The following is a 230,686-nucleotide window of genomic DNA, read 5'->3' as shown; positions in this document are numbered from 1 at the left end:
CACTGCCGATCGTCGGCACCTACCTGTCGATGTTCTTCTTCGGCGGCGAGTTCCCTGGCGATACCGTGATTCCGCGACTGTACTCGTTGCACATCATGATTGTTCCTGCGGTCATCATCTTGCTGATCGTTGTGCACCTGTTCATGGTCGTGACCCACAAGCACACCCAGTACCCTGGCCCAGGCCGCACCAACGACAACGTTGTTGGCTTCCCTGTTGGTCCGGTATACGCAGCCAAGGCCGGTGGATTCTTCTTCATCGTCTTCGGCATCGTGGCATTCATTGCTGGCCTGTTCCAGATCAACCCGGTATGGAACTACGGTCCATATGACCCATCCCCTGTTTCGGCTGGTACCCAGCCGGACTGGTACATCGGTTTCGTCGATGGCGCGCTGCGCTTGATGCCAGGTTACCTGGGCAACTTCAGCTTCGAATGGATCATTCCATTCCCATGGGGCGATAACACCCTGGTGATGTCGGTACTGCTGCCAGCACTGGTTCCTGCAGGCGCACTGTTCGCAGTGATGTTCGCATGGCCGTGGATCGAACGCTGGATCACCAAGGACAACCGTGAGCACCACCTGCTCGACCGTCCACGCAACGCTCCATTCCGAACCGCAGTGGGCGCTGCCGGCGTAGTCTTCTACTGCGTCATGTGGGCTGCTGCTTCCTCGGACTTGATCGCGACCCACTTCCACGTGTCGCTGAACGATGTCACCTACTGGCTGCGTACGCTGTTCTTCCTGGGCCCAATCTTCGCCTTCTGGTTGACTCGCCGTATCTGCCTGTCGCTGCAGCGCAAGGATCGCGAGATCGTCCTGCACGGCCGTGAAGCTGGCATCATCCAGATGTCGCCTGAGGGCGGCTTCTCGGAGAAGCACGAGGAAGTCGACGTCTACAAGCGTTACCTGCTGACCAACTACGTTGATCGCAAGTACATCCCGGCTCAGCCTGACGCAGCAGGACACGTCTCCGGTTCGGAGAAGCGTCGTGCAGCAATCTCGAAGTTCTTCTTCGAAGATCGCGTCGCCCCGGTAACCCCATCGGAGCTGGAAGCTGCTCATGCAGCCCACGGCCACCATGAGGTTGAGGGTGACACGCAGGACTCGATCGCCAAGTAATAGCGACCTGAGTTAGTCACAAAAGGAGGGACACACCGCAAGGTGTGTCCCTCCTTTCGTTAACCCGGCTTTCCCAGGGGGCCCAGTGAGCCTAGCGCCGGTGAGCGCTCCGAAGACGCATGGTGGACGCCCATCGAAATTCCAGTGGCTGAGAACGCCATCTGGCACTGCCGGGTGCTCAGGGTGGAAAGTCCGTTCCTGCTCCCCTAGCCGCGTATCGAGCTGCGCTCCCCAGTGCGGAGAAGAATTGGCCATCCTGTTTGGCACTTCAGTCAGAAATGCCGTTCGGGGCTGTATGCTACTGCCGGCCTGCAGTGCAGCCATTCTGGATTGGCTGGAATCGAATGCTGCACGCCAATGCCAGTTGCGACTGGCGCAGCTGCCCGGTGTCGTCCCGGGCCGAACCGGAGCGGAGAGCTGCTCAGTGCATTCGTCTTTCCAGCGAAGGCCCTCCAGACTGGGGACGAGCTCAGTTCCGCAATCACGTTCGCCAAGACTTCGAATGCAGCAGTTCAGACTCCCGTTTTGGCGCTCGGCATGGCCGAGCCGATATCCAGAGCGCTCTTCCAAAGGCTGCTCCCCTGCCAGAAAGAATGCCCGGCAGGCACCATGACCTCCAGTCCTGCTTCAGAATCGTTTGAATTGGATGACGGAATAACTCTGGACGCATCGACCGGATGGCAGAATCACGCTGCAAACAAGACTGTGTGATCTAGGGATATATTGGATCTTCGCTACGGCCTATCGCACCAGTGTGGCTGGTTTCCCACTGGACAGGGCGGCTGGAGTGTCCACTTTTCAACTTCCGTCGACATTCCATGTCCTGCTGCCTTGAAGCGGCTTTGAGCTTGCGCCGCGATCTTCTTCCGTGTGCGGGAGACCTGCTAGTTCCTGCTATAGCTCCATACCGGCGGACCAGGCTGCGGGAGTGCTTATTCAGTAGTTGATGCCCGGAACCATTTTGAACGGCAGATATGGCATCCTTGGGCATGGTTGACGGGTTTGCCTGGTACTTGCCCGTTGAAATCGAAGCAGCCGGCCGCCTGGCCAGGCCAGGCCTAGAAAGTATCGGTGTAGCGAGGCGTGCGTGTGCCCACTCGCTGCAACGGCACGAAGAGCTTGTAGCGGTCTGAGCGGTAGAGCGAGACCGAGTAGTCGGCTAGCCGATCGCCGATGTAGGCATACCGGGTGATCTGCAGGAGCGGGAAGCCTGGTTCTACGCCCAGGAGTACGGCTTGCCGCTTGCTCGCCGCAGTGCTTTCCACCTGGTCCTCACCCCATTCGAGCAAGATGCCATAGCGCTCGTGCAATGCCTGATAGAGCTTTGACGGCGGATCGCCATCCACAAAGCCAGGCACGAGATCGGCAGGCATATAGTTCTCGTCCAGGCTCATGGGGGTGCCATCGGCCAGCAGCAGGCGCTTGAACTGGACTACGGCAGTACCCTCCTCCACCATCAGCTGCGAAGCCAAGGTGGCGCTGGCTTTGATCTCCGCGAATTCGAGTACATGGGCATCGGGAACCATGCCGCGGCGCATCATATCTTCGGAGTAGGAATGCAGGCGGACACGAAGGTCCAATTTTTCGGGCACGACGAATGTGCCGATTCCCACCACGCGTTTGAGCACTTGTTCATCCACCAAGGCATCGATGGCTTGGCGGATGGTCTTGCGGGCCACGCCGAAGTGCTCTGCCAGCACGCGTTCGGGCGGAAGCTTGTAGCCGGGTTTGCAGGCCTCGCGCGCATGGGTCTTGAGAATCTCTCGGATTTGCCGGTACTTACTTTGCCGGCTGGCCGGATCAAGGTGCGCCTGGACATGTGGCTGCGGTGCGTGGCGCATGCTGCTTCTCCTTGATCCAAATAGCCTGACGGCCTATCGCCATCGAGGAACCCCTATTAAAAGACTAACGGGACGACAAGCAAAATTGCTTGTCGTCCCGTCAGGGTTACTGCCTAGTGAGCGTGATCGCCACGGCTGTATTCGTAAACCCAGCCGGTCACGCCAACGACGGCCAAACCGGCGCCGATGAAGAAGACCCACCAGCCCACAGCGAGGCCAAGGAAGCCAATCGCTGCAGCCGAAGCCAGGACCAGTGGCCACCAGCTCCATGGGGAGAACATTCCGATATCGCCGGCGTTCTCGTGGATTTCGCCATCCACGCGGTCCTCGGGCCTGTTGCCAACGCGCTTAGCGGTGAATAGCAAGTAGCCACCTACCATCGCGGACAATGCGACCAGCATCAGCAATGCCAGGAATCCGACCCATTCGCTCCAGTTGGTCATGTAACCGTAGACAATCGCTACTGGGGTGAAGAAGAAGACGCCACCCAGGAAAATCCAGGATTCAACTTTCATCGTTACACGTCCTTCTGGTCAGCCGAGCCGAAGATCTTCGCAACCGGAGTTTCGGGGGTTACCCGTCCACTCAGTTCCGGGTGGTGCAGATCCAGTGCCGGACGCTCGGAACGGATGCGAGGGATCGAGTGGAAGTTGTGGCGTGGTGGAGGGCAAGAAGTTGCCCATTCCAGCGATGCGCCGAAGCCCCATGGATCATCTACTTCGACCTTCTTGGCGTTTCGGTGGGTTACCCACACGTTCCAGAAGAATGGAATCATCGACGCACCCAGAATGAATGCGAAGACGGTCGAAACCTGGTTCATGGTGGTGAAGCCATCTTCAGGCATGTAGTCGGCGTAGCGACGTGGCATGCCCATAACGCCCAGCCAGTGCTGGATCAGGAAGGTGCCGTGGAAGCCGATGAACAGCAACCAGAAGTGGATCTTGCCAAGACGCTCGTTGAGCATCTTGCCGGTCCACTTCGGCCACCAGAAGTAGAAGCCAGCGAACATCGCGAACACAACGGTACCGAAGACTACGTAGTGGAAGTGAGCCACAACGAAGTAGGTATCCGATACGTGGAAGTCCAGCGACGGAGCCGACAGGATAATACCGGTCAGACCGCCGAACAGGAAGGTGATCATGAAGCCCATGCTCCAGAGCATTGGGGTTTCGAAGGTGATCGAGCCGCGCCACAGGGTTCCGATCCAGTTGAAGAACTTCACACCGGTTGGAACTGCGATCAGCATGGTCATGAAGCCGAAGAACGGCAGCATTACCGAGCCAGTGACGTACATGTGGTGTGCCCACACGGAAACCGACAGTGCAGCAATCGAGATGGTCGCGAAGACCAGGCCCTTGTAGCCGAAGATCGGCTTGCGGGAGAACACTGGGAAGATCTCGGAGACGATGCCGAAGAACGGCAAAGCAATGATGTAGACCTCAGGGTGCCCGAAGAACCAAAACAGGTGCTGCCATAGTACGGCACCGCCATTCTCTGGGTCGAAGATGTGGGCACCGAAGCGGCGGTCTGCACCCAGTGCGAACAGCGCAGCTGCCAGTGGCGGGAAAGCCATCAGGACCAGCAACGAGGTGATCAAGGTGTTCCACGAGAAGATCGACATGCGCCACATGGTCATGCCAGGTGCACGCAGGCAGATGATCGTGGTGATGAAGTTGACGGCGCCAAGGATGGTACCGAAGCCCGACAGTGCAAGGCCGAAGACCCAGAGGTCTCCGCCGATTCCTGGCGAGAAGGTGGTGTTCGACAGCGGAGCGTAAGCGAACCAACCGAAGCTAGCTGCACCCTGGGGGGTGAGGTAGCCGGCCAGAGCGATCAGCGAGCCCAGCGAGAAGAACCAGAAAGCCAATGCATTCAGACGTGGGAAGGCCACATCCGGGGAACCGATCTGCAGGGGCATCATGACGTTGGCGAAACCTGCGAACAGCGGGGTTGCGAACATCAAGAGCATGACAGTGCCGTGCATGGTGAACAGCTGGTTGTACTGTTCCTTGGTCTGCAGGATCTGCATGCCTGGTTCGAACAGCTCTGCACGAATCAGCAGCGCCATAACGCCACCGACACAGAACAGGATGAACGAGCTGATCAGGTACATGTACCCGATCTTCTTGTGGTCGGTCGAAGTAATGTAGTCGACGAACAGACGACCCTTGGACTTCGGCACTACGGCTGGAGCAATCGACTTCACGTCGTCAGTTGCATATTCAAACGTTGTCATGATTACTCTCCTTCCCCGTGCTCTACTACGACGCCGTTAACAACATCTGGCTTACGGTCGTACTCTTCACCAATGTGTCCATCTTCCATCTTTGCCAGCTGAGCCTTGAACTCGGACTCATTGACAACCTCGACGTTGAAGAGCATCTCGGAGTGGTACTCGCCGCAAAGCTCGGCGCACTTTCCGTCGTAGCTGCCTTCAACCTGTGGAGTCAGGTAGATGTAGTTGGTCTTGCCTGGGATCATGTCCAGCTTCTGCAAGAAGGCTGGTACCCAGAAGGAGTGGATGACATCGCGGCTATTCAGCTCAAGGGTTACCGACTTGCCCGCTGGCAGGTACAAGGTTGGCAGTTCTTCGCGAACGCCTTCCGAGCCATCGGTGTTCAGGTGAGCCTGTTCGCCGGCGTAATACTTCTCGGTGCCCTGGTAGCTGTAGTTGAAGTCCCACGACCATTGCTTGGCTCGGACGTCGACTACGACCTCAGAATCAACAGGGGCGTTGATCTGCTTTTCCAGGGTGTTGTTGAAGCTAAAGAAGACTAGAACAAGGACCAAAGGAATGGCCGTGTAGAAGATCTCCAATGGCAGGTTGTAGCTCAGCTGACGCGGGTAACCCGTATCGTTCTTGCGGCGGCGGTAGGCGATGACGCACCAGAGCATCAATCCCCAGGTCAATACGCCGACGACAATAACAGCGATCCACGAGTTAACCCAGAAATCCTGGATTGCCCCGGTGTGGTTGGTGGTGTCGCGCTCCACGTTTGGGAGCCAACCGCGTTTTGCCTCCGCTGTACATCCCGTCAACAGCAATGCGCCAGTGCCGACTAAAGCCAGTACTTTGGCTTTAGCGGACCCGCGACTGCCGGTTCGGTCTTGCGAACTCACAGACGGCCCTTCCTCTTTGTTGGTGCAGAATGTGGTCTTCATAAGTCACCTCGTGGTTTAAACGAGTTGCACGGTGAGGTGGCTCACGAAGGGAAACATAGTTTTACTACTTAATGTAGAGCTTACCCTCTTTGGGGTCAGAATGCCGAAAAACGCCGCTGTGCTAACGAGAAATTTCTTCAACGTTTGAACAGCGGCGTTTGTTCCCTACGGCCTAGTGGAAGGAATCTCCACAGGCGCAGGAACCCGATGCGGCCGGGTTGTCGATGGTGAAGCCCTGCTTCGAGATGGTGTCCTCGAAATCAATGGACGCGCCAGCGAGGTACGGGACGCTCATCTTGTCAACGATGACCTCAACGCCATCGAAGTTGCGTACCGCGTCGCCGTCGAGCATGCGCTCATCGAAGTAAAGCTGGTAGATAAGGCCCGAGCAGCCACCTGGCTGCACGGCGATGCGGAGACGAAGATCATCCCGGCCTTCCTGTTCCAGAAGCGAGCGAACCTTGTCCGCCGCCACGTCGGAAATCTCTACCTCATGGGTTGGCACCTCAGTTGGATCGCCCTTGGTCTGGTCAACAGATGCAGTCATGATTTTCCTCCCATACTGCTCGATGCGGCACCAAGCTCCAGATTTGTTACTGGAACCGGCACCTCTGTTCTTGCTTCTATCCTACGTCGCTACGCTGAAGAATTCTTCCCCTGCGTCTCTCCGTATGACACGGTTCATAGTCCCTTGGCGTTGATCCTCGCCAGCATGAGGGCTTCAGCCTCAATTGCGTGCTGGAAGTCGCCTAGATGCAGCGACTCGTTGGCCGAGTGCGCACGCGAATCGGGATCCTCGACACCGGTCACCAGGATCTGCGCCTTCGGGAAAACTTCCAGCAAATCTGCGATGAATGGAATTGATCCACCCAGGCCCATATTTACTGGTACAACGCCCCAAGCTTGTTCAAGCGCCCAGCGCGCAGTGTCATTTGCCGAAGCGTCCAGGTTCGCCTTGTAGGCGTTGCCTGCTTCGGTGGCGACAAATTCAACCTCGGCACCGCGAAGGTCAACGCTTTTGACGTGTGCCTCAAGGGCCTTGAGCGCATCTGCAGGATTCTGCCCTGGGGCCAGGCGCATCGATACCTTGAAACGCGTTGCCGGCAGCAAGGTATTCGACGAGTGGTCGACACTCGGGATATCCATTCCAATCACGCTCAGTGCTGGTTTATTCCACAAGCGGTCGGTGATCTTGCCGGTGCCGGCAAGCTGGAAGGATTCCAGAACGCCGGAGTCCCTGCGGAATTCGGCTTCGTCGAAGTCGACTTCAGCGATGTCGTTGGCAACCAGGCCGGCAACGGCAACAGAACCGTCTTCGTTGTGGAAGCTGGAGATCAACTTGGCGGCGAGAATCGGGCCATCGAGAACTGGTCCGCCAAACATGCCCGAGTGAACTGCATGGTTCAACGAGCGAACGGTGATCTCCGCTGCGCACATGCCGCGCAGCGAGCTGGTCAGTGCTGGGGTTCCAACCGACCAGTTGGACGAGTCGGCAACTACGATCACATCTGCTGCCAACTTGTCCTGATGGGCTTCGAGGAAGTTGCGGAATGATGGGGATCCTGCTTCTTCCTCCCCCTCGAAGAAGTAGGTTACGCCGACGCCGAAATCGCCAATGAGGTCCAGCACGGCGCGCATCGCCGCGATGTGGACCATGATGCCGGCCTTGTCGTCAGCGGCACCGCGGCCGAACAGCCGGTCCCCTACCTTCGTGGCTTCGAATACCGGGGTGTTCCAGTCCGCCGCGTTGCCAGGAGGCTGGACGTCGTGGTGTGCGTACAGGAGCACGGTTGGCTTTCCGGGTGCCGCCTTGCGCTGGGCTACCACGGCAGGCGCGCCCATAGCGCCGTTCTGCGCAGGCTCGCGCAGGATTTCCACGGTCTCCATCCCGGCCGACTTGGCCAATTCGGCCACTGCCGCAGCCGATTTTTCCAGGTTCTGCGGGTCGAAGGATTCCCATGCGATGCTCGGGATCGCGACCAGGGAAGTGAGCTCTTCGAGGATCTTCTCGAAGTTCGTGTCGATGTGGCTTTTTAGCGCGGCAATATCGACGCCGCTTGCAACAGCGTCGAAGGTAGTATTTTCGGTCATGCCTTCAGCCTAGCAATTCCTCGCGTATCGAATGTCACGCCGCTAACTATTTCCGGCTAGAATAGAGGGGTGTTTGGACGTAAGAAGGATGAACCTGAATCCCCCGTAAATGTGGAGTCTGCCCAGCAGGCCCCGGAAACAACCGACGGCCGCAAGACTGGTCCAACGCCCAAGCGCAATGCGCAGCAGGCGAACCGTCAGCGCCCGTTGGTTCCTACCGATCGCAAGGCCGCTAAGGAAGCCCAGCGTCAACAGCGTGTTGAAGCGCAGAATCGTTTGCGCTTAGCCAACGAAACTGGCGATGAACGCTACCTGATGCCACGCGACAAGGGTGAGCAGAAGCGCTACACCCGTAACTTCATTGACTCTCGCTGGATGTTCGGCGAGTTCATGATGTTCATCATCCTGGCCTTCTTGGTTGTCTCGCTGGTGTTCCAGCGCAACCTGCAGATCCAGATGTTTGTGCAGGCAGCCCTCTGGGTTGTTATCGCACTGATCATCATCGAAGCAATTGTGACGACCATCCTCTTGAAGAAGCGCCTGGTCGCCAAGTTCGGCCACATGGAAAAGGGCGTACGCATGTACGCGGCAATGCGTGGAATGCAGTTCCGCAAATTGCGCCTGCCAAAGCCACAGGTCAAGCGCGGCGCAAATATCGACTAGTCGATACCGCTAGACCGCAAAGGGGCAAGCTCGCTGAGCTTGCCCCTTTCTAGTTATTTGCTTGGTTGAATAACAATGTTCAAAATTTGTGGAGCCAACTACAAGCTGATGCAAATTCTGCGATAGGAATATCGTTGCCGCGACGCATTTCTGCCAATCCTGTCCGTGCTCGCAGCATGCGGCCTTGTTGGCTCCGATACAAGGATTCATCCCGGTCGGCAACCGTTATTGCCACCTTCTCCCCTAGCGCGGCTGCCCTTGCCTAGTCTCCTGATCCAAGTTGCGTTCAAAGCTGTTGCAGGCAGGACGTACGCAGAAGATGGGCCCGGTTAACGCGGAATGGCTCCGATTCTTCGCGAATCGGAGCCATTCCGGAGCATTTGGGAAATTCCACTCCAAAGAACTAGAGCATGCGCTCCAGGTCCTTATTGATCGAACGTGCCCAGAACGGACCCTCGTAGAGGAATGCGGTGTAACCCTGTACCAGGTCCGCGCCGGCGTCCAGGCGTTCCTTCACATCCGCGGCATTTTCCACGCCGCCGACGGCGATCAGAGCCATCTCGGCCGGAACAAGTGCACGCAACTGGCGAAGAACTTCAAGCGATCGCTGCTTGAGCGGAGCGCCAGATAGCCCGCCGGCGCCAATCTCTTCAACCTTGGACGCATCGCTGGTCAAGTTCTCGCGACCGATGGTCGTATTGGTGGCAATAATGCCGTCGAGTTCAAGTTCCATGGCCAAGCGTGCAACGTCAGCGACATCCTCATCGCTAAGATCGGGAGCAATCTTGACCAGCAAGGGAATATGGCGGCCGGCAACCTTGTCAGCCAACTGGCCGACTTCCGAAAGCAGCGGACGAAGAGAGTCAACGCTCTGGAGCAGGCGCAGACCCGGGGTGTTGGGGCTCGAAACATTGACGACCAGGTAATCTGCGTGGATCGCCAGCTGGCGGGTGGACGCCAGGTAATCCCCTACCGCGTCTTCCAGCTCTACAACCTTGGTCTTGCCGATATTCACGCCGATGACCGGGCGGGTTCCAGCGTAACCAGTCTTGAGCTCTTGGCGAGAACTGGCGACACGGGCAGCGACAGTTTCGGCGCCTTCGTTGTTGAAGCCCATCCGGTTGACTACCGCGCGGTCCTCAACCAAGCGGAAGAGCCGCGGTTGCGGGTTGCCGGACTGGGCCTGTCCGGTGACGGTTCCGATTTCAACATGGCCGAAACCGATATCGCTCAACGCCAGGATTCCGGTGGCGCCCTTGTCGAAGCCAGCAGCCAATCCGAATGGGGACGGGAAGTCGATGCCCATAACGGTGCGCTTCAGCTTGGGTGCCGGAGCGAAGAACTTGCGAGCTGCCTTAGTGAGCCCTGCGCGTTGCGCAATCTTGATCGCGTTGAATGCAAAATGGTGAGCCTGTTCAGGATCCATCTTGGTGAACACGTGCTTGAAGACCAGTGGGTATATGCGCATGGAACCATTTTCCCGTGAAGAACCCGAAACAGACAACTTGAGATGGGTAGTATTCAAGATATGAAGCACTTCGTTGTTCCAGAAAGCAGCAGTTGGCCAGACTTTATGTCTTCAACTAGGCCGGGGCAATGGGTCGAAGATCCCCTCGGGCCTGATTTTGAGCACCAAACCTTGGATTTCGGCGTCGATGCGGAAGGACCGGCCGTCGCGACCTTGGTCCGCTATTGCCCGGCTGGATTCAGGAATCGGCTCGGACGACGAGCCCAGGGAATTGTTCTGAGCGTGCATGGCTGGAGCGATTATTTTTACAACCGCGAACTGGCAGCTTTCTGGCATCACCATGGATACCACTTCTACGCACTTGATCTACGCAGGCATGGACGCAGTCTGAGAGCCGAACATGCTTTGCCTGGTTATGTCGATGACTTGGCGGACTTCGATGAGGAGCTCAATGCGAGCTTGGAACTGCTGCGTAATGAGCATCCTCAATTACCGGTGGTTGCCCAAGGGCACTCGACGGGCGGCTTGATCCTCAGCTTGTGGCTTGCGCGCCAAGCGCCGGGCATTAAAGCTCTGGTCCTGAATGCTCCATGGCTTGAGTTTCAGGGAACGGCCTTCCTGCGCATTCCTTTTCACGGCCTAATGGAAGCGATCACTCGCACGAATCCGCGCAGGAAGCTCAACGGACCAGAATTCGATCATTACTGGCAATCGCTAAGTACTGATAGCCATGGCCAGTGGGACGTTCATCGGCTATGGCGACCACGGATCGCTTTTCCGAACACCGCGGGATGGCTGAAAACGATATTCGATGGCCATGCCCTAGTTGCGAAGGGGCTGAAACTTCAACAGCCGATCTTCGTCCTCACCTCGGATCGCACCCATATCGGCACGAGCTACTCCCCTGACATGCAGCACTGCGATTCGGTACTCGACGTTCAGCAAACGCGCCTGCGGGCGTTGAAACTAGGCAGTTTCGTTACTTTGTCCGAAATTCCGGGCGCAATGCACGATGTGTACACCTCCGCTGAGCCCGCCAGATCCGCAGCATATCGAGACCTAAGCCTCTGGTTGCGATTGGTGGGAACAGCGCTGAAAACGTCCTAGGCCTGTGGCTTGTCGATAGCTCCGCCGTAACGGCGATCGCGTTTGGCATATTCTTCTACGGCGGTAAAGAGCGTTCGCCGGTCGACATCCGGCCAAAGCTGGTCGAGGAAGACCATCTCTGCGTATGCCGACTGCCACAGCAGGAAGTTGCTTGTGCGTTGCTCGCCACTGGTTCGGAGGAAAAGATCCACATCAGGCAGTTCCGGAGCATGCAGGTATTTGGCGATAGTCTTTTCGCCAACCGAGCTAGCGCGAAGCCTGCCGGCTGCAACATCCTGGGCAATCGCGCTGACAGCGTCGCCTAGTTCTGCGCGCCCGCCGTAGTTCACGCACATGGTCAGCTGGCAACCCAAGTTGTCTTTGGTGAGTTCTTCGGCTTCCTTGAGTTCATTGATAACCGATTTCCAGAGCTTGGGTTCTCGACCCGACCAGCGTATGCGGACGCCCCATGAGTTCAACGTATCGCGTTGGCGGCGCAGAACATCACGTGAGAAGCCCATCAGGAAGCGCACTTCCTCAGGGCTGCGCTTCCAGTTCTCGGTTGAGAACGCGTAGACAGAGACGTACTTGACGCCCAGCTCCACGGCTCCGGCCACCACATCAAGCAAAGCTGCTTCGCCTGCACGGTGCCCCTCGGTACGAGGCAATCCCCGCTGGTTCGCCCAACGTCCATTGCCATCCATGACGATAGCTACGTGTTCAGGGATGAGTTCCTGCGGAATGGCGGGCATCTGCGGATGATCCGGATGCGCATAAGGAGCAACTGGGCCTCGGCGGCCGGTGATCTTAGGAAGCTTCTTCAATTTCTCTCCACAAGACGTAGGGAATTCACGGCACGCTCAAGGTGCCACTGCAAGTAGTTGGCCACTATATCTGCAGCTTGCTTGCGCGCTCGAGGTCCTGCTTCTGCCACGGTGGACCAGTCCCCTTCCAGCAGCGCCTGCAGATATTCAATGGTGACGGGATGCGGCGATAACGATCCAGAGGGACGGCATTCGGGGCAGACGACGCCGCCAAGCTGGACGTGGAGCGCTTGATGCGGGCCAGGCTTGCCGCAGCGCACGCAGTCGGTAAAGGACGGCGCCCAACCAGCAACCGAGAGGGCCCGCAAGATGTAGGAGTCCAGCACGGCTCCGGAATCGACTCGCTGCTTGGATAACAAGGCGATCGCACCGTGGAAGAGCTGATATTGCTGGAGGGCCGAATCGCTTTCTGTTTCCAGCAGTTTTTCAGCGATCTCCGACATGGCGTTGGCCACCGTGTAGCTCGGGTAATCCATGACCAGCAATTGGCCGTATGGATTTCGAAGCTGTGCCTGCGAGACGATATCGAGATTGCGGCCCATCACCAGAAGCGCGTCGACTTCCATGAACGGTTCCAGCGTGGCGCCCATCCGCGACGACGTCCGGCGTACGCCCTTAGCCACCGCACGGACAATCCCATTGGGTGTCAGCAGGGTGATGATGCGATCGGCTTCTCCCAGCTTGTGGGTACGCAAAACCAAACCACGGGTGTGGTAGCTCTTGGAAGCGAAACCTGATCTGGACACGGACAATATTCTCCCACTTCAACTCCCAAAGTTCTGAATCCAACGATTCCTATGGGTGTCGATTCGTCCCTGGGCGCGGTAGCTGCAGGAGCAACCCGGCATCTACCGGGCCCGAGGAAAAGGGGTTCAAGGTGTCTCTCGACTTGAATTGAGCGGGAACACCGACAGCGACGCAGTTATCAGGCAGGTCAGTAGCGACCACGGCATTCGCTCCTATATTGCACCGGCTACCTACTTGCACGCCACGCAATACCGTGGCACCGGATCCAATCATGCAGTCGCTGCCGATGACGGTTGTAGCTGGACCGGCAGACCCTGCTGCCGCGATAGTGGCCCCCTGGTAAATCAATGTTCTGGATCCAATTACCGTATTAGGCCCGATAACGACACCAGTGCCGTGATCGATGAGAACGGGACTGCCAATAACAGCAGAGGGATGGATGTCGATTTGCGTCAATGATCGGGCAATGAGCCTGATGATTTTCGACAGACCCCTGGTTGTCTTGCGCTGCCACAGCTGGTGAGTAACCCGATGCAGCCAGATCGCGTGCAAGCCCGTTGAAGTAGTTGCCGTGGCCAATAGTCCTTGTGCTGCCGGATCGCCCGCAATGACCGCGCGGATTTCATCCATGAAACGGGGCAAAGCTCTTCCCTTTCTTCGTCGGCGCTTGCTTGCCAGCCGCCCTGGCAGTATATGGAAGGCAAAACGCCACGGCCAGCGTGGTGAGGCTGGCCGTGGCGTTGAGCTGGCAACAAGGTGGTGCCGCAGACCTACTTGCTGTCGCGGATCGCGCGGTTGACGGCCGAAACTACGGCCTTCAGTGCTGCAATGTTGGTATTGGTGTCCAGGCCAATGCCCCACAGGATGCGATCGCCCACGGCGCATTCGACGAATGCGGCTGCGCGGGCGTTGCCGCCTTCGCTCATGGCGTGCTCGGAGTAGTCCAGCACGCGCAGATCCACGCCATCATCGTTGAGCAGCTTGACCAGCGCGGAGACCGGACCGTTGCCCTGGGCGCTGCGCTCATGGGCCACGCCGTCGATGATCAGCTTGGTATCCAAGCGGAAGCTTCCGTCCTCCGCCGAAGCCGCGGTCGCTGAAGCGATCTGGTAGTAGCCCCAGGGGCTCATGCCCGAATCTTCGCTGACCGGCAGGTACTCATCCTGGAAGACGTCCCAGATGCGCTGCGAGGAGATCTCGCCGCCTTCGGTATCGGTCTTGCGCTGGATGACGCCGGAGAACTCGATCTGCGCGCGGCGCGGCAGGTCCAAGTTGTAGTCGTTCTTCAGCAGGTAAGCAACGCCGCCCTTGCCGGACTGCGAGTTCACGCGGATCACGGCCTCGTAGGAACGGCCGATGTCCTTCGGGTCGATCGGCAGGTAAGGAACAGCCCAGACCAGGTCGTTGATGTCCTTGCCTTCAGCCGAAGCCTTGGCCTCCATCGCTTCCAGGCCCTTCTTGATCGCGTCCTGGTGCGAACCGGAGAACGCGGTGAAGACCAGATCTCCGCCGTACGGGCTGCGTTCTGCCACTGGCAGCTGGTTGCAGTACTCGACGGTGCGGCGGATATGGTCCATGTCCGAGAAATCGATCTGCGGGTCGATGCCCTGGCCGAACATGTTCATGCCCAAGGTCACCAGGTCGACGTTGCCGGTGCGTTCGCCGTTGCCGAACAGGCAGCCTTCGATGCGGTCGGCGCCGGCCAGGTAACCCAGTTCGGCCGCGGCCACTCCGGTGCCGCGGTCGTTGTGCGGGTGCAGCGAGAGGATGATCGAGTCGCGGTTGGCCAGGTTGCGGTGCATCCACTCGATGGAGTCGGCGTACACGTTCGGGGTAGCCATTTCCACCGTGGCCGGCAGGTTCAGGATCATCTTGTTCTCTGGAGTCGCTTCCAGCACCTCGGCCACGGCCTCGGAAATGCGCTTGGCGAAGGCCAGCTCGGTCCCGGTGTAGGACTCTGGCGAGTACTCGTAGGTGATCTTGGTGCCGGTCAGCTGCTCTTCGTACTTCTTGCACAACCGGGCGCCCTGGACGGCGATGTCCACGATGCCGTCTTCGTCCTGGCGGAAGACGACTTCGCGCTGCAGGATCGAGGTGGAGTTGTACAGGTGGACAATGGCCTGCTTGGCGCCTTCCAGCGCTTCGTAGGTGCGCTCGATCAGGTGCTCGCGGGACTGGGTGAGCACCTGGATGGTCACGTCATCGGGAATGCCGCGCTCGATCAGCTGGCGGACAAAGTCGAAGTCGGTCTGCGAAGCCGACGGGAAGCCGACCTCGATTTCCTTGAAGCCCATTTCGACCAGCAGGTCGAACATCTTGTGCTTGCGCTCCGGGCTCATCGGATCGATCAGCGCCTGGTTGCCATCTCGCAGGTCGACAGCGCACCAGCGCGGGGCCTTGGTGATGTACTTGTCGGGCCAGGTGCGATCGGGCAGATTGACCTCGATCTGGTCCTGGAATGGAACATACTTGTGGATTGGCATGTTCGAAGATTTCTGCATGTTCTGCATTTCTGTGGGTCCCCTAGACAAAATTAGTGCTTAGTTTGTGGGGCCAGACAAGAGCTACTCCGCGACGAGGGGTCGGCCTGTAGACCACTAGCGGTCCTTTGGATCCTCGCAGCGGCTAAGTAGTAGTAGAAGCTCGAAATGCACGAAATGAGCATAGCACCGCGCTTTGGAGGCAAGTGAAACTTATGTCACTTGCGTGTCACATAGTGGACGTCCGCCTTGCGCAAGGCGGCGGACAGGATGCCCAAACAGGCGAACAATGGGGCTCATGGAGCTAAGCGCCAGGGAGGTCCATGGATGGAGACGATCAGCATCGGCGCTGGAATCCATGGGCTGCGTACTGGCGTTTCTCCCGCGGAAAGGCTGGCCCGGGAGATCCAGAGTGCGGGCCAAGCAGCCGGTTAACCAGCTCGTCCCCCAAAACCGGTCTGGTTTTGAGGGACGAGCAGCGCATTTTCCAGCGCTGGAGTGCGCAGCCTAGAAGCCGAGACGTCCAAGCTGCTTCGGGTCGCGCTGCCAATCCTTGGCAACCTTCACATGCAGGTCCAGGTAGACCTTGGTGCCCAGCAGCTTCTCGATGCCCTGGCGGGCATTGGTGCCGACCTCTCGCAGGCGCGAACCGCCACGGCCAATGATGATGGCCTTCTGGCTGGAGCGCTCAACGAAGAGCGAGACGTGGATGTCGATCAGCGGATTGCTTTCGCTGCGTCCTTCGCGGGGAACCATCTCTTCGACGACGACGGCCAGCGAGTGCGGCAGTTCGTCGCGCACGCCTTCAAGGGCGGCTTCGCGGATCAGCTCGGAAACCATCTTGGCTTCCGGCTCGTCGGTCAGCTCGCCGTCCGGGTACAGCGGCGGGCCCACTGGCAGGTGCTCTGCCAGCACGTTGGCCACCTCTTCGACCTGGAATTCCTTGACAGCCGAGACCGGAACGATTGCGGCGAAGCCGTTCTCGCCGAAGTTCTGGGTACCCATTTCGGCCACCGCAACCAGCTGCTGCGCGAGCTGTTCGCGGTCCACCAGGTCAGCCTTGGTGACCAGGGCGATGATCGGCTTGCGCTGCAGCTGAGCCAGCTGCGTGGCGATGTAGCGGTCGCCCGGGCCGATCTTCTCATTGGCCGGGATGCAGAAGCCGATCGCGTCCACCTCGGAGAGGGTGTCGGCGACCAGGTCATTCAGGCGCTGGCCGAGCAAGGTGCGCGGACGGTGCAGGCCCGGGGTATCGACCAGGATCAACTGCGCATCCTCGCGGTGCACGATACCGCGGATAGTGTGGCGGGTAGTCTGCGGCTTGGCCGAGGTGATGGCCACCTTCTGGCCCACCAGCGCATTGGTCAGGGTCGACTTGCCGGCATTCGGGCGGCCTACGAAAGAGGTGAAGCCGGAGCGGAAGCCCTCAGGCCATCCGCTGGATGCAAGCAGGTTGTGATTTTCACTCATGTGAGGAATCCTCGTCGTTCTCAATATGGTCGGATGCATCTGTTTCCAGACGCTCTACATGGATTTTGCCGATACGGTTGCGGCGGCCCGCGAGGGCTACCACGGTCAGGCGCAGGCCGTGCACTTCAGCGGTGGAACCGAGTACCGGCACCGATTCCAAGGCCTTGGAGAGCAGGCCGCCGACGGTGTCGACGTCCTCTTCCTCGATGTGCATGTCGAAGTGGTCGGCAATATCGTCAATGGATGCCGCCGCCACGGCGAAAATCGACCCGTCAGGGTTCTGGATCAATTCGGCCCTCGAACGATCATACTCGTCATCGATTTCGCCAACGATTTCCTCAAGCAGGTCTTCCAGGGTCACCAGGCCCGCGGTGCCGCCGTACTCGTCGATGACGATGGCCAGGTGGATGGATTCCTGCTGCAGTTCCTGCATCAGCTCTGCTGCCGACTTCGATTCGGGAACAAAGCGGACCTTTCGCGCCAATTCGGCCAGGGTCCGGGCCTGCTGCAGACCGTGGATCTCGCGGATCAGGTCCTTGAGGTAGATGATGCCCTGGATATCATCGGTGTCCTCGCCGATCAGCGGGATGCGGGAGAAGCCCGAGGCGATGAACAGGTCCATGGCGCTGTGGAAGGAATGATCCGCATCCAGCACCACCATGTCGGTGCGCGGCACCATCACCGAACGAACGCTGGTCTCCTCCAAGTCGATCACCGAGGAGATCAGTTCGGCCGATTCCTCATCCAGGTCCTCGCCTTCGGAGGCGCGATCCACCAGATCACGCAGTCGTTCCTTGCCCAGGTAGCCGTCGCCATCCACGCCGCCGGGGCTCAGCGCCTTGGCGATGGATGCCAACCACGTGGTGATGGGTCCGAGCACCAGGCGCAGGAAGCGGACCAGGGTGGCGGTGGACTGCACGACGTTCTGGGCGTTGGAACGCCCGTAGCGACGTGGCGACACGCTGACCAGGACGAATCCCAAGGCGGCCATCGCAATAGTGGAGATCATGCCGATCAGCCACACATTCTCGATCCACTGCGAAACGAGCAGGGCTACAGCGACAGCGGAAGCGGTCTCGAACCAGATCCGCCAGAACTTCACTGCCTGGGCGTGGGTTTCTGTTTCATCCAGAATTGCGGACAGCGATTTGGAATTGGACTCGGCGCGCAGGCGTTCAGCAGCGTGCCGGGATAATGCGTAGAAGGCTGAGTCTGCGGCAGTCAGCACGGCCGAGAAGGCCATGAAAACAAGGGCGAGAATCAGCAAAATTATTTCCACGGGGTTATTCCACCGTTTCCTTTGGCGCGGGGCGGCCGGTGTAGCTCTCTAGCAGCTGGCGCTGCAGCGCAAACATCTCTTCCTTTTCTGCTGGCTCCATGTGGTCGAAACCCATGAGGTGCAGCAGCCCGTGGGTGGTCAGCAACAGGATTTCATCGTGGGTGCTGTGGCCCCCGGCCTTGGCCTGCGCTTCGGCGACGGCAGGGCAGATGACGATGTCGCCAAGGATGCCGCTCTCCCCCGGCGCACCGGCAGTTCCGGGGCGCAGCTCATCCATCGGGAAGCTCATCACATCGGTGGGGCCTTCGAGGTCCATCCACTCGACGTGCAGGGCGCTCATGGCATCCTCGTCGATGAAAACGATCGATACTTCGGTTTCCGGGTGCAGGAACATTGCCCGCATCACCGATTCTGCCAAGGCGTTGACATCCTTGAGATCGACGTCGTATTCGGTTTCGTTATTTACTTCAATGCTCATTTGCTGCGGCGTCCCCGGTTGTGGTCTTTGCGTCGGGTGTCATCCCAACGGTCGTAAGCAGTAACGATGTCGGCAATCAGGCGGTGGCGAACCACATCCGAAGAGTCGAGTCGGCAGATGCTGATGTCGTCGATGCCTTCAAGGACATCGCTGGCCATGCGCAACCCGGAGGTCGCATTGTTGGGCAGATCCACCTGGGTGACATCCCCCGTCACTACCATCTTGGAACCGAATCCCAGGCGGGTCAGGAACATCTTCATCTGTTCACTGGTGGTGTTCTGCGCTTCGTCCAGGATCACGAAGGCGTCATTGAGGGTGCGTCCACGCATATAGGCCAGCGGAGCGACCTCAATGGTTCCGGCTTCGAGCAATTGCGGAATGGTTTCCGGATTGATCATGTCGTGCAAGGCATCGTAGAGCGGGCGCAGGTACGGGTCGATCTTCTCGGTCAACGAGCCCGGCAGGAAGCCCAGCTTCTCCCCTGCCTCAACGGCAGGCCGGGTCAGGATGATGCGGTTGACCTGCTTGTCCTGCAAGGCGGCGACGGCCATGGCCATGGCCAGGAAGGTCTTGCCGGTACCGGCTGGGCCAATGCCGAAAGTAATTGTCGAATCCTCTATGGCGTCGACATAGCTCTTCTGGTTCACGGTCTTGGGGCGGATGGAACGTCCGCGCCCCGAGAGGATCTTCAGGCCCAGGACGTCGGTGGGTGCATCCGGATTGCCGGTGCTGAGCATCTTGATGATCTGCTCGATCGTTTCGGCGCTCATGCGCGAGCCGCGAGTAGCCAGCGAACGGGCTTCTTCGGTGACGCGCTGGGCCTTGCGAACTTGCTGCGGTTCACCTACCAGAGCCAGGGATTGGCCGTTGGGGCGGAAGCTCACCTGCGGGTAGGCGCCGGAGAGAATACGCAAGAGCTCGTCATTGGGACCGAGGGTGGCAATCATGAGCTCAGCTGTATCGAAACTGATGGTGAGCGATGCGGATCCGTTCTCCGCTGTCGCCTTATTCTGTTCAACCTGCATGCAGTGCGCGGCGCCCCTTTGCGAGCTTGGTGGTGATCGTGATTTGTCCTGCTTGCCATTCTATCGAGTCGCAGGCCAATCCGGAGAAAATTCAGGTCTCAGCGTAAGCAGTAGAACCTGAAAGTAGTCTTGAATGATGCTAATCGGGGCAAGTGGCGAACATATAGATTTGGTTACGGATTAGTAGGTTGGGCCATTTTTCTGCAGTTAGCCGCTTCTGATATGGCAAGCTTGAGAGCGGTTCCAATACGGCCAGGAGCCGCAACAGCTAAAATCACCACGGATTGGTACGCAGTGCAATCAAGGATCTTGCGGAAGATTCCACGCCGATTCGGCGTTTTGGGAATCACTGCCGCTCTCGTCGTCGCCGCAGGATGCGGTCTGACGAATCGCGAGAGCTCCTATGAGATGCCATCGACCGCCGTGGCTGAATCGCTGAACCTGCCGAACGCCACCGACGCTGGCGAGGATGTCGGCATCGCGGCTAGCCTGCCCATCTACTGGCTGGAAAACACCGATACCGGCGTGTTCCTGTACCGCGAGTACATCGAGGACACCCGCCATCAGGAACCCATCGGCGATGCGATCTGGACGCTGCTCTCAGCCGACCCGATGAAGCCGAAACGCTATACCCATTTGAAGCCCACCGATGAAATCGGGGTTTCAATCAATAATGCGAATGTCATCACCTTGGATCTGCCGGCCAAGGTCTTCAGCGCCAATCTCGACCAGGGCCTGTCGGAGCGCGCCATCCAGCAATTGGTCTTCACCGCTACGGCAGCTGCCGCCAGCGCTGGACTGGTCGTGGGCGAGCTTCCCGCAACGGTCCGCATCCTGGTTGATGGCCAGGCAAATGCCACAGTCTTCGACGGTTTCCGGCTCAAGGATGTCTACGAGCGCGATGCGGCGTTCATTGCACCGATCTGGATCATCGATCCGCAGTTCAACAAGACCTTGGCGGATGGCTCGATCAAGATTAACGGCCGAACCACCCAGTTCGACATCGGCACCTTCTACTCCTTGCAGCGCAAGGACGCCGACGGCAAGCTCACGGTGATGACCGCTCAGAAGCAGGTCAACCCCGGGCAGATCAATGCCGACGGTTCATTCACCCTGACCACCGATCTGCGTGCCGGCTCATACCGGCTGACTTTCTGGGGCGTTGAGACCGGATCGGACCATCTGGTCGGCAAGGTCACCAGCGACTTCCGCGTCGAGTAACGCAGCATCCAGCGCTGCAGCCCCCGCCGGAAGCCCTGGACATGAACCTGGGCGCCCGTTGTCCGGGCCAGCTCCTGAACTGGTGGCGGCTGAGCATTCTTGGCCTGCTGGCAGGATTTCCAGTGCCGTTGCCTTGGACAGCGTCGTGATCCGATCGGCTGCCGCATTCGCGTATCTGACCCGCAGCGACTTCGCGTTCCCCGTCCCGAGGCCTTTTCTCGGCTCGAACCCGTTGCGCCGGCCGGAGACGAAATTGCTCCGCAGATCCCGGCAGGCATGTGCCTGCCGGGATCTGTGGAGCAATTCACCTGCTAACCGGAATTCTGGAACCTAGATTTCGCCGATCAAATGGCGGATCAAGACCAGGGCCGCGGGGCCCGCGGTCGAGGCACGCAGCACATGCTGGCCCAGCAGGGCTGGTTGGGCGCCGGCATCGACGAAGGACTGCAGCTCCGTTTCGGAGATGCCTCCTTCTGGCCCGACGATCATGATGATCTCCTGGCCGGCCCGCGCATCGGCGAGCCACGACTGCACATGCCGGGCCACCGATTCCGCGGCCTGCTCGTGCAGAACCAGAACCAGTGCGCCATTTGCGGTATCGGCCGCGATGGCCTTGGCCAGTTCCTTGGAACCCAGCGGGTCCAGCACCTCCGGCTCATAGGCGCGGCGCGACTGCTTCTGCGCCGAGCGCACCTGGGCGCGCCACTTGGCCATGGCCTTGTCGACCTTGGCCGCGTTCCAGCGCACGATCGAGCGGTCGGCCTGCCAGGGGCGTACCGACAGCACGCCCAGTTCCACGCCGGACTCGACAGCTTGCAGGTCGCGATCCCCCTTGGACAGCGCCTGGACCAGGGTGACCGGGTGATCGCTGACCGCTTCCTCGGCACGGCGCAGGACCTTCACGCTCAGCAGGTCCTTGGCGGTGCCGATGACCTCCACAGTCAGGCGCAGCCCCTTGCCATCCAGCAGGTCCAGGTGCTCGCCCGCGGAGACCCGTTTAACGGCGACCGCGTGGTGCGCTTCGGAGCCATCCAGTTCAAGAATGTCCCCGACCGTTGCGTCCCGGCCCTGCTGGGCGTCGATGACGAAGCTGTGGTTGCTCATGCCTAGCGCTGGTTCAGCTTGTCGCGCAGGCGGGAGAACATGCCGCCGCTGTGCTCCACACGGCCGGCGGAGAGTTCTTCGCCACGCAGCTTGGCCAGCTGCTCGAGCAGATCGCGCTGGGCAGCGTCGAGCTTGGTCGGGGTCTCCACCTGCAGGTGCACGATGATGTCCCCGCGCTTGCCTCCGCGCAGGCGCGGCACACCGAGGCCCGGCAGGGTGACGGTGTCGCCATCCTGGGCGCCTGGCTCCACATTGATGGACTGGCCGCCGTCGAAGGTTTCCAGCTTCAGCTCGCAACCCAGTGCGGCGGCGGTCATTGGCAGGCTCATCTTGGCGTGCAGGTCGGTGCCGGCGCGCTCGAAGACCTTATGGCGGCGCACGTCGATCTCGACGAACAGGTTGCCGTTAGGCCCGCCGCCCGGGCCGGCTTCGCCCTGTCCGCGCAGCTGGATGCGGGTGCCGGAGTCGACACCTGCAGGAACGTTCAGCGACTTGGACACATGCTCGCGCACCCGGCCTTCGCCGTTGCACTCCAGGCAGGGGTCCGGGATGGTGGTGCCGAAACCGCGGCAGGCCGCACAGGTTTCCACGGTCATCATCTGGCCCAGGAATGAACGCACTGGACGCTGGACCTGGCCTGCGCCATGGCAGATATCGCAGGTGACCGGGCTGGTGCCTTCGCGCGTGCACGAACCGTTGCACGTTTTGCAGGTGACAGCTGTTTCCATCTCCAGCGGGTAGACCGTGCCCTTGACCGCGTCTTCCAGGTCGATGGTGATGGTGATCAGCGCGTCGCGCCCTGGCTGGGTGCGTGATGCCGGGCCCTGGGCCTGGCCGCCACCGAAGAACTGCTCGAAGATGTCGCCGAAGCCGCCAAAGCCCTGGCCGCCACCGCCGAAGCCCGGGTGGCCGTTGCCGTTCTCATCGCCGGTGGCGTCGTAGTTGGAGCGCTTGGTCTGGTCGGAAAGGACTTCGTAGGCTCGGGTGACCAGCTTGAACTGTTCTGCAGCGTCATCGCTAGGGTTTACATCCGGGTGCAGCTTACGCGCCAACTTGCGGTAGGCACTCTTGATTTCCTGCGGGGTCGCGTCCTTGGCGACGCCTAGGGTCTCGTAATGCGAGCTCACGTTATTCGCCGTGTCCTTTCCTGAGAATCTTGAAATTCGGTAGTGCCGGGCGGTGCCCAGCGAGGCTAGTTAGCCAAAATCTTCGACAGGTACCGTGCCACCGCACGAACCGAGGCCATGGAGGTTGGATAGTTCATCCGGGTGGGGCCCAGGACCCCGAGCTTGTTGCGCAGATCGGTGCCGTAAGTGGTGGCGACCACGGCGGCTTCCGACAGCTGCCCGTAGTGGTGCTCGGTGCCGATGGCCACGGCCACGCCGCGCGAATCGGCTTCCAGCTCGGAGAAGAGCTTGAGCAGCACTACCTGCTCCTCGAGCGCCTCGAGCACCGGGGTTATGCTCAGCGGGAAGTCCCCTTCCACGCGGGCGAGGTTCGCGGTGCCTGCCATGATGATGCGCTGCGCGTTGGCCGCCTGGGCCATTTCTTCCAGCGCACCGATCACCTGGTCCACCAGGGGGTCGGCCTGCTGCGTCGAACTGCGCTCGATGCGGGTGAGCCGTCCGGCAAGTTCGGCAAGCTTCACTCCCCCGAAATTGTTGAGCAGCCACAGCTTCAGGTCGTCCAGCTCATCATCGCTGTAGGAACGCTGGACCGGCATCATGCGCTGATCCACCGTGCCATTGGAAGCGATCATCACCATCAGCACCTGGGCCGAGCCCAGTCCGACCAGATCGAGGTTCTTCAACGAAGCGGTGTCGTAGTGCGGCACCTGGATCATTGCTACCTGGTTGGTCAACCGCGCCAGGAGGCGAACGGTGCTCTTGAGCATCTCGTCCAGGTCCGTGGAGCTGTCCAGGATCTTGTTGATGGCGTCGCGTTCAGCCCGCGACAGCGGCTTGAGCTCGCCGATCTCATCGACGAAGCGGCGGTATCCCTTTTCGGTGGGGATGCGTCCGGAGGAAGTATGCGGAGCGACAATGAGCCCCTCTTCTTCCAGCAAGGCCATGTCATTGCGGATCGTCGCGGCGCTGACACCGAGGTTGTGCCGGTCCAGGAGCGCTTTGGAACCCACTGGCTCACGGGATTGGACGTAGTCCTCCACGATGGCACGCAGAACGTCTAGGCGTCGCGTCTCTGTCACAACAGCACCTCCTTGGATTTCCTGTGCCCGGCTTTGGCACTCTAACCTGTCAAGTGCCAAGTCTAATACGTTCAGCAGTTGCTAGCATTGGATTTCGAGCGTATTCGATCACAGCGAAAGGCAGTACGTGACTAATTACTCCTGGGGACCACGGGATCTGAGTGCACCGGCACCGAAAAAACTCCGCCAGGTCCCTGTTGAACGTGGCATGATTCTGGAAGATGCCACCTCAGGATGGGTAGGAGAAGTCATCCGTACCGAGAAATCCGGTGGCATGCGCGTGATCGTGCTCGAGGACCGCCACGGCAAGACCCGCTCCTTCCAGGCGGGCTTCGGGTTCTTCCTCGAAGGCGAAGCGGTGGAGATCATTGATCCCGTTGCCAAGGCCGCACCGCCCCAGAAGCTGGTCTCGGCTTCGGGTTCGCGTGCCGTTGCCGGACTGAAGGCCCGGGAAGCCAGGGCGAGCCGCATCTGGGTAGAAGGCAAGCACGACGCTGAGCTGGTTGAAAAAGTTTGGGGCCACGACCTGCGTGTTGAAGGCATCGTCGTTGAACCGCTGCATGGCGTGGACGATCTTGCCGGGGCTATCCGCGACTTCGCCCCCTCCGCGCAGCGCCGCCTGGGAATCCTGGTTGACCACCTGGTTGCCGGAAGCAAGGAATCGCGCATCGTTGCCGAGGCGATGAAGGTCCCCGGTGCAGCGCAAAACGTGCTGATCCTCGGCCACCCGTACGTGGATGTATGGCAGGCGATCAAGCCTGCGACACTGGGCATCAAGGCTTGGCCGGTGATCACCAAGGGCACCGATTGGAAAACCGGTGTGCTCCGGGCCTTTGGCTGGCCGCACTCCACCGCGGAAGACATCGGCATCGGATGGCAGCGGCTCTTGTCCACGGTGCAGCATTACGGGCAGCTTGAACCACAGCTCTTGGGCCGGATTGAAGAATTGATCGATTTTCTCACGACCGAAGATTACGGTTTCCTAACGATTGACTAATAGTTGGAGATTAGTCTGCGAATCTCCCCGTGCGCCCAGCCGCGGTCGCTATGATAAGAGGAACCACACTTAGCAAGACAAGGAAAAATAGTGACATCACGCCAGACGAAGCCATCGGAGAATTCCCGCTTCGAAGGTTCCAGGACCTCTGCGCTGCCGCTGACTCCTTCAGAAGATCGCCAGTGGGCAATGATGGCCCACTTCGGTGCCATCTTGGGTTGCGTTCCTTCGGCAATCGTCTTTGCCGTATTCCGGGACCGTGGCCCGTTCACTGCACAGGAATCGAAGGAAGCGTTCAATTTCACGTTCCCGCTGACCATTCTCGCCATCGTATTCAATGTGCTCATGGTCTTGCCGGTGATCGGCTGGCTTTTCGCAGTACTCGCCGTGGCCCTCTGGGTCTTCATGACGGTCTCGGGCGCCCTTGCTGCCATCCAGGCCAACAAGGGACGCCCTTACCGCTACCAATTCAATCTGCGGCTGATGAAGTAGCAGTGATTTCCCAGTCTTAGAAATCGAGCAGTTCACGCACCACGAGGTCGGCCAGGAGCCGGCCTCGCTGCGTTAACACCAATGTGCCGGCGAACGCGGCCTTGGCATCAATCAGCTCGTCGGCGATCAAGCCGGCGACTTTCTTGCGTCCGGTTTCATCGAGCTCGCTAATCGTCATGCCCGAACCCAGCCGGGTCAACAGCATCGTGCGCTCAAGCTGCACGGCCTCGGCATCCGGGTATTCGCGGCCGTGGCCCGGGGAGATTCCAGCATCGATCCGTTGCTGATACGCGGCTGGATGCTTCACATTCCACCAGCGCAGCCCGCCAACATGGGAATGCGCGCCGGGGCCTGCGCCCCACCAGTCGCCGCCCTGCCAGTAAGCGATGTTGTGCTGGCAGGCATTCGCCGGGGTCTTCGCCCAGTTGCTGACCTCGTACCAGGAGAAACCGGCCGCGGCAAACATGTCGTCGGCCAACTGGTACTTTTCGGCATGGTCGTCATCATCGATGTTCGGTACCTCGCCACGGCGAATCTGGGCCGCCAGCTTGGTGCCTTCCTCGATGATCAGCGCATACGCCGAAATGTGATCAGGTTCGTAGCTCAACGCGGCTTCGATGCTGGTGCGCCAGTCTGCCAGGCTCTCCCCCGGAGTGCCATAAATCAGATCGACACTGACATCCAGGCCGGCCTCGCGCGCCCACGCAACGGCTTGCGGAACGCGCTTCGGATCATGGGTGCGCTCAAGCACCTTGAGCACGTGGGGCACCGCGGACTGCATGCCGAAAGACACGCGGGTGAACCCGCCGTCGGCCAGCTCCTGCAGGCTTTCGCGGGTCACCGAATCCGGGTTGGCCTCCGTGGTGATTTCCGCGCCCGGCTTCAGGCCGAAGTCGTCGCGGATCCGGCCGAGCACCGAGACCAGGTCTCCGGCGGGCAGCAGCGTGGGAGTTCCGCCGCCGAAGAAGACAGTTTCAATTTCGCGGTGCGGTTGGCCCGAACGGTCCATCACCTCGCGGGCGAAGCTGATTTCCTTGCTGACGGTGGCAGCGTAGGTTGCTTGGCTGGAACCGGAGCCCAGCTCCGTGGCGGTGTACGTGTTGAAATCGCAGTAGCCGCAACGGACGGTGCAGAACGGAATATGCACATAAAAGGACATGGTCCGCCCCTGTGCCTCATGCGCGCATGAGGCAGGGAGCAGACCATCGGCCGGAGCCGGATCGCCGTCAGGCAGTACTGAAGGCATTTACTTCTTTTTCGGCTCGTCGGTGGACAGTGCGGCAATGAAGGCTTCCTGCGGAACCTCCACGCGGCCGACCATCTTCATGCGCTTCTTGCCTTCCTTCTGCTTTTCCAGCAGCTTGCGCTTGCGGCTGATATCGCCGCCGTAGCACTTGGCAAGAACGTCCTTGCGGATTGCGCGGATGTTCTCACGGGCAATGATGCGCGAACCGATCGCGGCCTGGATTGGAACTTCGAACTGCTGGCGAGGAATCAGCTCACGCAGCTTCGAGGTCATCATGGTCCCGTAGTTGTAGGCCTTGTCGCGGTGCGTAATGGCGCTGAAGGCATCCACCTGCTCGCCCTGGAGCAGGATGTCGACCTTGACCAGATCTGCCACCTGCTCGCCGTCGGCCTTCCAGTCCAGCGAAGCATAGCCGCGGGTCTTGGACTTGAGGTGGTCGAAGAAGTCGAACACGATCTCAGCCAGCGGAAGGTGGTAGCGCATTTCGACACGGTCCTCGGAGAGGTAGTCCATGCCGCGCATGGTGCCGCGGCGGGTCTGGCACAGTTCCATGACCGAGCCGATGAATTCGCTTGGCGCCAGGATGGTGGCGGCAACCATTGGCTCGTGGACTTCCAGGATCTTGCCATCCGGGAATTCCGAGGGGTTGGTCACCGTAATCATCTGCTTGTCTTCGCCCATGACCTCGTACACCACGTTCGGCGCCGTGGAAATCAGGTCCAGATTGAATTCGGATTCCAGTCGCTGGCGGGTGATTTCCAGGTGCAGCAGGCCCAGGAAGCCCACGCGGAAGCCGAAGCCCAGGGCCACGGAGGTTTCCGGTTCGTAGGTCAGCGCAGCATCGTTGAGCTGCAGCTTATCCAGCGCATCACGCAGTACCGGGTAGTCGGTGCCGTCCATCGGGTACAGGCCGGAGAAGACCATTGGCTTGGCCTCTTCGTACCCGCCCAGGGACTCGGTGGCCGGCTTGTGGAAGTTGGTGACGGTATCGCCGACCTTGGACTGGCGCACGTCCTTGACACCGGTGATCAGGTAGCCCACTTCGCCAACGCCCAGGCCCTTGGTGGGCTCGGGGTTCGGCGAGGATACGCCGATTTCCAGCAGTTCGTGGGTGGTGCCGGTGGACATCATCTGGATCTTCTCGCGAGGAGACAGATTGCCATCGACAACTCGAACGTAGGTCACCACGCCACGGTAGGTGTCGTATACGGAGTCGAAGATCATTGCGCGAGCCGGAGCCTTGGCATCGCCGACAGGCGGCGGGAGCTGCTTGATGACCTCATCGAGCAGTGCTTCAACACCTTCACCGGTCTTGCCCGAAACCTTCAGCACGTCTTCTGGCTCGCAACCGATCAGGTTGGCCAGCTCGGCAGCGTACTTTTCCGGCTGCGCGTTGGGCAGGTCGATCTTATTGAGCACAGGGATGATCGTCAGATCGCCCTCGATAGCCAAATAGAGGTTGGCCAGGGTCTGCGCCTCGATGCCCTGGGCGGCGTCAACTAGCAGGATCGCGCCTTCGCAGGCGGCCAGCGAACGCGAGACTTCGTAGGTGAAGTCGACGTGCCCGGGGGTATCGATCATGTTCAGTGCATAGGGGGTGCCATCTTCGGCTCCCCACGGCATGCGCACAGCCTGGGACTTGATGGTGATGCCGCGTTCGCGCTCGATGTCCATGCGGTCGAGGTACTGTGCCTTCATGTCGCGGGCAGCGACAACGCCGGTCAGTTGCAACATCCGGTCGGCCAGGGTCGACTTACCGTGGTCGATATGGGCAATGATGCAGAAGTTACGGATGAGCGACGGATCGGTCGCGGCAGGCACCGGAGCGGTGCGGGCCAATGGAGACACCTAAACAGACCTCACTAGCTGACTAAAAGACATAGTTGGATTAGCTTCCATTCTGTCATGATTTCCGCGTCTTCTCATATTTCGACAGCCTGAAACTGATAGTTTGTCGTCCATGGCACTGAATCCAGAGAAGATATTTAGCATCGTCATGCGCGCGCTGAAGGAAATCAGCAAGGTCCGCGCAAATTCGGCAAGCAAGCGCCCGGCCAGCAACCGCGGGGCCAGCGGGTCCCCGAGCACTGCCGGAAGCCGCTCTCGTGCCAACTCCATGCAGGATTCTCCAGCGGGTGCCGGCTACCCGGGTGATTACCGTGGCAAGATTCACTACGAGTACAATCCGGCGAAGGACGGCAACGCCGATCCGGGAGAAATTGTCTGGACTTGGGTTCCCTATGAAGAGGATTATTCGCAGGGCAAGGATCGCCCGGTGCTGATCGTCGGCCGTGATAGTGGCTGGCTGCTGGGGTTGATGCTCACCAGCAAGGAGAAGAACAACTCGGATCACCGCGACCGCAACTACATGGACATCGGTACCGGGGACTGGGACCGCGAGCGGCGTCCGAGCGAGGTCAAGCTCGATCGCATTATCCGAGTCGGCGAGCAAGCCGTCCGCCGCGAAGGCGCCATCCTGGATCGCGAACGCTTCTCAAATGTGGTGAACGCCCTAAACGAACGCGCATAAGCACTCGTTGTCAGGCTCCCTATCTGATAAAGTTAATCTTTGTGTGTTGCGCAGGTTGGGCAACACGCCCCCTTCGGGTCGCCATAGGTGCCCCACACCGCTCAGTCGATGGCCTGAAGGATGAACCCTCTACCGACCGTATAAAACGATAAACGAGAGAGTTTATTAAAGTGGCTAACATCAAGTCCCAGAAGAAGCGTATCCTGACCAACGAGAAGGCACGTCTGCGTAACGTAGCTGTCCGTTCCGAGGTCAAGACCGTGATCCGTAACGTCAACGAGGCAGTAGTCTCCGGTGACAAGGAAAAGGCAACCGAGGCACTGCGCCTGGCTGGCAAGAAGATCGACAAGGCTGTAAGCAAGGGTGTTCTGCACAAGAACAACGCTGCTAACCGCAAGTCGGCTATCGCCAAGAAGGTTAACGCCCTCTAAGCCGAGCTTAGACTTCATCAACTCCCCCGCACTCATCGAGTGCGGGGGTTTTGTTTTGCCCGGAACTGCTCATCGAAGCTTCCCGGCAGACACGCGCCGATGGCTAGCCTTAATTAAAGAGCAGTGGGAGCGCGCACGAGTGCATCGTGCCCGCCCCCATCTGGAACCTCAGCGGCTAGCGTCCCGGAGACTTGCCTGCAATGAACATGATGGCGTGTTCCAGCGCGTAGCCCGGTGAACGGCTGCCGCCCTTGACCATGCGGTCGGTATTCGCTATTTCTTCGACGCACAGGGCAAGATCGCTGCGTTTCCAGCCGCGAGCCTGCTGCTGCGCCTGCTGAACTTGCCACGGCGCCATCCCCAACTCGGATGCCAATGAAGCTGCGGGTTCATTCACGCCGGCGACCTTGGCGATCTGGCGGACCTTCATCGCCAAGGTGGCCACAATGGGAATCGGGTCGGTTCCAGTACCCAGCGCATGGCGCAAAGTGCGAAGCGCCATCTGGGCGTTGCCGGAAATTGCGGCATCGGCCACCTTGAACGCAGTTGCTTCAACCCGGCCGCCGTAGTACCTGTCGACCGTATCCTGGTCAATGGTTCCCGTGGTGTCGGCAATCAGCTGGGAGCAGCTCGATCCAAGCTCTGCCAGCGAGTTGCCTACCGCCGCTACGAGGGCTTTGACCGCGTCATTGGTAATCCGGCGCTTGGCGGCTTTGAATTCGGATTGGACGAAGTCGATCTTCTCGGAGTCCTTTTTCACCGGTTGGCAATTGACGATCAGGGCACCGGCAGCTTTGATCGCGTCAATCAGCTTCTTGCCGCGCGTACCACCCGAGTAATGCATGATGAGCACATTCTCGGGAGCCTGGTCTTTCAGGTAGGCCAGGGCGTCCTTGAGGAAGTACTCGTTCATGTGGGCCAGTTCATGGACCTCGACCAGATTGGCGCTGGAAAACAGCGAAGAGCTGGTGGCCATGAGCAGCTCTCCAGGCTCGTACTTTGCCGCGTCAAGACGCGTGTGCTGGATATCGTCCCGCTGGGATGCCTGGGAACGCAGCAATTCGAAGGCGCGCGAAGCGAGGTAATCCTCTGAACCGGTCAACAGGATCAGTGGTTGCGGGCGCAGTTCCCGCCATGAGATACCCGGATTTGCTTGGGCGCGTGCCATCGAACTCCTTAGTGCATCGGTCGATATAACGATCCTACCGAACCGGCGTACCCAGGGAGGTACCCAGAACGCCCTGGCTGGTAAATGTGAGCAGTACGGTACCCGATTGGTCGGTGCGAATCACCGTCGCGCCGACCTGCTGCGCCATCGCCAGGGTCTCGGGGTGCGGGTGTCCATAGGAATTATCCTTCCCGGCGGAGACCAGCAGGATCTGCGGACGGATCTGCTCGATGATTTCGGTTCCGCCGTTGCGTGCCCCATGGTGCGAGGCTTTCAGGATCGCTGCATGCCCTTGCGGATGCAGGCGCAGCAGGCGATCCATGGCTTCGGTTTCCATGTCCCCGGCCGTGAAGAGATCGATGGTCCCGGACCCGGTGGAAAAGCTGAACCGGATGACCAGCGATGTATCGTTGGGTTCGGCGTATTTCGCGAAGCGCGCCTCGGGGCCCACGACTTCGAAGCCCACCTCCCCTGCAGCCTGCCGCGTACCGGGCTCCAAGGCGCGTGCACCGGGCCATAGTTCAAGGTCGAACCCAGTCGAGACCAGGCGTTCACCAATCTTTACGTGCGAATTCTCCAGCTCGCCCACGGCCCCGAAATGGTCGCTGTGGGTATGCGTGATGAAGACCTTGCTCAAGGTGCTGATGCCCAGCCGCTCCAGGCACAGCAGCAACCCGCTCTCCGGTGGTCCGGTATCGATCAGCCAGCCCTCTGAATCCCCCAGATTGATGACGAAGGCGTCGCCCTGGCCCACATCGCACATGGCAATGCTCCAATGCGGCGCGATATCTTCCCGGTAGAACAGCGTCGCAGGCAGAACGAGCGCTACGGCGAATACCAGGATCGCTCCCAGCACGCTTAGGGACACCTGCCTGACCCGGAGCCTCTCGGTTTCCCGGCCCAGCACCAGCAGGGTGCAAAGCACCAGGGAGAGCATCACTGCCAAGACGATTCCGGGTAGGCCTTCGGGCCACGGCCGGGCGGCACCGGGGAGCCCGGAAACGAAATGGGCCACCTGGCCAATGGCTTCTGCCGGCAGCCCCGGAACCCAGATCAGCACCGATTCCAGCGCTGGCCACGGCGTGCACAGCAGCAGGCAGGCCATGCCGAGCGCAGTAATCAAGGGCAGCAACGGCGCGACCACGAGGTTCGCGGGCAGCGAGTACAGGCTGAAATCCGAATTCAACGCGATGACCACCGGCAGGCAGGTGAACTGTGCCGCGCAGCAAATGGCCGTCAGCTGCGCGAACCAGGCCGGGAATATGTGGAGAAGAATTTCGGTCAGGGCCGGGGCGAGCATGATGATTCCCAGGGTCGCCAGCATCGACAGGGCGAAGGCCGGTTCGGCACCCAGCGAGCGATCGATAGCCAGCAAGGCGGTTCCGCTCAGGCACAGTATTCCCAGAGAGCCTTGGCCACGACCCAGCAGCACCGAGATGACCGCAATGCTGCCCATCAGGCTGGCGCGCAGGACACTGGGATCCGGCCCGGCAAACCAGGCGAAGAGCCCGACCACGCCAATCATCAAGATCGCGCTGGGTGCCCGTGGCACCGAAAACAGCCGGAGCAGCACCAGCACAATGGCCCCGATCAGGGCAATGTTCGATCCGCTCACCGCGGTCAGGTGGCTCAACCCGCTGGATCTCATCGCCTCGCTCAACGCTTCGTCCTGTCCGGAACGATCGCCATAGAGCATGCCAGGCAGCAGCGCCTGGGCATTGTCCGGCAGGCCGCGCAGGCCCTGGGTGAACCGTTCCTTGAGGTAATCCGCGGCGGTAGGCTCAACCCAGGAGCTCACCTGCGGTTCACTGGCGGCATGCGCCCACCAATCGAAGGCGCCGGCAGCTGCTGCTTCCAAGTCGAGGATGGTCTCGAACTCGCCCGCAGTGGCCGGCACCCCGAAATCAATGGTGAGGAAGACCGGCACCCGGCATGGCACCCATTGGCCGTTGGCCCAGTACCGCTGGATTTCCGCCCGGCCGGCGGCAGCCCCCTGGCCCTGCGCGGTGGCCGGGTCCTCGAAGCGGACCACGGCACGGCGCTGTTGCTCGCCGGCGCCCGGCAGCTGGCACTGGGGGTCGGTGAAGGCCAGGCTGCTGACGGCCACCACCCCCAGGAGCAGGATAATAGGACCGGTAAACCATGGCGCCGCGTAGGCGCGGTCGTGCCGGGGCCGCAAAAGCAGGAACAACAGGACAGCCATCAGCGCGGAAAGTACCCACAGCAACCAGACCGGGAGGGTGAAATAGGCGGCGGTCCACGCGCCGCCCAGCAGCCACAGGCCGCGGAAATCGGTGTTCACGGGATCACCAGTTCGCTCAGCTGGCCCAGCAGCGCCGGACCGATGCCCGGTACCGCATCCAGCTCTTCCACGGAGCTGAACGGGCCGTTCTCGGTGCGGAAGTCGATGATCCGGGCTGCCAATGCCGGCCCGATCCCCGGAAGCTCCTGCAGGGTCTGGGAATCGGCACTGTTGAGCGAAATCTTCCCGCCCGCCGTCGCGCTCGGTGCCGCGGCTAGTTCCGTGGCCGTTTCGGCGCCCGGAAGGACCACCTGCTGGCCGTCGACCAGTTTGGCCGCCAGGTTCACCATCTGCGCACGTGCGCCTTTGGCCAGCCCGCCGGCGGCGTCCACCGCGTCGGCAATCCGCGAATCCACGGGCAGCTGGTAGACGCCGGGCTTCTTCACCGCGCCGACCACGTGGACCGTGACCTCGGGTGCGGCCGGGCTCGGGGACTGGTGGTCCGCCGGCGCCGAAGCGGACGGGTCGGATACCAGCGGAACTGTTTCAAGCTCCTGGGCGACCGGCGGTGGCGCGAGCAGGATGGAGATCGCAATCCAGGCGAGCACCACGATGACCAGCACCAGCACGGCCACGCGCGAGATCGCGAATCTCAGGCGACCGGGACGTGGCGCGTACTTGCTGAAGAAGTCGTGGCGGCCCATGGGCCACAGTCTGGGCTATGGCGCCGGCGGCCGATCCAGGATGGACGCCGACTGTGGATAGCTGGGGGCGACGCACACGGCGATCACGCCCAGGCCGGTATGCGCGGCCAGCACCGCCGGAAGGGACTCGACCACGACCGGCATGACGCTGAACGGTGCCAGTTCGGTGGCGATTTCCTCGGCCAGTTCCTCGGCGCCGAAATGCATCACCCCCAGCCGCACCTCGCCACTGGCGTCGCGGGCGTCGCGCAAGGCCAGGGCGACCAGCCGTGCAGTGGCGCGCGCGAAGGAGCGGGGCTTTTCCAGGGCGACGATCGAGCCCTCGGCAATCCCGAGGATCGGCTTGAAATTCAGCAAGCTGCCGACCACGGAGGACAGCGCGCTGATCCGGCCGCCGCGGCGCAGCTGCTCAAGGCTTGGCACCGCGAAGTACACGGTGTTGGCGGTGGCCGTGCCGGCGATCTGCTCGAGCATCTCCAGCGGGGCGCCGGCGGCGCGGGCAGCCAGCACATCGGCCACGGCAAATCCCTGGGGCAGGCACACGGTGCGCGAATCGACCACGGTGATTGGTGCGTCAAAGCTGCGGGCCGCCAAGCGGGCCGCCTCCACGGTGCCCGACAGCGCCCCGGACATGTGGATCGAGATGATCGACTCGCAGCCGGCGTCGAGCAGCTGCCGGTAGGCGCGTTCGAACTCGCCTGGCGCCGGGCGCGAGGTTTTCACCGCCTTGCCCATGGCCAGGCCCATCATCAGCGCCTGCAGGTCTTCGCCGTGCACATGGTTGTCCACGATGATCGGGATCGGCACTTCGATGAAGTCCGGATGCGGCCCGAAATGCCCGGGCAGGCAGGACGCCGAATCGGAGACGACCCCGATGCGGGTACGCGAAAGCCCGCGCGGGGCCAGCCACTTGGGCAGCCAGCCCGCGCGCGAGCTTTTCTGGCGTTCAGTCATGAGCCGAGCTTACGGGGCGGGAACCACGTTCACGAGCTTCGGCGCACGCACGATGACCTTCAGCGGCTCCTTGCCATCGAGCATCCGGATCACCGACTCGTGGGCCAGGGCCTGGGCGCGCAGCTGCTCCTCGGTGATGTCCACCGGAACCTCCAGGCGGGCACGGACCTTGCCCTTGATCTGCACGACCGCGGTGATGGTGTCATCGACCAGCAACGACTCGTCCACTTCAGGCCAGGCGCTGGTGACCACGGAGGGCGCATAGCCCAGCGCTTCCCACATGTCCTCTGCGGTGTACGGGGCGAACATGCTCAGCAGCTGGGCGGTCACCGTGGCGGCCTCGCGCACTGCCGGGTCCGCTGCCCCGGCACCGGAGTCGATGGTCTTGCGGGTCGCGTTGACCAGCTCCATGGTCTTGGCGATGACCACGTTGAACTTGCCCGAATCCAGCAGCGCGGCGGATTCATGCACGGTGCGGTGGGTGACCTGGCGCAGCGCCTTGTCCCCTGCCGCGTAGTCCACGCCGGCCTCGCTGGTGGTGTCCTGGGCAATGCGCCAGGCGCGGGCCAGGAACTTCTGCGAGCCCGATGGGGAGACATCGGCCCAGTCCACGTCGTCCTCCGGCGGGGAGGCGAAGACCATGGTCAGGCGTACCGCGTCGACGCCGAACTTGTCCAGCTGCTCGCCCAGATCCACGCCGTTGCCCAGCGACTTGCTCATCGCCTTGCCGCCGTTCAGGACCTGGCCCTGGTTCAGCAGCGCGGAGAACGGCTCGGTCGCGTCGATCAGGCCCAGGTCGTGGATGACCTTGGTGAAGAAGCGCGAGTACAGCAGGTGCAGGATCGCGTGCTCGACCCCGCCGACGTACTGGCCTACCGGCATCCAGTCGCGCACGGCCTTCGGGTCGAAAGGGCCCTGCGTGTACTGCGGGGAGACGAAGCGCAGGAAGTACCAGGAGGAATCCACGAAGGTGTCCATGGTGTCGGTGTCGCGCTTGGCGGCGCCGCCGCACTGCGGGCAGGCCACGTTGACCCATTCCTCGGCGGCGGCCAGCGGGGAGGTGCCCTTCGGGGCCAGCTGCTCGCCGCGCAGGTTATCGGGCAGGCGCACCGGCAGCTGGTCGTCGGGAACCGGGACCTCGCCGCAATCGGCGCAGTGGATGATCGGGATCGGGGTGCCCCAGAAGCGCTGGCGGGACAGCAGCCAGTCGCGCAGGCGGAAGTTGATGGTGTGCTTGCCGGTGCCGGCAGCTTCCACGATCTCAATGGCCTTGGCGATCGCCTCGGTCTTCTCCAAACCGGACAGCTGCCCCGAATTGACCAGCTGGCCTTCGCCCGCGGTGGCGGTGCCGGTTTCGTTCGGGTCTTCCAGACCGGTTTCGACGACCACGCGTACTGGCAGGTCAAAGGCCTTGGCGAAGTCCAGGTCGCGCTGGTCGTGTGCAGGCACGGCCATGATGGCTCCGGTGCCGTAGTCGGCCAGCACGTAGTCCGCCGCCCAGACCGGCAGCTTCTCCCCGGAGAGCGGGTTGATCGCGTAGCGGCCGGTGAATACGCCGGTCTTCTCGCGTTCGCTGGACTGGCGCTCGATCTCGGACAGGGCCTTGACCTGCTCCTGGTATTCCTCCAAGGCGGCGCGGTGCTCATCGGTGACCAGTTCGCCAGCCAGCTGCGCGTCGGCGGCGACCACCATGAAGGTAGCACCGTACAAGGTGTCCGGGCGGGTGGTGAAGACCGGGATCTGCAGCGCAGGCTTGTCCTCGTGCGCTTCGATCCCGAAGGTGACCTCGGCCCCTTCGGAACGGCCGATCCAGTTCTTCTGCATCAGCAGCACGCGCTCAGGCCAATGGCCCTTGAGCTGCTCCATGTCCTCAAGCAGGCGGTCAGCGTATTCGGTGATCTTGAAGTACCACTGGTTCAGCGACTTCTTGGTCACCGCAGTGCCGCAACGCTCGCAAGCGCCATTGACGACCTGCTCGTTGGCCAGCACGGTCTGGTCCTTCGGGCACCAGTTCACCGGGTGGTCCTTGCGGTAGGCCAGGCCCTTCTCGTAGAACTTGTTGAACAGCCACTGGGTCCAGCGGTAGTACTCCGGATCCGAGGTGTGCAAGCGGCGATCCCAATCGGCGGAGATCGCGTAGCGCTTGAAGCTGGCGGCCTGGGTATCGATGTTCTTGTAAGTCCACTCGGCAGGGTGGGCATTGCGCTTGATCGCGGCATTCTCTGCGGGCAGGCCGAAGGAGTCCCAGCCGATCGGGTGCATCACGTCATAGCCGCGCAAGCGCCAGTAGCGCGCGACCACATCGCCCATGGCGAAGGCCTCGGCGTGGCCCATGTGCAGATCGCCCGATGGGTAGGGGAACATGTCCAGCACATAGCGGCGTTCGCGGCTGCCATCATCGGCGGGCTTGAACACCTGTAGTTCGTCCCACACCGGAAGCCACTTGGACTCGATGTCCTTGAAGTCGTAGGTCCTGGGTTCGTTCGTCGATGATGTCACGCTGCTCTTCTCACACGCTTTGCGGAAAATTTCCGATAGGAAAAACTTATTCTTGGTTCCAGACACAACAAAAGCCCCCAAATTTCCACTCGGGGGTACGGCCAACGGGCCGTGCTCAGGCTAGGTTGCGCTTCGGATTCATATCGCGATTCTATCGCATATCCCCTGCCCACGCGCGCATCGATGAAGCGCAAGATTGCACACAGCGGCAAACGCGGCGCCACCGCAGTTATCCACATCCCGCAGCTGCCCGCAGGGGCAGGAGCTTCCAGCGCCCGATCATGGAGCCATGAACGCGCCAGCCCTGATCGCCGCATTGCGCACCGCATGCCAGGCCCCGATGCACCTCGGACCGGCCTTGTCCGGTGCCATGGTGCTGCGCCTTGGCTACCTGTGCCTGGCCCTGTATGCCGCGCTGGGCAAGCTGGTGCGCGATGCGAGCGACCCGCGCCTGGTCCTGGCGCATCTGCAGCTCACCGAAAGGTTCGCCCAGCAAGTCCATTGCGAGCAACACGCCGGCGCACTGCATGCCGAGGCCACCGGCGCCCGGGCGCTGGCACTGGACAGCTACGCGGCCCTGCGTTTGCCTGCGGATGACCCCGACGCCATCACCGACGGGCTCTTTGCCGGGGAACCGGACCTTGCCCCGGGGCGCTGCTGCTACAAGGACACCGCCCAGCTGCTGGCCGCATGGTTGGGCATCAGCTACTTCGAAGCCCAACGGCGCATTGCCGACGCGCACCTGCTCATTGGCCGGCGCACCCCCGATGGCGGCATCTGCGCGCCGCGTTTCGAGCATCTGGCCGAACTCTACGGGCAGGGCGCTGCCAACCGCCGGGCCATCGCTTCCGCCGCGCGGCGCCTTGAACGGCTCGAACCGCAGGACACCATCTTTGACGGCGTGCCCGTGCCGCTGCTGGCGCATGGCACCGATGGCCGCAGCCTGGACCAAGCCGCGGCCCACTCCCTGCGGGAGCTGGGCCCCGCCGCCGCGCAGAAGCAGATCAGTACCTCAATCAGGACCTACAAAGAACTGCACGGCAAGCAGCTGCCTCCCAAGCTCGGCATGTTCATCGGCCCGGTGAAAAACGGCGTGCATTTCTTCTCGCTGCGCACCGATGCCACCGACGCGCAACTGGTTCATTCGGTACTCACGCAGGCCGGCAACCCACGAACCAAGGCCGGCCGGGCCGATCGCGATCCCCAGCAGCAGCGCCCGGCAGGTTCGGGATCCAGCGCCAGCGGCGGCCCGCGAGAGGGCCAGGACTCCCAAGCGGACCAGGAGTCCACGGCAGGCCAGAACGCTGGCAACGGAAGTGGAGCCGCACCCGAGCCGCCGTCGTGGCTGCGCAGCGATCAGCCCATGCCGCCGTGGGCCGAAGAGGAACCAGAAGCTCACGATGGCCAGAACCCGGACGGCGGCCGCACCGCAAAGCAGGCAGAGGCCCAAGGCGAACCGCAAGACGGGGCGCAAGACGAGCCGCACCTGCAGGACTCCCCCGCCGGGCAGCCCGATGTGCATCGTCGCCGGCTCAACGCGTTCATGGCGCTGTTGCGCGCACCATTTGCTGGCGGCGAGCGAAAAGTCGTCATCCCGAAGTTCGTGGTCTACCTGTGGCTCGCGGATCTGCAGAACCTGGCGGACGCGCACGGCATGACCGCAAATGGCATCGACATCCCGCCCGGAGAACTCCGGCAGCTGCTCGCCAGGGCGAACATCATCCCGATGGTCCTTGGAGGCAACAGCCAAGTACTGGATATGGGGCGCAAGATGCGCTACCACAAAGGCCGGATCCGCGAAGCGATCATGGCCCGGGATCGCGGCTGCATCGTGCCCGACTGCACCGCGCCGCCGGATCATGTCGAAACCGACCACTACCAGAAGCCCTGGTCCGAAGGCGGCGAAACCAGTGTCTGGTCCGGGGCGGGAATGTGCACGTCCGATCACCACAAGCGCCATGCCGGACAGCTCGAGGTCATCGATGTCGATGGGCTGCCGCACGTGGTCATGCCTGCACATGTCGATCCGGAGCAAAAGCCCCGCCGCAATACCTATTGGGACGCCCGGCAAGCCGGCGAGTCCCCCGCGCGCCGCAGACCCGCCGCGCAGGAAACCGCGCGTCCAGGCCAGGAAGACACCCCTGAGGCCGCATCGGGCGATTGAGGCGATTGAGCTGCCCCGCGGGTTAAACCGGCAACGCCCGAACCACCCATCCGGGTGATTCGGGCGTTGCCGGTTGCGGCCGGCTCGGAACCGGCCAAGCCACGGTTGCGCTTAGGCCTTGGTATCTTCGTCGACCCAGTCGAAGGTGCGGGTGACAGCCTTTTTCCACAGGCGCAAGCTGCGCTCACGCGTAGCCTCATCCATGGTTGGCTCCCAGCGCTTGTCCTCGGCCCAATTGTCTTCCAGTTCGCCCAGGTCCTTCCAGAAGCCAACGGCCAGGCCAGCAGCGTAGGCTGCACCCAGTGCGGTGGTCTCGGTGACCTTCGGGCGAACCACTGGCACGCCGAGGATGTCAGCCTGGAACTGCATCAGGGCTTCGTTGGCCACCATGCCGCCGTCGACCTTCAGTTCGGTGAGCGGAACCTCTGCGTCGGCGTTGACCGCATCCAGGACTTCGCGAGTCTGGAATGCGGTGGACTCCAGGGCCGCACGGGCGATGTGGTTCTTGTTCGCATAGCGGGTCAAGCCCACGATCGCGCCACGGGCATCCGAGCGCCAATATGGTGCGAACAACCCGGAGAAGGCCGGAACGATGTACACGCCGCCGTTGTCCTCCACCTTGGCTGCCAGTTCCTCGATCTCCGGAGCGGTAGCGATCATGCCGATATTGTCGCGCAGCCACTGGATCAGCGACCCGGCCACGGCAATGGAACCTTCCAAGGCGTACACCGGTGCGTTCTCGCCCAGCTTGTAGGCCATGGTGGTCAGCAGGCCGTTGGTCGAATTCACGATCTCTGTGCCGGTGTTGAAGATCAGGAAGCAACCGGTGCCGTAGGTGTTCTTCGCGGTACCTGCGGTGAAGGCCGCCTGGCCGAAGGTCGCCGCCTGCTGGTCGCCCAGGATGCCTGCAACGGGCACCTCGCGCAGCAGCTGGTTGGTGTGCACGGAGCCGTAGACCTCCGAAGAAGAGCGGATCTGCGGCATCATCGAGCGCGGCACGCCGAAGTCAGCCAGGATCTTCTCGTCCCAGTCCAGGGTCTTGAGGTCCATGAACAGGGTACGTGATGCGTTGGTCACGTCGGTGACGTGCACGCCGCCGTCCACGCCGCCGGTCAGGTTCCACAGCACCCAGCTGTCGGTGGTGCCGAAGAGCAGGTCGCCTGCTTCGGCACGCTCCCGGGCACCTTCGACATTGTCCAGGATCCACTTGATCTTGGTGCCGGAGAAGTAGGTCGCCAGGGGCAGGCCAACGGTCTGCTTGTAGCGTTCCAGGCCGCCATCGGCTGCCAGTTCGTCGACGATGTCCTGGGTACGGGTGTCCTGCCAGACGATCGCGTTGTAGACGGCTTCGCCGGTGTTCTTATCCCACACCACCGCGGTTTCACGCTGGTTGGTGATGCCGACGACCTCGATGTCGTGGCGGGTCAGGTTGGCCTTGGACAGGGCCTGGCCAATCACTTCGCGCACGTTGCTCCAGATTTCGGCTGGATCGTGCTCGACCCATCCGGCAGCCGGGAAGATCTGCTCGTGTTCCTTCTGGCCTACCGAATGCACCTCACCGGCGTGCGTGAAGACAATTGCGCGGGAGCTGGTCGTGCCTTGGTCAATGGCGATGACGAATTTTTCACTCATGATTCACTGCTCTCTTTCTAGAACATTGGCGCGGCGGCAAGTCCGCCAAGGATACCGCCGATGGCTGGACCAGCCAACGGAACCCACGAGTAGGACCAGTCGGAGGAGCCCTTGCCCTTGATCGGCAGGATGGCGTGGGCAATTCGTGGACCGAGGTCGCGGAACGGGTTGATGGCGTAGCCGGTGGCTCCACCCAGGGACAGGCCGATGGCAACAACCAGCAGGCCGACAGCCAGCGGGCCAAGCTCGTGAGGAGTGTGCCCCAGTCCGGCGATCACGAACACCAGGACGAAGGTGCCGAAGATTTCCGAGACCAGGTTCCAGCCATAGGAGCGGATGGCCGGTCCGGTGGCGAAGACGCCCAGCTGCGTGCCCGCGTTCTGCGGATCATCCAGGTGCTTCTTGTAGGACAGCCAGGTGCCCACGGCACCCAGGAAGGCGCCAATGAACTGCGCCGCGAAGTAGAGCAGCGTATTGGCCATGGTCTTGGCGACGCCGGGGGCGTACTCGGCAACGTCCGGGTTGACCAGCAGGCCCAGGGTGACTGCCGGGTTCAGGTGGGCTCCGGAGATCCCAGCTATCCAGACGCCGCAATAGACGCCCAGGCCCCAGCCGAAGCTGATGGCTACCCAGCCCGCGGCGCTGCCGAGAGTGCCTTTCAGGGCGACGTTCGCGCAGACGCCGCCGCCCATCAGCAGGAGAATGAAAGTGCCGGCTAATTCGGCGAGAAACACGTGAGTGGACAACGTTGACCTCTTAGTGGTTTCGAGTGCCAGCGGCGCCTTGCCGCCGGCCTGGATGCAGGTTAGACCAGGGTGACTCCGTGGGCTTCTGCGAGTACCGAGAGCGAATGGTCGATCTCGGCTTGGGTCTGGGACTGGTCCCAACCCATCGGCTCTGCAAGGCAATTAGCTGCCTCGATTACCAAATCCTTCGTGACCAGGCCGCGGAAGGCCAGGTTGGTGCGGCGGATGAAGACATCGATCAACCGGCCCACCTGCTCTTGGTTCGCCATGTAGGCCAACTCCTGGCAGGACAGCTCGTTGGTGTGCTCTAGCATGGTTTCGTTGCCGCCGATGATTTCCAGCAGGGCATCGGCTCCGGTGCCGTAGCGTTCGAGCAGCACGCGCAAGCGTTCGCGGCCGGCCTTGGACTCGCGCGCGGCATACCAAGCGGCGAGTTCGCCCTCGTTGGCCGGGAAGTTCTTTCCGCCACCGATGGCTACGCCGGCGGTGGACTTCACTTCACGGGCGCCGAGGAATTCCAGGGCCTTTCCGCCGAGGTTCTCGCTCAGTGCGCGGAAGGTGGTCCACTTGCCGCCGATCAGCGAGAGCATGGTGGTCGCGTCGGTCAGGCGGGTTTCCTTGATCTGGTAATCGCGGGATACGAAGCCTGGCGCGGTGTCGTCATGGCTGGGCAGGGGGCGCACGCCGGAGAACTTGTAGACGATCTGTTCCCTGGTGGCCTTGATGCCCGGGAAGACATGGTGGACCAGCTCGAAGAAGTAGTCGACTTCCTCGTCGGTGCATACCGCTGGCTCGTTCATGTCGTGCTCGAGGTCGGTGGTGCCGACCAGCACGCGGCCGAGCATCGGGTAGATGAGCACGATTCGGCCGTCTTCATGCTCGAAGAAGATTTCGCGGCCTCCGGTAGCGGCGAGCAGTTCCGGGTGATCCAGCACGATGTGCGAACCCTTGGTGCCGCCGGTCCACTTGGTATCGCGGCCCAGGTCCTTGTTGGTCAGATCCACCCACGCGCCGGTGGCGTTGATGATGACATCGGCGTCGAAGTCGAATTCTTCGCCGGAGAGCATATCGCGCAGCTTCGCGGTGCCGCCGTCGACGCCGGCCAGCTCAACGTAGTTGCTGGCGCGGGCCTCGTCGTTGGCGTTCAGGCCTTCACGCAGCACATCCAGGGTCAGCCGCTCGGGGTTGTGCACCGAGGCGTCGAAATAGGTGGCGGTGTACTTGACGTCATCGCGCAGTGCTGGCAGATCCTGGCGGGCAGCCTTGCCGGCCTTGAAGTTATGCCAAGGGGTGTTGCGTCCGCCGATCCCTGCGAACACGTCGTACATGATCAACCCGGCCTTGATCAGCGCCGCCCCGCGTTCGGTTGGCTTGCCCGACTTGTGGGACAGGAAGCGCATCGGTGCGCTGAGGATGCCGGAGAAGGTGGAGAAGATGGGAATGGTGGTCTGCAGCGGCTTCACGTAGTGCGGAGCGATCTCCAGCAGCGAGTTGCGCTCCTGCACCGACTCGTGAACCAGGCGGAACTCGCCGTTCTCCAGATAGCGGATTCCGCCATGGATCATGTGCGAGCTGGCACCCGAAGCGCCCTGGCAGTAATCGCCGCGCTCGATCAGGGCTACATCAATCCCCTGCATGGCCAGGTAGCGGAAGGTCGCTACGCCGTTGATGCCACCGCCAACAACCAGAACCTGCGCCTGCGGACGTTCGCGCAGTTTGGCTAGCTGTTCCCGAATCACGATTTGTGCCCCTTATGTAAATATTGAATGAGTCTGAAGCTAGTCTTGTTACTGAACGGCAAAGCGGTCAAACAAAATGCACAAACGTGCAGAAGTGGTCTGAATCATGATGAAATCCTCGTCCCGGGGCACCTACAAGCGGGCAACGACTGGCACATCTGTGCACAGCACCCCCAAGGCGAAGGATGCGCTGCGCGCCGCCCAGCTGTATTACCTTCAGGATATGAAGATGGAAGTGATCGCCAAGGAGCTAGGCACCTCGCGGTCCACGGTCTCCCGGTTACTCACCCACGCCAAGCGCACCGGCATGGTTTCGATCAGCATCTCCCCCAGCGCCAACATGTCGGCGCTGCTGGGAAACCAGCTCTCCGAGCACTACGGGATCAGCTTCAACGTCGTACCCACCGATGGCAACATGGATGACTCCGAGCTGCTGGCCCGGGTCTCTGCGCACGCGGCCTACCTGCTCGGCGGCATGGTTTCCTCCTCGATGACGGTGGGTGTTGCCTGGGGATCGACCATGCAGTCGGTGTCCACGGCGCTGGGCTCCCACCCGACCCATGACACGAAGATCGTGCAGCTCAATGGAGCGGCTAATCCGGTGACCAGCGGCGTGCGCTATGCCAGCGACATCCTCACGCGTTTCGGCCAAGCCTTCACCGCCCGCACCGAGCAGTTCCCGGTCCCGGCCTTCTTCGACCGGGCCTCCACCCGCGACGCAATGTGGAAGGAAACATCGATCCGCCGGGTACTGCAGGTGCAGAAGGAGATGAGTCTCGCGGTATTCTCCCTGGGCTCGGCCGGCTCCGCCGTGGCTTCGCAGGTCTACCGCGGCGGCTACCTGACCAAGGCGGAAACCCAAGAGCTCAACGAGATCGGCGTGGTCGGCGACGTGGCCACGGTGTTCTTCGACAAGGACGGGAACAGCTCGAACATTTCGCTTAATGCCCGCTCCACCGGCCCGAACCTCGATGCCCTTCGCAAGGTGCCGACCCGTTTCTGCGTGGTCGCCGGCCGCGGCAAGCTCCAGGCCGTGCGCGGTGCGCTCAAAGGCGGGCTGATCACCGATCTGGTGATCGACGAAGGCACCGCCCTGGCGCTGCTGGACGGGTAGGGTTAAAGCCATGGCCCCACGACAGCAGCTAGTGACCACCCATCATTTGAACGGTGCAGAAATCCGGGTCTACACCCACCCGGCCCAGCAGCCCTCCCGCGGGGTGATCTACGCCGTGCATGGTTTCCGCGGAGACCACCACGGGCTGGCGCGCATCGTCTCGCACCTGGAGCACTACACGGTGATCGTTCCCGATCTTCCCGGCTTTGGCACTTCGACCTCGATGGCGGATCTGGCCCATGACGTCGAGGGGTACGCTGCGGTGCTCAATCAGCTGGCCGAAGAGCTGCAGCTGGAATCCTCCGTGCACCTGCTGGGGCATTCCTTCGGCTCGATCGTGGCCGCCAAGCTGGCCACCGTCCGCGGCTTTGCCTCGCTGGTATTGCTCAACCCGATCTCCGAGCCGGCGTTGGAGTCCGACCAGGCGCTGCTGGCCAAGCTCACCAGCGGCTACTACGAGGTGTGCGCCAAGCTTCCGGCCCGCATCGGCGAACCGCTGCTGCGTTCCAAGCTGTTCAGCGATGCCATGAGCCTGGTGATGACCAAGAGCAGGGACCCGGAAATCCGCCGCTACGTGCGCGAGCAGCACCGCGCCTACTTCGGCGGCTTCCACTCGCGGGCCACCTTGGCCCAATCGTACCGCGCCTCGGTCAGCGCAACGGTCGGGGACTACTCCCCTGCGCTGAGCTTGCCGACGCTGATGGTCGGCGGCCTGCAAGACGAACTGGGCACCGCGCAGACGCAGGAGGCGCTGCGGGCCAGCTTCGCCAACGCCCAACTGGTCATGCTCGAGAACGTCGGGCATCTGATCCACTACGAGAAGGCTCCCGAAACCGCCGCCGCCATCGATGGCTTCCTGCAGCTGCTGGCAACCGGCCAGGCCGAGGATCCCGCGGCGGGCTCCTAGAGCGCGTCGTCCGGGTCGATAGCGATATTCACGACCGGGTCCTTGGCCGCGGACATGCTCGCGCGCAGCTGGCGCAGGGCCATGGTCACCGCCGGCCCGTCGGAGTAGGAGAAGAAGAGCACGTAGCGGTGCTGGGCCGGGGGCCCGTCTATCACCGTCGGGCCGTGGATTCGCACGCACTGCCGGGTCTGCGGATCCAGGTTCGCGACCAGCCGTTCGGCGCCCAGGCCCGAAATCACTGCGCTGCGCACTGCCGGAGGCAACCCCACCTCGCGGCGCTCGGCCAATTCGCGTTCGGCAAAGCTCGCCGGGTCATAGCGCACCAGCGCGGCCCCGGCGGGGCTCGGATTGCCGGTGAGCACCACTACCCCGTCGGCACGCGCCATGGAAGCAGCGGTGAACCAGCGGGAGATGACTTCTTCGGGGTTGCGCAGCGAATCGTGGGCCATCATCTTGTCGGCATCGAGCAGCAGAACCGCGGCGTAGCCGGATTCGGCAAATGGTTCGACCCCTGGCGTAGCGACCACCAGCGCCGGTTTGCCGGGAATCTTGTCCACGGGTTTTGCTCCGGTGGAAGAAATAACGCTGACCTTGGGGAAGGCCAGCCCGAGTTCTTCGGCGGTGCGGTCGGCGCCGATGCTGGCGGCCCGGATCCTCGGTGAGGCGCAGTGCACGCACCGGTAGTCGTGGTACTGCTCGCCGCACCAGCGGCAAGCCACATGCGAGCCTTTGCCGGCGATGTGCAGCGGGCCTTGGCAGGCAGTGCAGCGCGCCGGGGTCCGGCAGTCCTGGCAGGCCAGCGCCGGCATGAACCCGGTGCGCGCCACTTGCACCAGCACCGGGCCGGATTCCAGGGCCTTGGTAGCTTCCCGCCAGGCCAGCGAAGGGATGCGCGCCCGGGCGAGCACCGGGTCGCGCTCGAGCTCGAAATCGTTTGTGGTGGCCACAATGCGGGCGGTTTGCGCACGCAACAGGTCGCGGGGAACCTTCAGTTCGGTGGCCCAGCCGGTCGCCACCAGGCGCTGGGCTTCGACCGAGCGCGATGGCGATGCGATCAGCAGGGAGATGCCTGCCTGCTGGCTGCGCAGCAACGCCACCTCGCGGCTGTGCTGGTAGGGTGCGCGCTGTTCGCGGTGCGATTGGTCCGCGTCCTGCCACACGATCATCAGTTCCAGCCCGGGCACGTGGCATAGCGCCGCCGAACGGGTGCCGATGACGATCTGCACATGCCCTCCGATGGCACGCAGGAAGTTGCGGTAGCGCGGAGTCGGCCCGTCGTCGGCCTGCAGCCGCGCATAGGATTCGGCGCCGAAGTGCTCATCGAGATAGCCACCCAGCAGCCGCAGGTCGCGCGCGTCGGGCACGATCAGCAGCACGCGCTTGCCGCGCTCAAGCACCGGACGGGCCGCATCCATCAAGAAACCTGGCCAGGCACCGTGGAAATTCGGCACCCAGGTGGCAACGGCGCGCAGGGTTTCGCCGCTTCCCCAGGCGTCAAGCGCTTGGGCGCCGTGCTCGTAGCGGGAGAGCTGGTTCGGGGCGTCGGGCAGCAACGGCGCGACGGTGGCCAATTCCTCTTTTTCGACCTTGGCCGCGCGGGCGGGCACCGCAAGACGCACCACATCCCACAGGGTTCCGGCATAGCGGGTCGCGATCTCCTGCGCGGCGGCCACAATTTCCGGGTACAGCGCCACCTGGGTGCTGACCAGCTTGGCCAGCGGCCGCAGTTTCATCTCTGGGGCGTGGTCCTCGAGCACCGCGACGATGAATCCGGAGAGCAGCTGCGGCCCGAAGGGCACCTTCACGCGCACCCCCGCCACGGCATCCTGGGCCATCGAGGGAGGAATCTCGTAATCGAAGAAGCGGTCCAGGTGCGGGACGGAAGAATCAATCAGCACCCGGGCAACCCGCTTGAGGCGGGCCGGCTCGGGTGCTGAGATGAGGGCGTCTTGCTGCACGCTCAGGTCCTAGGCGTTGAACCAGCTGCGCAGGGCCTCGACGCGGTCCAGCTTCTCCCAGGTGAAGTCATTGTCCTCGCGGCCGAAGTGGCCGTGGGCAGCGGTCTTGCGGTAGATCGGGCGCTTCAAGTCCAGGTCTTCGATGATGCCCAGCGGGCGCAGGTCGAATACCTCGTTGATGGCCTTGGTGATCTTGGCCGGATCAACGGTTTCGGTGCCGAAGGTCTCCACATACAGGCCCACCGGACGGGCCACGCCGATCGCGTAGGCCACCTGGACCTCGGCACGGCGTGCCAGGCCGGCGGCGACCACGTTCTTGGCCACCCAGCGCATCGCGTAGGCAGCCGAGCGGTCGACCTTCGAAGGGTCCTTGCCCGAGAAGGCGCCTCCGCCGTGGCGGGCGAAGCCGCCGTAGGTGTCCACGATGATCTTGCGGCCGGTCAGCCCGGCATCGCCGACCGGGCCGCCGATGATGAACGGGCCCGATGGGTTCAGGATGATCTTGGTGTTCGAGATGTCCAGGCCCGAACGCTCCAGGATCGGGGTCACAACCTCTTCATGCAGGTCGGCCTTCAGGGTCGCCAGCTCGTATTCGGCGGCGTGCTGGCTGGAGACGACCACGGTGTCCACAGAGACCGGCTTGTCGCCGTCGTAGCCAATGGTGACCTGGGTCTTGCCATCCGGGCGCAGCAGCGGCATGCGGCCGTTCTTGCGGACCTGGGTCAGGCGCTCGGACAGGCGGTGCGCCAGGAAAATCGGGGTCGGCATCAGCGAGTCGGTCTCATCCGAGGCATAGCCGAACATCAGGCCCTGGTCGCCGGCACCCTGCATGTCGCGGGGATCCTTGGCCGTTCCTTCGCGCGACTCCAGCGAGTTGAAGACGCCGTCGTGGATCTCCTGGGACTGCTGGCCGATCGACACGGACACGCCGCAGCGCGCACCGTCGAAGCCGTTGGCCGAGGAGTCGTAGCCGATATCCAGGATGGTCTTGCGGACGATCTCCGGGATCTCCACGTAGCCATTGGTGGTCACCTCGCCGGCAACGTGCACCAGCCCGGTGGTGGTCAGGGTCTCGACGGCGACCTTCGAGTCCGGATCCTGCGCCAGCATGGCGTCGAGGATCGCGTCGGAAATCTGGTCGCAAATCTTGTCCGGGTGGCCCTCGGTCACGGATTCCGAGGTGAAAAGACGAAGTTCAGGGGTTGTTGAAGTCACCGTATAACTCTATCTGGTCTCTGGGACCGGTAAGCAGATCTGGTACGTTTCGTGAACAAGCACCGTATGGCGCCACTCACTTTGTTACATCTGCATGACTTTTTGTTGCATTCGAAATCTGTTCGATGACCACGCGGGCCACCTCGAGCTTGCTGCCCGAGGCCTGCACCGAGTCGGCGCCATCGGCGAAAAGAACCTGGATGCTATTGGTTTCCTGCCCGAAGGTCAGGGATGCGCCCACCTCGTTGACCACGAGCATTTCGCAGCCCTTGCGGTTCAGCTTGGCCTGGCCGTACTCCAGCACGGTCCCCTGCTCATCGCCGGTCTCGGCAGCAAAACCGACAATGAACGGCGGCAGTTGCGGATTCTGTCCGCGCGCGGCGACCAGCTCGGCGAGGATGTCCGGGTTGCGCACCAGTTCGATGACCGGCGCCGAATGCTCATCGCGCTTCTTGATCTTCGAGTTCTCGATTCTTGCCGGGCGGAAATCGGCGACCGCGGCATTCATGATCAACACGTCTTGGCCCTCGGCGCAGTCGAAGACCGCCTCGCGCAGCTCCAGTGCGCTGGAGGCGTGCACCAGCCGCACGCCATGCGGCGCGGGCACTTCCAGATGGGTGGCGATCAGCGTGACCTCGGCCCCGGCATCTCTGGCGGCCTGTGCCAGCGCGACACCCTGGCGGCCCGAGGAGCGGTTACCCAGGAAGCGCACCGGGTCCAGCGGTTCACGGGTGCCGCCGGCGGTGATCAGTACCTTGGCTCCGGCCAGCACCGGTTCGGTGAGCAGGTCCTGGATTGCGGCGAAAATTTCATCGGGTTCTGGAAGCCGGCCCGGCCCCGAGTCCTTGCCGGTCAGCCGCCCGGAGGCGGGTTCGATCACCCGCACGCCGCGATCCCGCAGGGTTTGCACATTCGCGGCAGTGGCCGGATGCTGCCACATTTCGGTGTGCATGGCCGGGGCCATCACTACCGGCGCCCGCGTGGCCAGCAGGGTTCCGGTGAGCAGGTCGTCAGCCAATCCCGCAGCGGCCTTGGCTAAGACGTCCGCGGTGGCCGGCACGACCATCACCAGATCGGCCTGCTGGCCCAGGCGCACGTGATTGACCGAATCCACCGCGTCGAACACGTTCGAGGTGACAGGATTTCCGGACAAGGCCTCCCAGGTGGCGTTGCCCACGAAGTTGGCGACGTTCCGGGTGGGGATCACGTCGACGTGGTGCCCGGCTTCGCGCAGCAAGCGCAGCAGGAGTACGGACTTGTAGGCGGCGATACCAGCGGAAACGCCTAGGACAATTCGCTTCACGAAGTACTTCCTCGAGGATTCGGTGCGGCAATGAGGTGGGTGCGGGAGAAAAAGGAGCTTAACGAAAAAGAAGGCGCCCGCTCAGGGGCGCCGACTTTTCGATTAGTCTTCGATGACCTCGGCTGCGGTTACCTTCAGCAGGTTATCGTCCAGCTCGCGCAAGGCGATGGTCAGCGGCTTCTCGTTCAGCTTGGTTTCCACCAGTGGGCCTACGTACTCGAACAGGCCTTCGTTCAGCTGCGCGTAGTACGCGTTGATCTGGCGTGCACGCTTGGCCGAGTTCAGCACAATGGCGTACTTCGAGTCGTTGGTCTCAAGCAACGAGTCGATCGATGGGTTAATGATTCCCTCTGGGTTGGACACAGGACTCCCTATTTGTCGTTCTTTAGCCCCATGAGGGCTACAAGCTCTTCGGCGGCACGTGCGACATCGTCGTTGACGATGGTCACGTCGAATTCAGATTCCGCTGCAAGTTCTAGTTTAGCGGTTTCTAGGCGGCGCTGCTGTTCCTCGGCCGTTTCAGTGCCGCGTCCCACAAGGCGGCGCACCAATTCCTCCCATGATGGCGGTGCCAAGAAGACGAATTTTGCCTCGGGCATCGACTCCTTGACCTGCCTCGCACCTTGCAGATCGATTTCCAGCAGAACCTTCTTGCCATCTGCCACTGCATCTTCAACCGTCGATCGAATCGTGCCGTAGCTGTTCTGGCCATGGACAACAGCCCATTCCAGCATCTGGCCTTCCTCGACCAGGGATTGGAAACGTTCGGGGCCCACGAAGAAGTAGTGGACTCCATCCTGCTCCCCTGGCCGGGCGTTGCGGGTCGTTGCGGACACCGAAAGCCAGACATCTGGATAGTTATCGCGGATGTAGGTAGAGACGGTGCCCTTGCCTACTGCCGTGGGGCCGGCTAGAACAGTTACCGACGCAGCGGTCATTGACTACACTTTCGTTTTTGGCGGGCTTTGCTTGAAGTGCTCGGTGATTGCGGTGCGCTGCTTGCGTCCCAGTCCGCGCAGACGGCGGGAAGGGGAAATGCCAAGTCGCTCCAGCAAATTTGCCGCGCGTACTTCACCTACGCCCGGTACCGATTCCAGAAGGTCCATGACACGCATGCGTCCCACGGCTTCATCTTCGTATACCAAGTCTAGTACCTCGGTGATGGAAATTTTGCCGGCACTGAACTCGGCCTTGATTTCTGCACGACGAGTGCGTGCGGCGAGTGCCTTGGCGCGGGCGCGGATACGATCTTCGTCAGAGAGTTCTCGCAGTACCATCGTTCAGCCATCCTTCAGTTGTAGTGGACTAAGGCTTATGTTGAGAAACATAGCGAGCTAACGCTGCTTTTGCAAGACTAAACGCGTTGTGGCTACTAGAAACTCTAATAGCCACAACGCGCCTATGTCACTTATTCGAATTTTTTGCTAGCGAGCTGCCAGCAATTCGTCCCTAACCCGCAGGGCTTTTTCCCTGAGAGCGGCCTTACTCGGCCCCTCTTTGAGGATGTCCCTGCTGCTCGTGCCCAGTACCTGGCCGTAGCTTGAGGCGAATGACTTGGCAATATCCGCGGCCGTGGCACCCTGGGCGCCGAGCCCTGGTGTGAGCAGCGGAGCCTTGGAAGCTGCCAGATCGATTCCGAGCTTGGACGGTGCATCCCCGATGGTCGCACCAACAACCAGCCCGACATGTCCTAAATCTCCTGCGTATGCATTATCCGCAGTGACTTGGTCAATAATTGATTTAGCAACCGAGTTTTCCCCGCCTACGTGCTGTACCGATGGCCCCTCGGGGTTGGAAGTCAGTCCGAGAACGAACACTCCCCTGCCGGTTCCAGCAGCCAAATCCAATGCCGGACGCAGCGATTCATAACCCAGGTACGGGCTCAGAGTCACGGCATCAGCGGCCAGCGGAGAAGCATCATCGAGCCATGCGCTCGCGTACGCTGCCATGGTCGAACCGATATCCCCGCGCTTGGCGTCGGCCAGCGTGAGCAGTCCAGCGGACTTCGCAGCACTCAAGGTTTCTTCCAATGCGGCAAATCCCTTGGACCCGAAACGCTCGTACAGAGCCACCTGGGGCTTGAGGATTGCCGCCGCACCGGCCATCGCTTCCACGACGGTCAGTGAGAAAGATCGCACGCCCTCGGCCGTATTTTCCAGCCCCCAGGCTTCCAGCAGCGCCGGGTGGGGATCAATCCCTACGCACAGCGGGCCGGAAGCCTGCATGGCTGAACGAAGCCGCTGACCGAATGGGGTCGGCTCAGGCATTGCGCGCTGCGTTCAGGTTGGCGTCGTGCACCTGCAAGCTGGTGACATCCCACTCGTACTCGCGCAGGGCATCGATCGCCTGGACCGAAGCGTTGAACTCCGCCACGGTGGTGATGACCGGGGTGCCGACAGACGTCGCGGCGGCGCGGATCTCGTAGCCATCGCCACGTGCATCCGAGCCCGACGGGGTGTTCAGGATCAGGCCGATCTGGCCGGCTACGATCAAATCGACAATTGACTCCCCGCCTTCGTGCAGCTTGCCGACCACCTGGGTCGGGATGCCGTTGCGGCGCAGCACTTCTGCGGTGCCGCCGGTGGAGATGATCTCGAAGCCCTGGTCAGCAAGGTGCTTGACCGGCAGGACGATCGAGCGCTTGTCGCGGTTGGTGACCGAGACGAAGACCTTGCCGCCGGTTGGCAGCGGGTTGTTCGCTGCGGCCTGCGACTTGGCGAAAGCGGTGTCGAAGTACTTGTCGATGCCCATGACTTCGCCGGTGGAACGCATTTCTGGGCCGAGCAGCGAGTCGACGACCTTGCCCTCCGGGGTGCGGAAGCGGGCGAACGGCATGACTGCTTCCTTGACGGCGATCGCCGCCGATTCCGGCAGGTGCGCGCCATCGCCGGATGCTGGCAGGTAGCTGCCGCGCATTTCGGCCAGGGTACGGCCCACGCCGATCAGCGCGGCGACCTTGGACAGCTGCACGCCGGTAGCCTTCGAGGTGAATGGCACAGTGCGCGATGCACGCGGATTCGCTTCGATCACGTACAGGATGTCGCTGGCGAGGGCGAACTGGATGTTGATCAGGCCACGCACGCCCACGCCTTCGGCGATCGCACGGGTTGCCGCGGCAACGCGGTCGCGCACGTCGGCGCCCAGGGTGATCGGAGGCAGGGTGCAGGCCGAGTCCCCGGAGTGGATGCCGGCTTCCTCGATGTGCTCCATGATGCCGCCGACGTACAGGTCGGTGCCGTCGAACAGGGCGTCGACATCGATCTCGATGGCGTCTTCCAGGAAGCGGTCCACCAGTACCGGGTGGTCCACGGTGATTTCGGTCGCGTTGGTGATGTAGCGCTCGAGGTTGGCCTCGTCGTACACGATCTCCATGCCGCGTCCGCCCAGCACGTAGGAAGGGCGAACCAGTACCGGGTAGCCGATGGAGTCGGCGATGGTCTTGGCATCGGCGAAGGACACCGCGGTGCCGTTCTTCGGCGCTACCAGCCCGGCGTTATCCAGTACCTGCTGGAAGGCGCCGCGGTGCTCGGCCAGGTCGATGGCCTCGGGCGAGGTGCCCAGGATCGGCACGCCGGCAGCCTTCAGCTCGGCGGCGAGCTTCAGCGGAGTCTGGCCGCCAAGCTGGACGAAAACGCCCAGGACGCCGCCGGTTTCCTCTTCAGCGTGGATGACCTCCAGGACATCTTCCAAGGTCAGCGGCTCGAAGTAGAGGCGGTCGGAGATGTCGTAGTCGGTGGAGACGGTCTCGGGGTTGCAGTTGACCATGACGGTCTCGTAGCCCTCGGCGCGCAGCGCCATCACCGCGTGGACGCAGGAGTAGTCGAACTCGATGCCCTGGCCGATGCGGTTCGGGCCCGAGCCCAGGATGATGACCGACTTCTTCTCGTGGCGCTCCAGCTCGGTCTCTTCGTCGTACGAGGAGTACATGTACGGGGTGAAGGCCTCGAATTCGGCGGCGCAGGTGTCCACGGTCTTGTAGACCGGGCGCACGCCCAGGGCATGGCGGATGCCGCGGATGACCGATTCGGCCTTGCCGGTGAGCTGGGCGAGCTGGACATCGGAGAAGCCGTGGCGCTTGGCTTCGCGCAGCACGTGCTCCGGCAGGTGCTTGTTCGCCGCCACCAGCTGCGCAACCTCGTTGATCAGCTGCAGCTGGTCCAGGTACCACGGGTCGATCGCAGTGGTCTCGAACAGCTTCTCGATGGATACGCCGGAGAACAGCAGGCGCTGGACCAGCGACAGGCGCTCGGTCGAGCCCTTGACGATCGAGGCCAGCACGGCCTCGTGCTCGGATTCCGGGATCGGCTCGAAGGACAGCTCGGAGCCCTTCTGCTCCAGGGAGCGCAGCGCCTTCTGCAGCGCTTCGGTGAAGTTGCGGCCCAGGGCCATCGCTTCGCCGACCGACTTCATGGTGGTGGTCAGGGTCTTGTCCGCTGCCGGGAACTTCTCGAAGGCGAAGCGCGGGACCTTCACGACCACGTAGTCCAGGGCCGGTTCGAAGGAAGCCGGGGTCTTCTGGGTGATGTCGTTCGGGATCTCATCCAGGGTGTAGCCCACGGCCAGCTTGGTGGCGATCTTCGCGATCGCGAAGCCGGTGGCCTTGGAAGCCAGTGCCGAGGAGCGCGAGACGCGCGGGTTCATCTCGATGACCACGACGCGGCCGGTGTCAGGCTCGATGGCGAACTGGATGTTGCAGCCGCCGGTGTCCACGCCGACTTCGCGGATGACCGCGATCGAGATGTCGCGCAGCTTCTGGTATTCGCGGTCGGTCAGCGTCATGGCCGGGGCCACGGTGATCGAGTCGCCGGTGTGCACGCCGACCGGATCGAAGTTCTCGATGGAGCAGACGACCACGACGTTGTCGTTCTTGTCGCGCATCATCTCCAGCTCGTACTCCTTCCAGCCCAGGATGGACTCCTCCAGGAGCACCTCGGTGGTTGGCGAGTACTGCAGGCCGGCGCCCGCGATGCGGCGCAGGTCCTCGGGGTTGTAGGCCATGCCCGAGCCAAGGCCGCCCATGGTGAACGACGGGCGCACGACCACCGGGTAGTTCAGCTCCTCGACGGCGGCAAAGGCCTCGTCCAGGGTGTGCACGATGACCGAGCGGGCCGATTCGGCGCCGCAGCGCTCCACGACGCCCTTGAACTTCTCGCGGTCCTCGCCCAGCTCGATGGCTTCGATGTTCGCGCCGATCAGCTCGACGTCGTACTTCTCCAAGGCACCGGACTTGTCCAGGGCGATGGCGGTGTTCAACGCGGTCTGCCCGCCCAGGGTCGGCAGGATCGCATCCGGGCGTTCCTTGGCGATGATCTTCTCGACGACCTCGGGGGTGATCGGCTCAACGTAGGTGGCGTCGGCGAATTCCGGGTCGGTCATGATGGTGGCCGGGTTGGAGTTGACCAGGATGACCCGCAGGCCTTCCTCCTTGAGCACACGCAGTGCCTGGGTGCCGGAGTAGTCGAACTCAGCGGCCTGGCCGATGACGATCGGACCCGAACCGATAACGAGAACTGATTTCAGATCGGTGCGCTTAGGCATTACTTGCTGTCCTTTTCTGCGGCGGAATCCAACGCGGTCATGAAGCGGTCAAAGAGGTAGGCGGCATCGTGGGGGCCGGATGCTGCCTCTGGGTGGTACTGCACGGAGAAGGCCGGGATGTCCAGGCAGCTCAGGCCTTCGACCACGTGGTCGTTCAGCGAATAGTGCGAGACTTCGACCTTGCCGAAGCGTTCGACCGGTGCGGTGACGGCGCCCTCGATGGGCGCGTCGACGGCGAAGCCGTGGTTCTGGCTGGTGATCTCCACGCGGCCGGTGGCCTTGTCCATCACCGGCTGGTTGATCCCGCGGTGGCCGAAGCGCAGCTTGTAGGTGTCGAAGCCCAGCGCGCGGCCCAGGATCTGGTTGCCGAAGCAGATGCCGAAGTACGGGATGCCGGCATCGAGCACCGAACGGACCAGTTCCACCTGGGCGGTGGCGGTGGCAGGGTCGCCGGGGCCGTTGGAGAAGAACACGCCGTTAGCGCCGGTGGCCTTGATATCTTCCAGGGTGGCGTTGTACGGCAGCACGTGCACGCGCAGGCCGCGCTCGGCCAGGCGGTGCGGGGTCATCGACTTCATGCCCAGGTCGATCGCGGCCACGGTGTGCTTGGCCTCGCCGTCGTAGCCGTGGTCCGCTGGCTCGACGATGTAGGCGGTGTCCACCGAAACCTCGGCGGAGATGTTGCGGCCGGCCATCGACGGCTGCGCCTTGACCAGGGCCACCAGCTCGGCGTCGGTCTTCGCGGCGTCATCGCCGGAGAAGATGCCGGACTTCATCGCACCGGCGTCGCGCAGGTGGCGGGTCAGCGCGCGGGTGTCCACGCCCTGGATGCCCACGATGCCGTACTCGACCAGATCTGCATCAAGGGTGCGCTCGCTGCGCCAGTTGCTTGGCCGGCGGGCGGCGTCGCGCACCACGTAGCCGGCAGCCCACATGCGGGTGGATTCCGGATCTTGCGAGTTCACGCCGGTGTTGCCGATGTGCGGGAAGGTCTGCACGATGATCTGGTGCGCGTAGGACGGGTCAGTCAGGGTTTCCTGGTAGCCGGTCATGCCGGTGGTGAACACTGCTTCACCCAGGGTGGTGCCCACGGCGCCATAGCTGCGCCCGCGGAAGATGCGGCCATCTTCAAGTACCAACACGGCTGGTAGGTTGCTCAGGGAATTCACTTATTTGTCTCCTGCTCGGCTTACGTCGTTGTGCGACGCCAGCAACTGATAGATCTTTGGGGTGTCCTCGTGGTAGCGGGGACGGAATCCGGTGTCGAAGGTGAAGCCGTCCTTGTTCCAGGTGATGACGATCAGGCCGTTCTTCTCCACGACCTTGCCGATCATCCCGTTGCTGCGCTTCACGTCCTCGTAGTGCTCCCACGGGATGTGCACGTCGCGCGCTCCGGAACGGATCAGGTGCAGCCCTTCGCGTCCCAGTTCCAAGGTGGCGTTGGTGCGCACCCCGAGCTCATGGACCGCGATGCGCGCCAGCCAGTCGTCGAACCGGGTGGTGACCACATACATGCCTGCGAAATGGTGCTCCACCTCATCGGCGAAGTCCTCGAAGGGCTCCGGAATCGCTGACTGCCGGGCCTTGAGGTTCCGCCAGCCGAAAAGGATCAGGCCCACGCCTGCGACGATCGCGACAATCGTCCAGATCAACGGGGTCAGGGCTCCCTCAGGCATTGGCCGTCCTCGGGGTAGCCAGCTGGCCATCGAGCACGGTGGCATGGCCGTGGAAGAAGGTGGCGCGCACCGATCCTGGCAGCTCCATGCCGGCGAACGGCGAGTTGCGCCCCTTGGTGGCCATGGCGGCCGGGTCGACGATCCAGCGGGCTGCAGGATCGACCAGCACCAGGTTGGCAGGCTCGCCGATGGCGATCGGGCGGCCCTGATCGGCAACGCGGCCGATCCGCGCGGGCACCTGCGAGGTAATGCGGGCCACGCCCTCCCAGCCCATCAGCCCGGTGTCCACCAGCGTGTGCTGCACGATGGACAGCGCGGTCTCCAGGCCGGTCATGCCCATGGCGGCCGCGCCCCACTCGCAGTCCTTGGCCTCGGAGGGGTGCGGGGCGTGGTCGGTGCCGATCACGTCGATGGTGCCGTCGGCAACGCCCGCGCGCAGCGCCATCACGTCTTCTTCGCGGCGCAGCGGCGGGTTGACCTTGAAGACCGGGTCGTAGGTGCGGACCTTCTCCTCGGTGAGCAGCAGGTGGTGCGGGGTGACCTCCGCGGTGACCTGGATGCCGCGGGCCTTGGCCCAGCGGATGATCTCCACCGAGCCGGCCGTGGACACGTGGCACACGTGCAGGCGGGCGCCGACGTGCTCGGCCAAGAGCACATCGCGGGCGATGATCGATTCCTCGGCGACCGCTGGCCAGCCGGGCATGCCCAGGATGGCGGAGACTTCGCCCTCGTTCATCTGGGCGCCTTCGGTCAGGCGCGGTTCCTGGGCGTGCTGCGCGATGACCCCGTCGAAGGCCTTCACGTATTCCAGGGCGCGGCGCATCAGCAGCGGGTCCCAGACGCAGATGCCGTCATCGGAGAACATCTTCACCTGGGCACGGGAATCGGCCATTGCGCCGATTTCGCTCAGCTGCTTGCCGGCCAACCCGACGGTCACCGCGCCGACCGGGCGGACATCCACCCAGCCTGCCTTGCGGCCCAATTCGTAGACCTGCTCGACGACGCCGGCGGTATCGGCTACCGGGGTGGAGTTGGCCATGGCGTGCACGGCGGTGTAGCCGCCGCGGGCCGCTGCCTGCGAACCGGTTTCCACGGTTTCGGCGTCTTCGCGGCCTGGTTCGCGCAGGTGAGTGTGGGTGTCGACGAGCCCGGGCAGGAGCACGAGATTCCGCGCGTCGATGACCTGGGCATCGCCGGCGGCAGCAATGCTGCCCAGCTGGGCGATCTTGCCGTCGGCGATCAGCACGTCGACCGGTTCGCCGCCGAGGATGGAGGCCTGCTGGATCAAGTAGTTCATGGTTTCTTCCTTCAGATCAGGTCGCCGGAGAGGAGCATGTAGAGGCTGGCCATGCGCACGGCCACGCCATTGGTGACCTGGTCGAGCACGGTGGAGCGCGGCGAATCCGCGGCAGCCGAGGAGATTTCCAGGCCGCGGTTCATCGGGCCCGGGTGCATGATCAGGGTTTCGGCGCCCGAGGCGTCCAATTGCGCCAGGCGCGCATCGTCCAGTCCCCAGTAGCGCGAGTATTCGCGGGGGTTCGGGAAGTAGGCGGCGTTCATCCGCTCGCCCTGCACGCGCAGCATCATCAGCGCGTCAACGCCCGAGGCGATCACTGCATCCAGGTCGTAGCTGATGGCGCAGGGCCAGGAGCCGGCGCCGAAAGGCAGCAGGGTCGGAGGGGCCACCATCGTCACTTCGGCCCCGAGGGTGTTCAGCAGCCACAGGTTGGAGCGGGCCACGCGCGAATGCAGGATATCCCCGACGATCGCGACCTTCAGCCCGTCCAGGCCGCGGCCTGCCGGGCTGGTGCCATCGCGCAATGCCACCTGGCGGCGCAGGGTGAATGCGTCCAGCAGCGCCTGGGTGGGATGCTCGTGCGTGCCGTCGCCTGCATTGACGATGGGCAGGCCAATCCAGTCCGTGGCCGCTAGCCGGGCCGGGGCGCCGGAATCCGGGTGGCGGATGACCACTGCGTCGGCGCCAATGGCCAGCAGGGTCTGGGCGGTATCCTTCAGGGACTCGCCCTTGGAAACGCTCGAGCCCTTGGCCGAGAAATTGATGACGTCCGCGCTCAATCGCTTGGCGGCGGCCTCGAAGGAAATCCGGGTGCGGGTGGAGTCCTCGAAGAAGAGGTTCACCACGGTGCGACCGCGCAGGGCCGGAAGCTTCTTGATGGCACGGGTCGAGGACTCGCGCATCTCTTCGGCAATATCAAGGATGGCGATGGCTTCTTCGCGGGTCAGGTCCGCGGTGGATAGCAGGTGTTTCACGCGGCGCCCTCGATCACGACTTCGTTCTTCCCATCGATTTCCGCCAGGTGCACGCGCACCTTTTCGCTTTTCGCTGTCGGCAGGTTCTTGCCCACATGATCGGCGCGGATCGGCAGTTCCCGATGCCCGCGGTCAACCAGGACGGCCAGCCGCATGATGCGGGGGCGGCCCCAGTCGGCCAGGGCATCCAGGGCGGCGCGGATGGTGCGACCGGAGTACAGGACGTCGTCAACCAGGACCACGACCTTGCCTTCGATGCCGCCTGCTGGCAGGCGCGTCGGCGACGGGGTGCGGGTGGTGGAGTGGCGCAGATCATCACGGTACATGGTGATGTCGAGCTGGCCTACCAGGGATGCCGGGTCCAGGTTGCCCGGGGCGGTGGCCGCGATTCGCGCTGCCAGCCGCTGTGCCAGCGGGAAACCCCGGCTGGGAATGCCCAGGAGCACCAGGTCGTCGGTGCCCTTGTTGGCCTCGATGATCTCGAAGGCTACGCGAGTGAGTACACGTTCGATGTCGTCGCCGGTTAATACCGTGCGGGCAGCATCTGGCACTGAATTTTCATTCATGCTGTGCACCTCTCCCTTCTCCGCCTCACGGGACGGGATTTAAAGGAATATTGCTAACTCAAATTATCACGAGCGGGAGCTGATTCCCTAGCGGAAACCTATGCATGACACTGAATAGGGCATGGGATCGGTCACAGCGATCGGCCGGCGGCTTCGCGCGACCGGCAGAACCACGCAGATCCCTGCGGTTGGCCTTGGCCCCGCGCGCAGATGTGTTGCGATCGACACACCCGCGAAGTGGCGTGGGCCCGGGATTCCTCGTGCATGATCGGCCCGCGCGCCCGGGCAAGGCGTTCGCGCAGCAGATCTGCAGGCCCGCTATGCCGCGCGTACTGCTCATCCAGGATTTGCGCCGCTCCGTCGAACTCGGATCCCGGCGGACCCGAGTTCCTGCCCGCCGGATCAGCCCGGGAGATCCAGGTACGCCAGACCCGCTCCCTTCACCCGGATGGTGCGGCAGGACAAGCAGTCCGAGCGTGGATGGCAGGACCGAGCGCCTAGCCAGCAGCAAAGCATCCAGCCCCCGGCATTCGAGCCCGTGGCCAGCCGGCTGCCGTGCAGGTGGCCCGTTCCCCTGCCGGGCCCGCTTCGCCTGCTTCGCCGGGATCCTGCCCGGGGCCGAGCCGCAACGGGCAACGGCTTAACGCAAAAAAGCCCGGGCCGGAACCCCGCGAAAGGGGTTCCGGCCCGGGCGCGGAATGATGAGGAACGAATTAGTCGACCAGGGTGTCCTTGACGCTCTGGATGCGACCCAAAACGCCATTGACGAACTCCGGCGATTCATCGGTGGACAATTCCCGGACGTTCACCACGGCTTCAGCCACGGCTACTGCATCGGGAACGTCGTCGTTGTAAAGCAGCTCCCACACGCCGATGCGCAGTGCGCTGCGGTCAACCGCTGGCATGCGCTCGATGGTCCAGTCCTTGACGTAGCTCTCGAGAACTTCGTCAATGCGGTCCAGGTGTGCGGTAACGCCTTCGATGATCGTCAGCGAGTACTCGTTGAGTACGATATCCGAGTTTTCCCGTCGTGCGATGGCTACGGCCAGCGGATTGACATCGCGGGCTTCGGCTTCGAACAGGAACTCAAGGGCTCGGCGACGGGCTTTGGCGCGGGCTCTCACTAGTTGACACGACCCAGGTAGTCGCCGGTGCGGGTGTCGACCTTGACCTTGGTGTTCTGCTCAACGAACAGCGGAACCTGGATTTCCTTGCCGGTTTCCAGGGTTGCCGGCTTGGTGCCAGCCGACGAGCGGTCGCCCTGCAGGCCTGGCTCGGTGTAGGTGATTTCCAGGATGACCGAAGCTGGCAGTTCCAGGTACAGCGGGCTGCCATCGTACATGGCGATGGTCAGTTCCTGGTTCTCCAGCAGGAAGCCTGCTGCATCGCCAACGGTGGTGCCGGACACGGTGATCTGGTCGTAATCTTCCAGGTTCATGAAGACGTAGTCTTCGCCATCCTGGTAGAGGTACTGGTAGTCGCGGCGGTCAACGGTGGCCAGCTCGATCTTGGTGCCGGCGTTGTAGGTCTTGTCCAAGACCTTGCCGGACATGACGTTGCGCATCTTGGTGCGAACGAATGCGCCGCCCTTGCCTGGCTTGACGTGCTGGAAGTCAATGATGGTCCAAAGCTGGCCATCGATCTTGATGACCTGTCCATTCTTGATGTCAGTTGTATCCGCCACGGTTCCTCAATCCTCTATTTTCGCCAGCTAGCGCCGGCATTATCAAAAATCCATCTCCAAGTTTACCCTACGCACCATGCGGTACAAAGGGTTTCACACGGTGGCGCGCATTACTGCGCGGCGCGCTCCTCGGCAATTTGCATGCAGATGCTTGCGGCGTTGACCAGGTACGCGTCGTCGTCCAGCGCGATGCGCAGATCCAGTGCCTTGCGGAAACGGGTTGCCGCCGCCTTGAAATCGCCCTTCGCGAAGAAGGACAGGCCAGCGTGGTGGTGGATCAGCGGCTCGTATGCGGTGCCGGCGAATTCCTCGGCCAGCTTGCGCAGGCGGTTGATCGCGCGATCGAAGTCGCCCTGCATGCGGGTCAGCTCGGTGTCCAGCACGCGCAGGTGGGCGTTGGTTGGATCCACGAAACGCGATTCAGCGATCAGCTCGCCGGCTTTCACCAGCTCCCCACGCGCCAGCAGCACCATGACCTGGTCGGTAGGGGAACCGACCAGCAGCTGCTGCTCGGCCGCGGCCTCGTCGGCGATGTAGGGCTTCAGCGTTTGGGGGTCGATCAGCACGCCCTCTACGGCGGTGCCGACACCTTCGCGGTTTACCGATGCGACGTCAATGGCGTATGCGGTGTAGTCGACCATGTAGTTACTCCCCGATTTCCTGGTAGGCGGCGAAGAGCAGCGAGTTATCGGGGACTTCGTAGATGCGCGGCTTGCCGATTTCTTCCAGCACGACGAAGCGCAGCTGGCTGCCGCGGGCCTTCTTGTCGCGCTTCATGCCATCGAGCAGTGCAGCCCAGCGGTCATTGCGGTAGGTGGTCGGCAGGCCAAGGGACTTGAGGATCGCGACGTGGCGATCGGCCACCGCGTCGGAGGTGTACCCTACCGAGCGGCCCAATTCGGCGGCGAAGGCCAGCCCGATGGACACGGCGGCACCGTGGCGCATCTGGTAGCGTTCGGACAGCTCGATGGCGTGGGCCAAGGTGTGGCCGTAGTTCAGGAATTCGCGGTCGCCGGCTTCCTTCAGGTCGCGGGATACCACGTCGACCTTCACCGCGATGGTGCGCTCGACCAGTTCGCGCAAGCGGTCGCTGGCCGGATCGATGGCATCGGCCGGATCTTCTTCGATCAGTTCCAGGATGCGCTCGTCGGCGATGAATCCGCACTTGACGATCTCGGCCATGCCGGTCACCAGCTCGTTCTTCGGCAAGGTGGCCAGCGCGTCCAGATCGGCGAGCACGCCTGCTGGCGGATGGAATGCGCCAACCAGGTTCTTGCCTTCGGCGGTGTTGATCCCGGTCTTGCCGCCCACGGCAGCGTCGACCATGGCCAGCAGCGAGGTAGGGATATGGATGACCTTCACGCCGCGCAGCCAGGTGGCTGCGACGAAACCTGCCACGTCGGTGACGGCGCCGCCGCCCACGGAGATCACGGCATCGGAACGGGTGAAATCGTTCTTGCCCAGCACTTCCCAGCAGAAGGACGCGACCTGGATGTGCTTGCCTTCTTCGGCGTCCGGAATCTCTGCGGTCAATGCTTCCAGGCCGGACTTCGCCAGTTCGTCGCGCACGACGTCGCCGGTGGCGCGCAGGGCCCGCGGGTGGATGACCAGGACCTTCTTGACCGCGGGGCCAAGCAGTTCGGGCAAGTGGCCCAGCAGGCCGTTGCCGACCATGACAGGGTATGACTCCCCTGGGGTGCTTCCGGTGACCTTCAGAGTGGTCGGTGCGATAGGCATCAGTCTAGTTCCTCCTGATGGTGGTGATTTTTCTAGCGTACGCGTGCGTTCGGCCAGAAGTTGCATCTCGTGAGGCTAATCACAGGGCGTCCAGCTGCGGCAAAAGCTCGTCGATAATTTGCGGAACGGACTTTCCATCCACCAGAACGTGCACGTCAGCGAGCATTTCGTAGATGGGGCGGCGTTTTTCGTAAACGGAGATCCAGCTGTTGAGGGCTTGGTCACCAGCCAGCAGCGGGCGGTGCCCGTCGCCCTTGATGCGCTCGGCGGCGGCCTGTTCACCCAGCTCCAGGTAGATCACCGTCCCTCGCGAAAGCAGCTGCTGGTTCTCTTCGCGCAGCACTGCGCCTCCCCCGGTGGCGACCACGCCGGTGCGCAGCCGGCACAGCGCCTGGACTTCCAGGTCGCGGAAATGCGCCTCGCCGTGCTCGGCGAAGATCTGCGCGATGGTTCCGTGGTGGGCGACGATGGCCGCGTCCGAATCCGCAAAGCTCGTAGAAAGGGCCGTGGCCAGTGACTTGCCCACGGTGGACTTGCCACTGGCCATCGGACCAATGAGGTAGATCATTGAAGCGCGCTTCCTAGACGCCGGTCGAACCCAGGTTGCCCGGGATGTTCGCCAGGTAGGACTCGATATTGCGCTTGGTTTCGGCCACCGAGTCGCCGCCGAACTTCTCCAGCAGGGACTGGGCGAGCACCAGGGCGACCATTGCTTCTGCCACGACGCCGGCTGCCGGCACCGCACAGACATCCGAACGCTGGTGGTGCGCGGTGGTGTCCTCGCCGGTGGCGGTGTCCACGGTGCGCAGGGCGCGGGGCACGGTGGCGATCGGCTTCATGCCGGCGCGCACGCGCAGCACCTCGCCAATGCTCATGCCGCCCTCGATGCCGCCGGCGCGGTTCGAGTTGCGCTTGATGCTGCCGTCTTCGGCGTGCACGATCTCGTCGTGGGCGGCCGAGCCGCGGCGGGCGGCCGTGGCGAAGCCGTCGCCGACCTCCACGCCCTTGATTGCCTGGATGCCCATCAGGGCCGCGGCCAGGCGTGCGTCCAGGCGGCGGTCCCAGTGCACGTAGGAGCCGATGCCCGGAGGCAGGTTGTAGGCCAGGACCTCGACGACGCCGCCCAGGGTCTCCCCTGCCTTGTGCGCGTCATCGACTTCGGCGACCATCGCCTCGCTGGTTTCCTGGTGGAAGCAGCGCAGCGGGTCGTTATCCAGCGCCGCAACGTCGGCGGCCGTGGGAAGCGGCGCATCGGCTGGGGCAGCCACGGAGCCGACGGCGGTGGTGTGCGAAACGAGCTGGATGCCCAAGTCGTTCAGGAAACGGGAAGCCACGGTGCCCAAGGCGACACGGGCCGCGGTCTCGCGGGCGCTGGCGCGCTCCAGGATCGGGCGGGCGTCCTCGAAGCCGTACTTCTGCATGCCGGTGAAATCGGCGTGCCCCGGACGCGGCCGGGTCAGTGGCGCATTGCGCGCCATCGAGGCCAGTTCATCCAGGTCCACCGGATCAGCGTTCATCACGCGTTCCCACTTGGGCCATTCGGTGTTGCCGATTTCAATGGCTACCGGGCCGCCCTGGGTCTTGCCATGGCGGACACCTCCAAGGAAGGTGACCTGGTCCTTTTCAAACTTCATGCGCGCGCCGCGGCCATAGCCGAGGCGTCGGCGCGCCAGTGCCTCTCGCACTGCTTCGCTATCCACCGATACTCCGGCGGGTAGTCCTTCGAGAATTCCAACAAGTGCCGGGCCATGCGATTCGCCCGCGGTCAACCAACGCAACATGTCATCTATTTTGCCATGGCACGAACTGATTACTGGTGTCGGGCCAGACCCAAAGAGTCATACATCGCATTTGTGACGTCCATGCGACGCGATTCCTCCCATGCGCCGGCGCTGAAGAGCCGCACTTGTTCCACCGCCTGGTGCACCAGCATATGCAACCCGCTGATCACGGTTCCCTGCCAGGCCCGGGCCAAGGCCGAAGGCCACGGATCGTAGGCGACATCCAGCAGGATTCCGGTGCCTGCGCCGATCGCCGGCACCCAGTCATCGGCCGCGTGCGGCGGCAGGGTGGAGAAGACCAGCGGAATCTCGTTGAGCGTGGCGGCCAGCTCCTGGCCGATGCCCGAAATCTCGTGGACGGACGTTTCCATCCCGAGCTCGCGGGCCAATTCGACAGCGCGGGTGGCACGGGAGGCTGCGCGCACCACCAGCGTCAGCTGCCGGGCGCCGATTTCTGCGGCGGCCTCGATGGCGGCCAGCGCGGTGTTGCCCGAACCCAGGACCATCGCTTGCGCGCTGCGGGCGAGCCCGAAATCCGCCAGGGCCTGGACCAGGCCCTCGATGTCGGTGTTTTCCCCGTAGAGGGTGCCGTCTTCGCGGACCACCACGGTGTTCAGCGCACCAAGGCGTTGCACGCGGGCGGACAGCTCATCCATCTGCGGCACGAACGCATCCTTCAGCGGCATGGTGACCGAGCAGCCCGCCCAGTTTCCTGCGCGCAGCTCGGCCGCGTGCCCGGCAGCATCCCCCGGTTCCAGATCGATCGCGCTGTAGCTGATCGGCACGCCGAGCAGCTGGTAGGCGGCGCGGTGCAGCACCGGCGACTTGGAGTGGCTGATGGGGTGGCCGAGAACGGCTGCCTGCTTCATGGCTTCATGGACTTTCTGCTTGTGGCTGCCCGCACAGCGGCAGCAGTGCGGCTGGCAAGCACGGGAATCCGCGCTAGCAGACTCCTGGATTCTGGTTGCACCAGGCGCGGAATTCTGCCTGGTTCTGCCGGTGCTCAGCGTAGGTCGAGGCGAATTTGGTTTCACCGGTTTCGATGTTGACCGTCACCCAGTAGTAGTAGCCGTTGCTTTCCGGATGGGCAGCAGCCTCGATCGCAGAATTCGCCGGCGAGCCCAAGGGGGTTGGCGGCAGGCCGGTGTGCACATAGGTGTTGTACTTGTTCGACGCGTCCTGCTTCTCCTGGGCGCTGAACTGCAGCGAGTAGCGGTCCAGCCCGTAGATCACCGAGGAGTCGACCTGCAGCAGCCCGTGGGTTTCGCGGTTGCCCGGGTCCAGGCGGTTCTCGATCGCGCCGGCGACCGTGGCGTAGTCCGGGGTGCGTGCCTCGGCCTGCAGGATCGAGGCGACCTTCAGGGTGCGGTAGCCCTCTTCGAGGTCGGTGATGCCGGCCTGCTCCAGGGAAGCCTTGGTGGCCTTGACCAGTTCGCCCAGGACTTCTTCGGCGTCGGCGTTCAGCGGGAAGCGGTACTCCCCCGGGTGCAGCCAGCCTTCGAGGCTCGGCACCGAGGCAGGCAGGCCGAATTGCTGCGGCTTCTTGGCCAGCGCCTGCAGATCCTTTTCCGCCAGTCCCGAGCCCTTGGCAATCTCCTTGATCGCCGCGTCCAGGCGCATATTGGCCTTTAGCCCGATGTAGAAGACCTTGTCCGGACGCTGGTTCACGAGGATATCTGCCGCGTCGGCCGCTGGCATCTGCTTCTTGAGCAGGTAGGTGCCGGGGTGGATCAGCTTGCTCTGCGCTTCGGAGTCCGCGACGGCGTCGGTGAACAGGCCGTCGCTGGAGACGACATCGAGCTCCTCGAGCTTGCGCGAAATGATCTTCAAGCCCCAGCCATCTTCCACGGTGAATTCCACCGCGGCGCCGCCTGGGCCTGGATAGTCGTCCGGGTTGAACTGCTTGAGCACGGACTTGACGAAGTAGACCGAGCCGGCGACCACCAGTGCGAAGATCAGCACGGTGGCCAGCATGACCAGGTTGCGCTTGCGCTTGGTGCGCTTGCGCCGCTGGGCCTTGCCGGCGGCGGCCTGGGCAACTTGGTCATCGTGGGGATCGCCGCTGAGCACCGCGGCCTGCTGCGCGGCGTCGGGCTCGTCCGGGTAGTGCTCCTGGGCGGCATCCTCGTGCCCGGCAAATGCTGGCGCATCGGAGGCGGCGGCTGCCTGGGCGGGGAGGAACCTGGTGTCGGTTCCTTCCCCGTCCGAGGCTTCCTGGTCTGCGGGCTCCTGCCAGCTGTCCTCGGCCGCCGCCAGCGATTGGCGGTAATGCCCGGTGCCGGTCAGTTCCGGTTCTGAGGGTTGTTCGATCGGCAAGCCAGTGCCGGCGGCAAAGCGTTCGTATAGCGCGCGATGCGTTTCGCGTTGCCGTTCATGGCGGGCTTCTTCTCGCATCAACTCTCATCTCTCGGGTCTTTGTGGTGCCCTAGCGGTTGTGGGCTAGCGCAGCACAATCCGGCTGGCTTGTACGCGCACATTGTTGCGTCGCATTTCCAGCACTTGCTGCAAGATCTCAGTGGCCGCGACCTGGTCGACCACCTTGCGGTGATCTTCCATCTTCTTGCCCGAGGCGTGCAACGAGCGATGCGCGTTCACGGTGCTCAGGCGTTCGTCGACCATGAAAACCTCAAGCTCGATATTAGCGCTTGCAGCTTCCTGGGCCAAGGCAATCGCGTAGTCACGTGCCATTTTAGTGGATTCGGTCGCGTTGCCAGCCAGTGATTTCGGCTCCCCGATGAATACCTCGGTGACGCCGCGATCGGCAATGATGCGCAGAAGCATCCGCAGATCCGAGTTCTTCTTCGCATCCCGGCGCAGGGTCATCACCGGAGTGGCGAGGATTCCGGAGGGATCAGATGCGGCGACGCCGACGCGGGCCAGGCCCACGTCGACCCCGAGAGCGGCATTAGCCATTGGCCAGTGCCGCCTGGATTGCAGCCAGTGCGTCATCGATCTTCGATGCGTCCTGGCCACCGCCCTGTGCCATATCGTCCTTGCCGCCGCCTCCGCCGCCGAGCACACCGGTAGCGGTGCGCACCAGCGCGCCGGCCTTGAAGCCGTTGGCGCGGGCCTCGTCGTTGGTCACAGCCAGCACCAGCGGGCGGCCGTTGGCCACGCCGATCAGCACGATGACTGCGGCTTCGGAACCCAGCTTGGCGCGCAGGTCCAGTGCCATGGTGCGCAGGGCGTCAGCCGAGTCGATCTGCCCGGCGTTGTGGGCCAGCAGTCGGGTGTTGCCGATGGTGGCGACCTTCTGCAGCAGCGCTGCGGACTGGGCCAGCATTGCCTGGCTCTTGAGCTCGGCGATCTGCTTCTCGGCGGCCTTCAGCTTGGCAACGGTGTCGTTGACGCGCTCGGACACCTGGCTGGATGGAACGCGGAACAGGCCCGAGAGCTCGGATACCAGGGCGCGCTCGGCAGCTCCGTGGCGGAAGGCTTCCATGCCGACCAGGGCCTCGACGCGGCGATTGCCCGAACCGACCGAAGCCTCCGAGAGCAAGGTCAGCTGGCCGATGCGCGCGGTGGTGTCCACGTGGGTACCGCCGCACAGCTCGCGCGACCAGTCGCCGTTCATCTCGACCACGCGCACGTCGTTGGAGTACTTCTCCCCGAACAGGCTCATGGCGCCCAGCTTCTTCGCCTCGGACAGCGCCATCTCATTGGTGACGACCTGGTAGTTCGAGGCGATGGCCAGGTTCACTACCTCCTCGACTTCGCTGCGTGCCGCGGCGGAGAGCGCCTCGGCCCAGGAGAAGTCGAAGCGCAGGTAGCCGGCCTTGTTGAAGGAACCGGCCTGGGTGGCCGTTGGGCCAAGCAGCTCGCGCAGCGCGGCGTGCACCAGGTGGGTGGCGGAGTGCGCCTGCTCGCCGGAGCGGCGGCGCACCGCGTCGACCTGGGTGCGAACCAGTGCTTCGGCTGGCAATTCGCCTTCGCGCACGATGACCTTGTGCACGTTCAGGCCCTTGACCGGGGCCTGCACGTCGGTGACTTCCAGCACGAAGCCGTCGCCGGTGATCAGGCCGCTGTCGCCTGCCTGGCCGCCGGACTCGGCATAGAACGGGGTTTCGTTGAGCACCAGGTCGATTTCCTGGCCCTGCTCGGCGAATGGCACAACCTGGCCATCGCGGATGATGCCGCGGATGGAGGATTCGCCTTCGAGGGTGTCATAGCCGGTGAAGTGCACGTTGCCGGCCTCGGCCAGCTGGGTGTACACCGACAGGTCGGCGTGGCCGGCCTTCTTGGCCTTGGCGTCCTTCTGGGCGCGGGTGCGCTGCTCGTTCATCAGTTCGCGGAAACGCGACTCGTCTACGGACAGGCCTGCTTCGGCGGCGATCTCCAAGGTGAGGTCGATGGGGAAGCCGAAGGTGTCGTGCAGGGTGAAGGCGTCATCGCCGGAGAGGTTCTTGCCTTCCTCCTTGGCGTGGCCCAGTGCCTCGTCCAGGCGGGTGGTGCCCGAAGCGATGGTGCGGCGGAAAGCGCGCTCTTCGGCGTAGGCGATGCGGGCAATGCGCTCGAAATCGGCCTCCACCTCGGGGTAGACGCCCTTCATGGCGTCGCGCGATACCGGGAGCAGCTCAGGGAGCACCTCGGTGTCCACGCCCATCAGGCGCATTGCGCGCACGGCGCGGCGGATCAGCCGGCGCAGCACATAGCCGCGACCTTCATTGCCCGGGGTGACCTGGTCGGAGATCAGCATCAGCGAGGAGCGGATGTGGTCCGCGATCATGCGCAGGCGCACGTCGGTGGCGTGGTTCGGGTCGGCTGGATCCTCTGTGGAGGTGTAGGTGACGCCGGCAAGCTCGGCGGCCTTGTCGAGCACCGGACGGACCTGGTCGGTCTCGTACATGTTCTCGACGCCCTGCAGGATCATGGCTAGTCGTTCCAGGCCCAGGCCGGTATCGATGTTGCGCTTGGGCAGTTCGCCGGCCACATCGAAGTCGGTCTTGGAACGTACCGCGGAGAGTCGGTACTGCATGAACACGAGGTTCCAGATTTCCACGTAGCGGGTCTCGTCGACCGCTGGGCCGCCCTCGACACCGTAGGCGGGGCCGCGGTCGTAGTAGATCTCGGAGCATGGACCGCCGGGGCCGGGCTGGCCGGTATTCCAGTAGTTGTCTTCCTTGCCGGTGCCTACAACGCGCTCGGTAGGCATGCCGATCTCTTCTTCCCAGATGCGGCGGGCTTCAAGGTCCTTCTCGTCTCCGTCTTCGTAGACGGTGACCCACAGGCGTTCCTTGTCCAGGCCGTAGCCGCCGTCTTCGACGGAGCTGGTCAGCAGCTCCCAGGCGAAGTGGATGGCTTCGTTCTTGAAGTAGTCGCCGAAGGAGAAGTTGCCGCACATCTGGAAGAAGGTGCCGTGACGCGCGGTCTTGCCCACTTCTTCGATATCGCCGGTGCGGATGCACTTCTGCACGGAGGTCGCACGGGAGTACGGGGGCTCTTCGCGCGCGGTGAGGTAAGGGATGAACGGGACCATGCCGGCCACCGTGAACAACAGCGAAGGGTCGGCCGAGACCAGCGAGGCACTAGGTACCGCCGTATGGCCCTTCGAGACGAAAAAGTCGACCCAACGACGGGCAATTTCCTGCGTTTTCATCGTGTTACGGATGATCCCTTCACTTAGCGGCGTCCACGCCCAAGGCGGAACGTAATTCTTCTTCGCGGGAGCTCATTCCTTGGCGGAAGGCTTCCCAATATTCCGAGACGCGGTCGGTGTACTTGCCGACCTGGCGGTTTAGCGCCGCCCCGGATGAAACTTCAGCGTATTTCTTGGACGCGAGCACGCCAACGCCCACTCCAATCGAAACCCACAAGAGCTTTTTCATTCTAGTCTCCTTGGCGGCCACCAGTTGGCCGTATCCTATTCAGCGCGCCGATACGTGTTCGATCAAACAGCGTTGCTTGCTTAGCGGCTGCGGCGAGCCTTGCCGCTTGGCTTGGTGTTCATCGCGACCTTCACGCCTTCGGTGAACGCGGCAACCTTGATCAGCGGTTTGCCAACGGTGGCTGCTACCAGCGAGGACAGCGCGGACACATTGGCGGTGGTGTCAGAAACGTTGCTGGTGATGGCATCGACCTTCTTGAGCTGGTCGTTGGTGGTCGCCACGGTGTTGGCGACTTCGCCGATCAGCGGAGTGGTGCCGTCGGCCAGGTCCTTGATCGATTTGCGCAGCTCGTCGAACACCTTGCCCAACTTCATGATCGGCACTGCCAGCAGCACAACTAGTACAACAAACGCGCCGGCGGCGATGAGCCCTGCAATATCCGAACCCGACATGTGCTTCCTCTTCTGCTTTGGGTTTTTGGTGCCAGTCCACCTTATCGAAGTCAGAGCCCAGATAGGTAGTTAAGCGACAAGCCCGCAACCGTTTCCGGTTGCGGGCTTGGAACTAGCGCACGGATTTAGCGTGCGTAGTACTCGACCACGAGGTTCTCTTCGCAGGTCACTGGGATTTCGGTGCGCTCTGGGGTGCGCACGAAGGTAGCCTGGAGGGCTTCCAGCTTTACGTCCAGGTAAGCAGGAGCGGCTGGCAGCACCTTCGAGTGCTCACCTGCTGCAGCCATCTGGAATGGAACCATCTTCTCGCTCTTCTCGTGTACGTGGATCAGCTGACCCGGCTGTACCTTGAAGGACGGACGGTCTACACGCTGGCCGTTGACCAGGATGTGGCGGTGAACAACCATCTGGCGGGCCTGCTGGATGGTGCGGGCGAAGCCTGCACGCAGAACCAGGGCATCCAGACGGGACTCGAGCAGAGCCAGCAGGTTACCGCCGGTTTCGCCGCCGAGGCGCTTAGCTTCCTTGAAGGCGCTCAGCATCTGAGCTTCGCGGATGCCGTACTGGGCACGCAAACGCTGCTTTTCGCGCAGACGTACTGCGTAGTCGCTGTCCTGCTTCTTACGGGCGCGGCCGTGCTGGCCTGGACCGTATGGACGGCGCTCCATGTACTTTTCAGCTTTTGGAGTCAATGCAAGGCCGAGCGCACGCGAAAGGCGTACGGTGCGGCGGGCACGGGCGTTAGCCATAATGTGTCCCTTTCGATTAGCGACGGTATCTACTGGCCTCCAGGTGGGAGAGTGTGTGGGCGTCGCGTCCCTGCTTCACTTCAACCCTGCCTCCACGCTCGATGACTCGAATGCGGGACAAGGCTTGCCAGCCAAAGATCAAGTTTACACGAAACGGCAGCAGCTTTCGCTGAGGCTTAGCGCACAATCAGCGCTTGCCCTTGGAGCGCTGCGGATCCTTGCCCCGGATGATTTCACGCAAACGGGACAGGCGGGACCCTATGGTTTTTTCCGCACCGTTATTGGTCGGCGTGTAGTAGTCGGTGCCCACCAGATCATCGGGCAGGTACTGCTGGGTTGCGATGGAGTGCGGAGCATCATGGGCGTAGATGTAGCCCACGCCATGGCCCAGCTGCTTGGCGCCGGGATAGTGCGCGTCACGCAGGTGGTCGGGAACCAGCGAACCCTTGCCTTCGGATACGTCGGCCAGGGCGGCGTTGATCGCATTGTATGAAGCGTTGGACTTCGGGGCCGTAGCCAGATGAACCGTTGCCTGCCCGAGCATGATCCGTGCTTCCGGCATGCCGGTGAGCTGCACCGATTGAGCGGCTGCTACGGCAACGGGAAGTGCGGTGGGATCGGCCATGCCGATATCCTCCGAGGCCGAGATCATCAGGCGGCGGGCAATGAACCGGGGGTCCTCCCCCGCAGAGAGCATGCGCGCCAGGTAATGCAGGGCCGCGTCCACATCAGAGCCACGAACGGACTTGATGAACGCGGAGATGATGTCGTAGTGCTGGTCGCCATCTTTGTCGTAGCGTTGGACCGCCTGGTCCATGGCCAGCTGCACATGGTCGTCCGTAATCAGCACCGGTGGATCGATGCCGGCGCCCGCGGCGTTCCAAGCCACCGCACCGGCTGCTTCCAGCACGGTCAGGGAGCGGCGGGCGTCGCCCTGGGCCAGGCGGACAATGGCGTCGCGCTGCTCCTCCTCGAGGAGCACCTGGCCATCGAAACCCCGCTCGTCGGCCACAGCGCGCTCGAGCAAGGTGGACAGGTCGCCGTCGGTCAGCGGACGCAAGGTCAGCAGCAACGAGCGCGAAAGCAGCGGCGAGATCACCGAGAAGGAGGGATTTTCCGTCGTCGCAGCTACCAGGACGACGACACGGTTTTCCACGCCGGGCAGCAGTGCGTCCTGCTGGGCCTTGTTGAAGCGGTGGATCTCGTCGAGGAAGAGCACGGTGGTAATCCCGCGCAGATCGCGGTCATCCTTGGCCTGTTCGATGACTCGCCGGACATCTTTGACACCGGCGGTGATGGCCGAAAGTTCCACGAATTTGCGGTCGGTGGCGCGGGCGATCACGTGGGCGATGGTGGTTTTGCCAATTCCCGGAGGGCCATAGAGGATCACACTGGCAGGTCCAGCCAACCCGGTTTCAGGGTTTTCGGCCAGCTGTCGCAAGGGTGAACCCGGGCCTAGCAGGTGTTGTTGGCCGACGAGCTCATCCAAGGTCTTCGGGCGCATGCGCACCGCCAGTGGCGGACGGGGCCGGTTGACTTGGGGCTCACGCGCATCGCGTGGCTCATCGGACAGGGAATCGAACAAATCGCTCACCCCCTAAGCCTACCGATATTCTGGAAGCCCCACCGTCTTTTGAAAGGTCCGCCATATGCGCGCTGTCGTCCAGGTCGCTTCCACCGCCCATGTTGAGGTTGAAGGGCAGATTACCGGCCAGCTCGACTCCCCCGGTTTAGTGATCCTACTTGGGGTGACCCATGAGGATGATCAGGCGATCGCACGCAAGGTGGCCGAAAAGATCTGGCAGCTGCGGATCATGGAGGATGAAACCTCCGCAGCCGGGGTGAATGCACCACTGCTAGTGATCAGCCAGTTCACCCTGTACGGTTCGGTGCGCAAGGGCCGCCGCCCATCCTGGTCCAATGCGGCACCCGGTCCTATCAGCGAACCGCTGTACGAATACTTCGTGGAGCACCTGCGCGAATTGGGTGCGAGCGTTCAGACCGGTGTATTTGGCGCGATGATGAATGTCTCGCTAACGAATACCGGACCGTTCACGATGATCGTAGACTCGGCAGACCTCCCCTAGCGGCCGGTGCTCTGCACCAGTTGGGTCAGTTGGTCGAAGCTGGCTCGTTGCTCGGCTAGTTCCACCCGTCCGGTGGCGGAGAGTTCGTAGACCTTTCGCCCCGGCCCGCCCTGGCCTTCTTGCCACCGGGTTTCCACGAGACCCGCGGCTTCCAGCTTGGCCAATGCGGGGTAGAGCGTGGCTCCCTTGATCGGCCCGAAACCGCGTTCCTGCAATGATTTGGACAGCGCGTAGCCGTGGGCCTGGCCGCTGGAGAGTTCTGCGAGCAGGAGCATCGGCAGCATCGCGCGCTGCCAGCTGCCGGGGAATGGTGCTTGCTCACTCATCGCGGCCTTCTTCCATACCGCGGGCCTGGGCGCGCCTTTCGGCAAGCTTGGATTCCACGTATTGTGAGCGGTTTGCAGGGCGCAACTCGTACAGGGTCACCGCAGCAAAAACCAGAAGGCATGCCGCGAAGAAGATATCCCATCCGCTGCGGTCCGGGGCGATCACCTCCGGCACGAGGCTGAAGCTGTAGAGGCCCACTACGGCTAGCGGCAGCAGGCGGCGCAGCAACCAGCGTCGCTTCAGCGCTGTGCCGGTGTTCACCGACAGGCCGATGGCGAATTCGCCCGGCGTGCCGAACTCTTGCGCAATGCTGGCCCCGCCGCCCTCCATGCTCATATTCGACCAGTGCTCGCGGGCAGGTTCCAGAGCGGACGCCGCTTCCCTGCTTCGCATTCCGTAGCGCCCGCGCAGCAATCGGGTGGTTTCGGCAAACCACGCTTCTGGATCCGTGAAGGCGCAGGCGCCACCGCGTACGGGTTCAGGCTCATCATTCCATGGCAGCCAGAACACGCCGACAGCCAGGGCTATGCCGAGAATCGGCGCCAGCCAGTTGGGCAGCGGCATGGTTTCTTCACCGCCGAGTACCGCGATCAGCACGGCCGCTGCGATGGAAACCGCAATTCCGGACAACCCCAGCACCCATGATCGCGCGAATTTGCCTTTCAACCGGTAGAACCACCACAGGTGCCCGGATAAGGCGATTCCCGTGCCTGCAGCCAGGGCGGCCAGTTGCCAGAAGTGCCACGAGTTCGACGTCCATCCGTCGCGGAATCCGACCCACGTGCCAAAACCGGTGCACAGCAAGCCAACAACGAGCCCGATGCCAGCCAGGAGCAGCAAACTGCTGTTGATCGGCATCTCCGAATCCGCGAGCTGCTGCGGAGTCAGCCGCGCGTAAGCCCGGCCTTCGCCGAATTCACCGGGATCGCCAAAAAGTTCTTCTGCGCTTTGACCGCTGTCGCGGATCGCATCCAGCGCTTTGCCCAGTTCTGCTGCGCACTGGGAATCGTTCAGGTCTTTCCACCACATGGCGATGTTGAAGTCCTGCGCCCATTCGCGGTCGCTTTCAGGGTAGAGCTCGATGATGTCATTGGGTTCTGCCGAGTCCACGTGCTCTCCTGGGATCGAAATAACTAGGTTGAAAACTAACCTAGTATTAAAACCAGCTTTAATCCACTTCCTGGCCTATTTCGTACAAAAAGAAGCAGGATGAAACGCGTAAACGTTTCATCCTGCTTCGTAAACCTGGAGAAGCCTACTTGGCCTCGGCCTTGGCTTCGGTCTCTTCGGCCTTCTTCTTCTCAGGCTTGAAGTCGATGCCGGCTTCCTTGCGCTGCTGCGGGGTGATTGGCGCAGGAGCCGCGGTCAGCGGATCGAAACCGCCACCGGTCTTCGGGAAGGCGATCACGTCGCGGATGGACTCCGAGTTGGTCAGCAGCTGCAGCACGCGGTCCCAACCCAGGGCGATGCCGCCATGCGGTGGGGCGCCGTACTTGAAGCCCTCGAGCAGGAAGCCGAACTGGGTGTCAGCCTGCTCCTGGGTTACGCCCATGAGCTTGAAGACGCGTTCCTGGACGTCGCGCTGGTGGATACGGATCGAACCGCCGCCGATTTCGTTGCCGTTGCAGACAATGTCGTAGGCGTAGGACAGGGCCGATGCAGGATCAGTGTCGAAGGTGTCCATGAACTCCGGCTTGGGGCTGGTGAACGCGTGGTGCACAGCGGTCCAAGCGCCAGCGCCCACGGCCACGTCACCCGAGGCGACAGCGTCGGAGGCAGCTTCGAACATCGGTGCGTCGACGATCCAGACGAAGGCCCAGTCGCCTTCCTTGATCAGGCCGGTGCGGTGGCCGATCTCGACACGGACCGAACCGAGCAGTGCACGGGATTCGTTCTTCTTGCCGGCGGAGAAGAAGATGCAGTCTCCGGCGGCTGCGCCGGTAGCTGCGGCCAGTCCGGCCTTCTCTTCCTCGGACAGGTTCTTGGCCACTGGGCCAGCCAGCTCGCCATCTTCCTTGATCAGCACGTAGGCAAGTCCCTTGGCACCGCGCTGCTTGGCGAATTCCTGCCAGGCATCCAGGGTGCGGCGCGGTTGCGATGCGCCGCCAGGCATGACCACGGCGCCGACGTACTCGGACTGGAAGACCTTGAAGGAGGTGTTCGCGAAGTACTCGGTCATTTCGGTCAGTTCCAGGCCGAAGCGCAGGTCCGGCTTGTCCGAACCGTACTTGGCCATGGCCTCCGAGTACGCCATGCGGCGGATCGGGGTCGGGACCTGCACGTCGATCAGGTTCCACAGTTCGGTGACCAGCTTTTCGCCGAGCTCGATGATGTCATCTTCCTCGACGAACGATGCTTCGATGTCCAGCTGGGTGAACTCCGGCTGGCGGTCCGCGCGGAAGTCCTCATCGCGGTAGCAGCGGGCGATCTGGTAGTACTTCTCGAAGCCGCCGACCTGCAGCAGCTGCTTGAACAGCTGCGGGGACTGGGGCAAGGCGTACCAGCTGCCCGGGGTCAGGCGGGCCGGCACGACGAAGTCGCGGGCGCCTTCCGGGGTGGAGCGGGTCAGCGTCGGGGTTTCGATCTCGATGTAGCCCTGGTCGTGCAGCAGGTTGCGTGCCACGCGGTTGGCCTCGGAGCGCAGGCGGATGTTGCGGGCCGGGGTCGGGCGGCGCAGGTCCAGGTAGCGGTGGCGCAGGCGCGCTTCCTCGCCGACCTCGACGTGCTCGTCGACCTGGAATGGCAGCGGGGCCGCGGTGTTCAGCACGGTCACGGTCTCAGCGATGACCTCGATCTGCCCGGTAGGCAGATTCGGGTTCTCGTTGCCCTCCGGGCGGCGCTCGACGGTGCCGAGAATCTGCAGCACGAACTCATTGCGCAGCGGATGGAAGTCCTCTTCATCGCGCACGACGACCTGGGCCACGCCCGAAGCATCACGCAAATCCAGGAAGGCGACACCACCGTGGTCGCGGCGACGCGCGACCCAACCGGTGAGTGTGACCTGCTGTCCAATGTGCTCGGCGTTCAAGACGCCCAGCTGATGAGTGCGTAGCACTACGATCCTTTCGGTCGGTTGGGAAAGTTTCTTCCCATGAAGTTTAGTGCACCGTGATTGGTGCGCGGGCGGGCGATCATGCCCGAGAACTAGCTGATGGCGATCTTCAGGTCCGCTTCGGCCGGCATCCAGGTGGACGGATCCGCGGCGACCTGCTCGCCGGAACGGATGTCCTTGACCTCGTGGGCGCCATCGGCATGGGTGAACCAGACGAACGGAATCCCGCGTCGATCAGCGAATTTGATCTGCTTGCCGAACTTCTCCGCGCTGGCTGCTACCTCGCAGGCGATGCCGCGCTCGCGCAGCTGCGAGGCTACATCCTGCGCTTCGTGCCAGGACTCGTCGTTGGCCAAGGTGACATATACCACCGAAGGCACCGAACGGCTTGCGGTCACGGACTCTTCTGCAAGGATGCGCGAGACCAGGCGGGTGACGCCGATGGACAAGCCCACACCTGGGTAGTTCTTCTTGCCCTTGGAAGCCAGCGATTCGTAGCGCCCGCCCGAGCAGATCGAACCCAGGGATTCGTGGCCCACCAGCACGGTTTCGTACACGGTGCCGGTGTAGTAGTCCAGCCCGCGGGCGATGGACAAATCGGCCATGACCTTGCCCGGTGCGCGCTTGGATGCGGCATCGATGACCTGCGAGAGCTCATCCAAGCCGGTATCCAGCAGTTCGTGGCTGACGCCCAGTGCGCGGACCTGCTCCACGAAGGACGTGTCCATGGTGCGGATCTTGGCCAGGGCCAGGGCGGCGGCGGCCTGCTGCGCGGTGGCGCCGACTTCTTCGACCAGGATCTTGGCGACGGCATCATCGCCGATCTTTTCCAGCTTGTCGATGGCGCGCAGGACTGCATCCGGATCTTCCAGGCCCAGGCCGCGGTAGAAGCCCTCGGCCAGCTTGCGGTTATTCACCCGCAGGCGGAAATCACCGATCGGCAGGGCGGAGAGCGCGTCGGCAATGGTCAGCGCCAGCTCCACGTCGTAGCTGAAGGGCAAGGTGCCATCGCCCACGACATCGATGTCGGCCTGGGTGAATTCGCGGAAGCGGCCATCCTGCGGGCGTTCGCCACGCCAGACCTTCTGCATCTGGTAGCGGCGGAAGGGGAAGGCCAGGTGGCCTGCGTTCTCCACCACGTAGCGTGCGAAAGGCACGGTGAGGTCGAAGTGCAGGGCCAACGCGTTGGGATCGTTCTTCTCATCCTCCGCGGCCAGCCGTGACAGTCCGTAGACTTCCTTGTCGATTTCGCCCTTGCGCAGAAGTTGCGCTCGGGTTTCCACCGCACGGGTCTCGATGTTGGCGAATCCATGCAGTTCGAAGACGTGGCGCAAGGTATCGAGCACATGCTGTTCAACTGCCCGTTCGGCGGGAAGCCATTCCGGGAAACCTGATAGTGAGGCCTTGCGTGCCATGAAACTCCTTAGTGCAAATTGGGCTACCTACCCATCTTATAGCCCGAAACCCGAGAAACCTGTGCACGTCGGCTTACTAAGAAGCGGAGGTCACAGGTAGAGTTGGCTAAAGCAAGTGCTCGTAAAGTGAAAGAGTTTCAGCGGTGACCACCAGTCAGCAATCCGACGACAGCCAGAAGACCCCATTGCCACAGGCCCAGAAGCCTGCCGCAAAGCCGGTTGTAGCGCCAAGCGTCGCACATACCACTCCCCTCGACGAAGCGGCAAAGTTCGCCCGTGTGACCGAGGACGGCCACGTCTTCGTGATCATTGACGGCGCCGAATTCCCAGTGGGCCAATACCCCGACGCAACCCAGGACGAAGCCCTGGGCTACTTCGTGCGCAAATACGACGACGCGCTCTCGCAGCTGATGCTCCTGGAGCAGCGCGTCGTTGCCAAGGCCCCGGCCGGCGAGCTCAGCAAGGCTGTGCAGGCGCTCTCGGCCACCGTTGCCGAACGCCATATGGTCGGCGACATCCCGGCGCTGGAAACGCGCCTCGAGAATGCCCGCGTAGCCGTCGAGGCATTGACCAGCGAACAGCGCAAGGCCAACGACGAAGCTCGCGCGGAACAGCTCGCTGCCCGCGAAGCCATCGTCGAACAGGCTGAAGAGCTGGCCGGCAAGCGCCCGGAGCAGATCCAGTGGAAGACCGCTTCGGCGGCGATGAACGAGCTGTTCGACGCCTGGAAGGGTTCGCAGCGTTCCTCGGTGCGCCTGCCACGGTCCACCGAAGATGCGCTGTGGAAGCGATTCCGCTCCGCCCGCACCACCTTCGACCGCCATCGCCGGGCCTACTTCTCGCAGCTGGATTCGACCAACGCGGCCGCCAAGGAAGTGAAGGAAGAGCTGATCGCTCGCGCCGAGGTGCTGCAGGGGTCCACCGACTGGACCGCTACCGCCGCCGAGTACCGCAAGCTCATGGACGAGTGGAAGAAGTCGCGCCGTGCCTCGCGCAAGGACGACGACCAGCTCTGGAGCCGCTTCCGCGCCGCCCAGGATGTCTTCTTCCAGGCCCGCGCCGCGGCCAACGCCAAGATCGATGAAGAGTACTCCCAGAACCTCGTGGTGAAGGAAGCCCTGCTGGAAGAAGCGCGCGCGCTGCTTCCCATCAAGGATCTGGCTGTTGCCAAGAACAAGCTGGATTCGATCCGCACCCGTTGGGAAGCTGCCGGCAAGGTGCCGCGCAACGACCTGCAGCGCATTGAATCGGCCCTGCGCCAGGTCGAGGACGCGGTCAAGGGTGCCGAGGACGAGCAGTGGCGCCGTTCCAACCCGGAGACCAAGGCCCGCTCCAACTCGATGCTCTCGCAGCTGCAGGACACCATCTCCGCCTTGGAAGATGATCTGGCAGCAGCACAGGCCAAGGGCAACGCCAAGCAGATCGCGACAGCCCAGGAAGCCCTGGATGCACGCCGCATGTGGCTGAGCACCTTGGAGAAGTCGGCTGCCGACTTCCAGTAAGTAATCCACAGATCGCTTGCACACCGCCAACGCGGCGGCGCGAACTGGTTCAGTAGCTCTATGGAAACGAGAAATTCCCCAGCTACCGGACCTCGCGCCGCCGCGTTGCGCATTCCCGGGGACCTGTGGATTGCTGGTGAGATGTTCACCCGCAACGAGCTGCACGCCATGGCCCACAACGGCCTGCTGATCGAGGTCCTCGGTGATTATTTTTTGCCCAGCAGCATCCGAGTCAACGCGTCGGTGCGGGCACGGATTGCAGGTTTCGCCTGTGGCCGCGAGCTGGCCCGCGATGCGGTGCTAGCTCGCCAAACTGCAGCCTGGATCCATGGGCTCTTGCCGTCAGTGTCCACATTGTGCATCTACACCAAGAGCTACCATCGGCCGTTCTACCCCGGGCACGGGCTGAGGGCGGAATTCGCCCAAATGCAGGTGCCGGATACGGACATGGTGTTCCGCAGCCGCATCAGGGTGGCCACCGCATTGCGCAGCGCCTGCGACTGCGCGAAATACGATCCATTGCCCATTGCCAGCCGCGTTCTGGGCACAGTCGCGGCGCTGGCAGATCCCTACCTGACTTTGGACGCCATCAAACAAGCCCTGGCATCTGAGGTTCCCTCACCCGAGCGCTCCCGAGCCCTGCGCCTGGTCCAGTCCTTCTCCGATACGGCGCAAGCGGCCTAGGTTGCCGCCGCGGGGTGCACCGCGCTATTAGCGGCGGGACCCTGCGGTGGTGCGGTAGACATCGTAGACGCCATCGATGCGGCGTACTTGGTTCAGCACGTGGCTCAGGAACTTGGGATCGCCCATTTCGAAGGAGAAACGGGAGATTGCCACACGGTCCTTGCTTGTCTGCACACTGGCCGAAAGGATGTTCAAGTGGCTTTCGGAGAGTATCCGGGTGACGTCGGAGAGCAACGACTTTCGGTCCAATGCTTCGACCTGGATCTCCACCAGGAACACGCCATGGTGCTTGGTGGCCCACGTGACATTGACCAGTCGATCCGGCTGCTCGGCGAGCTGCGTCAGATTCAGGCAGTCGGTGCGGTGCACCGAGACTCCGGCGCCACGGGTTACGAAACCCTGGATTTCATCTGGCGGCACCGGGGTGCAGCAACGCGCCAGCTTCACCAGCACATCCCCCAGGCCCTCGACGATCACGCCGGCGTCGTTGCCCGTAGCCGGGCTGGGAGCCATTGGGCGGACTACCGCTTCCTCATCGACCTGTTCGGCTTCTGGAGGGCCAATCAGGGCCGTTAAATGCTCAATGACGTTCTGTGCACTGGTATGGCCGTCGCCCACGGACTGGTACAGGGCCGAAATGTCCGTGTGGTGCAGTTCGTTGGCTACCGCCGTGAGCAGGTCGTGAGTCATCAATTTCTGCAATGGCAGCTGGTTGCGACGCAGTTCCTTGGTCAGCAGCTCCTTGCCCTTTTCGATGGCCTCCTCGCGGCGTTCCTTGGAGAAGTAACCGCGGATCTTTGCCTTGGCACGAGGCGAGCGGACAAAGTTCTGCCAATCCTGGGATGGGCCAGCGCCTTCGGCCTTCGAGGTGAAGACCTCCACCACATCGCCCTGCTTGAGCTCGGTATGCAGTGGGACGAGCTTGCCATTGACGCGGGAGCCGATGGTGCGGTGGCCGACGTCGGTGTGGATCGAGTAGGCGAAATCCACCGGTGTGGCACCAACCGGCAAGGACATGATGTCGCCCTTGGGGGTGAACACATAGACTTCAGCGGAGCTGATCGTGTAGCGAAGGCCGTCCAGGAACTCCTCGGAGTCGGCGGTATCCGCCTGCCACTCCATCAAGGAACGCAGCCAATCCATATTCTGTTCCGGCGAAAGCATGGAGTTATCGGTCTGCCCATGCTTGTACTGGAAGTGCGCTGCTACACCGTATTCGGCGCGTACGTGCATATCGTGGGTGCGGATCTGGATCTCTACCGGCTTGCCTTCAGGACCCATCACCGTGGTGTGCAGCGACTGGTAGAGGTTCAGCTTCGGGATCGCAATATAGTCCTTGAAGCGGTTAGGCAGTGGATTCCACTCCGCATGCACGACGCCCAGGGCGCCGTAGCAGTCCTTGACGGTATCCACCAGGATGCGCACGCCCATGAGGTCATGGATATCGTCGAAGTCCTTGCCGCGCACGATCATCTTCTGGTAGATCGAGTAGTAGTGCTTGGGCCGGCCGGACACCGAGGCATGGATGGCGACATCGCCGAGATCGCCCGAAAGGGTCTGGCGGATCGAGGAGAGGTACTTTTCACGTTCCGGAGTGCGATCGCCCACCATGCGGACGATCTCCTGGTAGACCTTCGGGTGCAAGGCAGCGAAGGACAGGTCCTCCAGCTCCCACTTGACGGTGTTCATGCCCAGACGGTGTGCCAGCGGTGCGAAGATCTCCAGGGTTTCCTTCGCCTTGCGCGAGGAAGATTCCGGGGATACGTAGCGCCAGGTACGGGCATTGTGCAGGCGGTCGGCCAGCTTGATCAGCAGCACGCGGATGTCGCGGGACATGGCCACGACCATTTTGCGCACGGTCTCTGCCGGGGCCGCATCGCCATAGGTGACCTTGTCCAGCTTGGTCACGCCATCGACCAGCATGGCGATTTCCTCGGAGAATTCCTTCTTAACCGACTCCAGGGAGTAATCGGTGTCTTCAACGGTGTCGTGCAGCAAGGCGGCGGCAAGAATCGAGCCGGTCATCCCCATCTCCGCCAGGATCGTGGCGACGGCGACCGGGTGCGTTATGTACGGGTCGCCGCTCTTGCGCTTCTGGCCTTCATGGTACTTTTCGGCGACCTCGTAGGCGTGGACCAGCAGGTCCAGATCCGCCTTCGGATGCTTGGACTTGACCGTGCGCAATAGCGGTTCAAGGGTCGGCGATGTGCTCGGGGTGCTCCCCCGGCCAGCAAAGCGCACCAAACGAGAGATAGAGCGTCGTTTCGAATTGTTCAGGTTAGGCGTATTCGCCATGCCCCGCTCCTTCCCGTTGCCGTTGGATTCTTTCCCGAGCCTGCGTGAAGCCCGACGGAATCCAACGGTAGTTCCGGGCCACCAGATCACTGGTAGCCGTGCACTGAAAAAACACCTTCTTTAGTTCAAACGTTATAGCACGTTCGGGCGGTGACAACTAATTACGCATCTTCCCGCTTAAGCGAATTGGTGCCCCCAGCAAATGCTGGGAGCACCAAATTCAGATCTTCGGATCGGTTTAGGCAGCAGCCATCTTCTTATCGTGCGCTACCACGTCGTCGTCCTTGTGGCGGAGCCAATGGAACATTGGCGCCTGCACGAACAAGGTCGACAGGGCCGAGACGATGATACCGACGAACAGCGCCAAGGACAGGTCCTTGAGCGTACCGGCACCCAGCAGGTAGGAACCGATGAATAGGATCGCGGCCACTGGAAGCACGGCAACGACCGAGGTGTTGATCGAGCGAACCAGGGTCTGGTTCACAGCGAGGTTCACCAGCTGCTCGAAGGTGCGCTTGGACTGCTGGGTGTAGTCCTTGGTGTTTTCGCGGACCTTGTCGAAAACCACCACGGTGTCATACAGCGAGTAGCTCAGAATGGTCAGGAAGCCGATGATCGCGCTGGGCGTGATTTCGAAACCGGACAGCGAGTAGATGCCCGCAGTCACGATCACCACGGTAATCAGTCCGACGATCGCTGCCAGCGACATCTTCCAGGTTCGGAAGTAGGCAGCCATCAGCAAGCCCACCAGGACCACGAAGACTACCAAGCCAACCAGTGCCTGGCGCGAAACGTCTTCACCCCAGGTTGGGCCGATGAAGTTACTGGTAACTTCATCGCTGGAGACGCCGTAGTTCTCCGCGAGCTGGCCGGCGATGGCCAAGGTCTGGTCATCGCTCAAACGCTCAGTCTGCACGCGCATGGTGCCCGGAGCAATGTTGGTGACCGTTGCCTCGGAACCCGAAGCCACCGAGCTAACAGTTTTTTCACCAATCGAGATATCAGTGTTCTGCACATCCGAAACGGTGAATTCAGAACCACCGCGGAAGTCGATGCCCAGGTTGAAGCCGCCCTTGACCACTGGAAGCAGGATCGACAGCATCACCAGAATACCGGCGATCAGGAACCACAACCGGTACTTGGAGGTGAACGGGTAGGAACGCTTGCCGGTGTAGAGCTCGTTGCCCCAAGTGACTAGCTTATTCATTGTTCTCCTCCTGGGCCTTGGCCTGCGTGCTGGCTGGCTGTTCGGCCTGTGCACGGCGACGCTCGGCAATCGTCATGCGCTTGGCGGCCTCAGCCGAGGCCTTCGCATTCTTCTTGCCGCGGTTTGCCACAACGTTTTCATCGAAGCGGCGAACCTTGCCTGCACCTTGGTACAGCGGCTTGACGCCAAGCAACGATGGATCCATGCCCGAGAGCGGGTGGCCGTTGGCGAAGAACTTGGTGCGTGCCAGCAGGACCAAGGTTGGATGGGTCAGTCCGTACACGACCACGAGGTCAACGATTGCGGTCAGGCCCAAGGTGAAGGCGAAGCCTCGCACGTTGCCCACGGCAACGATGTAGAGCACTACTGCAGCCAACACGTTCACGGCCTTGGAAGCCAGAATGGTGCGCTTGGCACGCTTCCAGCCGATATCCACGGCGCTTGCCAATGGCCGGCCTTCGCGCAACTCATCTCGAACACGCTCGAAGTACACGATGAACGAGTCCGCGATCAGGCCGATCGCCACGATCAAGCCAGCCACGCCCGCCAGCGACAGGCGGTAGTTCATGCCCCAGCCAAGCAGGACCAGGCAGAGGTAGGTCAGCACACCGGCGACGAGCAGCGAAGCGATGGTCACCAAGCCCAGGGCGCGGTACTGGAACAGCGAGTAGACGAATACCAGGACCAGGCCGATAACACCGGCAATGAGGCCCGCGGTCAGCTGGTCAGCACCCAGCGTTGCAGAAACCTGGCGCTCTGACTGGATGTCGAAGCTGATTGGCAGTGCGCCGTACTTCAGCTGCTCGGCCAGCGCCTGCGAGGTGTCCTGGGTGAAGCCACCGGAAATCTGCGGACGGCCATCGGAGATCACCGCATTGGTGGTTGGCGCCGAAATGGTTTCGCCATCAAGCACGATGGAGAACTGGTTCTGCGAACCCTGCAGGGCAATCAGACGCTGCGTGGTATCGGCGAAGATCTTGGTGCCCTCGGCATCGAATTCGATGACGACGACCCATTCGCCGGTGACCGAACCATTGACGCCGCGAGCGAGCTGCGCATATGCGTCCTTGATCTTGTTGCCGGAGATTTCCTGTGGGCCAAGGATGTACTTGACGCCCATGTCGGTATCGCAGGAGATCATTGGCTTGGCCGGGTCCGCAGCGTCGCCGCCACGGTCCTTGAGCTCGGTTTCGCAGTCGTAGCCTTCAAACTCCTGGAAGAGCTCTGCGGTGATCCAGTTGGTGTCCGATGGGTTCTCTGGCTTGCCCTCAGGCTTTGGCAGGTCTTCCTTGGGAGTGCGATCTTCCTCAGGAGTGGCTGCGTAGCTGCCGGTGATCAGCACCGGGCGGAACTCCATGTTGGCCGAGGCCTGGATCAAATCGCGAGTGGTCTGGTCCGGGGTGCCGGGCATCGAGACCACAACGTTGCGACCGGACTGGGTGGTGATTTCCGATTCGGTAACACCGGAACCGTCCACACGCTGGCGGATGATCTCAACCGCTTGGTCCAGTTGTTCTTGGTTGATTGCTTCGTCGCCCTGGACCCGAGGGGCCAGGATCATCTCGGTACCGCCTTCGAGGTCGAGGGCGAGCTTCGGTCCCCATCCGGTTTTACCGTTCGCTGCACCGGCTACCAACACGCCGGTTGCGATGATGAAGACGATCAGCAACCATAGCAACGCCTTGCGCGCCTGCTTAACAGGTCTGATTGATGACATCTATTGTGCTTTCTGGTTTGGGTGGCTTAGCCTTCAGGCCACCGCTATGCTGCCCGGGACTTAGGCGTTGCGCTCGTCCTTGCCCTCATCGTTCAGGCGACGCAGGGACTCTTCTGGGGTTTCGGTGGTGCTGGTGGATTCTGCAGCGCCGTCGGCCACGGCCGGGGTTGCTGCATCCTTGTCCAGGAAGGTGGCAATGGCCTGGCGGTGCAGGTTCAGCACTACGCCCGGCGCGACCTCGACCTGGACGCGATCCTCTGCGTCAACGCCGACGACGGTGCCGAAGATACCCGAGTTGGTCATCACCTTGGCGCCTGGCACGGTGTTGTTCTTCAGCTTCTCCTGCTGGGCGGACTGCTTCTTGCGGCCACGGAACATCATGAAGATCAGCACTGCGAACAGCGCGACCATCAGGATCAGCGAAGGGTTGAAGCCGCCACCAGCGGCCTGAGCGATTACGAGGGGATTCACGTATTTACCTGCTAACGAATTGTTGCGATTTGATCTGAAGTTCTGGGATGCTGTTGCGGCTATTTCTGGCGAAATACAGCAAAGACGCCCCACCTCGCCCCGAAACGGGCATAGGTCGGGCGTCTTTAGTCTAATGCGTCACGGTGAACCGGCAGACCATTTACGCGGGCAGTGAAGTAATGCTTGCCTAATCCTCATCGTTTTCATAGCTTTGCGCACTGGCGAAGATGGCATCCTTTGGCATCGCCAAGCCCAAATGCGCCCAGGCTCCGGGCATGGCAATACGACCGCGCGGGGTCCGGCCCATCAGCCCTTCACGCACCAGGTATGGCTCTGCGACAGTTTCGACGGTTTCGGTTTCTTCACCCACGGCGATGGCCAGGGTCGATAGCCCCACCGGTCCCCCGCCGAATTTGGTGCACAAGGCTTCGAGCACACCCCGGTCGAGGCGATCAAGGCCACGTGCATCGACCTCGTACATGTCCAAGGCGGCCTCGGCCGCTTGGGCATCGATCTCTTCGAGCTTATGCACCAGCGCCCAGTCACGCACGCGGCGCAGCAGGCGGTTGGCGATACGGGGCGTACCGCGGGAGCGTCCGGCGATCTCGGTGAACGCGGCCGAAGTGACGCTCAGATCAAGCATCATGGCCGAACGGCGCAAAACCAGTTCAAGCTCCTTGACCGCGTAGAACTCCAGATGGCCAGTGAAGCCGAAGCGGTCACGCAACGGGCCGGGCAATAGTCCGGCGCGCGTGGTTGCGCCAACGAGAGTGAAGGGCGGAAGCTCCAGTGGAATGGCCGTGGCGCCGGCGCCCTTTCCGACGATGATATCTACGCGGAAGTCTTCCATGGCCATGTAGAGCATTTCCTCGGCCGGCCGGGACATGCGGTGGATTTCATCGAGGAACAGCACCTCGCCTTCGGTCAACGACGAGAGGATCGCGGCCAAGTCACCGGCATGCTGGATGGCTGGGCCGGAGGAAATGCGCAATGGCGCGTTCATCTCGGCGGCGATAATCATCGACAAGGTGGTCTTGCCCAGGCCCGGCGGGCCAGAGAGCAGAACGTGGTCCGCGGTGCGTTCGCGGATTTTCGCTGCTTCAAGCACCAGCGAGAGCTGCTGGCGCACTCGGGACTGGCCCACGAAGTCGTCGAGGTTCCGCGGGCGCAGGGCCGCTTCGATTACCCGTTCCTCGGGTTCGCTGCCGGCATTCGTGAGCCCGGTGGAGTCATTCATGATCAGTTGATCCTCTCGCAGACCGCTTAGGCGCGGGTTCCGCTGGACATGCTGCGCAGTGCAGCACGCAAGATTTCTGCGACGTTGCCGGTGGCAACGACATCTGGATCAGCCTTGGACAGCGATTTCAGGGTGCTGGTTGCATCCTTTTCGCTCCAGCCCAGGCCGGTCAGCGCGTCGATCACCTGCGGTTCCCAGACGCTCGCGTTGCCGCCGCCGGAAACCGGGGCCACTGGCGCGCCAGTCGGGATCAGCTTGCCGTTCAGTTCCAGCACGATGCGGCTCGCGCCCTTGGGGCCAATGCCCGATACCTTGGTGAAAGCGGCGGTGTCCTTGGTGTTCGCCGCGATGCGGACTTCCTCCGGAGAGTGCACCGCCAAGATGGCCAAGCCGGTGCGTGGCCCGATGCCCGATACGGAAACCAGGACCTCGAAGACATCGCGTTCCTCAGCGGTAGCGAAGCCGAAGAGGGTCATCGAATCCTCGCGGACCACCATGGAGGTGAATACCGTTGCCTCGCGTCCTGCCTGCAGGGTGGACAGCGTCCCGGGGGTGGCATTGACCAGCATCCCGAAGCCGTTAACGTCAATTACCGCGGTATTCAGGGCTACCGCCTGCACGGTGCCGGTCAATGAGCTGATCATGCCACTCCTTGGGATATATGTTCGATCGAACCCAGTTTATCGAAGATACCTACGAATATCGATCCGCCGCGTTCCCCGGTGGGTCGGGGCCGCTGCCGTGCTGGCCGGCTAGCGGCGCACTGCACGGCGCTTGGCCGACGCCTCGGCGGCAATCCACGCCTGCTGCGCACCGGTCAGCTGCGACGAACCACCGGCATTAGCCGCGGAGGCCGAGGCATTCGAGCCGGTGGCCGCACCGCGCCAGCCGTGGGTAATCGCCAAGGCCACCGCATCAGCGGCGTCGGCAGGCTTAGGCGGTTCATCGAGCCGGCAGATCTTGGCAACCATCTTGCCGATCGCCGCCTTGGTGGCCTGTCCCGAACCGGTAACCGCCGCCTTGACCTCGGTCGGCGTGTGCAGGGCCACGGGTATTCCGCGTCGCGCTGCCGCGGTGATGACAACGCCGGTGACCTGCGCGGTGCCGATGACGGTGGAGACGTTCGCCGATGCGAACACGCGTTCCAAGGCGAGCACATCGGGCTGATGCAGATCCAGCCATTCGTCGATGGCGTTGGCGATCTTCAAGAGCCGGGCATCGAGCGGAGTGCCCGGAGGGGTGCCGGCGACGGTGACGTCCACCAGCGAAACTTGCCTGTTTGCAGCGACGTCGACCACGGCAAGACCGCAACGGGTCAGGCCGGGATCGACGCCAACAACACGTAAGGGCAAGCCTTACTGCTCTTCGTCCAGCGCGGCGCGAACCTCGTCGGACAGATCAGCGTTGGTGTAGATGCCCTGGACATCATCCAGTTCTTCCAGCGCGTCGTAGAGCTTGAGGAACTTGCGAGCTCCTTCAACGTCCAGGTCGACCTTCATCGATGGAATGAATTCCATTTCGTCGGACTCGTAGGCGATGTCCGCTTCATCCAGCGCAGCGGCCACAGCGCGCAGGTCCGAAGGGTCGCAGACGATGGCGAAGTTCTCGTCCTCGTCCATGATCTCGTCGGCACCGGCGTCCAGCACGACCATCAGCAGGTCGTCTTCGGTCAGCTCGCCCTTGGGCAGGCGGACAACGCCCTGGCGGTTGAACAGGTAGGCGACCGAACCCGGGTCGGCGATGGTGCCGCCGTTGCGGGTGATGCCCACGCGCACCTCGGAGGCTGCACGGTTCTTGTTGTCGGTCAGGCACTCGATCAGCAGGGCCGAGCCCTGCGGGCCGCGTGCTTCATAGATGATCTCGGTGTAGTCGACGACCTCGCCGGTCAGGCCAGCGCCGCGCTTGACGGCGCGGTCGATGTTGTTGATCGGCACGGAGTTCTTCTTGGCCTTGCTGACAGCAAGTTCCAGCGCCGGGTTGCCGGCCATGTCGGCGCCGCCGGCACGGGCGGCAACTTCAATGCCCTTGATGAATTTTGCGAAGGCCTTGGCGCGCTTGGCGTCGATCGCGGCCTTCTTGTGCTTGGTAGTTGCCCATTTGGAGTGGCCTGACATGCTTTAAGCGTCTCCTCGCGTGAGATTGATGAAAAATTGGTGGATAGCGGTGCTGCCGGTGACTTCCGGGTGAAAGCTGGTTGCCAACAATTTTCCCTGGCGTACTGCAACAATTCTACCCTGTTCGTGATCCGTCCCCGCTTGAACGGTGCTGATCACTTGCACGTCCGGGCCAATTTGCACGGCTTCCGGTGCGCGGATGAACACCGCTTCGAGATTTTGCCCGTTGAAGTCCAGCTGGTGCTCGAATGAGTCGATCTGGCGCCCGAACGCGTTGCGCTTGACCGTCATGTCGATGCCGCCGAAGCTTTGCTGTACCGCGCCATCTCGCGAGATTGCAGGGTTCTCGATGCGATCGGCCAGCATGATCATTCCGGCGCAGGAGCCGTAGGCTGGCATGCCTGCTGCGATGCGCTCCTTGATGGGACCAGCTAGCCCGTAGTTGCGGGACAGCCGGTCAATCACCGAGGACTCGCCGCCGGGAATCACCAGCGCGTCAACCTGCTCCAAATCGACGACGGTGCGCACCATGTGCGTGCGCTGCCCGAGCCGTTCCAAAGAGGCCAGATGTTCGCGGAAATCCCCTTGCAGAGCGAGGACGCCTATTTTCGGCATGGTTCTAACCTTCATGGTGTTCAGTGGTTGGCAGCACGAAAAATGCGCCGAAATAACGTTAAACCCAGAGACGCCGTGGTCCTGTTTTGTTTCCCGGTGTGTCGCGGATTCTTCGACGCCGCCTCCCGGCAAGTGGTGGAACTTGGTAGGTTCAAGGACATGATTGCTGATATTTCTTCCCTCGAACTTGCCGGCGGCGTGAGCATGCCCTCGATCGGTTTGGGCACGTGGCCCATGCGTGGATACGAGGCGGCCGCAGCGGTGCTGTCCGCCCTCGACGTGGGCTACCGCCGCATTGATACAGCGGAGAACTACGAGAATGAGGACGCCGTGGGCAAGGCCCTGGCACAGAGCCGGCTTCATCGCGATGAAATTTTCGTAACCACCAAATTCAACAAGCAATGGCATTCGACCCAAGGCGTGCGCCAGGCGTTGGAGAACTCCCTGGACCGCTTGGGTCTTGAGTATGTGGATCTGCTCTTGATCCACTGGCCCAACCCCCAGCAGAACACCTATGTCGAAGCCTTCACTGAGCTGGGCAAACTAGTAGACGAGGGCAAGATCCGGGCTGCGGGAGTCTCGAACTTCAAGCCCTACCAGCTGCAGAACGTCCTGGATTCGGGGCTCGTGCCGGCGCTGAACCAGATCCAGGTTGATCCTGAACGGCAAAGCGTCGAATGGCAAGGTTTCAACACCGAGCATGGCGTTCGGACCGAAGCCTATTCCCCGCTGGGACGCAAGAAATCTGGACTCCTTTCACATCCTGCCCTGGTCCGGATCGCCCAAGCGCATGGGAAGAGCAGCGCGCAGGTGACCTTGCGCTGGCATGTCCAGTCCGGGCGGGCAGCGGCACCGAAATCGGCAGACCAGCGGCGGCAGAGCGAGAACCTGGACATTTTCGACTTCCAGCTCACCCAGGCGGAAATGGCCGCCATCAATGCCATGGATACTGGTGCTGGCCCCTTCACCGATTCGGATGAGTTCGGGCACTGAATTCCCGCAATACCTGCATGCGGCAGAAACGGAGAACCCGAACATGCTTCACGGCTACCAGCGCCCAGATATCGAAGTGGCGGATTACTTCGACGAGCACGGTGCGCTGATCCCCTATGGCCAGCGCTGGGATGAGCAGCCTCCAGCGGAGAGCTATTCGCTGACCTCCCATGTGCAACGCTTTGCCCCGGTGCCGCAGGTAGCCCAGGCGTTGCTGGATTGCCTGCGCGAGCAGTTCGAGGTGCGTTGCTTCGAAGATCCCGGGCTGGCCAGGCACATGCGGATTCAACCGGGCCATGTGGTGCGCTCTGTTCGCGTATTTCCGATGGATTCGCGCTGCGCGCCACTGGGCATGGTCTTCACCACGTTTCCCGCGGTGCACCTGGAGCTCGGCGCGTTGTACCGCGCGACATTTCCGCCGTGCGGCTGCGATGGATGCGACGAAGTTGTCCCAGAAATCCTTGAGGAACTCGAGATCCAGGTGAGTGCCGCCGCGTCCGGAGGATTCGGCGAGTTCCTGGATCGAGGCATGGACCGCCTCGTGCACTGTTTCGACGTTGACGGGACAGGATTCGGCGAGCAGTCCCGCGGCCTCGAAGACATATCGCCGGCACGGCTAGCCAGAGCACGCGCAATTCTTCCCTCAAGCCGCGTGTGGGCACCTTGGCCATTGCGCTAGGTCAGTCCAGCGTCCACTCTCGAAGTCCGTCGTCGAATGCGCCATAGGCATTCACTGTGGCCTCGCTGCGCTTCAAGGAGGCTTTTGCTTCATCTTCCCGTATGCATCCAGCAGCATCGAAGACTTGGCACCAGGCCACAGGTTTATTTGAGAGCTGGTGCGGTACCCACCGCAATTCGCTGACATCCCATTCGCCGGGCGCTCCCTGGGTAAACGTTGCCTTTACGCTGATGCCTTCGCGGTTGAGAATGGTTGGTGTGGCGTGTTTTGCCACGGAATTGCCCAAACCGTAGACGATCCAGGTTCCGTCGTGCTTCTCAATGGGCAATACCGAGTGGGTGTGGTGCATGTAGATGAAATCGAAGACACCGGACTCTGCCAAGGCTCGACCGAGCCTTTTCTGGGACGCTGTCGGTTCGGTGCTGTATTCAGCCCCATCGTGCACGGCAGCCACGACGATGTCCGCTCCCGCCTTGCGCATTGCCTTGCCCCTGGCGATCAGTTGCTGCGCATCCACCCCGGTATCGACTTGCCAGTCAGCTTCTTCCGGCAAGCCATTGAGCGAATAGGTGCTGGTTACTACACCGAGCTTCACGCCTTCCATGTCCAGGATCGATGGCTTCTCGGATTCTTTTTCACTGCGGTAGGAGCCGGTCGCGAAAAGCCCATTCGCTTCCAGAGCGTCCAGCGTTCGCTCTACTCCGGCCGTCCCGGCATCTACCGTGTGATTGGTGGCGGTGGTGCATCCGTCGTAGCCAATTGCGCCGAGGTCGGCCAGGATTCGATCTGGGACCGTGAACCGCGGATACCCCGAATACGGAGGGATGCCAATCGGTGTTTCCAGATTGCATAGCGCCACATCTGCGTCCTGGACATAGGGTGCCAGGCCCGCAAGCAAGGGGCTGAAATCGTAGTCCCCGCCGTTGCCCGTTTCCGCTCCAGCCGCTTGCTTCGCTTCATCCAATAGCTGCGGATGCAGCAGTACATCGCCGGTAACCATCAGCGATAGCTCTTCGGGCGCCGAAGGTGCGGCCGGGGCATCCGCTATGGCTGAACTCGGAGCCGGTTCCGGCGAGGCAGGAACGCTGGCCTGGACGGAAGGCTGCGGGGTTGCTGGTTCTGCGTGATCGCTTGGGACTGCAGAGCAACCGCCAATCAGCAATGCGGCCAGCAGCGTTGAGCTCAGCGGAAGAAATGCAGGCAGTGCACGTTGGGGCATGCATCGAGCCTAGCTCAGCTGGGCATCTGGGGTGTAAATGCAAGCTAAATCACGTTTTCCATGAAAACCTAGGCCTATGCAAAACCCGCTTCTGACTCACAGTACCAGGCCCTACCAATGGCCAGCCTTCGACCAGCTCACCGCTGAGCATTACCTGGAGGCAGTCCGGCTCGGCGCAGCCGAACAGCGTGAGGAGCTGCAGCGCATCATCGACGATGCCCAGGCTCCCACTTTTGAGAACACTTTCTTGGCGCTGGAAGCCAGCGGGCAGACCCTGCGCCGTGCGCTCATGACGTATTTCGCGGTGATTTCCGCCCACGGCACCGAAGATCTGCGGGCGATTCAGTCGGAGATTTCTTCGATCTGGACTAGGCAAGAAGATGAGATTTACCTAAACCAAACCTTGTACTTGCGTCTACAAGCTTTGAATTATGAGGGTCTCCAGGGTGAAGATGCCCGTCTAGTGGAGCAAACGCTGAAGAATTTCCAATTGGCCGGCGCAGGCTTGGGCGACGCCGAAAAGGACCAGTTGAAGGCACTGAACGCCAAACTCGCTGAGCTTTCCACGCAGTTCGCTGACCTCGTCCTGGAAAATCAGAATGCCCACGCTGTGCACTTCGACGATGCTGAGGAACTCGCAGGTCTTTCCAGCCAAGCGATCGAGTCCGCTGCGCAAGCCGCCAAGCAAGCAGGCCACGCATCGGGATACTTGCTGACGCTGGTTTCGCCTACCCAGCAACCGGTCCTGGAGTCGCTCGCGTCAAGCCAGTCCCGCCGCAAGGTGTTCAATGCCTCGATCAGCCGTGGCACCGAGGAAAACGCGACCATTCATGTGGCTGCCGAAATGGCACAGCTTCGCGCTGAGCGCGCCGCTCTGCTCGGATTCGCCAACCATGCAGAAACCGTGCTCGCCCAGGCCACTGCACCTTCCACCGCTGCGGTGGAAGAACGGCTGGCCGAGCTAACCAAGGCCGCCACCGCAAATGCCCGCCAGGAAGCCCAGGTGCTGGGCAAGATCGCCGGTGCCGAAATCAACGCGTGGGATTGGAAATACTTCTCCAACCAGGTCTTGCGTGAGGAGTACTCGGTGGATTCCGAGGCACTGCGCAACTACTTCGAATTAGACCGGGTCCTGGTCGATGGCGTCTTCGCGACCGCTACCAAGCTGTTTGGTATTACCTTCAGCGAGCGGTTCGACCTTCCCGCCTACCACCAGGATGTTCGGGTCTTCGAAGTTTTCGACGCCGATGGCAAGCCGCTGGCGCTCTACACCGGCGACTACCTGACCAGGGATACCAAGAAGGGTGGTGCATGGATGACCAGCCTGCGCGATGCCGCTTCGTTCCTGGATGAGCGGCCGATCGTCACGAATACCTTGAACATCACCCCGCCTGCGCCGGGTGATCCGGTTCTGCTGTCCATGGATGAGGCAAATACGCTGTTCCACGAGTTCGGCCATGCGCTGCACGGGATGTTCTCCCGCGGAAAGTACGCTTCGCTTTCTGGCACCTCGGTCCCCCGCGATTTCGTGGAGTTCCCATCGCAGGTCAACGAGATGTGGATGCTCCACGAGGATGTCGTATCCGGTTATGCTATCCACCACCAAAGCGGCGAAGTATTGGACGACGCGCTGATCGAGAAGATCCGCGCGGCTTCACTATGGGGCCAGGGTTTTGCAACCACTGAGTACCTTGCCGCCAGTGTCCTTGATTGGGCCTGGCACACCATCAGCGCCGGGACTGTTATCGAGGATCCACTGCAGTTCGAACAGGACGTGCTTCAGGGCGCCGGCTTCGACTCCGCAATGATTCCGCCTCGCTACCGCACCGGTTATTTCCAGCACATTTTCGCCAATGGATACTCCGCTGGCTACTACTCCTACATCTGGAGTGAGGTGCTCGATGCCGACACTGTGCAGTGGTTCGAGGAAAATGGGGGCTTAATGCGCGAAAATGGTAATCGGTTCCGTGAGGAACTGCTTTCGCGCGGCAATACGCGCGATCCCCTTGAGTCCTACGAATTATTCCGCGGCCGCACCGCATTGGTTGAACCGTTGTTGCGCCGTCGAGGATTGGTGAACGCAGAATAATGACCACTATTGCCTCCGCACAGGAAGCACTAAGCCACTGGCATCAGGCACTTGCAGTCGCCACCGGCGGCAAGATCTTTACCACCCACGGATGCTCATGGGCATGGCAGCCAGTACGCAAGCGGCTGATCCTGCTGTTCCCCGAACAGCCAGAACAGGCGGGCCTGCGTCCGGCGCTAGCCGAAGGCCATCGGCTCGGCGCCCGGCGTGTGGAAGCTTGGGTTAACTCAGGCGCCCACGCGGATGAGCTGAGGGCGACCGGCTTCTCCGATAATGCCCAGGTTTCCTGGCATGCCGGCCCATTGGCCATTCCAATGGATCGTTGGACCGGCAAGATCCGCTTGGGCAATAACGTGTCTGAGGCCACGGGAGCTGATGCGGCCGAGCTGAATGTGACGAACCTTTGGCGCGAGACCAGCACCCAGCTCTCCAGCGGGCATCCGGCATTGCGCCGCGTCGAGCATGCCTTGGCTCGTACCGACGAGGGAGAGATCGTGGGCCGGGGCTTTGCCCAGCAGGGCCTGAACGGCCAGCTCATGGTGCATTCCTTGGCCGTAGGCAAGGAACATCGCCGCCATGGCGTTGGCACTGCCTTGCTCCATGGCCTGTCGCGATCAATGATCAATCCGCTGTCGCCGCCAGACGATGAGGTACCTCAGGAGCTATTGGCAGCAGCGACTCCGTCAAGTGCCGATTTCTTCAGTGCGAACGGCCTGAAGCTGCTGGGACGTGGACGCCATATGGTTCTGCGCTCCTGGAACCAGTAGCCAGCCAGTGATAACGAGAAAGCTCAGCCGGTCACGGGACGTTCCGTGACCGGCTGGGCTTTCTCGAATGGCCTTACCGCGATTTGTTGACTCGATAGACAAGCCGGGCGAAAGGTCCGGCTTGCCGCGCTTCAACCAGTTCGAGGCTCTCGCTGGAAATAGTTCGTGGCAATACGGGCGCACCCGACGATAGCGCGGCCGGGGCGATAGTCAATGCCAAGACATCGAGGGCATCGACATCCAGGAATTGCCCCAGCAGTTCACCGCCGCCAAGTACCCAAACATTCTTCTCCCCTGCGCTGTCGCGAATTACCGGCAAGAACTGCGCAACTGGCCCGTTCAGCAGCTGCACATCAGCCCCTTCTGGAATGGGCAGCTCCCTCGAAGTGAAGACATAGGTCTTGACCCCCGGATAGTATTCATGCCACTTTTGCGGATTTTCCATGAGCTGTTCATTCTCGATCATCCACATATAGGTGTTCGCGCCTTCGACATGCACACCAACGTTTTCAGGCAATAGTTCCGGATCAGGCTCTTGGGACCCCGGAACGTCAAAGAGCCATTGCAGGCTATGGTTCTCGTCGGCCAAGTATCCATTGAGAGTGACCGCGGCATCGAAGATAATCTCGCTCATGGCACATAGTCTGCCACAGGAAAATTGCTCACGGCTCCGGGTGCACTTCGCTACCGGCATGCCTGCTCCAGGGCTGCACCACCAGCAGGTCGCCATCGATGTCCCACCGGCTCCGGTCGAGCAGTAAGTGATCTGGTTGCGCCAAGATACTCGCGATTCCAGGCAGCGAATCTGGTTGGGCGGGGCCGGAGACGGATTGCTGCTCGTAAACGCACCACCTGGAATCAGTTTATTCATGCTGGCTGGGAAGAACACTTGGAGGCAAAGGCTAGATCGCAGTCTCGTGCCGTATCGGGCCCCTGCATCACTACCGGCAGCACAGAAGCAGCGAGGCCGAAGAAATGGACTGATCTGTCCACTTCTTCGGCCTCGTCATCAGCTACTCAGCGCAGTTCCTACCTGCCGCGCTCCGAAAGGCGGTGAGGCACTGGCACGTCGGCGATGTTGATGCCGTCGTGCAAGATTGAGCGGTGTCCAGCCTAGTCTGGAATCCTGATCCACTGGCTACTTTGTATGTGAGCTATGTGCGACGCAAGGATATTTTTCTTGGATACGACTCACTAGTACCCTTGCTCAGATCTCTTTTATGCACAAAGAACCGACGAGCCTGTCGATGGCAAGCCGATTGTCGACAGGAGCGTCGACGGCTGGCCACTGGGATCCGAGTACTGCGGCGCTGAGGTCGGGTTGATTGAAATTTGTCTGCCATGGCTCTCGTACACGAGAACTTATAGGCGTTCGAGTGTGCACAGGGTGTCCCCGGTCGGTGGTTGAGTCGCTCTCTGCACCCATGCTGGCATCACCAACGACCGCAGCGAGGGTTCACATGGGCCCATTCTGCAATGATTGGACTGCTCCGGTCGAACCTTGGAACGAGTCGACACAGCATCCCGCTCGGAACCTTCAGTCAATTCAACTTAGTTCGCTACCTGCGTCAGAAGGTCCATCAAGCCAGAATACGTAGAGTTCTCCGCTAGGACGCGCTCATAGTCTTTACGGGCCAAGGCCTTCTTCCCATCCGCGGCGTAGCTCATCCCTCGCCCCACCAGCGCCAGATGCCGCAGCTCCGCTGGGCGCGACCTCATACGAAGTGCCTCTTTAAAAGCAGTACGCGCGGCCTCGTAGAAGCCTTGTTCCCGCAGCGCGGTGCCTCGTTGGATCAACAGGTAAGTGGACGGCTCATCATCGTTCGTGAGCCCGTCCGTCATGTTAATGATCTCTTCCCACCGGTCAGTCTCAGCGTAGAGTTCCGCGAGTGACACCGCCGCCACGGTAGTGGGTTCAAGACCTTCGACGATGCTGATGGCTCGGTCTGCATTGCCTGCGTCCTGTTCCAACTCTGCCAGAATGAGGCCAAGCGTTTGGCGCTCCAACGGCAATGTGACGGTGACGCCCGTCGCAATCGGGACTGTGACCTCGCCGTCGGCCACATAGGAGATGAAGAACTTATCCGTTGCTGGGTCATAGCCTTCAGTCCACAGCCAGTCAAGAATCGCTCGCGATCGCTCGGCATCGCTGGCTGGTAGGCAGACTCGGTATAGTTCAACCATTGCTACCGACGGAGCTGCTTCTGGATGGTCCTTGCCAATTTGCTGGAGCATCGCAGAGTTCGCAGCGCCCTCGACTTGCTTGTACAGCTTCTTCTCCCATGCCGGAGCAAAGAGCCCAGGCTTGGGCTTCTTCGGTTTAGCCAGGGCCTGTGTGGTACGAGCGGCGGCGGTGGTACTGGAGGAGGCCTTGCTGGCACGTGAGCGCCCGCCGGCTTGGACGGTTTTCACATGAGAGATCCCCGTTCCGGGGATTCCGACCGTCCTGGTGACCCGACCAGAACTATTGGCGCTGATCCGAGCGCCTTTCACACCGGCGGAGAGCCCGAGGCTCTTCGTCGAAACGTTCATCCGCACGCCGGGCGCGATCTTGAAAGACTTCCGCATTCTGAAACCCAAGGGTCCCCCATCAACTAGGTCGGAGTTGCTGCCCGTATTGCAATCAGCCACACTGAACTGTAATTGCTCGTAAGTAGCGCGACGGGCAGTGACTTCAATTCGATGGTAATACGCCTAAACAGGCTTACCTCCCTGCTGAGCAGAATATTTCAGGCGGTCTTTTTTGCTCGAGGCTGCTCAATCAATCTGGGGATAGTGCGGGGCATCATCAAGACCTCGAAGTACATGCCGGTCCTTTGCTCGATCGCGAAAGAGAATTTTGGCGATCTGTCTATGAGCTTCATCCGACAATTCCGCACGTGTCGCTAGGAACTGAGCGATTGACTCTTCAAGACTTCTTTGGATGTTCTTTCGGCGCTTTTTGATTTTCTTCGGGGCCGGGGTCTGGTGCGGACACTAGTCGATGAGCATTTCAACAAACGATTCCAACTACGCCAGGCCTGGAAGAGTAGTTACATCCATTAACATGCGAGGTGTCATGGCCATCCGCGCCGCGCTCAATCTTGCCCAACGTCATGACCTCTATCGTATGGTTGTGGTCTCCAACTCTGGCCGTGACGGAGCACTTCTCAATCTTAGTCCACGGCACCAGCCCCAAATCGACCTCTAAAAACAAAGACCCACGCCACCAAATTCTCGGTGACGTGGGCCCGAATTGTCTGATACTTCAGGGCTTACCAGCCACGCTCCGAAAGGCGGTGAGGCACTGGCACGTCGGCGACGTTGATGCCGACCATTGCTTCGCCCAGACCGCGGGAGATCTTGGCCAGCTCGTCCGGGTTGTCGAAGAAGGTGGTTGCCTTCACGATGGCCTCGGCGCGCTGCACTGGGTTGCCGGACTTGAAGATGCCCGAGCCGACGAACACGCCGTCGGCGCCCAGCTGCATCATCATCGCAGCGTCGGCCGGGGTGGCGATGCCGCCAGCGGTGAACAGCACTACCGGCAGCTTGCCGGTCTGCGCGATTTCCTTGACCAGCTCATACGGTGCCTGCAGCTCCTTGGCGGCCACGTACAGCTCATCTTCCGGCAATGCGGCCAGCTTGGCGATCTCTGCACGGATCTTGCGCATGTGCCCGGTGGCGTTCGAAACATCGCCGGTGCCGGCTTCGCCCTTCGAGCGGATCATTGCGGCACCTTCGTTGATTCGACGCAATGCCTCACCGAGGTTGGTGGCACCGCAAACGAATGGAACGGTAAAAGGCCACTTATCGATGTGGTTCTCGTAGTCTGCTGGCGAAAGGACCTCGGACTCGTCGATGTAGTCGACGCCGAGGGACTGCAGGATCTGCGCCTCGACAAAGTGGCCGATGCGCGCCTTGGCCATTACCGGGATGGAGACCTCGGCGATGATCCCGTCGATCATGTCCGGGTCGCTCATGCGCGAGACGCCACCCTGGGCACGGATGTCCGCAGGAACGCGCTCCAGAGCCATGACGGCCACGGCACCTGCATCTTCAGCGATGCGTGCCTGCTCTGGGGTGACTACGTCCATGATGACGCCGCCCTTGAGCATTTCGGCCATGCCGCGCTTGACGCGGTCCGAACCGACGACGGAGTTCTGGTTGTTCGTAGACATGGTGAGGAGGGGTTCCTTTCGACACTGCGGTGACTCGTTTTTGCCCCAGAATTTCGGGGATATAAGCGAGGTGGTACGCCAGTAATCGTAGGATCGCTTTGCTTTATTACCTCGCGTGTTGCGTCATAATTGGCAGATAGTAGATTTATCCACCAGTTACGAGTTAGTGCGTAACATTGGCAATCTCTACTAAACAACTAGTCAGAGTGCTTTTTGCCGGTGAATATTTGGCGTGACGCTATTGCATCCGACACTTGATATTTTGCTGGCTGACCGTAGCCTTCAGGATTAGCTGCTTCAATGCGCGCCACTTCCTCAGACATAAATTGCACCAGCGGAACGTCGCCGTTGATATCTTCGGCTACGGAGCGCAATTGCTGCGCATATGCCAGCAATCGCGGAGTGAAGTGTTTGGTGTAGGAGGGGTCCGGGTCGCTGGCACGCTGATGGACGGATTCAAAAATTTTTGGCAAGGTCCTCGATTGCCGGTTTAACTGACTCCATCACCTGCACCAATGCCCGGTCCGCCGCTTGCGAGATCGCAACTAGGCTCAATTGGTAGTGGTGCTCGGTGGCCACAGCCGCCGCGAGCCGTTCCAGCGGATCCAGGGTATCGAGCCAACCGCGCAGGAACCTGTCGCAGTTGGCATCATGCTCGTAGCTCAGGTCTTCGAGCAGCTGATCAATCATGCCGATTGAGTAGCGGGCTGCACCTTGGATGGCGAAACGCATTTCATGCTCGGATCCACTAATAATCCAGTCGCGGATTTCTTCGATGGTGCCGATTGGTTCAGGGGACCTGGGAAAATTCAACGATGCTCATTTCCGGAAGAAGTTGCTCCAACATGCCGCAACAGTCTATTTGGTCTTGCATTGCAGCAGGCCAACATCGTGGCTTTTGCATTAAATGACGTTGGGCCCGACAGAACATTTTCATGTTCTGCCGGGCCCAAGTACCAGCTATTGCCTAGTTCGGGGTTTCGCTGTCCCACGCTTCGGCAATGGCACTGCGAACCTCGGACAAGGTCTGCGGGATCGCCTTGGTCTGCGCGATGATAGGGAAGAAGTTCCCATCCCCGTTCCAGCGCGGCACGATGTGCTGATGCAGGTGCGCGGCGATGCCTGCTCCCCCGGCTTCGCCCTGGTTCATGCCCAGGTTGAAACCGGCGGGGTTGGAGACCTTGCGCAGCACGCGCATTGACTGCTGCGCCAGCGCTGCCATTTCTGCCGTTTCCTCCACCGTGATATCGGTGTAGTTGGGCACATGGCGGTACGGGCACACGAGCAGGTGGCCCGGGTTGTACGGGAACAGATTCAGGATCACGTAGCAGGTTTTGCCACGGTGCACGATCAGCGCTTCTTCGTCGGTACGCCCAGGACCGGCGCAGAATGGGCAACTGGCCTCATCCTTGACCTGGTCCTGCCCGCCCTTGATATAAGCCATCCGGTAGGGAGTCCACAGGCGCTGGAACGAATCCGGCACTCCGGCGAGTTCAAAGTCGTCGGTGACGGACCGGTCTGCTTGTTCCTGCATGCTTGGTGGACTCCCTATCCGAACTAGTTGTTGTTGTCGCGGCTCTTGATGGCTTCAACGATGCGGGCTACCGCATCGTCGACTGGAACCTGGTTCTCCTGGCTGCCATCGCGGAAGCGGAAGGACACGGCGTTTGCATCGGCATCTTCGCCGCCGGCGATGAGCACGAATGGAACCTTGTCCTTGGACGCGTTGCGGATCTTCTTCGGGAAGCGATCCGTCGAGTCATCCAGTTCCACGCGGACACCCTGCGCCTTGAGCTTGGCAACAACTTCACCGAGGTAGTCGTTGAAAGCCTCGGCCACTGGGATCGCGCGAACCTGTACCGGCGAGAGCCATGCGGGGAAGGCACCTGCATAGTGCTCGGTGAGCACGCCCAGGAAGCGCTCGATGGAACCGAACTTCGCAGCGTGGATCATCACTGGTTCCTGGCGGGAACCGTCGGCAGCCTGGTACTCCAAACCGAAGCGCGCTGGCTGGTTGAAGTCGTACTGCACGGTGCCCATCTGCCAGGTACGGCCGATGGCATCCTTGGCCTGGACCGAGATCTTCGGACCGTAGAATGCGGCTCCGCCTGGGTCGGCAACCAGTTCGACGCCGGATTCGGTGGCGACGCGCTCCAGCACGGCCGTAGCTTCATCCCACTGCTCATCCGAGCCGATGAACTTGTCCGACTCCGGATCACGGGTGGACAGCTCCAGGTAGAAGTCGTCCATGCCGAAGTCGCGCAACAGCGAGAGCATGAAGTTCAGCAGGTGCTCAACCTCGGCCGGTGCCTGCTCCTTGGTGACGTAGGAGTGGCTGTCGTCCTGGGAGAAACCGCGCACGCGGGTCAGGCCGTGGACCACGCCGGACTTCTCGTAGCGGTAGACGTGGCCGAATTCGAATAGGCGCAGCGGCAATTCACGGTATGAACGTCCGCGGCCGCGGAAGATCAGGTTGTGCATCGGGCAGTTCATGGCCTTCAGGCGGTATTCCTGGCCCTGCTTGGTGATGTTGCCATCTTCATCGCGCTCTTCATCGATGTGCAGCGCAGGGAACATGGTGTCCGCGTAGTACGGCAGGTGGCCCGAGGTGTGGAACAGCCCATCCTTGGAGATGTGCGGGGTGCCCACGTACTGGAAGCCTTCTTCGACGTGGCGGTCGCGCACGTAGTCTTCCATCTCGCGCTTGATGATGCCGCCCTTGGGGTGGAACACCGGCAGGCCCGAGCCCAGCTCATCGGGGAACGAGAACAGGTCCAGTTCGGCACCGAGCTTGCGGTGGTCGCGGCGCTCAGCTTCGGCCAGGCGCTCCTGGTAGGCCTTCAGGTCGTCCTTGGTTGGCCATGCGGTGCCGTAGATGCGCTGCAGCTGCTTGTTCTTCTCGCTGCCCAGCCAGTAGGCGGCAGCCGAGCGAGTCAGCGCGTAGGCGTTCTTGATCAGCTTGGTGTTCGGCAGGTGCGGTCCGCGGCACAGGTCCTTCCAGACAGTGTCGCCGGACTTGCGGTCCACGTTGTCGTAGATGGTGGTTTCGCCAGCGGCCACCTCAACGGTGACGCCTTCGCCGGAAGTGTCGGCGGAGTCGGCCTTGGCCAACAGCTCGCACTTGTATGGCTCGTTGGCCATTTCAGCCTTGGCTTCCTCCGGGGAAACTTCGCGGCGGACAAAGAGCTGGTTCTGGTTGATGATCTTCTGCATCATCTTTTCCAGCTGCTTCAAGTCTTCTGGGGTGAATGGGTCCTCGACATCGAAGTCGAAGTAGAAACCGTCGGTGATGTAGGGGCCGATTCCCAGCTTGGAGTCCGGGCGCAGCTGCTGCACAGCCTGGGCCATCACGTGGGCAGTCGAGTGGCGCAGCACCTCCAATCCTTCTGGATCATTGATGGTTACGCGGGTGACAGTGGTTCCGGCTTCCAGTTCGCGGGCCAGGTCGCGCAATACGCCATCGACGTGCATGACAACCACGTCTTTATCGTTGGCAAAATGCTGCAGACCGGTCGTTCCCGCGTCCACCTGTACCTGCTCGCCGTCAATGGTGAGAGTCAGCTGCTCGCTCATGAGATCGGGTTCTACCTTTCAATCTGTGATGGCTTCATAGCTTGTGGCATACCTTGGCCACAGCCAGCCAGAATCCAGTTTAGTTCAGGACCCCACCTCAGCGTGCGTTTACCTCGGGTTTTACGAAGATTGATCGCCCTCTTGTGACTCGTTCAACAGCGAATCTGCGTTGAACAGGCTCATGACATGCCAGATTTCACGATCGCCCGCGGGCTGCGAACTGGTGACTTTGCCGTTTTTCAGATCCTCGCGGAAAGCCGGAATCACTTCTTCCATGCGGCGCATGAGTTCGTCGCATTCATCTTGGGTAAGCATCAGGTTGCTCGTTTGCATCTGCGCTTTAATCTCCCCGGGCTCTTCGCCGCGATAGTGCCTTTCTGCATGCCGAAGCGTCGCTTGCAGGCGGCGTTGCTCGTCATGGACCACTTGGCTGAGGTAGGCATCCATGGCCGTCCCGGTCTGGTCCTCCGGGCGCTCTCCCACTTTGCCGGTCGTATAGCCGCGAGCCGCAGGTTTCCATACGCGGTCACGCCTATCGCGCGCCAGTTCCGGAACTTCAACGATCATGTCGGCTTTGGCCAGCTCACGCAGATGGAAACTGACCTTGTTCGCGGGTACGCCAAGAGCCTGCGCGAGGTCTGCCGCGCGTGCGGTTTCCATTGCCGAAAGCGCGTCAAGGATTTGCCGACGCAAGGGGTTTGCGATGGCCTTGAGCATGGGGGTGGTGAATGTGACCGGTGGCTCATGGTTGCTCATAAGCACAGCATAGCAATCCCACAAATAAAGTTGCGCAAATTCTATTGCGCAACTTTATTTGCGAATCTATAGTTGGTGCCATGACCAGCATCCAGGCCAACGATCCATCAGGCACCACAGCGATTATCACGGAGCCTTTGCCGCCTTTGCGCGTGCAGCGCAACTACCGGATGTGGCTGCTGGCGGACTCAACGGCTTTGCTGTCGGGCAGTATTTACGGGTTCATCTTTCCTTTGATCTTGCTGTCCGCTACGGGGTCCCCGGTTTTGGCCGGAACCCTGGCCGCAGTGGGAATGGCAGCACGGGCGAGCGTAATTTTGGCCGGCGGAGCCATGGCGGATCGTACCGACAAGGCTCGGATGATTCTCATAGGAAGTTTCGCCGGTGCTGCAATCACGGCAGCCATGGCCCTGGGCAGCAGCGTCGGTTCACTGCCGGTTGCCTCCTTATGCCTTGCCCACATCCTTATGGAACTGCGCGGCGGGTACTTTGGGTCGACAACTAATGCCGCCCTAAAGGATCTTGTACACCCCAAACAGCTCGGCCGCGCGATGGCGGCGAATCAAGGCCGCGACTCGGTGCTGATGCTCGGCTCCGCTCCCCTGGGCGGCGTGCTTCTGGGATTAGGCGGTGGCATTGCCCTGCTCATCGTCAGTGTCCTGAATCTGATCGCTGCGGCCAGTGGATTTGCACTGCGTCGTCCATTGCGGGCAGCCAAGCTATCTGGGCAAGATTCCAATGGCACCAGCAATGATTCCGAAGAGGAAGTGGCCCACGGAATTCTGGCAGGCATGCACTGGTGCTTTTCCCGGCCACAGCTGCGCGCTCTGCTGATTTTGATTACGGTCGTCAACATCGGCGTCAACGGGCTGATGACAACGCTGATCTACGGACTTCAACAGCGTTCCGAAGAACCCTGGGTTATCGGGTTAACTTCTACCTTCATGGGCGCTGGAATGCTGCTCGGATCGTTGGTCGCAACGAAGCTCATCGATAAATTCCGCAGTGGTTTACTGACCTGCACCTGTCTCACCATTTTGGGTGTAGCCATGCTGCTCATCGGGTTTAATACGAACCTGCTCTGGATGGGGACCATGCTGATGATCAGCTTCCTCAGCGTTCCAGCTCTCAACGCTGCGGTGGGTGGATACTTCATGGCCTCCATTCCGAAGCAAATGTCTGGGCGCGCTAATTCCCTAATCACCTTTATGGCACTGGCCGCTTTGCCCTTATCTCCGCTGCTTACCGGATTTGGTCTGGAATCGGTCGGCATGGGACCAACGCTGATATTTTTCGGGGCATTCGTTTCCTTAGCAGCAGTCTTGGCCTGGCTCTCACCGCAGGTACGGCGCATACCCCGTCCTGAGCATTGGATGGCGGCATCGCCCGAACTCACCAGCGCATCCGCCCCTCAACAATCCCCCGCCCCAGCGGCCTCCACCGAATAGGAGTATCCAAAGTGAATTCCGATCCCACGTCGCCCAGCGATTTCCGGCTCAAGCGATCAGCCCGGAAGCGAATCTTCAGCAGCGAAAAAAGATACCGCCATGCTTCTGCATTGACGCACCAAGCCGACGATGCAATTGCCCAGGCGAGGTATCAAGCGCTGCGCAACGAGCAATGGATCTATCTATAAGGAGGCAGGAAAAGTCTTGGAAGATCCGCAAACCCATGGCTTTCATTTTCAACCCCTCCTACCCTAGTAATATGAACAAACCGGCCCCACCTGTCATCAGTGCCATTACCCTCGGAGTGCGCGATGTCGGTGCTTCCACGAAGTTCTACACCGAGGGCCTGGGGTTTGAGCTGGTCCAGCCAGCTCACCCGGAAATCGCTTTTGTCCGTGCCGGCTATGGCTTGATGCTCGCCCTCTGGGATGTGAAGCAGATGCCCAGCGAGTACGGCGACGTCGGGCACAGCCAGCTGGCGCCACCGATCTCACTGGGACACAACGTGCACTCTGACGCAGAAGTGGACCGACACTACCGGCGAGCGCTGGATGCGGGAGCGACTTCTGTCACCGAACCGACGGTGCAGCCGTGGGGCGGCAAGAGTGCCTGTGTGGCTGATCCGGATGGCTTCCGCTGGGATTTTGTGCACAACCCGTCATTTGTCGTCGACGCCGATGGGCATGTTTCCTCGGTTTGAGAATTATCAGTTTTCAGTGATCTTCCTTGATGGTTCCCGTTCAGGCCAGGGTTCATAGGTGCTAATTTGCCCAGGCTCATCACTAGTGCCTGCAAAGCAGCAGGCCTTCGCTGCGAAATGGTCGATGGCGTCCGTGACGCTGAGGAATGGAATAGCCAGCGCCCCATAGGGCTCTTCGTACCAAAGTTGGACGCATGCTCCGTTGCGTACTTCGATTTCTGCGTCCATGCCCTTGAAGAGGACTTTGGCTCCACGAATGAGCGCATCTTCGGCCTCCCAGGACGTATCTTCATCGAAGTAGATGAAGTCGTAGTCACGAATTCCTCTTTGCGGATCTTTGCCTTCGAGCACGTTCCAAACTGTTTGGGATAGTGCACCTGCAGTGAGCCACCAATCATCTGCGCTTACGCCCGTTCTCCCCTCACATCAGGTATCTCTCCTATTGGACCCGATGTATCTGTTAGGTAAACCCTGTCAGCGAACTAGCTCGTCAGGCCCCTCTCTGGTCCAGGCCTTCAGCTTCCATCCGTTTGGCAAGTTCCCTGACACTTTCGATCTTGCGTGCTCCCTCGCCGAGGTTTGGCCGATAGCTTGGTTGCGGCCGGGTGAGCTCCGCGAGGTAGCCTGCAGCAGGCAGGGTCTCCGGCTGATGCAGGTCCCAGGCGTTCAGCGCTTGGAGGGAGATGCCGCGCGGTCCGGTACGGCGTGTGACCCCGTGGATGAGCAGCATGCGTGTGGAGAAGAGCAAGGGCGCTGTGCGCTGCTGCGTGTCATCGAAGAAGGTGGCGTCGATGCAGCCAGTCCCATCATCCACGGAAATGAAGACCACACGCTTGCCTCCGCGCATGGGAGGAGTCTGAGTGGCCACCCGTACCCCGGCGACCAGAACTTCGGTTCCGTTGCGCAGGTGCAGCAGCTCGGCTGCCTGCGTAATGGGCAGGTGCGCCAGCCGTTGGCGGTACGAGGTGATCAGATGCTCGCTGGCGTCCAGATGCATGAGGTCCAATTCGGTACGTACTACTTCCGCGGGATCCAGTGCTTTGCCGGTCTGGTCGATATATTCGATCTGCCCCAGATCCAGGGCAAGTTGTCCGGGTCCCGGCCGGTATTTGGCCGGAAGGGAGCTGTGCGCCATGGATTGCGTGTGGGCGATCGTGTCGGCACGGGAGGTCCCGGACAATAGGGAATCGAACACTCCGAGCGCTGCAAGGTTCTGGTATGTGCGTCGCGAGAGTCCTGCGCGGGCGCGGACATCGGCGAGGTGCTCATAGGGCTGGCCTGCGACCAGGCGTTGTACTTCGCGTTCGCTCATCTGGTGGATGTCGCGGAAGGCCAGGCGGATTCCATAGCGCCCAGGGCGCAGCGAGCTGGGTGCGCGGGGCACCACAGGTACCTTCGCTGGAGCGGATTGGAATATTCGTTCGACTCGGTAGTGCCCGGTGGATCGGTTGATATCCAGCGGGAGGATGGGAACGCCCATTCTGCGTGCTTCGGAGACCAGCAGCCGCTTGGGGTACATGCCCGGGTCGTGCTCCCAGATCCCGGCAAGGAAAGCTTCGGGGTGGTGCGCCTTGAGCCAGGCCGAGTGGTAGGTAGGTACGGCAAAGGCAGCCCCGTGGGCCTTGCAGAAGCCGAAGGAGCCGAAGCCGGAGAGCACCTCCCAGACTTGGTCAATGGTTTCCTGGCTATAACCGCGCTTGGTCGCCTCGGCGCGCACATGTTTCTCTACGGCTGGTTCCTTCTCCGGGTTGCCCAGCAGGCGCCGGTAGACATCGGCCATGCCCAATCCGCATCCGGTGAGCACATCAAGCATGCGCAGCACCTGTTCATGGAAGACGGTCACCCCGTGGGTTTCGGCGAGCGCCGGAATCAGATCCTCGTGGAGGTATTGGGCAGGGGCGAATCCGTGGCGGTGCTCCAGGTAGGGCTTGACCATATTCGACTGCATGGGACCCGGGCGGAACAGGGAAATATCGATGATCAGGTCGTTGAATTCGCGGGGCGCGAGCTTGCCGATCAGTTCGCGCTGCCCCGGGGATTCGATCTGGAAGCAGCCCAGCGTATGGGTGGAGCGGATCAATTCGAAAGTGGGTTCGTCATCCAGTGGCACCCTGGACAGGTCTATCGCTCCGGTAGCGGAGATATAGCTGTCGTCGGCGTGCCCTCCGGCGCGGGCGGCCGCTTGCTTATCCGGGTGCATGCGGGCGATCTCCTCGAGCGTGTAGGCGATGGCCGATTGCATGCGCACACCGAGCACGTCGAGCTTGATCAAGCCCATCAGGTCCATGTCATGCTTGTCGAACTGGCTCATCTGCAGTCCGATGCCCGAGGGCTGGACCGGGGTGCGGTCCAGCAGGCTCGCGTCGGAGAGGATCACCCCGCAGGGGTGCATGGAGATATGCCGGGGCAGCCGGTCCAGGCGCTCGGTAGCGTCGATGAGGATATCGAGCTGGGTGTCATCGGTAATGCGTTCTGCCAATGCGGCCAGCTCCGGCTTCTCGGTGAGCGCTTCGCGGAAAGAGGATGCGGAGAAGCGCCAGAGCTGCTTCGCGATCTCATCCACCTGCTCCTGCTCTACCCCGAGGGCGGCTCCTGCATCACGGACCGCGCCGCGCGCACGGTAGGCGTTCTGCATGCTCATCAGGCTGACGCGCTCTTCCCCGAAGCTGGAGAAGATCTCGCGGTAGATCTCGTGGCGGCGTGCGGATTCCACGTCGATGTCGATATCCGGCAGGGTGGTGCGGGTATCGGAGAGGAAGCGTTCGAACACCAGGTCGTGGGCCAGCGGGTTCACCTGGCTGATGCCCAGCAGGTAGTTCACCAGCGAGGAAGCACCGGAGCCGCGGGCGGCCACGCGGATTCCCATGCCGGTGATCAGCTTGACGGTTTCGGCGACGGTTAGGAAGTACCCGGCGAAGTCCAGCCGGTCGATCACCCCAAGTTCCAGAGCCAGCTGTCTTTCAATGAGGCTGGGATTGGCGTGCGGCAAGAGCCCAGGCACCGCTGCATGGACTCGCTCGGTGAGTTCTTGCATGGCCGGACGGCGCAGGCCGATGATCTTCGCTTCGGGGATCACCGGCTGCTTCCATCCAAGATCGGCTACCGGGTCCGCCGCTGCCCATTCGGCGAGCGCTTCAGTTTCCCGCAAAAGCTGCTGCGCCCAGCTCCTTTCTGTGGCTTGGCCGATCTCCTTGGCCAGCTGGCGCATCTGGGGCGGGGTTTTCAGCCACCCTTGGCCATTGGGTTGGCAGGAGTCCAGGTTCTTCAGGCTATGCAGGGCGCGCGCCGAGTCCAGGATGTCTGCGGTAACCGCTCCATCGGGGTCCACGTAGCGCACGGCGTTGGTGAGCACGGCCCTGATCCCCCGCTCCTGGGCGTAGCGCAGCAAGCGGGCTGCTTCACCGAGGCTGTAGCGCGATCCAGGGCTGGAGAGGTGCGTGGTGATTTCCACTCGCAGCATCTTTCCCAGCCGCTTCTTCCAGCTGGCAAGCAGTGCCCGGGCTTGGGCGTAGCTTCCCTTGAGGATTGCGCGGGCCACGTCTGATTCGCCGCCGAGCAGGATCATCAGGTTTCCGGCAGCACCCAGGTGTGCCAGCTGCTCGGTTTTCAGCCCCGGAACCCCGTGCGCAGTGCTGTGCGCGAGGGTGATGGCTCGGCACAGCGCCGCATACCCTGCGCCATTGCAGCGCCCACGGGCCAGCAGGACAATCCGCCCTTGGGTTTCTCCGTGGTTATCGAGCACGGCAAGGTTCACCCCGAGAATCGGGTGCAGCCCTTCTGCCATGCAGGCCGCCACATGCTTGACCGTTCCATAGAGCCCATCCCGGTCAGTCAGCGCGAGCATCTGGGCACCCTGCGCTTTGGCCGCTTGGGCCAGCCGCTTTGGGTGCGAGACTCCGTAGTGGGCGCTATAGGAAGAACTGACGTTCAGGTGGGTGAAGCTCATGGAGGTCCTTCGAATATATGTTCCCCTGCAGGGGAATTAGGCGCTGCGGGCCAGCGACTCATGCACACGCACCAGACGCCACCGTTCGGTTTGCGCATCAAAACTCACATCAACGCTGTGCACTTGCCGGGATCCGCGCACCGCGACCAGTTGCAGGCGCCACATCTCATAGTCGGCAATCCCCGCACCGGCTCCGCGAGGAATCCGCAGGTTTTCATCCCACCATTTGCGGCGTTCGAACCAGCGCTGAGGCTCGGCCACCAAGCGATAGTCCTGCCCTTGCCAGCTCACGCGCAACGGCATTCCATCAGCTGCACGAGTAACCTCGATCGACTCGGTGAACATCCCCACGTGTGCACTCCTTACTTAGTAGAACCATTCTATTCGAACACGTGTTCGAATGACAGTTACACTAGTCAGTGCGACCGACAGTTTGGGTTAGGTACTTAGAAGCCCCAGAGAAGCGGTACGATCGACGGTCGAGGTGCGGCACTCACGGGCGGTCACCGCAATTACTCCATGGCAAAGTAGCTGCGCACTCGAAAACGAACCCGTAGGCGCAGATAGCATGCCTACATAACTTACAAGCCCGGCTCATCTCCGAAAGCTCAGGGCTACTTGTTACCATCCGGACAATGACATAATCAGGGAGGGAGTGACAAAGTTTCCGCGATGATGCATTTCGCACCAGAGAAGTCAAGCCTGACCTGTCGGTCACGGCCTCACTGGCAAGAATCGCGAACGCCCCCCGGCTCCAACAGTCCATCGCCGTGCGCAGCGACGGCGATACCCTCGTGGTCATCAACCACGACATCTTAACCCGTTCTCTGCCCGACACGTGTGTCATCGTCGAAGACCTCGCTAAACTCAGCATCAGACTGAGCCACGGTGCACTTGCAAATTGTTCTTCAACGTTCTATCCATGGTCGCCGAATGCGGATCTGACCTCATCCGCACCTGCCAGAGCATGCAAATCGCAACAGGCCAAGGGCAAGATCCACGGCAGCAACTCAACTTACCTCCGCCCAGGAAAGTACCTTGCCGCTCCTCTGCTAAGGAGGCAGACACACCAGCGCGGAAACCGAAGACTTCTTCAGAGTCGCCCAGAGCACAGCGTACCGAATCGTTCAGCGATCGAGCTGGAACGTAGAAACGTCTATTCGGTTCTTTCTTCGACAAGCAGGTGTTCGATATACGGTGCACACGGGAACACACAGACGATTTATGACCCAATTCGGGATTAGGGGCAGGCCTGTAGGCTAACGAAGTGGTCGTTGATCGGATTACGCCCTACTTCGGATATTCCAGGCAACAGGTTGCGGATCACCTCCAGGGGCAGGTCGGCATCTCCAAGCACTTGCAGAGATCAAATCAATAGAGTCACCGTCAAGTATGTAGGAAGCACTGGCACTGAGCCATCTGTAGCCTTTGCCAGGACGAGAATAGCTGTGATCTAGCCGTTGCTTGTTCAACAGAACGGTCCAATACAGAGAGAAACCCGCATCTTCTAACTCCGCACTGAGGTCTCGACGCATCAATAGTGTGGAGGTTTCAGCCATTCCTACTGTAGGGTCGGCGACCGCAAGATGGTTCGCGTCTGACCATTGGAAATCGACACCCTTTCGGAGACCTAGCAATTTGAACAACATTTGGCTAGGTACGTAACCGGTCGGTTCGTCAGTTCCAGTGTCCTCACGGGAAGTACCGGTGCCCCCGTACCAAGCGACGGGCTGGAAGAGAGTCACAGGAATCTGGCTCCTCATGCCACGTGGCTCGGCATTACCATCGGCCCAATCCCATTCGGGCGAGTCTGGATGAGTGCCAAGCAATCGCGAGTGAATTTCCGCGTTCTCAGGCATCCATCGCCCATCCCAGTCCTGTCCCTTAGAAAATTTTCGAAGCTGCTCTACCTGGTCCGATGCCACGAGATAGCCCCGAATTTGCATCCAAACATTGAGATTTGGGGCTCGCAGAGCTGCAATTTCGGGCGGGAGAATTTGGGTCCAGTTGCTGTGTCGTATTAGCGATAGCCATTTTGACTCGTCCGAGGCGGTAATCGTAATCAGGTCTAGTGGATCGGGCACCCCTTCCATATCGAGGGGGTATTCCTTTGCAACATCAGGAGGGAAAATTGGGCACACCGGAGCAAACCAAGGGGTGGTTTCGCATGCTGGTTCATTCAACCCGTTTGGAGTTAGAATGGTCGGATCGATATCACGGTACACGATCTGCTCCGCAAAGTCGTAAGGGAACGGATCTTCCTCACCGTTCCAGCGTTCGGTGAGCTTGTAATTATCGGCGATCCGGCCAAGGACTTCGTAGTAGCCTATCCACTGGTATTTCTTGCCATACCGTTCAAGCGGACCGTCATTGCCCCCGTGTCTTCCACGGTCCAGCTGGCCGAATAGTTCAGGCGTCCACCCGAGCTCAAGTACCCGGGTGAAAACGGTGCGCTGGGCCTGATCTCGCAGTTTTTTGTGATCACTATGGTCGAAATTGTCCAATGCCTGCTTCATCACGTATCGACCGAAGTCGCCATACGTTTCGTCGATTGAGCCCAAGATGGATGCATACCGGTATTTAGGATCTGCATTCAAGCCTTCGATTGCCTTCTTCGATTTCACCCTGATCGGCCATTTCGCTCCGTAGGGAGGCAACCATTCCGGGCCAGTCCAACCGTGCCGATGCGCAGCCGCCGAGGTACGACGCAGGTAATCACGGGTCAAGAGATGCTCTGGCCACCCATCAGCGACTAGTTCGACCGCAGCATCTGCCAGGGTGGTAACAGTTTCAGAGTCCGTTGAACGTAGCGCCACAGCACAGATTGCTGCGGCGAGTCGTTCAATAACGTACGGATCGTCGCAACCTCTAAATTCCCGAAGCGCGGACGCGAAACCCGCAGACCCCCGTTCTCCGATTACCACGAGTGCCTTCGTCGCGCGATCGCGAACGCGGCGGTCAGGGGTGGTCAGCATCCACCCGAGAATGAGGGTAGACAGCCGGGCCACATCGTTCGGCAAGGGTGTCATATCCCGAGTGGCGTTGGCCGGACTCCACGCCCAATCAAGCAGGATGGTAGCGGCTTGATCTTCACTTTGTTCGGTCTGGTCGACGAGCCATTCCGACCAGGTTGTGTCCCGTTCTGGCAGCGGTCGCGACAAAAGCAACCGGTGGGTCCAATCAGCGTTGATACTGTGGCCGGGTACGCATGCGACTCGCAAGAGTTGGTCCCAGACGAGGGCTCCCCAGTTCTCAGAATCGACGAGTTGTTCAACTATACGAGCCGTCCGTTCAGTCGATTTTTGGGGCGCGCGAAGACCTAGACTTTCAACGAACGCGTCGATGATTTCATAGTCCACAAGGTCATCAGCCTCGTTTTTGAACAGGTCAACAATCTCCTCGCCGATTGATTCGGGAGCGATGACTGCGAGGGCGCCAAGAGTGCCACGCTCTTCCCATTGAGAATCACCGAGCCCCGAATACCATGCGATGAGGTCGCTTCTGGACTTCTTTGCAAGCAGTGTTGCACGGGCGACGTCACCGAGGCGCTGGTAGCCGAACACGAGTTGGTCGTTGAACGTGTCCATCAGGACACCTTCACGCTTAAGGCCGAGGAGCAGACTCTTAGACCACGGAGCCCCGGGTAATAGTGCGTCCGTTATGCGGCGCACGTCGCTGTTGTCGTAGGGTCCCGGCCCAGTTGCTGCCAGATCATACACGGCGGTTTGCACCAGATTGGTCGTTTCATCGAAATCGCAACGGGCTGGCCCCGCCAGTCGCTTGTTGACCGCATCCAAGAATGCGTGGCACACCGTCGCCAACCCGGCGGTACCCAGCGTGAAGTGGTTAGTACCAAGAGTAGCGAGCGATTCGCACGCGAGCTTGAGGAACAAGGGGTTCCCGTACTCGGGGTTCAGGACCGGAAACGTCAGACGGTCAAGGTTGTATTCGTTGGTATAGCGATCCACAGCTGCGCTGGTCGCTTCCGTGAACCCTTGGTGCGCGACTCGGGGGAACCCGTCGGCGTCGCCTGCCACGTGAGTGACAAACTCAGTACGGCATGAGACTGCGAGCACCACGTGAGAGTATCGGTCAACCGCATTTGCGAGTACACGAAGATCGTCGGCCCATCTTTCGGCAGAGGCGGCCTCGTTGACAGCGTCAATCATTAGCATCGCCAAACAGCCAGCGGCTTCACCGGCCGCATCCAGAACGGCTAGCACTTCATCTAGAGTCCCGCCCAGCTGCACGAGTTCACCGATCTGGGGAAGAAGTTTTCCGGCATCAAAATCCTGCCCGAGCACGACGAGAGTCGGCAGACTCTGGGCCATGCGGCGTGAAGCGACGTCGCAAAAGAGATGCGTTTTCCCCACGCCGGCGCGACCTGTCATCAAGAGTCGACCGCTACTCGCGGCTTCGGCAACGGGCGACTTCAGCAACGACAGTGTGCCCCCGATCCCGTCGCTGGCTTTCCGGAGAGCACCGTACAAAGATCCAGCTTGGTCGTGGTATTTGCGATCATCCTGGAAATAACTGTCTTGCAGAAGTCTCCGGACTGCCTCAATCTTCGTCGAGGATAAACGTAGATCCTGGATGACGTCGGGCAACGGGTCGCTCGTGCGAAGAACATTAATTAAGTTCTCCAAAGAAGCTTCAGCCGACAGCAGCGCATCCCAGGCTACTTCGAGACTCTTCTTGAACGTTTGATCAGCCTCCGGCGGTGAAACCCAATCATTAACACGGGCGTTGCGAATGCCAGCAAGGGCAACTTGAACCTGACCGATGTAGGCCTCGGTTCGGCCAAGTCCCTCCAACGCATTTACAGGTTCGACTTCAACATGAACCTGTGGGCTGTACCGTCGACCAGCTTTTGCGACCACGTCCTCGAGCCGTTTCTTCATTCCACCTGGCGATAACATCGATGTATCGAACCAGTAACGCAGTCGCCCCGTGTGCCGGGGCTGAGTCAGCTCACTCACAAGCTCGTGCGCGCCGAGGTAGAAGAAATCGACCGTCATTCCGCGGGCGGTTGTAAGAGCTTCCCACTCGGCCTTTTTCTCCAGCCACTTCGTGTGTGCTGACTTTGTTTTTCTCTTAGGCCCATTAGTGTCGCCGGCAGGAAGGTCATAGGGAAACGCAACGTAGTAGCGTTTGAGATTTGGCTCGGTTTCGAGGGTACGGAGTACTGACTTGTGGACCTGTTCGATCTCGTCACTGTCGAACGCGAACAGGTATTTGGTCTGCCACGCCCATACGTCGCCGCCCGGCAGAACGCCTTTGCCTTCACGGCCTCCGTCAGGATTTCCAAACCGATAGAAAACCGTCTCGGCGGGCCATGCTACGAGTCCTTCCCGGATGAGGATAGATGTAAGTTCCTCAAATGCATCTGCTCTCGTCGCAGGCGAACCGTAGGGCCGAATTTGACGGAAGTCGACGTCCGGAACCGTGTTTGAACGTGGTGTCATTTTCCCCGGCCCTCCAGCGCGGATGAAAGATTCCAGGCAGTTGTGGAGTAGCTAAGCATGTCGTTCCAAGCGGTCCAGGAATGGTGTGGCAAGTGAGCTCCATTGGTCGAGGGGTCGGTTACCCATGATGTCGACAGCGTCCGTAGGTGTCCAACCTTCGTGGACAATTCGAATCACATATTCGTTTTCATCGTGTTGCCACGCGACCGTTGGTCCTTCGCAGCGATGAGATTTCTTTGCGTCGATCCAAAAGGTGTTTCCGGGCTTCGGTGCGCGACCGACCGACAGATAGAGATCGGCACACAACCATGTTCGCCATTCAGTGGAAAAAGCGAACTCAATTTCAACCTTCCCACATGCAACTCGCTCCGAATCGAGAATGGCAAGGCCGCAGCCAAGGCCGATGCCTTCCACGACTTCTCGTACTTGTTGATCATTGCTGGGCGCATGTGGCCGGTTCACCGTGGGTTCCCCTATCGATGACCAAGTCACCTAGACGCAAGTTGCTAACGGTCCCCCATCATCTCGCACTGAGCACATTCCTAGAAAAAATGACACTCCAGACGGTCCCCGTGTGAGACTCCGGATGCGGATATTTCACAATATATGGCAATTTTTGATGAATATGAAAATCTTCCAATCAAGTTCGCCTTGTGCCTGACTAAAATGACGGTGTTCTTCAGAGATAGATAGTCTAAAAGCAGAGGTGTTTTATTAACCAAGAAAACTATAAACAGATTAGGTCAACCGGCGCCCCGCCTTGACCATGCCTTAGAAAGGTCGCAGCCGTGCCCAGTACTGCATCCGGAGCCACTCGGGCGATGTACCGGATCGTTGTAGCTCAAAAGATCTAGCAATCATGAGAGGTCCAGCATTGGGCCACGTAATCTGTGAACTGCTGGAGCTCGCAAATGAATTGCAACAGAAACTCCAGAGATCAAATAAGTACGTAATGCGGCTGACTCTCACTAACAAGCACGTCACTGTGGATCCGTGTATGCCCTTCAGCGTCATCAAGCAAACCTGGTACGACCTAGAGTTCGGTATCGCGGGAGCCAATCGCCGGGCTCAGTCGGTAATTTGCGGACGCCGGGCATCTGGCTTCCTACGGAACCCTCTCACCAGTGATCTGGCCTTCGGGCGCGTCCATCTGCGGGGATCATTCCTCCCACAAAAGAAATCAAGATACTCAGAAAGGCGTTGTTCCTCTCGGTATTCGCCTCGATCAAGTGCAAGGATCACGTTTCCAGGACCCACTACGATAACAAGCGCGTAACAGGTAAACGGAATTACCAGGTCGTGATCGCATTGGTCAAGCGCCGGAACAATGCTATCTTTGCGATGCTACGTGATGGTACTTGCCATGAGACCCCAGTAGTGGTCACTCTATAACCCAGGCCCATGGCAAAAACATGTCTAGTTCAGGACGGTGGGTTCGAGTTACAGTTCAGCGCTCGGATTTCATGGCCAAATTTCTTGAAAAATTCGGTAAAACCCCATGCGAAAAAGAGTAGAGAACCACAGTTGCAGCCATCGACATCACTCTCCCACTTGTCCAGGTGATTTCTGGACTAGAGAACAGGAGACATTGCGCCCAGCCGATTCCTCGGTACAAACCGCTTCTCACCTATTGGGCAGATTTCTTCAGTGGCGGGAAGGGCACTCTGAGGGGACTCATTGAAATATTGCGAACGGGTTGAAGCTCCTTAATCAAACAGGGTCCTACGACTGTATTCTGTGCGGATTCTGCCGGCAACGGCGATGAGCGAGCTTGAATGCCGTGTTTTGTCGGGAGATGATGGGCTTATGACCCTGCGTCCCGAAATCTACCTCTACCCGTACTTCCGAATATCTGAACCAGTCAGTTGCGGTGCATGGAATTTGAACCTGCGCGAGACAAAGCGCCTGCGTCGGAATACGAACCCAAAATCGAATGGCATAGCCCGGGTAATTGAGCGGCATCTTGACCCCAAAGGGAAAGTTTTGCACTCGGCAGTAGTCGCTACACGAACTGGCCCAGGATGGGATGACGTTGAGGCACGACGAACGGAGGTGGACGCCTTTCACTCGGCGGTTTCCTTTGCCGTCCTGAATGCAAATGCTGACGATCGGTACCGAATTCCGTGGGATTCAGGACTCTTCGAACCGGCTACGTCCGAAACGGCCATCATCTCAGTGACTCCGGAAGATGCGGTTCACGGGGATGCTTCACTCCTTCGTCGCGGACCCATCAATAGCCACCTAGTAGGTGGGGCTACTGGGCATCTGAAGCTTCCCGCTCCGGAGGGGCTTATTTCGATTCCCATTTTGACTCTTGACGCCCGACTTCTTGAGGCAACCTTCAGAAATGCCATGGCCGCAACAACACCAGAGCCATCTGACGCTAACAAAATTGAGCGTGAAATTTATGCAGCCATCCACTGGTATTCCAGGGCTTGGGAGAACTCTCCGCTACACACTATGCCAGACGTCATCGTCCAATTGAAGACATCATTGGAGGCGCTGTCTGGGCGCGACAAGACGAAGGACAGCGTCAAAGTTCTTGGAGAGCTCTATGCCGCGGCTGTGGCAGCCCCGGGCGGTGAAGCTCTGCTATGGCAGAATGAAGGTACCCGGTTTGAGCGCACCGACCGGAATGGGAAAACTTACGATGTTACAACGTTCGAGCACTGGTTCTGGAACTTTGCGGAGACGAGAAACAAGATCGTTCATGACACCCTGGATCCAGAAATGGAGTATGTGATGGAGGGGTCCCCTTTCGCTGGCAACATATTCAGGGTTGCAGACCGAGTGTGCCGTGAGTTGATCAGGATTAATCTGTCCCGGTTGGAACGCGATAATCTACTCATGAGCGAGTCAGCTCTTCAGATCCAAGCAGTGTTCAAAGAAATCGGGGGCATTGAGCAGCAAAGCGAGGATCACTAGCCGTGTTAGCACCGGCCTGACCCGCGCTGTTCTCGCAGATTACGTGCTCTGAACTTTACTTGTGTTCATGCCGAATCTTTGAACGTGGTCGGTTTCATCGAAAAATCAGGTCAATCATCGATAACTGCACATTCACACAATTGTCCCACTCTCGGCATTGCCGGATGAGTTCGCCGCATCTGCGGTCAAGCCACGATAATGCCAATCTGTCCCGCTAGTCGCGAAAGTGCTTCAGCCGTTTCCCGACGCAGAGTTAGCCATGCCCCACTCTGAGGGGGCAGATTCACACATTAGCGGCTCTCACCGAAGCGCTTAGGTTCGTCTCTCAATCTACCGGTCGCTTGCCGGCTCTTTGTGGGCGGGCCACCAGTCCTTCCCCGGCTCATCAGTACATCATCGATGCCAAAGGCCCGATACAGCTGCCCTAGCGTGCCCCATCGCCTTTTAGCCAATGAGGTAGTGGCTTAGGCCACCGTGTGTAATACAGCACCACTATGTCTCCGGCGAACGGGCTCAGCGACATAATCCAAGATCAACCGTACCCCGGTGCCCACCTTGCCGTTAGTGCGGCTGACACTACCGACAGCGGCAAGAGGACGGCAACTTCGCTAGGTGCGACAGCCAGTTCCTAAGCAAGCCACTGCGATTTTCGGACAGTAAGCAAACCTCCGAAAATTCGTAAATGAAATAGGCTCTGCGCGAAACTTCCTACGTCATGGGTCGCCCAATACTCGATTAGCGCGCGGCACACCGATAGCATCGAGACAGTAACAGTCAAACTTTCAGGAGCTTATTTCCATGTCCCATAAGGTCAAAGCCGTCATTTCGCGCGCTAAGGACGCACCCGTAGAGGTCGTCGATATCATCGTTCCGGATCCAGGTCCCGGAGAAGTAGTTGTCGATGTGCTCACCACCGGTGTCTGCCACACCGACCTGCACTACAAGCTCGGCGGGATTGGCGACGAGTACCCGTACCTGCTGGGCCACGAGTCCACTGCAGTAGTCAGCCAGATCGGCGAGAACGTCACCAATGTCAAGGTCGGCGACCGCGTGATCCTGAACTGGCGTGCAGTCTGCGGCCAGTGCCGCGCTTGCGCCAAGGGCGAGCCGAAGTACTGCTTCAACACCTTCAATGCCACCCAGAAGATGACCCTGGAAGATGGCACCGAGCTTTCCCCGGCGCTGGGCATCGGGTCCTTCGCCGAAAAGACCCTGGTCCACTCCGGCCAGTGCACCATCGTGGATGAAGAAGCCGACCCGGCCGCAGTAGGCCTGCTCGGTTGCGGTGTCATGGCCGGCATCGGGGCAGCGATCAATACCGGCGAGATCAAGCGCGGCGAGTCCGTCGCAGTGATCGGTTGCGGTGGCGTGGGCGCTGCTGCCATCGCCGGCGCGCAGCTGGCCGGCGCAACCACCATCATCGCGGTGGACGTGAACCCGGACAAGCTGGAAGGCGCCAAGAAGTTCGGCGCCACCCACACCGTGGATTCCTCCAAGGTCGACGCCGTGGAAGCCATCCAGGCGCTGACCGGCGGCTTCGGCGCCGACGTCGTCATCGACGCGGTGGGCCGCCCGGAAACCTACAAGCAGGCCTTCTACGCCCGCGATCTTGCTGGCCGCGTCGTATTGGTAGGCGTGCCAACTCCGGAGATGAAGCTCGAGCTGCCGCTGCTCGATGTCTTCGGCCGCGGCGGCTCGCTGAAGAGCTCGTGGTACGGCGACTGCCTGCCGAGCCACGACTTCCCGATGCTCGTCGAGCAGTACAAGCTCGGCCGCCTGGATCTGGATGCCTTTGTCACCGAACGCATCACGATCGATGAAATCGAAGACGCGTTCACCAAGATGCATGAAGGCACCGTGCTTCGTTCGGTGGTGGAGCTCTAGTGGCCGCCCGCATCGAGAACGTCGTCACTTCCGGCACCTTCTCCCTGGATGGCGGGACGTGGGATGTCGATAACAACGTCTGGATCGTCGGCGATGATTCCGAGGTGATGGTCATCGACCCGGCACATGATGTAGCCAAGATCCGCGAAGCTGTGGGCGATCGAGAAGTCATGGCCGTGCTGCTTACCCACGGGCACGATGACCACATCCGTGCGGCTGGCGAATTCGCCGACGCCGTGGATGCACCGCTGTTCTTGAACCCGGAAGACCGCATGCTCTGGGAAGCTGTCTACCCCGAGCGCGATGTGGACGCAGAAATCAGCGAAGGCGATTCATTCACCATCGCCGGCACCACGCTGACCGCCCTGCACACCCCGGGGCACTCTCCGGGCTCAACCTGCTTCTACGCTGAAGACCTCGGTGTACTGTTCAGCGGTGACACCCTGTTCAACGGCGGCCCGGGGGCTACCGGTCGCAGCTACTCCAGCTTCGAGACGATCGTCGAGTCGATCCGCACCAAGCTGCTGGTCCTGCCAGCTGAAACCGTGGTCAATACCGGCCACGGCGATGCCACCTCCATCGGTGCAGAAGCGCCGAACCTGGATGAATGGATCAAGCGCGGTCACTAAGCACCACGCATCGAGCGGCAGCAGGCCTTTAGAGCCGGCTGCCGCTCGTGTTTAAAGTTGATGCGCAAAACATCTGGTGATGGCAAGATTAAATACATGCCTTCAGATAAACGCTACAAGTCCGCCACTGCCTTATTCCTGGGCGCAGCAGTATTCATCATCGTCGGCATCGTCGTGCTGTGGTGGGACAGTCAACAAGAAGTAGTTTTCTACTCTGGATCCTATGTACCGCTGGTCGAAGACTCTGAAACCTACTTCGGCCCGGGTCCCGCCGAAGTTCTCGGTTGGGTGCTGGCTTTGCTCGGCGTTGGCGCGCTGGGGGTTGCCGGCGGCTTATCGCTTCGCCAGCTCGCTCGGTTCAAGGCCTGGTTCCTGATCGCCGGGCTGTTGTTGGCAGCAGGTGGCATCGGAGCACTGCTATGGGACTACAACCAGGTTCGAACCTTCGGCTGGTTCGCCTATGCCCCGCTGAGCGAAGCAGCATTCGTTCCTGACAGCGCAGCCCACGTCATGGGCGAGCTGGGACTTGTGGCAGGAACCCTGCTGGCCGGCAGCTACCTGGGGTTCCGGCTCGGGTCCAAGCCCAGCGGCTCAGCCATCCGCGGCTAAAACAGCGAGTTGCTGTGCGCCGCAATCAGCTCCGGCGAATTATTGCGCACATTGCCAACAGCGGTATCGACCTCATGCATGGTCCATTGGGAAGCCACATCGAAAGCTTCGGCGCGAATCTGCTCGATCAGCCCTTCACCGTCTTCCTCGGCAGGGTTCATCCACCGGCCCATCATCTCCTTGCCCAACGGAATGGGCAGGCGATCATGCAGGCCCGCAAGTTCGCCGAGCACCCCGGGCTCTTCCGCCGAAGGCGAATCCATGGTCATGATCGAGGTGGAAAGAATCCAGGACCCGTCCTGGTCCTTCCACCATTCGTAGAGGCCGGCGAAGAAGGTCAGCTTTCCATCCTCGCGATGCACGTAGAAGGGGCGCTTTTTGCTGCCTTCCTTTTTCCATTCGTAATACCCTTCCACCGGGACGACGGCACGGCGCTTCTTCACCGCCGAACGGAAGGTCGGCTTGGTGCTGGCCGTCTCGCTGCGCGCATTGAAGGCGCGCACCCCGACCGCCAGCTCCTTGGCCCATCCTGGCACCAGCCCCCACCGTGCTACATGGATCTGGCGGTGCAGCTCATCGTCGATCAGCCGCTCGAGCACAACCGGCACGTCGGTAGTCGGAGCAACGTTCCAGGACTGGCGCAGTTCCAGATTGGCGTCCGCTTCCGCCTCGGCCTCTGCCACCAGATCGCCGATGGCTTTGGCCATCACATATCGTCCGCACATCGCCTACCCCTTAGAACCGGCATCAAGGAAAATCTGCTCCCCAGTCTAGCGAGCGGAGCAAAAGAATCCAGCGAACTTTTTCTACCCCTCCGGGAACAAAGTAAACATCATTGCCGTTACACCATGTATGAGCAACGAATTGAACCTTGACCAGTACGTTCCCGCTGCCGGCGGAGTCACCATGTTCACCACCAGCTGGTGCGGCTACTGCCGCAACCTCAAGCGCCTGATGGACCAGAAGGGTGTCGCATACACCGAGGTGAATATCGAAGAAGTCGAAGGTACCGCAGAGATCGTCGAGGCGTTCAACAACGGCAACCAAACCGTGCCAACCCTGATCTTCCCGGACGGCACCGCAGCCACCAACCCGCGCATTGACGAGGTTGTTGAGCGAGTCGGCGCCTAGATCCGGCCGCGAACCAAAATCGGCACCCGCATCGGGTGCCGATTCTTTTTTAAGCTGTGCTAGATGCCTTGCAGCGTGGCGTGCTCGCTATATTCGTCGAGCAGCGCTGAAATAAATGCTTCGGTGGTGACAGCGGCGAGCAGATCATTAGCCGCGCCTACCGTCGTGGGATCCATTGGAATGCCCATTGCTTGGTAGACCCCATCGAGGACTTGCCGCAATGGCGCGGAATCCTCGACAACAAAGACCGAAGAGAACAGCCATGCCCCGGAAACCACACGCTGAGCTGTGCCTACCAGCTTCACTGGATAGTTGCGCGGCGATTTCCCATCAGGGAGGCCATGCACCGAATGATCTCCCGGGCAATACTCCCCCGGGATTGGCCCGACTTGCGCATTCACGCCAAGGCGCTGGAAAGCGTTGGCATACACCCGCGCGAAGACCTCGAAGCGATTCTGCTGGCGCATCACCGCCTCGGCTTCGGGCTCAATATGATCAACGATCAATGTACCCCGGTGATACGCGGCGGCCCGGCCTCCAGCTTTGCGCACCAAAGGAGCAAAGCCTTGCTGCTGCGCTACGTCACGAGCCGCCTCATAGCCCTCTAGCCGCACATCGCGCTGGCCGAAGGCCAGGGTCGGGTCCGGACGATAGAGCCGTAGCAGCGCGCCGCTTTCGCCAGATTGGACGCTGCGCAGCAGTTGCACTCCACGTTCTAGGTCAGCAGCCGGGTCTCCGCTAGGATTTTCGATTTCCACAGATAACGGCGCATCTGACTGGGGGTTCCACAAACTCATAAATCTGAGTCTAATTCAGCAATTCGCTCCAGGCGGAGTAGATGTCACAGCATCCGATTGCCGATGGCCGAGGTTTCTGGGCCATAATAAAAGGCGTGCCAAATTCTTCTACCCCTGTCATCCTGATCGGCGGACCGTCCGGCTCCGGCAAGTCCTATCTCGCGTCGAAATTCGGCCGACCCCACCTGCCGCTGGACGAGTTCTACCGCCAGATCAGCGAAGACGGGAATCCCGTTGATTTCCCCCGTACCGATTACGGCGAAATCGATTGGGACAATTCGGCTACCTGGAATCAGGAAGCCGCACTGCAGGCTATCGATGATTTGCTCCACCACGGTACCACTCTGGTCCCCAACTACTCGATCACGACCTCGAGCTACAACGGGCATCGTGAAATCGCTTGCGCAGACGGGCCGATTGTCGCCGAAGGCATCTTCCTCTACGAAATCCTTGATCCGCTGCGCGCCAAGGGCATTAACGTCCAAGCGTATTACGTCGACGAACCTGCATTGGTAACTGCTCTTCGACGGTTCGTGCGCGATGTAGCACAGCGCCGGAAACCGGTCCTGTTCTTGGTCAAGCGCGGCTATGCACTTTTCCGGGCCCACGGTGCAGACCGGGAAAAGTACCGCCAGCGCCAGTTCACGCTGAAGTCCAAGCCAGAGCTCAAGAAGCTGCTGGCCAAGCTTTCAACCGGCGCATCGAGCTAGCGCGAACGGACCGTCAGGATCTGTTCAGCACGGCCGAAAGGGCCTGCTTCATCGTGCAATACCGTTGAGGTCAGGCCGATGCCGTCTGTGCCGAAGCTCTGCTGGACATCCAGGCCCAGCCACTTGCCCTCGGGCTTGCGGTACATGTGGATCTGCAGATCCACGTTCGGGTAGATCCAGGTTCCTTCCCCCGGATCCACGCGCGGCACCACACCGTTTGCCGTGTCGATCATTCCCACCAAGCTGGACAACGCTGTGGCGTCTCCTGTGTCGACGAGGTCATGAGGAGTACGCAGCCACGCAAAACCTCGACCCGGCCGCAGCTCATCATTGGCGCGCATCTCGATGGATTTGATGTAGCCGCCGGGCCACTGCTCACTGATTTCGCGCACCACGCAGGCCTCTGGGCCTGGGATTTCCTTGTCTTCAACCCCTGCAACAGCACTGGTGTCACCCGTAATCACCCGCCATGCGCGCGCAACGATGCTGGTGCGGCCCTTGGCCGTCATTTCGGCCTCGATCAATTCGATCGTCCGGCCGGGACGGACCATTCGCGTTGAGATCTCGAATTCTCCGGCGTGAATAAGGCCATGGATCTCATAGCTGATCCGTGCGATGCGCATGTCTTCACGAGGCTGGAAATTTTCCAAGGCGTAGGCCAAGATTCCAGAGGCAGGACCCATGTGCTGCTCCTGGGGATTCCACGCACCTTGGGAATGCCACGACGATCGATAGCGACCTTCACCGAGTGCTTCGAAATAGAAATTGCCATCAGCTAGGACCTGTTCAAGCTCCTCGTTGAGCTGGTGCGTCATCGTTGCCCTCCTGGCATCGCAGTGTTCAATACTCTGCCCTCAGGTTATCCAAGAGTAATTGAAATCACTAAACTAGCTGGCTGTGTCGTGCTCATGGGCTCGTTGGCCTGCATGATCCATGATTCCGAGCACCTCGGCAATGCCATTGACCGCCCACAGGGCATGAGGAGTCATTGTGTCGAACTGCGCAGATTGCCCCGCCTTCACGTGATAGGTGCGATCTCCTAGCTTTAGCTGGATTTCTCCGAGGAGCACTGTGAACCATTCCTTGCCCGGATGAATACGCAGCTCGGTGGGAGCAGGCACCTGCGAAGGGTCGAAACGCATTTTCGACACATTCACCCCGTTAACTGCGTCATCGGTGGACAGCTTCCACATGGTTATCCCGGGCATCGAAATCGGCTCCGGGCGGATAATAATCTCGGCTTCAGAGGTCGATACGAGCTCATCCAAGCTGGTACTCAGTGCCTTGGCTATTGGAACCAGCTGGTCAAGGGCAATACGCCGGCCTCCCGTTTCGATCCTGCTGAGCGTGGAAACGCTCAGGGAAGCCTTGCTCGCCAACGATTCCAACGACCAGCCTAGGTTCTGCCGCAACGTTCTTATGCGCTGGCGGATGACTTGGTCAACTTCAAATTCTTGCGTCATGCGCAAAACGGTACACCCCACAGCGCAAAACGTCGATACCGTGGACACAACATCACAAATAGCAGGGAGAGGAATCATGGAACATTTCGAAGCGATCATTATCGGCGGCGGCAGTGCCGGGCTCGCGGCCGCAGTCACATTGGGCCGCTCACGGCGTACCGTCCTGGTCATCGACGAGGGAAATCCGCGAAACGCGGCAGCGCAGCATGCCCACAACGTTCTGGGAAACGAGGGCATCAACCCGCTGGACCTCCTGGCCCGCGGACGGCAGGAAGCGATTGGCTATGGTGCGCGAATCATCGAAGGCGGGGTGGAGAACCTCACCGGTTCGCTGGACACCGGATTCAGCGTCTCTGCTGCAGGGAATACCTTTAGTGCCGAAAGAATCGTGCTGGCAACGGGCCTCATTGATGATTTGCCGTCGATTCCGGGGCTGGCCCAAGCATGGGGTGATACCGCGATCCATTGCGCATACTGCCACGGCTGGGAAGTGCGTGACCAGGAGATCCTGGTACTCGGAATCGGCCCCATGAGCACGCACCAAGCAATGATGTTCAGCCATCTCAGCTCGAAGATCACCTTCGTCAACCACACCCCGGATGCATTGAATAATGAAAATCGCGCGACACTTGCCGCATTGGGAATACCGGTGGTTGAGCAGCCAGTGAAAGCAATCGATTTCGATACCCAAGGGACTCTGGATTCAGTCACACTGGCAGACGGCCAGAAGATCAGCGCTCAAGCTCTGGTCGTTGCAAGCCGAATGAACGCACAAGCCTCGCTCTATCTCAAGCTCGGCGGACAGCTTGCCGAGCACCCGCTTGGCACCTTCATCCAGGTCAATGAAATGGGTGCCACAGCCCTGCCAGGGGTTTATGCGGCAGGGAATGCCAGCAACCTAGGTGCGATGGTCATGGCAGCAGCCGCAGCCGGAACGATCGCCGGAGCAGCCATAAATGCGGATCTGCTCGGAAATCAGCTAGCTAAGGTCCAGGCGCAAGCGAATCCGTAACTGCTGGCTCTACCCCTTCGGGCACCGGCCCAAACGGGGTAGAGCCAGGGCCGCAGGGTGAGCATGAAAATAGCCCGCATCAATTTTCCGGAAAAATAATATTTACTAAAACACTAGTCAACAGGCAAATAACGAATGTCGATGCAACGATTTGCATTGCCAAAACGCCCAAGTATCACGCATCACGCCCCACGGACCAGCGATCAATGGTACGCTTGATTTGTTACCTCAACGGTTGCAGGTGTGAGTCCCCGCCAGTAATTGTTAGCAGTAGGATTTGTAGCACAGCCAACAAATCGTCTGTGCTTTACAAATCGGTTCATCGATCTTCAGATCGAATGAGCTCCTATCGAAACGAATTCTTCATCTTCTCTTCTTCACTGCAGATAAAACATCTCGACGACTCCGTACGTCACTTTTCTGTGGATTCCTTGTTCTACTCCGCTAGCGTGGGGTCATTACCCGTTAGCAGCCTGGAATCCGACGATGTTTAAGCAAGTGCAGCGACCCCCGTTTTGGCCGATACCGGCAAAATCAGTATTCGATTCTCCGTATCGACGGCAGGCGAATCGTTCTCGGCAGCTCTGCGCGAGGTAACCCCTAAATTTTCCGATTCGGAACTTCGGATCGGCAACCAGGCCACATCGTGGCCAATCAATAAATAAGGATATAACACTATGGCCACTGGCACCGTGAAATGGTTCAACGCTGAAAAGGGCTTCGGCTTCATCGCTCCTTCGGATGGATCGGCTGACGTCTTCGCACACTACAGCGCAATCCAGAGCTTCGGTTTCCGTAGCCTCGAAGAGGGCCAGACTGTTGAGTACACCCTGGAAGCTGGTCCAAAGGGCCCACAGGCAACCAACATCCAGGCTCGCTAAGAGACTTTCTTCAAAGGTGTAGTTCCCCGCAAGGTTGGAACTGCACCTTTGTTGCTTTTAACCGGTTCTTAGCTGCAGGCTTCGACCGGAGGACGTTCCCGAAGAACCCCAACGCCAAGCAATCTACCTGGCAGTTCCGTCTGCTTCGGGGGCAAGCGGAAAGCAGCAGCTATCGGCATCGGCAGCCGGAATTCAGCTCGGAATTCGACTATCAACTGCACGGGCTAGTAGATTGCGGAAACTCCACTGTGGCGCCACGGCAATGAATCGAAAAGGGAGCTGCATTCGCGACAGGTTGGGAACGGTTACCGGCGATCCGTTGGAGACCGGACTACTTGCCTGGGTAACTTTGCTGAACCCGATTCTTCGAATTCGCCCACCAGTCCCAGTTCATCGAGCACGTACAAAGTTGACGGACAGATGGTGCCACCGCGAAAGTCCCTGAGGAACTCACCGTGCTTGCCATAAACCGCTACTGGCACACCGCTGCGAGCAAGCATTAAACCGGCGGCCATTCCAGCCGGCCCTCCCCCAACTTTGATTCACTGCCTTCTGCCTGCCATGAATATGCTCTCCTTCATTTGAAATGCCTATTACCGAATTGGATTCGCAGCCTACTCGTGAACAGTTCCAGCGCTATTAGACTTCATATTCACAGCGATCATGAACATCGCGAAAATCAACAGCACCACGGCCAGTCCGCGGAACCCTACAGCTGCCAAAATTGGGCCAGCGGTGAAACCGCCAAGCACACCAGCCAGATTCATGCAGAGGTCCGACGTGCCCTGCAACTTCGGACGTTCGGCAAGGCCAACTGATCCAGTAATCATCGTTGCGCCTGCAACCGTCGACGCCGACCAACCGAGGCCTAGGCTAAGCAACGCCAAAGTTGTCACGGTATGGTTCTCTGCATTGCTCCATACCAAGATGCTTGCAGTAACTAGCAACGCCTGCCCGGTAAAGATGACCGTTCGTGGACCTAGCATATCTGTGAGCCAGCCAAAGACTGGTGAGAGCGCATACATCCCCGCAACATGGACCGAAATGGTGATCCCGATGAGCGTGAGGCTTGCCCCTTGATGCTGCATGTGAATTGGAGTCATCGACATCATGGACACCATATAAAGATGAGTCAAGGCGACGGTAAGCACGGCATGCCTGGCAGCAGAAGTGTTTCTTAGGATGCTCCAGCCGCGGCGGCGAAGCTGAACCTCACTCGCTTGGGCAGCCGCCTGACGCTGTGCGATCTGCAACGGATCGGGACGCAAGCCCAGCCAATAAACAAGAACCCCTACCAGCTGGGCGCACATCGCAATAAGAAAGCCACCGGTAAACGGTGGAAGGCTAATGAACTGCGCTAGCTCTTCTCCAGGTTCAAATAAATTCGGGCCGATGACTGCACCCGCAGTTGTTGACCACACAACCAGGGAAAGGTCACGGCCTCGAGTAGCCGTGGTGGACAAGTCGGTGGCGGCGAATCGAGATTGGAGGTTCATTGCCGAACCTGTTCCCAGAACCAGCATTCCAAGCAGCAGCAACGGCCAGTATCTCAGAAAAGCTGCGGCAATGATGACGACAACACCGCTGGCTGCCAGCAATGCGCCGGTCGACAGCGAAATACGCCGGCCGAACTTCTGGGCAAGCAATGCCAAAGGCAACGCCATGATGGCAGCACCTAAAGTATTCATGGTCGCGGCCATGCCAGCCAATGCATCGAGTCCGGAAATGCTTACGATCAGCAGCGACCCCAAAGTCAGGGTTGCGCCACCGCCTAGACCTCCAAGAATTTGTCCCGCAGCGAGGACGGAAATCGACTTGCGTCGAATCCGCTGAATCTGCTGGTCGTCCAATGAACGCTGTTCATCCGAAGTGGATTCGATCTGCACATTGACTCCCCCGCATTTATAGCTACCTGTACTGTCTAAGTATCTACTATTTATCTCCGAGCGTTGATTGCGCCGCTGTGCATAACTATGGACCCACCGAAGCTGGGCTATAGCCGGAGTGGTCGCATCCCCATGAATTTCCAATTCAATGGGCTAGGTAACTCACCTTGATTGCGGATCCGCATCTTTCGACGCTCGAATAATACTGGCGTATCGCTCTGCCGGGTCAGCAGACAGTCCCACTTTAAGTTCACGGTTCACATCAACAGCGAACACCTCTGCGGCTCCGGATTGGAGTCCATCTCGCGGTCTTCAGACCCCAGTTTGGCTGAGCCGTCGGCGAAGGCGCAAAATTTCGGACCCGTATGTGAGATCGGTCCTCTCGAATAGGGCAACGGCGACGCATGCTTCTGTGGAAGCATACCGAGATTGCTATTACGCCTACTCAAGTTACTCGTTTTCACGAATCGCTGCCGCAGGCAGCTTACCTTTCGCTGCCTCAAGACCACTGCCTCCAAAGCTCAAAATACGTGCCTTGTCCGGCGCAGTCTCGATCGTTTCCATGACGTGCACCGCGAAGAGCGCCACTTGAGCTTCAAATGGTTCCAGTTGAGGCCAGAACTCTTCGCCACCAGATTGAACCGCGTGATTGAGCACTTCTTCGAAAGTGCAGTCGAATGCATATAGCTCTTGGGAGTCCGCATACCGCAAGAATACGTATCCATCTTCAGCAGGAGGCACAATAAAGACCTCGCCAAGCCCCGATAATTGGTGTTTCAATCGCTCCAGTTTGCCTGACAAGCTAGGCATTTGGACCCCCATTCTTGCTTTGGCAGAGAACCATAATGATGCAGCGATCTGATTATTCGGCCGCCGTGCTGAGGTCGCTCTCTTCTGCTTTTGTGGCCGAAGGAGTTTTTGCCGTAAGAGGCTGGACTCGCGTGGATGCTAGTCAAACCCCATTGCTCACGATACCTGCGAAATCTCGCCAGTTCGCGTTCATCTGCGGTTGCGGGCCAGGTTGCTTCCGCCCAAGCCATAATTCCCCGCGATCTGGCGGTTGTCCTTGACTCAATGGGGATACTGCGAGAACGAACTCCAGATTTCATAACCGCTGCTCACCGCGCAAACGGGACATTTGTCCACGCACCGGGTTCGCACGTGATAACTATTGGCGGTTCCAACACCACAGGAGCCCCAAGTTCTTGCTCGGTACACCGCTGACGTACCGTTAGCCCAGCCGGATACGTCAAGTTCGGAACTGTTTAAATGCCAGCAGGCCCGGACTCTGCATGAGTCCAGGCCTGCTGGCCATCACCAATTAGGCTGAAGATTTTCTAGATTAGAAATCCCAGTCTTCGTCTTCGGTGTTCACTGCCTTGCCGATCACGTACGACGAACCGGAGCCGGAGAAGAAGTCGTGGTTCTCATCAGCGTTCGGGCTCAACGCAGCCAAAATCGCTGGCGACACGTCGGTCACGGTCGACGGGAACATTGCCTCATAGCCCAGGTTCATCAGCGCCTTGTTGGCGTTGTAGTGCAAGAACTTCTTGACGTCCTCGGACAGGCCTACCGGATCATAGAGATCGTGGGTGTACTGGACTTCATTTTCGTACAGTTCATACATCAGCTCGAAGGTGTAGTCCTTCAGCTCCTGCTTGCGCTCCTCGGTCTCGTTTTCCAGACCCTTCTGGAACTTGTATCCGATGTAGTAACCGTGAACAGCTTCGTCGCGGATGATCAGGCGGATCAGGTCTGCAGTGTTGGTCAGCTTCGCATGCGAGGACCAGTGCATTGGCAGGTAGAAGCCCGAGTAGAACAAGAACGATTCGAGCAGGGTCGAAGCAATCTTGCGCTTCAGTGGATCTTCGCCGTGGTAGTAGCTCTCAATGATCTGAGCCTTCTTCTGCAGGTTCACATTTTCAGTGGACCAGCGGAAGGCTTCGTCGATTTCCTTGGTCGATGCCAAGGTCGAGAAGATCGAGGAGTAGCTCTTTGCGTGTACCGATTCCATGAAGGCAATGTTGGTGTACACGGCTTCTTCGTGTGGGGTGATCGCATCTGGAATCAGCGAAACAGCGCCAACGGTGCCCTGCAAGGTATCAAGCAGGGTCAGACCGGTGAAGACGCGCATGGTCAGCAGCTTCTCGTCTTCGGTCAGGGTTCCCCACGACTGGATGTCGTTGGACAGCGGCACCTTCTCCGGCAGCCAGAAGTTATTGACGAGACGGTTCCAGACCTCTACGTCCTTGTCGTCCTGGATACGGTTCCAGTTGATTGCCTCAACCTTGTTGGTGAGCTGAATCTTCTCGGTCATTGCCCCTCATCGAAAAGCTAAATCGTATTAAGAACTTTGCTTACAACTCTACCGTTCTTTCGAACGCCACCTGTACAGCAAGGCCCCAAGTTATTGTCAGATCGCTGACACGATCTGAGGTCGTTTTGATATGCAACAGCTGCCGTTGGACGAAACCATGCGGCAGCTGTTGCGTGATGCCATTGCCCGGCTAACCGGTCAATGGATCAAGGTCTTACAGTGCGCAGGAAACGCAGCCTTCAACCTCGGTGCCTTCCAGCGCAAGCTGGCGAAGGCGGATGTAGTACAGGCTCTTGATGCCCTTGCGCCATGCGTAGATCTGAGCCTTGTTGATGTCACGGGTGGTGACAGTGTCCTTGAAGAACAAGGTCAGCGACAGGCCCTGGTCTACGTGCTGGGTTGCGGCAGCGTAGGTGTCAATGATCTTCTCGTAGCCGATTTCGTAAGCGTCTTCGTAGAAGTCGATGTTCTCGTTGTTCATGTAAGGAGCCGGGTAGTAAACGCGGCCGATCTTACCTTCCTTGCGGATCTCGATCTTCGCTGCGACCGGGTGGATCGAGGAAGTCGAGTTGTTGATGTACGAGATCGAACCGGTGGGAGGAACTGCCTGCAAGTTCTGGTTGTAGATGCCGTGCTCCATGACAGAAGCCTTCAGCGCCTTCCAGTCTTCCTGGGTAGGAATCTGCATGCCGTCGAACAGCTCGCGGACGCGCTCGGTAGCTGGAACCCATTCCTGCTCGGTGTACTTGTCGAAGAATTCACCCGAGGCGTACTTCGAGTTCTCGAAGTTATCGAAGGTCTCGCCGCGCTCCATGGCGATCTTGTTCGATGCAGTCAGTGCATGGAACAGGATCGTGTAGAAGTAGATATTCGTGAAGTCGATGCCTTCTTCGGAGCCGTAGTAGATGTGCTCGCGGGCCAGGAAGCCGTGCAGGTTCATCTGGCCCAGGCCGATGGCGTGCGACTTGCTGTTGCCGTCAGCAATCGAAGGAACCGAGGCGATGTAGGACATGTCCGAGACTGCGCTCAGGGCACGGATGGCGATGTCTACCGAGGTAGCCAGATCCTTGCCGTCCATGGCCTTGGCGATGTTCATCGAACCGAGGTTGCAGGAGATGTCCTTGCCGACGGTCTTGTAGCTCAGGTCGTCAGAGAACTCCGAAGCGGAGGAAACCTGGAGGATTTCCGAGCACAGGTTCGACATGGTGATGCGGCCGGCAATCGGGTTGGCCTTGTTCACGGTGTCTTCGAACATGATGTACGGGTAACCGGACTCGAACTGGATCTCGGCCAGGGTCTGGAAGAACTCGCGGGCGCTGATCTTCGTCTTCTTGATCCGAGCGTCGTCTACCATCTCGTAGTACTTCTCGGTGACGGAGATTTCGCTGAACGGTACGCCATAGACGCGCTCGACGTCGTACGGGCTGAACAGGTACATGTCTTCGTTCTTGCGAGCCAGCTCGAAGGTGACATCCGGAATAACAACACCCAAGGACAGGGTCTTGATACGGATCTTCTCATCAGCGTTTTCGCGCTTGGTGTCCAAGAAGCGGTAGATATCCGGGTGGTGTGCGTTCAGGTAAACGGCACCTGCGCCCTGGCGTGCACCGAGCTGGTTTGCATAGGAGAAGGAATCTTCAAGAAGCTTCATCACCGGGATGACGCCGGAAGACTGGTTCTCGATCTGCTTGATCGGCGCACCGTGCTCACGCAGGTTGGTCAGCGACAGGGCAACGCCACCTCCGCGCTTGGACAGCTGAAGCGACGAGTTGACTGCGCGGGCAATCGATTCCATGTTGTCTTCGATGCGCAGCAGGAAGCAGGAGACGAGTTCGCCACGCTGTGCTTTGCCGGCGTTCAGGAAGGTTGGGGTGGCAGGCTGGAAGCGGCCTTCAATGATTTCATCGACCAGGTGCATGGCCAGCTTTTCATCGCCACGTGCCAGGTGCAGGGCAACCATGCATACGCGGTCTTCGTAGCGTTCCAGGTAGCGCTTGCCATCGAAGGTCTTCAGCGTGTACGAGGTGTAGAACTTGAAGGCGCCCAAGAAGGTTTCGAAACGGAACTTCTTGCCGAAGGCGTGCTTGAACAAATCCCGGATGAAGTTCATCGAGTACTGATCGAGGGTTTCACGCTCGTAGTACTCGTGCTTGACCAGATATTCAAGCTTCTCATCGAGGTCATGGAAGAACACGGTGTTGTTGTTCACGTGGTCCAAGAAGTACTGGCGAGCCGCGTAGCGGTCCACCTCAAACTGGATCTTTCCATCTGGTCCGTAAAGGTTCAGCATGGCGTTGAGGTCGTTGTAGCTCAAGCCCTGGAACTGGGCTGGGAGCTCCTTTGAGCTATTCATCGTTGCTGCCGGTTCTGCGACGCTGGTGTCCAAAAGGTTTCAAGCCCTTCTTTGACGTTGAGAACGTCTTCTGAGGTTCCCATAATTTCGAATGTGTAAAGCACGGGTACGTTGCATTTCTCGGCAATGCGTTTTGCCGCAATGCAGTAGTACTCGCCAAAGTTTGTGTTCCCTGCACCGATCACGCCGCGAAGATTCACGCGGTTCGCTTCATGCCGCAGGAACTTCATGATCTGCGGCATGATCGAGCGCTTGCCACGCTCTCCGCCATAAGTGGGTATGAGCAGCACGTATGGTGCAGTTGAGATCAGCTGCGGTTCGGTCGCATAGACCGGAATCCGTGCGGCATCCATCTCAAGTTTGTCCACGAAACGCTTGGTGTTCTCCGAAACAGATGAAAAATAGATCAGTTTCGAATCGGTGAGTTCCAGCGGTTCCTGGGCCTCAGCATGTTGCCTATCGGCAAGCGCTGCAGGTGACATTGCTTTTCGCCTCCACTACAAGCTAGCGGATGGAATTCTTGATTAGTTGGCTGGAGCCAGCAGCTCGATCTTGTCTGGGCGGAAGCCCGACCAGTGATCGTCATCGGTGATTACGACAGGTGCCTGCATGTAGCCCAAGCCACGAACGTGCTCCAAGGCTGCCGCATCCTGAGAGATGTCTACCTTGTTGTACTCGACACCCTTCTTATCCAGCGCGCGGTACGTAGCGTTGCACTGAACGCAGGAAGGCTTCGTGTAAACCGTGATGGCCATGTCCCTGATCCCCTTTAAAAAGTCTTTGTTTCGGCTAAGATCCCGGATTTTCGGAAAAGTCCTAGCCATCCTCTCGGATGCCTCAAAACCACTGTTTCGAGGTGCTTCTGGTGCGAGCCGCACCGACGGGTTCAATACTACATCTTGTGTTTGGCGGGTCAAGCGGCCACAACATGATGTATTACAAGTATGTCATTCATCCACGGCAACGTCCACAGGAACTGTGGATATTAACCCCCGATTAAACCGCGATTTCTCGCGGACTCGAGACCTTTGTCCACAGGTTGGCAGAAGTCCGCTGTGGGTTAAAAATTCTTCTTGTGAGATGTTCGTCGGCGTGTTCTGCACCCTCCATGTAGTTCGGGGTACACGGTGTGCACCACTACATGTAGTGTCGCCCCTGGCACCCACAGTTTGGCCGACGCACGACCGGCTGTGGAGAACGCGCAGCAAGGGCAGCTGGCGATTTGCCAGCTGCCCTTGCAACGAAGCTCAGTGGCGACGCAGAAGCGTCTTAGGCCGGGTAGGCGCGGGCACCGAAGATTCCCTGGCCTACACGCACGACGGTGGCCCCCTCGGCGATGGCCAGCTCGTAGTCGCCGCTCATGCCCATGGACAGGTGCTGGAAGCTTTCAGGAGCATCCTGTTGCAATTGGTCACGGGTTTCGCGCAGCAACGCAAAGCTGCCACGGATGGATGCTTCGTCCTTGGTATTTGCGGCCATGGTCATCAAGCCCACTGGTGTCAAGCGATCCAGCGGCGCCAAGCCGCCAAGCAAGTCCGCTGCCCCGGCAGCTTCGATGCCTGATTTGCTTTCCTCGCCGGAGGTATTGACCTGGATGAAGACTTCAAGCGTCCGATCCTCTGCCTCCAAACGGCGTTGCAGGGTCTGTGCCAGTTTCAGCGAGTCCAAGGCATGGAATTCATCAGCGAACTTCGCCACGAACTTCGCCTTGTTGGTCTGCAAGGGACCGATAATCGCATAACGCAGGTGCGGGAAATCCTCGCAGAAGTGCTCGTACTTGCCTTGGGCCTCTTGGACCTTGTTCTCCCCCAGCGTGTCCACACCGGCAGCAATGGCCAATGCCAAGCGATCGAAATCGATGGTTTTGGTGACCGGCAGCAGCCGAACCGAGCCAGCGTCGCGGCCGGCGGCCAGCGCCGCCGCGGCGATCTTCTGGTTGACAGCAGCCAGGTTGCGGGTGAAATCCTCGATGGTGGCCGCGTGGGTAGCGGCAGGTTGCGAAGCCAAAGCGCCAACTTTCTTGATGTCACAAACGTGTTGCTGGTGCCAAGGGCACCAGCAACAAGCATAGGCATAAAAGGGCTAGAACAATTGCCGCCAATTGGTTTTAGCCAGATTCAGCAGCTCGTCGCCACGCCCGGAGAGCACGGTGCGTATGGCATACAAGGCAAATCCCTTGGCTTGTTCCAACTTGATTTCCGGTGGCATCGACATCTCCTGGCGGTCGGTCACTACATCCAGCAGCGCAGGACCGTCATGGGCCAGGAATTCTTGCACCGTGGCTTCAAGCTGCGCCGAATCATCTACCCGGTAGCCCTTGAGCCCCGAGGCGGTAGCCACGGCCCCGAAGTCGGGGTTGTGCAGATCGGTGGCGTAGGTGACGAACCCGGCGGCCTTCATTTCCAGTTCCACGAAATTCAGCGAGGAGTTGTTGAACACCACGATCTTGATCGGCAGCTTGTTCTGCGTGGCGGTCAGCAGCTCACCGAGCATCATGGCCAATCCGCCGTCCCCGGCGAAGGCGATAACCTGGCGCTGCCGGTCAATTGCCTGGGCGCCCAGGGCATGGCACAGTGCGTTGGCCATGGAACCGTGGTTGAAGGAGCCGAGCACCCGTCGCTTGCCGGTCATGGTCAGGTAGCGGGCCGCCCAAATCACCGGGGATCCCACATCGGCGGTGAAAATCGCATCCTCATCTGCGTGCTGGTCGATCAGCCGGGCCAGATACTGCGGATGGATTGCAGCACCCGGCTTGGAGGGCGTGGCGAGCTCGTCGAGCTTCGTACGGGTCTTGCGGTAATGCTCCACCGCTGTCTCCAGGTGCTTGCGGTGGGTCTGCACCGGCAGCAGCGCATCCAGAGCCGCCGCGGTGTCCTTCACGGTGCCCACCAGCGGGATGTCCACCCGGGTGCGCTTGCCGATCTGCTCGCCGCGGATATCCACCTGGATGATGATCGCGTCCTGCGGGTAGAACTGCTGGTAGGGGAAGTCGGTGCCCAGCATCAGGAGCACGTCGCATTCGGCAATCGCCTTGGCGCCCGAAGCGAAACCCAGCAGGCCCGTCATGCCCACATCGAAGGGGTTCTCGTACTCGATATGCTCCTTGCCTCGCATCGCATGCACGATCGGCGCCCCGAGCTTGCCAGCCAACGCGATCACCTCGTCATGAGCTCCTGCCACGCCCGCACCAGCCAGAATGGTGACCTTGCGCGAGCCTTCGAGGATCTCTGCGGTACGCTCCAGCTCGTCTTCATTGGGCAGCACCCGCGGGTTGGTCTTGGTGATTTCCTGGGTGGGCGTGCGTTCCATCTCCGCCAACGCGACATCGCCGGAAATCACCAGTACTGCCACGCCGCGCTTCTCGATGGCCTCGCGCATCGCAATGCGCAGCATGCGCGGCATCTGTTTGGGGTCGGAAACCTGTTCGGCATAGACCGAGCAGCCACGGAAGACTTCCACTGGGTGGGTCTCCTGGAAGTAGTTGGAACCGATCTCCTCGGTAGGGATGTGCGCTGCAATCGCCAGCACCGGCACGCGCGAGCGGTTCGCGTCGTACAGCCCGTTGATCAGGTGCAGGTTCCCCGGACCGCAAGAGCCGACGCATACCGTCAGCTCTCCGGTGATTCCGGCTTCGGCCGCCGCGGCGAAGGCAGCGGCTTCCTCATGGCGGTGGTGGACCCATTCGATCCGCCCGTTCTCCCGCAATGAATCGGTCAAGCCGTTCAGGGAATCCCCCGGAAGGCCGTAAATCCGGCGCACTCCCTGGGTATCGAGCTGTTCAATCAGGTGGTCGGCTACGGTAGGCAAAACATTCCTCCTGCACACAATTTTCCAGTGGGTCTATTCTTCACCCTACTGCGCCAGCCACCTTGTGTCATGGGTTTTTGACGCTGCCGCAGGTTCCTCCCAACACACCGGCAGGTGGCGCACGCAACGAGCGCAAATTACGGGGCAACGCCGGCTACCCCGCACCGGTGCACCCAGGTCCACCGCGCTTTCTTTCCCGGCGTCCCGGGGCCTGTGGGCGAAGCGCGCCGCGGCGGGTCATCGATGGGAGCCAGCCGTGGTATCCAACAGCATGCGCCGGCTCAGCAGCATGGCCAAGGGAGCGGCCGCCGCCAATGCCGATGCCGCGTAGAGCACCCGCGCAATCACGGTGCTGCCGACGCCGAAAATCAGGAAACCCTGGATGAAGACAAGGCAGAGCAGCGCCATGGGATGCGACGCGGTCCAAGCCAACACGACCCAACCGGCCAGCAGCAGCGGTCCTCCGGAGAAGAGCACCAGGCCCGGTCGCCGATCCGATAGCCGCCCTGCGCTGTTTACGCCGAGGAAGGATCCGAGCCCGAACAGGACCAGCGCGGCCCAAACCCATCCCTCGGCCACGCCGGCGGTGATAGCCGCAACCGGCGCAATGAAGGTGAACGCCGCGAAGGTGCCCCCGTTGACCAGCGCTCCCAGTGCCATGGCCAGGATGAGCGGCCGCGTGGCCAACTGGCTCAGTTCGGCACGCACCGCGTCACCGCCGGGTGGACCGGGGCGTTGCCCGCCATTGGATAGGCTGGAAGCTGCAGCAGAGAACTTCAAGGAGAGACGATGCCCGAACCGCGCCGCATGGCCAATACCACCGAGCTGGCCGCCGGAAAAACCAACGGAGCGATCTGGAAGCTGGAACCCGGGCAGCGCGACCTCGACGCCAACGTGATCTCGCTGGCCCCGTCCGGAGAGATCGGGGAGCACCAGGGCCCGGAGCTGGACGTGGTGCTGCACGTCTTCGCCGGCTCCGGGGTGCTGCATACCGCCAGCGGATCCATCGAGCTGGCCATCGGCGACATCATCTACCTGCCCGCCCGCTCCCAACGGCGCTTCGTGGCCGGCGAAGCGGGCCTGGGCTACTTCTCGGTGCACCAGCGCAAGAAGCGGGCCGGGCTCATGCCCGCCCTGCGTGGCAGCTAGCTCCAGGCCCCGGTCTGGATGAAGCGCTCCAGCTGCGCGGCGTAGGGCTCCAGGTCCAAGCCCTGCTCGGCCACCCACTGCTCGTTGTAGTAGGTGTTCGCGTAGCGCTCGCCGGAGTCGCAGATCAGCGTCACCACCGAGCCCTGCTCGCCGCGTTCGAGCATCTGGGCGATGATTCCGAACGCCGCGTAGAGGTTGGTCCCGGTGGAGCCGCCGGCAAAGTAGCGGGTCTTGGCGCGCAGGAAATGCATGGCTGCCAGCGAGGCGGCATCGGGCACCTGCACCATCTGGTCGATTACCCCTGGCACGAAGCTCGGTTCCACGCTGGGCCGGCCGATCCCCTCGATGCGCGATCCCTGCCCCGTCGCGTAGCCCATGTCCCCGGTGCGCCATCCCCCGTAGAAGGAGGAGCCTTCCGGATCGCCCACGCAGATCCTGGTTTCGTGCCGCTTGTAGCGCGCATAGCGCCCGAAGGTGGCGCTGGTGCCACCAGTCCCGGCGCCGACCACGATCCAGCTGGGGATCGGGTGGGCTTCGGCGGCCATCTGCGCGTACACCGACTCGGCAATGTTATTGTTCCCGCGCCAATCCGTCGCCCGCTCGGCATAGGTGAACTGGTCCAGGTAGTAGCCGCCGGTTTCGGCCGCCAGCGCGCGGGCCGCCTCATCGACCTGGCCGGCCGCGTCCACCAGGTGGCAGCGCCCGCCGTAGAACTCGATCAGCTCGATCTTCTCGCCGCTGGTGGATTTGGGCACCACCGCGATGAAGTCCAGCCCCAGCATCCGCGCGAAGTACGCTTCGGAAACGGCCGTGGATCCGCTGGAGGCCTCCACCAGCGTGGTGCCTTCGTCGATCTTCCCGTTGACCAGCCCGTAGAGGATCAGCGAGCGCGCCAGCCGGTGCTTGAGCGAACCGGTGGGGTGCACCGACTCGTCCTTCAAATAGAGCTCGATCCCCCAGTGGGCGGGAAGTTCGAAGCGATGCAGGTGGGTGTCGGCGCTGCGGTTCGCGTCAGCGTCGAGCAGGGAAATGGCACGGCGTACCCAAAGATCTGTCATGGCTCCACTCTAACCGTGGCGAACGGTTTTAACCCTGGCGGCGTGGTACCTTCGGAATCGTGAAAAGAAGGCTGGTTACCGGCGGTTATGCCGCCATCATCCTGCTCGGCTTGGGCTGGGCGGCGTGGGCGGTGCTTTCCGCCGCCGGGCTGGAAACACTCGCCGGCGGGTGGATGGGGCAGGACGCCACCGTCACCTCGGTGCCGCGCATCGGGCAGCTGCCCTGGTTCGGGCTGATGGCCGCAGTGGCGTTCTACGCGATCTGGCAATGCCTGCCGCAAGAACGCACCGGGTTCCATCGCCGGCTGCGCCCCTGGGTGCTCGGCGCGGTGCTGTGCAATGCGCTGTGGGTGGCGTTCTTGGAGCGCGACCGCATCGGCACCTCGCTGGTGTTCGGCCTGCTCCTGCTGGCATTGCTGATCCGCATCGTGGTGATGATCGGCAAGACCCCTGCCCTGCAGCAAGTGGACCGGTGGATTACCCGCGCCAGTTTCGGGCTGTTCACCGGGTGGCTTTCGGTGATCGTGCTGGCCGAAACTGTCGCCTTCGCCGCCTTGTCCGGGGCCGACGCCAGCTCCCTGATGTTCAAGGGCGCCTGTGCCCTGTCGGTGCTGCTCCTGGCGCTGTTCCTCAGCGCGGTGAGCTTCAAGAATCCCATGGGGATCTACCTGAACGCCGGCGCGCTGTGGGTGATCGGCTGGATCATCGTGGATCGCTACACCGGCCACGCCACCTCTCCCGGGTTTGCCACGGTGCTTTCGATCGCGGCGATACTGATGCTGCTGTGCCTGCTCAGCGCGCTGCGGACCCGCATTCGCAAGCTGCGCCCGCCCGCAGCCTCCCAGTAAATTCCCAGTTCGCAGTCAGCGCAACGGCGCGGCCTTGAGTGCCCACCCCCGGCTGGCTAGGCTGGGAGCTGAGACCTCAAGGTCCACCAGACTCAAGGTCCATCAGAGAGGAACAACATGTCGAAGACTGCCAAGAGCTTGAAGCAAGTTGAAAAGTCGCTGGCGAAACTCGCCAAAGCTGCCAAGGAAGAGCTGCCGAAGGAAATCCGTGGCGGCTGGAACGAGGCCGTCTCCGGTGTCAACACCGAAGCCATCAGCAAGGCCGGCGCCAACCTGATCGAGAATGTCGGCGGGAATTCCAAGGCCGCCAAGCGTGCCCGCGCCTCGGTGGAGAGCGCTGTGCAGGCCGCCCAGAAGAACCTCGCCGCCCAGGACAAGAAGTCCGGCAATGGCGGCAAGTTCCTGGTCATCTCGCTGATCATCGCCATCGTGGCCGCGGTCGTGATTTCGCAGAAGAAGAACTAGCTGTCAATCCCGAAGGCGTGGCACCTGCATAGGTGCCACGCCTTCGCTGTTTTCCCGGTTCCTGCCGCGCGGCCTACTTCGCCCGGGCCCGTGCGGTCTTGAGGGCCGCCGCGGCGCCGAGCAGCGCGATCACTGCACCCACCGGAATCAGCCAGAAGCTGTTCGCACCGGTGGCTGCGAGCTCTTCGCCGGCTTCCGGCCGGGCTGGCCGCGTCTCCTGCGGCGCCTGGGGTGCCTGGGACTGGCCGGCTTCCCGGGTCGGCTCCGGGACCTGCGCAGGGAATTCCCCGCTCGGCTGCGGCGACGGGTTCCGGGTTGGTTCCGCGGCTAGCTCTTCGTCCTGGTCCTTGCCCTCTTCTTCGCCGGGCTCCTCGCTGGGTGCCTGGCCGGCCAGATCGAACACTTCATCCGCCGCACCGAGGTTCGCGAAGACGGTCTCGCCGGTGGCCTCATCCACCGCATCGTTATCGGTCACCACGTAGACCTGGCCATCGGCTACAGCCAGCCCCTCCAGCTTCTCCTGGGTCCAGCCGCTGGTTTCCTGCAGGACCGGCAGCACATCGGCCGCCAGCTTCTTCTGCACCAGCGGCACTTCTCCTGCCTGGGCCTGCGGAAGCCGGAACTGGTAGACCGCCTTGTGCTTGGCGTCCGGCCCCACCTGGTTATCGCGCTCGATCACCGCGTAGGAGCCATCGGGCAGCGCGGTGATTTCCGACAGTCCATTCCATGCACCGTCGGATGCCGGGTCCAGCTGGTAGCCGTACCAGCTGAACTCGCCGGTGGACGGGAGGTATTTGCCCAGGCGGACGACGTCCTCGCCGGGCAGTTCGCGCTGCACCGCGAACACCACTTCTTCCTGCTTCCCGGAGCCGGTCGCGGCGATGCCTTCCAGCCCGTGCTTGCCCAGCCCTGAAAGTGCAGGCAGCGCGATTTCTTCCTGCACCGCACCGGCCGCGTCGATGCGCACCAGCAGGTTTTCCGCCCCGGTTTCCCCTTCATGGGCGGCCCAGAATCCGCCGTCTGCGCGCGCGGCAATGCCTTCCAGATCCAGTTCGACGCTGGCCGAGGTGACCGCCATCGAGGAATCAACGGTGGCCGGGGTCCCGGTTTCCAGGGTGTAGATGCGCGGCTGGTACGCGTTGTCGCTGACCACGAAGAGCTGCGAAGCATCGGCCGGGTTGGCCGACAGCCCGCTGAGCGCACCGAAAGGCACCGGATCGGCGGCATCCGAGGACAGCTGCGGGAACTGCGGCGCGGCGGCGCCGAAGGAGTACAGGGACACCGCCGAGCGCACCCGGCCCTCATCGGTTTCCGAGGCGATGGCCAGCAGGTTGCGCCCGGGGATCGGCAAGATCCCTTCCGGGCCGTTGGTAGTCGGCAAGCTTTGCAGATAGCGCGGGCTGGATGGCTCGGACAGGTCGTACACGGCCACGAAGTTCCCGCGTTCGGCCGCGATGAAGCCGTAGTCCACGCCGCCGAATTCGGCGATGGCCAGGCCCTCGGGCTCAACCCCCTTCTTGCCTGCGCGCTGCTCCGGGAACAAGGCCTGGGACAGCGCGAGGCGCTCGAAGCCATTGCCGGCGTCCCATACCGCTTCGCCGGTGGCGGAGTCGAAGATCGTGAAGTCGCGACTGCCGCCCTTCCAGTCGCCCTCATTGGCCGTGGCCAGGTAGCGATCCTGGATCCAGCCGATGGCATCGGGCTCGCGCGGCACGCCCTTCAGCTCCCCGCTGGGATCGAGCACGCCGTCCTTTTCGGTGTCGATCCCCGCCAGATCCACGGTCCCGGTGCTGAAGGCGCCGGTAATCCCGCCCGAGGCCAGGTCCACCAGCACCACGCCGTTGTTTTCCTGGAGGGTTGCCGCCAGCTGGTTCTTCCCGTTGATCGTGACGTACTCGGGCTCGGGGTCTTGCGGGGTGTCGAGACCGGCCGCGGCCAGCAGCGGCAGCGCAATCGGTTCGGTGCGGGAACCGGAGGTGAGCGGGACTTCGCGCAGCTTCCAGCCGGCCGGGTCCGCGCCTTGCAGGTCCATGATGGCGATCGATCCGGCCGGGGCTTGCGGCAGCGCGCCTTCGCCGGCATCCTCGTCGCGTTCATTCTCGATGGCGATGCCCGCGTAGGCGCCGTCGGCGGACAGCGCGATGGAATCGGGCTGGCCTGGCAGCGCAAAACTGTGCACCAGCGTGCGGTCGGCAATCCGCACCACATCCACCCGCCCCGAGGGGTCGCTGTAGCTGGCCGAGGTGTTCACCACCACGAACACGTAGTCGCCGTGGGCGGCCACGCTGGTGGGCTCGTCCTCGGCGCTGCCCAGCTGGTGCAGGCCCAGCAGGCCCAGGCCCTTCGGTTCGGCAGGGTTGGAAATGTCCAGGAAGCCGACGCTGCGCGAGAGCGCATCGGAGTAGATCAGCGTGTTGCCGTCCGCCGATACGGTGGAGATTTCTGCGGCGGTCTGGGCCGCGGCGCCCTCGGGATGGTTCTGGTAGACCGGGTAGGTGGCCTCGCGTTCGAAGTACTCCCCCGGGTCCGCGGCGGCGGCTAGCGGCGACAGGCTCGCGGCGATGACGGCGGCGGCCAGGACTCCCGGGGCCTTCTTGGATATGCGGTGCACGTAGTTCTCCCCCATGCTGGTTGCGGATGACTCCCCAAGAGTTCCAGCACCACCTAGCCAGAAGGTGAATCTTCGGCAACTGGCAGCCAACCAGCAGGTGTCGGGCGTTCTCCCGCTCACACTTAGTTGAAATTGCGCAACTAAAAGCGGAGAGTGAAGCTGTACCCCAAGGAGAATCATGGAACTGCAACGCATCACCGTTCTGGGCACTGGCGTGCTCGGCACACAAATCATCTTCCAAACCGCCTACCACGGCTTGCCCGTCATCGGCTACGACATCAGCGAGCAAGCGCTGGCCGCCGCAAACCAGCGGCTGGATGCCCTGGTTGCGCAGTACGCCCAGTACTTCGGGAACCCGCAGAAGGCCCAATCCGCCCGCGAGTCCATCGAACTGACCAGCGATCTGGCCGACGCGGTGCGGGAGGCCGACCTGGTCATCGAGGCGGTGCCCGAGAATCTGGAGATCAAGGCGCAGACCTACCGGAAGCTGGCCGTGCTGGCCCCCGAACAAGCCATATTCGCCACCAATTCATCGACCCTGCTGCCCTCGAATATCGCCGAATTCACTGGCCGCCCCGGACAATTCCTCGCCCTGCACTACGCCAACCGCATCTGGTCCAACAACACCGGCGAAGTCATGGGCACACCAGCAACCACCCCCGAAGCCTACGAAGCAGTGGTCGACTTCGCCGAGCGTACCGGGCTGGTCGCGATCCGGGTGCTCAAGGAGCAGCCGGGCTACGTGCTGAACTCGCTGCTGGTCCCCTTCCTGCAGTCCGCCAGCCACCTGCTGGTCAACGGGGTCGCCGATGCGCAGACCATCGACAAGACCTGGAAGCTGGGCACCGGGGCTCCGCATGGTCCGTTCGAGATCTACGACATCGTGGGGCTGAACACCGCCTACAACATTTCCCGTGCAGGCGATGCAACCAGCCAGAAGTTCGCCGAGCTGCTCAAGACCCAGTACATCGACCAGGGCAAGCTCGGCGCGGCGGCCGGCGAAGGGTTCTACAAGTACAACTAGCCGCCGCGGGGCGCGCCACCAGGCAGGGGCGCGCCCTCATCCCAGTCGGCCAGCGGCGGAAGGCTCTTCGGATCCGCTACTTCCAGCCCCACCACGATCCAGTCGTGGTCGAAATCCGTGCCTTCGGGAACATGCAGGGTATCGACCACCGGGACAGGGCCACCTGCCAGTCCCCCGGCCTTCGCCGCACGATCATGATCCCGGTACTGGATGCGCACCACCCGGGCGGCGATTGCTGCCACCGGCACCCCGGTGCCATCGAAGGTGCCGTGGTCATCGAGCTCGAAGGAAATTTCCCCGCGCCCATTGCGCACCTGGGCCAGCTGCCAGCGCACGTGATCGCCTACCGAAAACGCTGAATGGCAGCAGGCATGGAGCGCTCCGTAGATTTCTACTGTGATCTGCATGTTCGGCAATCTACCCGATAGGATTGCCAGGTGGCCCATATAGACGTGACAGACATCCAGTATTTCCTTTCCGACGGCACCCAGCTTCTGGGCGGCGCGGCCTTCAAGGTCACCGCCGGCTCCAAGACCGCGCTGATCGGACCCAACGGCACCGGCAAGACAACCCTGTTCAAGATCATCGCAGGAGACCTGAAGGCCGACGAAGGCTCCATCAACCGCACCGGCACCCTGGGCATCATGCGCCAGTTCGTCGGGCAGGTGCGCGACGACTCCACGGTGAAGGACCTGCTGCTGTCCACCGCCGCACCGGCTTTGGCCCAGGCCGCCGCCAAGGTCGCCGAGTACGAGGCCAAGATGCTCACCAGCGAGGACGAGAAAGTGCACATGCGCTACGCCGAGGCGATCATCGAGTGGGGCGACGCCGGCGGCTACGAGCTGGAAACCACCTGGGACAAGGTCTGCATGGCCGCCTTGGGCATCGGGTTCGACAAGGCCGGGGACCGGCTGGCGCGCACCCTGTCCGGCGGCGAGCAGAAGCGCCTGGTCCTCGAAGCGCTCTTCGAAGGCAACGACGAACTGCTGCTGCTCGACGAGCCGGATAACTACCTTGACGTGCCCGGCAAACGCTGGCTGGACGAGATCATGTCCCGCTCCAACAAGACCGTGCTGTTCATCAGCCACGACCGCGAGCTGCTGGACAACGCCGCCACCCGCATCGTGACCCTGGAACCGGGCCACGGCGGGGCCACCGCCTGGGTGCACGGCGGCGCGTTCGGCTCCTATGTGGAAGCCCGCAAGGAGCGCAACGAGCGCTTCGAAGAGCTGCGCAAGCGCTGGGACGAGGAGCACGCCAAGCTCAAGGAACTGGTCAACATGTACAAGACCAAGGCCGCGTTCCGCTCCGACATGGCCAACCGCTACCAGGCGGCCACCACCCGGCTGGAGAAGTTCCTGGAGGCCGGCCCGCCGCAGGCGATCCCGCTGGAGCAGAACGTGCAGATGCGGTTGAAGGGCGGGCGCACCGCCAAGCGCGCAGTCGTGGCCGAAAAACTCGAGCTGACCGGGCTGATGAAGCCCTTCAATACCGAAATCTGGTTCGGCGACCGCGTGGGCGTGCTGGGTTCCAATGGCTCGGGCAAGTCGCACTTCCTGCGCCTGCTGGCCTCCGGCGGATCCGATCCGGAGCGCGAGCACCTGCCGGTGTCCGATGTGGTGATCGCCCCGGTGGCGCATGCCGGCACGGTGAAGCTCGGCGCCCGGATCCGCCCGGGCTACTTCGCCCAGACCCACAGCCGCCCGGACCTGTTTGGCCGCACCCTGCTCGAAATCCTGCACCGCGGCGACGAGCACCGCTCCGGAATGCCGCGCGAGGCGGCAGCCGGCGCGCTGGATGGCTACGGCCTGGCCGGGCAGTCCGAGCAGAAGTTCGAATCGCTCTCCGGTGGCCAGCAGGCGCGGTTCCAGATCCTGCTGCTGCAGCTGTCCGGGGCGACCCTGCTGCTGCTCGATGAACCCACCGATAACTTGGACCTGCATTCGGGCGAAGCGCTGGAACGGGCCATCGACGCGTTCGAGGGCACCGTGCTGGCGGTGACCCACGACCGCTGGTTCGCCCGCGGCTTCGACCGTTTCCTGGTCTTCGGCTCCGACGGCACCGTCTACGAGTCCGACGAGCCGGTCTGGGACGAGGCCCGGGTGCAGCGCAAGCGCTAGGCTGCCTCCTGCATGGAGCGCCAGGTGCTGCGGGCTTTCCAGCAGCTGAATCCGGCGGCCGCGGCCAGCACGCAGAGGGCGGTCCAACCCGCAGCCGGCGGCGTGGACCACCGCTCGTTCTGCGCGAACAGCGCCGGGATGGTGCTGCTCGGGATGCCGGCGCTGAGCATCAACCATGCGGTGGCCACGGGCACCTGGACCGGGCCGAGCCGGCGCAGCCCCAGCCCGTCGGAGAGGAACAGGCCCAGCCACATCAGCGCCCAGGCCAGCCAGATGACCGCGAACAGCGGGTCCGGGCCGATGGACAGCACGCTCTTGTAGAGCGCGATCGCGGCTACGAACGCGCTGAACCAGCCCAGCGCGGCCGGGTCGAAACCGAACAGGGTGTTGAACCCGACCAGCAGATAGGTCATCCCGAACAGGTAGCTGGGCCAGGTGGCATTGACCAGTGCGATGTCGCTGCCTGCCTGGCTGAGTATCAAGGTCGGCAACATGATCTGCAGCCCGCCGACCATCAGGTTGAGCACCGCCGCCGAACGGGCCGGAATCCGGCCCAGCCCCACCAGCGCATTCACACTCAGAATCAGTCCTACGAATACGAGCCCCACATGGGCCATCTCATCCTCCACTCGCGAAGGGCACCCACGCCTGGCCGGTCGCCCACTGAGCTCAGTTTCAGCGCAGCCGCCGGGCCTTGGCAAGTTCGCACCGGTTCGTTACTCCACGAGCTTGCCTGCCTGCGATACCTCGGTGATCAGCGCGGCCACTTCCGCAGGCACTTCGGGGATCGGCTCACGGGTGATGCCCTCAGGCGACCAGATGAGGTTCACCTGCAGCTGCGGATCGGTGTGCGGATAGTCGCTGCGGTTATGGCAGCCGCGGGTTTCCCGGCGCTCCAGCGCCGACTCCAAGGTGGCGCGCGCGGCCAGAGCCGAGGACTTCAGGTCGAAGGCGTGGCACAGGTCCTGGTAGCCGGCGATGTCCGGGTGGATGCCCACCCGCGCCATCCGCGCTTCGACCTCTGCCAGTTTCTCCAGCCCCAGCTTCAGCCCCGCCTCCTCGCGCACGACTCCGGCGTGCTGGGTCATGATGTCGCGGATCGCCCGCTGCAGGGACCGGACATTTTCCTGCCCATCGGCGGCCAGCAGCCGGTCCACTTCCCCGCGCGCCTTCTCGATGGCCGCCTGCGAACGCGGCTGGGAAGTGAGCGCACGCGAATACCGGGCAGCTCCCTGCCCGACGATCCGGCCGAAGACCAGCAGCTCGATCAGCGAGTTGCCGCCCAGCCGGTTGGCCCCGTGCAGGCCCGAGGAGGCTTCACCGATCGCGTACAGGCCGGGGACCGCCGTCTCGTGGGTGAGCGGGTCCACCTGCACCCCGCCCATGGAATAGTGCGCCGTCGGGGCGATCTCGATCTTCTGCTCGGTAATGTCCAGCATCTGCTCCTCGAGCAGCGTCTGGTAGACCCGGGGCAGCCGTTCCATGATGGTGGCCCGGGGCAGGTGCGAGACATCCAGCCAGACCCCGCCCTTGACGGTGCCGCGCCCGGCGGCGATCTCGGTGTAGGCGGCCAGGGCGACCCGGTCGCGGGTGGACAATTCCATGCGCTGGGGATCGTAGCGCTCCATGAAGCGTTCGCCCAGGGCGTTGGTCAGGATCCCGCCTTCGCCGCGGGCCGCCTCGGAGACCAGGGTCCCGGCCACCGATTCGGGTTCGATGATGCCCGAGGGGTGGAATTGTACGAGCTCGGCATCGCGCAGCCGGGCACCGGCCTCCACGGCCAGGCGGAAGGCGTCGCCGGTGTTCTCGTCGCGCCGCGAGCTGCTGCGCCGCCAGATGCGGGTGTGGCCGCCGGCGGCCAGGATGACCGCGTCGGCATGGATCAGGTACCCGGTGCCGTCGTTGACGTCGAAGCCGTAGGCGCCGAAGATCCGCCCCTCGGCGACCAGCAGCTCGGTGATATAGACCGAGTCCAGGATCGGGACCTGCAGCTGCTGCGCACGGCGGACCAGGGTGCGCTGGATTTCCAGCCCGGTGTAGTCCCCGGCGAAGGCGGTGCGCCGGAATTTGTGGGCACCGAAGAAGCGCTGGGAGATCCGGCCGTCGGTTTCGCGGGCGAAGTTCATGCCGTAGCGTTCCAGGTCCTCGATGCCGCGGGCCGCGCCTTGGGCGACCACCTGCACGGTGCGCGGATCGGCCAGGTAGTAGCTTTCCTTGATGGTGTCCGCCGCGTGCTGCTGCCAGCTGTCCTCGGCGTCCATCGTGCCCAGTGCGGCGTTGATGCCGCCGGCGGCCAGCGCGGTGTGCGCGTCGTGGCGCGGGCGCTTGCCCACGGCCAGCACGTCGGTGCCCGATTCTGCCAGCTCGATGGCCGCGCGCAAGCCTGAACCGCCGGTGCCGATGACCAGTACGGAGGTGGATATCTGCTGTTCGTTTCTCATGGTTTCCAGCATCGCCCCGCGCCCAGAATACGTCCAATGAATTATTGGCATGATGTTGATAGCAGTAGGCTATGCACCATGAACCTAGAGCAATTGCGCGGCTTCACCGCCATCGCCGAAGTGGGGCACTTCACCCGGGCCGCCGAGCAGCTGCACCTGGCCCAGCCATCGCTCAGCCGGCAGATCGCCACGCTGGAACAGGAACTGGGCTCCGAGCTGTTCCACCGGGCCCGCGGCAACATCACGCTTACCGCCGCCGGGCAGGCATTGCTGCCCCGTGCGCGCCGGATACTGGCCGACGAGGAGTCCATCCGCACCGAAATGGCCGACCTGGCCGGGCTGCATCGCGGGCGGGTGCGCCTGGGCGCCCCGCCTACCCTGTGCGTGTCGCTGGTCGCCGAGGCGCTGTCCATCTTCCGCACCCGCTACCCCGGGGTGCAACTGCAGATTTTCGAAGCGGGCTCGCACAAGCTGCTGGAGCAGCTGGACGGCGGCGCACTGGATCTGGCGCTCATCGTGACCTCGGAGCATGCGGTGAACGACAACCATCTGGAGAACCTGCCGCTGCTCGAAGAGGAATTGGTGGTCATCGACGCACTGGAGCACCCGCACCTAGCTGGCCAGGAGCTTGATTTGCGCGCGTTGGCTCCGGTGCCCCAGCTGGCCTTCTCGCACAGCTACGACCTGCGCGCCAGCACCGCCCTGGCCTACAAGAACGCCGGCCTGGTGCCCAATATCGTCGTGGAAGGCGGGGAGATGGACGCGGTGCTGCGCTTCGTGCAGCGCGGGCTCGGAGTCGCCGTGGTTCCGGCGACGGTGGCGCTGGACGCTCCGGGAGTGCGCTCCATTGCCTTGCGCGAACCGCTGGCCCGCACCATCGGGCTGGCGCACCGGCGCGATGTCTCATTGACCCGAGCCGCCGCGGCCATGGCGCAGCTGCTGGCCGAAACCGCGCAGCAGCTGGCCGCCGGCCACGGGCAAATCAACTCCCTAGCTTGATCCCCAGGTGGTTGGCCATCGCCTCGGCGAGCAGGCTCAGCTGCAGCGCACTGATCCGTGCCCCGCGCAACCCGTCGACCCCCTCAACCTGGGCGAAGTCCAGCCCCTGCAGGTCGACCTCGCGCAATTGCGCCCCGGCAGCGGTAATTTGCCCGGCCCGCGAATCGACGAAGCCCAGGCGCTGGATCTGCCCGCCCAGGTCGATCTCCTCGAATTGGCAATTGACGAAGAGCACATCGCGCACCGTTGCACCGCGCAAATTCAGCCAGCCGAATTTGCAGTTCTCGAATACCACGCCATCGAGCTGGGCCTCGGCGAAATCCGCGGAACCGAAGCGGCTGTGGGTCACCCGCACATCGTTGAGGAACGCACCAGCGGCTTGCAGGGCGGGAGCCCCGGATTGGTCCAGTTCGCACTGGATTAGCCGGGCGTTGCGCAAGGCCTCGATCTGCACGGAGCTGAAACGGCATTCCTCCAGCCGCGCGCCATCGGCCGCCAGCGGCTCATCGAAATCCCTGAAGTGCAGCAGTTCAACGTAGTCATCGCCCAGATCCCCGCGGTAGCCAGGGGCCAGTTCGGGCAGGGTGAAGCGTCGGATTCTCGGTGCCAATGCGCGTCCTTAAAGTGCTTGCTTCGCAGCCAGGTTCCCGGCCACGTCATCCAGTGCCGCATCCAGGTGCGGCCAGCGGAACTCGTACCCGGTCCCCTGCAGCACCCCGGGCAGCGCCCAGCGGGACTTGAGCAGCATTTCCGGTTCCACGCGCAGCACGAACATGGCCGGCTCCAGCATCCAACGATACGCGGGCAGCCCGAATTTCGCGCCGGTGGCGCGGCGCAGCGAGGCCATCAGCGCCCGGTTGGCAACCGGGTTCGGCGAGCTGAGGTTGACCGGGCCGGTGATTTCGCGGTGGTCGATGATATGCCCGATCGCGCCGATCGCATCATCGACATGGATCCAGCTGAAGCGCTGGTTCCCGCGCGTGCGGTGCCAGCCGCTGCGTTCGGCTCCGCTCGGATCCGGGCCGATGCCGCGGTAGCGCCGATGCGCCGGCCACCAGCTATCATGCTGCGCCCCGCCCAGCCCGAGCCGTGCAACGGCAAGCAGCTTGCGCGTGGCCGGGCCGTCGCCGAGCACGATGGCCATGCGCAGGGCGACCCGGCGCGTGGGCAGCTCGCCGCGGAAGAACTCGCGTTCCCAGTTGCGCGCCACATCCACCGAGAACCCTTCGCCGATCCGGCCGTCCTCGGTGTTCGGCGCGTCCATGCTGTGCCGGTAGATGGTCGCGGTGGACGCGTTCAGCCAAAGCGCCGGCGGATCAGCTGCCTGGGACACTGCCTCGTGCAGCGCGCGGGTCGTGTCCACGCGCGAGGCGAGGATCTCGTTGCGCGCCGCTTCGTGATAGCGGCAGCCGACATTCTTCCCGGCCAGATTGACCAGCAGTTCTGCACCATCGATGAGTGCCGCCAGCGCCGGGCCATCGCCCCACTGCGCATCCGCTGCACGGCCGCGGCCGATGACCGCCACCTGGTATCCAGCCCCGCGCAGCTGCGCGATCAGCCGTTCGCCAATGAACCCGCTGGCTCCTGCCACTACCGCCCGCCGTGCAGCGCTCTGCATCGTTCCCCGCTCAGAAGTCGTTGATCACCAGTTTCTTCATCTTCAGCATATGCTCGAATGCGCCGGGTCGCTCCATCAGCTCGCCCATGTTCGAGGGCACGATCTGCCAGCTCACCCCGAATTTGTCGGTCAGCCAGCCGCAGGCCTCGGCTTCAGGCACCGCGGACAGCGCCTCCCAGACGCGGTCGATCTCCGCCTGGCCGTCGCATGGCCATTCCAGCGAGACGCCGGGGGTGAAGGTGAAGTCCTGCGGCACGGCCGAATCCATGGCCGCTACGCAATCCTCGCCGAGCGTGAATTGGGCGTACATCAGCGCTTCGGCGGTAGCGGCTTCGGTCGGTTCCCCGTACGGGAAGGCGCTGTCCAGTTTTGCGCCGAGCACCTGGCTGTAGTACTCGATGGCCTCGACCGCGCGGTTCTGGGCCGCACCGCCGAACATCAGCGCAGGAAAGACCGAGGCGCGCGGCTCAACGGGCTCATCGGACTCCATCAGCTGCCAGGAGACACCGTACTTGTCGTTCACCCAGCCGTAGCGCGCGCTGAACGGGTAGGTGTCCAGCGGCATCAGCGCCGTGCCGCCCTCCAGCAGCGCGGCCCAGGTGGCATCGAGGGACTCGCGCTGGCCGGCGTTGAAGACCACGATGATCGAGATCGCCGGATTCGGCATGAATTCCTGGCCCGCGTTGATCAGCGTGATCTTGGTTCCCCGCACCCACAGCGAAACGGTCAGCGCCTTGCCGGCGAAGGGTTCCTGGAATTCCAGCAGGCCCTCGGTGGGATAGCGCGATTCGACTTCGGTTTTTGCCTCTGGCAGGGCGCGGGCATAGAATTCCCCCGCTTCCTCTGCAGTGCCTTGCATCCATAAATTGACGGTGAGCTTTTGCATGACGGTCCTCCTAGCTGGGCGATGCTCCAAAGCTACCCCGCAGGGCCCTCCAGCAACAGATGGGCCAGCGAACTTTCAGCCCCGATTCATCTGCTCGTCCCGCGTTGTTCGCCCGGTGAACTCGTCCATCGAGCGGTATACGCCGATAACCTTGCCGGCCACGAAATCCCAGGCCGGTCGCGGCAGCACGCCGCGCAGCAGCTGGCCCAGCTTGCTGGTCCACGGCATCAGCACCAGCGGCGTGCCGGCAAGCATCGCCCGCCACGCCCGGTCCACCACGACTTCCGGCTCCAGTATCGGGGTCAGCAGCATCGGCTTGGCGCCCGCGAACATCCCGGTGCTGATATAGGTCGGGCAAATGGTGCTCACGGCGATCTGGTCGTTGCCTTCCAGCTCCAGCCGCAGCGAATCGCTGAAGGACAGGGCCGCGGCCTTGGAGGCCGCGTAGACGCTCATATTCGGGTTGGACACCAGCGCGGCCGCCGAGGCGATGGTCAGCACCCGGCCCTTGCCCCGTCGGCCCAGCTGCGGAAGCAGGGCGTGGGTCAAGTACATCGGGGCGAGCGCGTTCACCTGCATGGCCGCGGTGATCTGCGCGGTGCTGTGCTTCGCGAAGGAGGTGCCGGTGACCACCCCGGCGTTGTTGACCAGCACGTCGATTCCCCCGCCCTCCACCGCCGTGGCGGCGTAGCGCTGGATTTGGCTCTGGTCGGCAATGTCCACCACATGGGTCTCGACAGTGCCGCCGAGCTGGCGCAGCTCCTCGGCAGCCGCGTCGAGCTTGGCCGCGTCGATGTCCCAGATGACCACCCGTGCCGCGCCCTCGAGGCAAGCCTGCCTGGCGAAAAGCAAACCCATGCCCTGCGCGGCCCCGGTGACAAGGACGTGCAAACCGGCTACCGACTGGAGAGGTGTCTTGCCCATCAGTGAACTCCTTGAGGATCAGTATGGCAACAGCCTAGCCTGTGGCGCGGATTACACTTGGCTCATTTTCATCGAGCGCGCCCAGCAAACACCGCTAGCCTTGGATCATTGGACCGACTCGTCGAAAGGACGACCGTGCGCATTGACCGCCTGGACGCGGATTTGATCGAACTGCTCACCGAATCGCCGATGCTTCCGGTGATGGAGTGCGCCCGGCGCTTGGGTGTTGCCCGCGGCACGATCAGCAGCCGGCTGGCCCGGCTCCACGAGGCCGGCGTGATCCAGGGCATCGTCCCGCGGGTCAAGCCTGCGGGGTTCGGGTACACGCTGGTCGCGTTCTGCCAGGTGGAGATCATCCAGCGCTATGGGCACGATCCGGTCGCGAGCGCATTGGAGGAATCCATCCCGGAAATCCTCGACATGTACACCGTGACCGGCAGTTCGGACTTGCAGCTGCGCGTTGTGGCCCGGACCCCCGAGGACCTGCAGGCGATTTTCAACCGCATCAACAAGGTGCCGGGTGTGGCAAGGACCTCATCCTCCTTCGCCCTGCACGAGCATTTCCAGGGAAGGACACTGCCACTGGTCGCAGCGTGCGCTAGGGCCGAGGCAGAAGTGGAAAACACTGGGCAGATTGACTAGTAAAATGGGTTGATTGGCGGCGATTGCTATGCAGCCTGCATAGAAACAGGGTTTGCGATTGCGCCGGCAGATTCATTCAACCTACAGTCGATGCTTGTGAATCGCGACACGCGAGGATATGAGCAGGGCCACCGCTGACCACGCACCACGGCTTTGTCATACGAACGATTGCCAACCTCGTGCAGCTCTGGCAGTCAGAGAGGAAACTCATGACCCTTCACCAGCGCCCCTCCTTGCAGGAAGTGCCCGCTTACAAGCAGGGCAAGCCCGCAGCCGCTGGAGCCTCCAAGCTCTCATCCAACGAATCCCCGCATAGCCCGCTGCCCTCGGTGCTGTCCAGCATCCAGGAGGGCCTGGCCACCATCCACCGCTACCCGAGCATCGCGGCGCCCGAATTGACCGGCGCCCTCAGCTCGCAGTTCGGCGTCCCGGCGGAGCACATCACCCTGGGCGCGGGCTCGGTCGAGGTCGCGGCCCAGATCATCCATGCGGTTGCCGCCGAGGGCGACGAAGTCATCTACGCGTGGCGCTCCTTCGAGGCGTATCCTTCGCTGGTGCGGATCGCCGGAGCCACCCCGGTCGAGGTGCCCCTGGATGCCGATAGCCGCCACGATCTGCCCGCCATGCTGGCCGCGATCACCGATAAGACCCGATTGGTCTTCATCTGCAACCCGAACAACCCGACCGGCACGGTGGTGGAGGCCCGCGCGCTGGATGAGTTCATCAATGCCGTGCCGCGCAACGTGCTGGTCGTCGTCGACGAAGCCTACGTGCACTTCGACCGCTCGGCCGTGCGGGCCGATGGCATCGAGCTGTTCCGCAAGTACCCGCATGTGGCCGTGCTGCACACCTTCTCCAAGGCCTACGGCCTGGCTGGCCTGCGCGTCGGATACGCCATCAGCCCGCTGGAAGTTGCCGGGAACCTGCGCAAGGTGGCCGTGCCATTTGGCGTCTCCGACTTGGCACAGCGCGCGGCGGTGGCCTCGCTGGCCGCCATCGGCGAGCTGTCGCTGCGCATCGAGGAAGTCGTCACCCAGCGCGAACGGATGTACGAGGGCCTGGCCGCTGCCGGGTACCCGGTCGTGAAGTCGCAGGCGAACTTCGTCTGGGTGGATGCCGGCGAGGCAACCGAAGAGCTTGAAGCCAAGCTCGCCGCCGGCGGTGTAGTGGTTCGCGCCTTCCCCGGAGACGGGTTGAGGATTTCCTCCGGTACCGCACACGACGTCGATCGCGTGCTCGCGGCCCTGCCCGTCCAGGAGGCCACCGCGTGAGCGCAGTCAAAGCCCCCGAGCAGCTGCATACCGGGCTGACCCGGCGCCAGATCTCCATGATGGGCCTGGGCGGCGCGATCGGCGCTGGCCTGTTCGTCGGCTCCGGCCAGGCCATTTCCATCGCTGGTCCGGCAGTGCTGGTCTCCTACCTGATCGCTGGAACCGTGATCATCGTGATCATGGCCATGCTCGCGGAGATGGTAGCCGCCAATCCGTCCTCCGGCGCGTTCTCCACCTTCGCTGGCCAAGCCATGGGGCGCAGCGCAGGGTCAACCCTGGGCTGGCTCTACTGGATCCAGCTGGTCGTGGTGATCGCAGCCGAGGCAACCGGGGCCGCGGCCATTACCGCCGGCTGGGTTCCGGCCTTCCCGCAGTGGGCATGGGTGCTCGGCTTCGTGGTGGTCCTGACCGGAGCGAATCTGCTCGGCGTAAGGAATTACGGCCGTTTCGAATACTGGTTTGCCGTGATCAAGGTGGCTGCGATCATCGCGTTCCTGGTCTTCGGCGCCTTGGTGCTGACCCGGGTGATCCCGACGCCGGAACCAGTTGGCTTCGCCAATCTGGCCGCCCATGGCGGCTTCGCCCCCGGTGGCATGGCCGGCATCGCCGCCGCAGTCCTGATCGTCATCTTCTCCTTCGGCGGTACCGAGGTGGTGTCCATCGCGGCCGCCGAGTCCAAGGACCCGGCCGGCAACATCAAGCGCGTGGTCAAGTCCGTGATGATGCGTATCCTGTTCTTCTACCTCGGCTCGATCCTGGTCATTGTCGCCCTGGTGCCCTGGAATGATCCGGCGATCGTGGACGGCCCATTTGCGGCTGCACTGGATGTCATGCACATTCCAGGCGTGGGCTTCTTGATGAACGCCGTGGTCGTGGTCGCCTTGCTTTCGGCGATGAACGCGAATATCTACGGTTCCTCGCGCATGCTGTACTCGCTGGGCCAGCGCAAGCTCGCCCCGAGCGCCGTCACCCACGTGACCGGCAAGGGCGTGCCGTCGAAGGCCGTGATCGCCTCCGTGGCCTTCTCCTTCCTGGCCGTGGGCCTGAACTGGATCTGGCCCGAGGCTGTGATGCCGATCTTGCTGAACGTGGTGGGTTCGACCATCATCTTCATCTGGGCGTTCATTGCCGTGACGCAGCTGATCCTGCGTCGCCGCGCGGACCGCGATGGCGGGCATCTGCCGTTGCGGCTGTGGGGTTTCCCAGGCCTGTCGATCGCTACGATCATCGTCCTTGCGGCGATTGTCGCCATCGCGATGACTGATCCCGCGGCGCGCACCCAGCTGCTGCTCACCGGCGGGCTGACCGCCGTGATCTGGGTGATCTCCAAGATCGCGCTGCGCGATAAGCGCGAGGAACCGGCGGACGCCTAGCTCCCGGAAGCCTAGGTCCAGCGATTGCTGGACCTAGGCTTTTCTTTTGGCCATTTCGGTGATCCAGATGGGAGCGAATGGTGAAATGCACCCGGCGGAGGTCGGGTAGTCCGCCAGCACCTGCAAGGTCTCGCCGATGGCCAGGGCACGTCGGCGCAAATGCTCATGCTCGATGCCGATGTGCGCCAGGGTCGTATTCATCGCCCACTGCAGGCGATCCGGTGCGGCGCTCATTCGGGCTTCGATCGTGTCAAGCAGCTGTTCCAGGTCCAGCAGTTCCGGGGCCTTGACTACCTGGTGGGCAGTCAGCTCCCAGCCGGCAGCCAGCTGTACCGGGTCGCTCTGGCTCATGAGCAGCAGGCGGAGCTCCTCGAGCAGCTTGGATTTCTTGACGATGTAGCTCAGGAACCATGCTTGGACCTTGGGAGTGCTGGCGCCTTGGCTCCACACCTGCAGCTGTTCCAAGGTAAAGCTCCGTGGTTTGGCGATCAGCAGCGCGACCAGCCGGGTTGCGGTTTCGCCGGTGGCCCAGAGTTCCTCGGCAAGCTCCTGGTTGCTCTTCAACGACTTGGCCAAGGCGCGGAGCTTGCCTAGATTCACGCCGAAATCATCGCCGTGCTTCTCATTGACCGCGCGGTACTTGGGGTCTTCGAGCTCGGCCAGTGCCTGTTGCACTTGGGCAACTGTGCTCTGGGGTGCCAGTTCCATCTATTTTCCTCTCGCTAGTTGGGCTCAACGGGTTGGCGCAGGATCGTGCGAAGCTTTTCCGGTGCCACCCTACGAGGGTCGCCGAGGTAGATCTCGTGGTGCTTGCCAGTCATGCGCAGTCCCTGGCCGGGTATGAATTCGTGGTGCATCGCGGCCAGGATTTCGGCTTCTGCATCGTAGGGGCCAATGTGCAGCGTCTGCACGCATTGGCCTTCAGCAAGCGACTGGAACCGGATGCGCCCAGGGCAAGGCAACGGCTTCTTCGCCTGGGCGGTTTCCAGAGCCGTCGCGTAGTCGTCCTCGTTGATCCACGCCGGGACCATCAGCATCATGGTCCAGCTCCACTGTTCCTTGTCTCTCCGTTCGGTAAAGACCGCCATGTCCTCGGCCCACCACAAGCCTTCCAGCGGCGGGACGACATAGTCCTTGCCCTGCGCCTTGCTCGCGAATTTGAGTTTGTAGGCCACCGGATACAAGGTTTGCAGGGCTTGCTGGTACAAGTTGCTGGTATTCGGGTCACCTGATCCATCGAACATCAGGTAGTGCATCGCTGGCAGCTGCAGGACACGGAACTGCCCGGCCACGGACCGATAGCTGTCCAGCGACTTCTTGAAGTCGATTTTCGCCGTCAATGTCTCCCCTGGAATCTTTCCGCTCAGAACCACTTGCGCCATTTGAATACACCATATAGTGCGGCAGCAAATCCCAGCATGAGGCCGGCCGCAATCGGGTAGCCGAAGGTCCAATGCAGTTCTGGCATGTTCTCGAAGTTCATCCCGTAAATCGCTGCAATCAAGGTCGGGGCGAAGAGGATCGCTGCCCAACCGGAAATCTTCTTCATGTCCTCGTTTTGGCGCTGGGCTACGAGGGTGGAATTGACGCTCAAGATCTGCGATAGCGCATCCCGGTATTCCACGGCTTGGGTATGCGCGCGGGTGAGGTGGTCAGTGACATCCTGCAGGTAGGTTTCCAGCTCAGCGGGCACCGGGTACTTCTTGAACCCGTCGTCGAGCGATTGCACGACCTCCAGCAATGACGCGGTCGCATGCTGCATGTCGATCACTTCTTGGCTGAGGCGATAAATGCGTTCGGTGACTGCGGCATCGCCACTGAAGACTTGCCGTTCGATCTGCTCCTTGTCGATCCCCAGGCCGTGGAGCACGGGGGCGTATCCATCAACAATCGCATCAAGTATCCGGTACAGCACTGCTTCGGCGCCCAACCGGAGCAGCTCCGGGTCTTTGAGCAGCACCTGGTCCTTGCGAAGCTTGCCGTTCCTGATTGACTCGACGAATTCCTCGCCGTCTGTGCCGTCGATCCACCGGTGGTCCTGGCAGAGCACCGCCACAGCGCCTTTGCGCATCAGGATGTGGAACTCGGACAGCTCGACTTCTTCGGATTCATCCAGGTACAGGGCCGAACGGACTACCAGGAGCATGACTTCACCGTAGCGTTCGAGTTTAGGCCGCTGGCGGGCGTGCACGAGGTCTTCGGCCAGCACTGGATGCAGTTCCCACGCCTCGGTGAGATCGTGGATGTCAGCTTCATCTGGTGTGGGATACAAGGACAAAGCAATGCGCTGATCACCAGTCTGGCCGAACGCCAGCGCATCGGCGGCGCTGGTTCCTTCCGGAGCAGTCGCTACGGTGCCATCGTCAATATAGCGGACGGTCATTGACGTATGAGACGAATTCTGGGTACCGAAGAATGGTCGGGCATCCGCGGCCCGGCGTTGAACACGTGACATTTTTGCTCCTGAATGATCTTCGTTCATTCAAGTATCGCAAGTCCGGGGAGAATTTCGTCGCTGATTCTTGCCAGTCGGGAGCCTAGGGAACGACTATTTCGACCTCTAGCTGCCCGGCACGCCACTTCGCAGTGGTTTCATCGGCTAGCGCTTGGGCTTCCAGTGCCTCTGCCGGGGTCATGAAATAGGTATTGATCCGCAGCTTCTGTTCGGGATCCAATTCCGGTGAAAGCAGCACCATCGGCCTGCTTCCTGGAATCTTTACTGCATGGAATAGCCCGCAATGCCGGCCAGTATGGTGTATCAGGCAACTGAGTCCTGCAGATTTGATATCTGTTCGTCCGCCCTTTTCCCAGGCATCCAGATGATCAATTTCGCACCGTTCTGCGGGCATGCTGCACCCAGGGTAGGAGCAGCCTCGGTAGGCTGCCCGAATTGCACGGCGCTGGGCCTTGGAATACAGGCGTTGGGTCCGCCCTAGATCGAGAGGCAGGCTCTTGCCGTTGAGCACCACTGGATAGATTCCGGAATTGCATAGTGCGGCTCTTGCTTCGCCTGGTGAAAGTTGAATTCCTGAGGAAGTAACCGCAAAATCCTTAGCTTGGGCGAGCATTTTCTCGTAGTTCAAGATGATGCTCACCTGCGGGGTGGCCAGTGCCAACTTTCGATGTGGCGGGCTACCGGTGCGATCGCTCATCAGCAGCGTCATCAGCCCAACCAGCCGCCTGCGTTCGGGCTTCAGATCCTCCCAGGAAGCTGATGCGGTGCGGTGCTCCGGCTGCTCGTCAGCTTCGGCTTCGGAGCTGTCTTCCGCCGTGGTTTCTTGGCTAGAGGACTGAGTGGCTTCGGCATCGCTAGTATCCGGGTCCTGGCTATCGTCAGCGGACTCTTCGTGTTCTGCCTCAGGCTGGGCCCAGTCGGGCATGGACGCCCCATCATCCCACTCGTTGACCTGTTCCCCCGTGAACTGTGCTTCAGCATCTTTGAGTCCCTGGCGATTGCCTGCCACTGTGGCCGGGTTATCGATCGAAGCGAAGAACGCTTCAATATAGGCTGCTTGGGACGGAAGCACACGCAGCACGTACTCGATCAGCCCTTGGCGTAGGCCCTTTTTGAAAATGCCGATGCTTTCAAGCAGAGCCTTGAGCGGACGTTGTCCAGCCTTCACTTCAGCGACCATGGCGCTGATGTGCTTGCGGGCGCTCTTCGGCTCAGCGTGCATGAAGGCCACGGATTCTCGTTCAAGTTTCGTCTTTTTGGCATTTGCCGCGGCACCTTCGCCCAGATCCTTGCGGGCCGAATGGAGTTTCGTGATTGCTGCCATGACTAGCCGGGGGTCTATCGTCGGATCGTTGTATTCTGCCGCCAGTTCAGGAAGCCACGGAGCCGTGGGTTGCCCGGAGCCGTCGACTCCGCCTAGTAGGCAGTCAGCAAGGATCAGCCGGTCACTGGCGGTGCCACGCGGGATGTCGAGCCAGTCGTGCATCATGCTGCGCGTGTTCCTGAAATGAGTGCGGCCGGTAATGGTACGTCCGGCCGCATATTGCATGCTCTGCAGTGTTGGCTGTTCGAATGCTTCGCCAAGGTTCTGGAATGAAGCTTGATCAAGCTTGTGGGCACCGGTATGACGCAGCGCATGTGCTGCCCGGATTTTGGCACGGGACAGGCTCTGGTCGATTTCTTCGGTGTCCTTGGCGTAGCCGGCGGCATGGCCGGGTGGAAGATCAGCGGCGCCGAACACAGCGTTGGCAGCGCCAATGAGCTCGCGTGCTTTAGCGAGCTGCAACAGGGCGTACGCTGTGTCGGTGGTCATGGGTACAGGATGTACCGATGGAGCCGGTCGTGGCCGTGGGTGTCGCCGAGCTGTGGAAAACAAAAAATCCCAAGAATCCGGCGAACCGAAATCTTAGGATTTAATTTGGTGGGCGTCCTGCAAGCCTATTCGAAACAAAGTAGCCAGACCGTCAATCTTCGTTCCTTGATACACAGTATTCAAACCAATCCGCAGGAGCTCGACTAGAGCAACCAATCCCCCGCCGCTTCATTCAAATCAGCGACGAGCAGGCCGAAATAATGGCAGCCGACTACAATTCGGGAATGCGAGTCAAAGACTTGGCTACCAAGTACGGGATCAGCCGCGAGACCGTCAGCAAACGCTTGCGCCGACAGGCAATCAGCCCACGCAAGGTCGGCCTGGGCGGGCAGCAAATTAAGGAAGCCGCCAGGCTCTACGCGCAGGGCGATTCACTGATGACGATTGGCAAGAAGCTGAGCGTCAGTGCTCAGACGGTGCGGTCACGGTTGATCGACGCAGGAGTTGAGATGCGAAGCTCCTATGAGCATCTCTTGAGCGCCAACAAGACCTCCTCAAACCATAGAGATAGTGGATCACTTGGCTGCTGAGCGAACAGCAGCAATCATTCGCTGAACAGGAATAGGCATCATTGCTTGAGTTTCTGTTGAGTCGACAATCTCCACAAAATTCCTCCAACATTGAAGACGTATCTCATTCGGCGTCAAACCGAACTTGCTCGCCAGTACCGCCTCGATATCGATTACACTTCCTGGCTGGCGCGGTCGTACAGAAAAACGATCTCCAGATGGGTGATCGGTCTCTAGCAAGATTCTGTTCAGGGGAATCTGGCTCCATACGCCAGATGATCGAACCATAGAATAATTGACCGAGAAGTAACACCCCAGCCGTAGCATCTCTGCAGTCTCAGCTTCGTCGCCGAGCCACCAGTGCAGGATTCTCCCAGGTCGAACACCCTCCTGTTTTAGGACCTCAACCAACATAGTGGTCGCTCCATAGCTGTGAAGTGAAATAATCCGTGGCTGCTGACATACCTCCTGCAGAATGGATTGCAAAGTTTCAGTCTGAGACTCGAGTGACACGCGAGAGGAACCATCGAGTCCGACCTCAGCAACAAACGGAGTTTTCTTGAGAGCTAGACGAAACTCAGCTTTGTTAAACGCCTTCTGGACTCCGACTAGCGAAGGGTGGCACCCCACTCCCCATACACTGACGAGATCTTTGCGGTCTTGGACGACCTTGAAGTCTTCCAATGACCGAGTCGCTATCATCACGACAGCACCGAGATTTTCCAGCTCACTGCTCGAGATCGCAAGATCCACATGAGCGTGCGCGTCTAGCGGAGGCAGTGGAATCATCCTAGGTAGCCTTCCAACTCATCCATACCCCTCTGAGCAAGCTCAAGCGCGCTGCGCGCACTATAGCCAGGCGGAAGCGGCATCGCCATTATGATCGGCTCACTCACTCCCATTTCGACAAAATCAGATAATGCGGTCATCACTGACTTTCCATCCACGTACGATCTGATTTTTGAGCTCGAGGCGCCGTCCAGGTATCTTGTCTGATCGACAATACCAGCAGCCTTAAAGGACGACCGTCGAACAACACAGCCAAAGCACACTCCGCAGTGCGCTCCACTAGGGACACCCAGAAAACGCTGGTCGGTGTGAGAACACGAGTTTGTTGTACTCAAATAAGTAGACGCGTTGTCTGCACCTAAAATCATCTGAACGCGTTGAAACATCTCACCCTTGGTCATCCGTTCAAACGGATTCTCGATTAGACCATGTCCACCCATCTCAGTCAGTAGCTGACCAACCTTCCACAGAAACCAGGGCTGTGTAGTTCGTGTTGAGAGAGCGCCGATACGCTCAGGGCCAAGAGGGGGGTTGAGTGAAGCAAACCCGTTCTCGGGAATCCAAAGCGGTCCCCCGCTCTGCCCAGCTACAGCAAGCCCCAACGCGAGGAAGAGCAAGGATCGCGAGCGACTTGAGGGCTCGTTCGGGAGCACAGTCCCATCGAGCCTTTTCTCGCCCCTGCCAAGAAAGACTTGATGATGGGACATAGTCTTGCCAGGAAAGTGGGCGTTAAGTGCGGCCGAAACCAAGCGCTGCGGAGACCTTGTCGCCCCTGAACTGGAATGAGAGACGAGATTGTGCATGTCACCAGACTTCATAGTGCTTGTCGAGACAAGCCCACCCGTGGCGGAATCCGCACCGCCGCTCAGCAGCACGGTACGTACAGACGTGTCCGCAAGTATGACGGGCTGCGCGGGAAAGACAGGAGATGGACGGAACTCTATCGACCATAGATCACCGCTTAGGTAGCCTAGAAGTGTAGCTATTGAGCCCTTTTGAAGTGACCAGCCCGTCGGGTCACTGACCGGAACGGAAAGCTCAAACGTTCTTTGATTCCAGTCTGAACCGTGAGACTCTCGCAAGACCGAATGATCGGCCGCATATACCGCCAGTGCGACTCGAACGAAATCGGCGTTGACACCACTTACCGTCCCGAGAGATGCCAACGACGGTTTCAGCTTAGATTTAAAGCTGTCTGCAGCACTCCCGTCCCACAAGAAGACTTCGTCATAGACCTCCAGCTTTTCGGCCTCGGCTCGATCCAGAGAGAGGGCGATTCTGGTCATTTCTTGTCCTCATAAAAACTGCTGAGCAGGGCGACGTTACTCTCGATTGCCTGTGATATCTCAGTCGGACTCGTCCCTGAATCACCGAGCGTAACCTGGCTAGCCATGACAGCAGCTGCGCTCTTGATCTCTGCTTCTACTGCACGACGCTTGCCTCTGTCTTTCTCGGCACGGATTGTTGAGCCCACTTCGTTGATCGTCCCTTGAATAATCATCAGCTCGATCGTATGTCGAACAATTTCGTCAGGTTGACGTGGGTCAGCCTCAGGTGCCGCCATCATCCAGGTCACCAATTGGGAGACGATAATTCGAGCCTCGCTGTCTTCAATAGAGCCGTCCGGTTGCGTCTCGAAGGCTGCATCAGCAATGCGCTTCCCTATTTCGAGTGGGTCATTTAGTGCGCGAAGTTCATTGTAGTTAAGTCCTGCGCGCTCAAGACTCTGACTGTCTCCGGTCGCATAGGCCCGTGCCATGGCGCTTGCGCGACCGGCAGGTCCAGCAACACGACCAACAGTCCGCTTCGGTCCACCCGAAGAACGCCCAGCCGTGCGGCCAGAGCCAGCACCGCCCGAACCAACTCCTCCAGGCCCATCACCGCCACCGCCGCGTCGCCAAAGCCGTATTATTGGCGCTAGGCTTGCCGGATCCAAGGCCGTCGGAACTACTCTCGGACCTGCTGGATCCCCTGAAACTGCCGGTTCGGATTCGGCAGCGGGATCGTCGGGTGCGATTACCCCCACAGGCACGTCATCAAGCCAGCTGGCAATTGAATCCCTCAGGCTGTTTGCGTCAGCCCCACCGCTACCCTTGAAGGAACCACTAGTGCCCATGCTTACTTGACTCCCGAGCTTAGAACTGAGTTCAAAGCCCTGATCACCTGAGCGTTCTCGGCCCCACTCTTCCAGGCGTCAAGCACGCTCGAGAACTGCACCGATCCACCCCCGTTAAACAGGAGAACCGTCGGCAGGCCAACCTCTTGAGCTGGTAGTTTCAGTAGAGCTCGCTCCGCAACAGCAGCTATATCGGTATGGGTCTTGGTGAGTGTCAATATGCCGTTGACTGTATTGAGTTGAATCGATGGATCATCCTGCATTCGCCTACCAAGGTGCTGAAGGAGTGTGTCAACATCTCCCTTAGGCAACGCAGCCAGTTCCGCCTCATTGACTGAGCTACGCTCCAGTTGAGAACTGGACGTCATTGCCGCCGCTATATCGCGTAATTGCTGAGGCAGAGACTCGTCGATCAATTGACGACCCCTGAAAGCTGCGGCGAGAGTCAGGTAACCTGACACTTCCGCAGCATCAAGTACCGGGGGCAGCTTGGACCACCGGATCATCGTCGCAGAGAATCCACCCAGCGAGTCTTCGTGAGACTGCGACTCGGCCTGAGTACTCGATTTGGGCTTCTTCGTGTCACCGGTACTCGTAAGTTTGTTAGGTTCAAGAGTCGTGATCTCATCCAAAGCCATCAACTGTGGCCTAAGGTTGCCGCCGGCAAGCCAGTCCAAGACAGTCGTGAAGTCGGTTTCGAAGAGCCGCTCAAGCACCATCAGCTTTGCAATTGCATCGGAAGCCAAATTAATGCCCCGTCGTGACGCAACAGATTGACGCACATGGAGATCATTCATGAACCGCTTAATACGTCGCGGATTCCCCTTAAACCGCTCGTACAGGATTGGCGTCAATCGAGATGCCGTTGCTGCCTCAAGTGCCAAATCGTAGCCGCCAGGTATCACGAGGTCATCGAGACTTCCAGCGGAGAGTCGCAGGGCATCACAAGATTCGACCAACTGTCCATATGCGCCAGCATTGAGTTTCGACTTCACGAGCAGCAGGAACAGATAGGCTCTCGTGTCAAAATTGCTCAGCGCAGGCAGCGGAACGGTCGTCTGGACAATCTTGTGCAAGTACAAGCTAGCAACGCTCTCCTCTTCATTCCCGGCTTGGGGAGTCTGGAGCTTCTGCTGAATTGCCTCAGCAACACGCTCCTCATCGGCCGCGATTACGAAAGACATCCCTTCGACGGAGAGAAATAGGCGAATCGCCTCCAGAGTTTCAACGACGGCCTCTGGTAAGCATCGGTCAAGATCATCAACAAGCACTACGACCTGTGAGACATGCGAGAGAGCAGGACTGGTGAGAAATTCAGAAAACTCCTTACGGAATGCCGCAAGCCCTTTTTCTCCCTCCAAAGATTCTTTGTCATCATTGACCAAGGCGAAGATGTCATCGAGGGTCGGGAGCTGCATCGTAATGCCAGTTCGTGCAGCCATCTTGATCGCCTTAGACCAATTGACGCGCTTCGCGAGCTTCTTGAGCGCGCTCCCAGCGGCTTCATTAACTGGATCGTCGAGACGGCACTCTGTCGCCAGGGCACCGAGGACTTCTGTGATCAGACTCTCCTTCGGACCAACCGCTGGGTCATATCGCCATGGGTCGGCACGAACCACAACAATCTTATTGCCGTCCGCAGACCAGCGCGAAAGACGCTTTTCAATAAGATTTAGGACTGTTGTCTTACCGCTCCCCCATGAGCCAGAAACACCCAAAGCAACCGGGTTAAGGGACTCGTCAAAGATGGCGTCAGCAACGGTTTCCGCGATTGCTTCGAAAGACAGCAAATCCGTTAATGCGGGCTCGTCTGACCATAAGGTCGAGATAGTGTTTTTCGCTTCTACCATTTAGATACTTTTTGGATTAGCCATATGATCAGCCATCCAAATCCCCCAATACTTATGTTCCATTGAATACTGCCCTAGAGTATGGGCCAGACATGACTTACCGTCAACATCTACCATGCAAGACCTCCTAATCATCAATCACCATTCGGACGATGTCGTTATATGCCGCACCCGAGAATCTACCGGGCAATCCGGCAATAAGGCTCTGGTGTCGATTTTAATTCCCAGCCAGAGCCAGTCATTTCAAACAAGCGCTGGACAGCAAACCCCGAAAGGCTCATAACTCTGGATGTACGTAACTGGAGGATCAATGGAATGGAGTCGGATCAAACAGGTCCAATGAGGGAACCCGACAGCTATGACCTCGGCGCAAACCTGCGCCCGAAGCGCGTCGTCGCATACAGCGAGTACTGCCAAATGCGGGTGCCGCTGCTGGCCAGCTTTGAAGCGCCGGGCCAGCTCGTCCTCAGGGAGCGCATCCGCCGGGCGGTTGAAGTCGTGCAACCCCCACTGCTGATGCGGCGGCAGCTCTGCGAACAATCGCTGAGAAGCCTCGTCCAGACTGTGCGGTCAAGATTAGTTGAAACGGGTATGCCCATGCGGAGCTCATATGAACATATATTGTCGTAGTCAGCTCTGCGCCCAGGCGTTCAAACCCGCAGCCGTTTGCGCGATACAAGCATCTAGCTTCGCAGCGAAATCCGTAGCGGCGATTCCTCCGTAACAAAGCGGCACCAAACTACCAATGAGATTGTCCTCATTCACCGTCGAAAGATCGATCCGATTATCCGGACCATAGTGCATGAGTGTATTGCGAAACGGCTTCGCCGAAGAGTCGATGATCAGCTGCGCTTCGGCGGTATCCACGATCCCCGCGATAGCCACCAAGGATTCGGCACTCAGATCGGAACTCCGTTCAGCTCGAAGCATCTCCAGGCTGCGTAGTACTTGATAGACCGTCAGGAAGCGGATCTTGAACAGGCTGTACTCCAGACTTGATGGCACGAGGCCATCAACGAAATTCATACTGACCTGGAAGACCGTCATCAGGGCGTTGATACTCGGGGTCGTCACTCCATTGAAGATTCGCTGGTAGTAGCGCTCGCTTCGTACATCATCACCTAATTCGCCGAACTGTGAAGCATCAACATCATCCAGAAAAGAGCTGGCCGTGCTATCCATCGTGGCACCAAGTGCTCCAAAGTACTGACCGTACTCGGTCATGATTCGGACAAGCTCTGGACCAGCGTTCTCATCGAACATCGTCTGAGGGTCCAGTCCCAAGCCGAAGGTTGCCGAATGTGTTGTCGAGACGAGTCGCCCGGCATAACGGTACAGACCGAGATCTGTCTCCCATCGACGAGCAAACGGAAGCCAGGTATTGCCAAGGAACTCACTTTTGTGGGCAGGAAAGATCTCGTCGTCAAAGTAGGCGATCTGGCCTTCGATTCCGCGGTGAGTATCTTCGAAGAACTTCAAGCTATGCCGCGATCTAGCCGTCACGCTCTGCGCGAGGGCGGAAAGGGGGGCGCATAGCTGCGGTGCGACCTCGGGGAGACGGGCGTAGCCCTCATAAACAAAAAGCGAGAAGTAGCTACCGAGACAAAATGACACTATAGGAGCCACTTCTCCCAGTTGTGGCCTCGTCAAAGCACTAATGACCTGACCAGCGAAAACAGCGTCCGCCTTCATTGCACGATCGATAACTACTTCACGACTACTCATCCGCATTTTCCTTATCTTCGTCCTTGAACTGCAGCCATTGCCCGCGACCATGAAATATCGTCAATCATTCCGCAACAAAACCCGAGGCGATGAGCCCACGACCGTTACAGATTTACGCGCCCTAGAAAGTGCAACATAGAGGTTTCTTGGATCACGCATTTGCGCAAGATCGGCGATAATGACGTGGTCATATTCAAGCCCTTTGACAAGCAAAGTCCGAGAAGCGATCCGTGAATGAGGCTGACGCCCCTGCCGACGAAGACGTTCACGCACACGGCCCAAATTATCGATAACAGGGCTCTCATCCATGACCGTCAGAGCAATCGACTCGAGGGTATCTTTCCAGACCTCCCATCTGTAGATCTTGAGAGGCGTTTGCGCACGTACAGTCTGAGCCGCTTCAGCAAGTTGTTCATAAGTTGGATTCTGGCGCAGGAGCTCAAGCGCATCAACAACTGGCTGAACACCTGCACGTGCCAACCCGTGAAGGCTCTGGTTACGATCAAGCCTTCTCAAAATAGGCTGATTGATGTCCGCTAAACCGATGACACAAGCTTTGGCAAATTGCGCAAACCAGCGAGCTAGGGTTGGGTCGCCCTGACTCGGCAATCCAAGGATTCCTTTACTATCATCGCCATTAATTTGTGTGCGCATGAAGTTCCCACTTATATCCTCCATGACGGAGTAACTCCCGCCGAGACGACTGGCATGCCCTGCAACCGAGTTCGGCCACTTATCCAGCAGGACCACAGTTTCGCCATAGTTGGTAAATGAAAAGGCAACGGACGCGATGCTCGTTGGACTGTTATCAACAACAACAGATACGCCCGGGACATTGTGTTCGGCAAAGTCGAAGGCCTGGCCGGCCACGAGCATCGGCCGGATTCCAAGTAGCCAGGCACCAAGATGCTCGTTGTGGCCTTTCCAGCGGTGCGGCTTGTGACTGATTTCAAACGCAGGAAACTCCTTGCTGACATGGACAGCCCAGTCCACAAGTTCCCCAGCAAATCCAAAGATCGCTTGGAGGCGATCGCCAAGTACAACCGTTCTTGGAACTGCGCCAGCAATCGCCCGGACAAAAGCATGATGTAAAAGTGTGCAGTCTTGATACTCGTCAACGAAGACGAAATCGAAGCTAACAGCATGAACTTCTTGAACTGCGATAGCCCCAGCGACCCGAGTAGCACCCTCCACGTAACGATCTGATTCGATCCAATTTGGGATATCAGAAACCGAAAGACCCGCAAGATGCGGGTAAGCCCCTACTAGCGAGAATGCCCAGCTCGTTATCGTATCAACCCTCGCCATACGGCTTGATACACCAAACTTTTGCAGCCTCTTGCGAATCGCATCGACGCCGGCATTAGTGTGAGTGAGCACCAGCGATCGTTGCCCATTTTCCGCAGCGATTGCTACTGCAGCGGCCAGAAGATGCGTCTTTCCAGCACCTGCCGGCATCTCGACGGACGCGGGCGCCGCTGCCAGCAGTCTACGACCGGTATCACTGAGCTCGCTATCCATCCGAGGGCACACCTCTACTTTGCTCGGTTACAACAGTCGTTGGCACTGGAGGTTCGGGGTAGATGAACGCATGAATTTCAGTCAGTCGCTCCATTGTTGCTGCGAGTGTTTTCGACTTCCTGTGACGCATAAGCCACCGGCCAAGCGCCTTGCCACCGTCAACCTCTTTAAACCATTTGCGTTTGTCGGCAGCTGCGACAACCCGCTTGCGGGCATCCGCTAGCGACGTCCCGGCGTCAATCCATTCCTGGACGTCGAGAGAGGATAGGGATGATTTCGGGTCGACGACGTTTAGATCTTGAAGCACTGTGTCCTCAGCATTACGACGCTCCACTGCAACTTTCAGTAATGACGTCAGCCCTTTGGCTTCGAGACCAGCACAGATCTGTGCCTCCGAATTGAAACCCTCATCCCACCGAATAATCTCAACTCCTGCTGCGCTTGCCGCTTCGGCTGCGGCATCGACGCTCCTATCATCATTATCGAGGAAGCCTGCGACCTTGAACCCGAGCTCTGCCATAGCGGAAGCGCGGAGTGGAACTTCACTGCCCCCTTGCCCATCTTGGAGGGCGACACCTTCACCTGCCGATGTAGAAAGACCCTCCTCAGTTCGCTCTTCGTCCCATGCATCAACGCATGCCAGTAGTAAGCCATACTCCGTCGCGCCTTCTACAACAACGACACGACGAGAGAGAAATGATGATGGTCGAGATCGCCGCAACCTCATGAGGCGCTTATCGCTTCCGCCAAGATTCGTGACCGTCACAACCCCATCGCGTGTTTGAACTGTGGCCAGGTTTTCCAGCTGAGCTTGTTCTACAACGATTGGCGAATGGGTAGTCACGATAACCTGCGAATAGTCTTCCTCGTCAAGAAGATATTTCAGAAGACGAACAGCCCGGTGGGGCTCCAATCCGCCCTCAATTTCGTCTACTACAGCCACGGCGCGACTTCCAGACGCAAGCTGCTGAACGGCGAAACTCGCAAGACGACGGCTCCCTAGTCCATAGCTTGTAAGAGGTACAAGGTCTTCATATAGGGCCAGGCCCGCACCCATCGCAGATCGTGACGTATCTAAACCAGGCTTAATGCCAGTGAACCGGCCGCCGCCAATCTTGTTCGCGCGAACCTGCACCTTCAGGGCGATTTCGGCAAGCGACGAACTCTCGTGATCCGCTAGTGCAGTACGAGCGGCACGCGACGCCGCGGCGAGAGCGTCGCGATCACCTCCCTCACGCGCTGAAAGCCGACCCAAGGCCGAAGTGCGACTCCACCGAAGCTGTGTATCGTTTCGGTCGTCAACCTTGAAAGTCGAAAAGTGAGCGCGCTGCGAAGAACTCAGCATTTGAGATGAGCCGTCAGCTCGCTCAACAGTCCACTTAGGTTCTAGGCTTTCGTCGACGGTAAGCCGGACAAGTAGTGCCGGTGTGCAGGAATCCTCCGGGTCATGGTGAAGTTCGCCCTCCGAATCCAGACCACTGAGCCAAAGACCAAATGCATTGTCCTTGCGGAGCGCCGCAGGAATGTCCACAATGACCGCTTTGATGGAGATGGGCCTGGTGACGTCCACGCCGTAAAAGTCTGTATCGGCGAAAGGAATACTCCAACGGTCACCAAGAAGATAGTGAATAGCATCCAAAATGGTGGACTTTCCACTGTCCCCGGGACCAACCAAGGCGACCAGCCTTTGATCTTCGGGCAACCACCATTTCAGTGACTTAATTCCGCGAAAATTTTCTATCTCAAGTAATCGAATGCGCACGAGCTACACCATACCTTCCCGTGCCGACATCCGCGGTGGAAACCGTGTTTCGTTAAGTAGGTTGTCAACAACAAAATTGTGCAAAAGGAATGCTGGAAGCACTGCACTTTGCCACGACGGTGCGCCGACATTGCCCGTTCGGTCTCTGGAGTGAGAACGAGGCAACTCATTCACACTGGATGTCGAGACCGTGATTCCATTCTTCGAAATTGCATTTCTCATATTATCCATTAATTATGGTGGTTTTACATCAATTGTAAAGATTTACTCATTTTTAGGTCGATTTCACCTTTTCCCGCGCTAGCTAAAAGGGCCCTATCCAGCAGCCTCGAATTGCGGCGTAATTCAGGGAAAAACCGACCAGAAAACGTATGTAATGGAGGTGATTCCTACAGGGCTAATGAGCAAATCTGACGCCATCAGCATCGTTGTGGCGCCGCGAGGCCTAGCAAATCCGCGCATCGAAATTCGCATGAAACAATAGGGCTCTTTCAACCCCAGACTATTCATCGAGTCACGCGCAGCTGCTCGCTATTTTCTACGAGTCTGACGTCTTTTCTCTTGCGGCGACGGTGAATCATCTCGGGCTATGATAACGCCTCGATTCCCTTCTAGGGCATTCTGAACAAGGGCTGTTACTTGCGCCGTCACATCTCCAGTAGATCCGATCCAGCCGTCCTTCAAGAGTCCGATAAAACTCGTGTTGGATAGCCAGCGACCGGCGTTATGCCACCCAATTCCTTTGCCGTCTCTCGGACCGAGTATCTTAGGCGAAACAAGGAGCTCTTCGAAGAAGCCTAACGGAAAGTACATCCCCTGCGTCAGCTTTCCGCCATCAGGGCGCTCTACGTCATCTTCACACAGCTTTACGTAAAATGGCTCCGGTGAGAGTCTCCATGCGTCGGTCCCTTGAGTCGACTGACTTGAAGGTACTTGACGCATTCGTTCAATCTCTAGGTCGAGTTGAGTATCAGGTCTATATAACCATTCCTGGCGGCCAGCTTGGTTGGATTCCTGCTTCATGCGCTTGTACTGAACTAGCACATACCCCGGGTTTTCGTGTCGGAAGTAGACGAGGTCAATACCCACAACCCGCTCCAACAGTTCTTTGTCAGCGTAGGCTACGGTAACCATGTAAACGTTCGTGAGTACTTTGAGGGACGTGAGGTGCGATCTGTTGCCATCGATGAAGTCAGAGGCCCTCTCATCACCCAAACCTTTGAGCTCTTCGCCACCGGCAACTACACCTTCGCCGATTTGTCCGAAGCCATGGAGGACCGCGGCCTCAGCACCAAACCCACGGCGCGGAGACCCTCCAAAGCCATCGCTCCAACGTACTTCTCCAGGATTCTTCGTGACCGCTACTACATCGGCGTCATCACGCTCGACGGAGCCGAATATTCAGGCCGCCACGAACCGCTCATATCCGGGGAGCTCTTTGACAAAGTACAACGGGTTCTGGATACCCGGGGCGTTTCAGGCGAACGGCGCCGAGTCCACCAGCACTACCTCAAGGGCACGCTCTACTGCGATAACTGCCACCGGAGAGGCATCGTCCATCGAATGGTTATCCACCGCGCCGTTGGCAGAAACGGTTCCGAATATTTCTACTTCTTCTGTGCCGGGCGGACGGTCAAGGATTGCAGCTCGGGATACATCAGCACGGCACGGCTCGAAGATGCCATGTTCGGCGAATACCGCAAATTGACATTCACCGAAGACTTCGTCCAACTCGCCAAGCGGCGCATCCGTGAGGCCCTCGACGAGAAGGAAACCGCCAATCGTCTCCTCCGCCAGCAACTCACAGCAACACTGCAAGAATGCGACTCCAAAGAGGAGAACCTGCTGGATCTCGCCGCTGACGGGCTTCTCGCCAAAGACAAGATCCGAACCCGACTGACCGCCATTGAGCGTCAGCGTGACCGTGTCCGAGGACAGCTAACCAACATCGAGGCAGACCTTGACGCGGGAGCACGCTATCTGGAGTTCTATCTCGACATGCTCGCCGCTCCTGAGACGCTGTATCGGGCTGCCAACGACCAGGAGCGCCGCCAGCTCAATCAGGCCATCTTCGTCAAGGTCTTGGTTGAGGATGGCGAAGTCACAGGAACATTGCTCGAAGAGCCCGTTGCCACCCTCGTAGCGGCCCACGTCGGCTACCTCGCACTGAAAGGTGGCGCTACCCGCGAGGATGCGCTCCGAGGCGCGCAGGCCCATTACAACACGCACAGGGATACACAAAAGGGAACCACCAAAATTGGTGGTTCCCTTTTGTGTATCCCTTGAGACCGTATTCGATGGCATCAACTCTGTCGATGTTTCGAATAAGGTCACTATGGTGGAGGTAAGGGTGTGTAGATTCACGACATATTAGACACATGAGTCGGGACATCCTAGACACTCGCATCTTGACCGATGAGTCGCGTCATCCTTGACACTATTACATGTCTAGAAACCACGTCATCGTCCACCAGATCCGCGACGCCGGCATGAGCGTCACCGAAGCCTCCCGCCACTACAAGATCTCTCGCCAACGCATCTACCAGCTACTACGCGCCTACGACCACGGCGGCGATGCCGCGCTGGAACCTGCCAGCAAAAAACCACACACCAACCCGCGCGCCACCAGCCCCGAACTCACAGCACGCATCCTCGAATTACGCCGCACGCTCACCGCCAACGGCCTCGACGCAGGCCCCATGACCATCCAATACCACCTAGGCAAAGAGCACTTGCACGTGCCTTCCACGGCCACCATCCGCAGAATCCTTCACGCCCACGGCCTGATCACCCCAGAACCGAAAAAACGCCCGAAGAGCAGCCTGCACCGATTCCAATCCGAGCAACCCAACGAAACCTGGCAATCGGACTTCACCGAAGCGAGACTAGCCAACGGGCACACCGTCGAAATCCTGCACTGGCTCGATGACCACTCGCGATACCTACTGCACTGCTCCGTGCACGAAGAGATCACCACACAAATCGTCATCGACAGTTTCACCTGGTGCATCAACCACTACGGCCCACCGCAAAGCACCCTGACCGATAATGGACTGGTTTACACAACACGGCTGCTCAAAGGCCTGAACAAGTTCGAAAAACTACTGATCGCCCTAGGGATACGCCAGAAAAACGGGAAACCTTATCACCCGCAAACTCAAGGAAAGATCGAGCGTTTCCACCACACAGAACACCTCTGGGTCAACGCGCGACCACGCGCTGAATCGATCACCGAACTGCAAGAGATCCTGGATGAGTTCCAGAAGGTTTACAACAATGAACGTCCACACCGTGCACTGAATCGGGAAACACCGAGCCAGTGGTACCACCGAACACTCAAGGCCCGGCCCAACCTCAAGAACGTCACGCGGGACCGCGAGTTCCGCATCCGACATGACCGGATCGACAAGGATGGAAAAGTAACCCTGAGACACGAGGGAAAACTACGTCACTTAGGGGTGCGGAAAATACACCGTAGAAAGAAAGTCGTGATGCTCATCGACACTGAAGAAGTCGGTGATGGACGTAGAAACTTCAGAGGTGCTTAGTCGCCACTCCATCGACCCCGGCAAATCCTATTGGCCCGATAAACAGAAATCCCCCGGCCGGTGGCCGGGGGAAACTGATAATAATTTGTAAAGCATGTCGCAACTCATCTGTAAACGATGTCTCGACTCTTCACAATTGTGGAGGTAAGGGGATTCGAACCCCTGACCTTCTGCATGCCATGCAGACGCGCTACCAACTGCGCCATACCCCCAAAAGGATTGCTGCCCTGATCAGGCAACTCCATAATCATAGATGACTACCTGATCAGGATGCAAATTGAGGGTTACTTCTGGTTTTCAGAAAGTTCCTCAGGCAGCTCGATGACTGGGCAGTCGGCCCACAGGCGTTCGAGCGCGTAGAAGATGCGGTCTTCCTGGTGCTGAACGTGGACGACTACGTCGCCGTAGTCCAGCAGGACCCAGCGGCCCTGGCCGAAGCCTTCACGGCGAATCGGACGCATGCTGTACTCGTCGAGCACCTCAGCGACGATTTCATCGACGATTGCGTTCACCTGAGGTTCTGATCCACCAGAGACAATCAAGAAAGCGTCGGTGACGCCCAAGCGGTCGGCAACGTCCAGCGCGACCATGTTTTCTGCCATCTTCTCGGAAGCCGCGTGCGCGGCAACTTTCACGAGGGCAATTGATTCTGCGTGTGCTCCCATAGAGTGGAGTGTCTCCTTATAGAGGTGTAGATCGAGAACCTAATTGTCCTACGAAAACTAGTTGCCAAGCAACATGATCAAGCCAGCAATCAATGCTGCACCGCCCACGCTGAGGGCGACGATCATCGCGATCAGCATGTTATTGGCGCGGCGGAGGCCGTGCGCCTGCACGTCAAGTGGCTGCAAGCCCTGTGCATTGACCGCATCGATGCGTGGCATGTCAACGTCCGGGGCCGGTTGGGCCGTATGGGTTTCAGCCTTCTGATCCGCCGGCGCCTTTGGCGCAGGCTTAGCGGCTGGTTTTGCAACTGGCTTGGCTGCAGGCTTGGCCGGTGCCTTGGCCGCAGGCTTGGCGGGGGCCTTCGCTGCGGGTTTGGGCGCCGGCTTGGCCATAGGCTTCTTGGCTGCTGGTGCCGCTTCGTCCTTCTTGGAGCTGAGCTTGCCGCCGGCGTTGAAGTCCAGCGAAACACTCTGGGTCTTGGGCCCTTGCACGCCGGTTTTGGCGATGCGGTCCTCGACCTCGCGAATGTTGCCCATGGCGCCGGTGAAAGGATCGGAGGCCTTGTCGTCCTTGCCCTGGTTGGCATTCTGGATGCGCAGGCGTTCACGTTCCGCGGCACGGCGGGAAATGATGGCCGCGCGGGCTGCCATTTCACGCTGGTGGGCGAGCACTTCGAGATCGATCTCGGAGTCGTCCTCCCCCAGCAGGTTTGGATCGACCGGGGTCTTCGGCGCGTGGGCACGGCGGGCGGCTAGCGCCTGCTCGACGCTCATGACCATAGTCTCCGGGGCGTCTTCCTTGGGCGCAGGCTTCTTGGCGGCCGGGGCCTTCGGCTCGGCCTTGCCCTGGTCTGCCAGCGCCTGGAGGCGCAGTTGACGGCGGGTCAGCGGCTTAGGTTCCTCCGCGGGGGCGACCGTTGGAATATTAGTGGTCAGCGCGCCGACCTCTTCTTCCAGTCGACGACGCTCGCGCAAGGCCTCGCGGTCACGGGCACGGCGCAACGACGCCCGTTCACCCAGGGACTCTTCGGACTGTGGTGCGCTAGCTGGCTCAGCTGCAGGCTTTGCGCTGGGAGCCTTGGCTGGGGCTCCAGCCGGCTTGGCCGCTTCTGGCTTGGCACCTGCGGCCTTGGCGGCTGGCTTGGCCGGCTGTGGCTTGGCTGGAGCTGGTTTTGCCGGCTCTGGCTTGGGTGCAGGCTTGGCCGGCTGCGGCTTGACTGGAGCTGGTTTTGCTGGCTCTGCCTTGGGTGCCGGCTTGGCCTTTGGGGTCGCGTCAGATTTCGCTGGCTTCGCCGAATCCTCGGCCTTTTCCGCGTTTTTCGACGCGTGCTCCTTGGCTGCCTGCTCGGCCTTGCTGTTGGCCAGCAAAGCTTCCATCTCAGCACGTCGTTTTTCGCGCAGAGCTCGCCTGCTTGAAACCGGCTGCGAGTTATCGCTCATCCTGATACTTCTCCCGACCGCATAGACAAATACCGTCACCCTTACCTAGAGATTATGCCGTGCTACCCCACCTTATGTGAGGTTACGACTCGGTATACAGCCCATATTTTGCAATGTACTGCACCACACCGTCCGGCACAAGATACCAAACCGGCTTGTCGGCGGCGACACGCTCCCGGCAATCGGTAGAGGAAATTGCCAGTGCCGGAATTTCCAATTGCGAGACATTGTCGCGACCCACATCCGCGATGACATAGCCAGGGCGGCTCACGCCAACGAAGTGGGCGAGGTCGAAGACCTGGTCGATGTCGCGCCAGCTCATGATCTGGCTCATCGCGTCGGCACCGGTAATGAAGAAGAGCTCCGCATCCGGGCGCAAGGCGCGCAGATCGAGCAAGGTGTCACGCGTGTAGGTGGCGCCTTCGCGGTCGACGTCGACCCGGCTTACGGTGAAGCGCGGGTTCGACGCGGTGGCGATCACGGTCATCAGGTAGCGGTGCTCAGCGCTGGTGACCTGGCGATCGGCCTTCTGCCAAGGCTGGCCGGTGGGCACGAAAACGACCTCATCCAGGCCGTACTCGGCGGCTACCTCGCTGGCAGCGACCAAGTGGCCATTGTGGATGGGGTCAAAAGTACCGCCCATCACGCCGAGGCGCAATGGGCGGTCTTGAGGCTTTTGCTCTGCCAAGACTAGTGGCTATGTGGTACGTGAGTCTTGAACTGGCGGTGGGTGTCCTCTGGTTCAGGCTTTGCCTCGTGGCGGTTGCCTACGTTGGTGTAGGAAACGGTAATCAGCAGCAGGACCATCAGTGCTGCGAAGATGCCACCACCGACGATCACAGCGAAAGTGTGAGGATCCATGCCGGTGGAAGCGGCTTCCGAAGCCAAAATCAGCGCGTTCAAGATAATTCTCCAGTCGTTTTCACGAGTTCGCTAAGCCAGCAACCTGGGCGGCTGGATCAGTAGCTCGAAAAGTAACGGTACGTTTCTTCTACATCGTACCGAAAAGGGCGGTCAGAAACTATTTGCGAATGTGCCCGTCGCCCTGGACGATCCACTTGGTCGTGGTCAGTTCGGCCAGGCCCATCGGGCCGCGAGCGTGCATCTTCTGGGTTGAGATGCCCACTTCTGCGCCCAGGCCCAGCTGCCCGCCGTCGGTGAACCGGGTCGAGGCGTTGACAATCACCGCAGCCGAGTCGATCTCCGCCACGAACTGCTCGGAAGCAGCCAGCGTGGAGGTGATGATCGCCTCGGTATGGCCGGTGGAGTAGGCGCGGATGTGCTCCAGGGCCTGGTCCATGCCATCGACGACCTTCACCGCGATATCCAGGTCCAGGTACTCGTTGCGCCAGTCATCCTCCCCCGCCGGGATGGTCGGCAGCTGCGGAACCAGCGCGGCGGCTCGGTCGTCCGTGTGCAATCTCACGCCGGCTGCGGCCAGGGCCTGCAGCACTGCCGGGGCCACAGCGGCATCCTTGTGGACCAGCAGGGTCTCCACGGTGTTGCAGACGCTGGGGCGGTGGGTTTTCGCGTTGAGCAGGATATCGACGGCCATTTCCTCGTCGGCGCTCGCGTCGAGGAAGATGTGCACATTGCCTTCGCCGGTTTCGATTACCGGGACCTTGGCGGTGGTGACCACGCGCTGGATCAGCTCGCGGCCGCCACGCGGGATGAGCACGTCGATCTTTCCGCGCGCGCCCATCATGGCGTCGGCACCGGCGCGGCCGAATTCGTCGACCGAGATCACGATGTCGCGGGGCAGGGAGACGGACTCCAGCGCGTCGCGGATCACCGCGACCAGCGCCTGGTTGGAGTTCAGCGCCGCCGAACCGCCACGCAGCAGCACCGAGTTGCCGCTCTTGAGCGCCAGGCCAGCGATGTCCACGGTGACGTTCGGACGCGCTTCGTAGATGGTGCCGATGACGCCCAGCGGGACGTTGACCTGGCGCATGCGCAGGCCGTTGGGCAGGGTTTCCCCGCGCACCACGCGACCGACCGGGTCGGGCAGGCCAGCGAGTTCATGCAGCGCGGAAATCAAGCCGTCGATGCGCTTGCCATCGAGCTTCAACCGGTCCAGCAGGGCCTCGGAGGTGCCATTGGCGCGGCCGGCAGCCAGGTCCTTCTCGTTGGCGCGCAGGATCATCGCACGATTCTGGTCGATGCGCGAAGCCATGGCCGCGAGGGCGCGGTCCTTCCAGTCGCGGTTGGCGCGCTTGAGGATCCGTGCGGCGCGGCGTGCACGGTCGGCCAGCTGGTGGACCGAGGTGGTGACGTCGGTGGTCGTTTCTTCGGTGTTTACGGCATCCATACTCATGCTCCTCATTCTAGAAAATGGGTTCGATCAAAGCTAGGTCGTCAACATGCACTACTGATCTGTCGTAACCTTCGCCCAGCTCTTCAACCAGATCCGTGGTGTTGTGTCCGAGCATCTCGGGCAGTTCATGGGAGCTGAAGTTCACCAGCCCGCGAGCAAATGGGGTTCCTTCCGCGTCGCAGATCTCTACGGCGTCGCCAGCCTCGAATTCCCCGCGGACGGCGGTAATGCCGGCTGCCAGCAGCGAGTTGGTTCCCTTTTCGATGGCCTTGACTGCGCCGGCATCCAGGATCAGCTTGCCTTCGATGGAAGCCAGATAGGCCAGCCAGACGTCGCGGGCCGAACGGCGGGAGTTGCGGGCGGCGAACCAGGTGCCTACATCCTGTCCGCGCAGCGCCTTGGCGGCATTGTCGGTGCTGGTCACCAAGGTGGGAATGCCCGCCGAGGAGCTCAGGGTCGCGGCATCGACCTTGGTGATCATGCCGCCGGTGCCGACTCCGGCTGCACCCGGGGTGCCCAGGTCCACCGCTTCGAGCTCGTCAGGGTGCTCGATGGTGGTGATGCGGCTGCCGCCGTCATCAGGGTGCGCGTCGTAGACCGAGTCCACGTCGGAGAAGAGCAACAGCGCATCGGCCTTGACCAGGTGGGCCACCAGCGAGGCGAGGCGGTCGTTGTCGCCGAAGCGGATTTCGCGGGTGGCGACCGCGTCATTTTCGTTCACGATGGGCAGCACGCCCAGGTTCAGCAAGCGAACCAGGGAACGCAGCGCGTTGGTGTAGGAAGAGCGGCGCATCAGGTCGTCGGCGGTGAGCAGCACCTGGCCTACGCGCTGGTCGTACTCATCGAAAAGCTGGGTGTACTGCGCCAGCAGCAGACCCTGGCCTACGGCCGCCGCGGCCTGCTGGGTGGCAAGGTCCTTGGGACGCTTGGCCAACCCGAGCGGGGCCAGACCGGCGGCAATGGCACCTGAGGATACAAGAATGACCTCGGTACCGTTGTTGACAGTTTCAGCGAGAGTGTCCACCAGGAACTTCAACCGCTCGTGGGATATCCCGCCGCTGACCGTGGTCAGCGAGCTGGATCCAACTTTGACTACTAAGCGCTTGGCTTGAGGCAGTTGGTGGGGCGAGGTAATGGCTGAAATTGTTTTGGTGGCACTTTCACTCATACTTTAATTTTCCTCCTGGGTTGCCTTTGGTTCCGCAGTCTTTCGTCCGTACTTGGAGTCAACCGATTCGGTCCAGACGCCGGCCTTGCGTTCGGCTTCCAGCTCGGCGCGAGCCGATGCCTTGGCCGCCCGGCGCTCTTCGTGCTCGGCACGCTTTTCCTCGCGGGTCTTGCGATCGCCGCGATCCTCGAGGCGGATGTCCTCGCCGCGTCGGCTGCCGCCGAGCAGTTCGGCGCCAGCTGCCATAGTTGGCTCCCAATCGAAGACCACTGCGTTGTCCTCGGCGCCGATGATTACCGCGTCCCCTGGCTTGGCACCGGCCTTGAACAGCTGGTTTTCGACGCCCAGCTTGGCCAGGCGGTCAGCCAGGTAGCCGACAGCTTCATCGTTGCGGAAATCGGTCTGCATAATCCAGCGTTCCGGCTTTTCACCGATAACTCGCCACATTGGCTCAAAGTTCTGCTCCTCGCGGCGGATGGTGAACTCGGCACGCTTGGTGGTACGTGGACGAATCACAGGCACCTCGACTATTGGGGCTTCAACAACCTGTTCAGCGCGTGCCTGCTCTACCAATTCAGCCATAGCGAAGGACAGATCACGCAATCCGTTACGCGAGAGCGCGGAGATCTCGAAGACGCGGTAACCGCGTTTTTCCAACTCAGGGCGCACGAATTCAGCCATGTCGGCACCGTCTGGCATGTCAACCTTATTAAGTGCGATCAGCTTCGGGCGCTCGATCAGCGGCACGATGGTGCCGTCGGTACCGGCGAAGGTGGAGTCGGCTTCGTAGTTAGCCAGCTCTGCTTCGATGATGTCCAGGTCGCTGATTGGGTCGCGGTCCGCTTCCAGCGAGGCGCAGTCCAGCACGTGCACGATGGCGGCACAGCGCTCAACGTGGCGCAGGAACTCGTGGCCCAGCCCCTTGCCTTCGGAGGCTCCAGGGATCAGGCCAGGCACGTCGGCGACAGTGAAGCGGGTTTCGCCTGCTTCGACGACACCCAGGTTAGGCACCAGGGTGGTGAACGGGTAGTCGGCGATCTTCGGGCGTGCCGCGGACACGGCGGCGATCAGCGAGGATTTGCCGGCCGATGGGTAGCCCACCAGCGCGATATCCGCCATGGACTTCAGTTCCAGGACAATATCCTGGCCGGTTCCGGGAATGCCCAGCAACGCGAAGCCCGGGGCCTTGCGCTTGTCCGAGGCGATGGACGCATTGCCCAGGCCGCCCATGCCGCCTATTGCGGCGATGTATTCATCGCCCGGCTTGACCAGGTCGCCGAGGATGTCGCCGTCCTTGGTCTTGATGACGGTGCCGGCAGGTACGCCCAGGACCAGGTCCTCGCCGCTCTTGCCCGGGTGCAGACCGCCCTTGCCCGGCTCGCCGTTGCCGGCCTTGCGGTGCGGCAGGTGGTGGAAGTCCAGCAGCGTGGTGACCTGGGGGTCGACGCGCAGGATGATGTCTCCGCCCTTGCCGCCGTTACCGCCGTCGGGACCGCCAAGCGGCTTGAACTTCTCACGCTTGATGGACACACAACCGTGGCCACCATTACCTGCGGTGACATGAAGGGTTACGCGATCAACGAATGCAGCCACGGGGCCATCTTCTCCTAGTACGGGGTTGCGAGGGTTACTCGCTTAAAAGTCTAACTATGCACGCAAGGGGCGGACCGAAATCGGCCCACCCCTTGTGTACTAAAAAATTTGCCTGTTGCCTGAATTAGGCAGCAGCCACAATGTTCACCACGCGGCGACCACGACGGGTGCCGAACTCGACTGCGCCAGCAGCCAATGCGAACAGGGTGTCATCCTTGCCACGGCCTACGCCGGCGCCTGGGTGGAAGTGGGTGCCACGCTGGCGAACGATGATTTCGCCTGCCTTGACTTCCTGTCCACCATAGCGCTTTACGCCTAGGTACTGTGCGTTGGAATCGCGACCGTTGCGAGTGGAACTCGCACCTTTCTTATGTGCCATGCCTTTTAGCCTCTTTCGCTACAAAAATGGATTCTACGATTGCCTGAATTAGGCGATCGAGGTGACCTTGACCTTGGTCAGAGCGGCACGGAAGCCCTGGCGCTTCTTGTAACCGGTCTTGTTCTTGTACTTCTGGATTACGATCTTCTCGCCGCGAAGGTTTTCTACAACCTCAGCGGTGACCGTGACCTTAGCCAGATCGGCAGCTGCGGAAGTTACCTTCTCACCATCTACCAACAGCAAAGCTGGAAGCTCGATGGAGCTGCCTGGGGCAGCCTGAAGACGGTCAACGGTGATGAGGTCTCCAACGGAAACCTTCTCCTGGTGGCCGCCTGCGCGGACAATTGCGTACACCACGTGGGTACTCACTTCTACTCGACGTTTATTGTCTTACCGGCGCAGATATCGACCCGAACACCCACAAAGTGGATGCGATCCCGGGGATCTCATGCGCTTGTGCCTTGACGCCGAGCGGACCAAAAGTCCGTGATCTTGGCGTTTAGCACCGATCAACTAGATTACGCTAGTCCACACCGCTGGAGCAAATACAAACTGCCCCAGCGAGGGAAGCGTGATCAAGTTCATCTATTTCAGTTCGCGTACTGGAACACCCACACCGAGCATTACCGGTTGCCCGGCAGGCTCAGCTGGCTTATCTTTCTGCGAACCGGAGGCATCCATCTGAACTACCGAACCGGTAGCGGCGGATACCTCTGCCACGAGAACCTCTGCAGTCGCATCGCCCTGGACCGAGGTGGCCCGACGACTGCGACGCTTTGGCTTCGTGGAATTCTGTGGGGCTGCCGCGGTGGCGGCAACTGGGACGGAAGCCGCGGGGCTGCTGGACTCAGCTGGCGCGCTGGCAGCAGGCATGGCCAGGCCGGTGAGCACCGGCTGGTCCTGCTGTGCCGCTTCCTGCGGACGCGAAGCACGGCGTGAGCGCTTGCGCGGCTGGTCCTCGGACGTCGAGGCGGCAACAGGTTCAGGAGCAGCCTGCTGTTCCTGGTTGGCCTGAGCTTCCTCGTTGCCCGAAGCGTTTTCCTCGGACTGGTTGCGTCCGCGTCCACGGGAGCGTGAACGGCGGCGCGGCTTGCGGCTGCCGTCCTGCTCGTCGCTGGACTCATCCTGGCCCGGCAACGCTGCTTCCAGCGCTTCCAGGGTAACCGAGGCCTCGGTGCCCTGCGCAGACGCCGCGGACTTGGCCACAGGAATCTGTTCGCCCTCGATGCTCACTGCGTTTTCAGCAGCGGCATCCAGGTGCGAAGCGGCGGCAATGCTGGCCAGGGCGTTGCGCGTGGCTTCGTCCTTCTCCCCTGCTGCCGGCTCCTGCTTCTCAACTGGCTTCTGCTCGTCCTTCTCGCCGCCACGACGGCGGCGGGAGTTGCGGCTTGGCTTGTCGTTGAACTTCTTGCTGTGCGCTTCGCCCTGCGAGTTGAAGGTCTTGCGCGATTCAACTGGCTCTTCGTGGGTGATGAAGCCAGCACCTGCACAGTGCTCGCACTCTTCACCGAAGACTTCGAGCAGGCCGGTGCCCATGCGCTTGCGCGTCATCTGGACCAGACCCAGCGAGGTCACTTCAGCAACCTGGTGCTTGGTCCGGTCGCGGCCCAGGCACTCCACCAGGCGGCGCAGCACCAGATCGCGGTTGGATTCCAGGACCATGTCGATGAAGTCGATGACGATGATGCCGCCGATGTCACGCAGGCGCAGCTGGCGGACCACTTCTTCGGCCGCTTCCAGGTTGTTCTTGGTCACGGTCTCTTCGAGGTTGCCGCCCGAACCGGTGAATTTACCGGTGTTCACGTCGATGACGGTCATCGCTTCGGTGCGGTCGATGACCAGCGAACCACCCGAAGGCAGGAAGACCTTGCGGTCCAGCGCCTTGGCGATCTGCTCGTCCACACGGAAGTTGGCGAAGATGTCCTCTTCGGCTTCCCACTTCTCCAGGCGGCCCATCAGATCCGGTGCCACGTACATGACGTAGGCCTCGATGGTGTCCCAGGCGTGGTCACCGGAGACGATCAGCTTGGTGAAGTCCTCGTTGAAGACGTCGCGGACCACCTTGATGGTCAGATCGGGTTCCGAGTACAGCAGTTCCGGAGCCAGGGTCTTGGTGGAGTTGGCCTGCTCTTCGATGCCTTCCCACTGCGCACGCAGCCGGTTGATATCGTTGGTCAGTTCTTCCTCGGAAGCGCCTTCGGCGGCGGTGCGCACGATGACGCCCGCGTTTTCCGGCAGGTGGTCCTTCAGGATCTTCTTCAGGCGCTGGCGTTCGACATCAGGGAGCTTGCGCGAGATGCCGGTCATCGAACCACCTGGCACGTAGACCAGGTAGCGGCCAGGCAGGGAGATCTGGCTGGTCAGCCGGGCGCCCTTGTGGCCTACCGGGTCCTTGGTGACCTGCACCAGGACCGAGTCGCCAGCCTTCAGGGCGTTCTCAATGCGGCGCGGCGCGCCTTCGAGAGCGGCTACGTCCCAGTTCACTTCGCCTGCGTACAGCACGGCGTTGCGGCCGCGGCCGATATCCACGAAAGCAGCTTCCATGGATGGCAGCACATTCTGCACCTTGCCGACGTACACGTTGCCGATCAGCGAATCCTGCTGGGTCTTGGAGACGAAGTGCTCTGCAAGCACTCCATCTTCCAGTACGCCGATCTGGATGCGGTCCTCGCGCTGGCGCACGATCATCTTGCGCTCGACGGATTCGCGGCGGGCCAGGAACTCGGCCTCGGTGATCACCTGGCGGCGGCGACCGGTTTCGCGTGATTCGCGGCGGCGCTGGCGCTTGGCTTCCAATCGGGTGGAACCGCGCACCGAAGCGACCTTGTCGTTGACCGAGCTGTGGCTTTCGATGCTGCCACGCGGGGCGCGCACACGGGTAACGGTGTTCGGCGGATCATCCTGCGAGCCGCCCTCAAGTTCCAGATCCACTTCCCCGCGGCGACGGCGGCGGCGGCGGCGCGAAGTCACGTCGTCGGCATCGGCGTCTGCCTCGGGATCTGCGGCAGCTGCGCGGCGAGCAGGTTCCTGCTTCTTCGCAACAGCCTGGGCCAGAACAGCCTGAGCTGTTTCCGGCACGGCGAAAGGATTCAAGATCATGGTGCTGCCGTGTTCGGCCAGCAGCATGCCGGTCTGGTCAACGTCGTTCGCTTCCTCAACCGGTGCAACTTCCTGCTCGGCCGGGGCAGCGATTTCAGCGCTCTGCTCCTGGTCGTCTTCCTGCTTGTCCTGGACGTCTTCCTGCTTGGCCGCGGCGACCTCTACGGCCTCGTCATTCGCGGTATTGCGCACTGCCTGCGCCCGGCGTTCGGCCTGTCGGCTGGCCCGCTTGGTGGAATCAGGGGTGGAAATCTGGGTGCGGCGGGTGGCCCGCCAGCGGTATGGGCTTTCCTCGACGCCGGCAGCGGCATTGAGTTCGGCCAAGGTCATGGCGCGACGCAGTGGTCGCGCGGGTGTGGTTGAAACACTGGTACGGCGGGCTCGTGTTGAACGGTTGCCCCGCTTATTACCTTGCGTTCCGCCCTTTCGTTGATTTGCTGCGCTCATTTAAATTCGCGTACTCCTACTATGTCCCGCTCGGGCATCCTCCACAGACGGCGCCGTTGCTGAAACTACAATCATCACGTGTCGCTTGGCCTACTTATCTTCCAGTAGTCCGGACACAAAAGCTCGCTATTTTCCGCGGGTTCGACGCTGGTCCAAATTTCTGAACCAGGCGCAAATCCTGCGGATCAACGTGGCCTAAGAAAACCGGCTGCTTTCCTTTGCAGCCCTACGATCCGCGGTATTCCCCCGGGAGGCGCACATATTGGGCACTCAACCGAAGCGATGCATCGCCTGTCGATCTGTTGTTTCAAAAGTCTGTCGTCGGGTTGAAAGCAGACTGTGGATCCGCGAACAACCATTCCCATTCTCTCATATTTCGTTCACGCCTTGTTCATTGCTTCTCACCAGATGCACAGAAATGCTTCCTAGGATGAAAAAGGCCTTGGCGGAATAACCCGCTTTCCTATGAACTTATGGAATAGTCAAAACATGGTTTCATCACAAGAAAATAGCCACGGCTCGGGCGTGTTGCCCTGGTGGGCTAAGGAACGCGGCTTCGGGCTGTTCATCATCGTTACGGGATTGATCTCTTGGCTCGCCGCCGGAATCCTGGTCCTGGAACGCTTGGAGTTGTACAAGAACCCCGACTACATCACCAGTTGCGACGTCAATCCCTGGATCTCCTGTGGCACCGTGATGAAATCCGAGCAGGCAGGAATCTTCGGATTCCCCAATCCCTTCTTCGGGATCGTTTGCTTCGCTGTTGTTATCGCCATCGGCTTCGCCCTGCTGGCCGGCGCAACAAACCTGAAGCGCTGGTTCTGGCTGTGCTTCCAGCTGGGCATCACCGCCGCTATGGGCTTGGTGATCTGGTTCTGGTCCCAGGCCCTGTATGAAATCAATGCCCTGTGCCCTTACTGCATGGTCGTGTGGGCCATGACGATTCCCTTGTTCGTGTTCACAACCGCACGCAATGTGCTTACCGGCGTGATTCCTGCTGGCGCCGGCGTGAAGAAGTTCTTCGCCGAGTGGAGCTGGATCATTACTGCCGTCATCTGGGCGCTCGTTGCCGCATCGGTCGTCCTGCGTTTCCCGCTCGCCTTCTTCGGCTAGAGCCCGGCTTCCATGCCCACCTGCGGGGCCGCTACTTCGGTAGCGGCCCCGCAGTGCTGTTCCTGGCGCTCCCCCACCCCGCCGCCAACCAGGTCGGCCGGCCTTGTGCCACTGCTTGTTGCACCCCGGCGCGCCACCGGCGCCAAGACATCCCGCTTCGGCCTTCGATCCGCGTCAAAACGTCCATCGGCAAGGCCGGAAAGGGTTCGCCGTCAACGATCTTCCGGATACTGTCCAGCTAGACCCGGTAGATTAGAAGCATGGCAAGTGACATATGGAACACAGAAAATGCCCAGGACTACGGAATCAACCTGCTGATTTCCGAACACCTTCGGCTCCGTGAACTACAAGAGGAAGATCTTGCGTTCCTCACCCAATGGTGGAATAGCCCAGAATTCATGGCCCTGCAGGGCAACCTGGTACTTCCCCACCCGATCACCGAAGCCGCAGAACTCTTCAAGTCGCGCAGCGTCAACCGTGGCACTACCGACGGCGTGGGACTTTCCATCACGCTTCCCGACGACACGCTGATCGGGCACACCGCTTTGTACGACTACAACGCGCCGGCCCGTTCCGCCGAATTGATGATCATGATCGGTGGTTCAAATGTGGGCCAAGGCTATGGCACCATGGCCACCAAGATGATCATCGACTACGGCTTCCGCGAGATGGGCTTGAACCGCATCGGCTTGAACGCCTGGGCGTACAACGAGCGCGCACTGCGCACCTTCAACCGCGCAGGATTCCGCGAAGAGGGCCGAGTGCGCCAGGCTGGATTCCACGATGGGTCGTTCCACGACAAGATCATCATGGGCCTGCTGGCCAAGGAGTACTTCAACGCCAGGTAGTCCGCACAGGCAGAGAACGAGACCTCAACAGAGCTGGGGCCGCGCAATGCGCGGCCCCAGCTCTGCTGCGTCAGTTCACTTCTGGACCAGACCCGCATAATCGGTCTGATAGCCCGTTACAGGCTGGTGAGGGATTTCTTCCCAGCGTTCTGGATCTTCTTGCTGGACTTCGCCCGATGCCATTCCGAGCAGCAATTCCTTGAGCGCAAGAACATTTTGGCGAATCAACTTGCCGCGGGACTTCTGCCCGAGGCTTCCGTCACTGCTATTTCCACTGGTTTCAAAGAAGACCACCGGGTTCCGATGCCCGTCGGCATTGAGCCCCCGGTAGTTCAAGCCCAGCATCATTGCAGAGACGACGCCGCCCTTGATGTCGATTTCCATTCCGTCGCCCACCTGGTAGCGGTCGATGTTGAACGCGCCGTACTTCGACAGCTCGTCATACACATGCACTTGCATCTGGCGAGTAAGCACGTCATAAGCGCCATTCTCGATTCCAGGCAGGGTCGGGCCACCTGGCGCGAGGGAGATACCGAGCGACAAAGTCACGTCATCGCCTGTACCCCACTCCTTCTTCAGGCCCTGGTGATGCACATCGACGCCGAACGCGGGATCCACCATTGTCCAGTACTCGTAATACGCCAGCGATTCGTTGGCAACGAAGCCCTCCAGCGTCCAATCGCGGTTCAGGTCGACTCTTTGCTGGTTGCCCTTGGCATCAAGCTGCGGAGCATTCGTTTCCTGATCCCACAAAATTGTCTGCCGAACATTCTCCTCCGAACCGTCGGGGTTGTACATCGGGATGAAGTGGAAGGTGTACTTGTCACGGAGCAGGTCGTAGTCTGCCGATCCGTTGGCGCCAAGCTCCTTGAGCAGCGTCAGGAGCGAGTCGGTTCCATAGGGCTCATTGCCGTGGATGCGCCCCTGCAGCCAAACGTCCTCAGGGCCGTGCCCCGCAGTTGCCACATACAGATCCCTGCCCTGTTCTGACTCGCTGACCTGCGTTCCTGCCTCTTGGAGCGTGAACGCATCAACGTCGAACCGGGAATTGGATTCGATCTTCTGCAATTCCTTGACTGTGTCTTCGTAGCTGAGAATGCTCGAAATATTTGTTTCTCCGTTAGGCGACGGGAAATTGGCATCGGCGTTGGCCGGCGCCGCTAACCCCAACGGCGCAACGACGGCGAAGACCGCCGCACCCAGCGCGATGGATCGCTTGGACAATGATGATTTCCTGGGATCTGGCAAAGCTTTGCTCCTTGTACCCTGCGAGTGCTCGAATGGCCCGTGGTGTATTCCGATTGACTAATCCAAATGGCACCAGCCACACCTCACCTTATGTGACCTGCCACACGATGACAATGGACCGGCGCATACCGCGACATTGCACTTCAAGAACGGATTTGCGAAAAGCCGGGCATCATTGCAGCCACCGTCGCCGCAGAGCCATTCCCGCCGCAGGAATGCCGGGGAAATCAGGCCGCGGGTGCACGAATCAAAGCCTTCGGGCACGAAAACGGGTTAGTGGCCAGTGCGAACGCCAAAAAATCAGCATTTCGGTGTTGCCTTGGGACCTTGTCAAGTCGTTAGCCTATTGTTAGAGCTATCAGAACCAGCTACAAGGAGCGACTATGGCTTTTTTCCGTAAGGTCAGGCCCGCCGCGTTGTTGAAAAAGCAACCTCAGGACGACAAGCCGACACCTGCCGAGCACCACCGTGTTCCGGCCAGGGACGCCAAACCAGATTTCACGGTCACCAGCCTGTGGACCGACTTGCTAGGACGCCTAGGCATTCGAAGCGCCCAGCTGCTGGTAGTTGGCGCGCTGGCAACATTCCTCATCATCGGCATGCTCCGCTTGACCATGATCGTGATCCCGACGTTGCTGGCAGTCATCATTTCCTGTGCGTTGTGGCCCCTGGTGGTCAAGCTGCGCAAGTTTGTTTCCCCGATGCTGGCAGCATGGATCGTTTTCCTCGGATCCCTATTGGTCCTCGGAGGCATCGGCACCGGCCTGGTCTTCTCGGTCATCAAGGAATGGCCAAAGCTCGTTGACCAAGCTGTTGAAGGTTTCAACCAGCTCAATGACATGGTTCAGGGCTTCATCGGCACGATGCCTTTCAGCGTCGACCAGAGCCAGATCGATAATGTTGTCGAAACGGTAACCGGCTTCTTGACCAGTTCCCAATTCGGCACCGGCGCTTTGAACACGCTGAGCGCAGCAGGCAGCTTCGTGACCGGCTTGGTCCTGTTGCTGGTAATCCTGTTCTTCTTCCTGAAGGACGGCGACAAGATCTGGGCCTTTGCCGTGTCATGGACTCCACGCCACTACCGCAACAAGTGGATTCTTTCCGGCGACCGCGCGCTGCGCACCTTCGGCGGCTACATCCGCGGTACTGCCACCGTGGCCGCAGTGGATGCTTTGGGCATCACCGCGACGCTGCTGATCGTGCAGGTTCCACTGGCCATCCCGCTAGGCGTCATCGTCTTCCTCGGCTCCTTCGTGCCGATGGTAGGTGCGACCGTTGCCGGCATCCTGGCCACGCTGATTGCATTGGTTACCAACGGACCTGTGGTGGCGCTGATCGTGCTGGCTGCGGTGATCCTGGTGAACCAGCTGGAGGGCAACTTCCTGCAGCCGGTCGTCATGGCCAACGCCCTGAGCCTGCATGCACTGGTCGTGCTGATGGCACTGACCGCAGGCACCGTCCTGGCAGGCATCGTTGGCGCCGTCCTGGCGGTGCCACTGGTGGCCGCTTCATGGGCGGTGATCAAGGTGTGGACCGGGCGCGACAAATCCGATGCGGTGGCTGAGGCCAGCGAGGACATCAAGTCTGAAGTCGAGATCAGCGAAGAGCAAGCGGCTTTAGACAAACTCGAAGCGAAGGAACAGCACCAGGAATCCCTCAAGGATTCCGAGTAGCTGTTGCGGCTGGGGCGCTCCTGCACGTCAGGGGCGCCCTTCCTTTTGCCACTTAAATGCTCTTGATCGAATTATTTCCAATTAATTCTCAAAGAGTTCATGCCCTCATCCAGCCCCGGCTTCCCGGGGTTTTCGCGCTGGGGACAAGACCGGTGGACCCGATCCCGCGTTGCCGTGGATGTGGTTTGTGTGTTTAATGTGACTGAAGTGATGGAAGTGGAGCGACGCGGGATGCGCAATCGCCTTGAGAAGTTTTGCTGCATGTCTTCGTTTTCCCCAACAGGGAAAACCCGCGCCACGCTTCGCCCGCAATCAATGCGCTAACGCGCACTGAAGACTGGGAGGTATCCACGTGCTGGAATTCAGCAATGACGGAGCAGATAAGTATCTTTCGCACATAGTCGGCCCTATCACCGACCACCACCAGGTGGTCAGGATCGGCGCTGCAGAGCAGCTGCCGATGGACTCGACCGCACAGGCGCTCGGAAGTTCGGTGCAGCAGGCAGCTAGCCCGCAAGGAGCTATGCTCGCCCAGGACAGTTTGGATGACTGGTTCTAGGACCCGCTTCCAGGCATGAAAAATCCCGGCAGTTTCCAACTGCCGGGATTTTCGCGTTTCGATCTACTTGCCGAACCAGATGCCGATCTCGCGCTCGGCGGACTCGACGGAGTCCGAACCGTGGACCAGGTTCTGCTGGACCTTCAGGCCCCAGTCGCGGCCGAAGTCGCCACGGATGGTGCCTGGAGCCGCGGTGGTCGGGTCGGTGGTGCCAGCCAGCGAACGGAAGCCGGGGATAACGCCCTGGCCTTCAGCCACGATCGCCACAACTGGACCGGAGAGCATGAACTCAACCAGCGGTTCGTAGAATGGCTTGCCTTCGTGCTCTGCATAGTGCTCGGCGAGCAGCTCGCGAGTAGCTTCCAGCTGCTGCAGCTTGGCAATGGTGTAGCCCTTGGCTTCAATGCGGGCAAGGATCTGTCCGGTCAGACCGCGCTTGACGCCATCTGGCTTGACCAGGATCAGGGTACGTTCAGTCATGTGACTACCTCTTCGTATCGTTGATGTACTTCTTAGGTTCTCAGGCTTGCTCGGGGTTCGCTTTTTCCCAGGCTTCTTGGGCGGCGGCGCGGCGCTTGTTCACTGCGTCGATTTCGCTGCCCTTGTTCAGCGCATACCACCAGCACAGGGCGAAGGCCGCTGCGAGGTAGAACATGTCCGGCAGGATGAAGCCGCACAGGAAGAACACTACCTGCAGGATCCAGCCGATGATGTAGCCGATCTTCTTGCCCAGCAGGGCGCAGTTGAAGATGCACAGCAGCGCCACGGCAGCGCCGAGGCTGAGCACGACCACCGGTTCTCCGCCACGCTTGAGCCCGAAGGCCGCCAGGGTGACGAACACCGCCAGCAGCGCCTCGCAGACCAGCACGGTTGATGCGAACATCATTTTCGTGGAGCGCTGCTTCTTCTTCATCCCAGGACGCCACTCGCGCTGGGCACGGGTGAGTTTAGCCATCAGGACTCGCCTCCCTTGAGCAACAGTGAAATCTCGCCCACCAGTGTAATCGAACCGGTCACCAGCACGCCGCCGGACAAGTCGTTGCCTGCCTCGGCGCGGCCCACGGACCACTCGATGGCATCTTCCAGGTCCTCGGTGACGTGGATGTCCTCTTCCGGCCAGCCAGCGTCGATCGCCATGGTGGACAGTTCACCGGCCGGGATGGCCCGCGGCGAGGACGACTGGGTGATGCAGATGTCCTCAACCATGTCACCGTACTGCTCGCGCATGGTGTAAAGCATTGCTTCGGCGTCCTTCTCCTGCAAGATGCCAACCATCAGCACCAGGCGGGTGAAGCCGAAGGATTCCTTGATCGCCTCTGCGGTGACGCGTATGCCATCCGGGTTGTGGCCGGCATCCACCAGGATGCTCGGTGCCGCGCGGACCAGTTCCAGGCGGCCCGGGCTGGTGGCGGCCGCGAAGCCGTCGCGGACCAGATCGGCATTCAGCTCGCGCTGGCCGCCGCCCAGGAAGGCCTCCACCGCAGCCAAGGCCACGGTGGCGTTCTGCGCCTGGTGGGCACCGAACAACGGCAGGAAGATCTCGTCGTAGCGCGCCGCTTGGCCCTGGATGGACAGCAGCTGCCCGCCCACGCCATGCTGGCGTTCCAGGAGCTTGAAGTCCAGGCTGTCGAAAGCTGCCGGCACCTCAAGCTCGCGGGCGCGAGCCAGCAGCACATCGGCGGCATCCACCGGCTGCACCGAAGAGACCAGGTAGCCGCCGGGCTTGAGGATGCCGACCTTTTCTTCGGCAATCTCGCCCGGGGTATCCCCCAGCAGATCGGTGTGGTCCAAGGAGATCGGGGTGATCACCGAAACGTCGGCATCTGCCACGTTGGTGGCGTCGGTGATGCCGCCCAGGCCGACTTCGAGCACCACGACATCCACCGGAACCTCGGCGAAAACCGCGAAGGCCAGGATGGTGACAGCTTCGAAGTAGGTCAGCTTGTTTTCGCCGCGCTCGACGAGCTCGGTGTCCACGATCTGAAGGAACGGGCTGATTTCATCCCACACGCGCACGAAGGTCCCGTCGTCTACCGGGGCACCGTCAATGGCGATGCGCTCGGTGACCGAGATCAGGTGCGGCGAGGAGTAGCGGCCGGTGCGCAAGTCGTGCGCCATCAAGAGCGACTCGATCATGCGTGCGGTCGAGGTCTTGCCGTTGGTGCCGGTGATGTGGATGACCGGGCAAGCCTTGTTCGGCTCGCCGAGGATCTCCATCGCGCGGAACATCGGATCCATGCGCGGTTCCATCTTGTTTTCCGGCGCACGGGAGAGCAGTTGCGCGTAGACGCGGTCCAATTCACTCACTAGTTGGCCTCGACTTTTCCAGAATCCAGCTTGGCCACGGTGACCTGCTCGCCATCTACCGAATCATCGACGACAAGTTCCAGCTGCGCGGTCAGGGTTTCACCTGCCACCAGCTCGCGGTTCGCTTCCAGTGCCGCGATGGCGGCCGTGTTGGCGGTGACCACGGTGTGGATGCGATCCGATACCTGCAGGTCCGCGTCCTTGCGGGCGGACTGGATGGAGCGGATCATGTCGCGTGCGGTGCCCTCGGCAGCCAGTGCCTCGGTGACCTCGGTATCCAGCACCAGGAAGCCGCCGTCGATGACTGCCGCGGCAATTTCGCCTGCTGCATCCACCACGGTGTCCAGGGTGTATTCGCCCTCGGCCAGTTCCAGTCCGCCCGCGGTGACCACCCCGTCGGTTACCGACCAGTCCCCGGACTTGGCGCCCTTGATCGCCTGCTGCACGTTCTTGCCCAGGCGCGGACCGGCCGCACGGGCGTTCACTACCAGCTGCTGGCTGATGCCGTAGCTGGCGGCGTCGACGCCTTCGGCATCGATCAAGGTGACGGCCTTCAGGTTCAGCTCGTCCTTGATGATCGACGCGTAGGTGCCTTCCAGGCGGGCAGCGCCGGTGAGCACAACCTTCAGCTCGGCCAGCGGCAGGCGCACGCGCAGGTTCTTGGCCTTGCGCAGCGAGGAGCCCACGGAGCAGATCTTGCGGGTGGTTTCCATGGTTTCCAGCAACGCGGCGTCGGTTGGGAATTCGCTGGCTTCTGGCCAGTCCTCCAGGTGCACCGAACGTTCGCCGGTCAGCCCGCGGAAGATCTCTTCGCTGGCCAGCGGCAGCAGCGAAGCAGTGACCTTCACCAGGGTTTCCAGCGCGGTGTACAGGGTGTCGAAGGCCTGGGTGTCTTCATCGAAGAAACGCTGGCGGCTACGGCGCACGTACCAGTTGGTCAGGGTGTCCATGTACTGGCGCACGGCCTCCGTGGCATCGGAGACCTCGTAGGAATCCAGTGCCTCGGTGACTTCGCGTACCAGCTGGCCCGTGGCGGCCAGCATGTACTGGTCCAGCGGGTCGGTGGAGTCCATCGAGCGCTTGGCCTCGTAGCCGGCCCCGTTGTTGGCGGAGTTGGTGTAGAGGTTGAAGAAGTGCCAGACGTTCCACAGCGGCAGCAGCACCTGGCGCACGCCATCGCGGATGCCCTGTTCGGTCACGACCAGGTTGCCGCCGCGCAGGATCGGCGAGGCCATCAGGAACCAGCGCATGGCATCGGAGCCGTCGCGGTCCAGGACCTCGGTGACATCCGGGTAGTTGCGCAGGGACTTGGACATCTTCTGCCCGTCCGAGCCCAGCACGATGCCGTGGGAGATCACGTTGGTGTAGGCCGGGCGGTCGAAGAGCGCGGTGGAGAGCACGTGCATGGTGTAGAACCAGCCGCGGGTCTGTCCGATGTACTCGACGATGAAGTCCGCCGGGTGGTGGCCGGAATCGAACCATTCCTGGTTGTTGAACGGGTAGTGCACCTGGGCGTACGGCATCGAGCCGGAGTCGAACCAGACATCGAGCACGTCTTCCACGCGCTTGAGGGTGCCTGATTCGGCGCAGCCCTCATGGGCCTTGGTCAGCTCGTCGATGAATGGGCGGTGCAGGTCAGGCTGGCCTTCGTGGTTGACCGGCATGCGGCCGAAGAAGTCCTGCATTTCCTGCAGCGAGCCGAAGACTTCGCGGTGCTCGCATTCGGCACCGGTGCATTCCCACACCGGGATCGGCGAACCCCAGTAGCGGTTGCGCGAGATGGACCAGTCGCGGGCGTTTTCCAGCCACTTGCCGAACTGGCCGTGCTTGACGTTGCCCGGGATCCAGTTGATCTGCTCGTTCAGCTCGACCATGCGGTCCTTGAATTTGGAGACCTCGACGTACCACGAGGAGATCGCGCGGTAGATCAGCGGGGTGCGGCAGCGCCAGCAATGCGGGTAGGAGTGCTCGTAGGAGGCCTGCTTGACCAGCTTGGCCTCGTCCTTGAGCACATTGGTGATGGTCTTGTTGGCGTCGAAGACCTGCACGCCGGCGATCTCGGCCAGCGGGCCGTTGCCGAAGACCGGCAGGAACTTGGCGCCCTCGTCTACTGAGAGGATCACCGGGATGCCGTGCTCTTCGCAGACCTTCTGGTCATCCTCGCCGTAGGCCGGAGCCTGGTGCACGATGCCGGTGCCGTCGGCCACGGTGACGTAGTCGGCGGTGAGAATCTGCCAGGCGTTTTCGGTGCCGTACTTCTCGGTGTCGGTGTACGTGTCCCACAGCGGCTGGTAGCGCACGCCGGCAAGCTGCTCACCGGTGTAGCTGGCGGTGATGGCCGCAGCGGCTTCCTTGGCATCCTTGTAGCCCAGGTCCTTGGCGTAGGAGCCGAGCAGGTCGCGGGCCAGCAGGAATGGCCCGGCGGCGGCCGAAGCCTTCACGCCGGCCTCGCCTGCAGGAACCACGACGTAGTCGATAGCCGGGTGCACGGCCAGTGCGGCGTTGGTTGGCAGGGTCCACGGGGTGGTGGTCCACGCCAGGGCCTGCACGCCGGCAAGTGCCTCGGAGGCTTCGGTTTCACCGGCAAGGATGGTGAAGCCCACGGTGACGGTCTGGTCCTGGCGGTTCTTGTAGACGTCGTCGTCCATGCGCAGCTCGTGGTTGGACAGCGGGGTCTCGTCCTTCCAGCAGTATGGAAGCACGCGGAAGCCCTTGTAGGTCAGATCCTTGTCCGAAAGCTGCTTGAAGGCCCAGATGACCGATTCCATGAACTCGACGTTCAGGGTCTTGTAGTCGTTTTCGAAGTCGACCCAGCGAGCCTGGCGGTTCACGTACTGCTTCCACTCATCGGCATACTTCATCACCGAGGTGCGGCAGGCGTCGTTGAACTTGTCGATGCCCATGGCTTCGATCTGCTTCTTGTCGGTCATGCCCAGCTGCTTCATGGCTTCCAGCTCGGCTGGCAGGCCGTGGGTGTCCCAGCCGAAGCGGCGCTCCACGCGCTTGCCGCGCTGGGTCTGGTAGCGCGCTACCAGGTCCTTGACGTAGCCGGTGAGCAGGTGGCCGTAGTGCGGCAGGCCGTTGGCGAAGGGAGGGCCATCGTAGAAGACGAATTCTTCGCCCTCGCGCTGGTCAATGGAGGCCTGGAAAGTGTCGTCGTTCTTCCAGTATTCGAGGACGCGCTTCTCAAGATCTGGGAATCGCGGTGAAGCCGGGGTCGAACCGGTTGGGTCTGTAGTGACCTTCGGGTAGAAGCTCATCGAATGGGCCGTCCTTCAAGCGTAGGGTCGATAAATCCTTGCCTACGAGGACGGCACGAATGCCGCGGTACCACCCCGCTTATCCCCCGCCGCAATGATGGGGAATCGCTTATCTTCAGCTGTGACGGGCTGGTCCCGTTCGGTTCTACTTGGCGTTCATGATGTTCGCGGTTCTTCCGAAGACTCACCGGTGATAGCCGGATCAAAGTCGCAGTCCTTATATCCTACCGCGTGATGCCCCAGCTGAAAATTCCCGGCAGCCTTCGAAATGCAAGTGAGCGCAGGCTCACAGTACGCAGCTGGAAAACCGAAAACGCCATTCCCTGCATTTTCAGGATAGCGCGCCCAGGGGGCCTTGCCGCAAGGCCCCGCAGAGGGTCCATAATCAATATCTTCCCCACGAGAACTAGCTAGACCAAGGAGCCCGCGTGCCTGCCAAAATCGCAAACACCAGCTATTTCGATGCCATCGAACACAGTCCAGTACCGGAGAACTCGGCCGAGATTGGCGAGGACCAGCAACGGCTCTGCGAAATTGCCAACCGGGTTGGGCAGCTTCGATCCGAAATTTTGGAGCGCATCGCCCGACGAGGACAAGACCAGGCCGGCGTGCTGCAGCAATCCCTTGAACGCGATGTTGAACTCAGCGAATTAGCCCAGCGGCTGCGCCAGCTGGACCGCATGGGTCCCTACGCCTGCTTGGGCTTCATGGAAATAGCCGGGACCGGCGAGCGCCTCTACATTGGCCGCAGCGGCTTGAGCGACGACCAGGGCAAGCAGCTGCTGCTTGATTGGCGAGCCCCTGCAGCAGAACCATTCTTCGCCGCTACCCATGAGAAGGACCATGGGTTGGCCATGAGACGCCGCTACCGTTGGCGCCGGCAACGCATCTGCGACTATTGGGATGAAGTGTTTGATTCCTCCCAGCTGGCTTCCCATGCCCGCCTGGATGACCACTCTTCATTTCTCGCTTCCCTTGGCAGCAAGCGTTCACCAAAAATGCAGGACGTGCTCGCAACCATCCAGTCGGACCAGGACGCGATCATCCGGAGAAGCTCGCAAGGCGCGCTGGTAGTTGACGGAGGGCCGGGTACCGGCAAGACGGTGGTCGCCCTGCATCGAGCCGCCTATTTGCTGCATGCGGACCCACGGCTTCAACGCCAGGGTGGCAAGGTTTTGGTGGTAAGCCCGCACGAGGCCTATAGCTCCTATGTCGCTGACATTCTTCCGAATCTCGGCGAGGACGAGGTGCTCATTTCAACACTTTCGAACATAGTTTCGATTGGCGATGATTTGCCCTCGGAACCGGATCACGGAGTCCACTGCATTAAATCCAGCCTGGCAATGCTGGATGCAGTCAAGAGGGCCGTGCAGGTCTTTGAAGAGCCCCCCTCGGCTGACCTTCAAATCGACTTTGGGGAAGCTCAAGCCACTCTGACAACGCAGCTGTGGCGCACTGCGGTCACCATGATTGGCGAAGCAACGCCGCACAATGAAGCACGCATCGAATTGCGTGATGCCCTCATTGATCAATTGCTCCCCCAAGCCCTCATTGGCGAAGACACGAAGCCACTGCCGCGCTCGGAGTGGGAGAGAAATCCAGCACTGAATGGGTTGCTCGATGAGCACTGGCCTGTCCTGGATCCATGCAAGCTGCTGCGGGCGCTCTATTCAACCCCGGAGCTGCTCCGCTACAGCGGCAGAGACCTTGGCAACGAAGAGATCGAAAAGCTACTGGCAAGTTCGGCTTCTGGCCGATGGACCACGTCGGATATTCCGCTGATTGACCTTGCGCGCTTTCTCATTGGCGACCCGCACAGCGAAGCGAAACGTCGTGATGAACAGTTCAGAGTGCACGCCGAGCGTACTCGATGGAAAAACGTCGTTGATGATCTGATGGACTCGGTTGACGACAGCGAGGATCTGGCATCCCAGCTCATCCACCACGATCTCCAGGAGCAGCTTCTCGCCGGAGCTCCGGAGAACAATTTGGCCTCGCTCAATTACGACGGACCCTTTTCGCATGTCATCATCGATGAAGCCCAGGACCTGACCGATGCGCAATGGGCAATGATCCAACGCCGTTGCCCATCAGGGAGCCTGACGATTGTGGGCGATAGGGCCCAGGCCGTTCACGGCTTCAACACGACATGGGAACAGCGTTTGGCCAGGATTGGCATTCGCGGCATCTCCGTATCCCGCTTGCGGGTCAACTACCGCAGCACGGCACAGATCATGGAAGCAGCCGCAGAACAGATCCAGGCACAGATGCCCGAGGCGAACGTGCCGCGATCATTGCGCACGGATGGTGCACCGGTGCGTTATGCCCGCCTGACCGAACTGGAATTAATACTCGATGATTGGCTAGGCGAAAATGCCGAGGGCACGGCGGCAGTTATCGGGGCCTCTGGCTTCCACGACTCTGGCAGGGTCCGCTTTCTTTCGCCAGAGAACGCCAAGGGCCTGGAATTCGATCTGGTGCTCGTCTGCCAGCCACGCTCCTTCGGCACCGGATTAAGCGGAGCCGTGCGCAGATACGTGGCCATGACCAGAGCGACAGCTCAACTGGTAATACTTGCCGATCAATAACCGGCAGCAGCCTTTAGTAGGCTGGCATTCATGAGTACTTCCGAGCCGCAGTGGTTGGACACCCAGAATCAGCAGCACTCGTTGGCCTCGCCAGTGGTGCTGCGCTGGGGGCAGCACCTGGTGACGGCAATCCTGCTTGCCATCGCGTTGCTGCGACAGATTTCAGCGCAAGGAAATGTCCTGCCCGCGATCCTCGTCTCGGTACTCTTCGCCACTTGGTACAGCCTCGGCTTCGTTTCCCGTGCCAAGAAAGGAGTCTTCGCCAAGCCCGCGTGGTGGTTGGCGCTGCTGCTAGGGATCTGGATTGCAAGCCTCTTCGTTTCCGCTGAATTCATGTGGTTGGCCTTCAGCCTTTGGCTTCTCCTGGGCCACCAGCTGCCATTTCTTCCCTCAATATTGTGGTCAGTGGTCGTCTACGCCTTTACTTTGCTCGCTCCCTACCTGCACAATGCCGAGCTCAGCATTGCCGCCATTGCCGGCCCCTTGGTCGGCGGGCTATTCGCCTGGGGCATCTCCCGGGGCTACCTTCAGATGGAACGCGATGCCGAAGTGCGCACATCCTTGGTGAATTCCCTGGTGCGAGCCCAGCAGGAAATGGCAGACCTGCAAGGAGAATTGGCCCGCTCCCAGCATGAGGCTGGCATCGCCACCGAACGCACCCGCTTGGCCCGCGAAATCCACGACACCGTGGCCCAGCAGCTCTCCTCCATCGGATTGCATGCCAAGGCGGCAGAAGCCTCCAAAGACCCAGAGTCTGCCTCGGCGGCCCTGAGCCGCATCGATGAGCTTTCCGGGCAGGCGCTGACCGATTTGCGTCGCATCATCGCCGCCCTGGCTCCGGCAGAACTCGATTCCCAGGCGCTCGCCGGAGCCTTGGGCCGCGTCTTGGAGAATTTCAAGGCCGATTCGAAGTTGGAGACCCGATTGGATATCGAACCGGGGCTGCCCACTTTGGATCCGAATGTGCAGATCGCGCTGCTGCGCACCACCCAATCCGCCCTGTCCAACGTGCTGCGCCATGCCCAGGCCTCCACGGTGGCGCTCAGCCTGGGGTCCAGCGGCGACGAGGTACGTTTGGATATTGTCGATGACGGCATCGGCTTCGTTCCCAATACTGGTCGCGTGCAAACCAGTACGCACACCGGTGGCTTCGGCCTGACCGCAATGAACCAGCGCCTGCGCGAACTCGGCGGCGGTTTGGATGTCGAGAGCTCACCCGGTGAAGGCACCGCCCTGTGCGCCCACCTTCCGCTTCGCTTAGCAAAGTACAACTCATGATCCGGATCCTGCTGGTCGACGACCACCCCATCGTGCGGACCGGCCTGCGCGCGCTGTTCGAGAACTACGACGACATCGTTGTCATTGGCGAAGAATCCAGCGGCGAGGAAGCGGTGGAATTCGTCAAGGCCAACACCGTCGATGTGGTGCTCTGCGACTTGCGCTTGGGTGCCGGGATGAACGGTGCACAAACCACCGCGGCGATCCGCCAACTGGCCAAACCGCCTTATGTGCTGATCCTGACAACCTTCGACAAGGACTCAGAGCTGCTCGCATGCATCGAAGCTGGAGCTGCCGGCTACCTGCTCAAGGATGTCAGTGCCCAGACCATCGTCGAATCCATCCGCCAAGCCTCCGCCGGGCACATGGTCCTGGCCCCGGAGATGACCCAGCGCGTTGTCGAGGGCATGCGCCGTCCCAAAATCGAGCTCACCAAGCGCGAAAAGGACGTATTGGTCCAACTGTCTACCGGTGCCGGCAACAAGCAGATCGCCAAGGCCCTGTTCGTCTCGGAGGCGACGGTCAAAACCCACCTGGTCCACATTTTCGACAAGCTCCAAGCAACTACGCGTACCGACGCGATCAACAAGGCCAAAGACCACGGACTGCTGTAGCTGATCAACAGAATCCCGGTGACACGCCGGGGTGCATCTCAACCTTTCGGTTGAAGTTTTATTCACCCCTTTCCACGATGGCCTGACCTGCGAAATCTCGTTAACTGGAACTATGAAAGTTCCAGTTATCCCCCGGATCGGCGATTCGCTGACCAGCCGCCGCGGAGCCCGCATTTGGGCCGCCGGCATCTTTGCAATAGTTCTCGTTCTCTTTGGTGCGCTGAGCAGCATCCAAGCCCCAACGCGTGCGGCCAGCTCCCTGGTCGAAGGCTCCGAATCGGCACAGGTCGCCGAATTCCTGGATGCCAACACCAGCGATTCCCAGAGCTCGGCTTTGCTGGTGGCCAACCGCGCCGATGGCCATGCGTTGAGCAATGCCGACACCGCTGCCCTTGATGAGCAGACCGCGGCGCTAGCCCACGACGCGGAGCTTTCCGCCGGCCCCACCATGGCCAGCGAAGACCAGCAGGCAGCCATGGTTCCGCTCACCTGGGATACGGTCTCCGATACGGCCGACCGCCAGAAGCTGGATGAGATCCGCAACTGGATCCAGGCCCATCCCATTCAGGGGCTGGCCGTGCAGGTCACTGGTTCTACCGCCTTCGCAGTAGATATCACCAATGCGTTCGCCGGGGCGGACTTCACCCTGCTGGCCGTCACGGTGGGCATCGTGGCAGTCTTGCTGATCCTCACCTACCGTTCGCCGGTACTCTGGCTGATCCCGCTGGTCGTTGTTGCCATAGCCGATCGCAGCGCCTCCCTGGTGGCGAACCTGCTGGGCAACGCCTTCAATCTGCACTTCGACTCCGGCGTGCTCAGCGTGCTGGTCTTCGGCGCCGGCACCAACTACGCCTTGCTGCTGATCTCCCGTTACCGCGATGAACTGCAGAAGAATACTGACCACCGCCAGGCGCTGTCCAAGGCGTGGGCGGCCAGCTTCGAAGCGATTCTGACCTCCAACCTCACCGTAGTGCTGGCCCTGCTGACCTTGGGACTGGCCGTCATGGAAGATACCCGCGGGCTGGGCATCGTCTGCGCCGCTGGCTTGCTGATCGCTGCGTTCTTCGTGCTCTTTGCGCTGCCACCGATCCTGGCCTTTGCCGGGCGCAAGGCGTTCTGGCCGCTGGTCCCCCGTCCGGGACAGGAAAGCAAGAAGGAAAACTTCTTCGGACGTGCTGCTCGTGCTGTGATGACCCGTCCGGGTCTGAACTTGGCAGCATTGGCGGTCTTGCTCATGGTGCTGGCTGGAGCGTTGACTGGCACCCGTATCGGCCTGGACCAGACCCAGCAGTTCCGTACCGCCACCGAGTCTTCCAGTGCCATGCAGACCCTGGCTGAGCACTTCCCCGCAGGTGAAACCCAGCCGATCACCGTGTTGGCGCAGGGAACCGATGTCCAGGTCCTGCGAGATGAATTCTCCGGAGTCGAAAACGTCAAGCGTGTTGGCGAATCCTCCCAGCTCGGCACCACGCCATGGCAGCAGTTCTCTGTCATCTCGGCTGTCGATCCCAGCTCGGCCATGGCACAGGACCTGGTAGCGGACCTGCGCGGTGCTGCGGCAACCGGCAGCACCGGGCAGGTGCTCATTGGCGGGCAGAGCGCCGAACAGCTTGATTCGCACCAGATGCACCTGCGCGACCTGTTCGTGATTGCCCCGCTGATCATGGTCATCTGCTTCGTGATGCTCGGCTGGCTGACCCGTTCCTGGCGAACCGCACTTGCCTTGGGTCTGGTGAATTTGCTCAGCGCGGGCGCCGCCGTCGGCTTGGGTTCCCTGGTTTCCTCGGTGGTCTTCGAGGCCAACGCTCTGGATGTCCAGGTGCCGCTGCTGGCCTTCGTCTTCTTGGTCGCCTTGGGCGTGGATTACACCATCTTCTTGACCCAGCGAGTCCGCCAAGACTCGCAGGTGCTGGCGCTGGGCGACGCAGTGGTACTGGCCGCAAGCCGCACCGGTTCGGTGATCACCAGTGCCGGGCTCGTGCTAGCAGGTGTCTTCGCGGCACTGGCAACACTGCCGCTCACGGTATTAGGCCAGCTCGGCCTGATCGTAGGACTCGGCGTCCTGCTGGACACCTTCGTCGTTCGCACCCTGCTGCTCCCGGCGCTGTTCGCAGTCCTGGGCTCAGGCAAGCATCCACTCTTCGGCACAACTTCCTCCGCTGCAGAAGCAACTGCAGAACCAACCGTTCAGAAAGAAAACAAAATCAATGCGTAAGCTCGTGAATTTCTCCTTCGCCTACATGGTCCTCGGTGTAGCTTCCGGTCTTTTCTACCGTGAATTCACCAAGATGAACGGCTTCGCTGAAGGCCAGTGGACCCAGCTCTCCGTAGTCCACACCCACCTGCTGGTGCTGGGCTTCATCATCTTGCTGCTGGTGCTCCTTCTGGAAAAGGCCTTCGGCCTGAGCCAGCACCGCAAGCTCTTCGCGTGGTTCATGGGCACCTACAACGCGGGCGTGATCCTAACCGCGGGCATGCAGCTCACCCACGGCATCATGACCGTACTAGGCGTTGAGTCGTCCAAGATGATCTCGGGCATCGCGGGTCTTGGCCACATGTCGATCACCGCAGGCATGATCTTGCTGTTCATCATGCTGCGCCGCAGTGTCGGCGCCCAGAAGCCAACCCAAAAGGTCGAGATGGCCGGCTAGCCCAGCCAAGTACCACAGCGGAACTGACACTCGGTCCAGACGAAGATCGTCTGGGCCCAGTTCGCTCGCGCTTCTGGCCCCCACTGCCAGGACCCCAAGATTGGCCACTTGGCTAAGGATAAAGTGATCCGCTGCTGCTATAGATTGAACTAACAATCTTTCTCCCAGGAGCGGTCATGAGCGACGAATTCTTTTCCATCGTGGATACCGAAACCACCGGCCTGTTCCCCGGAGGGAACGACCGCATCGCCGAAATTGCGATAGTCACCATGAATCGGCAGGGCACGATTGTCGACTCGTGGGAAACACTGATCAACCCGCAACGCGATCTTGGCAAGCAATCAATCCATGGCATCCAGAGCCGCGACGTGCTCGATGCGCCCAGCTTCAAGGATCTGGCAGAAGAACTGCATTGGAGGCTATCGGGCACAGTGCTCGTGGCACACAATCTTTCCTTCGATTCCAGATTCCTTGAGGCTGAATTCCGCAAGTGCGGCCTGCCGGTGCCCGAGACCTTCCTGGCGCAAGGAATGTGCACCATGCGAATGTCCCACCGCTACCTGCAAGGCGCAGGCCGCTCGCTTCAAGACTGCTGCGATTCCTTTGGCATCGAGTTGCAACAGGCTCACAGCGCAGTGGGAGATGCGACGGCCACAGCGACATTGCTTTCGCGCTACATGGAACTGGATCCCGATGAACCAGAATGGGACGGACGACTGCGTTTAGCCTCGACAGGGCGGTGGTTTGATTCAACGCCGCGCTCGCGCGTCGTTCCAGTTAAGCGGTCCCAGTACAGAGCTGAATCTGCCGGGCATTTTCTGGAAAAGCTTGCGACCCGGTTGCCGGAATTTTCGGGCACGGCTACGGAGGAGAACTACTTGGCCGTACTGGATTTAGCTTTGATGGACCGCTACGTATCAGCCCATGAAGAAGCCCAGCTGCTCCAGGCCGCCACTGAAATTGGTTTGGATAAGCACCAAGCGCTGAGATTGCACGAACTGTACTTCCAACAGCTTGTCGCAACGGCTTGGTCCGATGGCGTACTGACCGAAGACGAAATAGCCGATCTGGCGAAAGTCATCGGATTGCTAGGACTTCCGCCGCAGCTAATCGAGGTAGCCAAGGTGGCGCCGGTGGCTTCCGAAGATCATGAACCCATCCGCGAGCCTCAGGGCAATCATCAGATCGATCTCGGCGCCATGGTGGTGCTCACCGGCGATATGACTCGTCCGCGTTCGGAGATTGAAGCTCAGCTTGCGTCCGCAGGGTTCACCCCTCATCGCGCGATCACCAAGAAAGTAGCCTTGCTGGTGGCCGCGGATCCTGACTCGCTCTCCGGCAAAGCCAAGAAAGCACGCGACTACTGCATCCCTGTTGTCGGCGAAGATTATCTCTGGAACACCCTAGTCCGCTGACACCTGCGCCAGGTACAGCAATGGGCGATGTCCCCCAGCAATGATTTGCCGGGGGACATCGCCCATAGTCGCTAGAGCCCGGGGTGAAACTTACAGGCTCTCAACCAATTTTTTTGCCGAAGAGAATTCCATCATCGCTTCGCGCTCTACGACCTTGACGCGGTCGCGAGTGATCTCGCCGAAGCGAGTCGAAACGGTGCCGGCTGTGGCGCCCAGTTCCTTCTCGTGCGCGTCCAAGTTCTTCCAGCCATCCCAGTTGGAGAAGTTCACGCCGCGGCTTTCGAGCAGTTCCGAGATCTTCTGGGAAGAATCCGGCTGCGCCAGCTTAGTGAGGTCTTCAAGCAAGTGGGTAATGGTCTCCAGGGCGTCGCCCTTGGTGTGGCCAATCAGCCCAATCGGGCCACGCTTGATCCAGCCAGTGGCATACAGGCCGGGAACGTGAGCGCCGGACGCGTTCAGCACGCGGCCTTCCACGTTGGGCAAAACGCCCTTGGCCCCGTCGTATTCAATGTCGTCGACTGCCGAACCGAAGTAGCCGACGGCACGGTAGATGGCCTGCAGCGGGTACTCGACGAATTCGCCGGTGCCGCGTGCGCCGCCATTTCCGTCGAGCTCGTTGCGCTCCACCTTCAAGCCGGTGACCTTGCCATCTTCGCCCAATACCTCGACTGGCGACTGCAGGAAGTGCAGGTGCAGGCGGCGCGAGGCGCTTGGAGCTTCTTCACGCTCTTCCTGCTCGATCAGCCAGTTGGTCAGGGTGGAGACCATGGTCTTGGTCTGGTTATTGGTCTTCATGGCTTCATCCGAAGCCTTGTCGAACTCGAAGTCCTCTGGGTACAGGACGATGTCAACGTCCTTGGAGTGCGAGAGTTCGCGCAGTTCCAGCGGGGTGAACTTCACCTGGGCCGGGCCACGGCGGCCGAAGACATGCACGTCGGTGACGGCCGAGTCATTCAGCTGCTCGTAGATGTGCTCAGGGATTTCGGTTTCCAGCAGCTGGTCAGCATGCTTGGAAAGGATGCGGGCCACGTCCAGGGCAACGTTGCCGTTGCCGATGACAGCAACTTCCTTGGCGGACAGGTCCCAATTCTTGTCAACATCTGGGTGTGCGTCATACCAGGACACGAAGTCGGCGCCGCCGAAGGACCCTTCAAGATCGACACCTGGGATGTTCAGGTCAGCGTCCTTCTGGGCGCCGGTGGAGATGATCACTGCGTCGTAACGGGTATGCAGGTCTTCCAGCGAGATGTCGCGGCCCAAGCCGACGTTGCCGTAGAAGTCGATCCAGTCGTTGTCCAGCACCTTGTGCAGGGCGTTGATGATGCCCTTGATACGCGGGTGATCCGGGGAAACTCCGTAACGGATCAGACCGAATGGCGTAGGAAGCTCGTCAAAGAGATCAACGTGCAGCTTCAGTTCGCCCGATGCGACCGGCTGGCTCTTGTTGAGCAGGTCAGCGGCGTAGATGCCGGCCGGACCGGCACCAACGATGGCAACACGCAGCGCCCGGGAATGGAGGTGCTCAGGGACGATAATTTCACTCATCAAACAACTTCTCTTTCTTAGTCAACGAATGAGGCCGGCGCGGTGGCATCGGCATTCTCTAGCGGCAGGAGGTCTACCAGTTGGTCGGAGGCTTCCGGGGCTAGCCGAACGACGTCACCAATAACGATAACGGCCGGATTCGCCACTGCGGCCTTGCGGGCGCGCTTTACTATCCCTTCTAGCGTACCGATAGTTGTGCGCTGCGTCTGTGAGTAACCTCGCTCAACTATCGCAATCGGTGTACTTGACGGTAAACCACGGGTAAGCAATGTCTCAACAATTTGTGGCAAATTCGATACTCCCATCAGCACCGCAAGGGTGTGATCAGAGCGGATCGGCACGTCCGCGAGTTCGCTGTGTCCACTGACTACGGTAAAACCGGCCGCAATTCCCCGGTGCGTGACGGGAATGCCAGCGGCCATGGGCACGGAGACTGCACTGGTAATGCCGGGAATCACACGCGTAGGGATCCCGTATTTCGCGGCGTGGAGCAGTTCTTCGCCGCCGCGTCCAAGTACAAACGGGTCGCCACCTTTGAGGCGAACTACCCGCTTACCTTCTGAAGCGTACTTGACCAGTAATTCATTGGTTTCATCCTGGGTTTTGACGTGGCAGCCTGGTGACTTGCCCACATCGATGACAACCACATCATCGGAAAGTTCTGCCAGCAACGCGGTAGGTCCCAGCTTGTCGGCCAAAACCACTTCCGCGGCAAGCAGGGCCTTATAGCCGGCGATGGTAATCAGCTCGGGATCCCCCGGTCCACCGCCAATCAGGGTGATATGCCCTTTAGCCATTGTTTTCTCCCGTTCGGGTCATTCCTCGATCGCGCAACAGCTTGCGTTCAATCGGAGCGAAAAATACCAATTCGATCAGCACACCCACCAGCAGGATGGTCAAGATCACCAGCATGACCAATGGCAGGTCTGCCAGATCGCGGCCCCGTTGCAGCAGTGAACCGACGCCTAGGGCCAGCGAACCGCCCACGGCAATCAATTCGGCAGCCATCAACGAACGCCAAGCGAAAGCCCAGCCCTGACGCAGTCCGGCTACATACCCTGGCATGGCAGCTGGCAGCTCAATGTGCAGCACATGCTCCCATTTGGAGGCACCGAGCACCTTCGACAAGGACTTGTACTGCGCTGGAATCATGTCGATCCCGGCGAGCAGGCCATTGATGATGGATGGAATCGCGCCGAGCAGCAGAACCGTGTAGATGGTCGCATCGCTCAGGCCAAAAAGAATGATGGCTGCGGGAACCCACGCAATAGAGGGCAATACCTGCATGGCCGATACCAGTGGCCCCACCCCCTTGCGCAACAGCGGCTGATGCGCCAGCAGCAACGCCAGCGGGGTGGAAATAATCACGGCAATCGCAAATCCGCTCACGGCGCGGAACAACGAATTGCCCACGGCCGCAACCAATGATCCATCTGCCAGCAGTTGCGGAAGCTTAGCCGCGACAGCCAGTGGACCGGGAAAAAGGTCTTCGCGCAGTGGGCTTGCCCAGGAAATAATTTGCCACAGGCTCAGAAGCACAACCACAGTGAGCAAGGGGGCAACCCATGAATCGAGCTGGTTGTTCGGGCGTAGCTTGATAACGCGCACGGGTTTGAACCTAGTTCGAGATTCTGTCAGTGAGCTCATGTTTCCGCTGCTCCTTTCTGAGAATCGTGGTTAGTTCATCGGCCAATGCGGCGGCCTCGGCCGGGTTATTGCGGAGTTCGCCGGTGATCCGGCGAGTCTCCAGGATGCGCCCGGGGTGCGAAGAAAGCACCAGAATGCGGCCGGAGAGGCGAATCGCCTCACGCACATTGTGGGTGACGAAGATGATGGTCTTGCCCGTTTGCCTCCACAAGGCCCGCAACTGCTCATGGAGCATGTCACGCGTGATGGCGTCCAGGGCGGCAAATGGCTCATCCATCAACAGAACCTGGCGGTCCTGAGCCAAAGCCCTGGCCAAAGCGACGCGTTGGCGCATGCCGCCAGAAAGTTCATGCGGCTTCTTGCCGCTTGCATGCCCCAGCTGAACGAGGTTGAGCAGTTTCTCCACGCGTTGCTGGCGTTCCGGAGCTGGCTTCCCCGCGAGCTTGAGCGCCAGGTCAACGTTCTCGCTGGCAGTCAGCCACGGCAGGAGGTTGGCATCCTGGAACATGAATGCCGCGCCGTCTTCAGGTACTTCAAGCCAGCCGGAGCTTGGCGCCAGTAGCCCAGCGATCATGTTGAGCAAGGACGACTTGCCGCAGCCTGAGGCCCCCAAGACAGCGATAAACTCTCCGTCTTCAATTTCTGCACTGAGGCGATCTATGACCAAGCCAGTGCCTGGATAGCTCAGGGAAACTTCATTCAGCCGTACTCCCATTACTTCTCCTGCTGTTCAAGAAAACGCGTATCCACGAGTCCGTCTGCGTTACCGCCAGACCCCACTCCTACGGCTAATGCGTGGTCCACGAGTGACTGGTAGGTTTCAGGCAGGGGGTCCTCGCTGAAGTGCACCTGCTTCAAGGCTTCAGCGATCACTGATTCGTCAAAGGAACTTCCGTTGGCTTCGACCAAAGCTTTCTGCACTGCCGCCAACTTCTGTTTTTCGTCCGCATGATTGAGCCAATCGATGGCTTGGGTATTTGCATCGACCAGCTTCTGCACGGTTTGCGGATGGCTAGCCATGAATTCCTTGGAGACCACCAGAACCGTTGTCGGGAACTTGCCGTCGGGCCAGAGCTCGGCTTCATTCACCAAGCGGTGTCCCCCGTTCTTCTCGACTAGCAATGAAGCGTAGGGCTCCGGAAGCCAAGCACCGTCAATTTCACCGCGGCCGAAAAGCTGTGCGACGGTTCCATTGGAGCTCGGGGTCACTGTGGCGCCCTGTTTCAAGCCCAGGCCCTTCAGGTAGCTGCGCAAGGCAACATCCTGGGTTCCGCCGAATTGCGGGCTGGCCAGATTGCTGCCGGCCAGTTCCTCGGGCTTAGTGATCTTCTTGTCGACAACCAGGCTGGCTCCGCCGTAGGCGACGCCGGACACCACGTTCAACGACTCGCCATCGCTGGACAGGTAGCTGTTCAACGCCGGGTTTGGCCCCAGATATGCGGCGTCGATGGCCCCCGAGTTCAAGGCTTCTACAGCTGCCGGTCCCGCGTTGAATATCTGGCTTTGGACACTGGTACCGTCTTCTTCAAGGTGATCTTGGAGAAGACCTTCGGACTGGGCGATCAAGGCCGGAGCATGGGTGAGGTTGGCGAAATAGCCAATCTTCAGCTCATCTGCCGGGCCGTGATGTGCCGCCTGCGCTGGTACTTCATTTGGTCCCGGAAGAAACGTCGTCGCCACAGCAACTGCGCTCAATGCTCCGACCGCCGCCAGCCCGAGGAAGCGTCCTCGGAAGCCGGTCTTCTGCCCATGAGCCGTCAGCCGGACCCGCCCTTGGTTTCCTGTTGGCTGGCCAACATCAGGCTGCTTCATTATTTTCCTCGATGATCCCCGCCGCAAGGGTGCGCCCCGTAGCTGGATCGATTAGCAGGAAGCTTCCGCCAGTGCGCGAGGTGGCGTACTGCTCGATGGCCAACGCTGCCTGGCTGCGCAAGGTGATCCGGCCCAGGTCGTTGAGCTCCAAGGAGTGGGCGGGCTGCTGCGAATAGTCGGCCACGTTGATGACGTAGTCGATGGTTGACAGCTTGGCTGCGGCGACCTTGGTACCGTGCTTGATCAACAGCCGTTGGCCGCTAGTGAGCTTCACTGGATCCAATACGCAGATGTTCGCCTGGAACTCCCTGTGCGCGGTTGGCAGTTCGCCGGCGACGATGGTGTCGCCGCGGGCAATATCCAAGTCGGTCTCCAGCTCGACAACGATGGCTTCGCCGGCCTGGGCGCGGTGCGCGGTACCAGCAGGGGTGCTGATGGCCTTGATCCGGCTGCTCACCGGCTGGCCGTTGGAGAGCACCTGCACGGACTCCCCCACGGCCAAGCTGCCGTCAACCAGAGTTCCGGCATATCCGCGGTAGTCGCGGTACGCGTCCGGGTCCAGGCCTGGAGCCAAGGCGCCCTGCGGGCGGATCACGTACTGGACATCCAGACGGGCAGTGCCCCCGCCGAGCCGCGGCTCGATGTCCTCGAGCAGCCCGAGCAAGGTCGGGCCGGCATACCAGTGCGCGGAAGCCGAAGGATCGACGATGTTATCTCCCTGAAGCGCGGAGACCGGGATGACGGTGGTTGACTTCAGGCCGAGTTCTCCGGCGAGCGCGAGTACTTCGGCCTCGATCTGGCTGAAGGCCGCTTCGTCCCAGTCGATCAGGTCCATCTTGTTCACGGCGATGACCAGTTGCGGAACCCGCAGCAAGGCGAGCACGCCAAGGTGGCGCCGGGTCTGCTCCAGCACGCCGTGCCTCGCGTCAACCAGCACGATCGCCGCGTCTGCGGTCGACGCGCCGGTGACGGTGTTGCGGGTGTACTGCACGTGTCCGGGGCAATCGGCCAAGATGAAGGACCGCTTGTCGGTGGAGAAGTAGCGGTAGGCCACGTCGATGGTGATGCCCTGCTCGCGTTCGGCGCGCAACCCGTCGGTGACCAGCGCGAGGTCCAGGGTTCCGGCGCTGCCGCCGAAGCCGCGTTCGGCGCTGGTACGGGCCAGGTCATCGAGCGAGTCGGCGAGGATGGCCTTGGCGTCATGGAGCAGGCGGCCCACGAGAGTGGACTTGCCGTCGTCGACCGAACCGGCGGTAGCGATGCGCAATAGTGTGGTGGTCATCTTAGAAGTACCCTTCGGTCTTGCGGTCTTCCATTCCCGCGGCGGAAATACGGTCGTCGGCGCGGGTGGCTCCGCGTTCGGTGATGGTGGCGACGGCCAATTCATCGAGCACCTTCGCCACGGTGTCGGCGGCGGAGAGCACCGCACCGGTGCAGCTGGCGTCGCCCACGGTGCGGTAGCGCACCTGCTTGACGACGACCGGCTCATCGGCGTTGGGCTGGCTGACGCTGGTCAGTGCCCGCCACATGCCGTCGCGTTCGAAGACCTGGCGGCAGTGCGCGAAGTAGATCGGCGGCAGCTCGATGTTCTCGCGCTGGATGTAGGCCCAGATATCGCGTTCGGTCCAGTTGGAGATCGGGAAGGCGCGCACATGCCAATCCGGCTCGTGCCGCCCGTTGTACAGGCTCCAGATTTCCGGGCGCTGGTTGCGCGGATCCCAGACGCCGAACTCGTCGCGCAGGGACAGGATGCGCTCCTTGGCGCGGGCCTTGTCCTCATCGCGGCGCGCCCCGCCGAAGACCACGTCGAAGCCGTTGGATTCGATGGTGTCCAGCAGGACCCGGGTCTGCAGGCGGTTGCGGGTGCCGTCGGGCAGCTCGGCCAGCTCTCCGCGGTCGATGTACTCCTGCACGGAGCCGACGACGAGGTTCAGCCCGTACTTTTCCACGACCGCGTCGCGGAAGTTGAGCACCTCGGCGAAGTTGTGGCCGGTATCGATGTGCACGACGGGGATGGGCACGCGGCCCGGGGAGACGGCCTTGGCCAGCAGGTGCAGGACGACTACGGAGTCCTTGCCGCCGGAGAACAGCAGTCCGGGCTTGTCGAATTCGGCGAGCACTTCGCGGATGATGTGGATCGATTCGGCCTCCAGGGCGTCCAGGACGCTGCGCTGGGTGCCTGCAGGCGCGTTAGCGGTGATGGTCATGATTCGCTCCTTAGACGTGGATTCCGCATTCGGTTTTGTTCAGCCCGGCCCAGCGGCCAGCCCGCGGGTCCTCGCCTTCGGCTACCGGCCGGGTGCAAGGCTGGCATCCGATGGACGGGTAGCCGTTGGACAGCAGCAGGTTCACGGGTACTTGGTGCCCGGTGGCGTAGTCAATCAGCTGATCGAAGCTCCAGGGGGCGACGGGATTGAATTTGACCAGTCCGTGCTTCTCGTCGAAAGCGACCAGGGGCGTGTTGATGCGGGTCTCAGCTTCGTCACGGCGTACCCCGGTGAACCACGCGCTGTATCCGGACAGGGATCTGGCCAGCGGGTCCATCTTGCGCAGCTGGCAGCAGGCGGCCGGATCCCGGGAGAACAGGTCCTTGCCGAACTTCGCATCCTGTTCGGCCACGGTCAAGGCAGGCAGCACGTCGACGATGTTCACGTCCAGCGTGCGAGCCACTTCGTCGCGGGTTCCGTGGGTTTCGGCAAAGTGGTATCCGGTTTCCAGGAACAGCACATCGACCTTGGGCAGCTGCGCGCAGACCAGGTGCGGCAGCACGGCATCGGCCATCGAGCAGGCCACCGCTACCTCGTCGGCGTCGAGGTGCTCAGCTGCGAAAGCGACGACCTGGTCCGCTGTGGCATCCCAGCCCAGCTCGGCGGCGCCCAGCTTGGCGATGCGCCGCAGTTCAGCCTCGCTGCGGGTACGTACTGGGGTCGGCTTGCTCATTTCAGCTCATCCTCTTCAGCTCGGTGGGCCCAGGCAGCGAAGGATTCCCCTTCGGCAGCCGAGGCCGAGTAGTTCTTCACTACCCGCTCCACGTATTCGGGCAATTCATCAGCCGCGACCTTGAGCCCGCGCACCGTGCGCCCCAGGGCGGCTTCGCCATTTTCGAAACCGGCCAGGGTGCCACCGAGGTGAACCTGGAATCCGGAGACCTGTTCTCCCTGGTCGTTGGTAATCAGCTGCCCCTTGAATCCGAGGTCCGCGGTTTGGATGCGGGCGCAGGAGTTCGGGCAGCCGTTGACGTGCAGAGACAGCTGGCGAGGCAGCTTGCCCTCGTGGTCGGCCAGGCGATCCTCGATTTTTGCTACCGCGTCAATCATGGTGTCTTTGGTGTCCACAATGGCCAGCTTGCAGAATTCGATACCGGTGCAGGCAATGGCCGAACGCTTGAACAAGCTGGGGAATGTCTCTAGGCCCAGGGCGCGGGCCGAAGCGACGAAGTCCTGCACCTGCTCTTCGGCGATGTCCAGGGCGATGATCTTCTGGTGCGGGGTGGTGCGCAGCCGGGTGGATCCATGGGCTTCGGCCAAATCGGCAAGGCCGGTCAGCGCGGTACCGGATACGCGGCCAGCCGGAGCGGTCAACCCGATGTAGAACTTGCCGTCCTTCTGCTCGTTGACTCCGCTGTGGTCTCCTGCTTCGGTGGGCTGCTCCGGCAACGGGCCGTCGGGCAGCTCGTAGCCCAGGTACTCATCTTGCAGCACCTGGCGCATTTTTTCCGTGCCCCATTCGGCCAGCAGGAACTTCAGGCGTGCGCGGTTGCGCAAGCGGCGGTATCCGTAGTCCCGGAAGATGGAAACTACGCCTTCCCAGACATCCGGTGCCTGCTCTTCGGTCACGAAGGCGCCGAGGCGTTCGCCCAGGCGGGGGTTTGCCGACAGCCCGCCGCCAACCCACAGGTCGTATCCGGGGCCGAGCTGCGGGTGGACGGTGCCGATCAAGGCGATGTCGTTGATTTCGTGGACGACATCCTGGCTTGGGTGGCCGGTGATGGCGGTCTTGAACTTGCGCGGGAGGTTCGCGAATTCCGGCTTGCCGATGTAGCGGCGGGAAATTTCGGCGATCACCGGGCTGGGATCGATGATCTCGTCCTTGCTGATGCCTGCCACCGGAGAGCCGAGGATGACACGGGGCACGTCGCCGCAGGCCTCGGTGGTGTGCAGGCCGACGGCTTCCAGCCGCTGCCAGATCTCCGGGACATCGACGACGTCGATCCAGTGCAGCTGGACGTTCTGGCGATCTGTCAGGTCGGCGGTGTCGCGGGCGAAGTCGGTGGAGATCTGGCCGATGACGCGCAGCTGCTCGGTGGTCAGGGCGCCGCCGTCGATGCGCACGCGCAGCATGAAGTAGCGGTCTTCAAGTTCTTCTGGGCTCAGCGTCGCCGTCTTGCCGCCGGGGATCCCCTGGGCACGCTGGGTGTAGAGGCCCCACCAGCGGAAGCGGCCGTGCAGATCCTCGGGTTCAATGGAATCGAAGCCCTGCTTCGAGTAGATTTCCTCGATGCGCTGGCGCACGTTCAGGCCGTTGTCGGCGGCCTTCATCTCTTCGTTGGCATTCAACGGGACAGGGCCGTCGATTTTCCATTGGCCGTTGGGTTTTGCCGCTCTTGTGGAGCGAACTGGTGTGGTTGTCTGCGTCATGTCCACCAGCGTAGGAACTGCCCCCAGGGGGTCGGCAACCTGCCGGTGTCACATGGCTACGCGTTGCCTAACGAGTTAGGACTTCGTCATCTGGAGACATGAAAAGCTCCTCTTCGAGCGCCTTTTGCAGTCGCACAAGGAAACATTGAGCAATCATTACGTCAGGAAGCAGGGGGCTTGTCACCACGCCTGCCCCCGTGCTAGCCAGCTTCTGCTGGAAGAATCCGTCGGCGAGCAGCGAGCTGAGCACGAGCACTGGACGCGCGGCAGCATTTCCCACGACGTCAGCGATCCGCGGCTGGGCCCCTGCGCAGTAGCCCACCTGCACTTCGCGCTCCAATAGGACAGCGAGCTGCTCGGCGAGATTCTTGACCTGGTTTTGGCCGACTTCCAATCTCGTGCCCGCCGCCGCCAAGACAACGAGCGGGTCGTTGGCCAGGTGCCCTGCGGCGCGTTGCGCCAGGACTTGGGCCAGCTCCGGCAGCGGACCCAATGGCAGGGCGGCGGAGGTTCCCGCGCGCGAGGCGACCGCCTGCGCAATGTCGTGCGTCGTATGAACGCCGTCGGAGACCAGCAGCGGCAAGACCACTGCCGGCTCGCCTTCAGGCAAACCGGCGATAACCGTTTCAAGCCGGGGCTCTTGGACATCCACATAGGCTTCGTGCCAGACAAGCTGCACCGGGAATCGCTCTTCGCTCCGCCGTTCCAGGTCGGCACGCAGATCATGGATTAGTTGCTGCCCGTTGGCGTTGTCCGTGCCGTGGGATGTTGCGACAACATGTATCTTCTGCTGGGTCGCTTGACTCATGAATTGATCCTCACCGATGTTGTTGGGCGCCTATTTGGCGCTGCGCACTAGCTTGTGGTTGGCGGCCTGCGCCTGCGGGCGGATGACAATTTCATCCAGATTCACGTGGGCCGGGGCGCTGACCGCATAGCGGATGACTTCGGCAACGTCTTCACCGGTCAAGGGATTCTCCACACCGGCGTAGACGTTGTCGGCGGCGCTCTGGCTTCCCAGGCGACGGAGCGCGAACTCTTCTGTCTGCACCAGGCCGGGCAGGATCTCGATTACCCGCAGCCCGTTCTCGACTTCTTCCAGTCGAAGCGCCTGGGTCATGGCACGTTCAGCGGCCTTTGCCGCGTTGTAGCCGCTGCCGCCTTCGTAGCTGGCCAGTGCGGCGGTGGAGGTAACGTTCAAGACGGTGCCTCGCGCCTCGCGAAGCTGGGGCAGCAGTGCACGGGTCAAGCGCATGGTTCCCATGACATTGGCTTGCCACATGAAGTCCCAGTTTTCATCGACCGCGTCGGCCCAGGTTTCGGTTCCACGCGCACCGCCGGCGCAATTGACCAGCGTATCTGCGCCGCCTTGCGCGGTGACCGTTTCTACCAGTGCGTCGACATCTGCCTGCACGCTGACATCTGCTGGCACCGCGATCGCACCGCATTCAGCGGCGAGCTTTTCCAAGCGGTCGGCCCGGCGGGCTACTGCGAAGACGGTCCATCCTTGTGCGCGCAACGCATGGACTGTTGCCTGGCCGATTCCGCTGGAAGCTCCGGTAACAACGGCCGAACGGGAAGAAGTCTTATCTGTAATTGTCATACGTCAACTGTAGAACCAGATCATTACCAGTTGGTAAGGCATGAATTTCTCTTACATTTCATGCGGCAAGATTTTCTTCCGGGCCAGGGCCTGGAATCCAGGGCGGCGAGCGTCGGCGGTGCCGCCAGGGCCATGGCCGATGCTGTCCCGCCTGCGCCTACTGCGCGGCGGCAACGTGCAGCTGGCGCGGCTGCCGGAGGAATGCAATCGGAGGGAATATCTTGCGTAAGCGGAGCCATGCAGGAATGCGCCAACGCCAGACGGCGCTGCTATGCCCGGGTGCACCGTGCCGCTGGTGCGGGCGACAAGGCGATTCGGCGTTCGCGGCAGGACGGCTGAGCCAAGGGCCGCCGGTCCGGCACAGGCTTTTGATCCAGCTGGTCCCGGCTGTACAGCGGCGTGGTGCAAGCCATGGGCAACAATGACTGTGCGCCGGGCAAAACATGGAAGAATAGACGTATGGCAGAAGAAAACTTGGGCACAGACACGCCCGCAACGGTTTCCGTTCCTGACAAGCCCGCTTTGGAAGGCTTGGAAGAACGTCTTTCGTCCCGGTGGCGCACCGAGGGCACCTATCACTTCAATGAGGACACGACTCGCGAAGCCGTGTACTCCATCGACACTCCCCCGCCAACCGCTTCGGGTTCGCTGCACGTAGGACACATGTTCTCGTACACGCAGACCGACGTGTTGGCTCGCTACCAGCGCATGATCGGCAAGAACGTGTTCTACCCACTTGGTTGGGATGACAACGGCTTGCCTACCGAGCGCCGCGTGCAGAACTACTTCGGCGTCCGTTGCGACCCGACCAAGCCGTACATCGAGGGCTACCGTCCACCGGAAAAGCCTGCGAAGAACCAGCGCGACTGGGATGTCATCAGCCGCAAGAACTTCATCGAGATCTGTGAAGAGCTGGCGGTCGAAGACGAAAAGGTCTTCGAGCAGCTGTTCACCACCCTGGGCCTTTCGGTGGACTGGCGCATGACCTACCGCACGATCGACGACAATTCGCGTGCAACTTCGCAGCGCGCCTTCCTGGACAACCTGGCAAAGGGCGACGCCTACATGGCTGAAGCTCCAACCCTGTGGGACGTGACCTTCCGTACCGCAGTGGCCCAGGCCGAACTCGAAGACCGGGAAATGCCCGGCGCCTACTACCGTTATGCATTCGACGCTGAAAACGGCGAGCAGGTCTTCATCGAGACCACCCGCCCGGAACTGCTCGCTGCTTGCGCCGCGCTAGTGGCCCACCCGGATGACGAGCGCTACCAGCACTTGTTCGGCAAGACCGTGACCTCGCCGATCTTCGGAGTTCCCGTCACCGTCCACCCGCACCCATTGGCCCAGGCCGACAAGGGTTCTGGCATTGCCATGGTGTGCACGTTTGGCGACTTGACCGACGTGACCTGGTGGCGCGAACTGCAGCTGCCAACCCGTCCGATCATTGGACGCGACGGCCGCATCCTTGCAGACACCCCCGAGTGGATCACCACCGAGGCCGGCAAGGAAGCGTACGCCCAGATTTCGGCAAAGACCGTGTTCTCCGCCAAGGAAACCGTCGTCGAGATGCTTTCCGACGCGGGCCTGCTTGATGGCGAGCCGAAGAAGATTTCCCGTCCGGTGAACTTCTTCGAAAAGGGCGACAAGCCGCTGGAAATCGTGACCTCGCGCCAGTGGTACATCCGCAACGGCGGCCGTGATGAAGAACGCCGCAACCAGATGATCGCACGCGGCCAGGAAATTGATTTCCACCCGTCGTTCATGCGCTCGCGCTACGAAAACTGGGTTTCGGGCCTGAACGGCGACTGGCTCGTTTCCCGCCAGCGCTTCTTCGGCGTACCAGTGCCAGTGTGGTACCAGGTCAACGAGCACGGCGAACCGAACTACGATGCGCCGCTGTTGCCGACCATCGACCAGCTTCCGGTTGACCCGGCAGCAGACGCGCCGACCGGCTACACCGAGGACCAGCGCGGCTCCGCTAACGGCTTCATTGGCGATGCCGATGTCCTGGACACCTGGGCAACCAGCTCGCTGACCCCGCAAATCGCTGGCCGTTGGGGCCGTGACGACGAGTTCTTCTCGAAGGTCTACCCCTTCGACCTGCGCCCGCAGGGCCACGACATCATCCGTACTTGGCTGTTCTCCACCGCGGTTCGCGCAGATTCCCTGCACGGCAACGCTCCGTGGAAGCACGCTGCGATTTCGGGCTGGATCCTGGATCCGGACCGCAAGAAGATGTCCAAGTCCAAGGGCAACGTGGTTGTACCTAACGAAGTCCTGGATAAGTTCGGCGCGGACGCCGTACGCTACTGGGCGGCCAGTGCCAAGCTGGGTGCCGATACCGCGTATGAAATCAACCAGATGAAGATCGGCCGCCGCCTGGCCATCAAGATCCTCAACGCCTCGAAGTTCGTGCTGAACTTGGGCGCGACCGACGCCAACGTCCTGACCGATGACGCTTCGGTAGTCACCAACGGGCTGGATCGTTCGCTGCTCGCTCGCCTGTCGACCGTTATTGAAGAGGCCCAGCGCGCTTTCGACAACTACGACTATGCTCGCGCGCTGGATATCACCGAGTCGTTCTTCTGGTCGTTCACCGACGACTACGTCGAATTGGTCAAGGACCGCGCCTACGGCGGCCACGGCGAAGCCGAGCAGGCGTCGGTTCTGGCTACCCTGGCCACCACCCTTGATTCCGTGCTGCGGCTCTTCGCGCCGTTCCTGCCATTCGCTACCGAAGAGGTTTGGGGTTGGTGGCGCACCGGGTCGGTGCACCTGACCCAGTGGCCAAGCACCGGGCACTTGTCCGCTGCAGTGGAGGGCTCCGACCCGGCGGTACTGCCACTGGTTGGCGTCGCTCTCTCGGGCATCCGCAAGGCCAAGTCCGATGCGAAGGTCAAGCAGCGTACCGAAGTGCTCTCGGGCGAGATCCACGCTCCAGCGTCTCAGGTTGCGCAGCTCAAGGCAGGATTCGAGGACTTGAAGTCCGCGGCGAACGCCCGTGAGCTGACCCTGGTTAAAGCCGACGGTGAAATGACTGTCACCAACGTTGAATTGGCTCCGGCTGAAGAAACCGAATAGCAGTTGAACCAGAAAAACCGGTTGCCATCCCGTCATCGGGACGGCAACCGGTTTTGCTATTTCTGCCCTTGCTCCTCCCCCGCATCGGGGTCATCCGTTTCGGGTGGAGACTGGACGGTTTTCTCCATGGGCCGAGCCGCGCGTCGACGTTCGTCGGTGAAGTGTTCCAGTTGGTCTTCCGCGCTGGACTCAAGACGATGCTTCTGGACCGGGCCTTCTGACCCGGCAGCTGGCGAATTTCCGTCGGTCATCTTCTCTTCCCATCTACTTGCAGCCAGCAGCTGGATCCCCATCGATGTCCAGCTGCTGGGCTATTAGTGCTTAGTTCTGTGCGCTCTGGTATGCCTGCTGGATCACCGAGCCCCAGTACGGTCCGAACATGGTGTCGCGCACCGAGCTGTAGCCGAAGCTGTTCACAGAGTTCTGGTAGCCGTTAGATCCACTCCCCAGGAACCATGGGCCACCGGACGAGCCGCCGGTCATGTTGCATGGAATGCCTTGGGACTGGGACTGGCCAAACGGATCGTCGCTGGAGTATCCGCTGCACGATTGCAAGGTCTCGCCGTTGAATGGCGAAGCAGCTGGGTAGCCGTAAGCAGTGTAGTACTCTCCGCGCGCCTGGTTGAAGGCGACCCCCGAAGCGCCAACAGCATCAGTCAAGGACGCACCACCGCTGGAGCTGACCACGGCGAAGCCTGTGTCATAGGTGATGTCCCCGCCATTTGACCATTCAGTTGGTGCCACCAGCTCGGTCGCTGCGAAGGAACCGTAGGGTGCTTTGCCGTTTTCATAGGCTGGAACGAAGACCCAACGGGTTGCGAATGAACCGGGTCCTTCATTCAGGCAGTGGCCAGCGGTGGAGACCGTCGACTCGTTGGCGGAGACGACAGCGTTGCCAGAGCACACGTAGTCTGATCCGCCGAGAGTGAAGAACACCTTGCCGATGTGCGAAACCGGTGTTTCCTGGGTAGCGCGAGTCTTGCCACCCTTCGTTTGGGCCTGCTTTCCGGCTGCCGCCTGCGCGCCATGACCGGCGACCTTGGCCGGCTTGCCGGCTTCAACCTTGGCAGCCGAACCCGACTTGCCAGCTACGAGTGAATCTGCGTTCTTTGCGGCTTTCATCCGATCCGCGGTCCAGTAGGATACCGCTGCGTCAGCCTTCTGTTCCGAGATCGTGATTGACTCGACGTCGCCACCAGTGGTCGTCGGCGCTGCCGAGGCCATCGGTGCCACGCCGAGCATCAGCGCGCCTGCAAGAACCGCGGCGCTTGCCAGCTTGTGGCGCCCCTTGCCCTTGGATGAATCCGTAATTAGAGAACGAATCTGCACGATTTAACTCCTTGTCCAGTGGCTTCTTTGCCACTATCGATGGGGGTGCTGTTGCACTCGTGGGAAACAGTCAAACACACACTTCAAGCATTTTCTACAGGAATATTTTCCTCCGCCCGCCGCGTCACCGACCTGCAACGGCCACCAAGTTGTGAAGCGAAATAGTTTTGAAACAGATACTTTCAATCGATTCCCCGGCGCCACGACTCCCCTTCGAATGAGCCCGTGCATTTCTGGTGATTTCAAACCAGCCCCTGAATACCAGTGAGCCGAATCACACGCCCAGAGTCCGGCCTTGCCGCGCGAGACCGGAGAAGCGTGTCTGAATATATGAAATAGAAGCTTCGGTAACAGATACTTTCCCGGCTCCGCGATGTCTGCCCTGTAGGAAAAAATATGCATTAATTAGGCTTTAAAATTGGACTTATTCGACACCCAATAGAGCCGGTTGCCGATGCCGACGGCCTACCTCCACGACTTGCCTTGCAATCCGATGACGCCTGCGCACTCTGCAAAGGCAGCTTGAACTGTCCGCCCGCCGCGCGCCGTTGCCCTGGATTGATGAGTCATCATCCGAGCCTAAGAAACGGAGGTTCGAACGACGCACCAATTGGACTGCGGAACCGTCCCTGGCCAATATGAACCGCGTGCTCCGCGATCCGACGAGAAGGTGAAGCACCGGTGCAACGAATGGCGGATGCACAGAATACTGGTCCGGCCCATGCGGATCGGCGCCTTGATGGCGCACCTTCCTCCGTCGGCGGATAGCCAATCGTCCCGTGGATTAGTGGCATCGGAGGGCGAACACCCGGCCCTCCATGCCAAGCGCCTTCACTGATTAAAAACCAAGGACGCTGCCTCGCAATGAGACAACGTCCTTGGAACAGAAAATTCCCGCTTAGTCGAAAACCGGGCTTTCGGTACGAGTGCGCTTCATTTCGAAGAAGTACGGGAAGGATGCGAGCTGCGCCGCAGCGTCAAACATCTTTCCTGCATCTTCCCCAGTTGGAATACGGGTAATGACCGGACCGAAGAAAGCAACGCCATCAACGGCGACGATTGGCGTGCCTACATCCTGCCCCACCAAGTTGATGCCTGCCTCGTGGCTCGAGCGCAGCACGTCATCGTTGGCATCGGTATTCGCAGCTTCAGCGAGTTCCGCCGGCAATCCCGCCTTCTTCAGCGCCTTGGCGATGACTTCATCACGATCTTCGATCTTCTCGTAATGGAATAGTTCACCCATGGCGGTGTACAAGCTGTCCTTGACTCCCTCGCCGTGTTCCTGGGCAGCACGCGTGACCACCCGCACCGGCCCCCATGAGATGTCCATCTTGGCGCGGTAGTCAGCTGGAAGGTCGCGGCCTTCGTTAAGCATCGAGAGGCTCATGACGTTCCAGTTCACGTCGATGTCGCGGACCTTCTCCACTTCCTTGATCCAGCGGCTCGTCGCCCAAGCGAACGGGCAGATTGGATCGAACCAAAAATCTACTTGCTGACGTTCAGCCATGAACTACCAACTTTCTTCCGAAGAGAATTTTTGAATACGGCTAGGCGGACTTCATATCGCGCTTGGCCACCATCGCGTGAGAGAGCAACGTGGGATCTTCACGGTCAATGACGGTTGCCCGAGTAATGACCACCTCGGCAACATCGTCGCGGCTTGGAAGGTCGAACATTACGCCGCCAAGGGTTTCCTCAAGAATCGACCGCAAACCACGCGCGCCGGTCTCACGCGCAATAGCCTGTTCTGCGATTGCTTCCAGTGCCGACTGGTCGAAGCTCAAAGCTACGCCATCCATCTGGAACATCTTCTGGTACTGCTTGAGAAGTGCGTTCTTTGGTTCGGTCAGTACGCGCACTAGCGCGTCCTTATCCAGATGCTCCACCGTGGTGATCACCGGCAGGCGACCAATGAATTCTGGAATCAGGCCGAACTTGAGCAAGTCTTCCGGCCGAACATCCGAGTAGGAAGCGGTCTCCGACTTCAGCGCTTTCAGCGGAGCACCGAAACCGATGCCTTTCTGCCCTGCCCGTGAAGAAATAATTTCTTCCAGTCCGGCAAAGGCGCCGGCAACGATGAACAGGATATTGGTGGTGTCGAGCTGAATGAAATCCTGGTGAGGGTGCTTGCGGCCACCCTGGGGCGGCACCGCAGCGACAGTGCCTTCAAGGATCTTCAGAAGCGCCTGCTGGACGCCTTCACCCGAAACGTCCCGGGTGATCGAAGGGTTCTCGCTCTTGCGGGAAATCTTGTCGATCTCGTCAATATAGATGATGCCGGTCTCGGCCTTCTTGACGTCATAGTCGGCAGCTTGAAGCAGCTTGAGAAGAATATTTTCCACATCTTCACCCACGTAGCCTGCTTCAGTCAGGCTTGTAGCGTCGGCGACAGCGAAAGGAACATTCAGCTTCTTCGCCAGCGACTGCGCCAGGTACGTCTTACCGCATCCGGTAGGACCAATAAGCATGATGTTGGACTTCGAGACTTCCACATCATCCAGCGGGTCATCGTTAGTCAGCGCCGCAACAGGACCGTGGTCCTGGTTGCCGTGGATACGCTTGTAGTGGTTATAGACAGCGACCGAGAGAGCACGCTTGGCGTTCTCCTGGCCGATGACGTATTCCTGCAGCGAGTTGAAGATCTCGCGTGGCTTAGCCAAGGAGAACTCTTCGTGCACCTGCTCTTCGGCGAACTCTTCAGCGATGATTTCGTTGCAGAGTTCGATGCATTCAGTACAAATGTAGACACCATGGCCTGCAATTAGCTTCTTAACCTGCTTCTGGCTCTTCCCGCAGAAAGAGCATTTCAACAGATCCGAGCCTTCACCCATGCGTCCCATCGCACCATTCTCCCGTTTACTTGAGTAGCTGTGGACTTACTCAATTCTAGGCTAGTAGTCCCCCAAATTAGATGAATATGGCGGTTTACCTGTGTTGTGCCGTCTGCCTTTGGACAGACCAGCAACTAGGTAAACCGCCATTCATCATGGATTATTCCAAGTATGCGCTAGCTTCCCAGCTGAGCACGGTTCAGCTTACGAGGAGTCAATACCTCGTCTACGATGCCGTACACCTTGGCTTCGCTAGCAGTCATGAACAAGTCACGCTCCACGTCGCCGCGCACCTTCTCAACGTCCTGGCCGGAGTGGGAGGCAATGGTCTCTTCCAGCCAGCTGCGCATGCGCATAACTTCCTCGGCCTGGATCTGCAGGTCAGTCGCGGTGCCGCGTTCGCCGCCACCCATTGCTGGCTGGTGGATCAATACGCGCGCGTTAGGCAGGGCCAAACGCTTGCCCGGGGTACCAGCTGCGAGCAGTACTGCTGCTGCGGACGCCGCCTGGCCAAGGCACACGGTCTGGACCTCTGGGCGGATGAACTGAATCGTGTCGTAGATTGCAGTCATCGCGGTGAAGGAACCACCTGGCGAATTGATGTACAGGGTAACGTCGCGCTCAGGGTCCATGGATTCCAGGACCAGCAGCTGGGCCATCACGTCATCGGCCGATGCGTCATCAACCTGGGCGCCGAGGAAGATGATGCGATCTTCGAATAGCTTTGCGTATGGGTCCTGGCGCTTGAAGCCGTATGGGGTGCGCTCTTCGAACTGTGGCAGGATGTAGCGGGCCGACGGCATCTGACCGCTAACGGCTTCCGGATTGAAGTTCATGGTTTTCTCCTAGGACAAATCTTTGGGTATCAAGCGATGCGGTGCGACTATTTGTTGTCGTCGCCTACGAAACCGTTGACCGAGCCTGCGTGGGTTGCGATCTGATCGAAGAAGCCGTACTTCAAGCCATCTTCTGCGGTGAACCACTTATCACGCTGGTTGTCGATGAGGATCTGCTCCACGGTCTGACCGGTCTGTTCTGCAGTCAACTCGCTCATGACCTTCTTCATGTGCATGATCAGTTCAGCCTGGATCTTGATATCCGAGGCGGTACCGCCGATGCCGCCCGATGGCTGGTGCATCAGGATGCGGGCGTTCGGCGTAGCGAAACGCTTGCCTGGGGTGCCCGAGGACAGCAGGAACTGGCCCATCGATGCGGCCAGACCGGTTGCTACGGTCACGACGTCATTTGGGATGAAGTTCATGGTGTCGTAGATGGCCATGCCAGCGGTGATCGATCCACCTGGCGAGTTGATGTACAGGTAGATGTCCTTCTCAGGATCCTCTGCCGAGAGCAGCAGCAACTGCGAGCAAATGGCATTCGCATTGTCGTCGCGGACGTCGGAGCCCAGCCAGATGATGCGCTCCTTGAGCAGGCGGTTGTAGATGTAGTCATCACGGCCGGCCGGCTCTGCGGCTGCCATAGTGGGAGTGCGCGAATCATTTGACATGTTCTCTACCTCTTCCAAACGTGTAGATCAGTTTCTGGAATCTCTGTTTCTAATCCCATAGCTACAACTGGTTACTTTGAGATTACTTACTTCAAGCCATTCTTGGGCCGTTTCATGCCCCTGTTTCGCTCACGGCGCATGATGCACGCCCGCAGCGAACAAAAATGGCCATCGGCGGCTTGTTTTGAACAAGCGGCCGATGGCCATCAGAGTTTAGTGAAGACTACTTGGCCTCTTCGGCCTCAACCTCAGCAGCTTCTTCTTCACCGGCTGGCTTGACGAAGGAGGTCAGGTCAACTGCGGCACCGTTGGAATCGGTAACCTTAGCGAACTCGAGAACCTTTGCAAGTGCCTTGCGGCGGCGAACTTCGCCCATGAGCATTGGAACCTGGCCTGCGCCGTCCAGCATCTGTGCAAACTGGTTTGGCTCCATGCCGTACTGGCCTGCGGTCTGAACGATGTAGTCGATCAGCTCGGACTGCTCGACGCCAACTTCTTCAGCATCTGCAACAGCGTCGAGGATGATCTCGTTCTTGAAAGCACGCTCGGTGTTCTCGCGAACCTCTGCGCGGTGCTCTTCGGTGTCGTGGTCTGCTTCAGCGTCTGGTGCGTTGAAGTGCTGCTCGATCTGCTCATCGATAACCGATGCAGGAACAGGAACCTCAACCAGTTCAACCAGCTTGTCCAGAACCAGCTCGCGAGCCTCTACGCCCTGCTCGACAACCTTGCCCTCTGCAGCGTCCTTCGACAGGTTCTCGCGCAGCTCGGCGATGGTGTCGAATTCCGAAGCCAGCTGAGCGAAGTCATCGTTAGCTTCTGGCAGTTCGCGCTGCTTCACAGCGTTGACGACAACCTTGACGGTTGCGGTCTTGCCGGCGTGCTCGCCGCCAGCCAGGGTGGTCTCGAAGGTTGCGTCTTCGCCGGCAGACAGGCCGGTAACAGCCTCGTCCATGCCCTCAAGCATGTTGCCGGAACCGATCTGGTAGGACAGGCCCTGTGCGGAGTCGACTTCTTCGCCTTCTACAGCAGCGGTCAGGTCGATGGTCACGAAGGAGTCTGCAGCTGCTGGAGCTTCAACTTCCTTCAGGGTGCCGAAGCGGCCGCGCAGATCGTCGAGAGCCTTCTCGATGTCCTCGTCAGCAACTTCCTTGGCCTCAACAGAAACTTCGATGCCCTTGTAGTCCGGAAGTTCAACCTTCGGACGTACGTCTACCTCGAGGGTGAAGACCAGCTGGCCTTCGCCTTCCTTTTCGAGGGATGGCAATTCGGTGATGTCTACCTCTGGGCGGGACAGCGGGGTGAGTTCGTTCTCAACCATTGCCTTCTGGTAGTACTCGTTCAGACCTTCGTTGACGGCAGTCTCGATGACATGGCCGCGACCGACGCGCTGGTCGATCATCTTTGCAGGAACTTTGCCCTTGCGGAAGCCTGGGATCTGAATCTGCTGAGCGATGGTCTTGTACGCCTCATCGACGCGGGGCTTCAGTTCCTCGTAAGGAACTTCAACGGTCAGCTTAACCCGGGTCGGGTTGACGTTTTCGACGGCGCTCTTCACAGCGTTGTACTCCTGAGTTGTCTAATATTAGGTCTAATCTGCAAAAAACCCCGCAACATGGTGGCGTTGCGGGGTTGTTCGACAGAGTCGGGGTGACAGGATTCGAACCTGCGACCTCACGCTCCCAAAGCGCGCGCTCTAGCCAAGCTGAGCTACACCCCGATTAGCAGTGAACAGTCTAACCCGAGTTATCCTGTATCCACTAATCGTTTGTGATGCTTACTAGTTACTTTTTACGGTTCTTAGTGATCACGAGATCTAAATTATATTTAGCTCTCAAATTTCACGAGCTGAATCCGAAGATTTTTCACTCGTAAAGTCGGGGTGACAGGATTCGAACCTGCGACCTCACGCTCCCAAAGCGCGCGCTCTAGCCAAGCTGAGCTACACCCCGATTAGCCAGGAAGCCGCATCAAGCGATGCTTTGCTCCAACTAACCGTTTTGCTTGAATACCGAGAATTTTTCAATTTCCGCCACTCACGAGGACTGATCTCTCAGTTCTCAATTCTACGGCTGAATTGCTTCAGCCATAAAGTCGGGGTGACAGGATTCGAACCTGCGACCTCACGCTCCCAAAGCGCGCGCTCTAGCCAAGCTGAGCTACACCCCGGTAAAGTTCAGAAGAAAGCTTGTTTCATCTGGACTAACCGTTTTGCAATCGGTCCGGGAATGTTTTGTTTCCCGTGCTGATCACAAGAAACTAAGTTACACGGGTTCGAACCAAAAGCAAAATCGAGGATTTTGCATGTTGCAGAAAGACATCCGCATGATTTAGCGGTTTTCCTCGTTTCACAAGCCAGAATTTAGCCAAAACTCGCTTTTTCGTGAGTTGAATTACAGGTGGATTTTCGAACGACCGCAACACCAGTGCCGCCGGCCGACTGGAAGACAAGAACCACCCATTCTCCTTTGAAGCATTGACTGGGACCCAGATGCGGCCGATTATTTTTTCCAGGTGTTCAAGCAGCGACTGTTGCTTTGCTCGGCGACCCGGCACATAATCCGTGGCTGCTGGACTGAACCCCGGTCGAAACCAAGCGTCACGCTTGCAAACCTGACGCCATGCCAACAGCTCCCAGGCAGGCGTGAGGAGGGTGCGAGTTTGGCATATTTGAAAGCGGGAAATCGCCAATTCCCGAAGCTGCACCCCGGAACGCGAGGCTCATCGAATCAATTAGCGACGTTCGGCGACGACTCTTCTCCGCCGCTGACGAAGTGAAGGGGCCTGGGAAAAACGCTCCCCGCCGATGCATAAGAATGCGATTTGACGTCCAGGAGCAGAAAAAAATGGAAGCCGCAAACAGGGCTATAGGCAATAAAGTGTGTCTGTGGAATGAACCCCGAAAGTTAGACAGACTTTACGCCACTTTGGACTGAGCATAGCGCACTGGGCTAGT

General features: G+C 60.9%; 199 protein-coding genes, 4 tRNA genes and 5 pseudogenes (1 of these 208 cut by a window edge). 53 read left to right on the top strand and 155 right to left on the bottom strand.

Annotated elements, in window-relative coordinates; translation table 11 throughout:
* Positions 1-1,121: the 3' portion of a cytochrome bc1 complex cytochrome b subunit gene (gene qcrB, locus EDF61_RS04230; protein ID WP_133833363.1), read on the top strand. 550 nt of this gene lie to the left of the window's left edge; 1,121 of the gene's 1,671 nt are visible here — the last part of the coding sequence; the start codon falls outside the window, past its left edge; its stop codon occupies positions 1,119-1,121.
* 1,058 nt (positions 1,122-2,179) lie between these two features.
* On the opposite strand, the gene EDF61_RS04225 is transcribed toward qcrB, so the two are convergent.
* The 6 genes from EDF61_RS04225 to EDF61_RS04200 all read right to left on the bottom strand — a co-directional run bounded on the left by EDF61_RS04225 (position 2,180) and on the right by EDF61_RS04200 (position 8,215).
* A complete protein-coding gene (locus EDF61_RS04225; RefSeq protein ID WP_133833362.1) occupies positions 2,180-2,962 on the bottom strand; it encodes a GntR family transcriptional regulator in 783 nt (260 codons plus the stop codon).
* A gap of 113 nt (positions 2,963-3,075) precedes the next feature.
* A complete protein-coding gene (locus EDF61_RS04220; RefSeq protein WP_105658347.1) occupies positions 3,076-3,477 on the bottom strand; it encodes a cytochrome c oxidase subunit 4 in 402 nt (133 codons plus the stop codon).
* Between the two features lie 2 nt (positions 3,478-3,479).
* Positions 3,480-5,198 carry an aa3-type cytochrome oxidase subunit I gene (gene ctaD, locus EDF61_RS04215; RefSeq protein WP_105658346.1) on the bottom strand — a complete coding sequence of 573 codons (1,719 nt, stop codon included), beginning with the start codon at positions 5,196-5,198 and terminating at the stop codon, positions 3,480-3,482.
* A gap of 2 nt (positions 5,199-5,200) precedes the next feature.
* Positions 5,201-6,082, bottom strand: a complete 882-nt coding sequence (gene ctaC, locus EDF61_RS04210; protein WP_105658345.1) for an aa3-type cytochrome oxidase subunit II — start codon at positions 6,080-6,082, stop codon at positions 5,201-5,203.
* A 214-nt stretch (positions 6,083-6,296) separates the two neighbouring features.
* Complete coding sequence (locus EDF61_RS04205; protein WP_105658344.1) at positions 6,297-6,671, bottom strand: HesB/IscA family protein; 375 nt, start codon at positions 6,669-6,671, stop codon at positions 6,297-6,299.
* A gap of 134 nt (positions 6,672-6,805) precedes the next feature.
* Positions 6,806-8,215: a dipeptidase gene (locus tag EDF61_RS04200; RefSeq protein WP_105658343.1), complete on the bottom strand. Its 1,410-nt coding sequence runs from the start codon at positions 8,213-8,215 to the stop codon at positions 6,806-6,808.
* A 69-nt stretch (positions 8,216-8,284) separates the two neighbouring features.
* Between EDF61_RS04200 and EDF61_RS04195 the strand changes: the two genes are divergently transcribed.
* The gene (locus EDF61_RS04195) at positions 8,285-8,878 is read left to right on the top strand and encodes a DUF3043 domain-containing protein (protein WP_133833361.1); all 594 of its coding nucleotides are present in this window, start codon (positions 8,285-8,287) and stop codon (positions 8,876-8,878) included.
* Positions 8,879-9,281: 403 nt separating this feature from the next.
* Here the strand turns inward: EDF61_RS04195 and EDF61_RS04190 are convergent, their stop codons facing one another.
* The gene (locus EDF61_RS04190; RefSeq protein ID WP_133833360.1) at positions 9,282-10,346 is read right to left on the bottom strand and encodes a quinone-dependent dihydroorotate dehydrogenase; all 1,065 of its coding nucleotides are present in this window, start codon (positions 10,344-10,346) and stop codon (positions 9,282-9,284) included.
* 42 nt (positions 10,347-10,388) lie between these two features.
* On the opposite strand from EDF61_RS04190, the gene EDF61_RS04185 reads away from it, so the two are divergent.
* Positions 10,389-11,453: an alpha/beta hydrolase gene (locus EDF61_RS04185; protein WP_133833359.1), complete on the top strand. Its 1,065-nt coding sequence runs from the start codon at positions 10,389-10,391 to the stop codon at positions 11,451-11,453.
* Here EDF61_RS04185 and EDF61_RS04180 read toward each other — a convergent pair.
* From EDF61_RS04180 to EDF61_RS04145, 8 genes are all read right to left on the bottom strand, one after another.
* The gene (locus EDF61_RS04180) at positions 11,450-12,256 is read right to left on the bottom strand and encodes an isoprenyl transferase (protein WP_133833358.1); all 807 of its coding nucleotides are present in this window, start codon (positions 12,254-12,256) and stop codon (positions 11,450-11,452) included. The genes EDF61_RS04185 and EDF61_RS04180 overlap by 4 nt on opposite strands.
* Positions 12,253-13,002, bottom strand: coding sequence for a DNA repair protein RecO (gene recO, locus EDF61_RS04175; RefSeq protein WP_105661281.1), 750 nt, complete (start codon positions 13,000-13,002; stop codon positions 12,253-12,255). The genes EDF61_RS04180 and recO overlap by 4 nt, the downstream gene beginning before the upstream one ends.
* A 49-nt stretch (positions 13,003-13,051) precedes the next feature.
* Positions 13,052-13,633 (bottom strand): serine O-acetyltransferase, encoded by a 582-nt coding sequence (locus EDF61_RS19160; protein ID WP_166650692.1) that lies wholly within the window; start codon positions 13,631-13,633, stop codon positions 13,052-13,054.
* A gap of 140 nt (positions 13,634-13,773) precedes the next feature.
* On the bottom strand, positions 13,774-15,513 hold the full coding sequence (leuA, locus tag EDF61_RS04165; protein ID WP_105661283.1) for a 2-isopropylmalate synthase: 1,740 nt from the start codon (positions 15,511-15,513) through the stop codon (positions 13,774-13,776).
* A 477-nt stretch (positions 15,514-15,990) separates the two neighbouring features.
* The gene (gene era, locus EDF61_RS04160) at positions 15,991-16,953 is read right to left on the bottom strand and encodes a GTPase Era (RefSeq protein ID WP_105658337.1); all 963 of its coding nucleotides are present in this window, start codon (positions 16,951-16,953) and stop codon (positions 15,991-15,993) included.
* Entirely contained in the window at positions 16,946-18,232 is a 1,287-nt protein-coding gene (locus EDF61_RS04155) for a hemolysin family protein (RefSeq protein WP_105658336.1), read from the bottom strand. The genes era and EDF61_RS04155 overlap by 8 nt, the downstream gene beginning before the upstream one ends.
* Before the next feature lie 4 nt (positions 18,233-18,236).
* Positions 18,237-18,710, bottom strand: coding sequence for an rRNA maturation RNase YbeY (gene ybeY / locus EDF61_RS04150; protein ID WP_105658335.1), 474 nt, complete (start codon positions 18,708-18,710; stop codon positions 18,237-18,239).
* Positions 18,707-19,735, bottom strand: a complete 1,029-nt coding sequence (locus EDF61_RS04145) for a PhoH family protein (RefSeq protein WP_133833356.1) — start codon at positions 19,733-19,735, stop codon at positions 18,707-18,709. Before EDF61_RS04145 ends, ybeY begins: the two co-directional genes overlap by 4 nt.
* Before the next feature lie 309 nt (positions 19,736-20,044).
* On the opposite strand from EDF61_RS04145, the gene EDF61_RS04140 reads away from it, so the two are divergent.
* The gene (locus EDF61_RS04140; RefSeq protein WP_105658333.1) at positions 20,045-20,956 is read left to right on the top strand and encodes a GerMN domain-containing protein; all 912 of its coding nucleotides are present in this window, start codon (positions 20,045-20,047) and stop codon (positions 20,954-20,956) included.
* 330 nt (positions 20,957-21,286) lie between these two features.
* On the opposite strand, the gene EDF61_RS04135 is transcribed toward EDF61_RS04140, so the two are convergent.
* The 3 genes from EDF61_RS04135 to hrcA form a co-directional block, all read right to left on the bottom strand.
* Positions 21,287-22,060 (bottom strand): 16S rRNA (uracil(1498)-N(3))-methyltransferase, encoded by a 774-nt coding sequence (locus EDF61_RS04135; protein WP_133833354.1) that lies wholly within the window; start codon positions 22,058-22,060, stop codon positions 21,287-21,289.
* 2 nt (positions 22,061-22,062) lie between these two features.
* Complete coding sequence (gene dnaJ / locus EDF61_RS04130) at positions 22,063-23,187, bottom strand: molecular chaperone DnaJ (RefSeq protein ID WP_105658331.1); 1,125 nt, start codon at positions 23,185-23,187, stop codon at positions 22,063-22,065.
* A 65-nt stretch (positions 23,188-23,252) separates the two neighbouring features.
* On the bottom strand, positions 23,253-24,266 hold the full coding sequence (hrcA, locus tag EDF61_RS04125; RefSeq protein ID WP_133833353.1) for a heat-inducible transcriptional repressor HrcA: 1,014 nt from the start codon (positions 24,264-24,266) through the stop codon (positions 23,253-23,255).
* 127 nt (positions 24,267-24,393) lie between these two features.
* Here hrcA and EDF61_RS04120 point away from each other — a divergent pair, with 127 nt between their 5' ends.
* Both EDF61_RS04120 and EDF61_RS04115 read left to right on the top strand, forming a co-directional pair.
* Positions 24,394-25,263 carry a DUF3097 domain-containing protein gene (locus EDF61_RS04120; protein ID WP_133833352.1) on the top strand — a complete coding sequence of 290 codons (870 nt, stop codon included), beginning with the start codon at positions 24,394-24,396 and terminating at the stop codon, positions 25,261-25,263.
* A gap of 90 nt (positions 25,264-25,353) precedes the next feature.
* Positions 25,354-25,755, top strand: a complete 402-nt coding sequence (locus EDF61_RS04115; protein WP_105658328.1) for a DUF4870 domain-containing protein — start codon at positions 25,354-25,356, stop codon at positions 25,753-25,755.
* Between the two features lie 16 nt (positions 25,756-25,771).
* Here EDF61_RS04115 and hemW read toward each other — a convergent pair whose 3' ends face one another.
* Positions 25,772-27,001: a radical SAM family heme chaperone HemW gene (gene hemW / locus EDF61_RS04110; RefSeq protein WP_105661289.1), complete on the bottom strand. Its 1,230-nt coding sequence runs from the start codon at positions 26,999-27,001 to the stop codon at positions 25,772-25,774.
* Entirely contained in the window at positions 27,002-28,849 is a 1,848-nt protein-coding gene (gene lepA, locus EDF61_RS04105; RefSeq protein ID WP_105658326.1) for a translation elongation factor 4, read from the bottom strand.
* A 112-nt stretch (positions 28,850-28,961) separates the two neighbouring features.
* Between lepA and EDF61_RS04100 the strand changes: the two genes are divergently transcribed.
* Positions 28,962-29,531 carry a type II toxin-antitoxin system PemK/MazF family toxin gene (locus tag EDF61_RS04100; protein WP_133833351.1) on the top strand — a complete coding sequence of 190 codons (570 nt, stop codon included), beginning with the start codon at positions 28,962-28,964 and terminating at the stop codon, positions 29,529-29,531.
* Between the two features lie 170 nt (positions 29,532-29,701).
* Positions 29,702-29,962, top strand: coding sequence for a 30S ribosomal protein S20 (gene rpsT, locus EDF61_RS04095; RefSeq protein ID WP_105658324.1), 261 nt, complete (start codon positions 29,702-29,704; stop codon positions 29,960-29,962).
* Between the two features lie 175 nt (positions 29,963-30,137).
* Here the strand turns inward: rpsT and holA are convergent, their stop codons facing one another.
* From holA to leuS, 5 genes are read right to left on the bottom strand one after another with little or no spacing between them, the layout of a single operon-like run.
* On the bottom strand, positions 30,138-31,130 hold the full coding sequence (gene holA / locus EDF61_RS04090) for a DNA polymerase III subunit delta (RefSeq protein ID WP_133833350.1): 993 nt from the start codon (positions 31,128-31,130) through the stop codon (positions 30,138-30,140).
* Between the two features lie 34 nt (positions 31,131-31,164).
* On the bottom strand, positions 31,165-33,432 hold the full coding sequence (locus EDF61_RS04085; RefSeq protein WP_133833349.1) for a ComEC/Rec2 family competence protein: 2,268 nt from the start codon (positions 33,430-33,432) through the stop codon (positions 31,165-31,167).
* Positions 33,429-34,076, bottom strand: coding sequence for a ComEA family DNA-binding protein (locus EDF61_RS04080; RefSeq protein ID WP_133833348.1), 648 nt, complete (start codon positions 34,074-34,076; stop codon positions 33,429-33,431). Before EDF61_RS04080 ends, EDF61_RS04085 begins: the two co-directional genes overlap by 4 nt.
* Positions 34,077-34,091: 15 nt before the next feature.
* Complete coding sequence (locus EDF61_RS04075; protein WP_133833347.1) at positions 34,092-35,030, bottom strand: DegV family protein; 939 nt, start codon at positions 35,028-35,030, stop codon at positions 34,092-34,094.
* 9 nt (positions 35,031-35,039) lie between these two features.
* On the bottom strand, positions 35,040-37,529 hold the full coding sequence (leuS, locus tag EDF61_RS04070) for a leucine--tRNA ligase (RefSeq protein ID WP_181148905.1): 2,490 nt from the start codon (positions 37,527-37,529) through the stop codon (positions 35,040-35,042).
* A 289-nt stretch (positions 37,530-37,818) separates the two neighbouring features.
* On the opposite strand from leuS, the gene EDF61_RS04065 reads away from it, so the two are divergent.
* Positions 37,819-39,693, top strand: a complete 1,875-nt coding sequence (locus EDF61_RS04065; protein WP_133833346.1) for an HNH endonuclease — start codon at positions 37,819-37,821, stop codon at positions 39,691-39,693.
* A gap of 111 nt (positions 39,694-39,804) precedes the next feature.
* On the opposite strand, the gene glpK is transcribed toward EDF61_RS04065, so the two are convergent.
* From glpK to EDF61_RS04050, 3 genes are read right to left on the bottom strand one after another with little or no spacing between them, the layout of a single operon-like run.
* Positions 39,805-41,325 carry a glycerol kinase GlpK gene (gene glpK / locus EDF61_RS04060; RefSeq protein ID WP_105658318.1) on the bottom strand — a complete coding sequence of 507 codons (1,521 nt, stop codon included), beginning with the start codon at positions 41,323-41,325 and terminating at the stop codon, positions 39,805-39,807.
* A gap of 17 nt (positions 41,326-41,342) precedes the next feature.
* Positions 41,343-42,071, bottom strand: coding sequence for an MIP/aquaporin family protein (locus EDF61_RS04055; protein ID WP_105658317.1), 729 nt, complete (start codon positions 42,069-42,071; stop codon positions 41,343-41,345).
* A gap of 59 nt (positions 42,072-42,130) precedes the next feature.
* Complete coding sequence (locus EDF61_RS04050; protein WP_105658316.1) at positions 42,131-43,810, bottom strand: glycerol-3-phosphate dehydrogenase/oxidase; 1,680 nt, start codon at positions 43,808-43,810, stop codon at positions 42,131-42,133.
* Positions 43,811-43,916: 106 nt separating this feature from the next.
* Between EDF61_RS04050 and EDF61_RS04045 the strand changes: the two genes are divergently transcribed.
* The gene (locus tag EDF61_RS04045) at positions 43,917-44,924 is read left to right on the top strand and encodes a sugar-binding transcriptional regulator (protein ID WP_133833345.1); all 1,008 of its coding nucleotides are present in this window, start codon (positions 43,917-43,919) and stop codon (positions 44,922-44,924) included.
* Positions 44,925-44,934: 10 nt separating this feature from the next.
* A complete protein-coding gene (locus tag EDF61_RS04040) occupies positions 44,935-45,831 on the top strand; it encodes an alpha/beta fold hydrolase (RefSeq protein ID WP_133833344.1) in 897 nt (298 codons plus the stop codon).
* On the opposite strand, the gene EDF61_RS04035 is transcribed toward EDF61_RS04040, so the two are convergent.
* The 27 genes and pseudogenes from EDF61_RS04035 to EDF61_RS03905 form a co-directional block, all read right to left on the bottom strand.
* Positions 45,828-47,789 carry a primosomal protein N' family DNA-binding protein gene (locus EDF61_RS04035; RefSeq protein ID WP_133833343.1) on the bottom strand — a complete coding sequence of 654 codons (1,962 nt, stop codon included), beginning with the start codon at positions 47,787-47,789 and terminating at the stop codon, positions 45,828-45,830. The genes EDF61_RS04040 and EDF61_RS04035 overlap by 4 nt on opposite strands.
* Positions 47,790-47,798: 9 nt before the next feature.
* The gene (gene metK, locus EDF61_RS04030; RefSeq protein ID WP_105658312.1) at positions 47,799-49,004 is read right to left on the bottom strand and encodes a methionine adenosyltransferase; all 1,206 of its coding nucleotides are present in this window, start codon (positions 49,002-49,004) and stop codon (positions 47,799-47,801) included.
* Positions 49,005-49,080: 76 nt separating this feature from the next.
* Positions 49,081-50,316 (bottom strand): annotated as a pseudogene (gene coaBC, locus EDF61_RS04025) (bifunctional phosphopantothenoylcysteine decarboxylase/phosphopantothenate--cysteine ligase CoaBC); the annotation flags it as partial.
* A gap of 93 nt (positions 50,317-50,409) precedes the next feature.
* Positions 50,410-50,670, bottom strand: a complete 261-nt coding sequence (rpoZ, locus tag EDF61_RS04020; protein ID WP_286134300.1) for a DNA-directed RNA polymerase subunit omega — start codon at positions 50,668-50,670, stop codon at positions 50,410-50,412.
* Between the two features lie 8 nt (positions 50,671-50,678).
* Entirely contained in the window at positions 50,679-51,245 is a 567-nt protein-coding gene (gene gmk / locus EDF61_RS04015) for a guanylate kinase (RefSeq protein WP_105658309.1), read from the bottom strand.
* Positions 51,246-51,248: 3 nt separating this feature from the next.
* Entirely contained in the window at positions 51,249-51,584 is a 336-nt protein-coding gene (gene mihF / locus EDF61_RS04010; RefSeq protein ID WP_013349055.1) for an integration host factor, actinobacterial type, read from the bottom strand.
* A gap of 147 nt (positions 51,585-51,731) precedes the next feature.
* Positions 51,732-52,574 carry an orotidine-5'-phosphate decarboxylase gene (pyrF, locus tag EDF61_RS04005; RefSeq protein WP_133833341.1) on the bottom strand — a complete coding sequence of 281 codons (843 nt, stop codon included), beginning with the start codon at positions 52,572-52,574 and terminating at the stop codon, positions 51,732-51,734.
* A complete protein-coding gene (gene carB, locus EDF61_RS04000; RefSeq protein WP_133833340.1) occupies positions 52,567-55,845 on the bottom strand; it encodes a carbamoyl-phosphate synthase large subunit in 3,279 nt (1,092 codons plus the stop codon). Before carB ends, pyrF begins: the two co-directional genes overlap by 8 nt.
* Positions 55,845-57,014: a glutamine-hydrolyzing carbamoyl-phosphate synthase small subunit gene (gene carA / locus EDF61_RS03995; protein WP_133833339.1), complete on the bottom strand. Its 1,170-nt coding sequence runs from the start codon at positions 57,012-57,014 to the stop codon at positions 55,845-55,847. The genes carB and carA overlap by 1 nt, the downstream gene beginning before the upstream one ends.
* Entirely contained in the window at positions 57,015-57,521 is a 507-nt protein-coding gene (locus EDF61_RS03990; protein ID WP_105658305.1) for a PH-like domain-containing protein, read from the bottom strand. It abuts the gene before it with no gap.
* Positions 57,514-58,818, bottom strand: a complete 1,305-nt coding sequence (locus tag EDF61_RS03985) for a dihydroorotase (RefSeq protein ID WP_133833338.1) — start codon at positions 58,816-58,818, stop codon at positions 57,514-57,516. The genes EDF61_RS03990 and EDF61_RS03985 overlap by 8 nt, the downstream gene beginning before the upstream one ends.
* Before the next feature lie 11 nt (positions 58,819-58,829).
* Entirely contained in the window at positions 58,830-59,792 is a 963-nt protein-coding gene (locus EDF61_RS03980) for an aspartate carbamoyltransferase catalytic subunit (protein ID WP_105658303.1), read from the bottom strand.
* On the bottom strand, positions 59,789-60,358 hold the full coding sequence (gene pyrR, locus EDF61_RS03975) for a bifunctional pyr operon transcriptional regulator/uracil phosphoribosyltransferase PyrR (protein ID WP_133833337.1): 570 nt from the start codon (positions 60,356-60,358) through the stop codon (positions 59,789-59,791). Before pyrR ends, EDF61_RS03980 begins: the two co-directional genes overlap by 4 nt.
* A gap of 713 nt (positions 60,359-61,071) precedes the next feature.
* Positions 61,072-61,482 (bottom strand): transcription antitermination factor NusB, encoded by a 411-nt coding sequence (gene nusB, locus EDF61_RS03970; RefSeq protein ID WP_105658302.1) that lies wholly within the window; start codon positions 61,480-61,482, stop codon positions 61,072-61,074.
* Entirely contained in the window at positions 61,482-62,042 is a 561-nt protein-coding gene (gene efp / locus EDF61_RS03965) for an elongation factor P (RefSeq protein ID WP_013349066.1), read from the bottom strand. Before efp ends, nusB begins: the two co-directional genes overlap by 1 nt.
* Positions 62,043-62,152: 110 nt before the next feature.
* Positions 62,153-62,683 carry a tetratricopeptide repeat protein gene (locus tag EDF61_RS03960; RefSeq protein WP_133833336.1) on the bottom strand — a complete coding sequence of 177 codons (531 nt, stop codon included), beginning with the start codon at positions 62,681-62,683 and terminating at the stop codon, positions 62,153-62,155.
* Positions 62,684-62,687: 4 nt separating this feature from the next.
* Positions 62,688-63,779 carry a 3-dehydroquinate synthase gene (aroB, locus tag EDF61_RS03955; RefSeq protein WP_105661293.1) on the bottom strand — a complete coding sequence of 364 codons (1,092 nt, stop codon included), beginning with the start codon at positions 63,777-63,779 and terminating at the stop codon, positions 62,688-62,690.
* Between the two features lie 79 nt (positions 63,780-63,858).
* Positions 63,859-64,347, bottom strand: a complete 489-nt coding sequence (locus EDF61_RS03950; protein ID WP_105658299.1) for a shikimate kinase — start codon at positions 64,345-64,347, stop codon at positions 63,859-63,861.
* 13 nt (positions 64,348-64,360) lie between these two features.
* Positions 64,361-65,560: a chorismate synthase gene (aroC, locus tag EDF61_RS03945; RefSeq protein WP_133833335.1), complete on the bottom strand. Its 1,200-nt coding sequence runs from the start codon at positions 65,558-65,560 to the stop codon at positions 64,361-64,363.
* 29 nt (positions 65,561-65,589) lie between these two features.
* Positions 65,590-66,429: a shikimate dehydrogenase family protein gene (locus EDF61_RS03940; RefSeq protein WP_133833334.1), complete on the bottom strand. Its 840-nt coding sequence runs from the start codon at positions 66,427-66,429 to the stop codon at positions 65,590-65,592.
* 73 nt (positions 66,430-66,502) lie between these two features.
* Positions 66,503-67,954: an endolytic transglycosylase MltG gene (gene mltG, locus EDF61_RS03935; protein WP_133833333.1), complete on the bottom strand. Its 1,452-nt coding sequence runs from the start codon at positions 67,952-67,954 to the stop codon at positions 66,503-66,505.
* A gap of 45 nt (positions 67,955-67,999) precedes the next feature.
* The gene (gene ruvX, locus EDF61_RS03930; protein WP_219844133.1) at positions 68,000-68,473 is read right to left on the bottom strand and encodes a Holliday junction resolvase RuvX; all 474 of its coding nucleotides are present in this window, start codon (positions 68,471-68,473) and stop codon (positions 68,000-68,002) included.
* A complete protein-coding gene (alaS, locus tag EDF61_RS03925; RefSeq protein ID WP_105661298.1) occupies positions 68,466-71,156 on the bottom strand; it encodes an alanine--tRNA ligase in 2,691 nt (896 codons plus the stop codon). The genes ruvX and alaS overlap by 8 nt, the downstream gene beginning before the upstream one ends.
* A gap of 19 nt (positions 71,157-71,175) precedes the next feature.
* Positions 71,176-71,385: a hypothetical protein gene (locus EDF61_RS03920; protein ID WP_105661299.1), complete on the bottom strand. Its 210-nt coding sequence runs from the start codon at positions 71,383-71,385 to the stop codon at positions 71,176-71,178.
* Positions 71,386-71,465: 80 nt separating this feature from the next.
* Positions 71,466-71,837: a DUF948 domain-containing protein gene (locus tag EDF61_RS03915; protein WP_105658292.1), complete on the bottom strand. Its 372-nt coding sequence runs from the start codon at positions 71,835-71,837 to the stop codon at positions 71,466-71,468.
* Positions 71,838-71,962: 125 nt separating this feature from the next.
* Positions 71,963-72,589 (bottom strand): 30S ribosomal protein S4, encoded by a 627-nt coding sequence (rpsD, locus tag EDF61_RS03910; RefSeq protein ID WP_105658291.1) that lies wholly within the window; start codon positions 72,587-72,589, stop codon positions 71,963-71,965.
* A gap of 184 nt (positions 72,590-72,773) precedes the next feature.
* Positions 72,774-74,180 (bottom strand): replication-associated recombination protein A, encoded by a 1,407-nt coding sequence (locus EDF61_RS03905; protein WP_133833332.1) that lies wholly within the window; start codon positions 74,178-74,180, stop codon positions 72,774-72,776.
* Positions 74,181-74,235: 55 nt separating this feature from the next.
* Here EDF61_RS03905 and dtd point away from each other — a divergent pair, with 55 nt between their 5' ends.
* Positions 74,236-74,673 (top strand): D-aminoacyl-tRNA deacylase, encoded by a 438-nt coding sequence (gene dtd, locus EDF61_RS03900; RefSeq protein WP_133833331.1) that lies wholly within the window; start codon positions 74,236-74,238, stop codon positions 74,671-74,673.
* On the opposite strand, the gene EDF61_RS03895 is transcribed toward dtd, so the two are convergent.
* From EDF61_RS03895 to hisS, 4 genes are all read right to left on the bottom strand, one after another.
* Positions 74,670-74,999 carry a PadR family transcriptional regulator gene (locus EDF61_RS03895; protein ID WP_133833330.1) on the bottom strand — a complete coding sequence of 110 codons (330 nt, stop codon included), beginning with the start codon at positions 74,997-74,999 and terminating at the stop codon, positions 74,670-74,672. The genes dtd and EDF61_RS03895 overlap by 4 nt on opposite strands.
* On the bottom strand, positions 74,992-76,110 hold the full coding sequence (locus tag EDF61_RS03890; protein ID WP_133833329.1) for a DUF1129 domain-containing protein: 1,119 nt from the start codon (positions 76,108-76,110) through the stop codon (positions 74,992-74,994). Before EDF61_RS03890 ends, EDF61_RS03895 begins: the two co-directional genes overlap by 8 nt.
* Positions 76,111-76,255: 145 nt before the next feature.
* The gene (aspS, locus tag EDF61_RS03885; RefSeq protein ID WP_105661363.1) at positions 76,256-78,055 is read right to left on the bottom strand and encodes an aspartate--tRNA ligase; all 1,800 of its coding nucleotides are present in this window, start codon (positions 78,053-78,055) and stop codon (positions 76,256-76,258) included.
* 89 nt (positions 78,056-78,144) lie between these two features.
* On the bottom strand, positions 78,145-79,467 hold the full coding sequence (gene hisS / locus EDF61_RS03880; protein ID WP_133833328.1) for a histidine--tRNA ligase: 1,323 nt from the start codon (positions 79,465-79,467) through the stop codon (positions 78,145-78,147).
* 143 nt (positions 79,468-79,610) lie between these two features.
* Here hisS and EDF61_RS03875 point away from each other — a divergent pair, with 143 nt between their 5' ends.
* Both EDF61_RS03875 and EDF61_RS03870 read left to right on the top strand, forming a co-directional pair.
* Entirely contained in the window at positions 79,611-80,969 is a 1,359-nt protein-coding gene (locus tag EDF61_RS03875; protein WP_133833327.1) for a DUF349 domain-containing protein, read from the top strand.
* Positions 80,970-81,029: 60 nt separating this feature from the next.
* Positions 81,030-81,653: a hypothetical protein gene (locus EDF61_RS03870; protein ID WP_133833326.1), complete on the top strand. Its 624-nt coding sequence runs from the start codon at positions 81,030-81,032 to the stop codon at positions 81,651-81,653.
* Positions 81,654-81,680: 27 nt separating this feature from the next.
* Here EDF61_RS03870 and EDF61_RS03865 read toward each other — a convergent pair whose 3' ends face one another.
* The 9 genes from EDF61_RS03865 to pdxT form a co-directional block, all read right to left on the bottom strand.
* Positions 81,681-83,948, bottom strand: a complete 2,268-nt coding sequence (locus EDF61_RS03865; protein WP_105658282.1) for a RelA/SpoT family protein — start codon at positions 83,946-83,948, stop codon at positions 81,681-81,683.
* Positions 83,949-84,186: 238 nt separating this feature from the next.
* Entirely contained in the window at positions 84,187-85,155 is a 969-nt protein-coding gene (gene secF, locus EDF61_RS03860; protein ID WP_105658281.1) for a protein translocase subunit SecF, read from the bottom strand.
* The gene (secD, locus tag EDF61_RS03855) at positions 85,148-86,872 is read right to left on the bottom strand and encodes a protein translocase subunit SecD (protein ID WP_133833325.1); all 1,725 of its coding nucleotides are present in this window, start codon (positions 86,870-86,872) and stop codon (positions 85,148-85,150) included. Before secD ends, secF begins: the two co-directional genes overlap by 8 nt.
* A gap of 60 nt (positions 86,873-86,932) precedes the next feature.
* The gene (yajC, locus tag EDF61_RS03850) at positions 86,933-87,343 is read right to left on the bottom strand and encodes a preprotein translocase subunit YajC (RefSeq protein ID WP_105661369.1); all 411 of its coding nucleotides are present in this window, start codon (positions 87,341-87,343) and stop codon (positions 86,933-86,935) included.
* Between the two features lie 187 nt (positions 87,344-87,530).
* Positions 87,531-88,580: a Holliday junction branch migration DNA helicase RuvB gene (gene ruvB, locus EDF61_RS03845; protein WP_105661370.1), complete on the bottom strand. Its 1,050-nt coding sequence runs from the start codon at positions 88,578-88,580 to the stop codon at positions 87,531-87,533.
* A 26-nt stretch (positions 88,581-88,606) separates the two neighbouring features.
* A complete protein-coding gene (gene ruvA, locus EDF61_RS03840) occupies positions 88,607-89,224 on the bottom strand; it encodes a Holliday junction branch migration protein RuvA (RefSeq protein WP_133833324.1) in 618 nt (205 codons plus the stop codon).
* 108 nt (positions 89,225-89,332) lie between these two features.
* Positions 89,333-89,932 carry a crossover junction endodeoxyribonuclease RuvC gene (gene ruvC, locus EDF61_RS03835; RefSeq protein ID WP_133833323.1) on the bottom strand — a complete coding sequence of 200 codons (600 nt, stop codon included), beginning with the start codon at positions 89,930-89,932 and terminating at the stop codon, positions 89,333-89,335.
* 3 nt (positions 89,933-89,935) lie between these two features.
* A complete protein-coding gene (locus tag EDF61_RS03830) occupies positions 89,936-90,694 on the bottom strand; it encodes a YebC/PmpR family DNA-binding transcriptional regulator (protein ID WP_105658275.1) in 759 nt (252 codons plus the stop codon).
* Positions 90,695-90,697: 3 nt separating this feature from the next.
* Positions 90,698-91,309: a pyridoxal 5'-phosphate synthase glutaminase subunit PdxT gene (gene pdxT, locus EDF61_RS03825; RefSeq protein ID WP_105661372.1), complete on the bottom strand. Its 612-nt coding sequence runs from the start codon at positions 91,307-91,309 to the stop codon at positions 90,698-90,700.
* 159 nt (positions 91,310-91,468) lie between these two features.
* Between pdxT and EDF61_RS03820 the strand changes: the two genes are divergently transcribed.
* The gene (locus EDF61_RS03820; protein WP_133833322.1) at positions 91,469-92,302 is read left to right on the top strand and encodes an aldo/keto reductase; all 834 of its coding nucleotides are present in this window, start codon (positions 91,469-91,471) and stop codon (positions 92,300-92,302) included.
* Positions 92,286-92,981, top strand: coding sequence for a DUF6226 family protein (locus EDF61_RS03815; protein WP_133833321.1), 696 nt, complete (start codon positions 92,286-92,288; stop codon positions 92,979-92,981). Before EDF61_RS03820 ends, EDF61_RS03815 begins: the two co-directional genes overlap by 17 nt.
* Before the next feature lies 1 nt (position 92,982).
* On the opposite strand, the gene EDF61_RS03810 is transcribed toward EDF61_RS03815, so the two are convergent.
* Positions 92,983-94,200, bottom strand: a complete 1,218-nt coding sequence (locus EDF61_RS03810; RefSeq protein WP_133833320.1) for a CapA family protein — start codon at positions 94,198-94,200, stop codon at positions 92,983-92,985.
* 76 nt (positions 94,201-94,276) lie between these two features.
* On the opposite strand from EDF61_RS03810, the gene EDF61_RS03805 reads away from it, so the two are divergent.
* Positions 94,277-96,289 carry a M3 family metallopeptidase gene (locus tag EDF61_RS03805; protein ID WP_133833319.1) on the top strand — a complete coding sequence of 671 codons (2,013 nt, stop codon included), beginning with the start codon at positions 94,277-94,279 and terminating at the stop codon, positions 96,287-96,289.
* Positions 96,289-97,056, top strand: a complete 768-nt coding sequence (locus tag EDF61_RS03800) for a GNAT family N-acetyltransferase (protein ID WP_133833318.1) — start codon at positions 96,289-96,291, stop codon at positions 97,054-97,056. Before EDF61_RS03805 ends, EDF61_RS03800 begins: the two co-directional genes overlap by 1 nt.
* A 73-nt stretch (positions 97,057-97,129) precedes the next feature.
* On the opposite strand, the gene EDF61_RS03795 is transcribed toward EDF61_RS03800, so the two are convergent.
* Positions 97,130-97,690 (bottom strand): dihydrofolate reductase family protein, encoded by a 561-nt coding sequence (locus EDF61_RS03795; protein ID WP_133833317.1) that lies wholly within the window; start codon positions 97,688-97,690, stop codon positions 97,130-97,132.
* Here EDF61_RS03795 and EDF61_RS19025 point away from each other — a divergent pair.
* On the top strand, positions 97,689-97,817 hold the full coding sequence (locus tag EDF61_RS19025; RefSeq protein ID WP_286172092.1) for a hypothetical protein: 129 nt from the start codon (positions 97,689-97,691) through the stop codon (positions 97,815-97,817). The two genes, EDF61_RS03795 and EDF61_RS19025, sit on opposite strands and share 2 nt — an antisense overlap.
* Positions 97,818-98,607: 790 nt before the next feature.
* Here the strand turns inward: EDF61_RS19025 and EDF61_RS03790 are convergent.
* From EDF61_RS03790 to EDF61_RS03760, 8 genes and pseudogenes are all read right to left on the bottom strand, one after another.
* On the bottom strand, positions 98,608-99,468 hold the full coding sequence (locus tag EDF61_RS03790; RefSeq protein WP_286172090.1) for a tetratricopeptide repeat protein: 861 nt from the start codon (positions 99,466-99,468) through the stop codon (positions 98,608-98,610).
* A gap of 15 nt (positions 99,469-99,483) precedes the next feature.
* A pseudogene (locus EDF61_RS19155) lies at positions 99,484-99,624 on the bottom strand (DUF4236 domain-containing protein); the annotation flags it as partial.
* Between the two features lie 686 nt (positions 99,625-100,310).
* A complete protein-coding gene (pdxS, locus tag EDF61_RS03785; protein WP_105658267.1) occupies positions 100,311-101,213 on the bottom strand; it encodes a pyridoxal 5'-phosphate synthase lyase subunit PdxS in 903 nt (300 codons plus the stop codon).
* 197 nt (positions 101,214-101,410) lie between these two features.
* A complete protein-coding gene (locus EDF61_RS03780) occupies positions 101,411-101,686 on the bottom strand; it encodes a hypothetical protein (protein WP_133833315.1) in 276 nt (91 codons plus the stop codon).
* Entirely contained in the window at positions 101,670-102,026 is a 357-nt protein-coding gene (locus EDF61_RS03775) for a hypothetical protein (RefSeq protein ID WP_133833314.1), read from the bottom strand. The genes EDF61_RS03780 and EDF61_RS03775 overlap by 17 nt, the downstream gene beginning before the upstream one ends.
* A gap of 154 nt (positions 102,027-102,180) precedes the next feature.
* Positions 102,181-102,747 carry an HIT family protein gene (locus EDF61_RS03770; protein WP_105661379.1) on the bottom strand — a complete coding sequence of 189 codons (567 nt, stop codon included), beginning with the start codon at positions 102,745-102,747 and terminating at the stop codon, positions 102,181-102,183.
* Between the two features lie 23 nt (positions 102,748-102,770).
* Positions 102,771-104,786, bottom strand: coding sequence for a threonine--tRNA ligase (gene thrS / locus EDF61_RS03765; RefSeq protein ID WP_105658264.1), 2,016 nt, complete (start codon positions 104,784-104,786; stop codon positions 102,771-102,773).
* Between the two features lie 120 nt (positions 104,787-104,906).
* Positions 104,907-105,542 (bottom strand): winged helix-turn-helix domain-containing protein, encoded by a 636-nt coding sequence (locus EDF61_RS03760; RefSeq protein ID WP_105658263.1) that lies wholly within the window; start codon positions 105,540-105,542, stop codon positions 104,907-104,909.
* A gap of 80 nt (positions 105,543-105,622) precedes the next feature.
* Here EDF61_RS03760 and EDF61_RS03755 point away from each other — a divergent pair, with 80 nt between their 5' ends.
* Both EDF61_RS03755 and EDF61_RS03750 read left to right on the top strand, forming a co-directional pair.
* Complete coding sequence (locus EDF61_RS03755; protein ID WP_133833313.1) at positions 105,623-106,990, top strand: MFS transporter; 1,368 nt, start codon at positions 105,623-105,625, stop codon at positions 106,988-106,990.
* A 259-nt stretch (positions 106,991-107,249) separates the two neighbouring features.
* Entirely contained in the window at positions 107,250-107,690 is a 441-nt protein-coding gene (locus EDF61_RS03750; protein ID WP_105658261.1) for a VOC family protein, read from the top strand.
* Between the two features lie 6 nt (positions 107,691-107,696).
* Here EDF61_RS03750 and EDF61_RS03745 read toward each other — a convergent pair.
* From EDF61_RS03745 to EDF61_RS03725, 5 genes and pseudogenes are all read right to left on the bottom strand, one after another.
* Positions 107,697-108,077: pseudogene (locus EDF61_RS03745) on the bottom strand (nucleotidyltransferase family protein); the annotation flags it as partial.
* A gap of 103 nt (positions 108,078-108,180) precedes the next feature.
* Positions 108,181-111,636, bottom strand: coding sequence for a DNA polymerase III subunit alpha (locus EDF61_RS03740; RefSeq protein ID WP_133833311.1), 3,456 nt, complete (start codon positions 111,634-111,636; stop codon positions 108,181-108,183).
* Between the two features lie 36 nt (positions 111,637-111,672).
* Positions 111,673-111,981 (bottom strand): DUF6504 family protein, encoded by a 309-nt coding sequence (locus tag EDF61_RS03735; protein ID WP_286172116.1) that lies wholly within the window; start codon positions 111,979-111,981, stop codon positions 111,673-111,675.
* A 938-nt stretch (positions 111,982-112,919) separates the two neighbouring features.
* Complete coding sequence (locus EDF61_RS03730; protein ID WP_133833309.1) at positions 112,920-117,101, bottom strand: NACHT domain-containing protein; 4,182 nt, start codon at positions 117,099-117,101, stop codon at positions 112,920-112,922.
* A 51-nt stretch (positions 117,102-117,152) separates the two neighbouring features.
* Positions 117,153-117,563 carry a hypothetical protein gene (locus EDF61_RS03725; protein ID WP_133833308.1) on the bottom strand — a complete coding sequence of 137 codons (411 nt, stop codon included), beginning with the start codon at positions 117,561-117,563 and terminating at the stop codon, positions 117,153-117,155.
* A gap of 617 nt (positions 117,564-118,180) precedes the next feature.
* Between EDF61_RS03725 and EDF61_RS19250 the strand changes: the two are divergent.
* From EDF61_RS19250 to EDF61_RS03705, 5 genes and pseudogenes are all read left to right on the top strand, one after another.
* Positions 118,181-118,493 (top strand): annotated as a pseudogene (locus tag EDF61_RS19250) (IS110 family transposase); the annotation flags it as partial.
* 369 nt (positions 118,494-118,862) lie between these two features.
* Positions 118,863-120,026, top strand: a complete 1,164-nt coding sequence (locus EDF61_RS03720; RefSeq protein ID WP_133833307.1) for a hypothetical protein — start codon at positions 118,863-118,865, stop codon at positions 120,024-120,026.
* Between the two features lie 798 nt (positions 120,027-120,824).
* Positions 120,825-121,910, top strand: coding sequence for an S-(hydroxymethyl)mycothiol dehydrogenase (locus EDF61_RS03715; RefSeq protein WP_133833306.1), 1,086 nt, complete (start codon positions 120,825-120,827; stop codon positions 121,908-121,910).
* Positions 121,910-122,539, top strand: coding sequence for an MBL fold metallo-hydrolase (locus EDF61_RS03710; RefSeq protein WP_105658255.1), 630 nt, complete (start codon positions 121,910-121,912; stop codon positions 122,537-122,539). Before EDF61_RS03715 ends, EDF61_RS03710 begins: the two co-directional genes overlap by 1 nt.
* A 96-nt stretch (positions 122,540-122,635) precedes the next feature.
* Complete coding sequence (locus tag EDF61_RS03705; RefSeq protein WP_133833305.1) at positions 122,636-123,148, top strand: hypothetical protein; 513 nt, start codon at positions 122,636-122,638, stop codon at positions 123,146-123,148.
* On the opposite strand, the gene EDF61_RS03700 is transcribed toward EDF61_RS03705, so the two are convergent.
* Positions 123,145-123,873: an SOS response-associated peptidase gene (locus tag EDF61_RS03700; protein ID WP_133833304.1), complete on the bottom strand. Its 729-nt coding sequence runs from the start codon at positions 123,871-123,873 to the stop codon at positions 123,145-123,147. The two genes, EDF61_RS03705 and EDF61_RS03700, sit on opposite strands and share 4 nt — an antisense overlap.
* Before the next feature lie 127 nt (positions 123,874-124,000).
* Here EDF61_RS03700 and EDF61_RS03695 point away from each other — a divergent pair, with 127 nt between their 5' ends.
* Positions 124,001-124,279: a glutaredoxin domain-containing protein gene (locus EDF61_RS03695; protein WP_105661390.1), complete on the top strand. Its 279-nt coding sequence runs from the start codon at positions 124,001-124,003 to the stop codon at positions 124,277-124,279.
* Positions 124,280-124,338: 59 nt separating this feature from the next.
* Here EDF61_RS03695 and EDF61_RS03690 read toward each other — a convergent pair whose 3' ends face one another.
* Entirely contained in the window at positions 124,339-125,076 is a 738-nt protein-coding gene (locus tag EDF61_RS03690; protein ID WP_105658251.1) for a lipoate--protein ligase family protein, read from the bottom strand.
* 95 nt (positions 125,077-125,171) lie between these two features.
* Between EDF61_RS03690 and EDF61_RS03685 the strand changes: the two genes are divergently transcribed.
* Positions 125,172-125,786 carry a uridine kinase family protein gene (locus EDF61_RS03685; protein ID WP_105661392.1) on the top strand — a complete coding sequence of 205 codons (615 nt, stop codon included), beginning with the start codon at positions 125,172-125,174 and terminating at the stop codon, positions 125,784-125,786.
* On the opposite strand, the gene EDF61_RS03680 is transcribed toward EDF61_RS03685, so the two are convergent.
* Positions 125,783-126,601 carry a thioesterase family protein gene (locus EDF61_RS03680; protein WP_133833303.1) on the bottom strand — a complete coding sequence of 273 codons (819 nt, stop codon included), beginning with the start codon at positions 126,599-126,601 and terminating at the stop codon, positions 125,783-125,785. The genes EDF61_RS03685 and EDF61_RS03680 overlap by 4 nt on opposite strands.
* A gap of 72 nt (positions 126,602-126,673) precedes the next feature.
* The gene (locus EDF61_RS03675; RefSeq protein WP_133833302.1) at positions 126,674-127,249 is read right to left on the bottom strand and encodes a helix-turn-helix domain-containing protein; all 576 of its coding nucleotides are present in this window, start codon (positions 127,247-127,249) and stop codon (positions 126,674-126,676) included.
* A gap of 76 nt (positions 127,250-127,325) precedes the next feature.
* Between EDF61_RS03675 and EDF61_RS03670 the strand changes: the two genes are divergently transcribed.
* Positions 127,326-128,261, top strand: coding sequence for an NAD(P)/FAD-dependent oxidoreductase (locus tag EDF61_RS03670; protein ID WP_133833301.1), 936 nt, complete (start codon positions 127,326-127,328; stop codon positions 128,259-128,261).
* 677 nt (positions 128,262-128,938) lie between these two features.
* On the top strand, positions 128,939-129,142 hold the full coding sequence (locus EDF61_RS03665) for a cold-shock protein (protein WP_013349123.1): 204 nt from the start codon (positions 128,939-128,941) through the stop codon (positions 129,140-129,142).
* A 305-nt stretch (positions 129,143-129,447) separates the two neighbouring features.
* On the opposite strand, the gene EDF61_RS03660 is transcribed toward EDF61_RS03665, so the two are convergent.
* The 10 genes and pseudogenes from EDF61_RS03660 to EDF61_RS03615 all read right to left on the bottom strand — a co-directional run.
* Entirely contained in the window at positions 129,448-129,684 is a 237-nt protein-coding gene (locus EDF61_RS03660) for an FAD-dependent monooxygenase (protein ID WP_286172115.1), read from the bottom strand.
* A gap of 72 nt (positions 129,685-129,756) precedes the next feature.
* A complete protein-coding gene (locus EDF61_RS03655; protein ID WP_133833299.1) occupies positions 129,757-131,028 on the bottom strand; it encodes an MFS transporter in 1,272 nt (423 codons plus the stop codon).
* Positions 131,029-131,478: 450 nt separating this feature from the next.
* Positions 131,479-131,838 (bottom strand): hypothetical protein, encoded by a 360-nt coding sequence (locus tag EDF61_RS03650; RefSeq protein ID WP_133833298.1) that lies wholly within the window; start codon positions 131,836-131,838, stop codon positions 131,479-131,481.
* A gap of 532 nt (positions 131,839-132,370) precedes the next feature.
* Positions 132,371-133,345, bottom strand: a complete 975-nt coding sequence (nrdF, locus tag EDF61_RS03645; RefSeq protein ID WP_105658533.1) for a class 1b ribonucleoside-diphosphate reductase subunit beta — start codon at positions 133,343-133,345, stop codon at positions 132,371-132,373.
* A 214-nt stretch (positions 133,346-133,559) separates the two neighbouring features.
* Positions 133,560-135,698: a class 1b ribonucleoside-diphosphate reductase subunit alpha gene (gene nrdE, locus EDF61_RS03640; RefSeq protein ID WP_105661397.1), complete on the bottom strand. Its 2,139-nt coding sequence runs from the start codon at positions 135,696-135,698 to the stop codon at positions 133,560-133,562.
* Entirely contained in the window at positions 135,695-136,180 is a 486-nt protein-coding gene (gene nrdI, locus EDF61_RS03635) for a class Ib ribonucleoside-diphosphate reductase assembly flavoprotein NrdI (RefSeq protein WP_105661398.1), read from the bottom strand. The genes nrdE and nrdI overlap by 4 nt, the downstream gene beginning before the upstream one ends.
* A gap of 42 nt (positions 136,181-136,222) precedes the next feature.
* A complete protein-coding gene (gene nrdH / locus EDF61_RS03630) occupies positions 136,223-136,453 on the bottom strand; it encodes a glutaredoxin-like protein NrdH (protein ID WP_013349130.1) in 231 nt (76 codons plus the stop codon).
* 514 nt (positions 136,454-136,967) lie between these two features.
* The gene (locus EDF61_RS03625) at positions 136,968-137,705 is read right to left on the bottom strand and encodes a YggS family pyridoxal phosphate-dependent enzyme (protein WP_133833297.1); all 738 of its coding nucleotides are present in this window, start codon (positions 137,703-137,705) and stop codon (positions 136,968-136,970) included.
* A 75-nt stretch (positions 137,706-137,780) separates the two neighbouring features.
* A complete protein-coding gene (gene poxB, locus EDF61_RS03620; RefSeq protein ID WP_133833296.1) occupies positions 137,781-139,505 on the bottom strand; it encodes a ubiquinone-dependent pyruvate dehydrogenase in 1,725 nt (574 codons plus the stop codon).
* Between the two features lie 318 nt (positions 139,506-139,823).
* Positions 139,824-140,210 (bottom strand): annotated as a pseudogene (locus tag EDF61_RS03615) (Cmx/CmrA family chloramphenicol efflux MFS transporter); the annotation flags it as partial.
* A gap of 84 nt (positions 140,211-140,294) precedes the next feature.
* Between EDF61_RS03615 and EDF61_RS03610 the strand changes: the two are divergent.
* Positions 140,295-140,654, top strand: a complete 360-nt coding sequence (locus EDF61_RS03610) for a cupin domain-containing protein (protein ID WP_105658528.1) — start codon at positions 140,295-140,297, stop codon at positions 140,652-140,654.
* On the opposite strand, the gene EDF61_RS03605 is transcribed toward EDF61_RS03610, so the two are convergent.
* Positions 140,651-141,712: a PLP-dependent cysteine synthase family protein gene (locus EDF61_RS03605; protein ID WP_105661400.1), complete on the bottom strand. Its 1,062-nt coding sequence runs from the start codon at positions 141,710-141,712 to the stop codon at positions 140,651-140,653. The two genes, EDF61_RS03610 and EDF61_RS03605, sit on opposite strands and share 4 nt — an antisense overlap.
* 59 nt (positions 141,713-141,771) lie before the next feature.
* Between EDF61_RS03605 and EDF61_RS03600 the strand changes: the two genes are divergently transcribed.
* Together EDF61_RS03600 and EDF61_RS03595 are read left to right on the top strand one after the other, a co-directional pair.
* Positions 141,772-142,560: a TspO-related membrane protein gene (locus EDF61_RS03600; protein ID WP_105661401.1), complete on the top strand. Its 789-nt coding sequence runs from the start codon at positions 141,772-141,774 to the stop codon at positions 142,558-142,560.
* 117 nt (positions 142,561-142,677) lie between these two features.
* Positions 142,678-143,025, top strand: a complete 348-nt coding sequence (locus EDF61_RS03595) for a hypothetical protein (protein ID WP_133833294.1) — start codon at positions 142,678-142,680, stop codon at positions 143,023-143,025.
* Positions 143,026-143,098: 73 nt separating this feature from the next.
* Here the strand turns inward: EDF61_RS03595 and EDF61_RS03590 are convergent, their stop codons facing one another.
* Positions 143,099-145,636, bottom strand: coding sequence for an esterase-like activity of phytase family protein (locus EDF61_RS03590; protein WP_286172089.1), 2,538 nt, complete (start codon positions 145,634-145,636; stop codon positions 143,099-143,101).
* Between the two features lie 178 nt (positions 145,637-145,814).
* Between EDF61_RS03590 and EDF61_RS03585 the strand changes: the two genes are divergently transcribed.
* Positions 145,815-146,660 (top strand): 3-hydroxyacyl-CoA dehydrogenase, encoded by an 846-nt coding sequence (locus EDF61_RS03585; RefSeq protein ID WP_133833292.1) that lies wholly within the window; start codon positions 145,815-145,817, stop codon positions 146,658-146,660.
* Here the strand turns inward: EDF61_RS03585 and EDF61_RS03580 are convergent.
* Positions 146,657-147,067, bottom strand: coding sequence for a hypothetical protein (locus tag EDF61_RS03580; RefSeq protein ID WP_133833291.1), 411 nt, complete (start codon positions 147,065-147,067; stop codon positions 146,657-146,659). The genes EDF61_RS03585 and EDF61_RS03580 overlap by 4 nt on opposite strands.
* Positions 147,068-147,097: 30 nt before the next feature.
* Here EDF61_RS03580 and EDF61_RS03575 point away from each other — a divergent pair, with 30 nt between their 5' ends.
* Positions 147,098-148,780, top strand: a complete 1,683-nt coding sequence (locus EDF61_RS03575) for an ABC-F family ATP-binding cassette domain-containing protein (RefSeq protein ID WP_133833290.1) — start codon at positions 147,098-147,100, stop codon at positions 148,778-148,780.
* On the opposite strand, the gene EDF61_RS03570 is transcribed toward EDF61_RS03575, so the two are convergent.
* Positions 148,777-149,397, bottom strand: coding sequence for an AmiS/UreI family transporter (locus EDF61_RS03570; protein WP_133833289.1), 621 nt, complete (start codon positions 149,395-149,397; stop codon positions 148,777-148,779). The two genes, EDF61_RS03575 and EDF61_RS03570, sit on opposite strands and share 4 nt — an antisense overlap.
* Before the next feature lie 99 nt (positions 149,398-149,496).
* Positions 149,497-151,221 (bottom strand): FAD-dependent oxidoreductase, encoded by a 1,725-nt coding sequence (locus EDF61_RS03565; protein WP_133833288.1) that lies wholly within the window; start codon positions 151,219-151,221, stop codon positions 149,497-149,499.
* A gap of 78 nt (positions 151,222-151,299) precedes the next feature.
* Between EDF61_RS03565 and EDF61_RS03560 the strand changes: the two genes are divergently transcribed.
* Positions 151,300-152,220, top strand: coding sequence for a LysR family transcriptional regulator (locus EDF61_RS03560; protein WP_133833287.1), 921 nt, complete (start codon positions 151,300-151,302; stop codon positions 152,218-152,220).
* On the opposite strand, the gene EDF61_RS03555 is transcribed toward EDF61_RS03560, so the two are convergent.
* The 4 genes from EDF61_RS03555 to EDF61_RS03540 form a co-directional block, all read right to left on the bottom strand.
* The gene (locus EDF61_RS03555; protein ID WP_133833286.1) at positions 152,204-152,830 is read right to left on the bottom strand and encodes a pentapeptide repeat-containing protein; all 627 of its coding nucleotides are present in this window, start codon (positions 152,828-152,830) and stop codon (positions 152,204-152,206) included. The genes EDF61_RS03560 and EDF61_RS03555 overlap by 17 nt on opposite strands.
* 9 nt (positions 152,831-152,839) lie before the next feature.
* Complete coding sequence (locus tag EDF61_RS03550; RefSeq protein ID WP_133833285.1) at positions 152,840-153,838, bottom strand: epimerase; 999 nt, start codon at positions 153,836-153,838, stop codon at positions 152,840-152,842.
* Positions 153,839-153,848: 10 nt separating this feature from the next.
* Positions 153,849-154,724, bottom strand: coding sequence for a VOC family protein (locus tag EDF61_RS03545; RefSeq protein ID WP_105661415.1), 876 nt, complete (start codon positions 154,722-154,724; stop codon positions 153,849-153,851).
* A 75-nt stretch (positions 154,725-154,799) separates the two neighbouring features.
* A complete protein-coding gene (locus EDF61_RS03540; RefSeq protein ID WP_133833284.1) occupies positions 154,800-155,648 on the bottom strand; it encodes an SDR family NAD(P)-dependent oxidoreductase in 849 nt (282 codons plus the stop codon).
* A gap of 108 nt (positions 155,649-155,756) precedes the next feature.
* On the opposite strand from EDF61_RS03540, the gene EDF61_RS03535 reads away from it, so the two are divergent.
* From EDF61_RS03535 to EDF61_RS03525, 3 genes are all read left to right on the top strand, one after another.
* Entirely contained in the window at positions 155,757-156,290 is a 534-nt protein-coding gene (locus tag EDF61_RS03535; RefSeq protein ID WP_286172087.1) for an Lrp/AsnC family transcriptional regulator, read from the top strand.
* Between the two features lie 209 nt (positions 156,291-156,499).
* The gene (hisC, locus tag EDF61_RS03530; protein ID WP_105661417.1) at positions 156,500-157,561 is read left to right on the top strand and encodes a histidinol-phosphate transaminase; all 1,062 of its coding nucleotides are present in this window, start codon (positions 156,500-156,502) and stop codon (positions 157,559-157,561) included.
* Positions 157,558-158,934 carry an amino acid permease gene (locus EDF61_RS03525; protein WP_105658504.1) on the top strand — a complete coding sequence of 459 codons (1,377 nt, stop codon included), beginning with the start codon at positions 157,558-157,560 and terminating at the stop codon, positions 158,932-158,934. Before hisC ends, EDF61_RS03525 begins: the two co-directional genes overlap by 4 nt.
* A 33-nt stretch (positions 158,935-158,967) precedes the next feature.
* Here the strand turns inward: EDF61_RS03525 and EDF61_RS03520 are convergent, their stop codons facing one another.
* From EDF61_RS03520 to EDF61_RS03505, 4 genes are all read right to left on the bottom strand, one after another.
* Positions 158,968-159,642, bottom strand: a complete 675-nt coding sequence (locus tag EDF61_RS03520) for a DNA alkylation repair protein (protein ID WP_105658503.1) — start codon at positions 159,640-159,642, stop codon at positions 158,968-158,970.
* A 14-nt stretch (positions 159,643-159,656) separates the two neighbouring features.
* Positions 159,657-160,316 carry a GyrI-like domain-containing protein gene (locus tag EDF61_RS03515; protein ID WP_133833283.1) on the bottom strand — a complete coding sequence of 220 codons (660 nt, stop codon included), beginning with the start codon at positions 160,314-160,316 and terminating at the stop codon, positions 159,657-159,659.
* Positions 160,298-161,389 carry a magnesium and cobalt transport protein CorA gene (locus EDF61_RS03510; protein WP_133833282.1) on the bottom strand — a complete coding sequence of 364 codons (1,092 nt, stop codon included), beginning with the start codon at positions 161,387-161,389 and terminating at the stop codon, positions 160,298-160,300. Before EDF61_RS03510 ends, EDF61_RS03515 begins: the two co-directional genes overlap by 19 nt.
* Positions 161,390-161,471: 82 nt before the next feature.
* The gene (locus tag EDF61_RS03505) at positions 161,472-163,202 is read right to left on the bottom strand and encodes an HNH endonuclease signature motif containing protein (RefSeq protein ID WP_133833281.1); all 1,731 of its coding nucleotides are present in this window, start codon (positions 163,200-163,202) and stop codon (positions 161,472-161,474) included.
* Positions 163,203-163,486: 284 nt separating this feature from the next.
* Between EDF61_RS03505 and EDF61_RS03500 the strand changes: the two genes are divergently transcribed.
* Positions 163,487-163,792: a helix-turn-helix domain-containing protein gene (locus EDF61_RS03500; RefSeq protein ID WP_133833280.1), complete on the top strand. Its 306-nt coding sequence runs from the start codon at positions 163,487-163,489 to the stop codon at positions 163,790-163,792.
* Here the strand turns inward: EDF61_RS03500 and EDF61_RS03495 are convergent.
* From EDF61_RS03495 to EDF61_RS03455, 8 genes are all read right to left on the bottom strand, one after another.
* Positions 163,778-164,560, bottom strand: coding sequence for a TatD family hydrolase (locus tag EDF61_RS03495; RefSeq protein WP_133833279.1), 783 nt, complete (start codon positions 164,558-164,560; stop codon positions 163,778-163,780). The two genes, EDF61_RS03500 and EDF61_RS03495, sit on opposite strands and share 15 nt — an antisense overlap.
* A complete protein-coding gene (locus tag EDF61_RS03490) occupies positions 164,557-165,846 on the bottom strand; it encodes an adenine nucleotide alpha hydrolase family protein (protein WP_133833278.1) in 1,290 nt (429 codons plus the stop codon). The genes EDF61_RS03495 and EDF61_RS03490 overlap by 4 nt, the downstream gene beginning before the upstream one ends.
* Positions 165,843-166,319, bottom strand: coding sequence for a hypothetical protein (locus tag EDF61_RS18930; protein WP_208294226.1), 477 nt, complete (start codon positions 166,317-166,319; stop codon positions 165,843-165,845). The genes EDF61_RS03490 and EDF61_RS18930 overlap by 4 nt, the downstream gene beginning before the upstream one ends.
* Before the next feature lie 359 nt (positions 166,320-166,678).
* Complete coding sequence (locus EDF61_RS03480) at positions 166,679-168,526, bottom strand: KAP family P-loop NTPase fold protein (RefSeq protein WP_133833276.1); 1,848 nt, start codon at positions 168,524-168,526, stop codon at positions 166,679-166,681.
* A gap of 630 nt (positions 168,527-169,156) precedes the next feature.
* A complete protein-coding gene (locus EDF61_RS03470; RefSeq protein ID WP_133833274.1) occupies positions 169,157-170,251 on the bottom strand; it encodes a hypothetical protein in 1,095 nt (364 codons plus the stop codon).
* Positions 170,252-170,311: 60 nt separating this feature from the next.
* Positions 170,312-171,772 (bottom strand): UvrD-helicase domain-containing protein, encoded by a 1,461-nt coding sequence (locus tag EDF61_RS03465; RefSeq protein WP_133833273.1) that lies wholly within the window; start codon positions 171,770-171,772, stop codon positions 170,312-170,314.
* Positions 171,765-173,534, bottom strand: coding sequence for an ATP-dependent nuclease (locus EDF61_RS03460; RefSeq protein WP_133833272.1), 1,770 nt, complete (start codon positions 173,532-173,534; stop codon positions 171,765-171,767). Before EDF61_RS03460 ends, EDF61_RS03465 begins: the two co-directional genes overlap by 8 nt.
* Positions 173,535-174,065: 531 nt before the next feature.
* Positions 174,066-174,557, bottom strand: coding sequence for a hypothetical protein (locus EDF61_RS03455; RefSeq protein ID WP_133833271.1), 492 nt, complete (start codon positions 174,555-174,557; stop codon positions 174,066-174,068).
* Between the two features lie 36 nt (positions 174,558-174,593).
* Here EDF61_RS03455 and EDF61_RS03450 point away from each other — a divergent pair, with 36 nt between their 5' ends.
* On the top strand, positions 174,594-175,820 hold the full coding sequence (locus EDF61_RS03450; protein ID WP_133833270.1) for a recombinase family protein: 1,227 nt from the start codon (positions 174,594-174,596) through the stop codon (positions 175,818-175,820).
* A 158-nt stretch (positions 175,821-175,978) separates the two neighbouring features.
* On the top strand, positions 175,979-177,082 hold the full coding sequence (locus EDF61_RS03445) for an IS481 family transposase (RefSeq protein WP_286172086.1): 1,104 nt from the start codon (positions 175,979-175,981) through the stop codon (positions 177,080-177,082).
* A gap of 139 nt (positions 177,083-177,221) precedes the next feature.
* Here EDF61_RS03445 and EDF61_RS03440 read toward each other — a convergent pair.
* The 11 genes from EDF61_RS03440 to EDF61_RS03385 all read right to left on the bottom strand — a co-directional run bounded on the left by EDF61_RS03440 (position 177,222) and on the right by EDF61_RS03385 (position 188,070).
* Positions 177,222-177,294, bottom strand: a tRNA-Ala gene (locus EDF61_RS03440).
* A gap of 72 nt (positions 177,295-177,366) precedes the next feature.
* Positions 177,367-177,747, bottom strand: coding sequence for a ribosome silencing factor (gene rsfS, locus EDF61_RS03435; protein WP_105658500.1), 381 nt, complete (start codon positions 177,745-177,747; stop codon positions 177,367-177,369).
* A gap of 57 nt (positions 177,748-177,804) precedes the next feature.
* Positions 177,805-179,187, bottom strand: a complete 1,383-nt coding sequence (locus EDF61_RS18730; RefSeq protein ID WP_166650691.1) for a hypothetical protein — start codon at positions 179,185-179,187, stop codon at positions 177,805-177,807.
* Positions 179,188-179,269: 82 nt separating this feature from the next.
* The gene (nadD, locus tag EDF61_RS03420; protein WP_105658499.1) at positions 179,270-179,875 is read right to left on the bottom strand and encodes a nicotinate-nucleotide adenylyltransferase; all 606 of its coding nucleotides are present in this window, start codon (positions 179,873-179,875) and stop codon (positions 179,270-179,272) included.
* Between the two features lie 2 nt (positions 179,876-179,877).
* Positions 179,878-180,090, bottom strand: coding sequence for a hypothetical protein (locus EDF61_RS03415; RefSeq protein ID WP_105658498.1), 213 nt, complete (start codon positions 180,088-180,090; stop codon positions 179,878-179,880).
* Between the two features lie 118 nt (positions 180,091-180,208).
* The gene (locus EDF61_RS03410) at positions 180,209-181,495 is read right to left on the bottom strand and encodes a glutamate-5-semialdehyde dehydrogenase (protein WP_105658497.1); all 1,287 of its coding nucleotides are present in this window, start codon (positions 181,493-181,495) and stop codon (positions 180,209-180,211) included.
* A 16-nt stretch (positions 181,496-181,511) separates the two neighbouring features.
* Entirely contained in the window at positions 181,512-182,669 is a 1,158-nt protein-coding gene (gene proB / locus EDF61_RS03405; protein WP_105658496.1) for a glutamate 5-kinase, read from the bottom strand.
* A 3-nt stretch (positions 182,670-182,672) separates the two neighbouring features.
* Positions 182,673-184,262 (bottom strand): GTPase ObgE, encoded by a 1,590-nt coding sequence (gene obgE, locus EDF61_RS03400; protein WP_133833268.1) that lies wholly within the window; start codon positions 184,260-184,262, stop codon positions 182,673-182,675.
* Between the two features lie 124 nt (positions 184,263-184,386).
* Positions 184,387-184,641 carry a 50S ribosomal protein L27 gene (gene rpmA, locus EDF61_RS03395; protein ID WP_013349162.1) on the bottom strand — a complete coding sequence of 85 codons (255 nt, stop codon included), beginning with the start codon at positions 184,639-184,641 and terminating at the stop codon, positions 184,387-184,389.
* Positions 184,642-184,689: 48 nt separating this feature from the next.
* On the bottom strand, positions 184,690-184,998 hold the full coding sequence (rplU, locus tag EDF61_RS03390) for a 50S ribosomal protein L21 (RefSeq protein WP_013349163.1): 309 nt from the start codon (positions 184,996-184,998) through the stop codon (positions 184,690-184,692).
* Between the two features lie 228 nt (positions 184,999-185,226).
* Positions 185,227-188,070: an Rne/Rng family ribonuclease gene (locus EDF61_RS03385; protein WP_133833498.1), complete on the bottom strand. Its 2,844-nt coding sequence runs from the start codon at positions 188,068-188,070 to the stop codon at positions 185,227-185,229.
* Positions 188,071-188,676: 606 nt separating this feature from the next.
* On the opposite strand from EDF61_RS03385, the gene EDF61_RS03380 reads away from it, so the two are divergent.
* Together EDF61_RS03380 and EDF61_RS03375 are read left to right on the top strand one after the other, a co-directional pair.
* A complete protein-coding gene (locus tag EDF61_RS03380; RefSeq protein ID WP_105658493.1) occupies positions 188,677-189,300 on the top strand; it encodes a vitamin K epoxide reductase family protein in 624 nt (207 codons plus the stop codon).
* 260 nt (positions 189,301-189,560) lie between these two features.
* Positions 189,561-190,148 carry a GNAT family N-acetyltransferase gene (locus EDF61_RS03375; RefSeq protein WP_133833267.1) on the top strand — a complete coding sequence of 196 codons (588 nt, stop codon included), beginning with the start codon at positions 189,561-189,563 and terminating at the stop codon, positions 190,146-190,148.
* A 75-nt stretch (positions 190,149-190,223) separates the two neighbouring features.
* Here the strand turns inward: EDF61_RS03375 and EDF61_RS03370 are convergent, their stop codons facing one another.
* Positions 190,224-191,372 (bottom strand): M14 family zinc carboxypeptidase, encoded by a 1,149-nt coding sequence (locus EDF61_RS03370; RefSeq protein WP_133833266.1) that lies wholly within the window; start codon positions 191,370-191,372, stop codon positions 190,224-190,226.
* Positions 191,373-191,779: 407 nt separating this feature from the next.
* Between EDF61_RS03370 and EDF61_RS03365 the strand changes: the two genes are divergently transcribed.
* The gene (locus tag EDF61_RS03365; protein ID WP_133833265.1) at positions 191,780-193,069 is read left to right on the top strand and encodes an AI-2E family transporter; all 1,290 of its coding nucleotides are present in this window, start codon (positions 191,780-191,782) and stop codon (positions 193,067-193,069) included.
* Between the two features lie 352 nt (positions 193,070-193,421).
* Complete coding sequence (locus tag EDF61_RS03360; protein WP_133833264.1) at positions 193,422-193,628, top strand: hypothetical protein; 207 nt, start codon at positions 193,422-193,424, stop codon at positions 193,626-193,628.
* 63 nt (positions 193,629-193,691) lie between these two features.
* Here EDF61_RS03360 and ndk read toward each other — a convergent pair whose 3' ends face one another.
* From ndk to ileS, 4 genes are read right to left on the bottom strand one after another with little or no spacing between them, the layout of a single operon-like run.
* A complete protein-coding gene (gene ndk, locus EDF61_RS03355) occupies positions 193,692-194,108 on the bottom strand; it encodes a nucleoside-diphosphate kinase (protein WP_133833263.1) in 417 nt (138 codons plus the stop codon).
* Between the two features lie 40 nt (positions 194,109-194,148).
* The gene (locus tag EDF61_RS03350; RefSeq protein ID WP_133833262.1) at positions 194,149-194,583 is read right to left on the bottom strand and encodes a DUF4233 domain-containing protein; all 435 of its coding nucleotides are present in this window, start codon (positions 194,581-194,583) and stop codon (positions 194,149-194,151) included.
* The gene (locus EDF61_RS03345; protein WP_388022955.1) at positions 194,583-195,878 is read right to left on the bottom strand and encodes a bifunctional folylpolyglutamate synthase/dihydrofolate synthase; all 1,296 of its coding nucleotides are present in this window, start codon (positions 195,876-195,878) and stop codon (positions 194,583-194,585) included. Before EDF61_RS03345 ends, EDF61_RS03350 begins: the two co-directional genes overlap by 1 nt.
* A gap of 56 nt (positions 195,879-195,934) precedes the next feature.
* The gene (ileS, locus tag EDF61_RS03340; RefSeq protein WP_133833261.1) at positions 195,935-199,195 is read right to left on the bottom strand and encodes an isoleucine--tRNA ligase; all 3,261 of its coding nucleotides are present in this window, start codon (positions 199,193-199,195) and stop codon (positions 195,935-195,937) included.
* Between the two features lie 428 nt (positions 199,196-199,623).
* Here ileS and helR point away from each other — a divergent pair, with 428 nt between their 5' ends.
* The 6 genes from helR to EDF61_RS03310 all read left to right on the top strand — a co-directional run bounded on the left by helR (position 199,624) and on the right by EDF61_RS03310 (position 207,741).
* Positions 199,624-201,783: an RNA polymerase recycling motor ATPase HelR gene (gene helR, locus EDF61_RS03335; protein WP_133833260.1), complete on the top strand. Its 2,160-nt coding sequence runs from the start codon at positions 199,624-199,626 to the stop codon at positions 201,781-201,783.
* A gap of 30 nt (positions 201,784-201,813) precedes the next feature.
* On the top strand, positions 201,814-203,061 hold the full coding sequence (locus EDF61_RS03330) for a sensor histidine kinase (RefSeq protein ID WP_133833259.1): 1,248 nt from the start codon (positions 201,814-201,816) through the stop codon (positions 203,059-203,061).
* The gene (locus EDF61_RS03325; RefSeq protein WP_133833258.1) at positions 203,058-203,675 is read left to right on the top strand and encodes a response regulator; all 618 of its coding nucleotides are present in this window, start codon (positions 203,058-203,060) and stop codon (positions 203,673-203,675) included. The genes EDF61_RS03330 and EDF61_RS03325 overlap by 4 nt, the downstream gene beginning before the upstream one ends.
* A 112-nt stretch (positions 203,676-203,787) precedes the next feature.
* Positions 203,788-205,890, top strand: a complete 2,103-nt coding sequence (locus EDF61_RS03320) for an MMPL family transporter (protein WP_133833257.1) — start codon at positions 203,788-203,790, stop codon at positions 205,888-205,890.
* The gene (locus EDF61_RS03315) at positions 205,883-206,326 is read left to right on the top strand and encodes a DUF2871 domain-containing protein (RefSeq protein WP_166650690.1); all 444 of its coding nucleotides are present in this window, start codon (positions 205,883-205,885) and stop codon (positions 206,324-206,326) included. Before EDF61_RS03320 ends, EDF61_RS03315 begins: the two co-directional genes overlap by 8 nt.
* Before the next feature lie 176 nt (positions 206,327-206,502).
* A complete protein-coding gene (locus tag EDF61_RS03310; protein WP_133833256.1) occupies positions 206,503-207,741 on the top strand; it encodes an exonuclease domain-containing protein in 1,239 nt (412 codons plus the stop codon).
* A 90-nt stretch (positions 207,742-207,831) separates the two neighbouring features.
* Here EDF61_RS03310 and EDF61_RS03305 read toward each other — a convergent pair whose 3' ends face one another.
* The 11 genes from EDF61_RS03305 to EDF61_RS03255 all read right to left on the bottom strand — a co-directional run bounded on the left by EDF61_RS03305 (position 207,832) and on the right by EDF61_RS03255 (position 218,985).
* Complete coding sequence (locus EDF61_RS03305; protein ID WP_105658478.1) at positions 207,832-209,286, bottom strand: FAD-dependent oxidoreductase; 1,455 nt, start codon at positions 209,284-209,286, stop codon at positions 207,832-207,834.
* Positions 209,287-209,303: 17 nt separating this feature from the next.
* Positions 209,304-210,083: a uroporphyrinogen-III C-methyltransferase gene (gene cobA, locus EDF61_RS03300; RefSeq protein WP_105658477.1), complete on the bottom strand. Its 780-nt coding sequence runs from the start codon at positions 210,081-210,083 to the stop codon at positions 209,304-209,306.
* Positions 210,076-210,933 (bottom strand): ABC transporter permease, encoded by an 858-nt coding sequence (locus EDF61_RS03295; protein ID WP_105658476.1) that lies wholly within the window; start codon positions 210,931-210,933, stop codon positions 210,076-210,078. Before EDF61_RS03295 ends, cobA begins: the two co-directional genes overlap by 8 nt.
* Positions 210,905-211,648 carry an ABC transporter ATP-binding protein gene (locus EDF61_RS03290; protein ID WP_105658475.1) on the bottom strand — a complete coding sequence of 248 codons (744 nt, stop codon included), beginning with the start codon at positions 211,646-211,648 and terminating at the stop codon, positions 210,905-210,907. The genes EDF61_RS03295 and EDF61_RS03290 overlap by 29 nt, the downstream gene beginning before the upstream one ends.
* Positions 211,648-212,745 carry an ABC transporter substrate-binding protein gene (locus EDF61_RS03285; protein ID WP_133833255.1) on the bottom strand — a complete coding sequence of 366 codons (1,098 nt, stop codon included), beginning with the start codon at positions 212,743-212,745 and terminating at the stop codon, positions 211,648-211,650. Before EDF61_RS03285 ends, EDF61_RS03290 begins: the two co-directional genes overlap by 1 nt.
* Positions 212,732-214,027: a sulfate adenylyltransferase subunit 1 gene (locus EDF61_RS03280; RefSeq protein WP_105658473.1), complete on the bottom strand. Its 1,296-nt coding sequence runs from the start codon at positions 214,025-214,027 to the stop codon at positions 212,732-212,734. Before EDF61_RS03280 ends, EDF61_RS03285 begins: the two co-directional genes overlap by 14 nt.
* Position 214,028: 1 nt before the next feature.
* Positions 214,029-214,952 (bottom strand): sulfate adenylyltransferase subunit CysD, encoded by a 924-nt coding sequence (gene cysD / locus EDF61_RS03275; protein ID WP_105658472.1) that lies wholly within the window; start codon positions 214,950-214,952, stop codon positions 214,029-214,031.
* A 10-nt stretch (positions 214,953-214,962) separates the two neighbouring features.
* Positions 214,963-215,685: a phosphoadenylyl-sulfate reductase gene (locus EDF61_RS03270; protein WP_105658471.1), complete on the bottom strand. Its 723-nt coding sequence runs from the start codon at positions 215,683-215,685 to the stop codon at positions 214,963-214,965.
* The gene (locus EDF61_RS03265) at positions 215,682-217,382 is read right to left on the bottom strand and encodes a nitrite/sulfite reductase (protein ID WP_133833254.1); all 1,701 of its coding nucleotides are present in this window, start codon (positions 217,380-217,382) and stop codon (positions 215,682-215,684) included. The genes EDF61_RS03270 and EDF61_RS03265 overlap by 4 nt, the downstream gene beginning before the upstream one ends.
* Before the next feature lie 67 nt (positions 217,383-217,449).
* On the bottom strand, positions 217,450-218,190 hold the full coding sequence (locus EDF61_RS03260; protein WP_105658469.1) for a sirohydrochlorin chelatase: 741 nt from the start codon (positions 218,188-218,190) through the stop codon (positions 217,450-217,452).
* 30 nt (positions 218,191-218,220) lie between these two features.
* Entirely contained in the window at positions 218,221-218,985 is a 765-nt protein-coding gene (locus EDF61_RS03255) for an SDR family oxidoreductase (RefSeq protein WP_133833253.1), read from the bottom strand.
* A gap of 459 nt (positions 218,986-219,444) precedes the next feature.
* Between EDF61_RS03255 and valS the strand changes: the two genes are divergently transcribed.
* Positions 219,445-222,066 (top strand): valine--tRNA ligase, encoded by a 2,622-nt coding sequence (valS, locus tag EDF61_RS03250; RefSeq protein ID WP_133833252.1) that lies wholly within the window; start codon positions 219,445-219,447, stop codon positions 222,064-222,066.
* Between the two features lie 56 nt (positions 222,067-222,122).
* Here valS and EDF61_RS03245 read toward each other — a convergent pair whose 3' ends face one another.
* The 10 genes from EDF61_RS03245 to EDF61_RS03200 all read right to left on the bottom strand — a co-directional run bounded on the left by EDF61_RS03245 (position 222,123) and on the right by EDF61_RS03200 (position 229,899).
* The gene (locus EDF61_RS03245) at positions 222,123-222,317 is read right to left on the bottom strand and encodes a hypothetical protein (RefSeq protein WP_133833251.1); all 195 of its coding nucleotides are present in this window, start codon (positions 222,315-222,317) and stop codon (positions 222,123-222,125) included.
* 70 nt (positions 222,318-222,387) lie between these two features.
* Positions 222,388-223,395 (bottom strand): trypsin-like serine peptidase, encoded by a 1,008-nt coding sequence (locus tag EDF61_RS03240; RefSeq protein WP_105658466.1) that lies wholly within the window; start codon positions 223,393-223,395, stop codon positions 222,388-222,390.
* Between the two features lie 898 nt (positions 223,396-224,293).
* Positions 224,294-224,902, bottom strand: a complete 609-nt coding sequence (locus EDF61_RS03235; RefSeq protein WP_105658465.1) for a mycothiol-dependent nitroreductase Rv2466c family protein — start codon at positions 224,900-224,902, stop codon at positions 224,294-224,296.
* 40 nt (positions 224,903-224,942) lie between these two features.
* Positions 224,943-226,235 (bottom strand): ATP-dependent Clp protease ATP-binding subunit ClpX, encoded by a 1,293-nt coding sequence (gene clpX / locus EDF61_RS03230; protein ID WP_105658464.1) that lies wholly within the window; start codon positions 226,233-226,235, stop codon positions 224,943-224,945.
* A 167-nt stretch (positions 226,236-226,402) separates the two neighbouring features.
* Positions 226,403-227,062, bottom strand: coding sequence for an ATP-dependent Clp protease proteolytic subunit (locus tag EDF61_RS03225; RefSeq protein WP_105658463.1), 660 nt, complete (start codon positions 227,060-227,062; stop codon positions 226,403-226,405).
* 47 nt (positions 227,063-227,109) lie between these two features.
* A complete protein-coding gene (locus EDF61_RS03220; RefSeq protein ID WP_286134321.1) occupies positions 227,110-227,733 on the bottom strand; it encodes an ATP-dependent Clp protease proteolytic subunit in 624 nt (207 codons plus the stop codon).
* A 223-nt stretch (positions 227,734-227,956) separates the two neighbouring features.
* On the bottom strand, positions 227,957-229,288 hold the full coding sequence (gene tig / locus EDF61_RS03215; protein ID WP_105658461.1) for a trigger factor: 1,332 nt from the start codon (positions 229,286-229,288) through the stop codon (positions 227,957-227,959).
* Positions 229,289-229,375: 87 nt separating this feature from the next.
* A tRNA-Pro gene (locus EDF61_RS03210) sits at positions 229,376-229,450 on the bottom strand.
* Positions 229,451-229,607: 157 nt separating this feature from the next.
* Positions 229,608-229,682 (bottom strand) — tRNA-Pro (locus EDF61_RS03205).
* A gap of 142 nt (positions 229,683-229,824) precedes the next feature.
* Positions 229,825-229,899: transfer RNA gene (locus tag EDF61_RS03200), tRNA-Pro, on the bottom strand.
* Positions 229,900-230,686 lie beyond the last annotated feature (787 nt).

Source organism: Arthrobacter sp. JUb115 (assembly GCF_004365035.1).
Classification (GTDB): Bacteria; Actinomycetota; Actinomycetes; order Actinomycetales; family Micrococcaceae; genus Glutamicibacter.
Note: the sequence above shows the minus strand (reverse complement) of the source record. Positions and strands in the feature narration are given on the sequence as shown.

What these genes read in the sequence shown, in the direction of transcription:
- nrdI (WP_105661398.1), bottom strand. Translation starts at nt 136,180, where the DNA reads ATGTCACCTGCAGCGCTTGCCGATAGGCAACATGCTGAGGCCCAGGAA.
- EDF61_RS03810 (WP_133833320.1), bottom strand. Translation starts at nt 94,200, where the DNA reads ATGCCCCAACGTGCACTGCCTGCATTTCTTCCGCTGAGCTCAACGCTG.
- ndk (WP_133833263.1), bottom strand. Translation starts at nt 194,108, where the DNA reads ATGACTGAACGTACCCTGATCCTGGTCAAGCCAGATGGCGTCAAGCGC.
- pdxS (WP_105658267.1), bottom strand. Translation starts at nt 101,213, where the DNA reads ATGTCTACGAACAACCAGAACTCCGTCGTCGGTTCGGACCGCGTCAAG.
- EDF61_RS03695 (WP_105661390.1), top strand. Translation starts at nt 124,001, where the DNA reads ATGAGCAACGAATTGAACCTTGACCAGTACGTTCCCGCTGCCGGCGGA.
- mihF (WP_013349055.1), bottom strand. Translation starts at nt 51,584, where the DNA reads ATGGTACTGCGAGAACTCTCTGACGAAGATCGTATCCGCGCCCGCGCC.
- EDF61_RS03605 (WP_105661400.1), bottom strand. Translation starts at nt 141,712, where the DNA reads ATGACAGATCTTTGGGTACGCCGTGCCATTTCCCTGCTCGACGCTGAC.
- EDF61_RS03755 (WP_133833313.1), top strand. Translation starts at nt 105,623, where the DNA reads ATGACCAGCATCCAGGCCAACGATCCATCAGGCACCACAGCGATTATC.
- EDF61_RS03515 (WP_133833283.1), bottom strand. Translation starts at nt 160,316, where the DNA reads ATGGCGCAAGTGGTTCTGAGCGGAAAGATTCCAGGGGAGACATTGACG.
- hisC (WP_105661417.1), top strand. Translation starts at nt 156,500, where the DNA reads ATGACCCTTCACCAGCGCCCCTCCTTGCAGGAAGTGCCCGCTTACAAG.
- aroB (WP_105661293.1), bottom strand. Translation starts at nt 63,779, where the DNA reads ATGCCTATCGCACCGACCACTCTGAAGGTCACCGGAAGCACCCCAGGG.
- EDF61_RS03650 (WP_133833298.1), bottom strand. Translation starts at nt 131,838, where the DNA reads ATGCCTAGCTTGTCAGGCAAACTGGAGCGATTGAAACACCAATTATCG.
- nrdF (WP_105658533.1), bottom strand. Translation starts at nt 133,345, where the DNA reads ATGACCGAGAAGATTCAGCTCACCAACAAGGTTGAGGCAATCAACTGG.
- ybeY (WP_105658335.1), bottom strand. Translation starts at nt 18,710, where the DNA reads ATGAGCATTGAAGTAAATAACGAAACCGAATACGACGTCGATCTCAAG.
- EDF61_RS03920 (WP_105661299.1), bottom strand. Translation starts at nt 71,385, where the DNA reads ATGAAAAAGCTCTTGTGGGTTTCGATTGGAGTGGGCGTTGGCGTGCTC.
- EDF61_RS03805 (WP_133833319.1), top strand. Translation starts at nt 94,277, where the DNA reads ATGCAAAACCCGCTTCTGACTCACAGTACCAGGCCCTACCAATGGCCA.
- EDF61_RS03760 (WP_105658263.1), bottom strand. Translation starts at nt 105,542, where the DNA reads ATGAGCAACCATGAGCCACCGGTCACATTCACCACCCCCATGCTCAAG.
- carB (WP_133833340.1), bottom strand. Translation starts at nt 55,845, where the DNA reads ATGCCTAAGCGCACCGATCTGAAATCAGTTCTCGTTATCGGTTCGGGT.
- EDF61_RS03225 (WP_105658463.1), bottom strand. Translation starts at nt 227,062, where the DNA reads ATGAACTTCAATCCGGAAGCCGTTAGCGGTCAGATGCCGTCGGCCCGC.
- EDF61_RS03295 (WP_105658476.1), bottom strand. Translation starts at nt 210,933, where the DNA reads ATGAGCTCACTGACAGAATCTCGAACTAGGTTCAAACCCGTGCGCGTT.
- EDF61_RS03560 (WP_133833287.1), top strand. Translation starts at nt 151,300, where the DNA reads ATGAACCTAGAGCAATTGCGCGGCTTCACCGCCATCGCCGAAGTGGGG.
- EDF61_RS04205 (WP_105658344.1), bottom strand. Translation starts at nt 6,671, where the DNA reads ATGACTGCATCTGTTGACCAGACCAAGGGCGATCCAACTGAGGTGCCA.
- EDF61_RS04190 (WP_133833360.1), bottom strand. Translation starts at nt 10,346, where the DNA reads ATGCGCATATACCCACTGGTCTTCAAGCACGTGTTCACCAAGATGGAT.
- clpX (WP_105658464.1), bottom strand. Translation starts at nt 226,235, where the DNA reads ATGGGACGCATGGGTGAAGGCTCGGATCTGTTGAAATGCTCTTTCTGC.
- EDF61_RS03495 (WP_133833279.1), bottom strand. Translation starts at nt 164,560, where the DNA reads ATGATTCCACTGCCTCCGCTAGACGCGCACGCTCATGTGGATCTTGCG.
- EDF61_RS18730 (WP_166650691.1), bottom strand. Translation starts at nt 179,187, where the DNA reads ATGAGCGATAACTCGCAGCCGGTTTCAAGCAGGCGAGCTCTGCGCGAA.
- EDF61_RS03545 (WP_105661415.1), bottom strand. Translation starts at nt 154,724, where the DNA reads ATGCAAAAGCTCACCGTCAATTTATGGATGCAAGGCACTGCAGAGGAA.
- EDF61_RS03540 (WP_133833284.1), bottom strand. Translation starts at nt 155,648, where the DNA reads ATGGGCAAGACACCTCTCCAGTCGGTAGCCGGTTTGCACGTCCTTGTC.
- pyrF (WP_133833341.1), bottom strand. Translation starts at nt 52,574, where the DNA reads ATGCCTGAGCCGACCCCATTCGGTCAGCGGCTTCGTTCAGCCATGCAG.
- EDF61_RS03265 (WP_133833254.1), bottom strand. Translation starts at nt 217,382, where the DNA reads ATGACGCAGACAACCACACCAGTTCGCTCCACAAGAGCGGCAAAACCC.
- EDF61_RS04045 (WP_133833345.1), top strand. Translation starts at nt 43,917, where the DNA reads ATGATGAAATCCTCGTCCCGGGGCACCTACAAGCGGGCAACGACTGGC.
- ctaD (WP_105658346.1), bottom strand. Translation starts at nt 5,198, where the DNA reads ATGACAACGTTTGAATATGCAACTGACGACGTGAAGTCGATTGCTCCA.
- EDF61_RS04080 (WP_133833348.1), bottom strand. Translation starts at nt 34,076, where the DNA reads ATGGGCCGCCACGACTTCTTCAGCAAGTACGCGCCACGTCCCGGTCGC.
- EDF61_RS03260 (WP_105658469.1), bottom strand. Translation starts at nt 218,190, where the DNA reads ATGAGTCAAGCGACCCAGCAGAAGATACATGTTGTCGCAACATCCCAC.
- secF (WP_105658281.1), bottom strand. Translation starts at nt 85,155, where the DNA reads ATGAATAAGCTAGTCACTTGGGGCAACGAGCTCTACACCGGCAAGCGT.
- EDF61_RS03950 (WP_105658299.1), bottom strand. Translation starts at nt 64,347, where the DNA reads ATGATCTACCTCATTGGTCCGATGGCCAGTGGCAAGTCCACCGTGGGC.
- rpmA (WP_013349162.1), bottom strand. Translation starts at nt 184,641, where the DNA reads ATGGCACATAAGAAAGGTGCGAGTTCCACTCGCAACGGTCGCGATTCC.
- EDF61_RS03280 (WP_105658473.1), bottom strand. Translation starts at nt 214,027, where the DNA reads ATGACCACCACACTATTGCGCATCGCTACCGCCGGTTCGGTCGACGAC.
- EDF61_RS03365 (WP_133833265.1), top strand. Translation starts at nt 191,780, where the DNA reads ATGGCTTTTTTCCGTAAGGTCAGGCCCGCCGCGTTGTTGAAAAAGCAA.
- EDF61_RS19025 (WP_286172092.1), top strand. Translation starts at nt 97,689, where the DNA reads ATGGCACATAGTCTGCCACAGGAAAATTGCTCACGGCTCCGGGTGCAC.
- EDF61_RS03220 (WP_286134321.1), bottom strand. Translation starts at nt 227,733, where the DNA reads ATGTCAAATGATTCGCGCACTCCCACTATGGCAGCCGCAGAGCCGGCC.
- nrdH (WP_013349130.1), bottom strand. Translation starts at nt 136,453, where the DNA reads ATGGCCATCACGGTTTACACGAAGCCTTCCTGCGTTCAGTGCAACGCT.
- EDF61_RS03290 (WP_105658475.1), bottom strand. Translation starts at nt 211,648, where the DNA reads ATGGGAGTACGGCTGAATGAAGTTTCCCTGAGCTATCCAGGCACTGGC.
- rsfS (WP_105658500.1), bottom strand. Translation starts at nt 177,747, where the DNA reads ATGGGAGCACACGCAGAATCAATTGCCCTCGTGAAAGTTGCCGCGCAC.
- holA (WP_133833350.1), bottom strand. Translation starts at nt 31,130, where the DNA reads ATGGCACGCGCCCAAGCAAATCCGGGTATCTCATGGCGGGAACTGCGC.
- EDF61_RS03985 (WP_133833338.1), bottom strand. Translation starts at nt 58,818, where the DNA reads ATGAACTACTTGATCCAGCAGGCCTCCATCCTCGGCGGCGAACCGGTC.
- EDF61_RS04225 (WP_133833362.1), bottom strand. Translation starts at nt 2,962, where the DNA reads ATGCGCCACGCACCGCAGCCACATGTCCAGGCGCACCTTGATCCGGCC.
- EDF61_RS03915 (WP_105658292.1), bottom strand. Translation starts at nt 71,837, where the DNA reads ATGTCGGGTTCGGATATTGCAGGGCTCATCGCCGCCGGCGCGTTTGTT.
- EDF61_RS03345 (WP_388022955.1), bottom strand. Translation starts at nt 195,878, where the DNA reads ATGGAACCGCGCATGGATCCGATGTTCCGCGCGATGGAGATCCTCGGC.
- EDF61_RS03490 (WP_133833278.1), bottom strand. Translation starts at nt 165,846, where the DNA reads ATGACCAGAATCGCCCTCTCTCTGGATCGAGCCGAGGCCGAAAAGCTG.
- EDF61_RS03235 (WP_105658465.1), bottom strand. Translation starts at nt 224,902, where the DNA reads ATGGCTGAACGTCAGCAAGTAGATTTTTGGTTCGATCCAATCTGCCCG.
- EDF61_RS03455 (WP_133833271.1), bottom strand. Translation starts at nt 174,557, where the DNA reads ATGAAGCAGGAATCCAACCAAGCTGGCCGCCAGGAATGGTTATATAGA.
- EDF61_RS03670 (WP_133833301.1), top strand. Translation starts at nt 127,326, where the DNA reads ATGGAACATTTCGAAGCGATCATTATCGGCGGCGGCAGTGCCGGGCTC.
- EDF61_RS03270 (WP_105658471.1), bottom strand. Translation starts at nt 215,685, where the DNA reads ATGAGCAAGCCGACCCCAGTACGTACCCGCAGCGAGGCTGAACTGCGG.
- EDF61_RS03325 (WP_133833258.1), top strand. Translation starts at nt 203,058, where the DNA reads ATGATCCGGATCCTGCTGGTCGACGACCACCCCATCGTGCGGACCGGC.
- ruvA (WP_133833324.1), bottom strand. Translation starts at nt 89,224, where the DNA reads ATGATCAGCTCATTGACCGGCACCGTGCAGGCGGTAGCCCTGAATACC.
- EDF61_RS03820 (WP_133833322.1), top strand. Translation starts at nt 91,469, where the DNA reads ATGATTGCTGATATTTCTTCCCTCGAACTTGCCGGCGGCGTGAGCATG.
- aroC (WP_133833335.1), bottom strand. Translation starts at nt 65,560, where the DNA reads ATGTTGCGTTGGTTGACCGCGGGCGAATCGCATGGCCCGGCACTTGTT.
- EDF61_RS03940 (WP_133833334.1), bottom strand. Translation starts at nt 66,429, where the DNA reads ATGAAGCAGGCAGCCGTTCTCGGCCACCCCATCAGCCACTCCAAGTCG.
- EDF61_RS03465 (WP_133833273.1), bottom strand. Translation starts at nt 171,772, where the DNA reads ATGGATAGCGAGCTCAGTGATACCGGTCGTAGACTGCTGGCAGCGGCG.
- EDF61_RS03550 (WP_133833285.1), bottom strand. Translation starts at nt 153,838, where the DNA reads ATGCAGAGCGCTGCACGGCGGGCGGTAGTGGCAGGAGCCAGCGGGTTC.
- EDF61_RS03690 (WP_105658251.1), bottom strand. Translation starts at nt 125,076, where the DNA reads ATGAGTTTGTGGAACCCCCAGTCAGATGCGCCGTTATCTGTGGAAATC.
- EDF61_RS04145 (WP_133833356.1), bottom strand. Translation starts at nt 19,735, where the DNA reads ATGCAGGTTGAACAGAATAAGGCGACAGCGGAGAACGGATCCGCATCG.
- EDF61_RS03350 (WP_133833262.1), bottom strand. Translation starts at nt 194,583, where the DNA reads ATGGCTAAACTCACCCGTGCCCAGCGCGAGTGGCGTCCTGGGATGAAG.
- EDF61_RS03585 (WP_133833292.1), top strand. Translation starts at nt 145,815, where the DNA reads ATGGAACTGCAACGCATCACCGTTCTGGGCACTGGCGTGCTCGGCACA.
- hemW (WP_105661289.1), bottom strand. Translation starts at nt 27,001, where the DNA reads ATGCCTTCAGTACTGCCTGACGGCGATCCGGCTCCGGCCGATGGTCTG.
- EDF61_RS03610 (WP_105658528.1), top strand. Translation starts at nt 140,295, where the DNA reads ATGCCCGAACCGCGCCGCATGGCCAATACCACCGAGCTGGCCGCCGGA.
- EDF61_RS03800 (WP_133833318.1), top strand. Translation starts at nt 96,289, where the DNA reads ATGACCACTATTGCCTCCGCACAGGAAGCACTAAGCCACTGGCATCAG.
- glpK (WP_105658318.1), bottom strand. Translation starts at nt 41,325, where the DNA reads ATGAGTGAAAAATTCGTCATCGCCATTGACCAAGGCACGACCAGCTCC.
- dtd (WP_133833331.1), top strand. Translation starts at nt 74,236, where the DNA reads ATGCGCGCTGTCGTCCAGGTCGCTTCCACCGCCCATGTTGAGGTTGAA.
- EDF61_RS03815 (WP_133833321.1), top strand. Translation starts at nt 92,286, where the DNA reads ATGAGTTCGGGCACTGAATTCCCGCAATACCTGCATGCGGCAGAAACG.
- nrdE (WP_105661397.1), bottom strand. Translation starts at nt 135,698, where the DNA reads ATGAATAGCTCAAAGGAGCTCCCAGCCCAGTTCCAGGGCTTGAGCTAC.
- EDF61_RS03385 (WP_133833498.1), bottom strand. Translation starts at nt 188,070, where the DNA reads ATGACCTTGGCCGAACTCAATGCCGCTGCCGGCGTCGAGGAAAGCCCA.
- proB (WP_105658496.1), bottom strand. Translation starts at nt 182,669, where the DNA reads ATGAGTGAAAGTGCCACCAAAACAATTTCAGCCATTACCTCGCCCCAC.
- EDF61_RS04100 (WP_133833351.1), top strand. Translation starts at nt 28,962, where the DNA reads ATGGCACTGAATCCAGAGAAGATATTTAGCATCGTCATGCGCGCGCTG.
- EDF61_RS03330 (WP_133833259.1), top strand. Translation starts at nt 201,814, where the DNA reads ATGAGTACTTCCGAGCCGCAGTGGTTGGACACCCAGAATCAGCAGCAC.
- cobA (WP_105658477.1), bottom strand. Translation starts at nt 210,083, where the DNA reads ATGGCTAAAGGGCATATCACCCTGATTGGCGGTGGACCGGGGGATCCC.
- EDF61_RS03720 (WP_133833307.1), top strand. Translation starts at nt 118,863, where the DNA reads ATGAGCGAGCTTGAATGCCGTGTTTTGTCGGGAGATGATGGGCTTATG.
- ileS (WP_133833261.1), bottom strand. Translation starts at nt 199,195, where the DNA reads ATGAGCTTCTACCCGAAGGTCACTACAGACCCAACCGGTTCGACCCCG.
- EDF61_RS03315 (WP_166650690.1), top strand. Translation starts at nt 205,883, where the DNA reads ATGCGTAAGCTCGTGAATTTCTCCTTCGCCTACATGGTCCTCGGTGTA.
- EDF61_RS03740 (WP_133833311.1), bottom strand. Translation starts at nt 111,636, where the DNA reads ATGAGCTTCACCCACCTGAACGTCAGTTCTTCCTATAGCGCCCACTAC.
- EDF61_RS03715 (WP_133833306.1), top strand. Translation starts at nt 120,825, where the DNA reads ATGTCCCATAAGGTCAAAGCCGTCATTTCGCGCGCTAAGGACGCACCC.
- ruvB (WP_105661370.1), bottom strand. Translation starts at nt 88,580, where the DNA reads ATGAATGACTCCACCGGGCTCACGAATGCCGGCAGCGAACCCGAGGAA.
- EDF61_RS03410 (WP_105658497.1), bottom strand. Translation starts at nt 181,495, where the DNA reads ATGGATGCCGTAAACACCGAAGAAACGACCACCGACGTCACCACCTCG.
- EDF61_RS04200 (WP_105658343.1), bottom strand. Translation starts at nt 8,215, where the DNA reads ATGACCGAAAATACTACCTTCGACGCTGTTGCAAGCGGCGTCGATATT.
- pyrR (WP_133833337.1), bottom strand. Translation starts at nt 60,358, where the DNA reads ATGAATGAAAATTCAGTGCCAGATGCTGCCCGCACGGTATTAACCGGC.
- pdxT (WP_105661372.1), bottom strand. Translation starts at nt 91,309, where the DNA reads ATGCCGAAAATAGGCGTCCTCGCTCTGCAAGGGGATTTCCGCGAACAT.
- EDF61_RS03580 (WP_133833291.1), bottom strand. Translation starts at nt 147,067, where the DNA reads ATGCAGATCACAGTAGAAATCTACGGAGCGCTCCATGCCTGCTGCCAT.
- EDF61_RS03305 (WP_105658478.1), bottom strand. Translation starts at nt 209,286, where the DNA reads ATGAGTGAAATTATCGTCCCTGAGCACCTCCATTCCCGGGCGCTGCGT.
- EDF61_RS03770 (WP_105661379.1), bottom strand. Translation starts at nt 102,747, where the DNA reads ATGCAGGAACAAGCAGACCGGTCCGTCACCGACGACTTTGAACTCGCC.
- EDF61_RS03960 (WP_133833336.1), bottom strand. Translation starts at nt 62,683, where the DNA reads ATGGTCGACTACACCGCATACGCCATTGACGTCGCATCGGTAAACCGC.
- EDF61_RS03445 (WP_286172086.1), top strand. Translation starts at nt 175,979, where the DNA reads ATGTCTAGAAACCACGTCATCGTCCACCAGATCCGCGACGCCGGCATG.
- secD (WP_133833325.1), bottom strand. Translation starts at nt 86,872, where the DNA reads ATGTCATCAATCAGACCTGTTAAGCAGGCGCGCAAGGCGTTGCTATGG.
- mltG (WP_133833333.1), bottom strand. Translation starts at nt 67,954, where the DNA reads ATGCGAGAAGAAGCCCGCCATGAACGGCAACGCGAAACGCATCGCGCG.
- EDF61_RS04220 (WP_105658347.1), bottom strand. Translation starts at nt 3,477, where the DNA reads ATGAAAGTTGAATCCTGGATTTTCCTGGGTGGCGTCTTCTTCTTCACC.
- EDF61_RS03565 (WP_133833288.1), bottom strand. Translation starts at nt 151,221, where the DNA reads ATGAGAAACGAACAGCAGATATCCACCTCCGTACTGGTCATCGGCACC.
- EDF61_RS03310 (WP_133833256.1), top strand. Translation starts at nt 206,503, where the DNA reads ATGAGCGACGAATTCTTTTCCATCGTGGATACCGAAACCACCGGCCTG.
- EDF61_RS19160 (WP_166650692.1), bottom strand. Translation starts at nt 13,633, where the DNA reads ATGGATGAAATCCGCGCGGTCATTGCGGGCGATCCGGCAGCACAAGGA.
- EDF61_RS03795 (WP_133833317.1), bottom strand. Translation starts at nt 97,690, where the DNA reads ATGAGCGAGATTATCTTCGATGCCGCGGTCACTCTCAATGGATACTTG.
- EDF61_RS03990 (WP_105658305.1), bottom strand. Translation starts at nt 57,521, where the DNA reads ATGCCTGAGGGAGCCCTGACCCCGTTGATCTGGACGATTGTCGCGATC.
- valS (WP_133833252.1), top strand. Translation starts at nt 219,445, where the DNA reads ATGGCAGAAGAAAACTTGGGCACAGACACGCCCGCAACGGTTTCCGTT.
- EDF61_RS03320 (WP_133833257.1), top strand. Translation starts at nt 203,788, where the DNA reads ATGAAAGTTCCAGTTATCCCCCGGATCGGCGATTCGCTGACCAGCCGC.
- thrS (WP_105658264.1), bottom strand. Translation starts at nt 104,786, where the DNA reads ATGAGCGAGCAGCTGACTCTCACCATTGACGGCGAGCAGGTACAGGTG.
- leuA (WP_105661283.1), bottom strand. Translation starts at nt 15,513, where the DNA reads ATGCAGAACATGCAGAAATCTTCGAACATGCCAATCCACAAGTATGTT.
- EDF61_RS03865 (WP_105658282.1), bottom strand. Translation starts at nt 83,948, where the DNA reads ATGGCGAATACGCCTAACCTGAACAATTCGAAACGACGCTCTATCTCT.
- EDF61_RS03730 (WP_133833309.1), bottom strand. Translation starts at nt 117,101, where the DNA reads ATGACACCACGTTCAAACACGGTTCCGGACGTCGACTTCCGTCAAATT.
- EDF61_RS03245 (WP_133833251.1), bottom strand. Translation starts at nt 222,317, where the DNA reads ATGACCGACGGAAATTCGCCAGCTGCCGGGTCAGAAGGCCCGGTCCAG.
- EDF61_RS04075 (WP_133833347.1), bottom strand. Translation starts at nt 35,030, where the DNA reads ATGACTGAACGCCAGAAAAGCTCGCGCGCGGGCTGGCTGCCCAAGTGG.
- EDF61_RS03595 (WP_133833294.1), top strand. Translation starts at nt 142,678, where the DNA reads ATGTCGAAGACTGCCAAGAGCTTGAAGCAAGTTGAAAAGTCGCTGGCG.
- EDF61_RS18930 (WP_208294226.1), bottom strand. Translation starts at nt 166,319, where the DNA reads ATGGCACGGGCCTATGCGACCGGAGACAGTCAGAGTCTTGAGCGCGCA.
- EDF61_RS03750 (WP_105658261.1), top strand. Translation starts at nt 107,250, where the DNA reads ATGAACAAACCGGCCCCACCTGTCATCAGTGCCATTACCCTCGGAGTG.
- EDF61_RS03480 (WP_133833276.1), bottom strand. Translation starts at nt 168,526, where the DNA reads ATGGTAGAAGCGAAAAACACTATCTCGACCTTATGGTCAGACGAGCCC.
- EDF61_RS03255 (WP_133833253.1), bottom strand. Translation starts at nt 218,985, where the DNA reads ATGACAATTACAGATAAGACTTCTTCCCGTTCGGCCGTTGTTACCGGA.
- EDF61_RS04185 (WP_133833359.1), top strand. Translation starts at nt 10,389, where the DNA reads ATGGGTAGTATTCAAGATATGAAGCACTTCGTTGTTCCAGAAAGCAGC.
- EDF61_RS03570 (WP_133833289.1), bottom strand. Translation starts at nt 149,397, where the DNA reads ATGGCCCATGTGGGGCTCGTATTCGTAGGACTGATTCTGAGTGTGAAT.
- era (WP_105658337.1), bottom strand. Translation starts at nt 16,953, where the DNA reads ATGAGTGAAAATCACAACCTGCTTGCATCCAGCGGATGGCCTGAGGGC.
- EDF61_RS03870 (WP_133833326.1), top strand. Translation starts at nt 81,030, where the DNA reads ATGGAAACGAGAAATTCCCCAGCTACCGGACCTCGCGCCGCCGCGTTG.
- EDF61_RS03675 (WP_133833302.1), bottom strand. Translation starts at nt 127,249, where the DNA reads ATGACGCAAGAATTTGAAGTTGACCAAGTCATCCGCCAGCGCATAAGA.
- EDF61_RS04065 (WP_133833346.1), top strand. Translation starts at nt 37,819, where the DNA reads ATGAACGCGCCAGCCCTGATCGCCGCATTGCGCACCGCATGCCAGGCC.
- EDF61_RS03520 (WP_105658503.1), bottom strand. Translation starts at nt 159,642, where the DNA reads ATGGAACTGGCACCCCAGAGCACAGTTGCCCAAGTGCAACAGGCACTG.
- EDF61_RS03830 (WP_105658275.1), bottom strand. Translation starts at nt 90,694, where the DNA reads ATGTCAGGCCACTCCAAATGGGCAACTACCAAGCACAAGAAGGCCGCG.
- EDF61_RS03665 (WP_013349123.1), top strand. Translation starts at nt 128,939, where the DNA reads ATGGCCACTGGCACCGTGAAATGGTTCAACGCTGAAAAGGGCTTCGGC.
- EDF61_RS03380 (WP_105658493.1), top strand. Translation starts at nt 188,677, where the DNA reads ATGGTTTCATCACAAGAAAATAGCCACGGCTCGGGCGTGTTGCCCTGG.
- EDF61_RS03705 (WP_133833305.1), top strand. Translation starts at nt 122,636, where the DNA reads ATGCCTTCAGATAAACGCTACAAGTCCGCCACTGCCTTATTCCTGGGC.
- gmk (WP_105658309.1), bottom strand. Translation starts at nt 51,245, where the DNA reads ATGACCGCTGCGTCGGTAACTGTTCTAGCCGGCCCCACGGCAGTAGGC.
- ruvX (WP_219844133.1), bottom strand. Translation starts at nt 68,473, where the DNA reads ATGGCTAATGCCGCTCTCGGGGTCGACGTGGGCCTGGCCCGCGTCGGC.
- EDF61_RS04135 (WP_133833354.1), bottom strand. Translation starts at nt 22,060, where the DNA reads ATGAGCAACCACAGCTTCGTCATCGACGCCCAGCAGGGCCGGGACGCA.
- EDF61_RS03375 (WP_133833267.1), top strand. Translation starts at nt 189,561, where the DNA reads ATGGCAAGTGACATATGGAACACAGAAAATGCCCAGGACTACGGAATC.
- alaS (WP_105661298.1), bottom strand. Translation starts at nt 71,156, where the DNA reads ATGAAAACGCAGGAAATTGCCCGTCGTTGGGTCGACTTTTTCGTCTCG.
- EDF61_RS03500 (WP_133833280.1), top strand. Translation starts at nt 163,487, where the DNA reads ATGCGAGTCAAAGACTTGGCTACCAAGTACGGGATCAGCCGCGAGACC.
- cysD (WP_105658472.1), bottom strand. Translation starts at nt 214,952, where the DNA reads ATGACCATCACCGCTAACGCGCCTGCAGGCACCCAGCGCAGCGTCCTG.
- EDF61_RS03285 (WP_133833255.1), bottom strand. Translation starts at nt 212,745, where the DNA reads ATGAAGCAGCCTGATGTTGGCCAGCCAACAGGAAACCAAGGGCGGGTC.
- EDF61_RS03700 (WP_133833304.1), bottom strand. Translation starts at nt 123,873, where the DNA reads ATGTGCGGACGATATGTGATGGCCAAAGCCATCGGCGATCTGGTGGCA.
- EDF61_RS03895 (WP_133833330.1), bottom strand. Translation starts at nt 74,999, where the DNA reads ATGAGTGAGCAAGCACCATTCCCCGGCAGCTGGCAGCGCGCGATGCTG.
- EDF61_RS04040 (WP_133833344.1), top strand. Translation starts at nt 44,935, where the DNA reads ATGGCCCCACGACAGCAGCTAGTGACCACCCATCATTTGAACGGTGCA.
- EDF61_RS03470 (WP_133833274.1), bottom strand. Translation starts at nt 170,251, where the DNA reads ATGAGTAGTCGTGAAGTAGTTATCGATCGTGCAATGAAGGCGGACGCT.
- EDF61_RS03735 (WP_286172116.1), bottom strand. Translation starts at nt 111,981, where the DNA reads ATGTTCACCGAGTCGATCGAGGTTACTCGTGCAGCTGATGGAATGCCG.
- EDF61_RS03510 (WP_133833282.1), bottom strand. Translation starts at nt 161,389, where the DNA reads ATGTCACGTGTTCAACGCCGGGCCGCGGATGCCCGACCATTCTTCGGT.
- EDF61_RS03505 (WP_133833281.1), bottom strand. Translation starts at nt 163,202, where the DNA reads ATGACCACCGACACAGCGTACGCCCTGTTGCAGCTCGCTAAAGCACGC.
- hisS (WP_133833328.1), bottom strand. Translation starts at nt 79,467, where the DNA reads ATGGCACGCAAGGCCTCACTATCAGGTTTCCCGGAATGGCTTCCCGCC.
- EDF61_RS03680 (WP_133833303.1), bottom strand. Translation starts at nt 126,601, where the DNA reads ATGACGCACCAGCTCAACGAGGAGCTTGAACAGGTCCTAGCTGATGGC.